Here is a 228,108-nt window from a genome sequence, read left to right on the forward strand (position 1 = left end):
ACGTGCCGCTCGACACCTACGCGGCCGGCTCGACCGGCCCCGCGGACTGGCCCGCCTGATCGGCGCCGACCGCCCGGCGGCGCCCTGAGCGCCGCCCCACGACGAGGCCGCCCTGCCCACCGGCAGGGCGGCCTCGTCGTGTCCGCCGCGACCGGCGGACGACGCCGTCTCGACGGACGGCGCCGCCGTCAGCGCCGTGCGTCGAGTGCGGCGCCGATCGCGTCGGCGGCGCGCACGAGGGCGAGGTGCGAGAGCGCCTGCGGGGTGTTGCCGACGTGGCGGCCGGTGGCCACCTCGATCTCCTCCGAGAGCATGCCGACGTCGTTGCACCAGCCGACGAGACGGTCCATCAGCGTCACCGCGTCGTCCACGCCCCCCGACCGGGCGTACTGCTCCGCCAGCCAGAACGAGCAGGTGAGGAAGGGGTGCTCCGTGCCCTCGAGGCCGTCGACGCCCGACTCGGTGCGGTAGCGCAGCAGCAGGCCGTCCTGCAGCAGGTCGTGCTCGATCGCGGCGACCGTGCCGAGCATGCGAGGGTCGTCGGGGGCGACGAAGCCCACCTGGGCGAGCTGCAGCAGCGAGGCGTCGACCTCGGCCGAGCCGTAGTGCTGGGTGTACGTGCCCCGGTCGGCGTCCCAGCCCTGCTCCTCGACCTCGGCACGGACCTCGTCGCGGAGGCTCCGCCACCGGTCGACGGGCCCGTCGAGCCCGAACTGCTCGACGCCCTGGACGGCGCGGTCGAGGGCGGCCCAGATCATGACGCGCGAGTGGGTGAAGTGCTGCGGTTCGCCGCGGATCTCCCAGATGCCGTTGTCAGGGCGGGTCCAGTTGTCCTCGACGTACTGCATCAGGGCGCGCTGCAGCGGCCACGAGTACTCGGACTCGGCGACGCCGAGCTGTCGGGCCTCGTGCAGCGCGACCATGACCTCGCCGAAGATGTCGCCCTGGTACTGCGTGAACGCGGCGTTGCCGAGCCGCACGGGGGAGGCGCCCTCGTAGCCCGGCAGGTGCTCCAGCTCGCTCTCGTGCAGGTACCGCTCGCCGGCGAGCCCGTACATGATCTGCACGTCGGCGGGGTCGCCGGCGATCGCCCGGAGCAGCCAGCCGCGCCACTTCTCGGCCTCCTCCGCGAAGCCGTGCAGGATGAGCGCCTGCAGGGTCATCGACGCGTCGCGCAGCCACACGTAGCGGTAGTCCCAGTTCCGTGAGCCGCCGAACGACTCCGGCAGGCTCGTCGTCGCGGCCGCGACGATGCCGCCCGTGTCCTCGTTCGTGAGGGCCCGGAGGATCAGCAGCGAGCGGCGCACCTCGCGGTCGTAGGCGGAGGGCTCCTGCGAGCGGGCGGCCCAGGCCTGCCACCAGCGGACGGTGTCGGCCAGCACGGCGTCGACGTCAGGAGCGGTCGGCGGCTCGCGGTGCGAGGGGTACCAGGTGAAGGTCATGTCGACGGTCTCGCCGGCCGCCACGTCGAACTCGGCGGCGTGGGTGTGGTCGGCCGCCGTGAGGTGGGGACCGCGGACCACGACCGCGTCAGGGCCGGCGATGGCCACGAGGGCGGTCTCGTCGCCCTCGGGCAGCTGGCGCACCCAGGGCAGCGCAGCGGCGTAGCCGAACCGGATCCGCAGGTCCTCCTGCATCCGCACCGTGCCCTCGACGCCGGTCACACGACGCACGACGTCCGCCCGCCGGTCGCCGACCGGCATGAGGTCGGTGACCTCGACGACGCCGGTCGACGTCGTCCAGCGCGTCACGAGCACGAACGTGTCGTCGACGTAGCGGCGAGTCGCCGTCGCCCCTGCCTCCGCCGGGGCGACGAGCCAGCGGCCGTGGTCGCGGTCGCCCAGCAGGGCGCCGAAGACGGAGGCGGAGTCGAAGCGCGGCAGGCACGACCAGTCGATGCTGCCGTCGGTGCCGACGAGGCACCCCGTGTGCAGATCGCCGATCAGGGCGTAGTTCTCGATGGGCAGGGGCATGGCGCCATCGAACCAGACGGGGTGGTGAGCACGCCGGGGGAGGCGCCCCCTCAGCCCGCGGTCAGCGGCGCTGGAGCGTGGGGTCGGGCCACTGGGTCTCGACCAGCGGCTTCTGCCTCCTGGCCCGGGCCCAGACGAAGAACCCGGCGAGCGTGAAGGCGCCGTAGAAGACGTACATCAGCCCGGAGGCGTAATAGCCGGCGCTGAAGAGCAGGGGCGTGCCGACGAGGTCGACCGCGACCCAGATCAGCCAGAACTCCACCCAGCCCTTCGCCATGCCCCAGGTGGCCAGCAGCGAGCCGGTGAAGATCCAGGCGTCGGCCCAGACCGGCTCGTAGGAGCCCAGGGCGCTGAACACCGGCGTGAGCACGGCGGTGCCGCCGACCAGGCCCACGACGAGCAGGACGCGGTTGCGGGCACCGGCCCAGCGCGGCTCGACCGCGGTGCCCGCGTCGCCGCCGCGGCTCTGGTGCCAGCGCCACCAGCCCCAGATCGACACGGTGATGAACATGACCTGCCGACCGGCCTGGCCGAGGAGGTTGACCGGGTTGGGCGTGTCGAAGACCGCCCCGAGGAAGACGGTGAAGAGGAGGGCGTTGCCCACGATGCCGACCGGCCAGGCCCACACCTTCCGGCGCATCCCGCCGAGGGCGCTGAGCAGCCCGAACACGTTGCCGACGATCTCGCGCCAGAGGATCGTCTGGTCGCCGATCACCAGCTGTGCGTCGAACAACCACCGGATGACGGTCATGGGCACCTCCCTGTCTGCCGAGGCCCAGCGGGAGAACGGCTCCGGCGGGCCGGGCATTCCCGCCGCGCTCGCCGGTGCCCGGGCGCTCGTCGGGCGTCGACGCCCCTCAGGCGAAGAGCTGCTGCTCGACGGTGTCGTCGTAGACGCCGAGCAGCAGCCAGGTGCCGCCCTCCGCCGGGTCGAGCGCGAGGTCGAAGGTGCCGTCGATGCGGTGCGCCCCGTCGGTGAGCGGCAGGGCGTCGACGCGCCACACCGGCAGCTCGAGCAGCTCCGCCCCGAGGCCCCGGGGCGCCCGGGGCGCCGAGCGCCACCACTCCCGACGGGTCATCCACATCTCCGGGGCGCTGACGACGCCGTAGACCACCCCGCGCCAGACGAAGCGGAGGGGCGCCCCGCCCTCCGTGGTCTCGACCGGCACCTGTTCGTCGACCTTCACGTCGCCTCCTCGTTCGAATGTACGTTCGACCAGGAGTGTACGAAGTCCCACCGACATCGGCCAGGGGGAGTCACCAGCGGGGCAGCGACTCCTCGACGTGGCCCACGACGCGGCCGGGGACGCCCGCCTCGTCGGCGAAGCTCCGCCAGCGCGCCACCGCGTCGCGCACCTCGTCGACGACGTCGGAGGCGCCCGGCACGAGGTGCCGGTCGGCCAGCCTCATGACGTCGGCCCGTGCGACGTCGCGGAAGACGCCGTCCACCCCCATCAGGTGCTGGTACGTCCACCGGCCGGTCGGGTTGTGCGCGAACGTGACGTCGTAGGCGGGGGAGAGCTCCCACGGCGCCGTCGGCGACCTCAGCAGGAACGACGCGTTCTTCGTGTGGTCGTCGTTGTTGGCCGCGAGCACGTTGAAGACCATCCGCCGGAACACCTGCTCCCGCGCCTCGGGCCCGCCGCCGAGCCGAGCCACGGCGTCGAAGAGCTGCCCGTAGTCGTGGGCCTGGCGCTGCCGGTAGTCGAGGTGGGCCGTCCCGCAGAGGGTGACCGAGTGCACCTTGCCCTCCGGCGACCGGTCGAACCGCCGCGTCATGAAGTGCGCCCGGCCCCCCTCCTCGAGCAGCCGGCACTCGCTCATCTCGATGCCCGCCGCCCTCGCCATCAGCGAGTACGCGTACTCGACCCTGCCCGTGGCCGAGCCCTGGCCGAGCTCGACGTCGGCCCCGAGGCCGTCCAGCTTCAGCAGCCAGTGCTCGAACCCCTCGGGAGCCGGGAGCTGGCCCGACCGCACCTCGCCCGTCGCCCTGTCCCAGGCGACGACGGCCTTGGCCCGGGCCCCGCCCGCCGAGGTCCCCACCTGGATCAGCGACCGGATCGCCGACTCCGCCCCCTCGTCGTCCGCGAAGCTCCCGTCGAGCACGCTCCGGGCCCCCTCGACCAGGGCGCTCAGCTCGACCGCGCTCGTCGTGCGGTGCCGCGGGCCCCGCGAGGGCCGGAACTCGAGGGCGCCCATCGCACGGTCGGCCATGTAGGCCAGCCGGTCCAGCGGCGTCACCGCCGCCCGCGAGACGCCCTGCCGGGCCAGCCAGGCGTCGATCACCGCGTTGCCGAAGTCGTCCGGCAGCGCGTCGGCCAGCAGGGCGGGGAGGCGGTGGAACGTCGCCTCCGGCAGCTGCGGGAAGACGTGGCGCCGCACCCGGGTGGGCATCGTCAGCGGCGCGAGCTCGATGCCACGCTCGACCCAGTCGGGCCAGTACTCGAACACGTACGCCCCGAGCCGGGGGTCGGGCGCGACCGCGCCGACGCGCATGCCCCAGGCGCTCACCTCGACGGCGGGCACCGGCAACCAGCTCACTCGCCGGCTCCTCCGGACGGGCGCTCGCCGCGTCGCCCCGCGTCGTCGCGCACGACGCGGCTGGCGCGGGGGCCCCGGGGGCGGTAGACGCGACGGCGGGGGGCCGCCGGCGCCGAGCGCAGCACGTCGAGCGGGCTCACGTCGCTGTGCGGGGCGATGGTGTCGAGGGCCGACTCCGCGCCGAGCGCCCGCAGCACCCGCACGAGGCTGCGCACGGTGCTCCCTCGGCCGTTCTCCAGCGACTGGAGGGTGCTGGTCGACACGTCGGCGAGGCGCGCGAGCGAGATCTGGTCGAGGCCCTGGTCGAGGCGTCGGGCACGCACCTGGGCGCCGATCCGCGCCTCCCACTCCTGGGTGGAGCGGGCAGCGTCGGGCTGGTCGGTGATCTCAGTCATGTCGCTCCTGTACCTGATCTTCTGATGATAGGACACGAGAACGCCTCCCATGACGGGATTTCCCTGTATCAGAGGCGGGTGTCTCCCGAGCGGGGGACGACGTCGGTGTCGACGAGCTGCTCCCACAGCCCGGCGCCGTCCGGGGCGGAGACCCACACGGCGTCGCTGCCCTGCGCGTGCTCGGAGCGCGAGCGCCCGCCGGCCAGGACGGCCTCGCTGGGCGACAGCTGGCGGATCGCGACGGCGGCGACGTTCTCCGGGTGGTCGCGGAGGAACCGCCCGTAGAGCTCCTCGTCGTGCTGCCCGTCGTCGCCGACCAGCAGCCACCGCATGTCGGGGAACTCCTCGGCGAGACGGTCGAGCGAGCCCTGCTTGTGCAGGCGGCCGCTGCGGAACCACCGGTCGTGGGTCGGCCCCCAGTCCGTGAGCAGCAACGGGCCGCTCGGGTACAGGTTGCGCGACAGGAAGCGCGACAGCGTCGGCGCGACGTTCCAGGCGCCGGTCGACAGGTAGATCACGGGGCAGCCGCCCGCGGCCGTGTGCAGCCGCTCGTAGAGGACGGCCATCCCGGGCACCGGGCGCCGGGCGTGCTCGTTGAGGACGAAGGTGTTCCACGCCGCGAGGAAGGGGCGGGGGAGCGAGGTGACCATGACCGTGTCGTCGATGTCCGAGACGATGCCGAAGCGGGCGTCGGCGTCGATCACGACCACGGGGGCCTCGATCGGCGGCGAGCCCTCGGTGCTCAGGGTGACGAGGTGCCACCCCGGCTCGAGGTCGACCTCGAGCCGGGCGTCGAGCACCCCGCCGCGGTCGGTGGTGACCTGGACGGTGCGGCCGCCGACCGTCACGTCGACGACGGCCCGCTCGACCGGCACGCTGGTGAAGCTCCGCCAGCCGCGCACGTTGAGGCGGTCGGTGCCCTCGAGCGACCCCGTGCGCGTGAGCAGCACGCGCGACAGCACCCGCACCCACCCGGCCGAGCCGTAGCCGGAGTACGGGACGATCGTCGGGAGCAGCCCCCGCTTGCGGGCCCGCTTCTCGCGGAACCGGTGGACCGAGTTCTCGAGTCGGGCGGCGCGGTGCAGGAGGGGCTCGACGGCGGACGACGTCACCGTTCGGGGGTCGGGCATGCGGTCATCCTCCCACGCCGCCACGCGCTGACGGGTCAGACCGGGTCGACCAGCGACGGCGAGTCGACGCCGACGCGGCCGACCTCGGGCGACACCTCGTGCACCTGCAGCCGGGCGGCGATCTCGTCGACGAGCCCCGAGACCCCCTGCAGCAGGTCGTCGTCGCCCTCGGTCTCCGGGTCGAGCCAGTCGTCCATGACGTCGGCCCCGACCAGCACGGGCATGCGGTCGTGCACCTCGGCGAAGGGCCCCGAGGAGGCGCGGGTCAGCACCGCCGTCGAGAGCAGCCACCGAGACGGCGACCCCACGGCGGCCGCCGGGTCGCGCCACCACTCGTACAGGGCGGCGAAGAGCATCACCTCGTCGTCGGGCAGGCTCACGTAGACCGGGCGCTTGCTGCCGTCCGGCCGGACCTGCCACTCGTACCAGCCGTTGGCGGGCACGAGCCCGCGTCGGGAGGCGACGGCCTCACGGAACGTGGGCTTCTCGGCCGCGGTCTCGACCCGGGCGTTGAACAGGGGGGCGCCGACGGGGCCGGGGGAGCCCGCCGCGACGAAGCCCCACCGGGCCGACGCGAGCCGTCGCACCGGGGGGCCGCCCGCGTCGTCGCCCCGGGGAGCGGCGTCGACGAGCAGCGACACCGGGCGGGTCGGAGCGATGTTCCAGGAAGGGTCTGGGAGAGTGTCACCCGATACATCAACGTCGAACAGGGCCACCAGGTCGCTCGAGGCGCGCGCCATCACGAATCGTCCGCACATGCGTCCATTCTCGGGGCAGCGACCGACAGTGGCCGACACCCGGTCGCCGGAGCCCCCGACGGGGGCGCCGCGAGACCGGCCTGATGGGCCTGCGCGCCGCCGTCGACCGACGGCCGGCCCCGACGTCCAGCACCGTGCCCGGCACCCGCCGGCACCGCACCAAGGAGGAACGTTGCTCGTCACCGACGTCAATGAAGCACTGCCCGGGGGATCGTCACTGCTCAGGAACGAGCCGGTCCAGGCGCGCAGCACCGCGCGCCTCACGGGCCTGCTCGACGCCGCGGCCTCGATCATCGACGAGATCGGCTACGAGCGGCTCACGACCGCCATGGTCGCCGAGCGCGCCGGCGCCTCCATCGGCACGGTGTACCGCTACTTCCCCGACCGCATCGCGGTCGTCGACGCCCTGGCGCTCCGCTGCACCCAGCGCCTCGTCGCCGGGGTGGCGGCGGCCGTCGCCGCCGACGGCGTCGACGACTGGCGCCGGGCCCTCGACGCCGTCATCGACACGGAGGTCGAGATGTACCGCTCCGAGCCGGGCTTCCGGTCCGTGAGCTTCAGCGACGCCCCCGAGCTGGGCGCCGACGGGGGAGCGCCGGCCGTGCACCCCCTGGCCGAGAGCCTCTCCGCCCTCCTCGCCGACCGCTTCGGCGTCGTCCGCGACGACGCGAGCGACCTGGCCGTCCAGGTCGTCGTCGAGATCGGCGACGCGCTCCTGGCACGGGCGTTCGTCGCGGGCGGCGACGGCGACCCCCGCTTCGTCGAGGAGTGCCGTCGCGCCGTGCGCGGCTACCTCGAGCCCGTCCTCACGGTGGCCTGACCCGCCTCCTCGTCGTCCCTCCGCGGCTCGGCCGCCGTCGTCCGCCCAGCGCGGCGTCGGCGGCCGTTCTGCGTCACGACTCGGCCACGGAGGCGGCGACGAGGTGCCCCCGACGGGGGAGTGTGGTTGGGTGGTGCCCCCGGCAAGTGTCGATCCGTGCTGCCCACGAGGAATGAGCCACCCATGATCGAGTTCCGCTCGGTGAGCAAGCAGTACCCCGACGGCACCCGCGCCGTGGACGACTTCAGCCTCGTCATCCCCTCCCGCAAGACCACGGTCTTCGTCGGGTCGAGCGGCTGCGGCAAGACGACCATCCTGCGGATGATCAACCGGATGGTCGACGCCACCTCCGGCACCATCGAGATCGACGGCGAGTCGATCGCCGGCCTCGAGCCCGTGGCCCTGCGCCGCAGCATCGGCTACGTGATGCAGAACTCCGGCCTGCTCCCGCACCGCAAGGTCGTCGACAACATCGCCACCGTGCCCGTGCTCAAGGGCGTCGGCAAGAAGGAGGCCCGCGAGCGTGCGCTGGAGCTGATGGACACCGTCGGCCTCGACCGCTCGCTGGCCGACCGCTACCCGAGCCAGCTCTCGGGCGGGCAGCAGCAGCGCGTGGGCGTGGCCCGCGGCCTCGCCGTCGACCCGAACATCCTCCTGATGGACGAGCCGTTCGGGGCGGTCGACCCCCTGGTCCGCTCCGACCTCCAGCAGGAGCTCATCCGGCTGCAGCGCGAGCTCGACAAGACCGTCGTCTTCGTGACCCACGACATCGACGAGGCCTTCTACCTCGGCGACCAGGTCGTCATCCTCGAGAAGGGCGGCCGGGTCGCCCAGCAGGGCACGCCCGCCGAGATCCTCTCCGACCCGGCGAGCGACTTCGTCGCCGACTTCGTCGGGTCGAACCGCGGCAAGCGCGCGCTGCACATCGAGCAGACCGCGACGGGCCAGGTCGTGGTCGACGAGTCCGGCCGCACGACGGGCGTCCTCACGCAGCCCGTGCCCGTGCTCCAGGCAGAGGCCGGTGCCCCCAGGGGGCCGGGTGCTCCGGCGCAGGGTGGGCACGCGTCGTGAACTGGATCTGGTCGAACACCGACTACATCTGGGACAAGACGCTGGTCCACCTCGGGCTGAGCGTGCCGCCCGTGATCCTGGCCTTCGTGATCTCGCTGCCGATCGGGTGGCTGGCCAACCGCTTCCCGGTCGTCCGCGGGGTGCTGCTCACCGCCTCCGGCCTCATCTACGCCGTGCCGTCGTTCGCCCTGCTCGTGGCGCTGCCCGGCATCATCGGCCTCTACCCGCTGCGGAGCAACACCAACCTCATCGTGGCGCTGACCCTGTACGGCGTGGCTCTCATGGTGCGCTCGACCGCCGACGGCCTGCGGGCCGTCGAGCCCGACGTGCTGCAGTCGGCCACGGCGATGGGGTACTCCGGCTGGCAGCGCTTCTGGCGCGTCGAGTTCCCGCTCGCCGGCCCCGTCCTGCTCGCCGGTCTCCGCGTGGTCGTCGTCAGCACCGTCAGCCTCGCGACCGTCGGCGGCATCCTCGGCATCAACGGTCTCGGCCTGCTCTTCAACGACGGCCTGCAGCGCAGCATCCTCGCCGAGATCGGCACGGGCATCGTGCTGACGATCGTCATGGCCCTCGTGCTCGACGGCCTGCTCGTCCTCCTCGGTCGCGCCCTGATGCCCTGGGCCGACCAGGGGGCGCGCGACCGGCGCCCCGTCCGCCAGGCCGCGGAGGTGACCGCGTGAACGCCTTCCTCGACGCCCTCGCGTGGCTCGGTGACCCGGTCCACCTCACGGGGGCGAACGGCGTGCCGGCCCGACTCGGGCAGCACGTCACCTACTCGGTGATCGCCGTGCTCATCGCGGCCGTGGTCGCGATCCCGCTCGGGTTCCTGATCGGGCACACCGGCAGGGGTCGCACGGTGGCGGTCGCGCTCACCGGCGGGGTCCGGGCCCTGCCCACCGTCGGCATCGTCTTCCTCCTCGCGCTCCTGCTCGGCATCGGCATCAGCGCGCCGATGATCGCGTTCGTGGTGCTCGCGATCCCGTCCATCCTCGCCGGGGCGTACTCCGGCTTCGAGGCCGTCGACCGCGCGACGATCGACGCGGCCCGCGCGGTCGGCATGACGGAGTGGCAGATCGTCACGCGCGTGGAGCTCCCGCTCGGCCTGCCCCTCCTCATCGGCGGGCTCCGCTCCGCCCTGCTGCAGGTCGTCGCCACGACCACCATCGCGGCCACCGTGGGCGCCGGCGGCCTCGGCATCTACATCTTCACGGGCCTCCGGTCGAACGACTACACGCAGATGTTCGCGGGGTCGATCGTCGTGATCTCCCTCGCCGTCGTGCTCGAGGTCGTCTTCTCGGTGCTCCAGCGACTCGTCGTCCCGGCCGGCGTCACCGCCGCGGGCCGCCCCCTCGACACCCGCGTGACGACCTCCCGGTCGGCCGCGGCGAAGGCAACATCCCTCCAGGAAGGAACACAGTGATCAACACAGCGAAGAAAGGCCGGCTCACCGTTCTCGGTGCGGTCGCGATCGGGGCCATGGTGGCCCTGGCAGGGTGCGCGTCGAGCGACCCCCTGAGCGACGGAGGAGGAGATGCCTCGGCGTCGTCCGACACCATCGTCGTCGGCTCGCAGCAGTACTACTCGAACGAGATCATCGCCGAGCTCTACGCCCAGGCCCTCGAGGACGGCGGCTACACCGTCCAGCGCGAGTACCAGATCGGTCAGCGCGAGGTCTACCTCCCCGAGCTCGAGTCCGGCGACATCGACGTCTTCCCCGAGTACACCGGCAACCTCCTGCAGTACTACGACAAGGAGTCGACGGCGAAGTCGCCCGAGGAGGTCGAGGCCGCCCTGGCCGACGCGCTCCCCGAGGGCCTGACCGCGCTCACCGCCTCCGAGGCGTCCGACCAGGACAGCTACACCGTGACCAAGGAGTTCTCCGAGGAGAACGACATCACGAGCCTGGCCGACCTCAAGGACTACGACGGCACCCTCGCCGTCGGTGCGCCGCCCGAGAACGCCGAGCGCCCGTACGGCCCTCCCGGGCTCAAGAGCATCTACGGCGTCGACGTCACCTCGACCCCGATCGACGACGGAGGCGGTCCCCTCACGGTCAAGGCCCTCCTCGACGGCAGCGTCCAGCTCGCCGACGTCTACACGGCCAGCCCGCTGATCGCCGAGAACGACCTGGTCACCCTCGACGACCCGGAGAACATGATCCTGCCGCAGAACGTGGTGCCGATCGTCTCCGACAAGGTCGACCAGGGCGCGCAGGACATCATCGACGCCGTCGACGCCGCCCTGTCGGCGAAGGACCTGCAGGAGCTCAACGCGAAGAGCCAGACCGACCAGGAGTCGTCGGCCACCATCGCGAAGGACTACCTGACGTCGAAGGACCTCATCGGCTGATCGTCGGTCCACACCACCGGAGGGGCCGGGCGCGTACAGCGCCCGGCCCCTCCGTCGTGCCGGGGCAGTCCCGGGTGCGCGCGCCGGGGGCGGGCGTCTCGGCTCACGGGCGGCCGTCGTCCTCCGGGGGGCGACCGTCACCGTGCTGCCCCATGTGCCGCGCCTCCCGCCGGTGGACGACCTTCTTCACCACCAGCACGAGCACCAGGAACGCGGCGACGATGCCGACGAAGACGTAGCCGGCCTGGTGCAGCTGGTCGGCGAGCTCGCGGTAGCTCCCGGCGGCCGCCGCGCCGACCGACACGTACGCCGTGGCCCAGAGCAGGCAGGCCGGGGTCGTCCAGGTGAGGAAGGTCCGGTAGCGCATCGGGCTCGTGCCCACCGTGAGGGGGATCAGCGAGTGCAGCACGGGCAAGAAGCGGGAGATGAAGACGGCGATGCCGCCCCGCCGCGCCAGGTAGGCCTCGGCACGGGCCCAGTTCGCCTCGCCGAGCCTCCGGCCGAGCCTGCTGTGCCGGATCGCGGGGCCGAAGTGCCGGCCGAGCGCGAAGCCGACGCTCTCGCCCACCAGCGAGCCGACCACGAGCGCGGCGACGAGCAGCACTCCCTCGAGCGGTGACGCGACGGCGGTCGCCGACACGATGGCGACGGTGTCGCCGGGCACGACGAGGCCGAGCAGCACGGAGGTCTCGAGCACCATCGCGAGCCCCGCGAGGAGCGTCCGGAGGAGCGGGTCGACCGACTGCACGAGGTCGAGGAGGCCGGTCAGCACGTCGTTCACCCGGCTGATCCTATTCACAGGCAGCCGTGAGGCGGCCGCCCCCCTATGCAACAGGTGTCGCCTATCGTTCGTCCTACGCTGAGATCGTCCCGCCGACGTGACGCCCTCCGTCCCCCTCGAGGAAGAAGACGACAGTGCTCTCGACCCTCACCGCCCGCGGGCCGGGCCGCTCATGACCGAGCTGCTCGACCCGCTGCTGCTCTCCCGCTGGCAGTTCGGCCTCACGACCATCTACCACTTCCTGTTCGTGCCGCTCACGATCGGCATGGCGTTCACCGTCGCCGTCTTCCAGACCGCGTGGGTGCGCACCGGCCGGGTGCACTACCTCCAGCTGACGCAGTTCTTCGGCAAGATCTTCCTGATCAACTTCGCCATGGGCGTCGTGACCGGCATCGTCCAGGAGTTCCAGTTCGGCATGAACTGGTCCGACTACTCGCGCTTCGTCGGCGACGTCTTCGGCGCGCCCCTGGCGCTCGAGGGCCTCCTGGCGTTCTTCCTCGAGGCGACCTTCATCGGCGTCTGGATCTTCGGCTGGGACAAGGTGCCCGCGAAGCTCCACCTCGCGAGCATCTGGGGCGCGACGGTCGGGAGCGTCCTGTCGGCGTACTTCATCATCGCGGCGAACGCGTTCATGCAGAACCCCGTCGGCTTCGACATCAACGAGGAGAAGGGCCGGGCCGAGCTCACCGACATCGTCGCGGTGCTGACCAACAAGGTGGCCCTGGCGGCCTTCCCGCACACGATCTTCGCCTGCTTCATGGTCTCCGCCGCCGTCATCGTCGCGGTGGCCAGCTGGCACCTGAGCCGCAACCAGAACCTCGAGACCATGCGCCCCGCGCTGCGCTTCGGCCTCTGGACGATGGTCGTCGCCGGCGGCCTGACCGTGCTGACGGGCGACCAGCTCGGCCTCGCCATGGTCGAGACGCAGCCGATGAAGATGGCGGCGGCCGAGGCCCTGTACAAGACCTCGACGGGGGCCGACGCCTCCTTCTCGATCTTCACGCTCGGCACGCCCGACGGCGTCCACGAGCTGTTCAGCGTGCGCGTGCCGTACCTGCTCTCGTTCCTCTCCACCCACACCCTCGACGGCACCGTCGAGGGCATCAACGACCTCCAGGCCCAGTACGTGCAGCTCTACGGCCCGGGCGACTACACCCCGATCATCTGGGTCACCTACTGGTCGTTCCGCTGGATGATGGGCCTCGGCATGGTCGCGGTCATGGTCTCGGTCGTCGGCCTCTGGGTCACGCGCCGGGGGCGCCTGCCCGAGAACCGCTGGGTCTGGCGGGCCGCGGTGTGGACCTTCCCGCTGCCGCTCCTGGCCATGGTCGTCGGCTGGGTCTTCACCGAGATGGGCCGCCAGCCCTGGCTCGTGTTCGGCCTGCTCAAGACGGCCGACGGCGTCTCGCCGAACGTCACGGGACTCGAGGTGCTGATCTCCCTGCTCGCCTTCACGGCCATCTACGGGACCCTCGCGGTGGTCGAGTTCCGGCTCATCCTCCGTGCCGCCCAGAAGGGCCCGGCCGGGCCCCCCGCGGTCGACGCCGAGACCGGCGCCGTCACCCACGAAGCGACCGTCTACTGATGGAAGGCGCACTCTGACATGGACCTCCCCACCCTCTGGTTCGGCATCATCGCCTTCCTCTTCGTCGGCTACTTCGTGCTCGACGGGTTCGACTTCGGCGTAGGCATGTCGCTGCCCTTCCTGGGCCGTGACGACACCGACCGCCGCGTCCTGATCAACACCATCGGCCCGGTCTGGGACCTCAACGAGACCTGGGTCATCGTGGCCGGGGCCGCGCTCTTCGCGGCCTTCCCCGAGTGGTACGCGACGATGTTCAGCGGCTTCTACCTGGCCCTCCTGCTCATCCTGCTCGCGCTCATCGCCCGCGGGGTCTCGTTCGAGTACCGCCACCAGCGGCCGGAGGCGCGGTGGAAGCGCCGCTTCGACCTCATGATCACGGTGGGCTCGGCCGTGCCCGCCTTCCTCTGGGGCGTGGCGTTCGCCAACGTCGTCCGGGGCGTGCCGCTCGACGCCGGCTTCAACTACACGGGCACCTTCCTCGACCTGCTGAACCCCTACGCCCTGCTCGGCGGACTCACGACCCTGCTGCTCTTCTTCACCCACGGCGTCGTCTTCGTCTCGCTGAAGACCGACGGCGAGATCCGGGAGCGCGCCCGTCGGCTCGCCGTCCGGTCGGGCGCGGCGACGATCCTGGTCGCCGCGGGCTTCCTCGCGATCACGTCGCTGATGCACGGCACGCTGGCGTCGACGGTCCTCTCCGTCGCGGCGGCCGGCACGCTGGTGGCCTCGTTCGTCGCGAACCTCCGCGGCCGCGAGGGCGTCGCGTTCGCCACGATGGCCGTGACGATCGGCCTCGCCGTCGTCAGCCTGTTCGCGGCGCTCTTCCCCGCGGTGATGCCCGCGAGCAACGACCCGGCGAACAGCCTCACCATCGCGAACGCGGCGAGCTCGACATACACCCTCACCGTCATGAGCTGGGTGGCGCTCGTCTTCGTGCCGCTGATCCTCGCCTACCAGGGCTTCACGTACTGGATCTTCCGCAAGCGCGTGACGCGGGCCGCGATCCCCGTCGCGGCGCACTGACGGGAGGGCCGTGAAGCCTCTCGATCCGCGCCTCCTGCGGTACGCCTCCGCCGCCCGGGCGTTCGTCGTGCTCGGGGCCCTGCTGGGCGTGCTGCAGACCGTGAGCGTCGTCGGGGTCGCCTGGGGCGCCACCCACGCGGTCGTGAGCGTCGTCGAGGGCGCCGGGGCGGGCGCGACCGGCGACGCGCTCGTCGTGCTCGCCCTCTCCGTCGTCGCACGGTCGGCCACGTCGTGGGCGCTCGAGGCCGTGGCCGCCCGCACCGCGGCGACGGTCAAGAGCCAGCTCCGGGCGCGGGTCCTCGCGGCGGTGTCCGCGCGCGGCCGCGAGTGGGTCGCCGAGCGGGGCTCGGCCCGTCTCACGACCCTCGTCGGCCCCGGCCTCGACGCCCTCGACGAGTACTTCTCCCGCTATCTGCCCCAGCTCGTCCTCACCGCCCTCGCGACGCCGCTGATCGTCGGGGTGATGCTGGTCGGCGACTGGCTGTCCGCGGTGATCGTGCTGGTGACGCTGCCGCTCATCCCGCTCTTCATGGTGCTGATCGGCTGGACGACCCGGGCCGCCCAGGATCGCCAGTGGGAGCGCCTGCAGGCCCTCGCCGCCTCCTTCCTCGACGCGGTGGAGGGGCTCTCCACCCTCAAGGTCTTCGGCCGGGAGCGTCGACAGGTCGAGCGGATCGGGCGGCTCACGGACGACCACCGGCGGCACACCATGGCCGTGCTGCGCGTCTCGTTCCTCAGCGGCTTCGCCCTCGAGCTCGCGGCGTCGCTGTCGGTCGCCCTCGTGGCGGTCTCGGTCGGCATCCGGCTGGTCGACGGGTCGCTCGCCCTGTCGGTCGGGCTGTTCGTGCTGCTGCTGGCGCCCGAGGCGTTCCTGCCGCTCCGTCAGGTGGGGGCGGCGTTCCACGCGGCCTCCGACGGCGTCGCGGTGGCCGAGGGCGTCTTCGTCGTCCTGGAGGAGGGGCCGGTCGGCGGCCGGGCGTCGTCGGCCGGCCCGACGCCCCCGCGGGCGTCGGTCGCCCCCGTCGGGGCGGGCGACGCCCTCGTCGTCTCGGCGGTGTCGGTCGAGCGCGGCGGCGTCGTCTCGCTGGCTCCCACGTCGTTCGTCGCGGAGACGGGCCGGGTCACCGCCGTCACCGGGCCGAGCGGCGTCGGCAAGTCGACCCTGCTCGCGGCGGTCAGGGGGGAGGCGCCCCACGGCGGCGAGGTCCGCTGGCGCGACGCCGACCGCGGCTGCGTCGTCGGCGACGTCGCCTGGTCGGGCCAGCGCCCCGGCCTCGTCTCGGGCACCGTGGCCGAGAACGTGGCCCTGGGCGACGAGGTCGACCCGCCCGCGGTGTCGGCCGCCCTCCGCGCCGCGGGGGCCGCCGACGTCGACCCGGGCCTCGTGCTCGGCGCGGGCGGCGGCGGCCTCTCGGGCGGGCAGGCCCAGCGGGTCGCCCTCGCCCGGGCGCTGTACCGGGTCGAGCGTCGCGGTGCCCGGCTGCTGCTCGTCGACGAGCCGTCGTCGGCCCTCGACGCGGTCACCGAGGCCGCCGTCGTCGCGGGGCTCCGGCGCGCGGCGGCCCGCGGAGTCGCCGTCGTGGTCGTGACGCACCGCGCGGCCGTGCGCGACGCGGCGGACGACGTCGTCGTGCTCGCCCCCGCCACCGCCCCGGCCACGGCCTCCGAGGAGACGCTCGCATGACCGTCACCCGCACCGACGTCGCCCCCGGCCCGTCCCTCCTCCGCACGGCGCAGCCTCCGCTCCGGCGCTCGGCCCCGGGCATCGCGGCCGGCTCGCTCAGCGCGCTCTCGGCCGTCGCCCTGCTCGCCGCCTCCGCGTACCTCATCACGCGGGCGGCCGAGCAGCCGCCCATCCTCTACCTCACGATGGCCATGGTCGGGGTGCGGGCCTTCGCCCTCGCCCGGGCGGCGTTCCGCTACCTCGAGCGGCTCTCCAGCCACGACGCGTCGTTCCGGCAGCTGGCGGTCGTCCGCACCGAGCTCTACCGCAGGCTGTCGCGCGTCGCGCCGGCCGGGCTCGGCCGCACCGACCGCGGCGACCTGCTCGCCCGGGTGGTCTCCGACGTCGACGCGCTCCAGGACCTGCCCCTCCGCGTCGTCCAGCCCCTCGTCGTCTCCGGCGTGACCGGGGTCGCCGCCGTCGCGGGCGTCGCGGTCGTCTCGCCCCGCGCGGCGCTGGTGCTGGCCGGCGGCCTCGTCGTCGCTCTCGTCGTCGGCGTCGTGCTCGCCGACCGGCTCGCGACGGGCACGGAGTCCGCGCTGGCCGCCCGCCGCGGCGCCCTCTCCGGCGCCGTGCTCGACACGGTGCAGTCGCTCGACGTGCTCGTCGCGTTCGACGCCCTCGAGGGCCAGCTGCGCCGGGTCGCGGCCCTCGACGACGACCTTCGCCGCGCCTCCCGACGGCGCGCCACGACCGCGGGGCTCGTCGCGGCGCTCCTGTCGCTCGTCTCCGGCGCCACGGTGGTCGGCGTGGTGCTCGCGACCGCGGGCGACGTCGCCGCGGGTCAGCTCCGCGGGCCCGCCTTCGCGCTGGTGGCCCTCGTGCCGATCGCCGTGCTCGAGGTCGTGGGGGCCGTGCCCACCGCGGTGGTCGCGTGGCGTCGCGTGCGCGCCAGCGGTGCCCGGGTCGAGTCGGCCGCCCCGCTCGTCGCCCCGGCGGAGGTGGTGGTCGACGAGCTGGGCGAGGTCGAGGGCGACGAGCGCGTCGGGGGCGACGGTCCGGCCGCCCTCCCGGCCGACCTGCCGGTGCTCAGCCTGGAGCACGTCTCGGCGCGCTGGCCCGGCGCCGCCGCCGACTCCCTCGTCGACGCGACGCTCGAGGTCCGTGCCGGCGACCGCGTCGTCGTCGAGGGCCCGAGCGGGGCCGGCAAGAGCACGCTCGCGGCCGTCCTCGTGCGCTTCCTCGAGCACCGCGGGCGCTACGAGGTCGGCGGCACGTCGGTCCGCTCCCTCGGCGCGGAGCGCGTCCGGGGCACGGTCGGGCTGATCGAGCAGTCGCCGTGGCTGTTCGACGAGTCGATCCGGCAGAACCTCCTCTTCGCCCGCGACACCGCGACCGACGACGACCTGCTCGCCGTGCTCGACCGGGTGGACCTCGGCGCCTGGGTGCGCGAGCGGGGCGGCCTCGACGCCCGCCCGGGGGAGCGCGGGGCGCTCGTCTCCGGGGGGCAGGCCCAGCGGCTGTCGCTCGCCCGCGCCCTGCTCCGCGGCTTCCCCGTGCTCGTGCTCGACGAGCCGACGGCCGGCCTCGACGCCGAGCTGGCCGACCGCCTCGTGACCGACCTCCTCGAGGCGGCGCGCGACGACGGCACCACGGTGGTGCTGATCTCGCACGTCCCCGTGCCCGCGGCCCTGGTCACCCGCCGGGTGCGCGTCGAGGGGGGCGTGCTGCGCGAGGTCGGCTGACGCGGGGTCGCGGGCTGCCCGGCCCCTCGCCGGGTGCCGGCGTCGTCGCGGCCAGGCGGGCCTGCGCGGTCAGGCGGTGCGGTGAGGCGGTGAGGTGAGGCGGTCAGGCGGTGAGGTGGTCAGGCGGCCGGCAGCGGTCGGCGCAGCGCGTCGAGCCGTCGCTGCCAGGTCGCGAGGCGGCCGGGCTCCTCGGCCGTCGTCGGGCCGTCGACCCACCGCGTGGCTATCCGCACGCCGTGCAGGGCGCTCAGCGACCAGATCTCGAAGCCGTCGAGCTGCTCCGGCGTCACCCGCTCGTGCAGCACGTCGACGCCGAGCACGGCCGCGAGGGTGAGCACCGTCCGCACCGTGACGCCGGGCAGCCTCGGGAGGTCGTCCGCGGGCATGCAGAGGGCGTCGCCGCGCCACCAGAGCAGAGAGCTCCACGCGCCCTCGACGACCCAGCCGTCGGCGTCGAGCAGCACGGCCTCCTCGGCGCCGCGGGTCGCGACCTCCCGGCGCAGCGCGCCCAGCGCCTCCAGGTCCGGCCCCTTCACGAGCGGCTCGGTGCGGGGGTCGGAGGAGGCGGTGGCCAGCACGACCGACCGTCGCGCCTCCGGGGCCGGCCGGAGCTGCAGGCGGAGGTCGTCGCCGAGCAGCTCCGCGCGCGGGAACCACCGGCCCTCGCGGGGCAGGGCCGCGACGGCGGCCGACCAGAAGCCGTCGACGTCGAGCCCCGGCGCGGCCTCCCGGACGGAGCCGGCGAAGCGGTCGCGGTGCACGTCGAGGGCCCGGACGGCACCGTCGACGACGAGCCAGGAGTCGGCCACGCGGGTCGGGCCGCGGCGCGCCTCCGAGGCACCGGCGTCACGGGAGGCGTGACCGTCTCCGCCGCCCCCCTCGCCGACCTCGTCGTCCACGAGTCGTCCGTCGTGCCAGCGGAGGGTCGTCGCGAGGCTCATGCCCCCAGGCTAAGCGCCGCACGGGAGCCGGCCCGACCCAGGGCGCCCGGGGCTCCTACACTCGGTCCATGCGCCCGACGGTCCTCCGCCGCCCCCTGCCCTGGGCCGACCCGGAGGCCGTCGTCGCCGCCCTCGCCCCCGACGGCGACGTCGTGTGGCTCGACGCCGGGCACGGGGCCGTCACCGGCCGGTCCGTCCTGCTGTGGGGCGACCGGGTCACCGCGTCCGCGCGGCACGGCGAGCTCGGCCGGCTCTGGGCCCTGCTCCGCGACGACCTCGCCGACGGCCGCGACGACGCCGCGCCGCTCGGCTGGGCCGGCTGGCTCGGCTACGGGGCGGGGACGTGGCTGCTCGACCGCGACGCGACCGTGGGGCCGGGGCGCGGGAGCCCGCCGTCGGTGACCGCGGGCCTCCCCGTCGACGAGGCCGCGCCTCCCGACGTCGCCCTGCTCCGCACCGACCGCGCTCTCGTCTTCGACCACGCCGCCCGCGAGGTCGAGCTGGTCGCCCTCGCGGCCGACGACTGGGCGCGGTCGGTGGCCGAGGCCTGGCCCGGCGTCGTCCCGCTCGGCGAGCCCGGGGAGCCGGAGGCGCGGCGCGGCCCCGGCGCCGTCCGCCGCCGTCACGGCGACGACGAGTACCTCGCCCTCGTCGCGCGCTGCCAGGCCGCCATCGCGGCGGGCGACGCGTACGTGCTCTGCCCGACGACGTCGTACGAGGTCGCGGGGCCGGTGGACGCCTTCGAGACCTACCGCCGCCTCCGTCGGTCGTCGCCGTCGCCGCGGTCGTCGTTCGTCCGCATCGGCGGGACCGCCGTCGCGGGCGCCTCGCCCGAGTCGTTCCTCGAGGTCTCGCGGGGCGGCGTCGTGAGCTCGTCGCCCATCAAGGGCACCCGGCCGCGCTCCGCCGACCCGGTCGCCGACGCGGCCCTCGCCGCGGAGCTCGCGACGAGCGAGAAGGAGCTCGCCGAGAACCTGATGATCGTCGACCTGGTGCGCAACGACCTCACCCGCGTCGCCCGCCTCGGCAGCGTCGTCGTCGACGAGCTGTTCGCCGTGCGCTCCTACCCGGCCGTGCACCAGCTGGTCAGCACGGTCACGGCCCGGCTCGCCCCGGGCCTCGGGGCGCTGGACGCGCTCGAGGCGACCTTCCCCGCGGGCTCGATGACGGGTGCCCCGAAGCGACGCGCCGTCGAGCTGCTCGCCGAGGGGGAGGGCGCGCCCCGCGGCGTCTACTCCGGCGCCGTCGGCGTGCTCGGCCTCGACGGCAGCGCCTCCTGGGCGATGGCCATCCGCTCGGTCGTGGTCACCGACGGCGGGGCGACCGTCGGGGTCGGCGGGGGAGTGACGTCGTCGTCGGTGCCGCGGGAGGAGCTGGCGGAGGTGGCCTGGAAGGCGACCGCGCTGCTGCGCGCGCTGGGGGCCCCCGCGGGAGGCGCCTCCTCGTGACCTGCCCCGGTGCGGTCGGCGCCCCGTGCGGACCACGTGCGGCGGGCCGCTACCCTGGACGACGGGCCGCCGCGTGCCCGCACCTCGTCGTGCCGTCCGCCGGTCGCCTCCACCCCGTGAGCGAATGAGAGTCCCGTGGCACACGAGCACGACAACACCCCCGCCGAGGAGCGCGAGTACGACGTCGCGCGCCTGCAGCGCAAGTGGCAGCAGGTGTGGGAGGTCGCGAAGCCCTTCGCGGTCGACCCCGACGACAAGCGCCCGCGCAAGTACATCCTCGACATGTTCCCGTACCCGTCGGGCGACCTCCACATGGGCCACGCCGAGGGCTACGCGCTCGGCGACGTGATCGCGCGCTACTGGCGCCAGCAGGGCTTCAACGTGCTCCACCCCATCGGCTGGGACAGCTTCGGCCTGCCCGCCGAGAACGCCGCCATCAAGCGCGGCGTCGACCCGCGCGAGTGGACCTACGCCAACATCGCCCAGCAGGCGCAGAGCATGAAGCTCTACGCGCCCTCCTTCGACTGGGACCGCGTCCTCCACACGAGCGACCCCGAGTACTACAAGTGGAACCAGTGGCTGTTCCTCAAGATGTACGAGAAGGGGCTCGCCTACCGGAAGGACAGCTGGGTCAACTGGGACCCGGTCGACCAGACCGTCCTCGCCAACGAGCAGGTGCTCGCCGACGGCACCTCCGAGCGCTCGGGCGCCGTCGTCGTCAAGAAGAAGCTGACGCAGTGGTACTTCGGCATCACCGAGTACGCCGACCGCCTGCTCGACGACCTCAACCAGCTCGAGGGCCGCTGGCCGACCAAGGTGCTGAACATGCAGCGCAACTGGATCGGCCGGTCGATCGGCGCCGACGTGCACTTCGAGATCGAGGGCCGCGACGAGCGCGTCACGGTCTTCACGACGCGCCCCGACACCCTCTACGGGGCGACCTTCATGGTCGTCGCGCCCGACAGCGACCTCGCCGCCGAGCTCGTGGCCGAGGCCACCGACGACGTCAAGGCCGCCTTCGCGGAGTACCTGGTGCAGGTGCAGAAGTCGACCGAGATCGAGCGCCAGACGGCCGACCGGCCCAAGACCGGCGTGCCCCTCGGCCGCGTCGCGGTCAACCCGCTCACCGGCGCCCCGATGCCCGTCTGGGCCGCCGACTACGTGCTCGCCGACTACGGCCACGGCGCGGTGATGGCCGTGCCCGCGCACGACCAGCGCGACCTCGACTTCGCTCGCAAGTTCGACCTGCCCGTGCGGGTCGTCGTCGACACGAACGCCCCCGTGACGGGCGTGATCCCGAAGCTCGAGCTCGACGAGGACGGCCAGGCGATCCTGCCGGAGGACCTGCCCGAGCTCGACCCCGCGAAGACCGGCGTGGCCCTGACGGGCGACGGCCGCCTGATGAACTCGGGCCCGCTGACCGGCCTCAGCAAGTCGAACGCGATCAAGCGCGTCGTCGAGCTGCTCGAGGAGAAGGGCGCCGGGAAGGCCGCGAAGACCTACCGCCTGCGCGACTGGCTGATCTCGCGCCAGCGCTTCTGGGGCACGCCCATCCCGATCGTCCACGCCGCCGACGGCACCGAGGTGCCGGTGCCGGAGGACCAGCTGCCCGTGCTGCTGCCGTCGACCGAGGGCCTCGACCTCAAGCCGAAGGGCAGCTCGCCGCTCGGCGCCGCCACCGACTGGGTGACCGTGCCGAACCCGGTCGACGGCACGCCGGCCCGGCGCGACGCCGACACGATGGACACCTTCGTCGACAGCTCGTGGTACTTCCTGCGCTTCCTCAGCCCGAACGACGCCGAGAAGGCGTTCGACCCCTCCGTCGTCAACCGCTGGGCGCCGGTCGACCAGTACGTGGGCGGCGTCGAGCACGCCATCCTGCACCTGCTCTACGCCCGCTTCATCACCAAGGTGCTGTTCGACCTCGGCTACGTCGACTTCACCGAGCCCTTCAGCGCGCTGCTCAACCAGGGCATGGTGCTGCAGGACGGCGCGAAGATGAGCAAGAGCAAGGGCAACCTCGTCACCCTGTCGGAGGAGGTCGAGAAGCACGGCGTCGACGCCATCCGCCTCACGATGGCCTTCGCCGGCCCGCCGGAGGACGACATCGACTGGGCCGACGTCTCGCCGGCCGGGTCGGCGAAGTTCCTCGCCCGCGCCTTCCGCCTCTCGTCCGACGTCGCCAGCCCGGTCGACGCGGTCTGGGCGGACGGCGACCAGGCCCTGCGCCGCCAGACGCACCGGTTCCTCGCCGAGGCGCCCGGGCTGACGGAGGCGTTCAAGTTCAACGTCGTCGTCGCGCGCCTGATGGAGCTGGTCAACGCGGTGCGCAAGACGATCGACTCGGGTGCGGGCGCGGCCGACCCCGCGGTGCGCGAGGCGACCGAGACGGTGGCCCTGGCCCTGTCGCTCTTCGCCCCGTACACCGCCAGCGAGATGTGGGAGAAGCTGGGGCACGACGGCGTCTCGGTCGCCTCGGCCGGATGGCGCAAGGCCGACCCGACCCTGCTCGTCGAGACCAGCGTCACGGCCGTCGTGCAGGTGAACGGCAAGGTGCGCGACCGCCTCGAGGTCTCGCCGAAGATCAGCTCGGAGGAGCTCGAGGCCCTGGCCCGCGACTCCGCCGCGGTGCAGCGCGCCGTCGGCGAGAAGGAGATCGTGAACGTGGTCGTCCGGGCGCCCCGCCTCGTGGCGATCGCCGTGAAGTAGGGCCCCTCCGTCCCTCCCCGGTCACCGACGGCCGCCCTGGCTCCCCAGGGCGGCCGTCGTCGTCGTCGGGGGCACCACGGCGGCACCTAGCGTCACGGGATGGTCGTCACCTTCCGCAGCGCGCCCGACCCGGCGAGGCCGGGCGGCCCGCGCTGGCGCCTCGGCCTCGGCGCGGCCGTCGTGGTGCTGCTGGTGCTCGCCGTGGGGTCGGTCGTCGCCACGGCGGTGGCCACGGGAGGGGGAGCAGGGGGAGGCGCGGGCGAGACCGCGATCACGACGGCGTCGTCGCCGGGCGGCCCGTTCGACGACGAGGCGGGAGCGGCGGCGACCGGCGCGGGGGCCGGGTCGGGCACCGCGGGGTCGGTGTTCGTCCACGTGCACGGCCACGTCGCCCGCCCCGGCCTCTACGAGGTGCCGGCGGGAGCCCGCGTCGTCGACGTCGTCGCCGCGGCCGGGGGCTTCGCGGAGGGGGCGGACGAGGCGGGGGTCAACCTCGCCCGGCCGGTGGTCGACGGCGAGCAGCTGCGGGTGCCGGCGGTGGGCGAGGTCGTGGACGGGAGCGGTGCGGGCGGTGCCGTCGGGGGCGGGGCGAGCGGTGGCGGCGGGGGCGGTGCCGTCGGGGGCGGGGCGTCGGGTGCGGGGGGCGGCGCGGGCGGCGGCCTGGTCGACCTGAACCGCGCCGACGCCACGGCTCTCCAGGCGCTGCCCGGGGTCGGCCCGGCGACCTCGGCCGCCATCGTCGAGTGGCGGGAGGGCTCGGGCGGGTTCCGGTCCGTGGACGACCTGCTCGAGGTGCCGGGCATCGGCGAGAAGACCCTCGAGTCGCTCCGGCCGCTGGTCACGGTGTGACCGTCGGCGACGGCCAGGCGGCTCCGCCCGTCGACGTCCGCCTGGCGGTCCCGGCGGGCGTGGCCTGGGCGGTGCTCGTCGTCGCGCTGCCGTGGTCGGCGGGGCGGCAGCTGGTCGTGCTGGCGGGCCTCGCGGTGGTCCTGCTGGCGGCCGGGGCGGTGGCCGCCGTCGCGGGGAGGGGCGGCCGGGGCGTCGGCCCGCCGGGTGCGGCGGGGACGGGTGCGGAGGCGTGGGCGGAGGCGGGAGCGGGGGCGTGGGCGGGGGCGTGCGTCGGGGCGTCGACCGGGCCGCTGTCCCCGTCGGGCCCCCTCAGGAGGCCGCGGGCCTCCCGTGCGACCGCGGTCGCGACCCTCGTGCTGGTGACGGCGGGGCTGGCCGGGCTCCTGCTCGGTGCGGCCGCGGCGCGGGCGGACGCCCGATGGCCGCCCGCCGTCCTCGACCTGCAGGGCAGGGTGGTGACGATCGAGGGCACCGCGACGGCCCGGATCGTCCCGGGCAGCACCACCGCGGAGCTCGACGTGGGTCTCGTCGAGGTGGGCGGTCGGGCGGTCTGGCGAGGTGACTCCTCGCTGTTCCTGCTGGGGCCCCGGGTCTCGGGGCCGGCCGTGGAGATCGGCCAGGCCGTCCGGGTCCGCGTCTCGCTGCTGCCCGTGGAGCGCGGCGATCCGCACCCGTGGGCGGCGGCGTCGCGGGGGCCGCTGCGGGCCGGAGCCGAGGCGGAGGGCGTCGAGGCCGCGGCGAACGGGCTCCGGGGGGCATTCGGCGACGTCGTGGCCGAGCTGCCGGGCGACGGCGGCGCCCTGCTTCCCGGCCTCGCGCTGGGCGACACGTCGGCGGTGCCCGACGACCTGCGGGATGCGATGGAGACGGCCTCGCTGACCCACCTGACCGCCGTGTCGGGCTCGAACTGCGCCGTCCTCGTCGCGCTCGTGATGCTCGTGGGCGGGGCGCTCCGGGTGCCCCGCGTGGTCCGCATCGGGGTCTCCTGCGTCGTCCTGCTGGCCTTCCTCGTGCTGGTGACGCCCGACGCGAGCATCCTGAGGGCCACGGTCATGGCGCTCGTGGTGCTGGTCCACCTCGCGGCCGCCCGGCCCGTGTCGGGCCTCCCGGTCGTCGCCCTGGCCGTGACGGGGCTGCTCCTCGTCGACCCCTGGCTGGCGCGCGACGTCGGCTTCGCCCTGTCCGTCCTGGCCACGGCGGGGCTCGTCGTGCTGGCGCGACCGCTGGCTGCCGAGCTCGCCCGCGTGCTGCCCACGCCGATCGCGCTGGGGCTCGCGGTCCCGGCGGCGGCTCAGCTCGCGTGCCAGCCCGTGCTGCTGCTGCTCGAGCCGAGCCTCCCGGTGCACGGGGTCGTGGCGAACGTCCTGGCCGAGCCCGCGGCTCCCGTCGCCACCGTGGCCGGCCTCCTGGTCTGCGTGACGGCGCCGTGGGCGCCCGGCCTGGCCGAGCTCGTGGCACGCGTGGCGTGGGTGCCGGCGAGCTGGGTCGGCGCGGTCGCCCGCACCGTCGCGGCGTGGCCGGGGGCTCGTCTCGCGTGGTCCGACGGGCCGGCGGGCGTGGCCGTGCTGGTCGTCGCGTCCGCACTGGTGGCGGCCGTCGTCCTGACGCCGCGCGGGCTGCGGGCCCGACGGCTGCTCGGCGTCGCGCTCGTGGCGGCCCTCGTGGTCCCGGCCGGCGCGGCCGTGGGCGCCCGCCTCGGGGAGCGCGCGGGCGTGCCCGACGACTGGGTGGTCGTGCAGTGCGACGTCGGTCAGGGCGACGCCGTGCTCGTCCGGAGCGCCGGGCGCGTGGCCCTGATCGACGTGGGCGACGACGAGGAGGCGCTGGCCGGCTGCCTGCACCGCTTCGGGGTCGACGAGGTCGACCTGCTCGTCCTCACCCACTTCGACACGGACCACGTCGGGGCGGTCGAGGTGGTGGCGGGCAGCGTCGGCTCGGTGCTCGTCGGTGCCCCGGGGCGGCCGGCCGACGTCGCCGTGCTCGACGTCCTCCGGGCCGGAGGCGCCGAGGTCGTCCCCGTGACGGCCGGCGCCCGCGGGGTGCTCGGCGACCTGGCCTGGTCGGTGCTCTGGCCGGTCGACCCCGAGGCCTCGGGCAACGACGCCAGCGTCGTCACCGCGTGGCGCCCGACGGCCGGGTGCGTCACCGGCTGCGCGTCGCTGCTCGCGCTCGGCGACCTCGGCGAGACCGCCCAGCGGAGGCTCCTGTCGTCGCCGGCCGGCGAGGAGGCCGTGGGGCCGGTGGACGTCGTCAAGGTGTCGCACCACGGCTCCGCCGACCAGCACGCGGAGCTCTACCGTCGCGCTCCCGCCCGGGTGGCGATGATCGGCGTCGGGCGGGAGAACGGCTACGGGCACCCGACCGACGACGCCCTCGCGCTCGTCGGCGGGGCCGTCGTCGCCCGCACCGACCTCGACGGCGACGCAGCGGTGACCGTCCGCGGAGCACCCCGTGACGACGGCGCCGCGGCGGAGCTGCGCCTCTGGCGGCGGCGTCGTGGGTGACGGAGGGGTCCGTTACGCTGGTCACCGGCTGCCCGGGGCGGCCGCACCTGGAGGAGGACCGTGGCCGCGAAGACGACCGGCAAGACCGTCAAGAAGGCGTCGGTCAGCGTCGACCAGGTCGCGTGGCACCAGATCCGGCCGGCCCCCGTCGTGCTCGTGAGCGGGCCGGAGCAGTTCCTCGCCGACCGGGCCGTCAGGCAGCTGCGCGACCAGCTCACGGCGGAGGACCCGAGCCTCGAGGTCAACGACCTCGAGGCCGACCACTACCAGCCGGGCGAGCTCATCTCGCTCGCGAGCCCCTCCCTGTTCGCCGAGCCGCGCCTCATCCGGGTCTCCTCCGTCGAGAAGTGCACCGACGCGTTCCTCACCGAGACCCTCCGGTACCTCGAGTCGCCCGCCGACGACACGTACCTCGTGCTCCGGCACGGCGGCGGCGTGAGGGGCAAGAAGCTCCTCGACGCGCTCCGGTCCGGGCTCGGCGGCGGCTTCGAGGTCGTCTGCGCCGAGCTCAAGAAAGAGACCGAGAAGCTCGACTTCGCCGCCGCCGAGTTCCGGGCCGAGCGTCGTCGGGTCACGTCGGGGGCCCTCCGCGCCCTCGTGACGGCCTTCAACGACGACCTCGCCGAGCTGGCCAGCGCGTGCCAGCAGCTGATCTCCGACGCGGCGGACGAGATCACGGAGGCGACGGTCGAGAAGTACTACGCCGGCCGTGTCGAGACGAACGCCTTCAAGGTGGCCGACATGGCGATCGCGGGTCGGCAGGGCGAGGCCCTGGTGCTCCTCCGGCACGCGCTGTCGTCCGGGGCGGATCCGGTGCCCGTGGTGGCCGCGTTCGCGATGAAGGTCCGCACGATGGCGAAGGTGCAGGGCTCGTACGGGCCGTCGGGCCAGCTGGCCTCGCGCTTCGGCATGGCGCCGTGGCAGGTCGAGCGGGCACAGCGCGACGTGCGTGGCTGGAGCGAGGACGGCCTCGGGCGGTGCATCGAGCTCATCGCCGAGACCGACGCCGCCGTCAAGGGCGCCGAGCGCGACGCGATCTACGCCCTCGAGCGCATGGTGACCGCCGTCGCCACCCGCGGCTCCCTCGCCCGCTGACCCGCGCCTCCCCGGCCCCCGCGCGGCGACTTCCTCGCCCACCGACCCGCGCCTCCCCGGGCCCCGCCCGGCCCCGCGACTTCCTCGCCCGCTGACCCGCGCCTCCCCGGGCCGCCCCGCCCCGCGACTCCCCGGCCTTCTGACCCGCGCCTCCCCGGTCCCCGCCCCGCCCCGCGACTCTTCGGGCCGCCCCGCTCCGCGCCCTCGCGCCCGCCCGAAGACGGGCCGTCCTGCGTCCGTCGCGCGCCCGCGACGGTCGGCAACTCCTGCTCACGGTCGCGCGCGCGGCGGGTCGCCCGCCCCGGCGAGCACCCCGCAGGAGTTGTCAACGGTCCGCGGAGTAGGCGCGGTGCCCGTGCCGTGGCTGCCCAGCACGCTCGGCGGAGCACGACGTGCGTCGGCAATTCCTGCTCCTGGTAGCGCGAGCCGCGTGGGGGGACGACCCGGCGGGCATCCCGCAGGAGTTGTCGACGGTCCGCGGGGGAGGCGCGGTGCCGGTTCGGCCGTTCCGCGGGCGCTCGTCGCCGTGGAGCGTGCGCGTCGGCAACTCCTGCTCCGTGTCGCGGGAGCGGCGTGGGGGCCGACCCGGCGGGCATCCCGCAGGAGTTGCCGACGGTCCGCGGGGGAGGCGCGGTGCCGGCTGGGCCGTTCCGCGGACGCTCGTCGCCGTGGAGCGTGCGCGTCGGCAACTCCTGCTCCGTGTCGCGGGAGCGGCGTGGGGGCCGTTCCGGCGCGCAGGCCGCAGGAGTTGCCGACGGTCCGCGGGGGAGGCGCGGTGCCGGTTCGGCCGTTCCGCGGGCGCTCGTCGCCGTGGAGCGTGCGCGTCGGCAACTCCTGCTCCGTGTCGCGGGAGCGGCGTGGGGGCCGACCCGGCGGGCATCCCGCAGGAGTTGTCGACGGGCCGCGGGGGAGGCGCAGTGCCGGTTCGGCCGTGCCGCGGACGCTCGTCGCCGTGGAGCGTGCGCGTCGGCAACTCCTGCTCCGTGTCGCGGGAGCGGCGTGGGGGCCGCCCCGGCGGGCACGCCGCAGGAGTTGCCGACAGGGCCCGCCCGCAGCCGCGGCCGCCGGCCGCGGGCACGACGAAGGCCCCGTCTCCGAGGAGACGGGGCCTTCGTCGTCGACGACCAGGTCGTCGGGGATGCTGCGTCAGCGACGCCTCACCGGGGGTCGGCTCAGAGAGCGCTGACCTGCTTGGCGATGGCCGACTTGCGGTTCGCGGCCTGGTTCTTGTGGATGACGCCCTTGCTGGCGGCCTTGTCGAGCTTCTTCGCCGCGAGGGCGAGGGTGCTGGTGGCCTTGTCCTTGTCGCCCGAGACGATGGCCTCTCGCGTGGCGCGGATCGCGGTCTTGAGCTCGCTCTTGACGGCCTTGTTGCGGTCCTGGGCCTTCTTGTTGGTGCCGATGCGCTTGATCTGCGACTTGATGTTTGCCACGTTCGCTACTTCCTTGGTTTCTGTGTCTGGACGAGTGATGCGCCAGCCGACCGGAGGACGGTGCGTCCTGCCCGGGCTGCCGCCGGTGCTGCCACCGGAGCGGCTCACGGCTGGGATCGCGTTCCGTCAGTTCAGACGTAACGCGCAAGCCAACAGGCAACGTTACCAGTCGCGTCCGTCATCCTCAACGACCGAGGGGCCGGAGGCGCGGCGTGTCGCCCGTAGTACCGTTCAGCATGCCTTCGCTCGCCCCGCACGTCGTGTCCGTCCCCACCTCCGGCATCCGACGCATCTTCGAGATCGCGGCGAAGCTGGACGACGTCGCGATGCTCGTCGTGGGGGAGCCCGACGTGCCCGTGCCGCACCACGTCGCCGACGCGGCGAGGCGCGCCTGGGCCGACGACCGCACGAACTATACGCCGAACGGCGGCGTCCCGGCGCTCCGCGAGGCCCTCGTGGCGAAGCTCGCCCGCGAGAACGACGTCCACGTCGACGTCGAGCAGGTCTGGGTGACGGTCGGCGCCACGCAGGCCCTGCACCAGACGATGGGCCTGCTGCTGGCCGCGGGCGACGAGGTCCTCGTGCCCGACCCCGGCTACACGACCTTCACGATGAACGCGCGGATGCTCGACGCCGTCCCCGTGCCCTACGCGCTGTCGCCCCAGCGCGGCTTCGTGCCGCACGTCGACGACCTCGAGAAGCTCGTCACGCCGCGCACCCGGGTGATCATCGTCAACTCGCCGTCGAACCCCCTCGGCGTCGTCTACGAGCGGGAGGTGCTCCAGTCGCTCCTCGACTTCGCGGCGCGCCACGACCTCTGGGTGATCAGCGACGAGGTCTACGAGTACTTCACCTACGGCACGCCCCACGTCAGCCTCGCGAGCCTCGACGCCGACGACCGCGTCTTCAGCGTCTTCTCGACGAGCAAGACGTACGCGATGACCGGGGTCCGGGTCGGCTACCTCGTGACGCCGCGCGGCCTCGCCGACACGATGCGCACGGTGCAGGAGGCCGCGATCAGCTGCGTCGCCGAGCCCGACCAGCTGGCGGCCCTCGCGGCCGTGCTCGGCGACCACTCGCCGGTCTCCGAGGCCCGCGAGCACTACCGCAGCAACCTCGAGCTGGCGAAGGGCCTGCTCGACGAGCGGGGCATCCGCTACCTCGACCCGCAGGGCGCCTTCTACCTCTGGATCGACGTCGGCCACGCCTCGCAGGGCGACGTCGCCGCCTGGGCGGAGGACCTCTTGTTCCAGCACCGCGTCGCCGTCGCGCCGGGCAGCGCGTTCGGCCGCTCCGGCGAGGGCTGGATCCGCGTCTGCCTCGCCTCGTCGCCCGAGGTGATCACGCGGGGCCTGGCCGCGCTGCCCGCTCCCGGCGACCCGCGACGCCCGCTCGGCCGCGCCTCCGTCGTGTCGTCCGACTGAGCGTCGCGTCACTCGGCTGACCCGTCCGGTGTCTTCGGCACCCCGTCCTGCGTCTCAGGCACCCCGGGCGAGGGCGGGCCCCCGGCCGTTTCCGGGGGTCAGCCCCCGAGGAGTCGCGGGTCGATTTTCCTAGCCTCGGTGCATGACCTCGACCACCACCGCCCCCGCCCCGTCCCCCTCCGTCGCCGCCCCCGCCGCCGCCTCCGCGCCCCTCAGCATCACGAGCCTCGTGCTCGGCCTGGTCTCCGTCGCCGCGGGCTTCACCCTCGTCGTGCCGATCGTCGGCCTCGTGCTCGGCGTCCTCGCGCGCCGTCGCGAGCCCGAGGCGCGCACGTTCTCGACGATCGGCATCGTCGCCAACGCCGTCATGCTCGCGGGCGCGGCGATCGTGCTGGGCCTCGGCCTGGCCGTGGGCGTCCCGCTCGGCGTCGCGCACCTCCTCGGCGGCCTCGGCTAGGCGGCCCGGGCCGACCCGCCGGGGGCGCGGGTCGGCGCTGCCGGGCCCTCGCCGCGTCGCCGGCGTGGGAGAATGCTCGGACCCCCGCCCGCCACCCCAGAGGACCGTGTGAGCCCCCAAGCACTCCGAGCACTCGAGCCGGCCCAGACCGCGCCCGAGCAACTCCGCAACTTCTGCATCATCGCGCACATCGACCACGGCAAGTCGACGCTGGCCGACCGCATGCTCGGCATCACCGGCGTCGTCGAGAGCCGCGCCATGCGCGCCCAGTACCTCGACCGCATGGACATCGAGCGCGAGCGCGGCATCACGATCAAGAGCCAGGCCGTCCGCATGCCGTGGGAGCGCGACGGGGCGACCTACGCGCTGAACATGATCGACACCCCCGGGCACGTCGACTTCAGCTACGAGGTCTCCCGATCGCTCGCCGCCTGCGAGGGCGCGATCCTCCTCGTCGACGCCGCGCAGGGCATCGAGGCCCAGACGCTGGCGAACCTCTACCTGGCGCTCGAGAACGACCTCGAGATCATCCCGGTGCTCAACAAGATCGACCTGCCCGCGGCCGACCCCGACAAGTACGCGGCCGAGCTCGCGAGCCTGATCGGCGGCGACCCCGCCGACGTCCTCCGCGTCAGCGGCAAGACCGGCATGGGCGTCGAGGAGCTCCTCGACCGTGTGGTCGACCGCATCCCGTCGCCGGTCGGCGTCGCCGACGCGCCGCCGCGAGCGATGATCTTCGACTCGGTCTACGACAGCTACCGCGGCGTCGTCACCTACATCCGCATGATCGACGGCACGCTGCACCCTCGCGAGAAGGTGCAGATGATGTCGACGAAGTCGACGCACGAGATCCTCGAGATCGGCGTCTCGTCGCCGGAGCCGGTGCCGAGCGCGGGGCTCAGCGTCGGCGAGGTCGGGTACCTCATCACCGGCGTGAAGGACGTCCGGCAGTCGAAGGTCGGCGACACCGTCACGACCCACGCGAAGCCGGCCACCGAGGCGCTGCCGGGCTACACCGAGCCGCTCCCGATGGTGTTCTCGGGCCTGTACCCGATCGACGGCAGCGACTACCCCGACCTCCGGGAGGCGCTCGACAAGCTGAAGCTCTCCGACGCGGCGCTGGTCTACGAGCCCGAGACGTCGGTGGCCCTCGGCTTCGGCTTCCGCTGCGGGTTCCTCGGCCTGCTGCACCTCGAGATCATCACCGAGCGGCTCGAGCGCGAGTTCGGCCTCGACCTGATCACGACGGCGCCGAGCGTGGTCTACGAGGTCACGGCGGAGGACGGCAAGACCGTCACCGTGACCAACCCCAGCGAGTTCCCCGGCGGCAAGATCGCCAGCGTCCGCGAGCCGATGGTGAAGGCCGCCATCCTCGCCCCGAAGGACTACGTCGGCGTGATCATGGAGCTGTGCCAGCAGCGCCGCGGGTCGCTGCTCGGCATGGAGTACCTCGGCGAGGACCGCGTCGAGATCCGCTACGCGATGCCGCTCGGCGAGATCGTCTTCGACTTCTTCGACAGCCTCAAGTCGAAGACGGCCGGCTACGCGAGCCTCGACTACGAGCCCACCGGCGAGCAGGAGGCCGACCTGGTCAAGGTCGACATCCTGCTGCAGGGCGAGCAGGTCGACGCCTTCAGCGCCATCGTCCACCGCGACAAGGCCTACGCCTACGGCGTGCTGATGACCGGGCGCCTCCGCGAGCTCATCCCGCGCCAGCAGTTCGAGGTGCCCATCCAGGCCGCGATCGGCGCGCGGATCATCGCGCGCGAGAGCATCCGCGCGATGCGCAAGGACGTCCTCGCCAAGTGCTACGGCGGCGACATCACCCGCAAGCGCAAGCTGCTCGAGAAGCAGAAGGAGGGCAAGAAGCGCATGAAGACCATCGGTCGCGTGGAGGTCCCCCAGGAGGCGTTCATCGCCGCCCTCTCCGGCGACACGGAGAAGAAGGACAAGAAGTAGCCCCATGCGCCGAGCCACCCACACCGAGACCCGGACCACCTACGGCGAGGTCGGGGCCACCCAGGCCGCCGACCTGATGCAGTACCCGCCGGTCGGCTTCACCCCGGTCGAGTACCGCACCCGGGTGGGCCACGGCGACGCGCGCTTCGAGGCGGCCTGCATCGCCGCCCTGACCTGGAAGATCCAGGAGCGCAGCGGCATCACGGTGCGCGTCGACGACGTGCCGCCCGCCGACGACACCGGCTACGTGCCGGTGACGTTCGACGAGTCGGGCGAGCCGGTCGACCCGGCGCACTGGAGCGAGGAGCGCCCCGACGAGTCGCGCTACGCGCCCGACGGCACGCCCTTCCTCACGGCCGGCACGACCGCGACGCTCGTCATCTCTGCCTGGGGCCGCCAGGTGGAGGCGCCGGTGCGGGTCGTCTACGTCGTCGACGAGCCGAAGCGCAAGGGCTTCGCCTACGGCACGCTCGAGGGCCACCCCGAGAGCGGAGAAGAGAGCTGGATCGTCGACCAGACCGACGACGGCTCGGTGTGGCTGACGATCCGTGCCTTCTCGCGCCCGAGCACGTGGCGCTGGCGCCTCGTGTCGCCGTTCATGAAGCGCACGCAGACCCTCTACACGAAGCGCTACCTCCAGGCCCTGAGCCAGAACGACGAGACCGGCGACGCGAGCGAGACCGTGCCGAGCGTCGACGACGTCGACCTCGCGGCCGCCGCCGAGGCCGCGGCGGACGACGAGGAGTCGCGCCGTCACGGTCCCGACGAGGTCCGCGACGTGCGTCCGGGCCACTGACGGTGCCCGGAGCCCTCCCCGTCGCCGACCCGGCCCCCGCCGACGGAGCCCTGCCCGCCTCCGTGGTCGAGGGCGTCGCCGACCGCGACCTCGGCGTCTACCTCCACGTCCCGTTCTGCCGTGTCCGCTGCGGCTACTGCGACTTCAACACCTACACGGGCGACGAGCTGCGCGGGGCCCGTCGAGACGACTACGCCTCGCAGGCGGTGGCCGAGGTCGCCCAGGCCGGCCGTGTGCTCGAGCGGGCGGGCCTGCCGCCGCGCCGCGCCTCCACCGTGTTCTTCGGCGGTGGCACCCCGACGATGCTGCCGCACACCGACCTCGCGACGATGCTGCACGCCGTCGTCGACACCTGGGGGCTGGAGGCGGGGGCCGAGGTCACGACGGAGGCCAACCCGGACAGCGTCGACGCGGAGTACCTGCGCGCCCTCGCGGCCGCCGGCTTCACCCGGGTCAGCTTCGGCATGCAGTCGGCCGTGCCGAGCGTGCTGGCGACGCTCGAGCGCACCCACGACCCCGAGCGGATCCCGCTCGTCGTGGCCTGGGCGCGGGAGGCCGGCCTCGACGTCAGCCTCGACCTCATCTACGGCACGCCGGGCGAGACCCTCGACGACTGGACGCGGTCGCTCGACGTCGCGCTCGCGCAGGAGCCCGACCACCTCTCGGCCTACGCCCTGATCGTCGAGGACGGCACGAAGCTCGCCCGGCAGATCCGTCGCGGCGAGGTCGCGCAGCCCGACGACGACACGGCCGCCGACATGTACGAGCTGGCCGACGCCCGCCTGGCCGAGGCCGGCTACGACTGGTACGAGGTGAGCAACTGGTCGAGGGGCGTCGAGCACCGGTCGCGCCACAACCTGTCGTACTGGACGGGCCAGGACTGGTGGGGCGTCGGGCCCGGTGCGCACAGCCACGTGGGCGGCGTCCGCTGGTGGAACGTCAAGCACCCGGCCGCCTACGCCCAGCGGATGACCGCGGGGGAGTCGCCCGGGGCGGGGCGGGAGACCCTCGACGACGAGACGCGCCGGGTCGAGCGCGTGCTGCTCGCCGTCCGCACCCGGGACGGCCTGCCGACGAGCGACCTCGACGCGACGGGCCGGGCGGCGGTCGCCGGGCTCATCGCGGACGGCTGGATCGACGGCCGCGCCGCCCTAGCAGGCCGTGTCGAGCTGACGCGCACCGGGCGCCTGATGGCCGACGCCGTCGTCAGCCGGCTGCTCCCGGCGTGACGCGAGGCGCGCCTCCCCGGGGGAGACGCGCCTCGGTGGGTGCGGCGACGCCGTCGCCTCGGCGGGCTACGCCTTGATGAACTCGATCGTCAGCGGGTACTTGTAGTACTCGCCCTTGTTCGCGGCCAGGGCCGCGAGGATGCTGAAGACGAGGATGACGATGGCGACGGCGGCCGAGATCAGGTAGCCGACGAGCACGATCCAGAGCAGGGCACCGACCACGCTCGCGATCGTCATCGTGATCTGGAAGTTGAGCGCCTGACGCGTGTGCTCCCGGATGAACGGACCGCGGTCCTTCAGCACGAGGTAGCCGACGAGCGCCGGGATGAACCCGAACAGGATCCCGCCGACGTGGATCAGCGTCGACCAGAGCTTCTCATCCTCGGGGCGGAGGGGCTGGCCGGCCTGCTGGTAGCCGGCACCGCCGCCCGGGGCCTGCTGGCCCCAGGGCTGCTGCTGGCCGTAGGGCTGCGGGCCGCCCTGCGGCGCCTGCTGGCCCGATGCCTGCTGGCCGTACGGCGGCGGGCCGGGCTGGCCGGCCGGGCCGCCCTGGCCGGGCTGCTTGGCATAGGGGTCGTGCGGCTCTGCGGGCGGGGTGTCGGTCATCTGCTCACCTGGTTCGTCGTGGTCGGAGGTGACGGCCTCCCGCCCCGGAGGGGCCGGTGCCCGAGGGCGTCGACCGGACCGCGCGGTCCGGTGTCCGTCACGCCGAGCATAGGACAGGGAGGCGCGGCGCGAGTAGGTGCCGCCAGGCCGGTGGCGTAGCATTGGCAGTCTGGTACGGCGAGTGCCAGCCGGTCCGTGTCGACGCCCCCGGGGCGCACCGGGCCCGTGGTGCGATGAGGAGGTGTGCGGTGGTCTCGGAACGAGGGCTCGAGGTGCTGCGCGTCATCGTGCACGACTACGTCGCCTCCCGCGAGCCCGTGGGCTCGAAGTCCATCGTCGAGCGGCACCAGTTCGGCGTCTCCGCCGCGACGATCCGCAACGACATGGCCCTCCTCGAGGAGGAGGAGCTCATCGCGGCCCCGCACACCTCGAGCGGCCGCGTCCCCACCGACAAGGGGTACCGCCTCTTCGTCGACCAGCTCGCCGACCTCCGCCCGCTCAGCGCCGCGCAGCGCCAGGCGATCGAGACCTTCCTCGGCGACTCCACCGACCTCGACGAGGTCCTCGGCCGCACCGTCCGCCTGCTCAGCCAGCTGACGAACCAGGTCGCCCTCGTCCAGTACCCCTCCTTCTCGCGGGCCCGCGTCCGCCACGTCGAGCTCGTCAGCCTCGCCGAGCGCCGGGTCATGACGGTGCTCATCACCGACACGGGCCAGGTCGAGCAGCGGGTCGTCGAGCTCCCCGCGCCGGTCGACGAGTCCTTCCTCGGCGAGCTGCGCTCCTCGCTCAACGCCCTCGTCGGCGGGGCTGCCCTGAGCGCCGCCGCGACCGCGCTGGCCGACCTGCCGGCACAGCACCCGCCCGAGCGCGCGGCCACCGTCGGGCTCCTCGTGGCGAGCCTCGTCGAGCAGCTCGCCACCGGCCGCCAGGACCGCCTGGTCATGGCGGGCGCGGCGAACCTCGTCCGCATCGGCGACGACTTCAGCGGCAACCTCTACCCCGTCCTCGAGGCCATCGAGGAGCAGGTGGCGCTGCTCCGGCTCTTCGGCGAGATGCAGCTCGACGCCGTCGACGTCGCCGCCAGCATCGGCCGCGAGAACGAGTCGTTCGGGCTCTCGCAGGCGTCCGTCCTCGCGAGCGGCTACTCGTCGTCGGGCAGCGAGATCGCCCGCCTGGGCGTGCTCGGCCCGATGCGCATGGACTACTCCACCAACATGGCGGCGGTCCGGGCGGTCGCCCGCTACCTCTCGTCCCTGCTCTCCGAGCGCTGACGAGGGCCGGCGCCGGCCTGCGGCCCCGACCACCGACTCCACCCCCAGACACGACACACGACCAGCAGACATCCCACCCAGACATCCGCTCCGCGGCCCCCGCGGAGCGCAGACGCACACCAGAGGCAGACGAGGACCAGTGGCAGATCATTACGACGTGCTCGGAGTCGACCGCTCGGCGACCCCGGAGGAGATCAAGAAGGCGTACCGCCGGCTCGCCCGCGAGCTGCACCCCGACGTGAACCCCAGCCCGGAGGCGTCCGAGCGGTTCAAGGACGTCACCCACGCCTACGACGTCCTCAGCGACCCCCAGCAGCGGGAGCGCTACGACCTCGGCCCCCAGACCGGCTTCGGCGGGGGCGGCGGCGCCGCGGGCTTCGGCGACATCTTCGACGCCTTCTTCGGCGGCGGGGGAGGCGGCGGCCAGCGCCAGGGGCCGAGGTCGCGTCGCGAGCGCGGCCAGGACGCCCTGCTCCGCCTCGAGGTCGACCTGGAAGAGATCGTCTTCGGCACGCAGCGCGACATCGAGGTCGACACCGCAGTTCTCTGCGAGACCTGCTCCGGGTCCTGCTGCGCGCCCGGCACCTCGCCCCAGACCTGCGACATCTGCCACGGCTCGGGCCAGATCCAGCGTCAGGTCCGCTCGCTGCTCGGCAACGTCATGACCTCCAGCCCCTGCGGCACCTGCCGCGGCTACGGCACCGTCATCCCGAACCCGTGCCCGACCTGCCAGGGCCAGGGCCGCGTCCGCGCCCGCCGCACCATCCCCATCGACATCCCCGCGGGCGTCGACACCGGCCTCCGCCTCCAGCTGCCCGGGCAGGGCGAGGTCGGCCAGGCCGGCGGCCCCAACGGCGACCTCTACCTCGAGGTCAAGGTCCGCCACCACGAGACGTACAGCCGCAACGGCGACGACCTGCTGGCGACGCTCGAGGTGCAGATGTCCGACGCGATCCTCGGCACCGAGACGACCCTCGACGGCCTCGACGGCGCGGTGGAGATCGAGCTCAAGCCGGGCACCCAGAGCGGCGACGTGCTGACCGTCCGCGACCGCGGGGTCACGAAGCTCCGCGGCACGGGCCGCGGCGACCTCAAGATCGGCGTGCAGGTGGTGACGCCGACCAAGCTCAGCCACAAGGAGCGCGAGCTGATCGAGAAGTTCGCCGCCGGCCGTCGCGAGCAGGCGCCCGAGCTGTCGCAGTTCCAGCAGGGCCTGTTCGGCAAGCTGCGCGACCGGTTCCTCAACTTCTGATCGTGGCGCACTTCTACCTGGTCGACGACCTGACGGAGGCGGTGGCCGGCTCGACCGTCACGGTCACCGGCGCCGAGGCACGGCACGCCGTCACCGTCAGCCGGGTGCGGGTCGGCGAGCAGCTCACGCTCGGCGACGGCCGCGGCACGGTCGTGCGCGGCGAGGTGACCGAGGCGACCGGCGACCGGCTGTCGCTGATGGCGGCGACCGTCACCGCGCATCCCCGGCCCGGGGTCCGGATCGCGCTGGCCCAGGCCCTCGCCAAGGGCGACCGCGACGAGCTGGCCGTCCAGGCCGCGACGGAGCTCGGCGTCGACGAGGTCGTCCCCTGGTCGGCGTCGCGGTCGGTGTCGCGCTGGGAGGGCGCCAAGGTCGCGAAGGGCACGAGCCGCTGGCGGGCGATCACCCGCGAGGCGACGAAGCAGGCGATCCGGCCCTGGGCGCCCGAGGTGCTCGACCTCGCGACGACGAAGCAGCTCGCGGCCCGCACGGTGCTCGGCCCGGTGCTCGTGCTGGAGCCGACGGCCGACCTCGCGCTCTCCGCGGTCGACCTCCCGCCCGAGGGAGGCGCGGGCTCGGTCGTCACGGTGGTGGTCGGCCCCGAGGGCGGCGTCTCGCCCGCCGAGCTCGCCCTCTTCGTCGACGCGGGCGCCACGCTCGCGAGGCTCGGCGACAGCGTGCTGCGGACCTCGACGGCGGGCCCGGCGGCCCTGGCCGTCCTCAGCGTGCGGCTCGGTCGCTGGTAGGCGGCCCCGTCGTCGACGTCGGGCCGGTGTCACCGGCCGCCGGTACGATGAGCGGCATGTCCGACGACCAGACCAGCCAGGCCCCCGGCGGCTCCGACCAGCCGTCCGTCTTCAGCCGCATCGTCGCGCGCGAGATCCCGGCCGACATCGTCTTCGAGAACGAGCGGGTCATCGCGTTCCGCGACGTCGAGCCCAAGGCTCCCGTCCATCTGCTCGTCGTCCCCAAGACCGAGCGGTGGCACGACGTCGCCGAGCTGGCCGCGGGCGACCCCGCGCTGCTCGCCGAGATCGTGGCGACGGCCTCGGCCCTGTCGGCCGACCCGGCCGTCTTCCGCTCCGACGACGGCACCGACCTCTCGGTCGGCCGCGGCGAGTTCCGGCTCGTCTTCAACACCGGCCCCTCGGCCGGCCAGACCGTGTTCCACGTGCACGCCCACGTGCTCGGGGGACTCCTCCAGGAAGGCACCCTTGCCCACTAGCGACACTCCGTCCACCGGCTCCGACGCCCGCGCCGAGGGCGCGACCCGGGTCGACATCACCGTCGACGGCGTCGCGATGGTCCAGCTGCTCGGTCCCCACGACCGGCTCCTCAAGACCGTCGAGAAGCAGTACCCCGACGTCCGCGTGCTCGTGCGGGGCAACGAGGTCGGACTCGAGGGGCCGGCGGCGTCGGTCGCCCGGGCCCGGGGGCTCGTCGACGAGCTCGTCTCGCTGGTGCGCAACGGTCACGACCTCGTCCCGGCCGAGGTCGAGACCAGCGCGAAGCTGCTCGACTCCGGGCAGGCCGCGCCCGCGGACGTCTTCGGCCAGCCGATCGTCTCGAGCCGCGGCAAGTCCGTCCGGGCGAAGACGCTCGGCCAGGCCCGCTACGTCGAGGCGATCGACCAGCACACCATCACGTTCGGCATCGGCCCCGCGGGCACCGGCAAGACCTACCTCGCCATGGCGAAGGCGGTCCAGGCCCTGCAGCGGCGCGAGGTGCAGCGCATCATCCTCACGCGCCCCGCCGTCGAGGCGGGGGAGCGCCTGGGCTTCCTCCCCGGCACCCTCACCGACAAGATCGACCCGTACCTCCGCCCGCTGTACGACGCGCTCAACGAGATGATGGACCCGGAGATCGTGCCCAAGCTGCTCGCGGCCGGCACCGTCGAGGTCGCCCCGCTCGCCTACATGCGCGGCCGGACGCTGAACGACGCCTTCGTCGTGCTCGACGAGGCGCAGAACACGACGCCCGAGCAGATGAAGATGTTCCTCACCCGGCTCGGCTTCGGCTCCCGCATGGTCGTGACGGGCGACGTCACCCAGATCGACCTGCCGACCGGCGCGAGCGGGCTCCAGCTCGTGACCCGCGTGCTCGACGGCATCGACGACATCCACTTCGCCCGCCTGACGAGCGACGACGTCGTCCGGCACACCCTCGTCGGCCGGATCGTCGACGCCTACACGACGTACGACGCCGAGCGGCAGGCGCAGCGCGCCCACCGAGAAGAGCAGGCGGCGGCCGCGCGGCCCTCGTCCGCCGACGGGGCGTCGCGGTCGACGGGAGGCAGCCGATGAGCATCGAGGTCAACAACGAGTCGAGCATCGAGGTCGACGAGGCCGCGCTGCAGCGGCTCGCGACCTTCGCCCTCGACCAGATGCACGTGCACCCCGAGGCCGAGCTGGCGATCGTGCTCGTCGACGAGGCCGCCATGGAGCAGCTGCACGTCCAGTGGATGGACGAGCCGGGCCCGACCGACGTGCTCAGCTTCCCCATGGACGAGCTGCGCCCCGGCACGGAAGACGACCCCACCCCGGCCGGTCTGCTCGGCGACATCGTGGTCTGCCCGCAGGTCGCGGTCTCGCAGGCGGCGACGGCAGGCCACTCGCCCCTCGACGAGATGCTGCTGCTCACCTGCCACGGCGTCCTGCACCTGCTCGGCTTCGACCACGCCGAGCCGGAGGAGGAGCGCGAGATGTTCGGGCTGCAGCGCGAGATCCTGGCCGCCTTCGCGGCCGCCGACGAGAGACGGTGACGCCGTGATGGTCACCGTGTTCGTCATCGTGGCCGTCGTGCTCGTCGTCCTCGGAGGGCTGCTCGCGGCCGTCGACTCGGCCCTGGGCGTCCTCAGCCGGGGCGACCTGCACGAGGAGGCCGAGGCCTCCCCGCGCAGCCGGTCGGCCCTGCTCGCCGTCGCCGACGACGTCGGCGCCCACGTCAACGCCGTCAACTTCATGCGCATCGTCGCCGAGACGTCGGCGGCCGTGCTCGTCACGCTCTCGTTCGCGACGGCCGTCGACCAGTGGTGGCTGGCCCTGCTGCTGTCGGCGCTCATCATGACCGTCGTGTCGTTCGTGCTGGTGGGCTCGAGCCCCCGCAGCGTCGGCCGTGCCCACGCCCGCGGGCTCGTGGTCGTCACGGCCGGGCTAGTCCGGGCCCTGCGGCTCGTGCTCGGCCCCCTGGCCGACGCCCTGGTCGCCGTCGGCAACCGGGTCACCCCGGGGCGGCCGCGCACCGCGTCCTTCTCGTCGGAGGAACAGCTGCTCAGCATGGTCGACGAGGCCACCGAGCTCGACGTGCTCGAGGAGGACGACCGGGAGCTCATCCACTCGATCTTCGAGTTCAGCGACACCGTCGTCCGCGAGGTCATGGTGCCCCGCACCGACATGGTGACCGTCGAGGCGACGGCGACCGTCGGCTCGGCCATGAGCCTCTTCCTCGGCCGGGGCGTGTCCCGCGTGCCGGTCGTCGGCCGCGACAGCGACGACGTCGTCGGGGTGGTCTACCTCCGTGACCTCGCCCGGCGCCTGCACGAGCACGTCGGCGACGACTCGGCGCCGGTCGTGGCGCTCGCCCGCCCCGCCCTCTTCGTCCCCGAGTCGAAGAAGGCCGACGACACCCTCCGCCAGATGCAGGTCGACAAGAACCACCTCGCGATGGTCGTCGACGAGTACGGCGGCATCGCCGGGCTCGTCACCCTGGAGGACCTCATCGAGGAGCTCGTCGGAGACATCAGCGACGAGTACGACCGCACGGTCGCCGCCCACCGTGAGGTCAGCCCCGGGGTCTTCCGCGTCAGCGCGCGCATGCCCGTCGACGAGCTCGGCGACCTGTTCGGCCTCGAGCTCGACGACGACGACGTCGACTCCGTCGGCGGCCTCCTCACCAAGGCCCTCGGCAGGCTGCCCGAGAAGGGCTCGGTCGTGACCGTGTCCGGTCTCGTGCTGACCGCCGACCGGACCGAGGGCCGCCGGCACGACCTCCAGACCGTGCTCGTCGAGCGCAGTCCCGACCTGACGGCCGCCGAGGCCGACCCCGCACCCGCCACGACGAGAGAAGCACCATGACGAACACCGACGACGCCGACCGCACCTCCGCCGCGCCTCCGGCGGGGTCCACCTACCGCGCGGGCTTCGTCTCGTTCGTCGGCCGCCCGAACGTCGGCAAGTCCACGCTGACGAACGCCCTCGTCGGCGAGAAGGTGGCGATCACGTCGTCGAAGCCGCAGACGACGCGCCGCGCCATCCGCGGCATCGTCCACCGCGAGGTCGGTCAGCTCGTCGTCGTCGACACCCCGGGCATGCACCGCCCCCGCACCCTCCTCGGCGAACGCCTCAACAGCGTCGTCCAGACGACGCTCGGCGACGTCGACGTCATCGGCTTCTGCGTGCCGGCCGACGAGAAGATCGGCCCCGGCGACAAGTTCATCAACGAGCAGCTCGACGCCTTCCCCCGGGCGAAGAAGGTCGCCATCGTGACGAAGACCGACACGATCTCGCGGCCCGCCGTGGCGGAGCAGCTGCTCGCCGTGAGCAAGCTGCGCGACTGGGAGGCGATCATCCCGCTCTCCGCCGTCGAGGGCGTGCAGCTCGACGTGCTCACCACCGAGCTGATCAAGCTGATGCCGGTCTCGCAGCCGCTCTACCCGGCCGACGCCGTCACGGAGGAGGTCGTGCAGGACAGGATCGCCGAGTTCATCCGCGAGGCCGCCCTCGAGGGCGTGGAGGACGAGCTGCCCCACTCGCTGGCCGTCACGATCGACGACATGATCGAGCGCGACGACCGCGACCTGCTCGAGATCTACGCGAACCTCTTCGTCGAGCGCGACAGCCAGAAGGGCATCGTCATCGGGGGAGGCGGCGCTCGCCTCCGTGAGGTCGGCGCCCGCGCCCGCGCACAGATCGAGCCGCTCGTCGGCAAGCAGGTCTTCCTGTCGATCCGGGTCAAGGTCGCGAAGGACTGGCAGCGCGACCCGAAGCTGCTCGGCCGCCTCGGCTTCTGACCAGGGCGGTGTCCCTCCACAGGATGATCCCCGTCGTCCTCTCGTCGTCCGGGGTGCCGTCGGTGTCGTCGGGCGGGGTCGCGGGCCGTACGGTGGTGCGGTGATCTTCCGACGACTCGCCCCGTACCAGGTGGTCGTCGACGTGTCGGCCGCGGTCGTCCTCGGGGTCGTCGCGCTGGGGCTCAGCGCGGGAGGCACGGCGGCCGGGCTGGTGATCGCGGGCATGACGGCGACTCTCGCCGTCCGGCGGCTCGCCCCGGGCCCGTCGCTCGCGCTCGCCTGGGTGGTGGCGATCGGCGAGATGCTCTCGCAGACCAGCCCCGGCGTGAGCAACCTGGCGATCTGCGCGGTGCTCTACACGGTCGCCGCCTACGGCACCGAGGCGACGAAGTGGGCGGGGCTCGTCTCCACGGTCGTCGGGGCCGCCGTGGGCACCTTCTACGTGACGAGCGTGCAGACCACGCTCTTCGGCATCGACTACACGGTCTACGGCCTGCAGGACGTCGTGCGGATCCTGCTCCAGCTGGGCATCACCTTCCTCGGTTTCCTCGCCCTCCTCGGCCTGCCGTGGGCGGGCGGCCTGCTGGCGCGGGCACGGTCGTCCGAGCGCCTCAGCCGTGAGGCGCAGCTCATCGCCGAGCGCGAGACGGCCCGGGCGGAGGGCGAGGTCGCCCGCATCGAGCGGGAGGCCGCCCGGGCCGAGCGCGACGTGGCGGTCGAGCAGGAGCGCAACCGCATCGCCCGCGACATGCACGACGTCGTCGCGCACTCCCTGGCCGTCGTCATCGCCCAGGCCGACGGCGCGCGGTACGCGGCAAGGGTCGACGCCGGGTCGGTCGACGACGCCCTCGTCACCATCGCGACCACGGCCCGGGAGGCGCTGGGCGACGTCCGCGTGCTGCTCGGGCAGCTCCGCCACAGCCAGGGGGAGGCGCCCCAGCCGGCCCTCGGCGACCTCGACCGGCTGCTGGAGCAGATGCGCGCCTCCGGCCTGGTCATCGAGCACCGGGTGCAGGGCGAGGCGCAGGTGCTGGGCACCAACCGGCAGCTCGCGGTCTTCCGGATCGTGCAGGAGTCGCTGACGAACGTGCTGCGCCACGGCGCCGCGGGCGCGCCCGTCGACCTCCTCTTCGACTGGCGCTACGAGGCCCTCCACCTGGTCGTCACGAACGTCGTCCGGCCCGCCACCCAGCCCGTCGACACCCGCCCCGGCGGAGACGACCGCCGCGGCGGCGGGCACGGCCTCGACGGGATGCGCGAGCGCGCGACCCTCGCCGGGGGCTCGCTGACCACGCAGGACGCCGACGGCCGCTTCGTCGTGCACGCCGTCGTGCCCACCCTCGCCCTCACCCAAGAAGTAGGAATCCGCCGATGAGCCCCACCACGCCCGCCACCGCCGTCCGAGTCGCGCTCGTCGACGACCAGGCCCTCTTCCGGGCCGGCATCAAGATGCTCGTCAGCTCGCAGCCCGACCTCGAGTTCGTCGGCGAGGCCAGCAACGGGGAGGAGGGCGTCGCCATGGTCGCGGCGACCCGCCCCGACGTGGTGCTGATGGACATCCGCATGCCCGTCATGGACGGCATCGCCGCGACGACGGCCGTCCTCGCCCAGGCGCAGGCCGCCTCCCGCAAGCCGCCACGCGTCATCGTGCTCACGACCTTCGACCTCGACGAGGCCGCGACCCGGGCCATCCGAGGCGGGGCCAGCGGGTTCGTCCTCAAGGACGCCGACCCCGAGTTCCTGCTCGCGGCGATCCGGACCGTGCACGCCGGCAACGCCGTCATCGCCGCCTCCGCCACCCGCGAGCTCTTCGAGCACTTCGACGGGCGGTCGGCGCGGGCCGCCGCGGTGCCCGTCGCGTTCGGCACGCTCACCACGCGCGAGCGCGACATCTTCGACCTCGCCGCCCGCGGGCTCAGCAACTCCGAGATCGCCGGGCGGGAGTACCTCAGCGAGGCCACGGTCAAGACGCACATCAGCCGCGTGCTGTCGAAGCTGTCGCTGCGCGACCGGGTGCAGCTGGTCGTCTACGCGTACGAGCACGGGCTGGCGGAGTAGGCGGGCGCCTGCGTCGTCACGGTCCTGCGGGCCGTCGGGGTCGGTGCTAGCCTCGGCACGTGCTCACCTGTGTGCTCCTCCTCCTTCGCCGCCGCGACGAGTCCTGACCCTGGCCTCCCTCGTCGCGGAGTTCGCCGTCGGCCGACCCACACGCGAAGACAGCCCCTCGCGGGGCGAGAGAGACCTGAGACCATGAAGAACGCACAGCAGCCCTCGGCCATGCCGATCCACAAGTACCGCCCGTTCCACGAGCAGATCGTCGTCGACCTGCCCGACAGGACGTGGCCCGCCAAGCGGATCGAGCAGGCCCCGCGCTGGTGCGCCGTCGACCTCCGCGACGGCAACCAGGCGCTGATCGACCCGATGAGCCCCGAGCGCAAGCGCATCATGTTCGACCTGCTGGTCGGCATGGGCTACAAGGAGATCGAGGTCGGCTTCCCGAGCGCCTCGCAGACCGACTTCGACTTCGTCCGCAGCCTCATCGACGAGGGCGCCATCCCCGACGACGTGACGATCCAGGTGCTGACGCAGGCGCGAGAGCACCTCATCGCACGCACGTACGAGTCGATCGCGGGGGCGAAGCAGGCGATCGTCCACCTGTACAACAGCACGAGCGTCCTCCAGCGTGACGTCGTCTTCCGCACCGACCGCCAGGGCATCGTCGACATCGCCCTGGAGGGCGTCCGGCTCTGCCGCGAGCACGAGGCGACGATCCCCGAGACGACCGTGTTCTACGAGTACTCGCCCGAGAGCTACACCGGCACCGAGCTGGAGTTCGCGCGCGACATCTGCAACCAGGTGATCGAGGCCTTCGACGCGACTCCTGACCGCCCCGTGATCATCAACCTGCCGGCCACCGTCGAGATGGCGACGCCGAACGTGTACGCCGACTCGATCGAGTGGATGCACCGCAACCTGGCGCGTCGCGACAGCGTCATCCTGTCGCTGCACCCCCACAACGACCGCGGCACCGGCATCGCCGCCGCCGAGCTGGGCTACCTGGCCGGCGCCGACCGCATCGAGGGCTGCCTCTTCGGCAACGGCGAGCGGACGGGCAACGTCGACCTCGTCGCCCTGGGCATCAACCTGTTCACGCAGGGCATCGACCCGCAGATCGACTTCAGCGACCTCGACATGGTCAAGCGCACCGCGGAGCACTGCAACCAGCTGCCCGTCCACGAGCGCAGCCCCTGGGCGGGTGACCTGGTCTACACGGCCTTCTCCGGCTCGCACCAGGACGCCATCAAGAAGGGCTTCGAGGCGATGGCCGCGACCGCCGCCGAGCGGGGCGTCGACGTCGACCAGCTCGAGTGGGCCGTGCCCTACCTGCCGGTCGACCCGAAGGACCTCGGCCGCAGCTACGAGGCCGTCATCCGCGTCAACTCGCAGTCCGGCAAGGGCGGCGTGGCCTACCTGCTCAAGGCCGACCACGCGATCGACCTGCCCCGCAAGCTGCAGATCGAGTTCAGCGGCGTCGTGCAGTCGCGCACCGACGCCGAGGGCGGCGAGATGACGAGCGCGCACATCTGGTCGATCTTCCAGGACGAGTACCTGCCCGCCGACGACGCCGACGAGAAGTGGGGCCGCTTCGAGCTGACCCGCACGGGCACGTCGAGCGACATGAGCGGCGAGACCAGCCTCGACGTCGAGCTGCGCGTCGGCGACGAGCGTCAGCTGACGACGGGTCGCGGCACCGGTCCGATCGCGGCGTTCCTCTCCGTGCTCAGCGAGCAGGGCGTCTCGGTGAAGCTGTACGACTTCGTCGAGCACACGCTCAGCGCGAGCGGCGACGCGCAGGCCGCGGCGTACGTCGACCTCGACGTCGACGGCACGCGCCTCTGGGGCGTCGGGATCGACGCCGACAGCTCCACCGCGTCGCTCAAGGCGATCGTCTCGGCCGTCAACCGGGCCATCCGCCAGACGTCGGAGACGCGCGAGCTCGCCGCCGTCTAGCCCTCGTGGCCGGGGCTCGAGCCCGTGGCCTCTGCCGTGGCCGTGGCTCGAGGCGGTGGCCTCTGCCGTGGCCGTAGCTGCAGCCGCAGCCGCAGCCTCGGCTTCTGGCCGGCCTCGTCGGCTCGTCACGCGCATCCCCCCCGGTCGGCAACTCCTGCACACCGTCGTCCAGAGCGACGCTGGAGCCGCTGGCGCGCCACGGGGCAGGAGTTGCCGACCGGGCTGTCGCGGGGGCCCGGCGAGCGGGGGCCCGGCGCGAGCGGGGGCAGCGGCCCGCGACCGCGAGGAGGCGCGGGCCGGCTCAGCGGGGCCGGCGCCAGCGGGGCAGGCGGCTGAGCGAGCGTTGCTCGGGCAGCGTCCAGCCGAAGCGCACGGCCAGCAGCCGGATCACCAGCGTCACTGACGTGCCGATCACGGCGGCGGCCGCCGCGGGCACGCCGAGGGAGACGAGGCTGACGAGCACCACGGTGCCGCCCGCGGCCGCGACGGCGTAGAGCGACCCCACGTGCATCATCGCGATCGTGAGGTTCATGAGGACGTCGCGGAGCACCGAACCGCCCACGGCGGAGATCACCCCCACGAAGATCGCCGGGATCTCCGGCAGCCCGAGCGACAGCGCCTTCGTCGAGCCGATCGCGCCGAAGAGCCCGATCGTCAGGGCGTCGAGGGCCGTGATGACGCTGGCGAGCCGGTGGAAGAGGCGCTGCAGCGCCATTCCGACGAGCGCGGCGGCGACCGCGACCAGCAGGTACCAGTTGCTCGCCATCATGCGCGGCACCTGCCCGAGCAGGACGTCGCGGAGGATGCCGCCGCCGAGCCCGGTCGCGATGCCGATGATGGCGACGCCGAGCAGGTCGAGGCGGCGGTCCTTGAACTCGGAGGCGAACATCGCGCCCTGGAGGCTCCCCACGCCGACGGCCAGGAGATCAGCCCAGAGGGGGATGGCGAAGGCCGTGGCGTGCATCCGACGTTTGTACCACGCGTGGGATCATGGGTCGGTGCCCGTCTACCGTGATGAATGCGTCGTGCTGCGCACCCACAAGCTGGGTGAGGCCGACCGCATCGTCACCATGCTCAGCCGCCAGCACGGCAAGATCCGAGCCGTCGCCAAGGGCGTCCGTCGCACCGCGTCGAAGTTCGGGGCCCGCCTCGAGCCGATGATGGTCGCCGACCTGCAGCTCTACGAGGGCCGCTCGCTCGACATCGTTCAGCAGGCGGAGTCCCTCGGCTCGTACGGCGCCCTCATCGCGAGCGACTACGCCAGCTACACCGCCGGCAGCGTCATGGTCGAGACGGCCGACAAGCTGACGGAGGCGGAGGCCGGCCTCCAGCAGTACCTCCTGCTGGTGGGGGCGCTGCGGTCGCTCTCGCGGCACGAGCACGCGCCGCAGCTGACGCTCGACTCGTACCTCCTCCGGGCCCTCAGCGTCGCCGGGTGGTCACCCAGCTTCGGGGACTGCGCCGTCACGGGTGCACCCGGGCCGCACTCGGCGTTCGTCGTCCAGCTGGGCGGTGTCGTCGCGGACTCGCACGCGCCTCCCGGGGCTCCTCGCCTGTCGCGCGAGGCGCTCGGCCTCCTCGCCGCACTGCTCACCGGCGACTGGGCCACCGCGGAGGCGGCGAGCGAGGCGACGCGCAACCAGGCCAGTGGCGTCGTCGCGGCCTACACGCAGTGGCACCTCGAGCGTGGCCTCCGGTCGATGCAGCACCTCGACCGCGAGCCGGGGCGACCGCAGCTCTCGCCCGGCGTCCGCGCGACGGCCGCGGCCGAGGCGGCAGCACTCGCGGCCACCGTCGTGCCCGTGCCCGTGCCCGCGGTCCATCCGACCACCCCGACCCTGCACGCCCCCGGAGGGACCCCGTGAAGAAGACCCACCGCGACGCCGTCGACTTCCGCCCCCTCGACTGGACGGGCCTCTACCCGCCCGAGCTGCCCGCCGCGGCCGTGCCCGAGCACGTCGCCATCGTGATGGACGGCAACGGAAGGTGGGCCAACGGTCGCGGCCTGACGAGGGTGGAGGGCCACAAGGCCGGCGAGGCGAGCCTGCTCGACGTCGTCGCGGGCGCGATCCAGCTGGGCGTCAAGCACCTCAGCGTCTACGCCTTCTCGACCGAGAACTGGAAGCGCTCGCCCGACGAGGTGCGCTTCCTGATGGGCTTCAACCGCGAGGTGCTGCACCGTCGACGCGACCAGCTCAACGCCTGGGGCGTCCGGGTGCGCTGGGCGGGCCGGAAGCCGCGGCTGTGGGGCTCCGTCATCAAGGAGCTGCAGTTCGCCGAGCAGCTCACGCGCGACAACGACGTGCTGACCCTCACGATGTGCGTCAACTACGGCGGCCGCACCGAGATCGCCGACGCCGTCCGCGAGATCGCCGAGGGGGTCGCGGCCGGGCGCATCAAGCCGTCGGGGGTCAGCGAGAAGCTGATCCAGAAGCACCTCTACACGGCCGACCTCCCTGACGTCGACCTCTTCGTCCGCAGCTCGGGCGAGCAGCGGACGAGCAACTTCCTGCTGTGGCAGTCGGCCTACGCCGAGATGGTCTTCCTCGACACGCTCTGGCCCGACTTCACCCGCGAGGACCTCTGGGGAGCCGTCACCACCTACGCCCGTCGGGCGCGCCGGTTCGGCGGGGCCGTCGACGCTCCCGGCCATGGCGCCTGAGCCTCAGAACTGGACGTTGGCCCCGAGGAAGATGCGCTCGGCGGGCCAGAGGAACTGCAGCGTCAACGGCCCGTCGGCCTGACGGTGGAACCAGGCGTTGCCGAACACGACCTGCTCGCCGGGCAGCAGGTACCACGACGTCGCGTCGGCGGGGAACTGCGTCGCCAGCTCGGTCGACCAGCCCTGGCTCGTGATGAGGTCCTGCCCGGCGAAGGTGTCCTGCTGGGCGAGGTCGTTGCCGTACGACGAGTAGTCGGCCGAGAGGTCGGTGAGGTCGAGCCGGCGCTGCGAGGCGTTCGACAGCACGTAGACGGTCGCCTCGACCGTCGTGCCGGCCGGGTAGGGGTCGGTGCCGTCCGGCCGCGCGAAGATCGACGGTTCGGTGGTCGTGAGCTCACCGACGCCGTAGACGTAGATCGTGAGGTCCTTGTAGTTGACCTGGTTCAGCAGCGCGCCGCCGGGCACGAGGTCGTCGGCGGCCGAGCCGCCACCGGTGCCGGGCGCCCCGGTCACCTGGGGCTGCGGGACGCCGGAGGAGCCCTGCCCGGGGTCGGACCCCGACGCCCCGGACGAGCCGTCGGCGGGGCGCAGGGTGTCGAGGTCGGCGTAGCACCCGGTCAGCCCCAGGAGGGCCGCGGAGAGCAGGGCGGCGGAGGCGAGGGTTCTTCTCGACACGGGGCAGGCACCTCTCGGGCGGGAGGCCGGGCGGGCGGCACGGCGGGCGGATCGCCAGCCTAGCCGGGCCCCCCGACGCCGACGCGGGAGGCGGGGGCCGGAGCGGCCTCGGGCCCCACGACGCCCCGGAGCCCGTGCACCGCGGGATCGACCGCGTGCAGGGCCTCGGCCAGCAGCCGCACGCTCGGCACCCGTCGGGCCCCGCGTCGGTGGACCACGGAGATGACGCGGGCCATCCCGCGGGGCAGCGGCACGACCCGCACGCCGTCCGACACCGCCGCGGCCTGCAACGAGAGCCCCGGCAGGAGGGCGACGCCGAGCCCCGACGCGACGAGCCCGAGCACCGCGAGGGCGTTGTCGGTCTCGAGCACGATCTCGGGCTCGAAGCCCGCCGACGCGCACGACGCGAGCAGGTGACCCCGACAGCGCGGGCACCCGCCGATCCAGCGCTCCGCCGCGAGCGAGGCGAAGTCGTCGCCGGGCTGGAACCCGTGCGCGCGCGGCACCACGAGCACGGTCTCGTCGACGAACGCGGGGTGCTCCCGCAGGGAGTCCGGCAGCGGGGCCGGCGAGGGCGCGCCCGCCCCGGCGTGCCCGAAGACCAGGGCCACGTCGGCGAGGCCGTCCCTGACCAGGGCCAGCGCCTCCGGCGGCTCGGCCTCGACGTAGTCCACCCGCAGCCCGGGGCGGCTCCGGTGCAGGGCGGAGAGGACCTCGGGCACGAGGGTCGAGGAGGCGCTGGGGAAGCCCGCCAGGCGGACCCGGCCGGACGTCGCCCCGCCCAGGTGGTCGAGCTCCTGCCGCGCGGCGTCGAGCGCGGCCTGCACGTGCACGGCGTGCTCGGCGAGACGTCGGCCGGCCTCGGTGAGGGCGACCCCGCGGCCCGACCGCAGGACGAGCGGGTGGCCGACCCGCGCCTCCGCGCGTCGCAGGTGCTGGCTGACGGCGGGCTGGCTGTAGCCCAGGCGGGCGGCCGCCGCGGTGATGGTGCCCGTCTCGGCCAGGGCCCTCACGACCCGGAGGGTCTGCAGGTCGACGTCGTCGCTCATGGTTCGACCATAACCCCGGGTTATGGATGACGAGCAGAGCTGGCGGTTGTCGTGACGGAGGCGGGTCGTCACCCTGGAGGCATGACCGCACCCGCCCGCACCCTCCCGGCCCCGACCGGCGCCCCGCTCTCCGTCGCGGACCTCGCGGGGCAGTTCGCCCGCGGCACCGGCTACCTCGCGGCCTGCACCATGGGGCTGCCGCTGGCCGCGACGCTGGAGGCGCAGCAGCGTGACCAGGAGGCCTGGCGGACGGGGCGCCGGTCGCCCGTCGACTACGGGGCGATCGTCGAGGAGTCGCGGGCCGCGTGGGCCCGGTCGGTCGGCGTCCCGACGTCGGCCGTCGCGATCGGCTCCCAGACGTCGGTGATGGTGTCGGTGGTCGCCGCGGCCGTCCCCGACGGCGCCGAGGTGCTCTGCGTCGACGGCGACTTCAGCTCGATGGTGTTCCCGTTCGTGGCGCAGGCGCACCGGGGCGTCACGGTGAGGAGCGTGCCGCTGGCCGAGCTCGCGGAGAGCGTGGGGGAGCGCACCGCCGTGGTGGCCTGGTCGGCCGTGCAGTCGGCCACGGGGGAGGTCGCCGACCACGCCGCGGTGGTGGCGGCGGCGGCCCGGCACGGCAGCCTCACCGTCTGCGACCTGACCCAGGCCGCCGGCGTGCTGCCGGTCGACGCCGCGACCGTCGACGTGACGGTCTGCCACGCCTACAAGTGGCTCTGCAGCCCGCGCGGCGCGGCCCTCGCGACGTTCTCGGCGCGGGCCCTCGCCGAGCTCCGGCCCGTCCAGGCCGGGTGGTACGCGGGGGAGTCCGTGTGGTCGTCCTGCTACGGGCCGGAGATGCACCTCGCGACGGACGCCCGGGCGTTCGACGTGTCGCCGGCCTGGCAGGCGTGGGCCGGCGCCCTGCCCGCCCTCGACGCCTTCTCCCGGCTCGACGTCGCGGAGGCCTGGGCCCACGCCAGCGGGCTCGGTGACGAGCTGTGCCGACGCCTCGGCATCGCCGAGCAGGGGCAGGCGATCGTCACCTGGCCCGACGCGGAGGCCCGCGACGTCGCGGCGATGACCGCGGCGGGCCTGACCGTCTCGGGCCGTGCGGGGCGGGCGCGCGTGGCCTTCCACCTCTGGAACGACGGCGACGACGTCGAGGCCGTCGTGCGGGCCCTCCGGACGTGACGCCGGGCCTCCGGCCCTGACGCCGGCCGGGGCCCCGGACGTGACGCCGGCCCGGACCCCGGCCCTGGCGTGGCGACCTCGGCGGCTAGAGTTGCCGGGTACCTCGACCCACCGGGCACCCAGCTCGGCCTGACTCTCTGGAGCATCACACGTGGCAGCACCCAACCGTCTCGATTCCGTCATCGCCCTGGCCAAGCGCCGAGGGTTCGTCTTCCAGTCGGGAGAGATCTACGGCGGATCGCGGTCGGCGTGGGACTACGGCCCCCTCGGCGTGGCCCTGAAGGAGAACATCAAGCGCCAGTGGTGGCAGACCATGGTGCAGGGCCGCGACGACGTGGTCGGGCTCGACTCGGCGGTCATCCTGCCCCGTCAGGTGTGGGAGGCCTCCGGCCACGTCGAGGTCTTCAGCGACCCGCTGGTCGAGTCGCTGCACACCCACAAGCGCTACCGCGCCGACCACCTGCTCGAGGCGTACGAGGCCAAGCACGGCCACCCGCCGGAGAACGGCCTCGCCGACGTGCGCGACCCCGAGACCGGCCAGCCCGGCTCGTGGACGGAGCCGCAGAACTTCTCCGGCCTGCTGAAGACCTTCCTCGGCCCGGTCGACAACGAGCAGGGCATGGCGTACCTGCGCCCCGAGACGGCCCAGGGCATCTTCACCAACTTCGACAACATCCTGCAGTCGTCGCGCATCAAGCCCCCGTTCGGCATCGGCCAGATCGGCAAGAGCTTCCGCAACGAGATCACGCCCGGCAACTTCATCTTCCGCACCCGCGAGTTCGAGCAGATGGAGATGGAGTTCTTCGTCGAGCCCGGCACCGACGAAGAGTGGCACCAGTACTGGATCGACCAGCGCTTCCAGTGGTACGTCGACCTCGGCATCGACCCCGACAACCTCCGCCTCTACGAGCACGCGGCCGAGAAGCTGTCGCACTACTCGAAGCGCACCGTCGACATCGAGTACCGGTTCCGCTTCGCGGGCGGCGAGTTCGGCGAGCTCGAGGGCGTCGCGAACCGCACCGACTACGACCTCAAGACGCACGCCGCCGCCTCCGGCAAGGACTTGTCGTACTTCGACCAGGCGAAGAACGAGCGCTGGACGCCCTACGTCATCGAGCCCGCGGCGGGCCTCACCCGCTCGCTGATGGCCTTCCTCGTCGACGCCTACACGGAGGACGAGGCGCCGAACGCGAAGGGCGGCGTCGACAAGCGCACCGTCCTGAAGCTCGACCGCCGCCTGGCGCCCATCAAGGTGGCCGTGCTGCCCCTGAGCCGCAACGAGCAGCTGTCGCCGCTCGCCCGGGGCCTGGCTGCCGACCTCCGCAAGTACTGGAACATCGACTTCGACGACGCCGGCGCGATCGGGCGTCGCTACCGCCGCCAGGACGAGATCGGCACGCCGTTCTGCGTCACGGTCGACTTCGACTCCCTCGACGACGACGCGGTCACCGTGCGCGAGCGCGACACCATGGCCCAGGAGCGCATGCCGCTCTCGGCCCTCCGCGGCTACCTGGCGGAGCAGCTGCTCGGCGCCTAGGCGCCCGGCACGCCGAGAGGGCCCCGACAGCGCGTGCTGTCGGGGCCCTCTCTCCGTCCAGGTCTGCGCCCGCGCCGCGTCCTGGCCTGGGACGCGCCCCGGAGTCCGAGCCTGCGGCCTGCACGCGCGGTGCCGTCGCTCGCGACGGCCCCGGAGTCCGTGCAGGGCGCCGCCCTCGTCCCGGCCCGCAGCGCGTCCTCCGCGCGTGGTCGGCAACTCCTGCTCGCTGTCACTCCGCGGCGGCCCAGCCCCTCCCCACGTGCAGCGTGCAGGACGAGCCGACCGCCGCGTAGCGCAACCGGCACCGGACCGTCGACGCCGGGCTGGAGGCGGCAGGGTCCTCCGCCGCGCCCGCGCCTCCGCCTGGTGGTGCTGGGCGCTGACGCCCGCGTCCGCCTGGTGGTGCTGGGCGTCGACCCGCGCCTCCGCCTGGTGGTGCTGGGCAGCGACCCCCGCCTCCCACCCTGGGCGTCTCCCCACCGCTCGCCGCCGGTGCCCCCGGGTGCTCAGGTCGGGAACTCCTGAACGGTGTCTCCGGCGCGCGCTCCGCGGCTCGGGCCGCGACAGCGGGCAGGAGTTGCCGACCGGTCCCAGGGAGGTGGGGGCCTCCGGGCGTGGCGGAGGGGCTGCCCGCGTCGGCTCGGCCGTGGTCGGCAACTCCTGTCGGGTGTCGTCACGGCGCGCTCGGCGGCTCCGCCCACGACAGCGCGCAGGAGTTGCCGACCGGCCCCGGAGCGACGCGGGCTGAGGCGGTGCCGTCACCGGCTGTGCGACCGGCGTCGGCGCCGTCGGCAACTCCTGCCGGTCGTCGTCGGCGGGGGCGTCGAGGCGCGTCCCGCCGCAGGGAGCAGGAGTTGCCGACGGTGGGCGGGTGACCGGGTGGGGTGGGGGAGAGCGGGAGAGCGAGACGACGAGACGGCGAGAGGGGGACGCGGGGGCGCGTGCGCGGGAGGCGCGGGGAGCGCGTGCGGGGGAGGTGCGGGGAGCGCGTGAGGGACGGGAGGCGCGGTGGGGGAGGTGAGCCGGTGCGGGACGCGTCCTCCCCAGCGGCCGCAGGGGGATCCCTGTCCACGGGAGGGCGGGCGGCGTCGGGGGCCTGCCCTCGCGGAGCGCCAGGATCGGCCCATGACGACGATCCGAGAGCTGGTGCACGACGCCGGGGGACTGCTGCACAAGCGCGACCTGGTCGCGCACGGCGCGTCCGACCGGCACCTCACCGCTGCCGTCCGCCACGGGGGAGTGCTGCGGCCCCGCCGGGGGTGGTACTCGACGTGGAGTCCGACCGATCCGCGCTTCGTCGCCGTCGGCGTCGGGGGCCGCCTCGCGGGGGCGTCCGCGCTGGCCCTGCAGGGAGCCTGGGCATGGCGGCCACCGTCGCAGGTCGTCGTCTCCGTGCCCCGCACGGCGTCACGGCTCCGCCGCCGGCCGGGCACGAGGGTGGTGTGGGACGGCCGGGCCGTGTCGGCCCGAGGCACGACGGCCGTCGTCCACGTGCACGACGCCCTGGCGCGAGCCGTGGTCGAGGCCGACTCGTTCGAGGACGCCGTCGCCCTCGCCGACTGGGCCCGACGGGCCGCAGTGGTCGACCGGGTCGACGTCGAGCCCGTGCTCGGAGCTCACCGGAGCGACGCGGCGGGCCTGGCGGCCTGGAGCGACGACGGCGCCCAGAGCATCCTCGAGAGCGTGGCGGGCACCCGCCTCCGCCTCCGTGGTCGCCGGGTGGCTCGGCAGGTGGTCGTGGGCCCCCTGGGGGAGGCGGTCGACCTGACCGTCGACGGGCTCGTCGGTCTCGAGACGGACGGCCGAGAGCACCACGAGGGCCGGTTCGAGCGCGACAGGTGGAAGGACGGCCTGACGGCCCGGGCCGGGTACCTGCCGCTCCGGGCGAGCTTCCTCGCCGTGCGCCACCGATGGGCCGAGACCGAGGCCGCCGTCGACGCGATGATCAGCACCGCCGGCGGTCCTGCCCCCGGCCGACGGCCCGGGCCGGGGCTCCCGCGGCTCCTGGCTGCTCGGGGCGGGCGGTCCTGGAGGCTGTCCCGGGAATGCCGGGGGCGTGGCCGGACTTGGCTCCAGGCGTGACCGACTCGACCCCCGCCTCCACCGTCCCCTCTCCCCGCGACCCCGTCGTCGTCGACGTGTGGAGCGACATCGCCTGCCCGTGGTGCTTCATCGGCAAGCGCAAGTTCGAGGCCGCGGTCGAGAGGTTCGAGGGCGACGTCACCGTCGAGTACCACTCGTTCGAGCTCTCGCCCGACACCCCGGTGGACTTCGAGGGCGACGAGATCGACTTCCTGTCGAAGCACAAGGGCATGCCGGCCGACCAGGTGCAGGGCATGCTCGACAACGTCGCCGGGATCGCGGCCGAGGTCGGGCTCGCCTACGACTTCGACGCCCTGAAGCACACCAACACCGTCAAGGCGCACCAGCTGCTGCACTTCGCGAAGGCCCGGGGTCGCCAGCTCGACATGAAGGAGCGCCTCCTCTCGGCCTACTTCGAGGAGGGGCGGCACGTCGGTCGGGTGCAGGACCTCGCCGACCTGGCCGCCGAGATCGGGCTCGATCGCGACGAGGTCGTGGCGGCCCTCGAGTCGGACGCCCACCTCGCCGACGTCCGGGACGACCAGCGGCAGGCCCAGGCGTACGGCATCTCGGGGGTGCCCTTCTTCGTCCTCGAGGGCAAGTACGGCATCAGCGGCGCCCAGGCGCCGGAGACCTTCCTCGGGGCGCTGCAGCAGGTCGTCGCCGAGCGCAGCGCGGCTGCGGCGGCTCCCGCCGTCGGGGTCGACCGATGAGCGCCGCCTTCACGATGCTGGGCGACGCGGACGCGCTGGCCTGCGAGGGCGATTCGTGCCTCCTGCCGGCCGTCGTCGCCGACGTGCACGCAGCGACCGCCAGCGGTCGGGCGCCCGCCCGGGCCGTCGTCGAGGCGCTCGACGAGGGCCGCCAGATCTGACGCGACGTCCGTCGTGCCCGACGACGACGGCGTCCTCCGCCGTCGTCGTCCACCTCGCGACGGCGGGGATCGGGCTCAGTCGCTGATGTCCGCCACCGTCGCCGAGAGACCCTCGACGAGCGCGTCGGCGTCGACGAGGGCGCTCCGGCCGTGGACCCCGGCCCCGAGGGCGACGCGGAGGCCGAGGACGCGCTCGTCGGCGAACACCGGCCACGCCGTAGAGCTGCCCAGCGGGGTGATCGTGCCGCGCTCGTAGCCGGTGGCCTCGAAGGCCACCTCGGCCGAGGGCATCGACAGCTTGTTGACGCCGACCACGGAACGCAGCTTGCTCCACGAGATCTGTCGGTCTCCCGGCACGAGCGCGAAGAGGAACGTCCCGTCGTGCCGCTTCACGACGAGGCTCTTCACCACCGACGAGGCGTCGAGTCCGAGCAGGGCCGCGGCCTCCTCGAGGCTCTCCGCGGCGGGCCGCTCGACGACCTCGACGGCGAGGCCCAGCCGGTCGGCCGCGACCGACACCCGGTCGGCGCCGGGAGCTGCGGGGGAGCCCCCGTCGCCCCGTCCCTCCCCGACTCCCCGCTCCTCCGACTCGTCCACACCCGCTGCCGACCCGACTGTCGCGCCCTCGTCGCTCATGGGAGAATCGTACCGATGTCCACCACCACCCTTCCTTCCCCCGGCCTCTCGATCGGACCGATCGACGTGGCCTCGCCCGTCGTCCTCGCCCCGATGGCCGGCATCACGAACACGGCCTACCGCCGCCTCTGCCGCGAGTACGGCGCCGGTCTCTACGTGAGCGAGATGATCACGAGCCGTGCGCTGGTCGAGCGCACCCCCGAGTCGATGAGGCTCATCCAGCACCACGAGAGCGAGACCCTCCGCAGCATCCAGCTCTACGGGGTCGAGCCCAACACCGTCGCCGAGGCGGTCACCATGCTCGTGGCGGAGGACCGCGCCGACCACATCGACCTCAACTTCGGCTGCCCGGTGGCGAAGGTGACGCGTCGGGGCGGGGGAGCAGCCCTCCCCTGGAAGCTCGGCCTGTTCCGCGAGATCGTCGAGCGGGCCGTGCGCGCCGCCGGTGACGTCCCGGTCACGGTGAAGATGCGGAAGGGCATCGACGCCGACCACCTGACCTACCTCGAGGCCGGCCGAGCGGCCGAGGGCGCGGGCGTCGCGAGCATCGCGCTCCACGCGCGCACCGCCTCCGAGTTCTACTCCGGCACGGCCGACTGGTCGGCCATCGCCACCCTGAAGGAGACCATCAGCAGCGTGCCCGTGCTGGGCAACGGCGACATCTGGTCCGCGGCGGACGCCCTGCGCATGGTCGACGAGACCGGCTGCGACGGCGTCGTCGTCGGCCGGGGGTGCCTCGGGCGACCGTGGCTCTTCGGCGACCTCGCGGCGGCCTTCCGCGGCGAGGACGCCAAGGCCGAGCCCACGCTCGGCGAGGTCGCCGCCGCCTTCCGGCGTCACGCCGAGCTGCTCGTCGAGTTCTACGACGGCGACGAGCCGCACGCGTGCCGCGACATCCGCAAGCACGTCGCCTGGTACTTCAAGGGGTACCCCGTCGGCGGCGAGACCCGTGCCAGCCTGGCGGCGGTCGAGTCCCTGCAGCAGATGGACGACCTGCTGTCGACCCTCGACGGCTCGCAGGAGTACCCGGGCGAGGCCGCCGAGGGCCCCCGGGGCCGCGCCGGCAGCCCGAAGCGCCCGTCCCTTCCCGACCGCTGGCTCGAGAGCCGCGAGCTCGACGTCGCCTTCAAGGCCGAGCTGGCCGCGGCCGAGCTGCACCACAGCGGCGGCTGAGGCGTGTCGATCCGCGTCGCCCCGCACCTGCCGGCCCGCACCCGTCCCGTCGTGCCCGCCCGCGACTCCGCCCGCCTTCCTGCCTGCCCCGAACCGAGAGGTGACCGGTGACCGCTGCGTCCCCGCACGCCGTGAGCGTCGCCTACGACCCCGCCGACTCCGAGCGGTGGCTGCCCGAGCAGCACTCGAACCGACGCAGCGACTTCGCCCGAGACCGCGCTCGGCTGCTGCACTCGAGCGCGCTCCGTCGCCTCGCGGCCAAGACGCAGGTGCTGAGCCCCACCGCGGGCCTCGACTTCGCGCGCAACCGGCTCACGCACTCGCTCGAGGTCGCGCAGGTCGGCCGGGAGCTCGCGACGAGCCTCGGCCTCGACCCCGACGTCGTCGACACGGCGTGCCTGGCCCACGACCTCGGGCACCCGCCCTTCGGCCACAACGGCGAGCGGGCCCTCAACGAGTGGTCGCGCGACATCGGCGGCTTCGAGGGCAACGCGCAGACGCTGCGCCTGCTCACGCGCATCGAGCCCAAGGTCATCGACGCGACCGGTCGCAGCTTCGGCCTCAACCTGACGCGGGCCAGCCTCGACGCCAGCTGCAAGTACCCGTGGCCGGCCGCGCAGGGCGTGCCCGACCCCGGTGGTCGCATGAAGTTCGGCTTCTACGACGATGACACGGCCGCGTTCGAGTGGCTGCGCGCCGGGGCACCTCGCCGCCGTCGCTGCATCGAGGCCCAGGTGATGGACCTCTCCGACGACATCGCCTACTCGGTGCACGACTTCGAGGACGCCGTGGTCAACGGCTACGTCGACGTCTCGAGCCTCGGCTCGCTCGACGGCCACGACGACCTCGTGACGGCCATGCACGCCTGGGTCGGCGGCGAGCTCAGCCGTGACGAGCTGGTGGAGGCGTTCGAGCGGCTGCGCCGCCAGCCCTTCTGGCTGCGGTCGTACGACGGGGGCCGGCTCGACCAGGCCCGGCTGAAGAACCTCACCAGCCAGCTCATCGGCCGCTTCGCGGGGTCGGCCACGCAGTCGACCCGGGAGTCGTACGCGGAGGAGTCGCTCATCCGGTTCCGCGCGAGCATGGTCATCTCGCCCGACGTCATCGGCGAGATCGCGGTGCTCAAGGGGATCACCGCGGCGTTCGTGATGACCCAGGGTGCACGCCAGCCCATCTACGAGCGTCAGCGCGAGGTGCTGACGACCCTCGCCGAGTCCCTCTGGCAGCGGGGCGACTCCGAGCTCGACGCGGGCTTCGCGGCCGACTGGGCCAGCGCCTCCGACGACGCCGCCCGCCGCCGCGTGGTCGTCGACCAGGTCGCGTCGCTGACCGACCAGAGCGCCATGGCCTGGCACGACCGCCTCGTCGGCTCCCGGTGACGCGCCCGAGCGACACCGCACCCGTGCACACGGGCCTCCGGGGCACAGCTCCCGTGTCGGCCCCCCGACCTAGGATCGACCCGTGGCAGGGCTGATCAAGCGGGACGACATCGACGAGGTGCGCTCGCGCACCAACATCGCCGACGTCGTCGGCGACCACGTCACGCTCAAGGGCGCCGGCGTCGGCAGCCTCAAGGGCCTCTGCCCGTTCCACGACGAGCGCAGCCCGAGCTTCCACGTGCGGCCGCAGGTCGGCCGGTACCACTGCTTCGGCTGCGGCGAGGACGGCGACGTCTACAGCTTCGTCATGAAGATGGACCACACCACCTTCCAGGAGGCGGTGGAGCGCCTCGCCGGCCGCATCGGCTTCGCCCTGCATTACGAGGACGGCGGCCAGGCGAGCGACCACGGCAACCGGGCGCGTCTCCTGGCGGCCAACGAGGCGGCTCGCGAGTTCTTCGTCGAGCACCTCACGGCGGCCGACGCCGACCCGGCCCGACGCTTCCTCGGCGAGAGGGGCTTCGACCCGGCAGCCGCCGAGCGCTTCGGGGTCGGCTTCGCGCCGAAGTCGTTCGACGCCCTCCGCTCGCACCTCAAGGGCCTGCGCTTCACCGACGAGGAGCTCGTGACGGCGGGCCTGCTCAGCCAGGGCGACCGCAGCCCCTACGACAGGTTCCGGGGCCGTCTGCTCTGGCCGATCCGCGACGTCACCGGCTCGACGATCGGCTTCGGCGCGCGCCGCCTGCTCGACGACGACAAGGGCCCGAAGTACCTCAACACGCCCGAGACTCCCGTCTACCACAAGTCGCAGGTGCTCTACGGGCTCGACCTCGCCCGACGCGACATCGCCAAGGGCAAGCAGGTCGTCATCGTCGAGGGCTACACCGACGTCATGGCGTGCCACCTCGCGGGCGTCACGACGGCCGTCGCCACCTGCGGCACGTCGTTCGGCGTCGACCACATCAAGCTGCTGCGCCCGATGCTCGGCGACGTCGGCGGGGCCGACACGTCGACGGCCGGTGAGGTCGTCTTCACCTTCGACCCCGACGAGGCCGGACAGCGGGCCGCCTCCCGGGCCTTCGCCGAAGAGAGCCGCTTCTCGGCACAGACCTTCGTGGCCGTCGCGCCCGACGGGCTCGACCCGTGCGACCTGCGGCTCAACCGCGGCGACGACGCGGTCCGCCGCCTCGTCGACACGAAGCGGCCGATGTTCGAGTTCATGATCCGCCGCGTGCTCGACGCCCACGACCTGGAGACGGTGGAGGGGCGGGTCGCCGCCCTGCGCGCCGCGGCTCCCGTCGTGGCCGGCATCCGCGACCGGTCGATGACCCAGGGCTACGTCCGCTCGCTCGCGGGCTGGCTGGGGCTCGACCCGGGGGAGGTCGCGACCAGCGTCGAGGAGGCGCGCCGCGCCTCCGGTGCCGTGGCCGCCCTCGAGCGGGCCCAGCCGAAGAGCGTCTCCGACGGGCGTCAGTCCATCACCAGCCTGCCGCCGCTGCCCGAGGAGCCCGCGGGGCCCAGCCTGATGACGCTGCCCGGCGACCTGACCACCACGACAGAAGCATTCGCGTTGATGGCCATGCTGCAGCACCCCGACGCGGTCGGTTTCGAGCTCATGCGTCAAGCTGTCTCAGTGCGTCTAGAGACGACCTCGCTGGCGGTAGTGCGAGACGCCATCGGGGCGAGCCTCGATCGGTTCGGAGACACAGCCTGGCTGGACGTGGTCTTAGGACAGACTCCGTCACCATTCGACGCCCTCGCCAAGGAGTTGGCGGTTGCGCCGATCCCCGAGCGGCCAGGTCGCGAGATCACGACGTACTGCAGAGGCATCGTCGTGTCGATCGTGGAACGTGACTTGATCAGGAGAAAGTCGGAAGCGATGGGACGCTCCTTCAGGACTGATGTCAAGACCGACCCCCAGGCGTGGCGCGAGATCCAGGTCGAGCTAGCGGCCCTGGAGGCCGAGCGCCGGGCACTCACCAGCGAGTGAATCGCACCTCGAGACGACCAGACCACGTGGCAAGGTTCGTTGCCGTCTTGTTAACGATCCGGCCTGGGCTACGACCCGAGGCCGGGCGTGTGTTACCAATGAGCACTCCCAGAAACGGCCGCACCTCACAGCAGCGGTGTCGGGAGCCCCTCGTACCCAGAGAAAGAGGCAACCGGATATGACAACGTCCGACATCAGGCTCGGCCGTCGCGTCCTCGCGATCACCGGTGGCGTCGCCGCCACCGCCCTCGTCCTCGCCGGCTGCGCGTCCGGAGGCGGCGACGCCGCCGACGACGCGCTGAACGGCATCAGCGTCGGCACCACCGACGTCATCACCTCGCTCGACCCGGCCGGCTCGTACGACAACGGCTCGTTCGCCGTGCAGAACCAGGTCTTCGGCTTCCTGATGAACTCGCCGTACGGCAGCCCCGACGTCGAGCCCGACCTCGCGGCCTCCGCCGAGTTCACCGACCCGACGACCTACACGGTCACCCTCAAGGACGGACTGACCTTCGCGAACGGCAACGCGCTCACCTCGAGCGACGTCAAGTTCACGTTCGACCGCCAGCTCGCCATCGCCGACGACAACGGCCCCTCGTCGCTGCTCGCGAACCTCGACAGCACCGACGCGCCCGACGACACGACGGTCGTCTTCCACCTCAAGGGCGCCGACCAGACCTGGCCGCAGATCCTCTCGAGCCCCGCCGGCCCCATCGTCGACGAGGACGTCTTCTCGGCCACGAGCCTGACCGCCCCGGCCGACATCGTCTCGGGCGACGCCTTCTCGGGCCAGTACTCGATCACCGACTACAAGGAGAACGAGGCGATCCAGTACGAGGCCAACGACTCGTACGACGGCGTCCTCGGCGCTCCGAAGGCCTCCTCGATCACGGCCACGTACTACACCAAGGAGACCGACCTCAAGCTCGCCGTGCAGGAGGGCGACGTCGACGTCGCCAACCGCAGCCTCAGCCCGACCGACCTCGCCGACCTGGCGAAGGACGACTCGCTGACGGTGCACAACGGCCCCGGCGGCGAGATCCGCTACATGGTCTTCAACCTGAACACCCAGCCCTTCGGCGCCACGCAGCCCGACGCCGACCCGGCCAAGGCCCTGGCCGTCCGCCAGGCCGTCGCCGACAGCGTCGACCGCGCGGCCCTCGCCAAGGACGTCTACAACGACACCTACACGCCCCTCTACTCGGTCGTCCCCGACGGCCTGACCGGCGCGACCGAGCCCCTCAAGGAGCTCTACGGCGACGGCGACGGCGGAGCAGACGTGGCGAAGGCCACCGAGGCCCTCTCGGCCGCCGGCGTCTCGACGCCCGTGTCGATCGACCTGCAGTACAGCCCCGACCACTACGGCGCCTCGAGCGACGAGGAGTACGCGCTGATCAAGACGCAGCTCGAGGCCACCGGCCTCTTCACCGTCAACCTGCAGTCGACCCTCTGGGACACCTACTCGAGCGAGCGCCGCGAGGACGCCTACCCCGTGTACCAGCTCGGCTGGTTCCCCGACTTCTCGGACGCCGACAACTACCTGTCGCCGTTCTTCGTGAAGGACAACTTCGTCGGCAACCACTACGACGACGCCGAGGTGCAGGGCCTGCTCACGCAGGAGATCGCCGAGTCCGACGAGACCGCCCGCACGGCGCTCATCGGCCAGATCCAGGACGCGGTCGCCGCCGACCTGCCGACGCTGCCGCTGCTCCAGGGCACGCAGGTCGTCGTCTCGGCCTCCGACATCCAGGGAGTCGACGACACGCTCGACGCGTCGTTCAAGTTCCGCTACGGCGCCCTGAGCCGCTGACGGCCGCACCGCTGACCCGCCACGAGCGGGTCGGCACCGACCGAGACACCGCGTGACGCGGAGGGGGTGTCCCGCCCACGGGCGGGACGCCCCCTTCCCGCGTCCGCTCCGCACCACCACGAAAGGCACAGTGACGTGACAGTGCTCACCGGGAGCGCCACAGCTCCCGCGACGCCCCCGACGACCACCGAGAAGAGGCGGAAGTCCGCCGGCGGCGGCCTCGGCCGCTACCTCGTGGTCAGGGCCCTCCTGATCATCCCGACCGTCTTCATCCTGGTCACCCTGGTCTTCTTCCTGATGCGGGTCGTCGGGAACCCGATCACCGCCTCCGTCGGGGGCCGCCTCACCGAGGCGCAGCTGCAGGAGCGTCTGCACGCCGCGGGCTACGACCGGCCGATCATCGTCCAGTACCTCGAGTACCTGGGCCAGATCGTCCGCCTCGACTTCGGCACGACCGCGACCGACAACCGCCAGATCAGCGAGGTCATCGTCACGTACGGCGCGGCCACGGTCGAGCTCGTCTTCTACGCCCTGATCGTCGCCCTCGTCATCGGCATCCCGCTCGGCATGCTCGCCGCCTACGTGCGCGACCGCTGGCCGGACGCCGTGCTGCGCATCCTCGCGATCCTCGCCTACGCGACCCCCGTCTTCTTCGCGGGCCTGCTGCTCAAGCTCGTCTTCTCGGTCTGGCTGGGCTGGCTGCCGCTCAGCGGCCGCGCCGACACGAGGGTGGGCATCGCCCTGGGGCGGATCGAGAACCCCACCGGCATCTACATCATCGACGCCCTGCGCATCGGCAACGCGACCATCACGACGAACGTGCTGAGCCACGCCGTGCTGCCCGCCCTGACCCTCGGCCTCCTCACGGCCGGCATCTTCCTGCGCCTGGTGCGCACGAACGTCATCGGCACCCTCGGCTCCGAGTACGTCGACGCCGCCCGCTCGCGCGGGGTCTCGGAGTTCCGCCTCGTCCGCAAGCACGCGCTGAAGCCCGCCCTCATCCCGATCATCACCGTCATGGGCCTGCAGATCGCCATGCTGCTCGGCGGCTCGGTGCTGACCGAGACGACCTTCGGCTGGCGCGGCCTCGGCTTCGAGCTGCAGCAGTACCTGTCGGCGCGCGACTTCGTCGCCGTGCAGGGCATCGTGGCCGTGCTGGCGGTGATCGTCGCCGTGACCAACTTCGTCGTCGACGTGATCGCGGCTCTCATCGACCCGCGAGTGAGGTACTGACATGTCCACCGTCCCCACCGCCGTCCTCGCCGACCGCCGCGAGCCGCTCTGGAAGCGCCTCCCGGTCGTCTCGCACCTCCGCCGCTCGGTCGGGCTCCAGCGCGCCATGCTCGTCGCGGGCCTCGTGCTCTGCGTCGTCTTCATCGTCCTGGCCCTCTTCGCCCCCCTCATCGCGCCCTACGGCTTCGGCCAGCTGAGCGACGCCGACGGCAACTTCGCCCGTCAGGCCGCCCCCTCCGCCATGCACCTCTGGGGCACGACGGTGGGCGGCTACGACGTCTTCAGCCGGGTCGTCTGGGGCACCCGGACGGCGATCGCCGTGATCGTCGTCGCCGTGGTCCTCTCGATCACGATCGGCGTCGTGCTCGGCCTCGTCTCGGGCTACCTCGGCGGCTGGCTCGACCGCGTGCTCGTGGTCGTCGCCGACGCCGTCTACGCCTTCCCGTCGCTGCTGCTCGCGATCGTCATCTCGATCGTCATCAGCGGGGGGCAGTCGAGCCTGTGGGGCGGCATCCTCTCCGCCGGCATCTCGATCACGGTGGTCTACGTGCCGCAGTACTTCCGCGTGGTCCGCGCCGAGGCCGTCCGCCTCAAGGCCGAGGCCTTCGTCGAGTCGGCGAAGGTCGTCGGCAGCAGCACCCCGCGCATCATGTTCCGGCACGTGCTGCGGAACGCCACGCGGAGCCTGCCGCTCATCCTCACCCTCAACGCGTCCGAGGCGATCCTCACCCTGGCCGCCCTCGGGTTCCTCGGCTTCGGCATCGGCCCGACCTCGGCCGCGGAGTGGGGCTACGACCTCAACCGGGCGCTCAGCGACACGGCGAGCGGCATCTGGTGGACGGGCGTGTTCCCGGGCTCGGCGATCGTGCTGATGGTGCTCGGCATCACCCTCGTGGGCGAGAGCCTCAACGACCTGGCCGACCCGCGCCTCCGGACGCGTCGTCGTGCGGGGCGCAAGAAGACGACGGCCGCGGCGCAGGCACCGGCCGAGACGACGGAGGTCCCCGCATGAGCGACGACACCAGCACCACGGCCGGCGGCACGACGAGTGCGGGAGGCGCGGTGGCGGTCCGCCACGCCTCGCACGTCCTGCCCCGTGACCAGCGCGACGTCGCGGTCGGCATCACCGACCTGCGCGTCACGTTCGCGACCGACGGCGGCGACGTGCCGGCCGTCCAGGGCGTGACCCTCGACGTCCGCGCCGGCGAGGTCCTCGCGATCGTGGGGGAGTCGGGGAGCGGCAAATCCGTGACGGCCAAGACGATCCTGGGGCTGCTGCCCGAGACCGCGACCGCGAGCGGCGCCGTGGTGCTGAGCGGGAGTGACGTGCTCTCGGTCGGCGCCGGCAAGGTGCGCGAGCTGCGCGGCACCGAGGTCGCCATGGTCTTCCAGGAGCCCTCGACCGCGCTCAACCCCGTCTACACGGTGGGCTGGCAGATCGCCGAGGGCATCCGGGCCCACGGCAAGGTCAGCCGGAAGGACGCGAAGGCCCGCGCCGTCGACATCCTGCGCCGCGTGGGCATCCCCGACCCGGAGACGCGGGTCGACCACTACCCCCACCAGTTCTCGGGCGGGCAGAAGCAGCGCGTCGTCATCGCGATGGCGCTCGTGCTGAACCCGTCGGTCATCGTCGCCGACGAGCCGACCACCGCCCTCGACGTGACGGTGCAGGCCGAGATCCTCGACCTGCTGCGCGACCTGCGCGACGAGTTCGGCACGGCCATCGTGCTCATCACCCACAACATGGGCGTCGTCGCCGACCTGGCCGACCGCGTCGCGGTGATGTACCTCGGCCGCGTCGTCGAGCAGGCGTCCGCCACGGACCTCTTCGCGGCGCCGCAGGACGACTACACGAAGCGCCTGCTGGCCTCCGTGCCCAAGCTGGAGGCGCGGGGCGCGCAGGTGCAGGCGGCGGAGGCCGACCGCGAGGTCGTCGTGCGCGCCACGGGGCTCGAGATCGAGTACCCGGGCCGCTTCGGCCGCAGCGGCTTCCGTGCCGTCAAGGGCGTCGACTTCTCCATCGCGAAGGGGGAGGTGCTGGGCCTCGTCGGCGAGAGCGGCTCGGGCAAGACGACCATCGGCCGGGCCATCGCCGGGTTGACCAAGGTCACCGGCGGGTCGCTCGAGGTGCTGGGCGTCGAGATGAACGGCGTGCACGAGCGGGACTTCAAGCCCCGCCGCGCCGACATCGGCTTCGTCTTCCAGGACCCGGCCTCCAGCTTCAACCCCCTGTTGACGATCGCCGAGTGCGTCGCCGAGCCCCTGGTGGTGCACGGTCGTGCCCCGCACGCCCGTGCGGCGCGGAAGCGCGTCGACGAGCTGCTCGAGGCCGTGCAGCTGCCCCGGGCGTTCGGCGACCGGTACCCGCACGAGCTCAGCGGCGGCCAGCGTCAGCGTGCGAGCCTGGCCCGGTCGCTCGCCCTCGAGCCGACCCTGCTGATCGCCGACGAGCCGACCAGCGCGCTCGACGTGTCGGTCCAGGCGCGGGTGCTCGAGCTGTTCCGCGAGCTGCAGTCCGACCTCGGGTTCGCCGCCCTGTTCATCAGCCACGACCTCGCCGTCGTCAACATGCTCGCCGACCGCATCGGCGTGCTCTACCACGGCGACATGGTCGAGATGGGGCCGAACGACCAGGTGCTCGGCGCCCCCGAGCACCTGTACACGCAGCGGCTGCTGGCCTCGCTGCCCGTGCCCGACCCGGCCGAGCAGGCGGCGAGGCGGCAGCACCTCGCTGAGCTCGACCGCGTGGCGGCCGAGGGCGCGGCCTGACCGTGGCGGGGCTCGACCTCGACCTGTCGCGACCGGTCGTGACCGACGACCTCTCGCTCGAGTACCCGGCGCGTGCCGGCTGCCCCGCCCTGCGCGCGGTCGACGGCGTCACGCTCTCGGTGGCGCCCGGTGAGATCATCGCCGTGCTGGGCGAGAGCGGGTCGGGCAAGTCGACCCTGGCCCTCGCCCTGGCGGGCCTCGTCGGCCGCGGCCGGGCGCCCGAGGGGCGGCCCCGCATCGTCGGCGGCGCCGCCCGCGTCTTCGGCCAGGACCTCCTGCGGGCGTCGCCGCGTCGTCGCGACCGGCTCACGGCCGTGGTCGGCTACCTCGCGCAGGACGACGGCGAGGCGCTCAGCCCCGACCTCACCGTGGGGGAGGCCATCGCCGAGCCGATCTACCTCCGCGACAAGCGGTTCGACCGACGGGAGGCCGGTCGTCTGACGTCGACGCTCGTCGACGCGGTGCACCTGCCGCTCAGCGTCATGCTCAAGCAGACGTGGGAGCTCAGCTCGGGCCAACGGCAGCGCGTGGCGCTCGCGAGGTCGCTCGTGCTCGAGCCGAGCCTGCTCGTCGCCGACGAGCCCGCCCGCGGGGTCGACGTGCTGGTGCGGCAGGCCGTGCTCGACGTGATCAAGAACCTGCACGAGGACCGCCAGTTCTCGGCCGTCGTCGTCACCTCGTCGGTGGCCGAGGCGCGCGCCGTGACCGACCGCGTCGCGGTGATGCGCGGGGGCCGTCTCGTGGGCCACGGCCAGATCGACGAGGTGCTGCGTGACGGGGTCGACCCGTACGTGAAGGTGCTCGCGCAGACGTCGCCGATCGACGTCATCCGACGGGGGTCGAGCGGCGCGGTCGGCTCGGCCGGCCCGCTCGGCGAGGCCGAGGGCGACGCCGACGGCGATGCCGGGCAGATCGCCGGGGGAGACCTGCGATGACCGGGGGCGCTGACGTTCCGGTCGCCCGCGGGCACCGCTCCACCGACGTGGTCGCCGCCCTGCCCGCCGACCGCCGACCCCGCCCGGGCGCCGTCACCGTCGCGCCGCGGGAGTCCCCGGTCTTCGTGGCCGCGGTCGAGGAGGCCGGGGGCACGCTCGTCCCGCTCGGCCCCGACACGCGCGGCCTGATCTGGCTGTCGTACCGTGACGTCGCCGGCCTCGACGCGGCTCTCGCCGCCCATCCCGGCATCGAGTGGGTCCAGCTGCCCTGGGCCGGCGTCGACGCCTTCTCCGACGTGCTGGCCCGGCACGCCGACGCCCCCCGGCCCCTCTGGACGAGCGCGAAGGGCGCGTACTCCGAGCCGGTCGCCGAGCACGCCCTGATGCTCGTCCTCTCGCTGCTCCGGGTCGTGCCCTCGCGCGTCCAGGCCACCTCGTGGCAGACCGAGCAGCGCGGCGTCTCGCTGTACGGCCGACGGGTCGTCGTCGTGGGCGCCGGAGGGATCGCGCGCGAGCTGCTGCGGCTGCTCGCGCCCTTCGAGTGCCGCGTGACGGTGGTCCGCCGGTCGGCCGAGCCCGTGGCGGGCGCCGAGCGCACGGTCACCGTCGAGCAGCTCGACGAGGTGCTCCCCGACGCCGACGTCGTCGTGCTCGCGGCGGCCTCGACCGCCGAGACGGCGCGCCTCGTCGACGCCCGGCGGCTCGCGCTGCTCCCTCCGCGGGCCGTCCTGGTCAACGTCGCGCGCGGTGACCTCGTCGACACGGAGGCGCTGGTCGCCGCCCTGGACGACGAGCGTCTCTGGGGCGCCGGCCTCGACGTGACGTCGCCGGAGCCCCTGCCCGACGGGCACCCGCTCTGGGGCCACCCCCGGGCGATCGTGACGCCGCACCAGGCCGACACCCCCGAGATGACGGCGCCGCTGCTCGCTGGCCGCATCCGCCACAACGTGCGCGCCCTGGCCGGCGACGGCGACTTCGCGGGGGTCGTCGACCCGCGCGCCGGCTACTGAGGTCCGGTCCCACGGCCGCCCGCGGGCGGTGGGGGCAGGGGCCGCGGCGCGACGCGCCCGGCGCGCGCCCGGTGTTCATCCGGAGGTCAGATGTGCGCTACAGTTGGACCCGCTGTTGAGAACTCAGGTTCGCAGCAGTTGCCATTCCTCGATAGCTCAATTGGCAGAGCAGCCGGCTGTTAACCGGCAGGTTCTTGGTTCGAGTCCAAGTCGGGGAGCGAAGGCCCAGCGGCTCCACCCGCTGGGCCTTTTCACGTTCCTGGGGGAGTGTCGAGGCTCGTGGCCCCTCCGGCCTGGCTGGTGCGCGGCGGGCCTGCGGAAGCCAGCCCGCGACTCCCCGGGGTCAGCACCGCGTCGCGGGCCGGCCCCGGCGTGCCGTCGTATGAGGACGACGCCGATCAGTCGTCGAGGTGGTCGACGCCCGGCAGCCAGGTCTTGCCGGGCACGCCCCAGCTCGCGCGCTTCACGGCCTTGACGGCCGCCTTGTGGAACGGGTGCTCGAGACGGTCGGCGTAGAGCACGCCGTCGAGGTGGTCGTACTCGTGCTGGAAGATGCGGGCGAGCCAGCCGACCGCCTCGATCTCGAACGGCCGCCCGTCGAGGTCGGTGGCCCGGAGCAGCACGCTGTCGGCGCGGCGCAGCGGGAAGCGCTCGCCCGGGATCGACAGGCAGCCCTCCGACTCGCCCTCGTCGTCGAGCGGCTCGATCGTCAGCGGGCTCTGCCACAGGGTCGGGTTGATCGCGACGCCGCGCTGGTCGCCGCCGTCGTCGTCGATCCACGACCAGACGAAGAGGCGCAGGCCCACGCCCACCTGCGGGCTGGCGAGGCCGACCCCGGGAGCGGCGTCCATGGTCTCGAACATGTCGGCGACGAGCGTGCGCAGCTCGTCGTCGATGTCGAGCACCTCGGAGGCGCGGTGGTGGAGGACGGGATCACCCGTGATCGAGATGGGACGTACGGCCATTCGTCCAGACTATCGACGACACGCCCGCTACCGTGGTCGCGTGAGCGCTGACCTCGGGGACCTGACCGCCCAGGTCTCGCTGACCCCGTACCAGGCGCTCGGCATCCCGCTCGCCCTCGTCGGCGCCGTCTTCCTGTCCATCGGCGCGCAGCTGCAGAGCCGGGGCGTCGCGAAGGTCGAGCACCGGCTCGGCGCGGCGCACAGCGGAATGTCGGTGCGCCAGGTGCTCGCCCTGCTCGGGCGGCCCTCGTGGGTGATGGGAACGGCCATGCTGGGCCTCGCCATCGTTTTCCAGCTCACCAGCCTGAAGATCGCGCCCCTCCTCGTCGTGCAGCCGCTCGGCGCCGTCGCGCTCGTCGTCACGGCCCTCGTCAACGCCAGGGTGACGGGGCGTCGGCTGACCGGCAGGGTCAAGCGCTCGATCGCGATCTGCGTGGGCGGCATCGGGCTGTTCGCGACCGTCGCCGCCTTCACCGCCACGGAGAGCCCGATCACGACCCCGCAGCTCGTCACGGTGCTCGTGCTGCTGCTCGTCGTGGGGGCCCTGCTCGGTGGGGCGTTCGTGCTCCTGCGCCGTCGCCGCAGCGCGCTGTTCTACATCATCGGGGCCGGGGTGCTCTACGGCTTCGTGGCGACGCTCGCCAAGGTCGTCCTGAACAGGATCACGGCGGGGGAGTTCGACTGGCTCAGCGTGGTCTGCCTCGTGATGCTCCTCGCCGCCGGGGCCCTGGGCGGGTACTTCGTGCAGAACGCCTACTCGTCGGGCTCGCCCGACCTCGTCATCGCCGGCCTCACGGTGGTCGACCCGATCATCGCCGTCACGATCGGCATCGTCGTGCTGGGGGAGGCCGCGACCGCGCCCGCCGTCGCCGTCGTGCTCTTCCTGTTCGCCGGCGCGGTCGCCGTCTACGGCGTGTTCCAGCTGGCCAAATACCAGCCCGTGAAGAAGACCTGAGCTAGCGTGGCCACGCCGCGTCGGGAGCGGGCCGCCCACCGGGCGCGCCTCCTCGGCACGACCCGCGCCTCCTCGGCCTGACCCGCGCCTCACCTGACCACCGTTCGACCTGACCACCGAGCCTCACGAAGGACGCCCGAGACGTGACCGACGCCCCCGATCCCGCCGCGCCGACCCGCCCGGAGGCCGACTCCGACGCCCGCCTCACCGTGCTGATCGCCGCCGACACCTTCCCGCCCGATGTCAACGGCGCCGCCAACTTCGCCGAGCGCCTCGCCGTCGGGCTCGCCGACCGCGGCCACGACGTGCACGTGCTCGCCCCGGCGGCCACCCGTCGCCACGGCACGTTCCTCGAGCAGCACGCCGGCACGACCCTCACTGTCCACCGCCTGTACTCCACGCGCTGGCCGCTGCACGACTGGCTGCGCTTCGCGACCCCGTGGCGGGCGCAGCGCAACGCCGAGCGCGTCATCGCGCAGGTGAAGCCCGATGTCGTGCACATCCAGTCGCACATCGTCGTCGGGCGCGCGGTCGTCCGCGTCGCCAACCGCCTCGGCATCCGGGCCGTCGCGACGAACCACTTCATGCCCGAGAACCTGCTCGAGCACACCGGGCTGCCCCAGGGGCTGCGGGCCACCGCCGTCGCGCTGGCGTGGAAGGACGCGAGCTCGACCTTCCGCCGCGTCGAGGCGATCACGACGCCGACCCAGGCCGCCGCGGACTTCCTCGAGCAGGCCGTCGACGTGCACGGGGTGCTCGCCGTCTCGTGCGGCATCGACGCGGCCGACTACACCGCCAGGACCGACCGCCCGGCCGAGAACCGCATCGTGTTCGTCGGCCGGGTCACCGCCGAGAAGCAGATCGACGTGCTGCTGCGGGCCGTGACGCAGCTCGACCCCGCCCTCGGCGCCACGCTGACGATCGTCGGCGGGGGCGACCTCATGAAGCAGCTGCAGCAGCTGACCGTCGACCTGGGCCTCTCCGACCGGGTGACGTTCGCGGGGTACCTCTCCGACCACGACCTGCGGCAGACGCTCACCGACGCCACGATGTTCGCGATGCCCTCGATCGCCGAGCTGCAGAGCATCGCCAGCCTCGAGGCGATGGCGTCGGGCCTGCCGATCGTCGTCGCCGACGCGATGGCGCTGCCGCACCTCGTGACGGAGGGCGTCAACGGGCACCTCTTCCGGCCCGGCGACAGCCGAGACCTCGCGGCGAAGCTGACCCGGGTGCTGACCCTCCCCGACGACGAGTACCTCGCGATGCGGAGGGCCAGCCTGCGGGTCATCCAGGGGCACGACATCCAGCGCACGCTGAGCGTGTTCGAGGGGCTGTATCGTGGTCAGCCGGTGGCACCCACCACCGAGGTCGACCCGGCCTGACGCCTCGGCGGCCCGACGGGTCGGCGGGGGGCGGTAGCTCAGCCGGTTAGAGCAGTCGACTCATAATCGATCGGTCACGGGTTCAAGTCCCGTCCGCCCTACTGGTGTCGATGCGGGGGCGTCGTCGCGCGCTAGGTCGCGTCTCGCGTCTTGCGCCTCGCGCCTCGCGCCTCGCGCTGAGGTGCCTGTGGCACGATGTGCGCATGTTCACGAGGCGACCGCGCGACCTGCAGTCCGACGACGACGGCCCCGCGGCCGGCCCGGCCCGCATGGGCATCGGGGCGCAGGTGTACGTGCTCGACTCCGACGAGGACGCCGCGTCGCCCTTCCCCTACGGCCCGACCGGCGTCGTGCTCCGGGCCGGCGGCTCGGCCTGGCAGGGAGTCTCCGCCATCGGCGGGTCCGCCCGCACCTGGTGGGTCGAGTTCGACTCGCCGCAGATCGACCGTGACGGCGACGGCCCCGTCGAGCGTGCCCAGGTCGCCGAGCGCTTCCTCCGCCTCGCGCCCCCGCTGGCCTGACCCGCTCCTCCTTCTCCTCGTCCTGCTCGGGCGCCCCGTCCGCGCCGGAGGGCGGCGTCCTTCCCTCCACGACCTCTGGGCCCCCGACCGGACCCCTCGTCCGCGACCCTCCTCGTCCGCGACCCTCCTCGGCCGCGACCCTCCTCGGCCGCGACCCTCCTCGTCCGCGACCCTCCTCGTCCGAGCGCCCGCCTCCCGTCTCGTCCGCCGCCCTCGGGCCTGTCGGCAACTCCTGCTCCGTGCCCCGGAGCGGCCCCGTCGGCCGGAACGGGCGCGCCTGAGCAGGAGTTGCCGACACACCTGAGCCGATCGAGTGGGCCCCGGTGCGTCGGGTGCGCGACGGGGCACGCCTCCGTCCACCGCGACTCCTCGCTTGTCTCGGGATCGCCGCGCTCGGTCGGCAACTCCTGCGCTGTGGTGCGCGGAGCGGGTGGAGTCGCGGTGTCGGACGCAGGGAGCAGGAGTTGCCGACAGGGCGGGCCGTGGAGGGCGTGCCCGGCGATGACGAGGTGGCCGGACACGGCTGGCGCGGGGGCTCGTCCGTGGGTGCTCTGGGGCCCCTCGTGCTCGGTCGGCAACTCCTGACTCGTGGTGCGCGGAGCGGGGGAGTCGCGGTGTCGGAGGCAGGGAGCAGGAGTTGCCGACACGAGGGGACGGAGCAGGGAGCGGGAGTTGCCGACAGGAGGGTGGGAGCAGGGAGCAGGAGTTGCCGACACGAGGGGTGGGAGCGGGGAGCGGGAGTTTCCGACAAGGGGGCGCCGGGCGCGGGGCGGGAGCCGGCGACGCGGTCGAGAGAGAGAGAGAGAGAGAGAGAGAGGACCCGCGGGGCGGGAATGCCGAGGGGGAGGCGCGCGTTCGGACAACTACATGCACACGCATGCAGTTGAGCTAGGGTGGACACCATGCAGCTAGGGATCTTCAGCGTCGGCGACATCACGACCGACCCGACCACGGGGCGGACCCCGACCGAGCACGAGCGCCTCGAGGCGATGGTCACCATCGCCAAGAAGGCGGAGGAGGTCGGCCTCGACGTCTACGCCGCCGGCGAGCACCACAACCCGCCCTTCGTGAACTCCAGCCCGACGACCCTCCTCGCCTGGATCGCCGCGCAGACCGAGACGATCACCCTCAGCACCTCGACCACGCTCATCACGACCAACGACCCGGTCAAGATCGCGGAGGACTTCGCGACCCTCCAGCACCTCACGAACGGCCGCGTCGACCTGACCCTCGGCCGCGGCAACACCGGCCCGGTCTACCCCTGGTTCGGCAAGGACATCCGCCAGGGCATCAACCTCGCGATCGAGAACTACGCGCTGCTGCGCCGGCTCTGGACGGAGGACGTGGTCGACTGGAAGGGGCACTTCCGGACGCCCCTGCAGGGCTTCACCGCGACTCCCCGGCCCCTCGACGGCGTCGCGCCGTTCGTGTGGCACGGCTCCATCCGCAGCCCCGAGATCGCCGAGCAGGCCGCGTACTACGGCGACGGCTTCTTCGCCAACCACATCTTCTGGCCCGCCTCGCACACGAAGCAGATGGTCGAGCTGTACCGCACCCGCTTCGAGCACCACGGCCACGGCCGCGCCGACCAGGCGATCGTGGGCCTCGGCGGCCAGGTCTTCCTGGGGAAGAACTCGCAGGACGCCAAGGCCGCGTTCCGCCCCTACTTCGACCAGGCCCCCGTCTACGGCCACGGGCCGAGCCTCGAGGACTTCACCCGGCAGACGCCCCTCACGGTCGGCAGCCCGCAGGAGGTCATCGACCGTACCCTCGGCTTCCGCGACTACGTCGGCGACTACCAGCGCCAGCTGTTCCTGATGGACCACGCGGGGCTGCCGCTGAAGACCGTGCTCGAGCAGCTCGACATCCTCGGCGAGGAGGTCGTCCCGGTGCTGCGCGCCGAGTTCGACGCCCGGCGGGCCCCCGGCGTGCCCGAGGCGCCCACCCACGCCTCGCGGGTGGCCGCGGCCGACGCCGCCGCGCTCGACGCGCAGGCGCTCCGTGAGGCCGACCCCGTCGCCACCGCGCGCTGAGCGCCGGCCGGAGCCCCGGCACGCACCAGCACCAGCACGCACCAGCACCAGCACCAGCACCATCACCAGCACCAGCACCCCAGACAGGAGCACCACCCCGTGAGCACCAAGACCGTCGTCGTCGTCAGCGCCGGGCTCAGCCAGCCCTCCTCCACGCGTCTGCTCGCCGACCGCCTCGCCGAGGCGACCGCCCGCGAGCTGCTCGCCGGCGGGACGCCCGCGCGCGTCGAGGTCGTCGAGCTGCGCGACCTGGCGCACGAGATCACCGACGCCCTGCTCACGGGGTTCGCTCCGGAGGCGCTGGCCGCGGCCCTGGAGCAGGTCTCGCGGGCAGACGGCCTGATCGCCGTCACTCCCGTGTTCACCGCGTCGTACAGCGGCCTGTTCAAGTCGTTCTTCGACGTGCTCGACAAGGACGCCCTGAGCGGGACACCGGTGCTGCTCGGGGCGACCGCGGGCACGGCCCGCCACTCGCTCGTGCTCGACCACGCGCTCCGGCCCTTGTTCTCGTACCTGCGCGCGGTCGTGTCGCCGACGGCCGTCTTCGCCGCCTCGGAGGACTGGGGCGGGGGAGACGAGACGACGACCGGCCTGCCCGAGCGCGTCAGCCGCGCCGCCGGTGAGTTCGCGGCCCTCGTCGCCCGCCACGACACCGAGCGCGACGACCCGTTCGCCGACGTCGTGCCGTTCGCCGAGCAGCTGCGCCGCCTCGGCGGCGACACGACGCCGTAGCCCGCCGCGCCGCGGCACGGTCCTCCGCACCACGCCGCGGGGCATGATCGGACGCCCCGCGAGGTTCACCCCGACAGACCCAGGAGGACCCATGGCCGACACCACGCCCCGCACCCCCGACGCCGCGCCCCGCACGCCCGACGCCGTGCCCCGCACGCCCGACACCGCGCCCCGCACGCCCGACTCCCCGTCGGCGGCCGCCGAGCTCGAGCGCTTCCGCGCCCTCCGGCACGCCCACGTCGTCGGCGCCCGCGGCCCGCTCGCCCTCGTGAACACGCAGTGGGTCGACTCGCCCCAGCCGATCTGGGGCGTGCCGGGCACGTGGGAGCCGACCCCCGCGGGCGTCTCCGGCCTGCGGGTGACGGCCGCCGCCTCCGACGGGATCGTGGTCGACGGCGACCTCGTCGACGGATCGGTGCTGGTCTCGGGGGACGACGCGATCACCCCGAGCAGCGTGCGGTTCTCCGACACGGTCACCGGCACCGTGGTCGCGAACGACGACCGCACGAGCTGGGCGCTCCGCATCTGGGACGCCGCGTCGCCCGACATCGGCCGCTTCGGCGAGATCGACGCCTTCCCCCACGACCCGGCCTGGGTCGTCACCGCCGAGTTCGTCCGCAGCGAGGAGGGGGCCCAGGTCGACATCCGCCACCAGGCCGACCTCGAGCTGAGCCGGCCGAAGCCGCTGCCCGGCGTCATCCGCGTCACCCTGGGCGGCGTCGACCACGAGCTCGTCGCGTTCCCGGCCGGGCAGGGCGACCGCCTCCAGCTCGTCTTCTCCGACGGCACGACCGGCGACAGCACCTACTCCGTCGGCCGCTTCCTCTTCCCGACGCCGTCCGACGACGGCACGATCGTGCTCGACTTCAACCGGGCGGTGCTGCCGCCCTGCGCCTTCAGCTACGCGTTCAACTGCCCGGTGCCGCCGCCGCAGAACCGGCTCACGGTCGCGGTCGAGGCGGGCGAGAAGACCGTGCTCGACACGGCCGGGGCCCCGCTGCACGGGTAGCGCGGGGCGCGGCCGGGCGGGCCCCCGCCAGGTGGCAAGATCGACGGGTGTTCATCCTCGTCCGCCGTCTCGACGACGGCGACGTCGAGCTGACCCCGTGGAGCCGCGAGGCCCCGGGCGCCGCGCTCGCCCCCGGCCCCTCCCGCACGATCGCCGACGGCGAGCTCGCCGAGGTGGTCAGGAGGCGCGAGGCCGACCCCGAGGTCGCGTCGCGGCCCCGCTGGGTGTGGGACGACACCCCGCGGTGGTACCCGCGCCTCCTCGAGGCCGGCGTCCGCGTCGCCCGCTGCGTCGACCTGCGCCTGTGCCACGCCCTGCTGCGGGCCTCGGCCGCCACCGTCGGCTCCGAGCTGCACGGAGCCCCTCGGGGGCCGTGGGACGTGCCCCAGGCGAGCGAGTCCCCGCGCGACGGGCTCTTCGACGTCCTGCCCGAGTCCCTCCCCGACCCCGCGGCCGAGTTCGCCCGCCAGCGCGCGGCGATCGAAGCCGCCGAGGGGCGGGGCAGGCTCGAGCTGCTGTCGGCCGCCGAGTCGACGGGGGCCCTGATCGCGGTCGAGATGCGCCACCGCGGCGTGCCCTGGTCGCCCGTCGTGCACGACCGGCTGCTGACCGAGATCCTCGGGCCGAGGCCCACGCCGGGCGAGCGCCCGAGCCGCATGCGCGCCGACCTCGCCGAGGTGCGCGAGGCGCTCGGGGCGCCCGACCTCAACCCCGACTCGCCCGCCGAGCTCGTCCGGGCGCTGCACGGCGCCGGCGTCATGGCCGCGTCGACGAGCAAGTGGGAGCTCGAGCGGCACGACCACCCCGTCGTCGAGCCCCTGCTGCGGTACAAGAAGAAGCAGCGGCTGCTCGTCGCGAACGGCTGGGCCTGGCTCGACGCGTGGGTGCGCGACGGCCGCTTCCGCCCCGACTACGTGCCGGGCGGCGTCGTCACCGGTCGCTGGGCGACGAGCGGGGGAGGCGCGCTGCAGCTGCCGAGGGCGGTCCGCGCCGCCGTCGTGGCCGACCCGGGCTGGTCGCTCGTCGTGGCCGACGCCTCGCAGCTCGAGCCGCGCATCCTCACCGGCCTCAGCGGCGACCGGGCGATGGCCGCCGCGGGGGAGGGCGACCTCTACGAGGGCATCGTCGCGAGCGGCGCCGTCGCGAGCCGCGCCGAGGCGAAGGTCGCGATGCTCGGCGCCATGTACGGTGCGACCCAGGGCGAGAGCGGGCGCCTCGTGCCCCGGCTGGCACGGAGGTTCCCCCAGGCGATGCAGTTCGTCGAGGACGCGGCGCGGACGGGCGAGGCGGGCGGCGTGGTCAGCACGCTCCTCGGCCGCACCTCGCCCTCGCCGGCCGACGCCGCCGACGAGCTGCCGCCCGAGATGCCCCGCGCCGCGGTCGACCGCGACGCGCGCTCGTGGGGCCGCTTCACGCGCAACTTCGTCGTCCAGGGCACGGCTGCGGAGTGGGCCCTGTGCTGGATGGGCGCGCTGCGCTCCCGGGTGCACGACCGCTGGGGCCACCTCGGCGACGGCGCTCCCCACCTCGTCTTCTTCCTCCACGACGAGGTCGTGCTGCAGGCCCCGCGGGAGGCGGCGGCGGAGGTCGCCGAGATCGTCACCGAGGCCGCGGCGGAGGCCGGGCGCCTCCTCTTCGGGTCGGCCCCGGTGCGCTTCCCGCTGACGGTGGCCGTCGTCGACGACTACTCGCAGGCCAAGTGACGGGCCGGCCCGCCGGGTGCGCCTTGTCCGCCCACGCCGACGCGCCAGGGCGCACAGCTGTTACACGGTTGTGATGCACGGGCGGCATCTGCGATGATCTCCCCAGCGGGCTCGCCCGCGCACAACTGAACACGCACGAGAGCAACGATCGCAGCCGCGCTGCACCGTTCGAGAGGTCGATGGGGAAGTCGCACCTGACCGAATGGAGGAATCGTGGCTGCTGCAATGGCTCGGGGAGTGCTCTACGTGCATTCATCCCCTCGTGCACTGTGCCCACACGTGGAGTGGGCCGTCGGCCGTGCCCTCGGGCACGCCGTCAACTTCGCGTGGGTCGACCAGCCCGTGCTGAAGGGCTCCCAGCGCACCGAGTTCTCCTGGCAGGGAGACGAGGGCGCGGGTGCCCGCATCGCCTCTGCCCTCCGGGGCTGGGAGCACCTCCGCTACGAGGTGACCGAAGACCCGGGCGCCGAGAACGACGGCGGGCGGTGGATGCACTCGCCCGACCTCGGCGTGTTCTTCGCCCAGACCGACACCGCGGGCAACACGGTCGTCCCCGAGGACCGCATCCGGTACGCCATGGACATCGCAGGCTCGAACGCCCTCGAGCTGCACCGCGAGCTCCGGCTCGCGCTCGGGCAGGCGTGGGACGACGAGCTCGAGCCGTTCCGCCACAGCGGCGAGGGGAACCCCGTCGTGTGGCTGCACAAGGTGGGCTGACCGCTCGGCCGACCCGCGCCTCCCGGGTCGCGTGACGAAGGCCGGCACCCTCGCGGGTGCCGGCCTTCGTCGTGGTCGCCGCGACGCGTCGCGACGCGTCGCGGCGCGTCGCGCCGGGGTCAGACCGAGCGGAACGCGATGACCGCGTTGTGGCCGCCGAAGCCGAACGAGTTGCTGATCGCGACGATCTGGCCGTCGGGGAGGCGACGCGGCTCGCCGAGCACGACGTCGAGGTCGATCTCGTCGTCCATCTGCGTGACGTTGATCGTCGGGGGAGCGATCTTCTCCTGCAGCGCCTTGACGGTGAAGACCGCCTCGATCGCGCCGGCCCCGCCGAGCAGGTGACCGGTCGCGGCCTTCGTGGCCGACACGACGAGCTTCGAGGTGTGGTCGCCGAAGACGCGCTTGATGGCGCGGTACTCGGCGATGTCGCCCACCGGCGTGCTCGTGGCGTGGGCGTTGACGTGCACGACCTGCTCGCGCTCGACGCCGGCGGCCTCGAGCGTGGCGACGACGGCACGCGCCGCGCCGGAGCCCTCGGGGTCGGGCGCGGTGATGTGGTACGAGTCACTGGTCACGTCGCCGCCGATCAGCTCGGCGTAGATCTTCGCGCCGCGGGCGAGCGCGTGCTCCTCGGTCTCGAGGACGAGCGCGGCGCCTCCCTCGCCCAGGACGAAGCCGTCGCGGGTGACGTCGTACGGGCGCGAGGCGGTCGCCGGGTCGTCGTTGCGCTTCGACAGGGCCTGCATGGCCGCGAACGACGCGAGCGGCATGGGGTGGATCGCCGCCTCGGAGCCGCCGGCGATGATGATGTCGGCGAGGCCCTGCTGGAGGTGCGAGTACGCGTTGGCGATGGACTCGGTGCTGGAGGCGCAGGCCGACACGACGGTGCGGGCGCCGGCACGGGCGCCGAGGCCCATGGAGATGGCCGCGGCGGGGCCGTTGGGCATGAGCATCGGGACGGTCATGGGCAGGACCCGGCGGGGGCCCTTCTCCCGGAGGGTGTCCCAGGCGTCGAGGAGGGTCCAGACGCCGCCGATGCCGGTGGCCCAGTCGACGCCGAAGCGCTCGGGGACGACCTCGGGGGAGCCCGCGTCGGCCCAGGCCTCGCGCGCGGCCGTGAGCGCGAACTGGCTGGAGGGGTCGAGCCGCTTCGTCTCGCGGCGGTCGAGCACGTCGGCCGAGGGCGTCCGCGCCTGGCCGGCGATGGTGACGGGCAGCTCGTACTTGGCGACCCAGTCCTGCTCGAGGGTCGTGATGCCGGACTGGCCGGCGAGGAGGTTGGCCCAGCTGTCGACGGCGGTGCCGCCGAGGGGCGAGGTCGCACCGATGCCGGTGACGACGATCTTCTTGGTCATGACGGTTCTCCCTGGAGTGGCGCTGTCGCCCGGCCGTGCAGGGGCGCGACGGAGAGCGGCGGAACGGGTGCGCCCGGCCGGCCCCTGGGGGCCGGGCCGGGCCGCGACGTCGTTAGTCCTGCGCCTTGGTGATGAAGGTGACGGCGTCGCCGACGGTCTTGAGGTTCTTGACCTCTTCGTCGGGGATCTTCACGTCGAACTTCTCTTCTGCGTTGACGACGATCGTCATCATCGAGATGGAGTCGATGTCCAGGTCGTCGGTGAACGACTTGTCCATCTCGACGGTGTCGGTCGCGATGCCCGTCTCGTCGTTGACGAGCTCGGCCAGGCCGGCGAGGACTTCTTCGGTGGACAGTGCCATGGTGTTGTTCTCCTTGAGGGGGTGTCGTGGTGACCGAGGTAGAGCCTATACAGGCGGGGGCGAGGGGGAGGCGCGGCGCGCTACGGCAGGACGACGACCTGGGCGCCGAACACGAGGCCCGCGCCGAAGCCGATCTGCAGCGACAGGCCGCCGCTGAGCTCGGGGTTCTCCTCGAGCAGGCGGTGCGTCGCGAGCGGGATGCTGGCGGCCGAGGTGTTTCCGGTGGTCGCGATGTCGCGGCCGATCACGACGGTGTCGGGCAGCCCGAGCTGCTTGGCGAACTCGTCGATGATGCGCATGTTGGCCTGGTGCGGCACGAAGGCGGCGAGCTGGTCACTCGTGACGCCGGCTCGTTCGAGGGCGAGCTTCGCGACCTTGACCATCTCCCAGACGGCCCAGCGGAACACCGTGGGGCCCTCCTGGCGGAGCGTCGGCCAGGCGACCTCGCCGGCGCCCTCGCGGTACTCCTGCATGGTCGACGTCATGCCGATCGCGTCCCACTTGCTGCCGTCGGAGCCCCAGACCGTCGGTGAGATGCCGACCGTGTCGCTCGGGCCGACGATCGCCGCGCCCGCGCCGTCGGCGAGGAGGAACGAGATGGTGCGGTCGGTCGGGTCGATGATGTCGCTGAGCTTCTCGGCGCCGACGACGAGCACGTGCTCGGCGAGGCCGCTGCGCACGAACGAGTCGGCCTGGGCGATGCCGTAGGCGTAGCCGGCGCAGGCGGCGCTGATGTCGTACGCCGCGGCGGGGTTCGCGCCGATGCGCTCGGCGAGCAGGGTGGCGACGGAGGGCGTCGCCACGCCGCCGCTGACGGTCGAGACGAGCACGACCCCGATCTGGTCGGGGCGGATGCCGGCGCGCTCGATCGCCTGGCGGGCGGCCGTCTCGGCGAGGTCGACGACGTGGACGTCCTTCGAGGCGCGGACCCGGGTGATCACGCCGGTGCGCTGCTGGATCCACTCGTCGGAGGAGTTGATCGGCTCGATGATGTCGGCGTTGGGCACGACGTTCTCGCCGCGGGCGGCGCCGAGCGAGAGGATGCGCGTGTACGCCGCACCGGTGGTCTGGTTCATCTGGGGGGTGGTCATGCTGCTCCCTCGAGGAGGTCGACGGCGGCCTGGAGGTCGTCGGGGGTCTTGACGGCGACGCTGGGGACGCCGCGGAGGGCACGCTTGGCGAGCCCGGTGAGGGCGCCGGCCGGGGCGAGCTCGACGATGCCGGTCACGCCCTCCGCCGCGAACGACTCCATCGTGGCGTCCCAGCGGACAGGTGAGGCCACCTGGCCCACCAGCAGCTCGACGAAGCGCGGGCCCGAGGTGACGACGGTGCCGTCGTGGTTGGTCCAGAGGCGGAGCGTCGGGTCGGCGGGCGTCACCGAGGAGGCGGCGGTGCGGAGGGCCTCGACGGCCGGCTCCATGAAGCGCGTGTGGAACGCGCCGGCCACCTGCAGCGGGACGACCCGGGCCTTGGCGGGGGGCTGCTCGGCGAGGGCCGCGAGGCCGGCGAGCTCACCGGCGACGACGATCTGTCCGCCGCCGTTGTAGTTGGCGGGCGACAGGCCCAGCTCGGCGAGGCGGGCGGTGAGCTCGTCGGCGTCGCCGCCGAGCACGGCGCTCATGCCGGTCTCGACCTGGGCCGCGGCGGCGGCCATGGCGCGCCCGCGCTCGGCGACGAGGCGGACGGCCTCCTCGTCGGTGAGGACGCCGCTGACGGCTGCGGCGGTGAACTCGCCCACGGAGTGGCCGGCGACGCCGCCGACCCGGCCGCGGTCGACGCGGGCGAAGAGAGCGTGCGCTGTCAGCAGGCCGGCGGCGACGATGAGCGGCTGCGCCACCGCGGTGTCGCGGATGGTGTCGGCGTCGGAGGTCGTGCCGTGCGCGACCAGGTCGAGGCCGGAGGCGGTGCTCAGCGTCTCGAGGAGGCCGCGGCTCTCCGGGTCGGCGAGCCAGGGGGCGAGGAAGCCGGGGGACTGGGAGCCCTGCCCGGGCGCTACGACAACGATCACTGCTCCATCATGCCCTCGACACCGTGGGCCGTGGTGTAGCAACTCGACCAAAGATCGTGACGAGCCTTGTCGATCTCCACGAGGCGCCGCCTCCGGCACGCGTCAGCGGCGACGCGTGACCGGGGCGTCGTGGTCGGCGATGGAGCCGAGGATGAGCGCGCTCTGGAGGATGAGGGCCTCCCGGGCGCCGGTGGCGTCCCAGCCGATGACGTCGGAGACGCGCTTGAGGCGGTAGCGCACGGTGTTCGGGTGCACGAAGAGCTCGCGGGCCGTCGCCTCGAGCGAGCGCCCGTTGTCGAGGTAGCACCAGAGGGTGGTCAGGAGCTCGGTGGAGTGGTTCTTGAGCGGCTTGTAGACGCGGTTGACGAGGGTCGACCGGGCGACGGGGTCGCCGGCGAGGGCCCGCTCGGGCAGGAGGTCGTCGGCCAGGACGGGTCGGGGCGCGGCTCGCCACGACCGCGCGACCGCGAAGCCGGCGAGGGCCGCCTTGGCGCTCTTGGACGCGTCGACGAGGCTCGGCACCTCGTGGCCGAGGACGAGGTGCCCGTCGCCGAAGCCGGGCTCGAGGGCCGAGGCGATGTCCGTGAACGACGTCCGGCGGTCGGGGGCGGCCGTCTCGCCGTCCGCGTCGGAGACCACCTGCTCGGCACGGCCGATGACGAGGACGAGCCTGCTGCCCTGCACGCCGATGAGCACGTCGGCCTCGAGGTGCCGGGCCGTGCGTCGGAGCATGTCGACGTCGAGCATCCGTGGGGCGGTGCCGACGAGGACGGAGACCTCGCCGTGCCCGTGCCAGCCGAGCGCGGCGATCCGGCTCGGCAGCTCGTCGTCGTACTCGCCGCTGAGGATCGAGTCGACGACGAGGGCCTCGAGCCGGGCGTCCCAGAGGCCGCGTGCCTCCGCGGCCCGCGCGTAGACGTCCGCCGAGGCGAACGCGATCTCGCGTGAGTAGAGCAGGATCGCCTCGCGGAGGGAGTCGTCGCCGTCCTTGACCCGCTCCTCCACGACCTCGACCGTCACGCGGATCAGCTGCAGGGTCTGCTGCAGGCTGACGCTCCGGAGCAGCTCGCGCGGAGCTGCCCCGAAGACGTCGGCGGCGATCCAGGGCGTCGACTGGGGGTTGTCGAACCAGCTGATGAACGACGTGATGCCGGCCTGCGCGACGAGCCCCACGGCGGAGCGCCGCCCGGGCGGCATGTCGCCGTACCAGGGCAGCGTCTCCTCCAGGCGTTTGATCGTCGCCGTCGACAGTTCGCCCGAGACCGTCCGCAGCCACGCGAGCGTGCGCTCCTTCGTGGCGGCGGACGGTTCCATGGGCGAGTGCGACACCCGCTCAGCGCTCACGTCGCGGTCAGCTCTCCCCGCCGGCGCTGCCGCTGGTGCCGGCCGTCACGTCGTGCAGCCGGTAGCGGTCGATCGCCTGCTGGACGACGCTCGGGTCGACCTCGCCGCGGCGGGCCAGGGCCTGCAGCGTGCGGACGACCATCGACGGGCCGTCGATCTTGAAGAACCGACGGGCCGCGGCGCGCGTGTCGGAGAAGCCGAAGCCGTCCGCACCGAGCGTCAGGTAGTCGCCGGGCACGAACTCGCGGATCTGGTCGGGCACGGCGGCCATGAAGTCGCTGGTCGCGATGAACGGGCCCTCGCTGCCCCGGAGCTTCTCCGTGACGTAGGGGGTGCGCTGCTCGGCGCCGGGGTTGAGGAAGTTGTGCTCCTCGGCCGCGAGGCCCTCGCGGCGCAGCTCGTTCCAGGAGGTGACGCTCCAGACGTCGGCCGCGACGTTCCAGTCGTCGGCCAGCAGCTGCTGCGCCTCCAGGGCCCACGGCACGCCGACGCCGGACGCGAGCAGCTGGGCGCGCGGGCCCAGGTTGTCGGCGCCCTTGAGCTTGTAGATGCCGTGCAGCAGCCCGTCGACGTCGAGGTCGTCGGGCTCGGCGGGCTGGGCCATCGGCTCGTTGTAGACGGTGATGTAGTACATGACGTTCGGGTCGGAGTGGGCCGGCGAGCCGTCCTCCGTCGTGCCGTACATGCGGTCCATGCCCGCCTTGACGATGTGGCCGAGCTCGTAGCCGAACGCGGGGTCGTACGAGACGACGGCCGGGTTCGTCGAGGCGAGCAGGAGCGAGTGGCCGTCCGCGTGCTGCAGGCCCTCGCCGGTCAGCGTCGTGCGGCCCGCGGTGGCGCCGATGATGAAGCCGCGTGCCATCTGGTCGCCGGCGGCCCACATCGCATCGCCGGTGCGCTGGAACCCGAACATCGAGTAGAAGACGTACACCGGGATGAGCGGCTCGCCCTGGGTCGAGTACGAGGTGCCGACGGCCGTGAAGGCGGCGAACGCGCCGGCCTCGTTGATGCCGACGTGCAGCAGCTGGCCCTGGGGGCTCTCCTTGTAGGCGAGGAGGAGCTCACGGTCGACCGACGTGTAGTGCTGGCCGTTCGGGTTGTAGATCTTGGACGTCGGGAAGTAGGCGTCCATTCCGAAGGTGCGCGCTTCGTCCGGGATGATCGGGACGATGCGGTGGCCGAAGTCGGGCGAGCGCAGCAGGTCCTTCAGGAGGCGCGCGAAGGCCATCGTCGTGGCGACCTCCTGCTTGCCGGAGCCCTTCTTGACGACGTCGTACGACTTCTGCTCGGGCACGGCGACCTGGGTGTACTTCGAGCGGCGCTCGGGCACGTAGCCGCCGAGCGCGCGACGGCGCTCGTGGAGGTACTGGATGGCCTCGTCGCCGTCGCCGGGGTGGTAGTACGGCGGCTGGTAGGGGTTCTCGTCGAGCTGCGCGTCGGAGACCGGGATGCGCATCTCGTCACGGAACTGCTTGAGGTTGTCGAGCGTCAGCTTCTTCATCTGGTGGGTCGCGTTGCGCCCCTCGAACGACGGGCCGAGGCCGTAGCCCTTGACCGTCTTCGCCAGGATGACGGTCGGCTGGCCCTTGTGCTCGGAGGCAGCCTTGAACGCCGCGTAGACCTTGCGGTAGTCGTGGCCGCCGCGCTTGAGGTTCCAGACCTGGTCGTCGGTGAAGTCCTTGATGAGCTCCAGCGCGCGGGGGTCTCGGCCGAAGAAGTTCTCTCGGACGTAGGCGCCGCTCTCGGCCTTGTACGTCTGGAAGTCGCCGTCGGGCGTCGTGTTCATGAGGTTGAGCAGGGCGCCCTCGGTGTCGCGGGCGAGCAGGTCGTCCCACTCGCGGCCCCAGACGACCTTGATGACGTTCCAGCCGGCACCGCGGAAGAAGCTCTCGAGCTCCTGGATGATCTTGCCGTTGCCGCGGACGGGGCCGTCGAGGCGCTGCAGGTTGCAGTTGATGACGAAGTTGAGGTTGTCGAGCCCCTCGTTCGCGGCGACCTGGAGCTGGCCGCGGCTCTCGACCTCGTCCATCTCGCCGTCGCCGAGGAAGGCCCAGACCTGCTGGTCGGAGGCGTCCTTGACGCCGCGGTTGGTGAGGTACTTGGCGACCTGGGCCTGGTAGATCGCGTTGATCGGGCCGAGGCCCATCGACACGGTCGGGAACTGCCAGAACGAGGGCATGAGGCGAGGGTGCGGGTAGGAGCTGAGGCCGCCGGTGTGGTGCGACTTCTCTTGACGGAAGCCGTCGAGCTGCTCCGTGCCGAGGCGCCCCTCGAGGTAGGCGCGGGCGTACATGCCGGGGGAGGCGTGGCCCTGGAAGAAGATCTGGTCGCCGCCGCCGGGGGCGTCCTGACCGCGGAAGAAGTGGTTGTAGCCGACCTCGTACAGCGCGGCGGAGGAGGCGTAGGTGGAGATGTGGCCGCCGACGGAGATGCCGGGGCGCTGGGCACGGTGCACGGTGACGGCGGCGTTCCAGCGGATCCAGCGACGGTACCGGCGCTCGAGGTCCTCGTCGCCGGGGAACTCGGGCTCGTCCTCCGGGGCGATCGTGTTGACGTAGTCCGTCTTCGGGACCATCGGGACGCCGAGGTGCAGCTCGCTCGACCGCGTCAGCAGGCTCTTCATGATCTCTCGCGCGCGCTCGTGGCCCTGCGTCGCGACGAGGGAGTCGAGCGACTCCCGCCACTCGGCGGTCTCTTCCGGATCGCGATCGGCCTTGTCGACCGTGTACGGATCCTGGTCGTTTACCGTCACCCTTGACCTCTATCACTCGTGGTTGACATCAGCTGCCACCCGTCTCGGGCAGGCAGACGCCAGGGCTGACACGGCCGGGTAACGGCAGTCGTCGGCGTCTGACTGGTCGAGTCTAGTTGCCTCCGCCGACGGAGGCTCGGCAGCCGCTGGGAGGCGTCGGGATCCGGCCGTCGGCACGCCGCGGGCGAACGGCCTTGCGGCCACGCGCCTCCGGCGTAGTATCGACGATCGTGTCATCGCCGGCCGACCGTGCCGACGAGGGAGGAACGCGCAATGGCTCTGGAGAACGACATCCAGGCACCTGACTTCGACCTGCCGAACCAGTTCGGCGAGCACGTCCGGCTCTCGGACTTCCGGGGCGTCAAGCCCGTGGCGCTGGTCTTCTTCCCGCTCGCCTTCTCGAGCACCTGCACCGCTGAGCTGTGCACGCTGCGCGACAACCTGTCGATGTTCCAGGACCACCGCGTCGAGCTGATCGGCATCTCCGTCGACTCGAAGGCGACGCTGCGCGCGTTCGCCGAGGACGAGGGCTACGACTTCACGATGCTCGCCGACTTCTGGCCGCACGGCGAGGTCTCGAAGGAGTACGGCGTGTTCCTCGACCACAAGGGCTTCGCGACGCGCGCCACCTTCCTCATCGACGTCGACGGCGTGATCCGCGAGCACTTCGTCACCGAGCCCGGCCAGGCCCGCTCGATCGACGACTACCGCACGGCACTCGACGCGCTGGTTCCCGTCCCCGCCTGACGCGACGGGGCCCGGCCTCGGCCGCGGTAGCATCGTCCCGCCGCGCACCCGCGGTGCAGGGGCCTTTAGCTCAGTTGGTAGAGCGCCACGTTTACACCGTGGATGTCATCGGTTCGAGCCCGGTAGGGCCCACCCTCGAAAGTCCTGATCAGGAGAATTTTGACACGCCCCAGGTGCTCTGCGGCTACCTAGGCCGGCGTTCCGTGTCGGTGTGGTGTTGGTGGAGCCCCACCGCAGTCCGTAAGCATAGGCCGCGGGCGACTGTGCCCGGAGGATCGGGGCGAGGCCGTGGGGATTTGGTTCGGCCAGCGCTCAAGCCCCTGAGCCCGCGCGGATCGCTGAGCGTCAGTCGGTGACGGAGAACTGAACCACTTAAACTTCTCCTGCCCGAATGCCGGTGTTGGCGGCTACGTAAATCATGCGTGGGCGGGGCAGCCTTGGATCGACGAGGTGATCTCCCGCCGGGCTTCGTATCGTGGCCGCCCGCAAGGCGGTCGTTCATCGGGACACCTTCTGGGGCCGCTCTCGGTCGGGTGGGGTCAAGTGGCGCCTGGCCTGCGGATTCGCGTATGCCTGTCCCGCAAAATTGCCCGGTGATGGGGGTCTGAACGCTACAGTCGCCTCATGCTCATCGGATACGCCCGCGTCTCGACGTCCGGACAGGATCTCGCAGCACAACGTGATGGTCTTAAGGCACTTGGTGTTGACGATGATCACGTGCATGTTGACCACGGGCTCTCGGGGACGACTCGAGCCCGGCCGGGCCTCCGCGAGGCGTTGGCCGCGTGCCGTGCCGGCGACGTCCTGGTCGTCACCAAGCTCGACCGGCTCGCCCGTTCGCTGCGCGACGCGACCGACATCGCGGACGAGCTGACGAAGAAGGGCGTTGCCCTGAATCTCGGGGGAGCGGTCTACGACCCCACCGACCCGGTCGGCCGACTCTTGTTCAACGTCCTCGGCATGGTGGCCGAGTTCGAGGCTGACCTCATCCGTGCCCGCACTCGGGAGGGCATGGCGATCGCCAAGGCTGCCGGCAAGCTCCGCGGCCGCAAGCCCAAGCTCACCGCCTCCCAGGAGAAGCACCTCGTGCAGCTGCACCGCACCGGCGCCCACACGACAAGCGAGATCGCGGAGCTTTTCAAGGTGGCCCGTTCGACGGTCTATCGAGCGATCCAAAGAGCCGAGCAGGCCTAGGTGGCACCCGGAAAGACGGAGCCTCCCCGCCGAGAGCGCCTGAGGAACGGCCGCCGCCGTCCGGCGCCACCGCGGACACGCGCTGAATGGCGACGGGATCGCGCCAACAGTGGAGCTCCTGCCTGGTGGCCTCGACCGTCATTGTGGCTGTGGAGGTGGTTTGTCCGGCCCGTCCTGCGGTTCTGTGAGCGCGTCCTGCGCTTCGTGTTCGACGGCCTGTAGGACCCAACACCAGTCCATTAGCCCACGGCATACCAGGGCTCAGCGAGGCCTGTTTCCAAGCAGCGCAGCGACGAACGCAGCATCTTCTGGAGCTGGCCGAGTTCCTGCGAGCTCCATCTGTTCAGCGCATCCGAGCGGCTGTCATCGGTGAGGTACGGGAACTGTCGTTCGACCAATTTGTCGTAGACGGCTTGCACTGCTCTGGATCGAGACCGGGGGAGGTGCAGTGAGTGGCGGACATCGTCGGCCAAGTTCACGCAGGTGAGGGCCGCCTCCTCGTCGAGCGTGTTCACCTTGCGATCCAGGTAGTCCTTGACCCCACGCACGTCGACGATGCTGAGGGCCTCCGGCGGGCCGCTCGGCCAGGACTGCTGCTCCGCATGGCGACGTGCCGCGTCTTCGGTGGGAAAGGTCTCGACGAGCGTGCCCTGGGTCGCGATGGCATCTCGTGTCTCGTCGTCGACGTCCTGTCCCCACCAGATGAAGCGGGGCCGAGGGCCGAGATCGACCCGGACAGGCCGCCCGTCATCTATGCGCATGTCTTTGGTCTACAGGTGTTGAGATAGCGCTGCCTACTGCTGCAGGGAGGTGTTTGTGCATCTTCGTAGAGGAAAGAGGAGCGCCTCGGCTTCCGCAGAGTGTCGTTGTCTCGATAGGCGATCGCCCCTCGGGCAGTCAGAAACGATCGTTTCCGAGCGACAGCACCCAGCCTGCCGGTTGGGTGCTGGCGTAGAACTCGAGCCCAGGGGTCTATGCGGACGGTTCGGCGCTGCCCGCCACTACTTGCCAACGACCCTCGATGATCGACCAAAAGCGGCGGTACATCATGCGAGCCTCCATGCGGTGGCCTTTATCGAATACGACGATGTCCACGAGCGACGATGTCCGGCCATGACCATCTTGTTCCAGAGTTGACCGATGAAGCTCGGACAGCTTGTCGAATCGTGTTGCTCCCGAGGCATGAGCATCGAGATCAGCTGCACGGCCGATCACTGACCCGCCCGGCAACTCGAAGGTCAGGCGCTCGTAAAACAACTCACGAAGATGGCTTACGTCGCCACCGCGCATGGCTTGGTGAAGAGCATCTTGGGCTTGGTCGATGGAGCGTCCGTGATCGTCCCGCGTCGTCATGTGACGAGGCTAGTGTGCGGTTTCCGCAGACTGCGATTGACCACAAAACGATCGTTTCTGCATGCCCGGTAGACGACCCCTCACCGAGAGGGATTCCGGGCCGACCTACAGAGACGATCCGCGTTCTGCAACTACGGGAGAGTGGCCGGCGCCTTCGAGTGTCCCGCGACCGATCGACTTCTTCGCGGCCAGGCGGAGGTCACCGTCCGAACAGGCGCGAGAAGAAACTGCCCTCGCTCTTTTCCTTCACGTGGCCAGGGCATCGGTCCGCCCGTCGCACGCCGGCCATCACCTGGTCGACATGCTGGCCACAGCCAGCCCAACTTGCCTTGCCGCACACCTTGCAGGTCACCTGTCGGCACATGGGGAGTCCTCTCGTTCAACGGTCGCCGTCGACTGACGGCACTAGACAAACGTATACCCCCCGGGGTATCGTGGCAAACATGAGAACGATCATCATCGGAGGTGTCGCCGGCGGTATGTCCGCGGCGACTCGACTGCGTCGCCTGGACGAGAGTCGCGACATCCTGGTCTTCGAGCGGGGCGCGTACGTGTCCTTCGCCAACTGTGGCCTGCCCTACCACGTGGGCGGCATCATCCCGGATCGCTCGTCGCTGCTGCTGCAGACGCCCGAGTCCTTGTCCGCGCGCTTCGCGCTCGACGTCCGCGTCCGCCACGAGGTCACCGCGATCGATCCCGCCGCCAAGACCGTGGAAGTCGTGGACCTCGCGACCGGGCGACGCTCAGTCGAACCGTACGACGACCTCGTGCTCGCTGCGGGCGCTGGAGCCTCGGCCGGCGTGACGGCAGGCGTCATCCCGACGCACACCCTGCGCAGCGTCGATGACGTCGACCACGTCAACGCCGTTCTCGACGGAGCCCCCGGGCAGGCCGACGTCCTCGTGATCGGGGCAGGATTCATCGGCCTCGAAGCCGTCGAGAATCTCCTTGCCCGCCATGCACGGGTCACCCTCGTGCAGCGTGGAGCGCACGTCCTCTCTCCTCTCGACCCCGAGATGGCCGCTCCGGTGCACGACGCGCTCGTCGCCGCCGGCGTCGACGTCCGCACGGGCACGACGGTGACGGGGACATCCGGTGGCCTGGTGGAACTCAGCGACGGAACGACCGTCGCCGCTGATCTCGTGATCGAGGCAAGCGGTGTCCAGCCCGAGAGCCGCCTTGCCCGGGAGGCGGGACTCGTCATCGGGCCCACCGGAGGAATTGCCGTCGACGCTCACCAGCGGACCAGCGACCCGTCGATCTGGGCGGTCGGAGACGGCGTCGAGAAGATCGACCACCTCGACGCTGAACCGACCCTCGTGACCATGGCAGGGCTCGCCAACAGGCACGGCCGGGCTGCGGCGGACGACATCGCCGGCGCCTCCTCGACCGCAGCCCGGCCCGCCCTCGGGACGTCGATCCTCGGCGTCCTCGGACTGACCGTCGCGTTGGTCGGGTGGAACGAGAAGCGTCTCCGCGCGGCAGGACGTGACGTCCGGGTCGTGCACACCCACCCGTCCTCGCACGCCGGCTACTACCCAGGAGCACAGCAGATGGCGATCAAGTTGATGGTCGACCCGGTGACCGACCAAATTCTCGGCGCCCAGATCGTGGGGCGTGACGGCGTCGACAAACGCATCGACGTAATCGCCGTTGCGATGACCGCCGGCCTCACCGGCAGTGCCCTCTCCGAGCTCGAGCTCGCCTACGCACCCCAGTACGGCTCGGCGAAGGACGCGATCAACATGCTCGGCTACGTCGCCGAGAACACTGCAAGAGGTGCGACGCGCACAGCGCAGTGGCACGAACTCGACGCGCTGATGGCGTCCGGGGCGACCCTGATCGACGTCCGTTCAGCGGCTGAGCACGAGGCAGGTTCCATCCCCGGTGCCATCTCGCTTCCCCTGGACGATCTCCGGGCTCGGCACACCGAACTGCCGGCCGGGCCGCTCGTGGTCCACTGCCAGGTGGGTCAGCGTGGCCACACGGCCGCCAGACTCCTCACCCAGCTCGGCCACGACGCCCGTAACCTCGACGGCGGCTGGCTCACCTGGCGCGCCGGCATCGCAGCCCACCGCTCTGCCACAGCAACAGCCTGACCCCACGACACTCGCAGAATCGCCGATCCGAAAAACTCCACGAAAGAGAACCCATGAACCAGATCACCGTCGACCAGCTCGCCGCCCTTGAGGACCCCGTCGTCATCGATGTCCGCGAGGCAGACGAATACGCCAGCGGCCACGTCCCCGGCGCCCGCAACCTCCACCTGTCCCAGCTCGAGGATCGCCTGGGCGACGTGCCCACGGGCACCCCGGTGCACATCATCTGCCAGTCCGGAGGCCGAAGCGCCCGCGCGACCGCCACACTCACCGCCCACGGCTACGACGCCGTCAACGTGGAAGGCGGCACCTCCGCATGGATCGCCGCCGGCAACCCGGTCGACCGCGCATGACCGACACCGCCCCCACTGACGGCGCCCTGCACGACCCCGCCGCGATCCGCAAGGTCGCCAACCGTCTCAAGCGCGCCCAAGGACAGCTCGCCGCCGTTATCACGGCGATCGAGAACGGGGGCGACTGCCGCGACGTCGTCACCCAACTCGCCGCCGTAAGCAGCGCCCTCGACCGCGCTGGCTTCGCTATCGTCTCGACCGCGATGCGCGAATGTCTCATCGCCGACGAGGACACGAAGCCCGTCGACGGCATCGCGGCGGGGCGCAAGCTCACGGTCGACGAGATCGAGAAGCTCTTCCTCACCCTCGCCTGAGCGCACCATGGAAGTGTCCGTCAGGCAATCGGCTGTCGCGACAGTGTTGGGGCACTGGTGTTGGTGGTCAGTTTCCCGGGGTGGTGAGTTCTCCTGTCGTGTACTGGGCGCGGCCGAAGCCGAACGACCAGTCGGCGGGGCCGTTCTCGACGAAGCCGATCACCAGGTCCTCGCCGGCGACCCCCGCCGCGGCCAGGTTCTCGGCCAGGGTGCGGAAAAACTCCTGCTTCTCGTCGGTGCTGCGCCCGGCCTGCGTGAAGATCTGGATGATGACGACCTGCTCGGAGCGCTCGATGCCGAGCCCCACGTCGAGGGCGGTGAGACGGCCGGGGGCGTGCTCGGTGACGATCTGGAAGCGGTCGCGCTCGGGCAGGCCGTACACGTCGACGAGGGTCCGCATGAGGGTGTCGCCGATCGCGGCGATCTACTCGTCCGAGCGGCCCTCCACGAGGTCGATCCTGATGAGGGGCATCCGTGTCTCCTGTCGTCGTGGCGGGGCGGGAGCTGCAGCTCCGGCACCAGCTGTACTCGGGCCGCCTGGGTCACGGCCCCGAGCTGGACGCGGGCTCACCCGTGCGGTCGACCGTGACGATTTTGACGGGCCAGCCCCGTTCGGCGAGCGACCTGGTCGGGGGGCCGCCGGCGAGGACCGCGGTGGCGAGTACGTCCGCGGTCATCAGGTCGTCAGCGATCACGGTCACCTGCCGGTAGGTGCTCTCCGGATCGGTCCGCCAGACGTGCTCGCCGCGCTGGCTCGTGCCCGAGGTCGCGACAGCTCGTCGCGCGCCGTGGAGCGACACCACCCGCAGCACGTGCTGCGGGTGGTCGGGGTCTGCCAGCGCGACGTTCCACGGGTGCGCGGGTGTGCCTCCTCGGGTCAGGATGTCGCCCCCGGCGTTGAGGCACCAGCGCTCGTGGCCGGTGGCGTCGAGGACGTCGCCGGCGGCCTCGGTCGCGGCTGCCTTGATCGTGCCCGCGAGGTCGACCGTGCCGTCGGGGCGGTGTGGCGTGAACGCCCCTGCGGTGTCGGCACGCCAGCGGACGGCTTCGGCGTAGCACTCCCTGTGAGCGTCCGACGAGCGCAGGAGCGACAGCCGGCCGTCGGCGATCCGCGACGCGGGGGAGTCGGGGCGCCAGCGGCTGAACTCGCGGTCGAGGTCGTCGAACACCGCCTCGACCGCGTCGAGGGTCGCCGTGTCGGGAGCGCCGCCGTCGACGAGGACCGACACGACGGTGCCCATGGCGCGGAAGACGTGGGTCACCGTGTCACCGGGCCTGGTCGAGGGCGGACTGCAGCGACTGGAGGTACCCGTCCGAGGTGTACGTCGCACCCGAGACGGTGTCGATCGACGCGGACTGGGCCGCGACGGCCTCCTGAGCCAGGACGGGCGCGGCGCGGGCGCTGATCTGGACGCTGCGCCCGTCGTCGTCGGTGAGGTGCAGCGCGGTGACGTCGCCGAAGGTCCCGCCGCTGATCGTCACCTGCACCTGGACGGTGCCGTAGCGGGTGGAGACGGCCGTGCCGGTGTACGTGCCGTCTGTGAGGCCGGTCGTGGCGGCGGGACTGCTGCCCGAGGTGTCCGACGACGACGGGCTCGACGACGGGGCCGCACCGGCGGTGCCCGAGGTGCCTTCGGTGCCGGTGCCGCCCGACGACGGAGCCGCTCCGGCCAGTGGCTGCACGAGCGAGGTGGTGGCGGACAGCTGGGTCACGGTCGACTCGACGCCGACGGCGAGGATGCCGGCGGAGACGAGGAGGCCGCCGATCACGATGCGTGCTCTCACCAGTCGAACCTCTCCCTGTGCAGCTGGTCGGCCGGCAGCCCGGCTGCGGCGGCGTCCTGCTCGACGAGGTCGCTCCAACGTCCGGGGCCGCAGACGTACAGGTCGGAGTGGGCGAGGTCGGGGAACACGCTCGCGGCCGTGACGCCACGCGAGGTGTCGCCCTCGGCCAGCCAGGACGCGGGCCCCCTGCCCCGGGGGCCGACGCTGACGGCGACCTGGTGACCGCGGGCGTGCGCCCAGGCGACGATCTCGTGCCAGAGGAACGTCTCGCGCTCGGACCGGGCGCGGAGCAAGATCGTCACGGCCCCGGGGGGTGCGTCGAGGCGCTCGAGGAACGCCCGGACCGGGGTGACGCCGATGCCGGAGGCGGCGACCGCGACCCTCGTTGAGGTGCGGACGGCCTCGGTGAAGATCCCGTAGGGGCCGGCGAACGAGACACGGGTGCCGGGGCGGAGGGACGCCAGGGAGGCGCTGCCCCGGCCCAGGGCGCGGACCGTGAGGCGCATGCCCGTCGCGGTCGGCGCGGCGGAGAGCGAGATCGGGTGGGCGTGCCACCAGAGCCCGGGCGCCCAGAACCGCCACACGAAGAACTGGCCGCCGACCGCGCCGAGGCGGTCGAGGTCACGGCCGTGCAGGTGGACGGAGACGACGTCGTCGGCGATGCGCTCGACGCCCGTCACGACCACGCCGTGCCGCAGGGACCTGAAGGCGGGGAGCGCGAACCGGAACACGGCCACCGAACCGAGTGCCACCACGTACAGGGCGATCCAGTACGCGCGCTCCCAGCTGCCCTGCGCGAGCATCTGCCCCTGTGAGAGCTGGTGGGGGATCGCGACGGCGACGGCCGCGTACGAGAGCAGGTGGATGGCGTGCCACCCCTCGTAGGGGAGCACTCTGCGGACCGCGACGATCGAGGTCCACACCACGGCGACGAGGCCTCCCAGGCCGAAGAACGCCAGCAGCACGTCGGGGGTGTTCCACAGGCCGACTGTCTCGGCCACGACGCTGTCGCCTGCCTCGACCGCGTAGCCGCCGATGAGCAGGCCCGCGTGCGTCAGCAGCAGGTACAGGGCCGGCTTGCCGAGCTTGCCGTGATGGGCCATCGCGGCGTCGTGACCGACCAGCCGGTCGATGACGGGCAGGCGCGCGGCGAGGACGAGCATGACCAGGATCAGGTCGGTGCCCACTAGGCCGGTGACGATGCCGGCGGAGATCAGGACTTGCCCGGGGCCGGAGACGTCGACGCTGCCCGAGGTCAGCCAGAGGGTGACCGCCATCGCCGCAGAGGCCCACACGGCGATCCCCAGCAGGTCGACTGCTGCCCGGCGACGGCGTGCCTTGGCGGCAAGGGGACGGACGGCCGTGAGGTCGCGTCGTGAGGTCGACCGAGTGGGTGGGGAGGGCGGAGCCGGTGGGGTGTGGTGCAACGTCGCGGTCATGGTGTGTCCGTTCGGGAGCGGCCTGCCGAGCCTGCGGGTCTCACCGGAGAGGTGGACAACACCGATCAGAACGCGTGAACCTATGGGCCACCTATGACAAAACCCGGGTCAGGCCATGGGTTCTTGATGCTCTCGGCAAGTTCCCGAGATGGGGGTTTTCTGAGTCGGTATGTGCTGTCGGGGAGGCCGGCTCAGGCGATCCCGGCGGTGCCGAGCAGGGTGCCGACGAGGTAGGTCGCCGCCAGGGCGAGCGCGCCGCCGACGACGACGCGGAGGGTCGCGCGTCCGACGGCACCCTGGCCCAGGCGTGCGCCGAGTGCGCCGGTCGCGGCGAGGGCGAGGAGCACGACCAGGACGGTGACCGGCACGCGCAGCCTGGCAGGCGTCAGCAGGATGGCCAGCAGCGGCAAGATTGCACCGGCGAGGAACGCGATGGCGGACGAGAGGGCGGCGTGCCAGGGGTTGGCGACGTCGGCCTCGTCGATGTGCAGCTCGGCCGACAGGTGCGCTGCGAGGGCGTCGCGCTCGGTGAGCTCGGCGGCGACGCGGGCGGCGGTGTCGTCGCTGAGTCCCTGGGCGCGCCAGAGTGCGGTCAGCTCCTCGAGTTCTGCCTCGGGGTCGGCGGCCAGCTCAGCGCGCTCTTTCTCGATGAGTGCTCGTTGGCTGTCGGTCTGGCTGCTGACCGAGACGTACTCACCGAGGGCCATCGAGATCGCGCCGCCGACCAGGGCGGCGATGCCGGCGGTGGCGATGGCCGGGGTCGATGTTGTCGCCCCGGCAACACCGACGACGACTGCGGCGACGGAGACGATTCCGTCGTTTGCGCCGAGGACGCCGGCACGGAGCCAGTTGAGGCGCCCGGCCAGGCTCCCGGCGTGGGGCTCGTCGGGATGGGTGGGGAGAGGTGACGCGTCAGTCATGACGCCATCACAGCACCCGAGGGGTTCGGCTGCCACGCAGCGGAGCCTGCCCTCACCATCTCGGGTGTCATCCCTCGCTCGAGTCCGACCAGACGGCCTCCGCGCCGGAGTGACCGATCCGGACCGTCGTGACGATCCCCCCGATGCTCGTCCCCACGGCCAGCACGATCAGCAGGGCGCCGACGATCAGTCGTGCGCTGCCACGGACCGCAGGACGAGGCCGCTGCTCTTCCGGGGTCAGCACCCAGTGTTGCCAGGCCCACTGCGCCACAGCGACGATGAACGCCGCGATTGCCCAAGGAAGCAGGGTGTCGCCCAGCTCCGTGTGGGTTTCGAGCAGTGCGCTGCCGCCGACCCGCTCTTCCAGCGATTCACCCGACGACGTCGCGAGGGGCACGGCGATCAGCGAGACCAGGGCGATCAGTGGGGTGATGATGCCGAGTCGTCGTCGAAGCGCGGGCCAGAATGCCCCGACCAGGATCAGCAGGGACGCTGTCGGGAACGCGACGGTGACGAGGTGGACGATGAGCGGGTGCAGGGGGAGGCCGTTGAGCTGCCAGTCCATGGATGGTCTTCTCTTTCTCGCAGTTCACGGCGATCAAGTCGCGATTAATGCCCAGGGTGAGGCTGAGGGAAACCCCGTAGTGACTTTCGCGCGTCAGCTCCAGAATTCCCCCAGAAACTCGCTGGGCAGCGGCGGCCCGGGTGCTGACGAGCCCGCGAGTACGTCTGGGCGGTTTCTGGGACGGCCGGGCGGAGCCTGCGTGCATGACCGTCCTGCACCGTCCGCCCTCGTCGGCGCTCCCTCGCGGCCGCACCGCGCCTCCTCTGTTCCCCGCCGTCCGAGCGGTCGTCCACGACCGGGCGTGGGCGGCGTGGGGCGCGACCGGCGTCGCTGGCGTCGTCGTCGCCGGGCTGCTGACCACCTGGGGCGCGGGCGGCGTGAGCGAGGTCGACCTCGACCTCGTGCAGCGCGCGAGCCGTGCGCACGTTCCGGTGCTCGACGAGGCCTCCTTGCTCGTGGATCGCCTGCTCGCGCCGCAGCTGGGCGCGGCCCTCGTGCTGCTGCTGGTCGTGGCGGTGTGGGTCGTGAGCCGTCGCGCGGCTGCCGCCCTCACGGTGCTCGGCGTCGCGGTCGGGCCATGGGCCGCGGCCGAGCTGGTCAAGCTCGTCGTGCAACGCGACCGACCCGACCCAGGGCTCCTCGTCGACCCCCTCATCATCGAGCCGCACTCCTTCTCGTTCCCGAGTGGCCACACCGCCCTCGCGACAGGGCTCGCACTCGCACTGGTCCTGATCGCCTGGGGGCATCGCCGCACAGGGGTCGTCGTCGCCATGTGCGGGGCGGCGGTGGCGGTCGTCGGGCTGTCGCGCGTCTGGGTGGGCGTGCACTACCCGAGCGACACGCTCGCCTCGGTCGTGCTCGGCTGCTCGGTGGTGGCGCTGGCCCTGCCGCCGTGGCTGCGCCTCCTCGACCGGATCGAGCAGCGCTCGGTGTCGGCCCACCCCCTCGGGCCGTCGGCGCCGAACCCCTCCGCGACCACCGACCCAGGACGGACCCGCTCATGAGCATCCTCGACCCCCAGACCCTCCTCGCCGGCATGGGCCCGTGGGCCCTCGGCGGCCTGTCGCTGATGATCTTCGTCGAGTCGGGCCTGCTCTTCCCCTTCTTGCCCGGCGACTCTCTGTTGGTGACCGCGGGCCTGCTGCACCAGAGCCTCGGGCTGAGCGTCACCGTGATCGCCCTCTGTGCGTTCCTCGCGGCGGCGGCCGGCGACCAGGTGGGGTTCTTCCTCGGCCACCGGTTCGGGCGTCGCTGGTTCCGCCCCGACGCTCGCGTGCTCAAGACGGCACACCTCGAGCAGGCCCAGGCGTTCTTCGAGCGGCACGGCGGCAAAGCGCTCGTGCTCGGCCGGTTCGTCCCCGTCGTCCGCACCTTCGTGCCCCTCGCCGCCGGCACCAGCGGCTACCCGTACCGCCGGTTCATCGTGTGGAACCTCACCGGTGCGTTCCTCTGGGCCGTCGGCATGACGGTGCTCGGATCACTGCTCGGTGGCCTACCGTTCGTGGCAGACCACATCGACCTGCTCGCCGTCGGGCTCGTCGTCGTGTCGGTGCTGCCGATCGTGGTCACCGCCCTGCGGCGTTCGCACGCCGCCCGGGCCTCGAACGACACCGAGCCGACGACGACGACGAGAGACGAGGAGGCGGTGGGTGACCGGTCCTGACACGCGCCCGCGCCTCCTGCTGGTCGAGGACGACCCTGGACTCGGGCCCATCGTGGCCGACGTGCTCGGCGAGGCCTGGCAGGTCGACCTCGTGGCCGACGGCCGGCGGGGGCTCGAGGCCGCACGAGCTGGTGGGTACGCCGTGCTGGTCGTCGACCGGCGCCTCCCGGGGCTCGAGGGCACCGAGCTCGTCGCGACCCTCCGTCGTGAGCACGTGACGACGCCGGTGCTCATGTTGACCGCACTCGGCACGACCGCCGACCGCGTCGCGGGGCTCGACGGCGGGGCTGACGACTACCTCGTCAAGCCGTTCGAGTTCGACGAGCTGTTCGCCCGGCTGCGCGCCCTGACGCGGTCGTTCGCCGCCGAGGAGCGCTGGCTCGACGTGGGCGAGGCACGCCTCTACCCCGAGAGCCGCATCTTCGTCACGCCGTGGTCGAGCCGCGTCGTGCTGAGCGAGCGGGAGAGCGCACTGCTCGCCGAGCTGGCGCGGTGCCCCGACCACACCTTCGACCGGGCGGACCTGCTCTCCCGCGTGTTCCCGCACGGCGAGCAGCTCGGCACCGTCGACACCTACGTCAGCTACCTGCGCCGCAAGATCGACCGCGACGTCGTGCTGACGGTGCGGGGGAGCGGCTACCGGGTGGGCGCCCTGTGAGACGGCAACGAGGGACCGAAGTAGACCGAGTCGCCGACGACGCAGCACTACGGACCGCCGCGCGATCCATCGGCCTGCAGATCATGCTCGTCTCGGCCCTCGTCGTCGTGGGTGCACTCGCCCTAACGATCGCGTGGGTGCTGCACCAGACCGTCCCCAAGGAGCGACTTGAACAGGTCGCCGCCGCTGGCCAGGGCGAGGTCTTCGTCTCAGCAATCGACGTCGTGGCCGGCCTCATTGTGCTCGGTATCGGAGGCGTCGTCTTCGCCGGGCTCGTGACTCTGGTCATTGCCCGACGTGCCGTCCGGCCACTCGGCGACGCGCTCCGCGTGCAACGACAGTTTGTCGCCGACGCCAGCCACGAGCTCCGCACGCCCCTCGCCGTCCTGGACGCCCGCCTCCAGGCGCTGCAACGCAAAATCGCTGGCGGCGCAGCGACAGCCGACGACAAGGTCACCGCTGACCTAGCGAGACTCCGTGACGACTCGCGGGCCCTGATCGACATCGTCGGTGACCTGCTCGAAGCAGCGGGAGGAGACTCTTCCGCTGCTTCGACCATGTCCCACCCCGTGCATCTCAACGACGTGGTCGAGGACGTCCTTCGGTCAATGTCGGTGCTCGCTGACAAGCGCGATGTAGCCCTGCGGTACGACACTGTTGGCTCCGCACACGTCGACGCGCCGACTGCGAGCCTCCGCCGCGCGGTACTTGCCTTAGTCGACAACGCCATTGGCCACGCCCCCTCGGGATCAACCGTGACCGTGTCGACCCGCCTCGAGCGTGACTCGGCCATCATCACGGTAACGGACGAGGGACGAGGCATAACGGGTATCAAACCAACCCGGGTCTTCGACCGGTTCGCCCGCTCAGACCCGGCACCCGAAACCACTGGGACGAACGCACACGCCAGCCGTCCCAGCTTCGGCATCGGCCTCGCACTCGTCAGAGAGGTTGCTCTTCGTCACGGCGGCAGTGTCCGGGTAGCCGCAACTTCCCCCACCGGGACGACGCTTGAGCTGGTCCTACCGGCCTCAAATCAGGGGACCTGACACCAGTGACCCAGGCGCCCGATAGGAGAGCCTTCACCGAGATACGTTTCGGACTGACCTATCGAGACGGCAAGGTCAGCGCACTTCCGGAGGAGTGGTTGAGGTGCGGACGCGTTCGGTGACCGATCCGCCACCGAGAGCGATTTCGGACCGATTTATCGAGACGATCTGGGCCCCGCAACTAAGAGGGAGTGGTCGCAGCCAACGAGCGTCCGGTGACCGACCGCCTAACGGGCGTCTCGTTCGGAGGTGCTCAGGTGTCTAGCCGAGCCAACGCGACCGTGGATCCCTGCAAGCGGATTTCTACACTCGTGATCTTCAGGCTGGGAATAGCCGTCGACGCAGACAGATCTGCGGCACGCGAGCCAGCTGCGTCCCACGTCGCGACGGTAAGCGTGGTGTTGTCCGTTTGTGTGACCACGAGCTCGTATCGGGAGTTGTCTGGCGCATCCGCGCCGTAGTCGCAGTTCCAATCGAGCCTCGTGCCCCAAGATTTCTCCTCGATCTGCAGACCGGCAGTAAGGGTGGTGGAGTCAGTTCCGGGGTCCATGGGCTGGAACGTCATTTGGGCCGTCGCTGGGCCGACGTCGTTTCTTGCGCCCACGGCGAGCCCCCCGAAGACGGCGGCAGCAACAGCAGCGGCAACTGCGAGAGCCATGACTCCTCGGCGGCGGCGTTGACTCTTGCGGAAGCGGTGGGCCATCAGCGACAACGTTTCTGATGGCGCCTGAGTTTCATCCATACCCAGAGGTGAATGGATGGCAAGGGCCTCTTCCGGCGAGATTCGGCTCAGGATGCCTGGGAGACCCGCAAGTTCCGTCACCGCTTCACGGCAGTTGGCGCAGGTACTGAGGTGCTGCTCGTATTCGCGACGTTCATCGGTGGGGAGCGCTCCGAGGACGTAGGACGCGTCCCAGTCTTGGTAACGGTCCTCGTTAGCTTGAAGATCGGGATGCTCAGTCATCGTGTGACGCCCCTTTCTTGGAGGGCTAGCCTCAGCCCGCGTAACCCATAGTGGAGCCGCGATTTCGCGGTTCCTTCTGGGATGCCAAGCCGTCTCGAAATTTCAGGAATGCTCTGACCAGCGAAGTACGCATCGATGACGATCTGACGGTGGTGGTCGGAGAGCGACGCCAGCGCGTCCGCAACGATGATGCTGTCCAGGACGGCATCAGTGCGATCGAGAGCAGTGCCTTCTACCTCGCCAAGGGCTGCCACTTCTCGTCGACTCCGGGCAGATCGTGCGTCGTCGATGACGAGGCGCCGAGCGACCGTGAACAGCCACGCTTGAGCCGCATCCTTGTCGAGCTCCAGCACCTTAGGACGCTGCCATGCTCTCAGCATCGTCTCTTGAACGATGTCCTCGGTCAGCGCCGCGTTCCGAGTGAGGCTGTGTGTGTAACGGCGAAGCGCCCCGCCGTGGCACTCGAACAATGTCGACAAAAGCTCGTCACTGGCTCGGGCCATGACCTTCACCGCCTCGCGCCAGTGAAGTCCGGCTAGTGCCTGATCCAGGACCGCCTCTTGTCGTGCCTGTATCGAGCGCACCGAGGAACGCCGATGCGCACCAGTGATCGAACCTCATGCCATCGACCAGGCCAGGACATGGGTTCACCGTCTGAGCGGAAGCAGTCGACGTATTCGCACCCACTGTCTCTGCCTTGATGTCGATGAGCACTGCCTTGTGGCTCCTTTGCTCGGGTGGGGTTGTGGAGCTGCGAGGGCCTGCAACCCGGAGAGTTCTGTCCGGCAGGCACGCGCGCGATCAGGAGGCTGGGGTCGCTGCGCCCTCAGTGGCTGCTTCCATGTTGATCGTGCCGTCCGGCTGGAGGACGTACCAGGCATCCTTCACGCCCTGTCCGTTGACCTGTCCAGGTTCGGTGTCCTTCGCGAACCGGTACACCGGCCAGCCGTCGACGGTCAGCTGGGTTGTCCCGTCCGTGCGGGTGAGGGAACCGATCTCGCCCGTGATGCCTTCTGGGGAGGACGTGTCGGAGGCTTCAACTGCCGGCCAGGTCGTGGCGCATTCGTCGTAGCAGTTGCTGGTGCCCGAGTCCTGCTCGTCCATCTTGAACGTGTAGATCGTGTACCCGGCGTCGTCGGTGATGATCTCGCCCAGGGGAGACGTTGCGGTGCCGAGGACTGCCGCTGCCGCGGTGGTCTCGGCGGGGGCCGGCTCGGTGGAGTCGGTCGTCGTGGATGATTCGGCAGATGTGGTGCACCCGGAGAGAGCGGCCGCCGCCAAAACGGCCGTCGTGAGGGTGATGGTCATTCGCTTGTGCATGATTCCTCCTGCTGGTACGCCGGCCCAGGTAGCCCGCTTACTACGAACACGATGCAGCTCATCCAGAAGTTCATCCGTGGCCGAAAAAGATTGGCGGTCGCAGGCAGCCGTCCTCACTCCCGGCGAAACGGGTGGCAGACGCGAGTGGCAACCCTGCACCGAGGGCACCGCTGTCACACATCATCACTCTGGGCCACTGTTCGCAGCTGCGGCGTCACGCCCTGCTGGACGACGTGACTATCCATGTTCACGACGTGATCTGGTCTCGAAACATCCCCCGGGACCGGATTACGGCGATCTCAGACGTCGGCCAGGTCGAGTACAAGGACGCCCGCGGCTACAGCAGCATGGTCGCCTTGGTCAACTTCCACGGCTCATTGGGCTTGACGGTCGCCAGTGTCGCCGGGCTGGTCCTGTCAGCCGAGCGTGATGGCGACGAGGCCACCGATGCCGACCGCGTAGAGCACGAGCACGACGAACGAGTCCACGCCCATGCCCGCGATGCGTCGTCGCGGCCGAAAGAGCAGGCCGACGGCGTAGACGAGCGTGAGGAGCGCGGCGAGGGCGGTCAGGTAGACGTCGCTGGTGTTCGACTGGGGCAGGATCGCCTGCCCGGAGATGACCGTGGCGACGAGGAAGAGCACGGGCAGGAAGGCGTTGCCGCCGAAGATATCGCTCATGGCCAGGTTGTCGTCGCCCTGCTTGACGGCCTGCAACCCGGTCGAGATCTCGGGCAGGCTCGTCGCCAGGGCCAGGACTGTCGCGCCGAACAGCACACCCGACAAGCCGATCTGCGACGCGGCCGCGTCGCCCGCGCGTTCGAGCACGACGCCGGCGACGAGCGTGGCGAGGGCCGACAGGCCGAAGACGACCGCGGCCTTCTTCGTGCTCATGGTCGTCGGCGACGGGTTCGAGCGCGTCCGGTGTCCGCGCGGTCGCGGCGTCGACGTGTCAGGTGCCGCTCCGGCCTCGTGCCACGGCAGGCCCTTGCCGGCACGCCGGACGAGGAACAGGCCCACGAGCCAGATGACGGCGATGAGGACGACGTCCGGCGTCAGGCGCGCCACTGTGAGCGAGGACGGCAGCTGGGTTCCGGCGATGACGACGGCGAGGACCGCCACCACGACCAGTGCCTCGAGCAGCAGCCCTAGGGAGGCCGCGCGATAGGTGAGGGGGTGGACACCCTTGCCGCGTTTCCCGAGGGCGTCCAGGACGACGAGGACGACCGTCTGAAGGGCGATGCCGCCGAGGATGTTGCCCGCGGCCACCTCGAGCGAGCCCGAGAGGGCGGCGCTGACCGTGATGGCGATCTCGGGCAGGTTGGTCGCCACCGCGAGGACGATGAGTCCGCCGAGCGCGCTACCGAGGTGGAGTCGGGAGTCGAGGACGTCGGTCGTTTTTCGACAGCTGGATGCCGGCGACCCAGATGACGGCGGCGCCGGCGACGAAGATGGCGGCTAACAGCCAGAGGGGAAGGGTGTCCATGCGTGCTATGCAACTCCTCGGGGTGCGCCTCTCGACGCGGGGCGATCGTCGAGACGGATGCCGGCGGCCCCCGGCCGGTCCAGGCGCCTTGCACTCGTCGGCAGCCGTCGCGGGCTGGGAATCGATCAACCGCCTCATCGACCCCAGGCCGATCGCGAATCCCTGGCTGCTGGTCGCCGCTGGGCTCATCGGCTTTGCAGACAACGAACTCGTCGCGATCTACCGCATCCGCGTCGGGCGACGGATCGGATCGGCAGCCCTCGTCGCTGACGGGGTCCACGCCCGCCTGGACGGCTTCACGTCCCTGTCTGTCGTGCTGGGCGCCATCGGGGTCCTCGCCGGGTTCCCGCTCGCGGACCCCATCATCGGCCTGCTCATCGCAGCCTCGATCATGGTCCTGCCCTGGGGGACGGTGAAATCCATCGGCCGACGGCTGATGGACGGCATCGACCCCGACCTCCACAAGCGAGCCGAACACGCCCTGGAACACGCCCTGGGCGTGCGGGGCGTCCACGATCTTTATCTCCGGTGGATCGGGCACCGTCTCACCGGCTCCGCAACCATCGAGGTCGACGCCGAAGACCTCCTGACGGCGTCCCAGACCGCCGACCAGGCCGAGGCGCATCTGCGCGCTGCGCTCGGCAACCTCGACGCGTTCACCGTTACACCGATACCACCGGTGCCGGCTCAGAGGCTCTCATCAGCCGTATGCGGCACGATACCTCCGGGGGGTATATTTTTTTCGATTCTGATCCTGGAAGAACGACCATGAACCGCACCGCCACCATCTTCATCAGCGCAACTGCGACCATTGCTGCCCTCGCCCTCGCGGGGTGCGCCGAGGCGTCGTCGTCCGCAGGCGACACGTCGTCCGCGTCGTCGTCCCAGGCTGCTGCCTTCAACGATCAAGACGTCATGTTCGCCCAGATGATGCTCCCGCACCACACCCAGGCCGTCGAGATGAGCGACATGCTCCTCGCGAAAGACGGTATCGACGGGGACGTGATCACCCTTGCCGAGACGATCAAGGCCGAGCAGGCCCCGGAGATTGATCAGCTCACGACATGGCTCAAGGCTTGGGGGCAGGACACTGAGGCGTCCATGGATCACTCCATGGACGGCATGATGAGCGACTCCGACATGGACGCCCTCGAGAATGCTGACGGAACCGACGCGGCGCGGCTGTTCCTGGAACAGATGACGACACACCACGAGGGGGCTGTCGAGATGGCGCAGACCGAGATCGAGGGTGGGCAGAACCCGGACGCGGTCCAGCTGGCGACAGCGATCGTCTCCTCTCAGACTGACCAGATCGACACGATGGAAGACCTCCTCGCGGTAATCAAGTAGCCGTCCTCGTCGCAGGCCAGCGTGCCCCAAGACGGTCACCAGAATCTCGGTCTTGGTAATGCAGTCCCGGGATGGCTCGGGGAGCCACAAGCAGCGGAATTTTGGTCGCCACCTGGGGTGGCAGCGATACCGGTCGCCGGCCTCGTGGTCGACGTCGCTCCCGCAGTCCTGCTGGTGAGGATGTGACCCGTGCTGAAAACGTCCGCCTAGCAATCGGTCACCGGTTGAGGCAGCCCCAGGCATCATGAGGGGCATGAGAGCGGGGACAGCGACCTACGGGAAGACCCTCGCTGGTGTCTTGGCTGTTCTCAGCGATGTCGATCCGTATGGTCTCGAGCCTGGTCAGCCGGACGGTGCTCCGTCAGATGAGTGCGAGATGGAGGCGGTCGACCTGGTTCGCATTCTCCTCAGGGCCGATGCCGTCACGATCCTTGATGTCGAGGCGGTGTGGATGCGCTGGTTCTCGGAGTCGCTCGTCCTTCGACTCGGACCGCCCCGAATGGCGCAACTGGTTGATCGCTTGAACGCACTCGTGGACGGTGCCCGATAGAGGATCGCCCACTGGATCACTTGCTGTGGGGCGAGTGCACTCGGAGCGGACGCCGTCTTGGTCGTTCCGCGTCGTCGGTGAGCGTGGGCGGAAATGGTCCTCGACGTCGTAGCGTCTAGGGATGCAGCAGCCGAGGGGCCTCGATCAGCTCGTGTCGGAATGGCGGAGCTCCGGACCAGACCGTGCGCGCTTCGTGCCGGGCTTCGACCCATCAGGTGGAGGAGCAGCGGCGACAGTTCTCGTGCTGATGGAATCACCCGGTCCTGCCACGATCAGGCAGGGCGAGGACGCGATCAGCAGTGAGGACAACCCGGGGCCGACGGCGTCTGCGTTCAAGCGAGCACGGATCGAGTCGGGTCTGGGCAGGAACGTCTACCTGCGATGGAACATCGTCCCGTGGGCCCTTGGTCGGGCGCCGACCGTCACCGATCTCGACGAGGCACGCCCTGCCCTGGCTCAGCTGCTCGATTCTCTGCCGCAGCTGCGGGCGATCGTGACCTTCGGAACTCCGGCCCTGACGGGCGTGATGAGGTACTTCACCCTGGAACCGCGTGCGAGGGTCGTGCCCGTGCTCGCGGCACCCCATCTGTCGCCGGCGAACGCCACCCGCGCCGGCGAGAAGCACCTGCGGGCCGTCACGGCCCTACGGCACGCTTCGCTTCTCTGATCATCTCGGCGAGGAGTCGGGGCTGTGCTGCAACGCGGCGATCACGGCCAGGAGATCCTGCGCCCCGGCGCTCAGACCGGCCGACCACACGGCGCGGAACGGGCGCCTCAGGTCGACGGCTGCCGGGACGGTGACGAGGCGCCCGGCACGGAGGTCGTCCTCGACCAGCAACGAGCTGATGACTCCCGGACCCACACCGCCGGCGATGGCCGCCCGGATGGCGCCCGTCGACGACAACTGCGCAGCGGGTTCTGCCATCAGGGCAGGGTCGATCCCCAGGGCGAGCTCGAGGGTCCGGCGGGTGCCCGAGCCCGACTCCCGAGACACGAGCGGTGTGGATGCGAGATCCGCTGCCGTCACGGGTTCGGACTTCGATGCCCATGCGTGCCTCGGCGAGACGACGACGAGCAGTTCGTCGACACCCAGGACGGTCGTGGCGAGCCCGTCGGCCTCATCAGGGGTCTCCGTGAACCCGAGGTGCGCGCGCCCCGAACGGACCTCGTCGACGACCCAGTCGCTGTTGCCCGATTCCAGGCGTACCCGGACACGATCCGCTGCCGCTGTCATCCAGCGTGGCATCAGCGCCTCTGACACCGTCTGACTCGCCGCGACGAGGAGAGCGTCGGAGGCGCCGGTCATCAGGGTGTGCAGCGATCGTTCGAAGGTGGTCGCCGCCTCGAGCAGGGGTCGGCCCCACTCGCACACCAGGAGTCCGTGCTCGGTCAGCGCCGAGCCCGCCCGAGAGCGGACGAGCAACGTACGACCCAGCCGCCGCTCGGCGCCCGTGATGCGAGACGACGCCGCCTGCTGGCTGATGCCCACCGATGTCGCGGCCCGGCCCAGACTGCCCGATCTCGAGATCGCCTCCAGCAGTCGGAGCGTCTCGAGATCAACAGGGAGTCCGGTCACAAGGATCGATTGTGACACCACAAGCATCCGCCCGTATCGGCAGCCGGACGCACGTACGAAGATCGAGGCATGCCTGCCGCGATCACACCGACTGTCGCCCCTCCCCGCACGCACGGTCTGTTCCGCCAGCTCGAGCACCGCGGGCAGATCGTGTCGAACCTGACCCCGAACTGGTTCGCGTCGATCATGGGGACCGGCATCGTCGCCAACGCCGCGGCGACCCTGCCGTTGCAGTTCCCGGGGCTGCGCCCTGCCGCGACCATCGTCTGGGCACTGGCCAGCGTGTTGTTGGTCGCTCTCAGCACGGCGACCGTCATGCACTGGGTGCGTTACCGAGCCACCGCGCGGGGGCATCGACTCAATCCGGTGATGGCGCACTTCTACGGGGCACCGCCCATGGCGCTGCTGACCGTCGGCGCGGGCACCCTGCTCTTGGGCAGAGACGTCCTCGGTACGCCCCTGGCGGTCGGCATCGACTGGGTGTTGTGGACCATCGGTACGGTGCTCGGCCTCGTCAGCGCGATCGCGGTCCCGTACCTGACGTTCACCCGGCACGACACGGCCCCCGACAGTGCGTTCGGCGGCTGGCTCATGCCCGTGGTTCCCCCGATGGTGTCTGCCTCGACCGGTGCGCTGCTGCTGCCCTTCCTGCCCGCGGGGCAGGCCAGGCAGAACATGCTCTGGGGGTGCTACGCGATGTTCGGGTTGTCGTTGCTGGCGTCGATCGTGATCATCACGCTGATCTGGTCACGCCTGGCCCAGCACAAGATCGGCCCGGCCGGCATGGTCCCGACCCTCTGGATCGTCCTCGGTCCCCTGGGGCAGTCGATCACCGCGGCCAACCTGCTCGGTGGCAACGCCCACCTCGCCGTCGACCAGGGAACCTCGCACGCCCTGTTCGTCTTCGGGCTCGTCTACGGTGTGCCCACTCTGGGATTCGCCCTGATGTGGGCGGCACTGGCATCGGCCATCACCCGCCGCACCATCCGCCAGGGGCTCCCGTTCTCACTCACCTGGTGGTCGTTCACCTTCCCCGTCGGCACCTGCGTGACAGGCCTGAACGGTCTGGCCCTGCACACGGGACTCGTCGCGCTGCAGGTACTGGCGGTCGTGTTCTACATCGGGCTCGTCGGGGCCTGGGTCACGGTCGCCGTGCGCACCTTCCACGGCAGCGTCATACGCGGAACGCTCCTCGCGCCTCCCCGTCCCCTGCCCTGACCGCGGACGACGAGGGTGCGTGGGGGAGTGGCTCAGATCGAACAGGCGTCGTTCCAGTCACGGCGATAGGCCTCGGGGTCACTGACGTCGACGATGGCCGAGGCGGCGCCCTTGGGCTCGTCACGCGACCGGTAGCTCTCGAACGCCACCGCACTGCGGTCGTTGCTCGCCGGATCACGCACCCCGGAGGCTTCGACCCACAGAGTCCAGTTCCACCGCGTCCGGACGCCAGGCTGCAACGCGCCTTCGCCGACGACCAACAGCACGTCCGTGCCGGCGGGTGAAGACTCGAAGTCTGCGCCCGTGAATGATCGGACCGACGACGTGAGGCCTCTCGCGCTGATCTCCCGAGCTAACTGACTGCCCATGTCCGAGAGATGCTCGCCAGCATCGCCATCCACAGCCACGATGCCTCCACCGGACGGAAGCTGACTCAGCATCTCGGAAACCAAGTCATGGATGACGGTGTTGCTCATGATGCTTTCTCCTGCTCACTCGTTCGTCGAAACGGAAAAGGGAGTCGGCGGCCGCCGACTGATGCGGCTGCACGAAGCGGTCGCGAACCTGATGCAACCACGAGCATGCGCCGACGTTCAGCCCTGTAGAAGCGCGTGCTTGGAGCGCCCGATAGGGGATCGTTCACCGAGATCAGTTTCGGACTGACCTATCGAGACAGCTGGCGCCCCGTAGCTGCGGGGGAGTGGCTAGCGTCCGTCGGTGGTCGGTGATCGATCGTCTATCGAGACAGTTGAAGTACATCGACCGCAATGGATATCATCGGCTCGTGCCGATCATCGAAGAACTGACTGCAGCGGTCTCGCTGTTCCATTCGCTGGCAGACCCGAGTCGTCTGCTCATCCTGCGCCGACTCAGCCAGAGCGAAGCGCGTGTCCGGGATCTCACTGACGAACTCGGTTTAGCTCAGTCCACCGTTTCTGAGCATGTTGCCTGCCTTCGAGACTGCGGCCTTGTCACCGCTCGCGCTGAGGGGCGGCAAAACTTCTACTCAGTGGCCACACCGGAAGTCCTCGACGTCCTCGAATCCGCCGAGCAGCTCCTTGCCTCTACCGGGCACAAGGTCGACTTGTGCACGACTTACGGAAGGCAGACCCGATGATCGGCACCATCGTCGCCGCGGTCGGTCTTTTCGCGGCCACCAACATCGACGACCTCGTCGTCTTGACCGTTCTCTTCGTTGCCTCGGCGCGAGGCGCTCTGCCCGGGTGGAAGGTCGTTGCCGGCCAATACGCCGGGTTCGTGACCCTCGTCGCTATCAGCGTGGTGGCCGCGGCGGGGCTCACCATCGTTCCGGATAAATGGGTCGGCTTGCTAGGCCTCATTCCGCTTGCCATCGGCATCTACGGCCTCGTTCGCACCCTTCGGCGCCGAGGCGATGACGACGACGACGACGACGACGACGCGCTTTCCGCAGTTGGTCTCCTCGGAGTTGCCGGAATCACAATCGCCAACGGTGCCGACAACATCTCGCTCTACACGCCCGTGTTCCGGACAAACCCCGTGCAGGACACAGTCGTCACAATCATTGTGTTCCTTGTCCTGGTGGCGGTGTGGTGCCTCATCGCCCGCTTCATCGGAACAAGCAAAACCGTCAGTGAGCTGCTCGAAAGAGTCGAGCACTGGCTCGTGCCCGCAGTCTTCATTGGCCTCGGGCTCTACATCCTGATCGAGTCCGGCGTGCTCAATCGGCTCGTCGAGGCCCTGTCGTGACGGCCAGAGGGCGGGTCACCAGTGCAGTCGTGATCACTGCGGCTGCGTTCGTTCTCGATCAGGTGTCGAAGGCGTGGGCGCTGTCGTATCTCGGCGCAGAGCGTCAAATCAATCTAGGACTCGGCGCAAGTCTCCGGCTCGTGTTCAACCCCGGTGTCGCGTTTGGTCTCGGGGGCGAGTTCGGCCCAGCCCTGACCGTTGGCATCATCGGGATCGTTGCGGCCCTCGCTGCCTGGGTCCTTGTTCGGGCAGTGAAGGAGAGAGGGACGTTTGCGACGTTCCTTCTCGCCGTCGTTCTCGGCGGAGCCATGGGAAATGTTTGGGACCGCATCTCGCGAGCGGACAAAGGCCCCTTGTCTGGTGAGGTCGTCGACTTCATCGCGATCGACTGGTTTGCCATCTTCAATGTCGCCGACATCTTCACAACAGTCGGTCTCATCAGCTTCGCGGTTGTATCCGTGGCGTCCGGTTCAAAGCCCACCTCTCATCGAGCGTCTGACACACCTCCGACGGTCTAGGAGGCAGGCGAGCACACGCCGACCATCTGCAATGCGCAAAGAGCAGCACGAGTCGCCAGGCGAGGTGTGGTCGCACCTATGCGTCAGCCTTGGCATCCAGGCGTCGCTGTACCGATCGGGTACCTCCCCTTGTGCCAGGTGCCAAATGCTGCCAGGGCCAGGGCGAACCTCGGAGACTGCCACCAAGAGTTTCAACGCTTCCAGGTTTCCCGAAGCAGGAAGCACACGACTTGTAAACTCGCGAACGACCTAACCTCAGGAGATCGCATGCCCGCCGTCCACGCCCGATCCCCGCTGGGTCTTGGGCGTTTGGGCATGGCTGTCCTCTTGATTCTTGTGCTCATCGGTAGCGCATTACTGATGCATACGCTCGCGGGCCCTGCCGAGGGGTGCCCTCCTTCCATGGCCGGCCATCACACCGAGACCGAGAGCGCGCATACTGCTTATGCAGAAGCTGTCCCCGTCGCTTCCTCTGCGATGCAGGACGACTGCGCGATGCTCTGCGCAATCATGGGCATGGCCTGCCTCGTGGTCCTCGTCCTGTTCGCTTGGTCAGCAACCTGGCGACGTCAGACACGTGCGTTGTTCACCCTGTCCAGGACCCTCAACACACGCCCGATTGCCCCGTCCTTCACGCTTCCACGTCTAACACCAGACTTGACACAGCTGAACATTCTCCGCATCTAAACGACCCTTGGGGATCGCTCCCCGCATGAGACCCGCGATCGCGTCACCGCGTCGTCACTTTTCTCACCCCAAGGGACAACTATGAACCGCACCAAAACTCTGCTCATCAGCGCCACGGCGCTCGTCGCCACCCTCACTCTGGCTGGTTGCGCCGACACTGCCGGCAACACTTCCTCCGACAGCTCTGCGTCGTCAGAGTCAGCGGTCTTTAACGACCAGGACGTCACCTTCGCCCAGATGATGCTCCCCCACCACGAGCAGGCCGTGGAGATGAGCGACATGTTCATTGCCAAGGGCGACAGCGTCGACTCCGACGTTGTTGCTTTGGCGGAAACCATCAAGGACGAGCAAGGCCCCGAGATCGACCAGCTCACCACGTGGCTAGATGACTGGGGTCAGGACACCTCCGCGTCGATGGATGACTCCATGGACGGCATGATGAGCGAATCCGACATGGCAGCCCTGGACGACGCCGAGGGCGCTGAGGCGTCACGGCTGTTCCTGGAGCAGATGACCGAGCACCACAAGGGCGCCGTGGACATGGCGCAGCAGGAAGTCGACGGCGGGGAGAACCCCGACGCAGTCGAGATGGCGAAGAACATCGTCGAGTCCCAGACGGCGCAGATCGATCAGATGGATGCCCTCCTCAGCTCTCGTTAAAGCCGGCAAAAAAGGCGCACTAGGCGACTCACATTGCGACCGCATAGGTGGCTTACGAGCCTCCGAGAAGCGGTTCGTTGACCTTGTTCCGGTTTGACGGAGCCCTCATTTGGCCGTGCCTTGGCGCGTGATCTTTGAGGCACCCCTAATTCTCACCCCCTTACAGAAAGACCTTTAGTCATGAATGGTGACATGTCCTCTATGGATCCTCTTTTCCCCGCCTGGGTGACACCCGTTTCCTGGTTCTTCGTTGGCCTCGGGGTGATCAGCGCAGCCGTTGTGCTGCTGCAGATCATCACCCGAGGGCGCCACCAGCAAAAGCAAGACCTAGCCATGAACGTCGTCTGGCCGGTAGCTGCTCTGTTCTTGGGCCCAGTTGCAATCTGGGCCTATAACCGATGGGGTACGACCAACCCTGCGCGGCCGAACTCAGGGCCGAGCGATGACCAGGAGGCCGCACAGACGATTGCAGGTAGCGCACCTGGGGGAGCAGCAGCAACTGTCGGTCACTTCATTGGCGTGCCACTTGTGGTCGCTAGCGGCCTCACCATTGCCGGCACCAACCTCTGGGTGCTCATCATCGTCATCGCCGCCCTAGCGATCGGCCTCCTCTTCGTTTTCGAATACGCCGCTAGCTCCAGTGCTTCCGGAGGAGCCGGGAAGAGAAACATCGGCGTCATGGTGATCACCGCCACCCTCACCGTTTTGGCATTCGACATCGGAATGGGGGGATGGATGCTTTTCATGCACTTCGGAAACTTCATGCCTTCTCCGACCGACGTCCGGTTCTTTTTCCTCATGCAGGTCGGTTTGATCCTCGGACTTGTCACCGCCTACCCAATGGTCAAAGCGCTCCTCCGTCGACGGGCGGCAGCCACCTCATAACTCCGGGACGGAACTGACGGCCCACCAGGAGCTGTCACAGGAAACGCAACCGTTGCTCACGGATAAACACCTTGGTGTGTTTAGGGCACGTTTCTGTGGCAGCTCCGCGAGGTCAAGCGCGGTCTATGGAGCACGAGAAACGCGCCGATAAGTGACCCAAAGCCCAGAACGGCAAGAGCCGTTTCGATTTCTCCACCCCAGCGTGCGGCGGGTGTTACCGAGTTTGCAAGCGGCACGTCAGCGATGAGGGTGCCAGGAGCGTGCCACGGCAACTCTTTCGAGATTGACCCGTCGGGAGCGATCACCGCGCTGCGCCCGACGGTGGAGATGTTGACGACACTCCGCCCCAGTTCGATGGCCCGAATCCTGGCGATGGCGAGCTGTTGGGCGCTCTGGTCGGAGCGCCCGAAGTCGGCGTTGTTGGACGACGAGAACAGCACCTGGGCCCCTTCTGTGATGGACTGACGGAGTACGTCGTCGTCGACGATGTCGAAGCAAATGCTGATGCCCACTGGGACCCCGGAGATGTCGAAGATGGGGTCAGTTGTCCCTGGGGTGTAGTCGCGAGCGACCATGTCAACCAGGTCAGGTGCTAGGGATCGCCAGAACGCGCGGTCGGGGACATACTCACCGAATGGGACGGGGTGCTTCTTGTCGTAGAAGTCGACAGGGCCACGGCCTGGCTCCCACTGGATCTCCGTGTTGTAGGTCCGTCCGTCCCGTTCCGTGATGGCCCACCCGATGAGGGGCGCCGCCGTCGCCCGAGCGATCGAGTCAAACGTTGCCGCCGTGTCGTCGTCAGTAAGGGGACTTCGATCCGTGGCGCCTTCGGGCCAGAGAACAGCATCGAGACGTTCATCGAGAAGGGGCGTGGTGGCGTCTACCTGGGCCTGGGTGAGGTCGCCGGGGCCGCTGTCGTCGAAGTAGCCCGCTGGGCCATTCCCTTGTACAGCGCCCACCCGCATCGTCCCTGTCTGCGCGACGGGCCACGCCGGCAGACCCACGAGCAGTGTCGCGGCGGCCACGGGTGCAATCCACCGGCTGGGGTGTCGAAGTGTTCTGGTGCTGACGATCTGCAAAATCATCGCGACAACGAGGACCATGACGAACCCGACACCAGATATCCCGAGCCACGCGAAGGACTCTCGGAGAGGGCTGGTGGATTGTGACATCGCGGCCCGGCCCCAGGAGAACCCGCCGTACGGCCAAGTGCTCGACACCGCCTCACGCGCGCACCACACTGCCGCCACCACGGCCGGGACCCCGAGGCAGGATCCCCACGGGCCTGGCCACAGCTGGGGGAGCCACCGATACGCCAGGGTGATTGCCGTGCATCCCGCCGCGAACAGCAACGCCTGCAAGAGAACTAGCGCTGCGATCGGGACTGGCCCGAGGAAGAGCGCTACCCACTGAATGTGGAAACCGTAGAACGAAACGCCCGCGACAAGCCCGACAGCGAACGCTGCCCCTGCGCGTCGTCCGGGGAGGGCCGCCAGGATCAAGCCGATCCCCAGGAAGGCTAATGGCCACCAGTTCTTGTCGGGAAAGGCGCCATCGAGAATGGCTCCACCTGCTGCCGCGGCCGCAAGAGCAGCAGGCAGCGGTATGACCGCGGGACCCGTCGATACCTCGGCTGGCGGCCTCATGTGCCGTCGAGGTTTTCTGGCGCTTCGCCACGTTGGTGGGCGGCCCGCTCGCGCTCTTCCTTGTCGATTGCGGCGTAGGCCTGCCGTTCGTTGCGGTCCGCGCGCACGAGTGCCCGGACGACGAACCAGAAGATGAGCCCCACAACCAGGCTCGGGACAACGGAGAAGATAGCTGAGCCCCAGAACGATTCAGGCATGAGTGGCGTCCTTCGTTGCGACGGGTGGCTGAGGGAGACCTGTGGCCCGTGCCGGTGGTCGACGTGTCCTAGTCATTTCGGCCGCCATGGTTGATGTTCCTGAGGTAGGCGTTGTAGTCGTCGAGTTCGGTGTCGCCTTCGACGTCGGCACGCCTCGCCGCTCTTGCGGCTTTTCGGGTGTCCTGTCGCTGCCAGCGGGCGAGGCTGACGAGGAGGATCACCACGACGGGGAGTTCCCCGTACGTCCACACCAGGGCACCGGCGAGCTGCTGATCGCGGAGGGCATCGATGCCAAGGCGGGGTGAAGGGGAGCTGAAGGCTGCAACGAGAGGGGCGCTGCTGAAGATCAGGGTGAGGCCGAACGCGGCGTGAATCTGCATCTCGAGGAACGCGTCGAAGACCCGAATGACGTAGGACGTCTGTCGAGGCAGCGGGTCTGTGGACACCAGGGGCACCATGACCACCACCCCCACAGCGACGAAGCCGATTTGCAGGGCCGCTCGTCCTGTTTCCGTGGCAAGGAGCGCGTCGATGGCGCCGGTCAGGTAGAGCCCGAACAGCGGAACCAGCAGCAGAGGGAACACGGCGATCGGGTTCACGACTGCACGGGCGAAGCTCGATCGGAGCGCCCCGACAGCTGCCCGAAGTGCGATAAGTCCTACGCCGTGCCGGCGCAGGCCCCGCAGCAGCACCGTTCCTGGTCGTCCGAGGATGAGCAGCGGCGGCACGATCATCAGCAGCGTCAGCTGCTGGAACATGAACGCCGAGAACAGCTCCCGGCTGTACGTCTGCACCCCCGTTGCCGTGACCAGAACGATGAGTACGCAACCCAGAACGAACACCGTCGCCCGCCCGACCCCAGGGCCACACCGGCCAGGAGCAAGGGCCCGGTCTCGGCGTCGCGCCCGGCGAAACAGGAGCACGTAGCCGGCTGCCAACAGGGCGGCGCCGATCGCGACAGGGGACACCGGCCCCTGGGCCCAGCCCAACAGAACGGCGAGGTCAAGTGCCGGCATCTCAGGCGCCCTCCTTCGAGCGGGTCACCGTGGCCAGGGCTGCTGCGAGTTCGTCAGGGTGCCGGGTGGACACGAGCCAGTACGGTGCCGGGTCCGTCTCGTCGAGAAGCTCGATCTTCACCACGGGATGCACCCACCCCCGGAACAGCGTCCACGCACGAGCATCCAGGCGAGGCCCGCGTTGTTGTGTGGCGTCCCCGCCGGTGTAGGTGGTGACTGTCCCGATCTCGTCAGGTGTGAGGCGGGCGGCGCCGGCGAAGAACCCGTCAGGGGTGACCTGGACGACGGGCGAGGTGCCGATGAAGGCGGCGACAGAGCCGAGGTAGAGCACGGCGGCGACGATGATGCCCGCGGCGACATTGATGGGCAGGAACACCAGGAAGGTGGCAGGGATCACCAGGATCGTCGCGATGTAGACGGCCGGGGTGGGGGTAAGTCGTTCGCGGTGCAGAGGAAGGGAAGTCATGAGCTCCTGGTCGGTCAGAGGGGAAGGACGAAGCCGTTGATGAGGCCTTGGAGTTGGTAGATGAGTGCGGTCCAGATACCTGTGGCCATGGCGGCACCGACGGCGATGAGGACTGCGCCGCCGGCGAGGTTGATGGTGCGGATGTGCCGTTTGACGAACGCGACGGAGCCAGTCACCCAAGACAGACCCAGGGCGACGAGAACGAATGGCAACCCGAGACCTAGGCAGTAGGCGAGCCCGAGGAGGGCGCCGCGTTCTGCGGAGCCGCTGCTGAGGCTGAGGGCCGAGATGGCGGCAAGGGTTGGCCCGAAGCAGGGCGTCCAGCCCAGCCCGAAGACGACACCCAGCAAGGGCGCCCCAGCAAGTCCTGTCACGGGACGCCACCTCGGAGTCAAGGAGCGTTGCAGGAAGCTGACCTGCCCGATGAACACCAGCCCCATCAGGATCACGACGATTCCGAGGATCCGCGTGACAAGGCCTTGCCACTGGATGAGCCAGACGCTCAGCGCACCGAAGACAGCTCCGTAAGCGATGAACACGGCGGCGAAGCCTGCGACGAATAGGCCCACTCCGATGAGGAGGCGCCGTTTTCCCGTTCGAGCGGTGGGATCGGCGAGACCTCCGACGTAGCCGAGGTACCCCGGGACGAGCGGAAGCACACACGGGCTGACAAAGGACACCAGGCCGGCCAACACGGCGATCGGGATGGCGATGAGGAGTTGCCCGCTGAAGACGGTGTCAGCGAGGTTCACGGTGTCTCGTCGAGGACGGTCGTGATGAGTGATTCCAGGATGGATTTCTCGGCTCGACCGGTGACGCGGGCCGCGGTTCGTCCTTCCCTGTCGACGACGATTGTGGTCGGGACGGCGTTCGGGGGTACTTGGCCGGCGAAGGCGAGCTGCATCGCGCTGTCGGTGATGTCGATGGCGGAGGGGTAGGTGACCCCGAACTTTTCCGCGAATGTCACTGCGGTGCTGGCTTGATCGCGGACGTTCACCCCGATGAAGGACACCCCTTGGTCTTTGTACTGCTGGTGGAGGGCTTCAAGGTCGGGGGCCTCGGCACGGCACGGAGGGCACGCGGCGTACCAGAAGTTGACCACCATCACGTCGCCGTCGTAGTCCGTGGACTCCAATGGCTCACCGAGTTCCGTGGTGCTGCTAAACGTCACGGCTTCCCCGCGGTTGGCGGGCGGGATCTCAACGACTGTGCCGTCTCCGGCGATGTAGTTCTTGGTGGACCCGTCTGCGTACTGGTCAGCGACGGAGTCGCTCGAGGAGCAGCCGGCCGTTGTAACGGCCAGCACCACGGCGACGGCCGCGGCAAGGAGGGGGCGTAGGGGACGTCTCATGCGGGTGAGTCCTTCGGGTGGGTGGGCGTACTCCCGGCTGTGCCCCCGGGGGCGAGGGCGCGGGCAGTGGCGAGGAGTGCGACAGCTGCGGTGATGGCCGCGCTGGCGAAGAGGGTGATGCTGCTGAGCCGTTGATCGGCGTCGGCGGCAGGGTGGCCTCCGGGGTTCATGGTCTTGAACCAGTCGAGCATCAGAGTCGGACCCAACAGCGTCAGCGCGACGCCGGCCAGAGCGACGGCGGTGATGATGCCGATCAGGACGACGTCGGCCGGCCGCCGCTTGGTGACGGCTGCTCTGACGGTGTGCCCCAGAACCGTTCCGGTAACCAGCACCGCGGCAAGGACGACGAGACGCCCGAGGGGCTCCGTCACGGCCCACCTCATCCCCACGGATGCCATGGCAAGGCCCAGGACCACCAGAACTGTCAGCCCAGCACTGAGAGGGCTGCCCGTCACAACACGGGTGGGGGCGGTGAGAATGGCGCCGGCCCACTCCCTGGCACCCTTTGTTCCGTCGGTTCGAGGTGCAGATGTTGCCCTGGCCAGGAGGAGGGGGCGCCCTTGGGCAAGGCACGCACCGGCGAGAAGCAGCGCGACGATCGTGATCGTGTAGGCGCTGAGGAAGTAGGTGGCGTAGATGGACAAGGGGCCACACGTCACCCAGAGCGTCAGCACGATCCCGGCCATGAACGCTGCTGTGCGCTGCCATGGCCATGTGCGTCCCCGACTGCGAAGAGTTCGCACGCTGAGGCAGTACGAGGCGGCGGCGAAGATGACGAGGAGCAGCCAGAACGGATCGGGTTGTCCATCGAACAGGGTTCGCCATGTCGGCGGCGCGGGGAACGGTGACCCGGTCAGGGACTCCGCGGGCGTCACCGGTCCGGTTTCATAGATCTCCTGCTCAGCTCCGGGAGGCGCAGTGCGGGCGAGGACCCCAGCCAGGCCTGACGCAAGCCCCATGAAGATCACCTCAGCGCCGACCAGAGCCCAAAACAGCCGAGTCCTGCCGGAGGTCACTTGCGGCAGCAGCCACCGGCGGTAGATGACGCCGAGCGCACCGATCAGCACGAGCACAGTGATTTTGCCGAGCACGATGAGCCCGTATGAGGTGGTGAGGAGTGTGCCGGGGTCGGTGAGGCGGATGCTGGCGCTGACAAGCCCGGACAGGGCCACCGCAATGAATGCCGCGAACGCGATCGCGGAGTAGCGACGAAGGACAGCCGGGAATTCCGCTCCGGGAAGCGTGCGTCTCAGCCACACCAGGGCCACCAGTCCGCCGACCCAGATCGAGGCGAACAGGACGTGCATCAGGATCGACACGACGGCCAGGTTGTGGGACGCCGACCCTGCAGCGTGCCCCTGCTGGGCGAGAGGAATTAGTGCCAGGGCCCCGAGGGTCGTGAGGGCAGCGGCGTGACCGGCGGAGCGGGCGAGGGTGCTCCACACGGCGCTCAGGGCTGCCGCGGCGATGGTGATGGTCCACGCGCGTCCGAGTTCGATGCCGGTGCTGTAGAACGCGAACTGCGCCCAGAAGGCGGCCGTTCCGGCCTCAGATAGGGGAACTCCGCTGATATTGGCGAAGGTGAAGATGCTGGCAGCGAGCCCCGAGACCGCCCACAGGGCCGCGGCGCCACGGAGGAGCCGAAACAAGCTCTGCTGCGAGGGCGCATGACGAGGGACAGCGACCGCGGCAAGGAACGCTGTTCCAAGAGTGATCGCCGCAGCACTGTTGCTGACCGTCTTGCTGACGGTGTAGCCGGATCGGACCACCTCGCCGGGGTCCACGATCAGCACGATCTCCGATGCCTTCGAAGCTGTCAGGACGAAGGCCACGGTTGCCAGTGCGGCGACAGCCGCCACGATGAGCGTGGCGCGGGATCGAGGCGGACCTGCTGTTCCTGGTGGGCGTGCCGGTGCGCTCACTCCTCGATGCCCTCAGTGTCCTCGGGCCCGGCCGCTTCGGCCCTCCGGCGGCGTCGAGCTCGGAGAACCCGGACAACGATCAGGGGAATCAGCATGAGAGCGACGAAGGCCGTCACTCCTGCAATCCAGGGCACGACGTTGCTTGTGGGTTCTTCGGTCGGGGAGTGCGTCGGGGCCGATGATGCAGGCTCTGTCGCCTCGGCCGACGGAGCGACTGCAGCGGGGACGGTCGCTGTGGGCGCAGGTTCCGGTGCGGCCAGGGGGCCGGCATAGGAGAAGGCATACGTGCCGGAGATGGTGTGACCGTCGCTGGAGACGCTCTGCCAGGTGACGGTGTGCTGTCCCTGCTCGGTGATCTCGACGGGAACCGTCAACGTCGTCCCGTCCGCCGTGGGGTCGCCGGTGGTGACGGAGGCCCCGGTGGGCCCTGTGACATTCAGGGCGATCGCGTTCGCGAACTCCGCCAGGGGGGTCTCGGAGAAGGTCAACGTCACAGCCGCGAGCTCGCTCGTCACAGTCTCATCAGCGGCAGGAACGGCCAGGGCGAGAGCGTCGTGGGCGGCAGCGGGCCGGGCGCCAGTTAAAGCAAGCCCTGCTCCGAGGAGCGTGACGAGGGCGAGGGGGAGCAGCAGGCGGTGCAGAGGGGTGAGGGTCATGGTTTTTCAGTTCTCGGGGCAGGTGAAGGTGCCGAATGCGCTGTCGTGGACGCCGGGGCCGAGCTCGGCGCAGACACCGGTCTGGCCGGCGAAGACGGCTTGGAAGTAGAGGACTCCGCCGATGAAGGCGGCCGTGGTGGCAAGCCCGACAACCATCCCGACAATGGCGACGGTGCTTTTGTCACCAGCGCGACGGGACCGGATGAAAGCCACGACGCTGATGACGAACCCGACGGGCCCGGTCACGCACGCCAACAGCAACCCGAGGACCGCGAGGGATCGAACGTTGGGCGGTGTAGCCGTCGGCGCGGGGGCCTGGCCGGTGCGCTTGCGGTTCCTAGCCACCAGCGATCGCGCTTTCTACGGCCTTGTCGAGGTCGTCGACGGCAGTGAGTTCGATCATCTGTCCGTCGACGAAGAACGTCGGGGTACCCGTGACATCAAGGGCTGTTCCTTCGGCTCTGTCCGCCACCACCCGCTCCAAGGTCGCGGGGTCCGCCACGGCCTTATCGAAGGAAGCCATGTCGAGGCCCAGGTCCTCCGCGAACGTGCGGAACAGGGCCGCTTCCGATTCCTGCTTTTCGCCCCACTCCGTCTGGGTCTCGTACATCCGGGCGTACATCGCCTCGAGCTGCCCCTGTTCGGCGGCAGCCTCCACCGCCACTGCCGCGTTCTCCGAGTTCCGGTGAGACGGGATGGGGAAGTACCTCACCGCGACGTTGATCTCGCCGGCGTACTTTTCCCGGACCTGCTCCACGTAGGGGTACATCGCCGCGCACGACTCGCATTCGAAGTCGAGGAACTCCACCACCGTGATGGCGTCCGGGCCGACCTGATCGAGGTAGCGGGTGTCCTCACGAATGACTTCGGCGCTGGAGGGCGCGATCGTCGGGTCAGCAGCAAGCGGCTGGGCGGTGTCGGTTCGGGTCCCGTTGTAGAACACAACCGCCACCACGACGGCGGCGATGACGAGAAGGGCGATGACGGCGACAAAGAACTGTTTTCTGACCATGGTCAGACTCCCTTGGTTCGGAGGTAGGCGATGGGGTCGGTCGCTGCGCCGCCTTGGCGCAGCTCGAAGTGCAGGTGGCAGCCCGTGGACTGGCCGGCGTTGCCGACTACGGCGATCTGCTGTCCCGCGGCGACTTGCTGGCCGACGGAGACTTGGACTCCTGCGGTGTACATGTGGGCGTAGTTGGTGGACACGCCTCCGGCTGAGGTGACGGTGATGAGGTTGCCGTAGCCGCCGTACGCGCCGGCGTAGGTCACCGTTCCTGCGGTGGCGGCATAGATCGCGTTTCCGCACGAGGCACCGAAGTCGGCGCCCGCGTGCAGTTTCGGGTAGCGCAGGATCGGATGGATGCGCATGCCGTAGGCCTGATAGCTCGAATAGGACGTGATCGGCATCGTCCATCCCGCGGGTGAGACTGCTGACGAAGTGGGCGCAGCCGGTCTCGAAGCAGATGCAGCCGCGGCCGCTGCTGCGGCCCGTGCTGCGGCTGCTCGAGCTGCCGCCTCTGCCTCGGCTTTCTTCCGGGCAGCCTCCGCTTCGGCGTAACCCTGCTCCGCGGTCGCGGTCTCTTGCTTCAACACGGCCAACTGCGCCTCGAGCTCGAAACTTCGCGTCTCCTGCTCTTGGACTGCCGCTTGCGCGGCTGCTGCCGCTTCAATGGCGGCGTCCCGAGCCGCGAGGGCGATGCCGGCGAGGCGGTCGCGTTCGGTGGTGGCGACCTCAGCTTGGTCTCGGAGGCTGCCGACGGTGTTCGACGTGGCTGTGGCATCAGCCAGCATTCGGTTCGAGGTCAGGGACAGTTGCGACGCCGTCCCCAGCCGGGAGAGGAGGTCCTCTGAGCCGGCGCCGGAGACGGCGATGTTCGTCGTCAGATCGGTGCCGCCGGTCCGGGCGAGGGACGCAGCCCACTGCCCGATCTGCCGCTCGGCGTCTGCAGCGTCCTGCTCGGCGCGCTCGACGTCGTCGGTCAGACCACGAAGTACCTCTGTCGATGCGTCGGCCTCATCCTGGGCCTCTTGGAGCTCAACCCCGCGCTCCTCAGCTGCGGCCGACAGATCGGCAGATTGCTGCCGGAGGCCCTCGAGGAGACCTGTCAGTTCGGTGATCTTTTGGGCCGTGGCCGCTTCATTGGAGCGTGCGGCGATCACGTCATCCCAGGTGGGGTACGTCACCGCCTGGGCGGGTGCGGCAGTAAGGAAGGTGGCAGCGAGAACGGCGACAAGGGCCGGTGCTGTCACCCTGACAATGCGAAGCATCTAAGGGTGTCCTCGGTCTCGAAGGAACACGCCGAACGTGGTGGCAAGCCGCCACCGCTCGTCGACGCGCAGGTCGCGATCGGGGTGTGCCTAGATGCGGGAGATGCCCAGAACGGTCAAGCTCACGCCGTCAGGACGCAACCACGCCGAAGCCCACAGAGGCACTGGTGCCGGTCCTGCAAGAGGATCAAGAGCCCGAGCCGCCGCAGCGCGCATTCGCACGAGAGTAACGGCGAGCGTGACCACGCACAGCAGTGCCAGAAGGGTGCAGGCAAGCGCGCCGCCAGCTCCTGACAAGCCCGTGACTGCTTCATCGCCAACCGAGAGAGGCAGGCTTGCTCCCTGAACGCTCTGGGGCTCATCAGCCTGAGCGACCTGCGCGACGCTAGACGTGGCGGGAACACCGCTCGATAGGGCGTTATCGCCGAGGGAGTGGATCCCGAGAACTGCAGCCAGGGTCGCTGCCGTCAGCGACAGCATCAAAGCCCAGATGCCGACCGACCAGCGTGAACCCGCAGAAGAAGACGCGCGATGGAACATCGTGTCTCCTCTCCAACGGTCAGGGGCGATCACAGGGTAATCAGCCCACGGGCCGACCGCCTGATGAACCGCCCCAAGACGCTAGACATCAAACCACCTGCATGTGAGTATCTTCGCATGCACGAAGATACTCAGCAAGGGGACCTGCACCCCGACGATGCTTTCGTCGAGCTCGCCGTTGAGGTTTTCTCCATGCTCGCGGACGCCACCCGTGTCCGCATGATCCTTGCTCTCCGGGACGAGGAGCTCTCCGTGAACCATCTGGCTGACATTGTCGATAAGTCGCCCACTGCCGTGTCCCAACACCTCGCCAAGCTCCGCATGGCCCGGATGGTCTCCACCCGGCAGGCCGGCAACCGTGTCTTCTACCGACTCGTCAACGACCACGCCAGCAAGCTCGTCCAAGACGCCATCTTCCAAGCCGAGCATTCCGTCGGCGCCTCCTACCGCCACCACCACCACGAAGGACACTGACATGGGCGCAGGCCACGACCACGCCGCAGCAGCCGGCCCCGATCACCGCCGGCGACTCGCCATCGCCTTCAGCATCACGACCTCGATCCTCGTCGTCGAAGTCATCGGCTCGATCATCACGGGAAGCCTGTCGCTCCTCGTTGACGCAGCCCACATGCTTACTGACGCCGGAGGCCTGTTCATGGCCCTCCTAGCTGCGACGCTCATGAAACGAGCGGCAACGTCGAAACGGACGTGGGGGTTTCAGCGAGCTGAAGTTCTCGCCGCCACAGCCCAAGCGACCGTCCTTCTCGCGGTGGGCCTCTTCGCGCTCGTGGAAGGCATCCGGCGTCTATTCGAGCCCCCAGCCGTCCCGTCCTCTGAGCTGCTGATCTTCGGCATCATCGGACTCGTCGGGAACATCGTCTCGATCACCGTCCTCACGGCCGGGCGTTCAGCCAACATGAACATGCGGGCCGCGTTCCTCGAGGTCGTCAACGACGCCCTCGGCTCAGTCGCTGTCATCGTCAGCGCCGTCATCATCATGACCACCGGGTGGGGTCAGGCGGACGCCCTGGCCGGGATGCTCATCGCCATCTTGATCATCCCCCGCACCCTCAAGCTCCTCCGCGAGACCACAGGGGTGCTGATGGAGTCGACCCCCACGGGCCTTGACCTCGATGACGTCCGGGCGCACATGCTCGAGCTCCCACACGTCACCGAGGTCCACGATCTTCACGCCTCACTTGTCGCCACGGGCCTGCCGATTCTCAGCGCGCACGTCACTGTCGAGGACTCCTGCTTCCGGGACGGACACGCGCCTCAGATCCTCGATGATCTACAGAGGTGCGTTGCGGAACACTTCTCCATCAAGGTCGAGCACTCCACCTTCCAAATCGAACCCGCCCAACACGCCCAGCACGAGCACCACACCCACGTCTGACCTGCAGCTCAGCAGCAGTCGCAGGCCTCGACCTCACGCTCGCCCGTCAGGGCAGACACCGGTGTCTTGCAAGCATCGCCGCGCCACGCCTCGAGGCCCTCGCGGATGGCGAAGACCACGATGACGAGCCCCGCCACAGGGTCGGCCCAGGCCCACCCGAACGCCAGGTTGAGGACAAGGCCCAGGAGGACAGCCGCCGAGAGGTAGGAGCAGATGAGGGTCTGCTTGGAGTCGGCGATGGCGGACGCAGAGCCCAGCTCCTTGCCTGTGCGCCGCTCCACCAGACTGAGAAACGGCATGATCGCCAGGCTCACTGCGGCGAGGACGATGCCGACGGGAGAGTGATCGGGCTCGCGGATACCAGTGAGTGCAAGCGCGGCGTCGATGGACACGTAGGCGGCCAGGCCGAAGAACGAGATGGCGATGACGCGCAGCGCGACCCGTTCCCGCTTCTCCGGGTCGGGGGCCGCGAACTGCCACGCAATCGCGGCGGCCGACAGCACCTCCACGATCGAGTCCAGGCCGAACCCGATCAGGGCGGTCGAGGAGGCGACCGTGCCGGCGGCGATCGCCACGATCGCCTCGATCACGTTGTAGGTGATCGTGATGGCGACGATGATCCGAATGCGGCGCTGCAGGAGGAGCCGGCGGGCCGGGGCGAGCAGGGCAGGAAGCGCGGCCGCGGTCATGCGCCGGTTCCGCAGCAGAGGGGGACGTCGCAGCTGTCGTCAGTGCAGGGCTCTCCGTCATCGACGGCAAGCACGACGTCGACCAGTGCGGTGAGCGCCCGTGTGAGGTGGGCGTCAGCGATCTCGTAGCGGGTCGACCGGCCCTCGGGGACTGCGACGACGATGCCGCAGCCGCGGAGGCACGAGAGGTGGTTGGAGACGTTGGACCGTGTGAGGTCGAGCTGCTCTGCCAGGGCGCTGGGGTAGCCGGGCTGGTTGAGGAGGTGAAGCAGGATGCGCGATCGGGTGGGATCGGCCATGGCCCGCCCGAGGCGGTTCATGACGTCGAGACGCGAGGAAAGAGTCAGCATGTGCTGACTATACAGTCAGAGCTGACGTGACGCGCCTGATCGAGACACGGACACGAGTGACTCGTTTCTCGACGTCAGTATGGTTCGCCATATGACCACTCATCAGGCCTCTGTCGTTTTCGTCTGTCAGAAGAACGGGGGCAAGTCGCAAATGGCCGCAGCTCTAATGCGCGACCTCGCGGGCGACGAGGTCACCGTGCTCTCTGCCGGCACAAAGCCCGGGGCTGCCCTGAACGCCCAATCCGTCCAGTCTCTTCAAGAGCTGGGCATCGACATGGGCGACGAGCACCCGAAGGCCCTCACCGCAGACATGATCGCTACGGCAGACGTCATCGTGACCCTCGGTGCCGAGGCGAAAGTTGAAGAGGTTCCGGGAGTCCGGTTCGAGACGTGGATCACAGACGAACCTTCCGAGCGGGGCATCGAAGGCATGGAGCGCATGCGCCTTGTCCGAGACGACATTCGCTCGCGAGTCGCAGACCTACGCAACCGGCTCTGAATCGTTCCGCACGAGGCTTGGGACGAGGCGGACGAAGATCACCATGCCGATGAGTTCGACGAGGGTTTGGGTGACGACGACGACCGGAGCGAGCGACAGCGACGCTGGCAGGGCGAGTGCGAGCGGCAAGACCACGAGCGAGTTCCTGGTCGCACCGCTGAACACCAGGGCCCTTGTTGCTGGCGCGTCGAGATGGAAGATGCGGCCGGCGCCGATGCCGAGCGCTGCCATGACGACGAGGAACGCAGCGTAGATCGGCGCCAGCACGAGGAGCTGACCCAGGGAGTCTCCAACGGCGCCGGCTTGCGAGGCCACGACGGTGAACAGGGTCGCCATCATTAGCGGCACCATCAAGCCCAGCATCGTCCGCTCGATCACGACACCGGATCGGTGTCGCCGGGCGAGGGCCTGCACGAGGGCGGCCGCGGTGAGCGGGATGACGATCAGGAGAAGGAAAGCTCGGGCGAAGGGGCCGACCTCGACCACGGCGACGCCCTCGGGGCCGATGAACAGAAGCAGGTACAGCGGCAGGAGGAGGATCTGCGCCAGCATCAGCAGCGGTGCCGCAGCGAGGAGCCGTTCTGATGCGCCGCCGGCAAGGCCGGCGAACACGATCACGTAGTCGATGCACGGGGTCAGCAGCACGAGCAGAACCCCGAACAGCAGCGCTGGCTCGTCCGCGACGAACCGGGACAGCCCGTACGCGACGAGGGGGACGACGACGAAGTTCAGCACGCCGACCGCGGCGAGGAATCGTCCGTCTCGGAGGGACTGCCCGATCGCGGCGAACGGGACGCCGAGGAACGTCGCGAAGAGCAGCAGCGCGAGCACGGGCTCGATCGTTGCCTCTAGATGATGTGCTCCCGGCACGGTGAGGCCGACGACGCCGGCAACCAGGATAGCCGCCAGGTAGAGGCCGATCTGACGGTGTTCGAGCCAGGAAACGACCGCGTTCACGGTAGGACAGGTGTGGGGGAAGAGGGCACGTCAGTGACCGTAGAGGTTCGAGCCGCTTGAAGGTCAAGCGGCAGCGGCGACTCTAGGGTCGCGGTGTGCGAATCTCCGAGGTCAGTAAACGCAGCGGTGTCTCCGCGACGGCGCTCCGGTACTACGAGTCCATCGGGCTCTTGACCCCTGCCAGGGCCCACAACGGGTACCGCGACTACAGCCCGGACGTGCTCAGCCGCCTCGACCTGATCGAGGCCAGCAAGGAACTCGGGTTGCCTCTTGATCAGATCGGCGCGCACCTCAGCGCCATGGAGTCGACGTCCTGCACCGACGTCCGGGAGGCGCTGCGCCCACTCCTGGCCGAGCAGGTGCGTCAGATCGAGGAGAAGCAGGCTCGCCTCGACCGGCTCCGGTCGCGCCTTGCTCGTGCCGAGCACGACCTGGCCGAGTGCCCTGACCGGTCTGAGCGGTGCTCGACCGAGTGCGTCTTCCGCATCAGCGCCTAGGAGGGTCGGTGGGTGAGCGTCGTTCGATCAGAACGGTGTCGCGCCACACGCCGGCATAAGGGCCTGCTTCGGAGCGTGCGATCCGTTCCCGCGTCCCGATCCGGCGAAACCCCGCCCGGTCATGGAGGGCCAAGCTCGCCCCGTTCTCGGGGAAAATCGTTGACTGAACGGTCCAGATGCCCCCGGAATCGACTGAGGCGAGGAACGAACTCAGCAGTTCACGCCCGATACCTCGTCCCTGGGCCGAGGCGGCGATGTAGACGGAGTGCTCGACGACACCGGCATAGGCCGGCCTGGCCGACGTGGCGGACGCCGCCACCCAGCCGAGGACCGCGCCCGTGGTGTCGTCGACGGCGACGAACCGGTGCGCGGCGAGCTTGCCAGCATCGAACGCCTCCCAGGTGGGGGTGTGGGTCTCGAAGGTGGCGTTACCGGTATCGATGCCCTCTTGATAGATCCGCTCGACAGCAGGCCAGTCGCCCGGAGTCATCGCCCGGATGGCGACGCTCACGAGCAGCACCCACCTGCTGCCGGCCCGTCAACGGCGCACCCGAAGGCGTCCGGGAGGTTCGTCGAGCAGACACCCGTCTCAGGGAGTTCGAGCTGAACCAGACGGGCGGCTTCGTGGTTGCCGGCGAGTTCGTCCGCGATGGAGCGGACCTGCTCGTAGCCAGTGAGGAGCAGGAACGTCGGGGCACGGCCGTAGGACTTCATGCCGGCGATGTACAAGTTCGGCTCTGGGTGCCCGAGCTCTGCGACCCCGTGCGGGTAGACGGTGCCGCAAGAGTGCAGGTTCGGGTCGATCAGTGGTGCGAGCTGCCGGGGTGCTTCGACGATCTCGTCCAGGGACACCCGGACCTCACGGAGCATGTCGAGATCGGGGCGGAACCCGGTCGCATTCACCACGATGTCCGCAGCGACCGCCAGGGGCTCGCCGCGGCGACGCCCGACGAGCTGCACGCCGTCAGCGGTCCTGGTCACGTCGTCGACCTCGAACCGGTCGACGAAGGCGATTGCGCCGGCACGGACGAGGTCGCGGACGGCGCCGCCGAGGTCGCCGCGGCCTTCGAGCTGGTCGGCTGCGGACCCGTAGACCCGGGCGGGGGTGCTGCTGCGAATCGCCCACGTGATCGTCGTCCCGGGTGCATCTTTGGCGAGGGTGGCGAGCTTGATGAGGGTGTTCGCGGCTGAGTGGCCGGCGCCGACGACGACCGTGTGCCGGCCGGCGAACCGTTCCCGGTCCTGGCCGAGGACGTCGGGCAGTGCGTGGCTGATGCTGCCAGCGACGTCGTCGCCGTGAGAGAGGCCGACCCCGGAGGAGTTGAGGGTGTTGGGGGTCGTGTAGGTGCCGGAGGTGTCGATGACGGCGCGGGCGAGTTCGTCGCGCACCTCGCCGTCGTGGTCGAGGCGCAGCAGGAACGGCGTTTCGGCCCGTCCGGTGGAGCGGGTTCGGTCCATGCCCTGTCGGGACACCGCAGCGACCCGGTGCCCGTACCGGATGCGGCCCGACAGCTCAGGGGTGGCGGCAAGGGGTTCGAGGTAGTCGCGGACGAAGTCTGAGCCGTAGGGGAGCTTCTTCGCTGCCGGGGCCTCCCAGTCGGTGGTGTCGAGGAGGCGCGCGGCGGCCGGGTCGACGAGGTGCTCCCACGCGGTGAACAGGCGCGTGTGACCCCACGCGCGGACTGCCGTCGCGGCACTCGGGCCGGCTTCGTAGATCACGACGTCGACACCGCGTTCGAGGAGCTGCGCGGCAGCGGCGAGGCCGACAGGGCCGGCGCCGATGACGGCGACGGGGAGGCCGGCGAGGGTGGGGGCGTCGGTGCGGGGCGGGACAGAGAGGGTGAGGCTCATGCGGGGAGGCCCTTCGATTCGATGCCGAGTTCGGTCAGGAGCGATTCGACGAGCTTCCGGACGTCGTCACGGATGAGGCGCACCTTCTCGAGGGGGAGACCTGCGGGGTCGGTGAGGTGCCAGTCGCGGTAGATCTTGCTGGGGTAGATCGGGCACGCGTCGCCACAGCCCATCGTGATCACGACGTCGGCTGCCTGCACGACGTCGTCGGTCAGCGGCTTGGGGAACGCCTCGTCGAGGTCCAGGCCCAGTTCCCTCATTGCTTCCGCGACAACGGGGTGGAGGTCCCGGGCGGGCAGGGACCCGGCGGAGCGGACGTGGACGGCACCGCCGGAGAGGACGTTGGTGAACACGGCTGCCATCTGGGAGCGTCCGGCGTTCTGCTCGCAGACGAACAGCACCTCCGGCACCGTCCGCTCGATCGCCCCGGTGGCCTGCCCGAGGGCGGTCAGCCGGTCGATGGCGAACCGGGTCGCGTTGGTGGTCAGGTGCGCTCGGACTTGCGCTGTGCGAAGGAGCGCCGTGTAGGACTCGAGCACGTACCGCTCGATCGTCTCCGGTCCGAAGACGCCCTCGAACCGGGTGGCGAGGTCGCCCGCGGCACGCTTGAGTGCGTCCTCGGGGAAGGCAAGACCCGGCAGGCCGCGCCTCGTGGTCAGGTCCGTCATCGTCGTCTCCTCACAGCTCAAGGGTTAGGCGGTCGCGGGTGCGATCTCGGCCAGGAGGGCCTGGATGCGGCCCTTGATGTCGTCGCGGATGGGGCGGACGTCCTCAATGCCGCGGCCGGCGGGGTCGGTCAGCTCCCAGTCCTCGTAGCGCTTGCCGGGGAAGATCGGGCACGCGTCGCCGCAGCCCATCGTGATCACGACGTCGCTGTCCCGGACGGCCTCGGAGGTGAGGACCTTGGGCTGGTTCCCGGCGATGTCGATGCCTTCCTCGGCCATGGCCTGGATCGCGATCGGGTTGATCTGGTCCTTGGGCTCACTGCCGGCGGAGAGGACGTCGACGCGGTCGCCGGCGAGGGCCTGCATGTAGCCGGCGGCCATCTGGGAGCGGCCGGCGTTGTGGACGCAGACGAACAGGACGGTGGGCTTGGTGCTCATGACGGGTTCCTTCGGGTAGGGGGTCAGACTCGTTCAGCGACGCGCGCTGCCGGGGTCGGGGAGGGGAACAGGCGTGGCCGGAGCCACAGAGACAGGTACACCAGCGCCACGAGCGCCGGGACCTCGATCAGGGGGCCAACGATCCCCGCGAGGGCCTGGCCGGAGGTCGCCCCGAACGTGCCGACCGCGACCGCGATCGCCAGCTCGAAGTTGTTCCCCGCAGCCGTGAACGCCAGCGTCGCCGTCCGCTCATAAGCCAGGCCAATCGCCCGGCCTGTGAAGAACGCGACGAGGAACGTGACGGCGAAGTACACAAGCAGCGGCACGGCGATGCGGACGACGTCGAGGGGCCGGTCGACGACCTGCTGGCCTTGGAGGGCGAACAGCATCACGATCGTGAACAGCAGCCCGTAGAGGGCGAAGGGGCCGATCTTCGGCAGGAACCGTGTCTCGTACCAGGTGCGCCCCCTGGTCGATTCCCCGATGCGGCGGGACAGGTAGCCGGCGAGGAGGGGGATGCCGAGGAACACCAGGACGCTGAGGGTGATCGACCAGATGCTGAACGACGCGCTCGTGACGGGCAGCCCTAGCCAGGCGGGGAGGATCTGGAGGTAGAACCAGCCGAGACCGGCGAACGCGACGACCTGGAACACCGAGTTCAGCGCCACGAGGAACGCAGCCGCTTCCCGGTCCCCGCAGGCGAGGTCGTTCCAGATCAGCACCATGGCGATGCACCGGGCGAGCCCCACGATGATCAGGCCCGTGCGGTACTCCGGCAGGTCGGGCAGGAACACCCATGCCAGGGCGAACATCAGGGCAGGCCCGACGACCCAGTTCGTCACCAGCGACGACACCAGGAGGCGACGGTCGCCGGATATGGCGCGGGTGTCGGAGTAGCGGACCTTTGCCAGCACCGGGTACATCATCACCAGCAGGCCGACCGCGATCGGGACGCTCACCTGCCCCACCTGGAACGAGTGCAGCAGCTCACCGAACGCCGGCACGAACACCGCCAGCAGCAGCCCCGCACCCATGGCGGCGAGAATCCACACGGGGAGGAAGCGGTCAGCGGTCCCGAGCCGGGCAGGCGCGGTGGTGGTGGTCGTCATGCAGCTCCGTAGATCGATGAGTGTCGATGTATTGAGCCTGCCCCAACCCATCGACGGCTGTCAATCTGTGTGGAAGAGTGTTCACATGCCTGTTGCCGAACTCCTGCCCCTCACGGACGTGACCGCGTGCTGCGCACCGCTGGCCCGTGAGGCGATGGACGCGGAGAACGCCGAGAAGCTGGCCCGCAGCCTGAAAGCGATCGCTGACCCGGCAAGGCTTCGGCTTATCTCGATGGTCGCCGCGCACGACGGGGCTGAGGCGTGCGTTTGCGACCTCACCGAACCCCTTGGGCTCAGCCAGCCCACTGTCTCGCACCACTTGAAGGTGCTCGTCGACGCCGGCATCCTTACTCGCGACAAGCGCGGGATCTGGGCGTACTACGCCCTGGTCCCCGGGGCCCTCGACTCTCTCGGGAAGCTCCTCGTCACCGCGTAGGTCCTTAAAGCCCCGCGCGTCCGGTAGCTGATCGTCTGACGGACGCCCGGGGCACGCAGAACGACGACATAGGCTCACTTCCATGGCAGCGCGGCGTCGATGGTGGCACACCCTCCAATCCTCAAAGGCTGAGGTGTTGTTGGCCGTTGACCTCTACAACCGGTCCGGCAATGAACGACAGCTAGAGGCCTTCATCGTCCACATGAATTTGGGTTGGATGAAGCTCCTTCAGGCACGGACTGAGCAGGCCGGCGGGGATTTGATCGTCAAGGATGAACGCGGCTGGCGAAAGAAGCACCCCGAGGGTGGCTACTTGTACAAGCCTCTGCGGACTTTGCTCGCAGAACAGCTTGTCGAGACTGACCCGCGACGGAGCAACATCGTCTTCTTTCTGGGGCTCCGCAACCAGATCGAGCACCGGCATGAAGCTAAAATCGCGGCCCTTGTCGCGGGCCGAACGCAAGCCCTTCTCATCAACTATGAGCAGACACTCGTCGAGTGGTTTGGCCAGGCCGAGGCGCTTGGATCAGAGCTTCGCTTTCCCCTGTTCGTTTCCACGATTACCGGAGACGCGGCTGAGGCGGTCAAGTTGGTGAGAGCACAGGTGCCGAAGGGAGTCCTTGATTGGGTGCAGGACTTCGACGCAAGCCTCGATCCCGGCCTCAGCGCAGATCAGCGCTTCGACTTCCGCGTCTACCTCATTTCCCACACTGGTCCTAAGAGTGAAGCTGACGCGTCGATGACGTTCATTCGCGAGGAAAACCTGACGGACGAACAGCGAGCGTCCGTGGAGCAAGTGCGGACCATCATCCGAGAGAAGCACGTCCCGGTCGAGGACCTCGATCGCTACAAGGCCAGCGAGGTAGTGGAGCAAGTAGCGGAGCGGCTCGACGCGGAGTTCAACAGCTACATGCACTCCCAAGCCTGGAAGGCGTTTGGTGTGCGACCGGCTCCTGGTGCCAGCGATCCTGCTCAAACCAAACCCCAGTTTTGCGTCTACAACGCCACGTTCAAGCAGTACAGCTACACGTCGGCTTGGGTTGAATACCTCGTCCGGCACCTGTCCAACGCTGCCGAGTACGACATGGTGCGGGCGTGGCGCGCCCCTGTGGCTGACGATGATGGGGAGATGCCGGCCTCCGCCCCTTCCCCTTCCCCTTCCCCTTCCCCTGCGCCCGTGCCAGCCGCTCCTGTCTCCTGAGATCAGCAGCAGAGGAATGACGGAGGGGCCCCATATTCTTCCGCCGTGGGCGTTCGGGGAGCAGGAGAAACGGCGGCAAAAATTCTGCGCCGGCCGATCCCGACCCACCCGTTCGCGGTGCCGCCGGCACCGGGACAGTTCGGTGTCTGGCAAGTCCGTCGGGTGCGCTCTGCACCCGTCGGGTACGTGCTCTCCCGACACGAGCTCGGCCGCATCGTCTACCACTGCTACGCCCACGGCCGAGACGACGCCGGCGGCCGGCCCTGGCTCCGTCGGTCCGACAGCCTCAACAGCGCCGTGGCCTGGATGATCCAGCACGAAGGGGAGTTGTCGGCCCTGACTGGTCGCTTGCATCCAGAGCCCGACGAGTGGCCCTCATGACGACGGGGAGCGCCGCGAGATGAGCTGGTTCGTCAGGCACCGCCCCGAGGGCGACACGAGCGCCGAGCCCGTGGCCGTGGAGGTCACCGCGCCGACGCCGGCCGCCGCGATCGACCAGGTGCGCGCCACGCTCCCTGAAGGTCACATCGTGACCTCTGTAGCCCCGTACTAGCAGGAATCGACCGCCCCAGAGGCGCGTGTAATTTGTCGCGCCCCGCAGGTGCGCCGCCGCCTTATCTCCTGGTGAAGGGTCGACGCAACCCCCTGCGCCGCCCTCGCCGGCCTCGTTAGCGTCGATGGCGTGCCGGGGTCCCCGGCGGTGGCTACGGCCAGCCGGTCGGCACAGGTCGCCCCACACGGATCAGCGTGTGGGGCGACCACCCCTTGTCGCTGCGCTCCAGGTCGCTACCGCTCCCCAGGGAAGCCACTCCGCGGCCCTCTTCCCTGAGCCCTTCGGGCATTTCGGCCGTGGCGCTTGCGCAGGATACGGGTCGGGGTTCCGGCGTCAAGCCGTCGTCCGGATTGGCCAAAAAACTGGCTCCCCCGCTGCGCTCCTCCGCAACTTTTTTGACCAATCCCTCCTTGGGGCGTGACCCCGAAACCCTCTCCCCAGCGGTGATGAATCACCGCCACGGCCAAAAAACGTGGGGGAGAGAGGAACACAGAACATGGCTCAGCAGATCACCACCGTCACGACGTTGGTCCCCGTGGTCACCGAGGAGGCGCTTAACCGCCAGCTGCGGAAGTTGGGAGAGCGCGACAGCGACCTCGCTCAGTACGCGAGCAACGGTTGGGCCCTCGTCCACACCCACGCGATCGCGGGCGTCGACTACACGACCTTCGTCGACACCCTCACCCGCAGCGAGTGACAGGACGGGAGGGACCTATTCGAACTAGGTCCCTCCCGCTCCCTCATCATCTCGGATCGACCACAGGAGCAGAACCCCATGACCACCACCACCGCCCCCACCACGCTCTACGTCACCAACGCCTGCCAGTTCTGTGGTGCCGCCAGCACCGTCGAGCTCACCGCGGCCGAGGTCGCCGCGTGGATCACAGGCGCCCCGATCCAGGACGCCATGCCCGACCGCCCCGCCCCAAGCCGCGAGCTCGTACGCAACGGCACCCACCCCGAGTGCTGGACGGCCATGTTCGGCTCGGCCGAGTGACAATGACCCAAGGGGGAACCGCCATGATCACCGTCTACAGCAAGCCCAGCTGCGTGCAGTGCACCGCCACCTACCGCAGCCTCGACGCCAAGGGCCTCGAATACCTGGTCGTCGACGTCACCACCAACAACAACGCGCTCGAGTACGTGAAGGGCGAGCTCGGCTACCTCGGCGGCCCCGTGGTCGTCGTCTCCGAGCACGACCACTGGACCGGATTCCGGCCCGACCACATCGACCGCGTCGCCCGAGGCGGCGCCACCGACAACGAAGGAGTCACCTCATGAGCGACACCACCAATCCCCAGCCCGCAGCCGAGGGGGCCGGACCCGTTCGGGACGAGCACGGGCGGTTCATCTATGACGCTACCTACGACCCCGCGGACGGCGACAAGTATGACGACGACACCCACCTGCAAGGCCTCGGCGACAACGACTAGCCAGGAGGGTCCATGGATTACGACACCTGGGCCGAGGAGGAGGTGCCCCCACCACTCACCGACGACGACGCGCCCCTCGACGAGCCCGAGGAGGAGGTCTATCCCTGGGAGCTGACCGACGTCGAACGCCGCATCTACGAAGCAGGCTTCATGGCCGGCTACGCCTCCCGCGACGCCGAAGTCGCCCAGCTCAACCACGAAGCCGACCGCCTCTACGACAAAGCCTTCAACCAGCCCGGACGCACCCGCCGTTAGACGTAGGCCTACAAAACCACTCACCGCGGCCAACGTGCATGCCACAGCCGTCCCGCATGGGATCCGGGGTGGGATTTACAGTGACCTCGACTAAGCTGCCGGTATGAGTCTTCTGACCCCCGGTCTCCCGGCCTACGAAACAGCGATGCGCTCCAGCACCGCAGATCTGGTGACGGCGCTGCGCGAACTTCTTGGTGCGAAGCTCGTGGCCTACGTCGGATCCGTGGCGGAGACCCGCGCGGTTCGACAGTGGGCCGAAGGACAACGGCACCCCTCCGCGGCCGTGGAGCGCCGGCTTCGCCTGACGTTCCAGGTCGCTGGCCTTCTCGCCGAACGAGACGACCCCCGGGTCATCCAGTCCTGGTTCCAGGGCATGAACCCGCAGCTCGAGGATGACTCCCCAGCACGGATGCTCCGCGACGACGACCTCGACACCGCCGGACCTCGCGTCCTAGCTGCAGCACGATCCTTCGCCGCAGTCGGCTAGTGAAATCCCACCCCAGCCTGTCGACAATCCCCGCGCCGGCGGTGCTGTGGCGGGTCGGCTACGCCCCCACCCCCTGGAACTGGACTGACTGGGCGTACGCCGACCAGGGCCGCTTCACCGGCCGCTGGGATTCCCCCGACGGCTCTTACCGCACCCTCTATGCCGGCACCACCTTGAGGGCATGCCTCGTCGAGGTCCTCGCACCCTTCCGGCCATCGCCCGCGGTTGCGGCGGGCGTCGACGCCATCGAGGAGGACGAAGCCGATCGGGCCCTTCACCCGACGGCCGAGGCCGGCCTCATCTCGGAAAGCTGGTTCTCACGCCGACGCGTCGCCACAGCCACGGCCGACGGCACTTTCTGCAACGTCCTGGCCTCGCTAAGCATCGCCGCCCTCTGGCCGAGCTTCCACGACCTCAGCCGCGACCAGTTCCACCTGGCCGACTTCGACGCCTCAACTCTGCTGATGAGCGCACCCCGACAGCTCACCCAGCAGGTCGGACGCCACATCTACAGCCACACCCCGACCCTCGACGGGATCCGCTTCTTGTCTCGACACGGCGTCGACTACGAACTTTGGGCCCTCTTCGAACGCTCCGGAGACGGCGAAACGAGCGGCCGGCTCCATGACCTTGAAGACGGCCCCGTCGAGGCGTACGAGGACGATGTCGACGCGATCTGCGAGCTCTTCGGCCTCCACCGCGACTGACTCCGTCGCCGTGCTCGAGGGCTAGCGCCGCCGTTCAGGGTCTGGCCGCGGCCAGACATATGGGGCGTTACCAGCGGTCAGGCCTCGCGTTCTACGAAACAGTGGTGCCCTGCGCTGACCCTCAGGCGGGTAGCTGAAGCTGACAGATTTGAGGGGTCGTCGTCATCGCAGATGTTCTTGCTCTGGCATGATTCGTGCATGGAAGAGCCTCGGAATCTGCCGACTGACGAACTCCGACTTCGCCTCAAGGCCTTTGCCCAGTGGCGGCATTCTCAGCTTCGCGGTGACGAAAAGGGAGAGGCACAGGTCTTCCTAGATCATCTATTCGTCGCTCTTGGATGGAGCGGCGTCTTTGAAGCTGGGGCTGTTCTAGAGGAGCGAATTAAGAAGACTGACGGTGGGACATCGTTTGCAGACCTGCTCTGGAAGCCCCGCGTCCTGATCGAGATGAAGAAAGCCAAGACAGACCTACGACTGCATTTTCGGCAGGCCTTCGATTACTGGGTTCGGGCCGTACCGGACCGTCCTCGCTATGTGATCTTGTGCAACTTCGACGAATTTTGGATCTACGACTTCGACAACCAGCTAGACGAACCCGTTGAACGGATACCGCTCGCTCAACTGTTCGAGCGCTGGGAGTCCATTGGTTTTATGCTCCCCCGGGAAGTGGCACCTGTTTTTGGTAACGATCTAATCGCAGTCACTCGCGAGGCGGCTGTCAATGTAGCCAAAGTCTTTCTGTCGTTACAAGCTCGAGGTGTCGCCAGAGAGGTGGCCCAACGTTTCGTGCTCCAATGTGTCATGGCCATGTTCAGCGAAGACATTGGGCTACTGCCTGGGCACTTTTTTACAAAAGCCATCACAGATGCCCAAGATGGCGTGGAGGCGTACGACCTCGTCGGTGGGCTCTTTCAGGAAATGAATACTCCAGGCAGGACACCCGGGGGACGTTTTGCCGAAACGCCATATTTCAACGGTGGTCTCTTCGCTGAAGTCGAGCGTCTCGAGCTCTCGACGGAGGAGCTGCACCTCCTTCGGGAAGCGGCGGGCACGGAGTGGTCCAGCGTTCGACCAGAAATTTTTGGAACACTTTTTGAAGGTTCCATGGATGCCGACGAGCGGCATGCAAGCGGGGCCCACTTCACATCCCAAGCGGATATCGCTCGAATAGTCGGTCCCGTCATTGTCCAGCCTTGGCAGGAACGCATCGACGCCGCCACCTCAATACCCCAGCTGAAATCCGTCCTGGAAGACATGGCGCAGTTTCGCGTTCTCGACCCTTCCGTCGGGTCTGGAAACTTCCTTTATGTTGCGTATCGAGAATTGCGGCGCCTTGAACGCCAGGCAATTGAAAAGATTCGCAGCCGACGCTTGTCGGAAAATATTGCTGGCCAAGAGTCGTTTGGCTACGTCTCTCCTGAACAGTTTTTCGGAATGGACATCAATCCATTTGCTGTTGAAGTTGCGAAGGTGACGATGCTTCTCGGCAAGAAGCTTGCCGACGATGAGATGAATGAAGTGGGACAGACCCTGCCTCTCAACAATCTGGACAAAAACATCGTTGCCAAGGACGCACTCTTCAACCCCTGGCCGCCAGCTGACGCCATTATTGGCAACCCTCCGTACCTTGGCCGGCGCAAGATGGTGAAAGAGCTCGGAGCCTCGTACAACTCTCGCCTCAATGAGCATTTCGGGCCAAGGGGCGTATCCGACTTCGTCACGTACTGGATTCCCCTTGCTCACGATCGTCTTCCTAAGGGCGGTCGGGCGGGTTTTGTCGCCACAAAGTCCGTAAAGCAGGGTGACGGTCGCCGGGTATCGCTCGACTACGTCGTCGAGCATGACGGCGTCATAATCGACGCCGTATCGTCCATGCCTTGGTCGGGAGTCGCCAACGTGCACGTTTCGATTGTCAATTGGCAAAAAGGCGGCACGCCTCCCAAAGACAAGATTCTGTGGATGAACGTACGTGAAGAGCCTCTCGTCCTCACCGAGATCACGGCCGCGCTGTCGCCGGCTGTAGATCTGAAATCCGCCGTCACATTGAAGGGCAGCGTAGCTCTGTCCTTCCAGGGTCAGACCAACCTTGTCAAGAACGCATTCGAGCCGAATCGATTCACGGCTCGATTGCTTGCCAAATCTGAAGGCGCTGTTATACATCCGCTTCTGGGTGGTCGATCGCTGCTCCACTCAACGAGAGCGGATGAGTGGATTATTGATATACCCGAAACGGATGCGAGTTTGGCTTGGCAGGCGCACCCTCAAGTCATGAAGCATCTGGAACGAGAGGCGCTTCCCATCCTCGAAGATCGAGCTGAGCAACAGCGCATCGCCAACATTGAAGCGAGAAAGAGCAACCCAAGAGCTCGGATCAACACCCACCACCAAGGATTTCTCGATCGATGGTGGACATTGGGGTGGCGCAGAGGTAACTACCTCAAAGCGGTTGCAGGTATGAAGCGCTACATCGCGGTCAACAGGGCGGCAACTGTGGACAGGCTGCCCGTTTTCACGTTCGTCGATGGGAAATTCCACGTCAACGATTCCGTCATCGCATTTCCGTTTGACGATGATTATTCGCTTGGGATTTTGCAGTCGTCTGTCCACGAAGCTTGGTTCCGGGCTCGTGGGGGAGCGACTCTAGGAACAGCACCGCGGTATGGCAGCAACGTCTTCCCCTCGTTCCCATGGCCCCAGCATGCGACCCGCGAGCAAGAGGAAGCAGTTGTCAGGGCAGCTATCGCGCTGGTGGAACACACAAGCAAAGCATTCGCCAACGGTTACTCGCTCGGCTCCCAGTTCGATGTCTTGCGTCGTCCCGGTAAATCGGTGCTGCGAGACCTGAAGCTTGACCTGGACGGTGCCGTTCTCGATATCTACGGGTTTGACCAATCAGAAGATCTACTGACGCAAATCTTGGAGCTGAATTTGCTGGTAGCTCAGAAGGAGCGTGAGGGGTTGCAAGTCGACGGTCCTGGGCCGCGATTTACGCACGCAGAACCGTCGGTTTGGTCGTGGCCTGCGCCTGCCCCCCTTGTTGAGTAGGCAGGCAGGCACGGACGTACAGGGCAGTCCTTCGAGAGAGACCAAGTTCGTATACCCTGATGAGCCGCCCCAACTGTTTATTGACATAATCAATAATATCGGCCACGTAGGTACCGATGAACTATTGCTTCTGCCTGATCCTCAGATGCCGATGAACTGTCGCTTCTGCCTGATCCTCACATGTTCGTTTCTGAGTAAATCCGGGGCGCTAGTGGTGGTGCCTGGGTCTTCAGCGCCGCGACCTCTACGAAACTCGCGGTCGAGATGAAAACCAACGAACCCTGGGTCTAAGCCCTTCAGGCACGCCTCGGTGAGCTGACACGACTTGTCGGGGGCTCAATACTTTGTCTGGTGTGGGGGTGTTCGAGCTCTACGCTGACCCCTTCGTCGGCGTCGACGAAGCGGTGCGTAGACGCGTAGTCAGCAACTGCGGCATCGGAGCCCACGAGGGGCGGGAACCAGACAGGCCCTACGTCGAACCGTTGGTCGGCCACGCCACAGGCCGGATGTTAGAGGCCGAGTACGTGCGTTCTGCCTTTGCCGACGTCTGAGACGCGACGCCCCCGGGCTGTCGGCACTGAAGCCGCGGCGCTCTGCGACCGGCTGACACCAGGTCATCCGGACGTGGTCGTCGCCGCCACGGAAGGCAAGAGCGACACGGTCGCGGCCGAGATACTTGTCGCGCCCTTGTCAGTCCTGCCCCATGTGTCTCGCGCGATGACAAATGTGCAGGCCCGCGACCGGACGCAGCTCGTGGCCTTCGCATACCGGGGTGGGCTCGTCCGGTAACGAGGAGACCCCCGGGTGCTCTCCGTCAGAAGCACTCGGTTCCTAAGTACCGAGTTCCCGAGCCTTCCGAACTCGCTCGATGGCAGCTGTGTCGGCGTCCGAGCCCATGTGGTGGCTGTATGTGTCGAGGGTGAGCTGCGTCGTTGCGTGACCGAGCCAGGCAGACACCGTCTTGATGTCCACGTTGTCTTGCAGCCAGGAAGTTGCAGCGGTGTGGCGCAGGTCGTACTCGCGGTGCCCGTGGGCGGTAGCAGCCCAGTCGAGGGCGCGCTTGAAGTTGCCGTTGTTCAGCTGGGCGCCCGTGGGGGTGGTGAACAGCCTCTCGCTGCGCTTGCGACCTTTGCCGTACTGCGCGGCGATGGCCGGAGCGTTCCCCAGCAGAGGAACGCGTCGGATTCTCCCGCTCTTGGTCTGCTTCTCTGCGTAACCGTCGGACTGTGAGCGGCGGACGATGATGGCGTCGAAGGGTTCCGTGACGACGTCGCCAACTCGGAGAGCCACGAGTTCTCCCCATCGAAGGCCCGTCTCGCGGAGAAACTCGACGTAGTCGGCGTATCTCGGGTGGGTCTCTCGCTGGGCGGCGAGCATCGACTCGAACTCGTCAGGTGTGAAGGGTCGAATGGCTTGGTCAGCGCGCCCGTCGCCTCGAGGCATGCGTGCGTTCTTAACTGGGTTGTGGGGGACGTAGCCCATGTCGACCGCGTAGTTGAAGAGCGACATGGTGCTGTCCCGGATGCGCTTCACGGTGGCGTGTGAGCGGCGCTTGGAAAGAGAGGAGTACAGGGCCACGAGATCAGATGACTGCACGGACCGGATGGGTCTGCGCGCAAGCTTCTCCGGGACGTGGAGCCGCAGGTTGGCCTCGTCCGTGTCGACGGTCTTCGCGGAGATGGTGCCGGCCCGCGACTCGTTGAACTCCAGAATGACGGCGGCAACGGTGATGTTCCCGGCCTTGTCGTCCTGCCAGTCGTTCGTGACCAGGGCCAGCTTCTGCTTCCCCTCCCACTTCTGGGCGTCCTCCCTCCTGTCGAAGGTCGCCATCGATATCTGCTTGCCCTTGAAGTAGATGCGGGCCCGCCACTTGTTCGACTTGTCGTCCTTCTTCAGCATCAGACGTTCGTTCCGCTGGTCGGCAAGCCGTCGAACCAGGCATCAACTGCTGCCCGGCTGAAGCGCACCGAGCGCCCGACCTTGCGGCCGACCGGCCCGTCACCCTTTTTCCGCAGGTGATGGATAGTGCGCACGGGTATCTGGATGTAGGCGCTCAACTGCTGCAGCGTCAAGTACTCGTTGTGCGACATGGAGTCGAGCTGTTCTTCGGTCATCGTGATGGTCATGCACGACCCATGCGCGGCACCTCGGTGAACAGAACTCGCTGGCCTGCGCGACCTGTGGCCTGGTCTTAAGCGCATCACAAGTGGAGTGGCGTCAACTCGCGCGCGTCCCATTAGGTGGGGCTCCTCACCGACCTATTTGCACGTGCCAAATCTGGGGACGCGCACCAATGTCGGGTCACTAGGTTGCCGTAGGGGCGGCTCTCAACGGTGCCGCCAGGCGCGCTGAGATGGCCTGTCAGCTGGCCTCGACTTAGAGTCCACGGCACGTCACCGCGCGCAGATTACGGGACGAGATTTGCGCGCGTTCCTTGGTCACACTCAGTGAGCTGAGCGAGAGGAGTATCGCCCACAGCGCCGCTCATCGCTGGCGCCGTTCCACCTGCACTTTCAACTGCTTCGCACTTGACCCTCGTTCCGGCGCCCTCTTCCGGTCCACTCCGCTCCCGTCAGACTTCCCGCTGCGCGAGAAGCGTCTCCGCCCCGCCGAACGCTGGCGCGCCCGTCACGGCTGCGATTCCCTCAGCTCACTCGTTCGCTACTGGAACCCACCTGCCGGTGGGCGGGGACTTCACTGCCGTGTGCAGCTCAGGGGCTGGTTGACGCTGTGAGCGTCTGCCTCGCCTGGCACGCCACACCACTTCGTGATGCGTCGGGAACCGCCCTCCTTCTGCGCGCAGCCTGCGTGCTCGTCGTCACCCCTGCCGGGGGCCTCTCCGATGGCTGGTTCATGCGCACCGGGCCTGCTTCTTCCGGGACCGGTCCGTCACCCGCCTCGCTCCACCGCACCGGCGGCCGGACCGCAGCCTGTCCGCACTCACCCGGCCATGAGGAAGCCCCCGGCAGGGAGCCACCTCGACACCGGTTCGATACCCGGACCGCCCCGCCGTCCCGGTGACCGAGACGACACGAAGCTCCGGCAGGTGCGGCACCGGTACGCACAGGCCAGACGCCCCGGATGACGGAGCGGGAGGCGTACCGGTGAACGCCTCAGGGAGACGAGATGCCAGACGTGCGGGTGCACGGACCGAGAGACGAACTGCGACACCCCACCCGTGTGAGGCCGCCGGCAGGCAAGGTGCGTCAGCACCTTCGATCAGGCATCCGCCCTGGGGAGACGAACGGGGTGACGAGCAAGGGACGAGCCGCTGCCACGCGTGCCGTGCACACGGTGGACGAGATGGTGGACGAGCAGGTCATCGTGACCGGCCGGGAGTGGAGCTGATGCAAGGAGAGGGTCGCGAAGCGACCCGGATGGGACGTGTGGGGAGAGCGCGCGAAGCGCGCGGTGTGCGGCGCCGGCGCGGAGCGCCAGGCGTGCCGCGTCGTTGTCGAGGTGGCTGAGTCATGCGTGCGGGTCACGTTCTCGAGATGGCCGGGTGAGGTGGGCTGCGGTGTCGAGGTGGTGGCGTGAGGAGGTCAGACGAGAAGGGTGCCTCATCGCGGTTGACGTGTGGCTGTTCGTGAGGGGGAACGGGGGAGGGAGCGCCAGCGACCGACCCTCTCTTCTAATCGGGCTGCCCTCATATCTAATGGCCTCCACTCGTCAGACCGGTGTCGCCAGTTGGCCGTCAGGTTCGGCGAACGCCGGGCTCGCACGGGTCGTGCTCGCGGCGGTGGGGCTGGTGGTCGGCGACCGCCGTCGGGTGGCGCGCGACCGCGCATCGGCATGGACGCCAGGTGGAGGTCGTGGACGTGACGCTGAGCTGGTCAAGTTCTCGCACGTCGCTGCCGGTTGGGCTTCAAGTTCCATCAACGCGCGGACGCAGGCGAGGACTGCCCTTCTATCTGATGTCGGCCAACCCAGGGTCTCCAGCGATTGCTGCCGGTCCCATAACTCGGTGAAGAGCTCAGATGGGTGGGTTCGGAAACCGTTGCAGCCCTGAGGTTGCACCTTGTCCTGGTCGCCGTCGGGTCGGCAACCCGATCCCCGTTGAGTGCTGCCAGGTCGTCCTAATTCCAAAAGTCGGCCGGCGAGCAGCAAAGCTCCTGCATGAACTAGCGGGAGGTGATGCCATCCACGCGGGCTCACAGGTTTTAGGGCGCCACCATGGGGGCACGGGCTGTTCTGTTTAGTTGGGCTGTCACCGGTGCGGCCTCGGTTCGTCTCCGCCTATTGGCGCGCGAGGTAGCCCTGCAAGGTCACGGCGCTGTCAAGGTACCCGCTTGGTTTGCGAGGCCTACAACGTCCTCCGTGCCGCCCTGTCTAAGCGCTTCCGCGGGGGAGTGGCCGCCCAGCTCAGGGCGGGGCTCACGTAACCAGATCGCGTCACCCCACGAATCAATGTGGCGCGGGTCGAGGGCGGCAAGGACTAGAGCGAGGTCCGGCAGCGGTGTGAGGCCCGGGCCAAAGAACTGGAACGCAGGATAGAGGTGGTCGCCATCGCTTGTGATCAAGCAGATAATTTCCCCGTCTCGGACCATGTCTTCAACCGACTGGGTTCGAAGCTCCACCAGCAGACCCAAGGTGGAGGCGTCGTAGAACGGGCCGAGATTCTCATACGCGGCCGCACCCCGGTTTCCAGTCACCGGTTCCTCCTCGCTCGGTCAGGTCGTGGGCGGCCTGTCATGGTTAAAAGAGTCAGAAACGATTTTGTCAGGGCGAGTAAAAGTGGTGCCGAGTCGGGCCGGGCTGTGTTGATCCCACAGCTTGCCCCCGATCGAACCAACGCAACCACTCGAGGCGGTGCGAGAGGACAGAAGAGGCCTTCAGCCTTTAATGAATCTGACCAGTTCCGTCTAGCCTTTTGCTGGGCATCTCGTGCTTCGGGACACGTCCTTGTGCAGAGCGGCCTGGGGACTGGGCACTGGGGACTGGATTAGCTGATCATTCAGCTTTGCATCAGAATTGTTCAGGACGCCAGCCGTCGAGATACTTTTCCGCAAGCTCGAACACCTCGTCCTCCCCGAGCTTTTGCCGAACGCTGTTCACGGCCTCTCTGACCGCATCCTCGGAGGGAAACAAACCAACCACGAGGTCCCATGCAAGGCGGTCTTCCCTTTTGACCCGTCGCGAGCCCATGGACTGCGACCGAGCCGTCGAGCGAGTCGATCTGAGAATCGAACGGATGATCACGGGGTCGGATTCGGCGGTTAGCGGCGACTCGCCAGTCGATTCCCGTAGAGCGTCGTAGATACGCCATGCGTCCCACTCGCGCTCGGGTTCTGCGGGTGGGCTTTCCGCGAGATGCTCCACGAGCTCGTCCTGTAGCTGCTGAGAGAACGACTTACTGACGAGTTTAAGACCAGAGCCTTCGCGGTGCCCCACGCTGTAGATGAAGTCAAGCCTGGAAGAGTACGTTTCGATACCCGCCAAGATCTCGGCCACTAAGGCCTCCCGAACAGCTTCGTCCTCGACTTTGCGAAGCATGCGAAGCACCACTCGTCCCACCGTCAAATCCGGGCGACTGAGACCGAACATTCCACCGTTCTCATTGAGCGGGATTTTGTCGATGAAGTTTAGGAGCGTTCTCGACCCGGGGACGATCATCTCCGCGGTGAATTTACTCTCGTATCCCGTCAGACCCTCGAGAATCGGTTCCAGGTCCCTCGGTTCCTGTTCAGACAGGTAAGACTTCAGTGCTTCGGCGTCGCCGAGCACAGCGAATGCGCCCTCGGTGCTTCTGAAGGCGACCAGGGCATCTGGGGCGACGCGGTCAAAGTACAGATTGAGATAGTCGATATGTGCCATTCGGTGCGCCGTGCGCCAGACGCCGAGCCAGTCCGAGCCATAGCTGTTGTTCTCGACATACTGGAGCGCGACCGGGAAGAGCCGGTTGAACAAAGCCTTTATCAGCGTCGTGTCTTCGGGGAAGTCGGCTAGCAGAGCATCGATGGCCTTCTGCGCGTCAACGTCTTTGCGTGACGAGGAGCTGCGAGTGTTGGTCACTTCCGACCGTAGCGTCGCGAGACGCTGCATAAGGTCAGGGCGGAAAACGCGAACTGCTTCCATCGCCAAGAGGTCGACGAGATCGACCTCATCGCCTAGATTCTTGATCGTAGACTTCGAAGAGATGGCGTAGCGAGTCACGTCTCGCATGTTCGAGAGCAGCGGATCGATAATTTCAAAGTAGGCATCTGCCCAGCGGTCTTCATCGAGTTCCACGGCCGCGACCGGTGCGATCACACGGTTCAGCTCGTCGAAGACCTGTGATCGAAGGAGCATCTCGGGTGCCTGCGGCACGTCGAAGCTCAACTGAACTATCTTCTCCAGATAGGCGCGGCCCGGGACACCGTCTTCTGTGAGCGCCTTCTCTACCCGCACTCGGTCAAACGCCAGCAGATAGATGATGTTTGGAAAGCTCGCGGTCAGGCGGACCAGTTTGAAGATTTCGCGTACTTCAGGTGTTGTGAGCCGATCAATGTCGTCGACTACCACCACGACGGGTTCGGTCAGCGCCGCCAGCTCCTGCGTAATCTTCTCCCGCACCTTCTTCGCGCTTAGGTTCGCGTCCGTCGTGTCGGCAATTCCGGCGATGATGGCCGACGCCGCCTCTCCGGCGATACCGGCCCCAGGAATAGGCACCACCTGTGAGACGGGCTTGAGGATGCCGGCATATTTTGCCAACCAGTCTGCAGCCTGACCAAACTTGCTCCTGCTTTTGACGTCGAGCTCGGCGCCGATCTCAGTCAGGAAGAAGTTGACAAGCTGGTTCGACCCGGAAAACATCCACGGGTTGAAATCAATGACCGTCAGCTTCGGTTCTCTCTCAAACTGTTCACGCATGAGATTTATGAACGAGCTCTTGCCATGACCCCAAGGTCCAACTACTCCGACGACCATCCCCTCGCCGGCGTCGAGTTCCCGTATGGACTCGGCAAAATGTTGAGCGACCGGAGCCCGGCCAAGTTTGTCGTCTGCCGACGATCTGATGGGGGCGTCCATCGGTGGCTTCTCGGGGGGCTGGTCTGTCTCGCTCATCTGTCCCTGCTTAGGCGCCGTTGTTCTTCTCTTGCCAGAGTCTCGCTCGTATGAGCCCCTGCGGACCCCCGGGAGCGGTGCCGCTGCAGCCTGACTTGACGGGCGTGCTGGCCAAGCGTGAATTAGTTTGGATGATCCTGGGTCCGATGTCGACTGGCGTCAACCTTACAGTTGGCGTCCGCGCAGGTCGCAGAGGCGTCCGGGACTCGTGACGAGGCCGAGGCCGAGGCGCTGTTCGGTTTCTGCAAACGATGCGGGCTGCCCATGCACATCCATCAGCGACACCTTAAAGACCTTGAGCAGCTCAGTCGTGGTGGGCCTAATCTGCGGCTTGATTTCCTTGGCGGCGCGCGAGGGTGGGGGTTCGCGCAATGAACGTTCCGGTGCTATCGTGCTCTCCCAACTTGCGGATGTCGGACGCCGTTCCTGTTCGTACGCGCCCTGTTTAGAAGGGCTACCGGCGGTCATGACGCTATGCGTCCGACGCTGTCGGGCCACCCTGACTGCCACCGGTTGTGGTGATAAACGGGGAAATCACCGGTAAAACGCCACGCCTTGAAGTGACGACCACGAAGTAGACACGGCGTGCGCAGCCATCAGGAAGTTGGTTGCCGTACACCCGGATGGGACCCGGGACGACTTGAGCATGGCCAAGTTTCGCGACACCGGCGCGGCCTGAAGTCGACGAACGTCGCGAACTCAGTTTCTTAGGCGTCCGGTCGCACAAGGATGAGGTGGAAGAGGAGCTCGCCCCATCCGGAGAGTCTTTACATCCCGCCGACGAGGCACGATAACCAAGCCTCCCAAGACTTATCTCGGGCCTAGAGCGGACCAAAACACCCCATGAGCAGGTATTTCTCTGAGTCGTAACCAAAACACCAGAGAACCACTCCGGATCACATGCCTAGGGATGGGGACTTGGGGGAGGGGGAGGGGAAGCAAGGCTTGAACCCCCTATCTATCTATCTCTAACTAAATCTTGGTTTTTTGGTTATTAGTAGGTAAAGGGGCCTCAGATCCCCTACAAATCAAGGGTCTTGTCTCCCAGAAGTGTCTGGGAGCGTTGGTTATCCGTGGTTCAGCTGACGCACGTCCCAGCCGTCCTCGTTTAGCCCGCACAGAGGAGGTATGACCACCTCACCCCTCGTCCACTCCTGGGCCGCCGATGCCCACTCCTGGCTCACCGCCTCGACCGCCTCTGTCGCATCCCACGTAGCGCCCCTCGTCGCTCGTGCTCGCGGCTACCGGGCCGTCACTGACCAAGACGCGAAGACCTTCGCCCGCGAAGAGAGGGTCGGCAACGCGAACTCTCACCGGTACCAGCAGATGAGCGCGCGGCTGCGGGCCGACGACCTGCTCGTCGTTCCTGCCTTCCTGGCAATCGCAGTCGCCAACACGCCATTCGGCGGCCGCCCACCGGCGCCGTCGTGCCTGTTCGGACTGACGGATGCTACGCGCCTTGAGATGCCGCCCCTGTTCCTCACCGGGAATGCCGTCGACCTCGACTGCCACCCTGCGCTCCCGCAGCACGCATTCACTGGAACGCCCATCCTCGTCGTCTCCAGCATCCTGACCAGCGACGCGATTCTGACCGCCCAGCTCCTTCACGCCGGTGTCCACCGCCACGAGCTCGAAGTGACGGCAGACGAAACCATCACCGCCGCGCGAGACCGCCTGCGCGACCTCATCACCGAGCACGTGCCTCAAGAGGACCTCGTTCTCGTGGTCACGGCCCCCGCCGGGACCAACCTGTCGCAGACGTACACCTGGGACCGCTTCGCGGAGCCCTCCCGCCCCGTCATCATCGGACTGGAGAGCGACCGCGGTGACGACTGGGCGACCTGGCACGCGCGAAACACGCTCCGGGGCACCATCAGCGCGGCCGGCATGAACCCAGAGAACCTGAACGCCGGACCGGGCGCAGGCGTCACAGACCACACCGTTCTGGACGACCTCATGACGGTGGGATGGACGCAGCTGCGCAACGACGCCACAGACGCTTTCCCTCCCCAGCCGATGCGTCCCCGGACCGCGATGACCGTCGGCACCCGCCTGGTCGCCGACGACGGCTACAGCGTTGAAGTCCTCGTCGAGGACCCCACCGACGCGTACGGCCGGCCTGGAGCGCGTCGATGGGAGACGGAGACCCGCATCGGAGGCAGGGTCATCAAAACGGAGACCTATCGTGCCCCGACATATCTCGAGCGCGAGACGGGAATCCTGGACCCGGCGAACGAGGTCGGCGACAACAGCCGCGTGACCATCGAAACCTCCTGGCTCTCTGCCGACGGAAGCCCCCGAGTCGAGTACGTAACTGGGCCCCTTAAGGTGCTGAACTACCCGCCGAACCGATGGGATGCAGACGGTCACGCCTCCTTCTCCCGGGCGCTAGGCCTCCTGCAGCACCCCGAGTGGCCGCCCGTCAAGCATGGACGGGAGTGGCTCTCTGCCGTCAAAGCCAACGATGCCGCGAGCTGCACCCAAGCGACGCGGTGGACCGCCATGGGCTGGGTCCCGACGCCCGGCACGGACGTCTGCTCCTACATCTCCGGCGGCACCGTCATCACGCACCGGCCCTCAGATGCCGCCCGAGTCCTTTCGGGCGTCACCGAGGACCGCCTCCACGGCGCCGGGCTCTTCACCCTGCCCGAGGCCGACAGCGCCCCCTTCAGCGAGCCCTGGAAGGCCAGCGTTCGCGAAGACCTGGACACGCTCGTCGAGCACTACATCGACCTCGCGCCTTGGAAGGACCGAGGCATCGCCGGCACGGTCCTCGCCGCCGGGCTCCGCTCCTCCAACCCCCTCCCCACCACCGTGGTCCTCTACGCCCAGGGGCCATCCGGCACGGGGAAGAGCTGGACGGCCTCCCACATCATGGGCTTCCACCAGGCACGCAAAATCTGGACCGGGAAGCACCTCCCCGGCAACCTCACCGACACGCCGACCGCAACCGAGCTTGCTCTTTCGCACGCGCCCATTTGGGTGCTCGATGACCTCGCACCCTCTGCCAGTTCGCAGGAAAGCACCCGGCAGCAGGCCGCCATCGGCGACATCATCCGGAACGTCCACAACCAGACCGCCAAGCGCCGTTCGAGCTACGACCTTAAGGCGCAGCAGACCTTCACCCCTCAGGCGTTGCTCATCGTCACGGCGGAGAACGCAGCCACGGTTGCCTCCGTGCGTGACCGGACGCTCGTTCTCAACTTCGACGTCGGCAGCCTGAATTCCGCCGCCGTCGACGCGATGGACGAGTTCCGAGACAAGAACCTGGCTGCACCCCGCCTCCTCGTGGCAGCTGTGCAGATGATGCAGCAGCGCGCGTCGGAACTCGGATGGGCCGGACTTGTCGCGGAGCTCGAAGTCGCGCGAACGGAGGCGAAGGCAGTCGTACGGCGCCGAACGGCCACACTCAAGCTCGGGGACAAGTCGCCGGAGCGTCACGTGGAGATGACAGCGGACCTGCTCCTGGGCCTCGTGCCGCTTCGCCAGCTCGCCGAACGAGTCGGACACACCCGCATGCTGGAGCTCCTGGCCCCGGGCACCCCAGGCAGCTTCGTCGATGGTGTCATCAGCGTCGGCACCCAGTCGCTGGCAGAGATGGCCGAACAGAGCCCCGGAGCCATCGCGCTCGAGAGCATCATCTCCGTCATCCGCCAGGGCAAGGCCCACCTCGAACTCGAAGACACCCCCGGAGACAAGCCCCTGCCCAACGGGTCCGGCGCAGCCAACCGGGCCCTCGGATGGAGCGCCGACGCCAACGGCAAGCTCCGCCCCCTCGGCATCCGCATCGGCATCCTCACCTACCGTCGGAAGGGCGGCCCGAACGACCTGGTCTACATCGACCACAACGCCGCCTTCGAAGTCCTCAAGTCCACCTTCCGCGACACCTTCCCCCACGGGTCCACCGCGAGGGGAACTCTCGGGCAGCTGGGAAGCGAGGGGTACTGGTACCCGGGCATCAACGTCACCAGCTGGAACATCAAGCTGCGCCCGGGGAAGGCTGACCGCGGAATTCCGCTCACCGTCCAAACGGTCCTCGGGGAAGAGATGCAGCAGGTCGAACGCTGACAGACGCGACGGCAAGCAAGCCGCCGCACACGTAGGACGCATGACAACTAACCAGCAGCCACGAAACCGTGCCGGACGCTTTAGGGCCACTGCCCACACGCTGCCTGAAATGCGGCTTACCTTCGAGGCAACCGAGTACGTAGGCCCGGGCGACCGGCAGGACTACCGCATCTACGGGGAGGCCGCGAACGCAGACGGACCGGGTGTCTTCGCGGCGTTCGCTGAAGCATCCGTGCGCTTCGACTGGACAGCCGCCATGAGTCCCATGGACCCCTGACGGCCGCCTCCTAGTCAGGAACGCTGATCAGCGCTGGCGAACAAGTCGGCCATGACAAGGCCATGGGCGTAGAAGACTTCGGCCACGAGGTTCTTCACCTGCTGTCGAGTGTCGTCAGTTGCCTGGTTCCAGGACTCAGGGGTGCGCCCGTCCTGAACGCGTTGCTCAGTCCACTTCTCGGCGGTTGGCTCGACCTGCTGCCCCATCATGGGCGGCAGTACGGACTCCCACCAATTCGCGTCTTGGTTCATCTCTGTTCCTCTCATGTGCCTCTACTTGTCCGTGCCGCGGATGCGGTGGATCTGCTGAACGGGCGTAGTCAGCCAGCGCGTGGGTGGAGCATCGATACCTCGGTCGACCAGCAGACGCAGAGGTCGCCCGAGCGTGCACTCGTCCAGCTCCAGAATCAGAAGCAGTTCGTCGTCTCCGTCCTGATCGGCCTCGTCGACACGAGCAGTACGCATCGCAAGGCCCACACCGAGATAGATCGCGAAGAACGCTTCACGAGTCGTGATCATGAAGTCGCCTCGGGCGTTGTCCATCAACGTGACAGGCCACTCGTCTTCGGCCAGTCCTGACTCGCCCGATCGCACTGGGACCTCCCTAGCTGTCGCTACGCCTCGCTCAGCAACAAGACGGTATTGCGGCTGACCGTCGAAAACCTCCCGTGCTTACAAGCAAGCAAGCAAGCGCGCGTTGCACTGATCTGACGTGCCTGCCGCGCATGGACCATCCGGGCCAGGACGCCGTGTCCGCCCGGAGACGGATGCGATGGAAAACCTCGGAGCGGGGGAGAACCTTCCGCGAGAGCACGAGGAAGTCGCGCGCGCACTGCTAGACCGCGGAGACACTGCTTCCTGGCACTACTTTCTTGCCGACGCGAGCTACGAGGCGACACCGGATGCTGACGCCGACACCCGAGAACGTCGTTGGGCTGCGCGCATTCGCGAGCTGGAACGCTTCACGGCTGCCCATGGTCGCTGGCCACGAGACAAGGCACGCGATCAACCGAGAACAGACGAGACCCGGCTCGCTGACTGGGTCCGTTCTGAGCGAAAGAAGTTCGCTCGAGAAGGCGCGGACGATGCTTGGGGCCCTTCCGGCGTCGAGTACGCGCGTTACCGCCTGGCTTCCATCCCCGGCTTCCGCCGCAGTCCCGTCGATGACCAATGGGCCACAACCTGGACGGCCTGGAAAGACTTCGTCGGACAGGACTCGACGCGTGCCCGGATACCGCGCCGAGATGCGGGAGGTGCGGAGGCGCAACTTGCTTCCTGGGCTGACCACCAGCGCCGGCTCTACCGCGCACGAGCGCTTAGACCAGATCGATTGGCGCAGTTGCGAGACTTCCACGTCCGGCTGCTCCCACCAGACGCGAGCCATGGTTGATTCGGCCATCGCGGAGTCCCTCGAGGGACCGGCCAAGGCCAGTCATCGGCGTTCGACTGGAGAAGCGGTGCAGCCAACGCCTCACGGCACAACACAAGTGAGCTCGCTGGCGAGCGGCAGGCGTCAAGCCGCACGGGATCCAGTCGTTCACGTTCCCGGCTCAACTCGTCGCCCTCGATTGACACGATTGCAGTCGTGGGAGTGTCCGTCACGTCGAGGCCGAGCTACAGCGCCCAGTCAGCCCGACTTCGCCTCATCGGACCTACCACCAAGAAGTGCGTCTAAGTCATCGCTCGTAAGTGTGGTGATGAGGAACTGATGTGCCAGGCCGAGGACTGCTTCGTCGTTCGAGACAATCACCCATTCGTCACCGAAGAGGCCCTCGTCGGCTTCTCGAACGGCGTCGAGGGCACAGGCGACGAGCATGGGGTCGGCGTTTCCCTGTCCGCTGTACAGGTTCACCAGCCGGACGTCGTCGACACGGACGCGCTCCATGACCAGCTGAAGTTGGCGCAGCACGCCTCCGGTGGTCCGGTACTCGAGTTCGGCGAGGACGTCCGCGTCCGGGAGGAAGCGGGCTTCGTGTAGCACCTCCGAGGGGATACGACAGTGCTCTTGGACGAACGGCATCGAACGCTGCTCTGGCGTGAGTCGCGCAAGCACGTTGTTGTCCAGGAGGTACCGGTGGCCCATCATCCGAGAGCCTTACGGAAGTCCCCGATCTGGTGCGGCTTGATCTTGTTCGCGCACACAGCACGGCAGAAGTCACCGGGCGAAACCTTGCCTACGTCAAGTGCCTGGATCATCCGGGCCGAGAATTCCCTACCGTTGTACGTGCGGATCCCGTTGACCGGCTTGGGCTGTTGCGCTCGACTCGGTGGCCGGGCGGCGAACTCCTGGCTGAGTGCGTTGAGATGTGACGAGGCGGAGGTTGAGGTCACAAGACGGAGCCGCTGAGCTCTGACAACTAGGGCGCTCGGCGTGACCTTGAACCTGTCCGCGGCAGTCTTCAGGTCCTCGAGCGTCTGTAAGTCGAGGCTACGCATGGCAGCCTCCGGCATGAGGATCTCCCCGACGACGTCGTACTCCCTGCCTGGCCCGACCGTCGGACTGCGGCCGTCGTACGTCACAGGAGCGAAGATGCCTCGCGCGACGAGAACCGCGAGCAGGGTCAATGTGAAGAGCTGCCGCCCCTCTGGCTCTTGGTCGTCACCGTGGTCCCCCCGCGCGAGGAAGATGTACGGGACCTTCTTGTCCTTAATGGTGAGCCCGCTGAACTTCACCTGGATGAGCTGCGGCATGAAGCCGCGGACGCTGAGCGACACAAGAACCTGCCGTGCTTCCAGATGCTCGATGAGAATCTCGAGCGCGCGCTTCTTCGTCCGTGCCTGGGTGAGGGTGTCGCGCTCGAGCCCGAGGGCATCGAGGAGCATTTCAGCGTCTTGCGACGCGGTGCCCCGCGTCTTCTTGAGCAGCCCTACGATCCGGTTGTCTTCGAGATCCGGGTCGTGCTTTCGGAGGAGCATCTGCTTCCGGATGAGATCCTTCACGATGAGCTCAACGTCCTTCACGGCGATGGTCGTTCGGGAGTTGAGCGCGAACGTCTCCTTGCTCAGCCCCTGAAGTAGTTTCGATGTCTTGGTCGCGATCTGTGCGCGGACGTGGTCGTACTGAGCGAAGAACAACGGGTAGGGGATGTCCGCCTTCCGGGATAGCTCTACGAGGTCGTTGAACGCAACCTCAGAGCGCTCGAGCGCCTGTCGGTACGGAGCGCGGCCGCTGACGACCGAGTTCTCGAAGAGGTCCTCGAACACACGTCGGTCGATCATCGTCCGTGAGCCCTGGAGCACTACGGCGATCCTGGGACCCGAACCGCAGTGCTCGGCAGGCGCATCTTCAGTTCCCACAAGTCGACCATCGCTCAACGCTGCATCGTCCGCGATCCCTCGTTCGAGTTACAAACCAGACCATCGGACGGGCTAGGCCCCCAATATGACTCACGAAGGTGATCAAGAACAGGGCGGAAACCGACTGCGCAAATGTGACTCACTGTCTCGCCCCCGATCGCGCGCTACCTTGGTCCTGCTGAGACCCAGGCCTCTCCACCCCGCATGCTTCGTGGGCAGTCCGAGCCCCGTGTTCGTGTTGGTGACGGGCTGCGCACCACTGCTTCCTCTTGCACGCCGTTGCACTCCTCGCCCCAGAAAACCGGCAGTTCTGCGCAACTGGCGGCAAGAACGTATGCCCCGCTACACGTTTACACCGTGGATGTCGTCGGTTCGAGCCCGGCAGGGCCCACCGTCAGGCACTTCATCGGATCGATGAGGGCGTACGGCGTCACGGTCGCCACCGAGCTCGGTGCTCTCGTGCATGCCCTCACCGCTCGCTCCTCCGGGCTGATCCACGCGTTCGCTTGCGTGAGGCCTCCCCTCACTCGCCAGCTGTCAGGTCGACGCGGCAGGCTGGCCGTGGATCGACGACCAGGGGGCTGAGCGATGACGCAGGACGATGACGGAAGGGCCCGTCCGACCGATCGGGGAGTGACCACTCGCCCCGTCGCCGCCCGTGCCGTGGCGTTCGCCGTGCCGTCACGGTGGTCGGGTCGGGCCGTCCGCAGGGTCCGCCACGATGCGTTGTGGCCGGACGGCCGGGTCGAGTACGACGTCAGCCTCGTCGACGCGATGTACCGCGGAGCGCCGGCCGACTACTCGGCGGTTGCCCACGCCGTCGCCGACCGCTGCCCCGAGCTCGGGCCGGGCCCCTGGATCGACGAGTGGGCCCTCGAGGTCGACGGCCCGGGCCTGCCGGCGGGGCGAGCGGTCGACGCGACCGAGGGCGCTCGACGGGAGTTCAGGCCGCTGCCGATCACGCCCTGGCGATCGCACCCTCGCCGGTGGCGCTTCGTGGTCGGATCCCTCCTCCTCGCGGCGGGGACCACCGGCTTGGCCGTCGGAGGAGCCGTGGGGCCCGCGGGGTTCCTCTCGTTCCTGCCGACCGTCTCCGGGCTGGCTCTGCTCGGGAGTCTCATCGGGCGGCACCCTCGCCGGTAGGGCGACGGCCGCCGTGCGGGGGAGGTGTCAGGCCGGGACGCCCGGGAGCGCCAGCAGCGCCACCGCCAGCGCGGCCGCCACCGCACCCAGCACGATGATCACGATGCCCGGGGCCGGGCTGCCGCCGCCCCGCCGCGCGACGATGAGGGCGCCTCCGACGACGCCGACGAGACCGAGGACGAGGAGGGTGATCGCGAACAGCATGGGGGCCTTCAGGTCGGAGGGGACAGGGGGCGAGCGACGAGGTGCGCGACGCGAGGCCAGCCGGGTCTCGGCGCGCAGTGCCCGAGTCCCGAGCCTAGGGTCGAGCGATGATCGTCGTCACGGTGACCCGCTTCCTGGCCGGTGCGTTCCTCGCGAACGCCGTCCCGCACGGGGCGGCGGCGCTGCGCGGGCGTGATTTCCCCAGCCCGTTCGCGACGCCCCCGGGGGTGGGCCTCTCGTCGCCCCGCGAGAACGCCGCGTGGTCGTCGACGAACCTCGTGGTCGGCACGGCCCTCCTGCTCGCCGTCCGCCGGCGCCCCGGGTCGCCCGCAGGGGCGGCCGCCGGGGCGACGCTCATGGGCGGCTTCCTCGGGTGGTGGTTCGCGCCCGCGCGGCGGGCGGCGCGCCTCGCCGCCGTCCGGCTCGACCGGTAGCTCGTCGGGGCACCGAGCGGCACCCGGAGCACCTCAGCCGGAGGCGCCCGTCACGGTGCTGGCCCGCACGACGAGCTCGGGAGCGAAGACGACGCGCCGTGGCTCGCGCGTCGGGTCGTCGATCTCCTCCTGCAGGATCTCCATCGCCGTCTGGCCGATCAGGCCGCTGGGCTGGCGCACCGACGTCAGGGGCACCACGGCGGCCCGGGCGAAGTCGATGTCGTCGTAGCCCACGAGGGCGACGTCGTCGGGCACCCGCAGGTCGCCGAGCATCACCAGCGACTGGAGCACGCCCATCGCCACGAGGTCGTTCGCCGCGAAGACGCCGTCCGGTCGCTCGGCCACCGGCCGGGCCATGAGGGCCGCCGCCGCCGCTCGGCCGTGCTCGACGGTGAGGCCCGGGACCTCGACCACCTCGAGGGTGACCTCCGGGCCCGCGGCGCGCACCGCCTCCCGGGCCCCCGCGACGCGGTCGGCGACCTGCTGCAGGTCGAGCGGGCCGCCGACGACCACCAGGCGACGACGACCGATCGAGACGAGGTGCTCGACGGCGAGCTGGCCGCCGCGCACGTCGTCGACGGAGACGGAGGAGAAGTCGGTGAGGTCGGCCCGCCGGTCGACGAGCACGGCCGGCGTGCCTCGACGACGGAGACGGGCCAACCTCGCGGTGACGTCGCCGACGGGGGAGATGAGGATGCCGAGCACGCGGTGCTGCTCGAAGAGGTCGAGGTAGTGGGCCTCGCGCTCGACCTGCTGGTCGCTGTTGCCGAGCAGGACGACGCGGCCCGCGCGCTCCGCCGCGGTCTCGGCGCCCCGGGCGACGTCGGAGAAGAACGGGTTCGCCCCGTCGAGGATCACCAGGCCGACGGCCCGGCTGGCCCCGGCGCGCAGCTGGCGCGCCGCGTCGTTGCGCACGAAGCCGAGCTCGTCGATGGCGGCGTGCACGCGCTCGACGGTGGCGGGGCTGACCTTGTCGGGGTGGTTCAGCACGTTGCTGACGGTGCCGACCGACACGCCCGCGGTGGTCGCGACGTCGCGGATGCTGACCGACTCCACCGGGGCCCCCTCCGTCGTCGGCGCCCGGGCAGGCGACGGTCGACGTCCGTCCGCCGACGCTGACGAGTGTAGGCCGACGGGTGGCTCCGGGCGGGGCGGGCCGCGCCTCCCGCGTGGCGACGACGCGGCCCGCGGCACGCCGTGCTTGACGTCGGACCCGCCCGCCCCTACTGTCGTCCCCACGAGCTGTTGAAACGATTCATTTCTCGATGAGGAGAACGATCGATGACGATCGACCCCCCGGCCTCCGGCTACTCGCCGACGGCCCCCGTCCTGGAGCTGCGGCACGCCCGCAAGACCTTCGGAGCGGTCGTGGCCCTCGCCAGCGGCAGCGTGCAGCTGCGGGCCGGCGAGATCAACGCGCTCGTCGGCGAGAACGGCGCTGGCAAGTCCACGATGGTGAAGATCCTCGCCGGAGTGCACCAGCCCGACTCCGGCGAGTTCCTCTTCGACGGCCACCCGATCGTCTTCCGCACGCCGGCGGAGAGCAAGGCGGCGGGCGTCAGCGTCATCTACCAGGAGCCCACGCTCTTCCCCGACCTGACCGTCGCCGAGAACATCTTCGTCGGCCGTCAGCCCACCTCGCGCCTCGGGTTCATCGACCGCGCCAAGATGCGGGCCGACGCCCGGGCCCTGTTCGAGCGCCTCGGCGTCCCGATCGACCCCGACCGCGTCGCCGAGGGCCTCTCGATCGCCGACCAGCAGATCATCGAGATCGCCAAGGCCATCTCGCTCGACGCCAAGGTGCTGATCATGGACGAGCCGACGGCGGCGCTCAGCGGCGTCGAGGTCGATCGCCTCTTCGGCGTCGCCCGGGCCCTCCGCGACCGCGGCAGCGCCATCATGTTCATCTCGCACCGCTTCGACGAGGTCTTCGGGCTCAGCGACCGCATCACGGTCATGCGCGACGGCGCCTTCATCTCCGAGCACGCCACCGGCGACGTCACGACGGCCGAGGTCGTCCGCGCGATGGTCGGCCGCGACGTCGACCAGCTGTTCCCCAAGCAGGAGGCGCGGATCGGCGAGCCCGTCGTGACCGTCCAGGGGCTGACGCGGCAGGGCGTCTTCCACGACGTGTCGTTCGAGGTGCGGGCCGGCGAGATCGTGGGCCTGGCGGGGCTCGTCGGGGCGGGCCGGACGGAGGTCGCCCGCGCCCTGTTCGGCGTCGACCGCTACGACGCCGGCAGCGTCACCGTGAACGGGAAGCCCCTCGCGCGGCGGAGCCCGCTGGCCGCCATCACGGCCGGCATCGGCTTCGTGCCCGAGGACCGCCGCAGGCAGGGTCTCGTGATGGACATGTCGGTGAGCCGCAACACCACGCTCACCCTGCGCAGGACGCTCAGCCGGGCAGGCCTGGTGAGCGCGCGCCGCGAGCGCGAGGCGGCGGCCGAGTGGTCACGGCGCCTGCAGGTCAAGACCGGCAGCCAGGAGCTCCCCGTCTCGACCCTGTCGGGCGGCAACCAGCAGAAGGTCGTGCTGGCGAAGTGGCTGGCGACCGACCCGACCTTCCTGATCGTGGACGAGCCGACCCGCGGCATCGACGTCGGCACCAAGAGCGAGGTGCACCGGCTGATCAGCGACCTGGCGGGCCGTGGCATCGCGGTGCTGATGATCTCGTCCGAGCTGCCCGAGGTGCTCGGCATGGCCGACCGGGTGCTCGTCATGCACGAGGGGCGCCTGACCGCGACCCTCGACCGCGCCGAGGCCACGGCGGAGCGCGTGATGCACGCCGCGACCGGGTCGGGCGCGGCGGACCCGACCGCGACCGGGGCGCCCGCCGAGCCCGCGCCTCCGGCCCCGTCCCCGTCCATGCCCCCGACCGCAGAGGCCACCCGATGACCACGTCCCACGCCCTCGCCCCCGCCGCCACGTCAGGGCGCAGCCCCCTCGCCTCGCTGCTCCGTCAGCGCGAGGTGCCCGTCGCCTCGGCCCTCGTCGTGCTGGTGATCGTCACGACGATCGCCAACCCGCTCTTCGTCTCGGCCCAGGGCGTCAAGGACCTCATGCTCAACGCGACGATCACGGTCATCATGGCCGTCGGCCTCGGCGCGGTCATCATCACGAACAACATCGACCTCTCGGTGGGCTCGATCCTCGGCCTCGTCGCGTTCGCGACCGGCACGGTGTTCGCGGCCGCGCCGGAGATCCCGATCGTCGTCGTCTTCCTCCTCGGCCTCGCGATCGGCGCGGTGCTCGGCGCGGTCAACGGGTTCCTGGTCACGGTGGCCCGGGTGCCGTCGCTCGTCATCACCCTCGGCATGCTCTACATCTACCGCGGCCTCAACAACGCGTGGGCCGGAGGCCAGCAGTACTTCGCGGGGGACCGCCCCGCCGCCTTCGGCCGCCTGTCGGTGGACACGGTGCTCGGCGTCCCGATCATCACGGTCATCGCCGTCGTGGTCGTCGTGCTGGTCGCGGTGTTCCTCGCCCGCACCCGGCCCGGTCGCGACCTGTACGCCATCGGCTCCGACGAGCAGGCGGCACGCCTCTTCGGCATCCCGGTGAGCCGGCGCGTCGTGACGGCGTTCGTGCTCAACGGCACCCTGACGGGCCTGGCGGGCGTGCTCTACGCCAGCCGGTTCAACTCGGTCGGCGCGACGACGGGCACCGGGCTCGAGCTCGACATCGTGGCCGCGGCCGTCGTCGGCGGCATCGCGATCTTCGGCGGCTCCGGCAGCGTCGTCGGCGCGGCCATCGGTGCCGTGCTGCTGACCACCATCACGAGCAGCCTCACCGCCCTCGGCGTCGACAAGTTCTGGCAGCAGGCCATCGTCGGCGTCCTCATCCTGACCGCCATCCTCGTCGAGCGGATCGCCTCGATCCGCAAGGCCCGACGACTGCGCACGAGCGAGGCCACCAATGCCTGACCAGACCGTCACCCGCGCCCCCCAGGCCCCCGCCTCGCCGTCGGGCGGCGCCGCCCGCGACCCCGGGCAGCGCGCCGAACGGGCGCTGCGCCGCCGCCGCCTCCTCACCGGTCGCGGAGCGATCATGGTCTGGGCGCTGCTCGCGACCCTGCTCGTCTGCGCCCTGACGGTGCCGCGCTTCGCCAGCGTCCAGACCACCGGGTTCCTGCTCCTCGACGCGATCCCGATCCTGATGATCGCCATGCCGATGGCGCTGGTCGTCATCACCGGCGAGATCGACCTCTCGGTCGCCAGCACCGCGGGCCTCACGAGCGCGACGATGGGCGTCCTCTGGGCCGCCGGCTGGGGCATCCCCGAGATCTTCGTCGTCTGCGTGCTGATCGGCGTCGTCTGCGGTGCGCTCAACGGCGCGCTCGTCACGACGGTCGGGCTGCCGAGCCTCGCGGTCACCATCGGCACCCTGGCGCTCTACCGCGGTCTCGCACTCGTCGTCATCGGTGACGACGCGGTGGCGAACTTCCCTCCCGGCCTCACGTCGTTCTTCACCTCGAAGATCGGCGGCACGGGAGTCCCGACGGTGATGGTCGGCGTCGTCGTCGTCATCCTCTTCTTCGGGGTCCTCCTGCACCTCAGCTCGTTCGGCCGGGCCCTGCCCGCGATCGGCTTCAGCAAGGAGGCCGCGAGCTTCGTCGGCGTGCACGTCGGCCGCGCCAAGTTCTGGATGTTCGTCGCCACCGGGGTCGTCTCGGCCCTGGTCGGCATCTACTGGACGCTCCGCTACTCGAGCGCCCGCAGCGACAACGCGACCGGCATCGAGCTGGCCGTCATCGCCGCCGTGCTGCTCGGCGGCGTCTCGATCTTCGGCGGCCGGGGCTCGATCCCCGGTGTCGTCGCCGGCGTGCTGATCATCTCGAGCATCAGCTACGCGCTGCGGCTCGGCGGCATCAGCGACGTCGTGCTCAACGTCGTCACCGGGCTGCTGCTCGTCGGCAGCGTGGTCACCCCGAGCCTGATCGCGGTCGTCCGCGAGAGGGCCCGGGCGAGGCGGGCCGCGAGGGCCGTCCTCGACGGCTCCGCCGATCCCGCCTGACCTCCCCGATCCCCCCCGACCCCCTCGCCCCACCCCGGCACCACCCCACCCCACAGCAAAGGACAGAACGATGGAGTTCCCCACCTTCCCCCGCGGCCGCGCCCTCCGGCGAGGCCTCGCCGCCGCCGCGACCGTCGCCGCCGTCTCGCTCGTCGCCTCCGGCTGCGCCCTGACGGCCGGCGACGACGCCGGCTCGGGCTCCGGCTCGGGCGGCGGCTCGTCGTCGATCGCCTTCGTGCCGAAGCAGCTCAACAACCCGTACACCGACGTCGTCCTCGGCGGCGGCGAGGCCGCGTCGAAGGACATCGGCTACGACTACAGCGTCGTCGGCCCGCTCGAGGCGAGCGCGTCGTCACAGGTCACCTTCCTCAACACCCTCACCCAGCAGGGCACGAACGTCATCGTCATCGCCGCGAACGACCCCGACGCGGTCGGGCCCGCCCTGAAGGAGGCGCGCGACGGCGGAGCGAAGATCGTCGCGTTCGACTCCGACACGAACCCCGACTACCGCGACGTGTTCGTCAGCCAGGTCGAGGCGAAGGACGTCGCGCTCATCCAGATCCGCCAGATGAGCGAGCAGATCGGCGGGGAGGGCGACATCGCCATCCTGTCGGCCACGGCGAACGCCACGAACCAGAACGAGTGGATCAAGTACATCCAGGAGGAGGTCGAGACGAACCCGGACTACGCGGGCATCTCGATCGTCTCCACCGTCTACGGCGACGACGACGACGCGAAGTCGTTCCAGGAGGCCCAGGGCCTGCTGCAGGCGAACCCCGACCTCAAGGGCATCATCTCGCCCACCACGGTCGGCATCGCGGCCACCGCCCGCTACCTCTCGACCTCGGAGTACAAGGGCAAGGTCGCGCTCACCGGGCTCGGCCTGCCCAACGAGATGCGCGAGTTCGTCAAGGACGGCACCGTGACGGCCTTCGCCCTCTGGGACCCGGCGCAGCTGGGCGAGGTTGCGGCCTACGCGGGCCAGGCGCTGGTCGACGGCACCATCACCGGCGCCGAGGGCGACACGTTCACCGCCGGCGACCTCGGTGAGCGCACCGTCGGCGCCGACGGGATCATCATCGTCGGCCCGCCGACCGAGTTCGACGCCGACAACATCGACGACTACGACTTCTAGTCGTCGTCCGTGACGGGGGCGGCGGCCCAGCCGGCCGCCTCCGTCACCGCCCCGCGGTGCTCCCGTGCCGCCCCTGCCCGCCCTCATCCCTCGCGACGGAGCGACCCCCATGAGCGCCACGCCCCCGCCGGCCACCGACCTGCTGCCCCCGATCCGCCGTCGCCCCACCCGCGTCGGGCTGGTGGCGGGCGGGCTCGGCACCTACTGGCCGCAGTTCCCCGGCCTGCTGCCCCAGCTGCAGGAGTCCACCCGCTACGTCGTCGACCGCTTCGGCGGGCTCGACGCCGAGGTCGTCGACACGGGCTTCATCTCGGACGCGAGGGAGGCGCGGGTCGCGGCCGAGACGCTGCGCACGGCGGACTGCGACCTGGTCGTGGTCTTCCTCACGACGTACCTGACCTCGTCGATGGTGCTGCCGATCGCGCAGCGGGCGGGCGTGCCCGTGCTCGTCATCGACCTCCAGCCCAGCGAGGCGATGGACCACGCGACCTTCGACACCGGGCTGTGGCTCGCGTACTGCGGCCAGTGCCCGGTGCCCGAGGTGGCGAACGTCTTCCGGCGAGCCGGGGTCGAGTTCCGGTCGGTGACCGGTCACCTCCGCAGCGAGCGGGCCTGGGCCCGCATCGAGCGGTGGGTGCACGCGGCCGGGGTCCGCGCCCGGCTGAGGGAGGCGCGGCACGGCCTGATGGGGCACCTGTACCCGGGCATGCTCGACGTGTCGACCGACCTCACCCTCGTCTCGACGCACTTCGGCTCGCACGTCGAGGTGCTCGAGCTCGACGATCTCCGGGTGCGGGTCGACGACGTGACCGCCGCGCAGGTGCGGGACCGCTCGGCGCTCGCCCGCCGGGTCTTCGACGTCCACCCGTCGGTCGACGAGGACGACCTCGACTGGGGAGCGCGCGTCTCCGTCGCCCTCGACCGCCTCGTCGACGACTTCGACCTCGACTCGCTGGCCTACTACCACCGCGGGCTCGACGGCGAGCTGCACGAGCGGATCGGCGCCGGCATGATCCTGGGCGCCTCGCTGCTCAACGCCCGCGGCCTGCCGGCCGTGGGGGAGTACGAGCTCCGGACCTCGGTCGCGATGCTGGCGGCGCAGTCGCTCGGCGTCGGCGGCTCGTTCACGGAGATCCAGGCGATCCACTTCGGGGACGGCGTCGTCGAGATGGGCCACGACGGGCCGGGGCACCTGGCGCTGTCGTCGGCGAGGCCCGTGCTGCGCGGCCTCGGCGTGTTCCACGGCAAGCGCGGGCACGGCGTCAGCGTCGAGTTCGACGTGCAGCCGGGCCCGGTCACGACCTTCGGCCTCGGGCAGGACCGCGACGGCGGCCTCTCGTTCGTGACGAGCGAGGGGGCCGTCGTGCCCGGGCCGCACCTGTCGATCGGCAACACGACCTCCCGTGTCGACTTCGGGGGAGACCCCGGCGAGTGGGTCGACGAGTGGTCCCGGACGGGCATCGGCCACCACTGGGGTCTCTGCACCGGGCACGTGGCCCGCGACGTCGCCGCCGCCGCTTCCCTCCTCGGCATCGAGCACCGCCACGTCTCGGCGCCGTTCGACGACGCCGACGGCTTCGCCCGGAGCATCGGCCGCACGACGCCCTGACCTGCTCGACACCGCGTGCCCCCCGGGATACGCTCAGCACATTGAAACGATTCAACGACGAACCGGAGATCTCCTGATGACCGCCGACGAGCACGAGCGCTACGCGTTCCGGCTGCAGGTCGCCCCCGACCGACTCGACGACTACGCCCGGCGCCACGCCGCGGTCTGGCCCGAGATGCTGCAGGCCCTCCACGACAGCGGCTGGCACGGCTACTCGCTCTTCGCGGCGACCGACGGCCTGCTCGTCGGCTACGTCGAGGCCGAGTCGTTGGTCGCCGCCCAGGCCGCCATGGCCGAGACCGAGGTCAACGCCCGCTGGCAGGCCTCGATGGCCGAGTTCTTCACCTCGCTCGACGGCACCCCGCCCGACGAGGGCCTCGAGCTGCTGACGCAGGTCTTCAACCTCGAGCGTCAGCTCGGCCTGCCCGGCGGCGGCCGCCGCCCGGCCGCCGAGCCGACCCCCACGACCCCCACGACCTCCACGACCCCGGCGTCGACGACGACGTCCGGAACGACGACCACGGAAGAGACCTCATGACCACCTTCGAGTCCATCGTCCCCGTGCTCGAGCGGCAGGCCATCGAGCTGCCCAGCTGGGCGTTCGGCAACTCCGGCACGCGGTTCAAGGTGTTCGGCACGCCGGGCACGCCCCGCACGCCCGAGGAGAAGATCGCCGACGCCGCCACGGTGCACCGCGTCACGGGCCTCGCCCCGAGCGTCGCCCTGCACATCCCGTGGGACGAGGTCGACGACTTCGGCGCCCTGCGCTCGTTCGCCGCCGAGCAGGGCGTCGCCCTCGGCACCGTCAACTCGAACACCTTCCAGGACGAGGCCTACAAGTTCGGCAGCCTGGCCCACAGCGACGCGGCCGTCCGCCGCAAGGCCGTCGACCACCACCTGCGCTGCCTCGAGATCATGCACGAGACCGGGTCGCGCGACCTCAAGATCTGGCTCGCCGACGGCACCAACTACCCCGGCCAGGACTCCCTGCGCCAGCGCCAGGACCACCTCGCGGAGTCGCTGGCGGAGATCTACGCGGGCCTGGGCGCCGAGCAGCGCCTCGTGCTCGAGTACAAGTTCTTCGAGCCGGCGTTCTACCACACCGACGTCCCCGACTGGGGAACGAGCTACGCGCAGGTGACCGCCCTCGGCGACCGGGCGCTGACCTGCCTCGACACCGGTCACCACGCCCCGGGCACGAACATCGAGTTCATCGTCATGCAGCTGCTGCGGCTCGGCAAGCTCGGCTCGTTCGACTTCAACTCGCGCTTCTACGCCGACGACGACCTGATCGTCGGGGCGGCCGACCCGTTCCAGCTGTTCCGCATCCTGTTCGAGGTCGCCGACGGCGGCGGGCTCGACGAGGGCTCGCCCGTGCAGTTCATGCTCGACCAGTGCCACAACGTCGAGGACAAGATCCCCGGGCAGATCCGCAGCGTGCTGAACGTGCAGGAGATGACGGCGCGCGCCCTGCTCGTCGACCGCCCGGCGCTCGACGCGGCCCGCGCCTCCCACGACGTCCTCGGCGCCCACGCCGTGCTGATGGACGCGTTCTACACCGACGTGCGCCCGGCCCTGGCCGACTGGCGCGAGGGCCGCGGCCTGCCGCGCGACCCGATGGCCGCCTACCTCACGAGCGGCACGCCCGAGCGCCTGGCCGCCGAGCGAGCGGGCGGCACGCAGCTCAGCTGGACCTGACCCGCTCACCCCGACCCGCGCCTCCCGCGCCCCTCGACCCGCCCCTCTCCACCTCGAACGGACCCCACCTCGTGACCAGCACCACGCCCACCCCCGCCGCCGACCTCGTCGCGCGCAGCAACCGCCTCGGCGCCGACCCGGCCAACACGAACTACGCCGGCGGGAACACCTCGGCCAAGGGCACCGCGACCGACCCCGCGACGGGCGAGCCGGTCGAGCTGCTCTGGGTCAAGGGCAGCGGCGGAGACCTCGGCACCCTCACCGAGGGCGGCCTCGCGGTGCTCCGCCTCGACCGGCTGCGCGGCCTCGCGAGCGTGTACCGCGGCGTCGAGCACGAGGACGAGATGGTGGCCGCGTTCGACTACGCCCTGCACGGCACGGGCGGGGCCGCGCCGTCGATCGACACGGCCATGCACGGCCTGGTCGACGCCGCGCACGTCGACCACCTGCACCCCGACGCCGGCATCGCGATCGCGACGGCGGCCGACGGCGAGCGGCTGACGGCCGAGATCTTCGGCGGCGCCGTCGTCTGGGTGCCGTGGCGCCGACCGGGCTGGCAGCTCGGCCTCGACATCGCCGCCATCAAGGCGGAGCACCCGGAGGCGCGGGGCACGATCCTGGGCGGGCACGGCATCACCGCGTGGGGCGACACCAGCGAGGAGGCGGAGGCGGCCTCGCGCTGGATCATCGAGACCGCGCAGGCCTGGCTCGACGAGCACTCGCGGCCCGAGCCGTTCGGGCCCCCGCTCGCCGGGTACGCGGCCCTGCCCGCCGAGGAACGCCGCGCGAAGGCCGCGGCCCTCGCGCCGGTCATCCGTGGCATCGCGTCGCACGACCGGCCGCAGGTCGGCGCGTTCACCGACAGCGACGTCGTCCTCGACTTCCTCGCGAGCACCGAGCACCCGCGGCTCGCGGCGCTGGGTACGAGCTGCCCCGACCACTTCCTCCGCACGAAGGTGCGGCCGCTGGTGCTCGACCTGCCGGCCGACGCGACCGTCGAGGAGTCGGTCGGGCGCCTCCGCGAGCTGCACGAGCAGTACCGCCTCGACTACCAGGCGTACTACGACCGGCACGCGACGCCCGACAGCCCGGCGATCCGCGGCGCCGACCCGCTGATCGTGCTCGTGCCGGGCGTCGGCATGTTCTCGTACGGGGCCGACGCCCAGACGGCGCGCGTCGCCGGCGAGTTCTACGTGAACGCGATCAACGTGATGCGCGGCGCCGAGGGCGTCTCGAGCTACGCGCCGATCGACGAGGCCGAGAAGTTCCGCATCGAGTACTGGGCCCTCGAGGAGGCCAAGCTGCAGCGCCGGCCCGCGCCGAAGCGGCTGGCCACGAGGATCGCCCTCGTCACGGGTGCCGCCTCGGGCATCGGCAAGGCCATCGCGACGCGCCTCGCCGCCGAGGGCGCGTGCGTCGTGGTCGCCGACCTCGACCTCGCCAAGGCGCAGGCCGCGGCGGCCGAGATCGGCGGGCCGGACGTCGCCCGCGGCGTCGCCGCCGACGTCAGCGACGAGGCCGCGGTGAAGGCGGCGATCGCCGAGGTGCTTCTCGCGTTCGGCGGGCTCGACCTCGTCGTCAACAACGCGGGCCTCAGCCTCTCGAAGTCGCTGTTCGACACCACCGAGGCCGACTGGGACCTGCAGCACGACGTGATGGCGAAGGGCTCGTTCCTCGTCGCGAAGAACGCGGCGCGCGTGCTCGTCGACCAGGGCCTCGGCGGTGACATCGTCTACATCTCGTCGAAGAACTCGGTCTTCGCCGGCCCGAACAACATCGCCTACAGCGCGACGAAGGCCGACCAGGCCCATCAGGTCAGGCTGCTCGCGGCGGAGCTCGGCGAGCACGGCATCCGCGTCAACGGCATCAACCCCGACGGCGTCGTGCGCGGCTCGGGCATCTTCGCCAGCGGCTGGGGCGCCAATCGAGCCGCGACCTACGGGGTCGACGAGAAGGACCTCGGCGCCTTCTACGCCCAGCGCACCATCCTCAAGCGCGAGGTCGTGCCCGAGAACGTCGCCGCCGCCGTCGCCGCGATCTGCACGAGCGACTTCTCGCACACCACCGGGCTGCACGTGCCGGTCGACGCGGGCGTCGCCGCCGCCTTCCTCCGGTGAGCCGGCGATGAGCACCGTTCGCGCGACCGGCGGAGCCGTCGCCGCGGTCGACCTGGGGGCGACGAGCGGCCGCGTCGTGGTCGGCCGGGTCGACCGTGACGGCGTGCGCCTGCAGCACGTCGCGCGCTTCGCGAACGAGCCCGTCGCCGTGCCCGAGGGGGAGCCGGGGGGAGTCGCGGGCCGCGTCGGCCTGCACTGGGACGCCCTCGGGCTCTGGCGGTCGGTCACCGCGGGGCTGACCCAGGCCCTCCGCGACGAGCCCGCCATCGCGTCGATCGGGGTCGACTCCTGGGCCGTGGACTACGGGCTGCTGCGGGACGGCCGCCTCCTCGGCCCGCCGTACCACTACCGCGACGAGCGGTCGGCGGCCGGGGTCGACGCCGTGCACGCGGTCGTGCCGCCCGAGGAGCTCTTCGCCCGGACCGGCCTCCAGCACCTGCCCTTCAACACCGTCTTCCAGCTCGCCGCCGACCGGGCGACGGGAGTCCTCTCGCCCGCCGACCGAGCCCTGCTCGTGCCCGACCTCTTCTCGTGGTGGCTCACCGGCACGGCGGCGACCGAGCGCACCAACGCCTCGACGACCGGCCTGCTGTCGCCCGTGACAGGGGAGTGGGACGCCGAGCTCGTCCGGCGGCTCGGCCTCGACCCCGGCCTGTTCGCGCCGCTCGTCGACCCGGGGACGTCGCTCGGACCGCTGCGGCCGTCGGTCGCCGCCGCGGTCGGCGCTCCGCCCTCGCTCGAGGTCACGGCGGTCGGTTCGCACGACACCGCGTCGGCCGTCGTCGCCGTCCCGATGACGGGCGACGACGCCGCCTACGTGTCGAGCGGCACGTGGTCCCTCGTCGGCCTCGAGCTGTCGTCTCCGCTGCTCGGCGGCGACGTGCGGGCGGCGGGGTTCACGAACGAGGGCGGCGTCGACGGCCGCGTGCGGTTCCTCAAGAACGTCTCCGGTCTGTGGCTGCTCAGCGAGTCGATGCGCGCCTGGAGCCGCTCGGGCACCTCGGCCGCCGAGCGCAGCAGCGACCTGGCGACCCTCCTGGGCGAGGCGGCCGCCGTGACGCGGCCGGTCTCCCTCTTCGACGCGACCGACGAGCGGTTCACCCCGCCGGGCGACATGCCCGCGCGCATCGAGGCGTGGTGCACCGAGCACGACGTCGAGCCCCCGCGCGGCCGCGCCGAGACGGTGCGGAGCATCCTCGAGTCCCTGGCGGCCGCCTACGCGGCGACCCTCCGCGACGCCGAGCGGCTCTCGGGCCGCGTCGTCCGCACGGTCCACGTCGTCGGGGGCGGCTCGCAGAACGAGCTGCTCTGCCAGCTCACGGCCGACCGCACCGGCTGCACGGTGCTGGCCGGGCCGGTCGAGGCGACCGCCCTCGGCAACGTGCTCGTCCAGGCCAGGGCGGCCGGGCTCGTCGACCGCAAGTCGTCGCTCGAGTCGCTGCGCGCCCTCGTCGCCGCGTCGCACGCCCCGGTGGCCTACCGACCGCGGACGTCGTCGTCCACGGCCCCCGCCCGCGCCTCCTGACCTCCCCACCCCGACCCGGAAGGACCAACCCCATGGTCGACCGTCGCATCCCGAAGTTCCACGACCTCGCGCCGCTGATGCAGTTCAAGAAGCCCACCTTCGACCTCAAGGCGAAGCGCCTGCGCGAGGCGCTCACCATCGAGGACCTGCGGAGGATCGCCAAGCGGCGGACCCCCACCGCGGCCTTCGACTACACCGACGGCTCGGCGGAGGCGGAGATCTCGCTGCGCCGTGCCCGCCAGGCCTTCCGGGACGTGCAGTTCAACCCGGCGATCCTGCACGACGTCGCCACCGTCGACACGGGCTGGGACGTGCTCGGGAAGCGGGTCGAGCAGCCGTTCGGCATCGCCCCGACCGGCTTCACCCGCATGATGCAGACCGAGGGGGAGAAGGCGGGAGCTGCCGCGGCGGCGGCGGCGGGCATCCCGTTCAGCCTGTCGACGATGGGGACGGCGTCGGTCGAGGACGTCGCGGAGGCGGCGCCCGGCGGCCGGAACTGGTTCCAGCTCTACATGTGGAAGGACCGCGACCGGTCGATGGCCCTCGTCGACCGTGCGGCCGCGGCGGGCTTCGACACCCTGCTGGTGACGGTGGACGTGCCGGTCGCCGGCGCGCGCCTCCGCGATTCCCGGAACGGGATGACCATCCCGCCGTCGCTGACGCCCCGCACGATCGTCGACGCCCTGCCCCGCCCGTGGTGGTGGATCGACTTCCTCACCACCGAGCCCCTGGCCTTCGCGTCGCTCGACCGCTGGTCGGGCACCGTCGCCGAGCTGCTCAACACCATGTTCGACCCGACGGTGACGTACGACGACCTCGCGTGGATCAAGTCGCAGTGGCCGGGGAAGCTCGTCGTCAAGGGCGTGCAGACCGTCGAGGACGCGCGGCGCGTGACGAACCTCGGCGTCGACGCCCTCATCCTCTCGAACCACGGTGGACGACAGCTCGACCGGGCACCGATCCCGTTCCACCTGCTGCCCGACGTCGTGAAGGAGGTCGGCGCCGACACCGAGGTGCACCTCGACACGGGCATCATGTCGGGGGCCGACATCGTCGCGGCGGTCGCGCTCGGGGCGCGCTTCACGCTGATCGGCCGCGCCTACCTCTACGGCCTCATGGCCGGCGGGCGCGAGGGCGTCGACCGGGCGATCGAGATCCTCTCGGTCGAGATCGCGCGCACGATGCGCCTGCTCGGCGTGAACTCGCTCGAGGAGCTGGAGCCGCGCCACGTCACGCAGCTCGAGCGGCTGGTGCCCCGCGCACGCAGCTGACGCGACGGGGCGGCGGCGGCGGAGGGCCCGCGGCCGCACGCCGGCCCGCGGCCCCGGACCCCTGCGGGACCGGTCAGGCGCTGTCGCGCCACACGATGTCGGTCGGCAGCAGGACGCCGACGGCGCGGTCGGTGCCCCCGAGCTGGTCGAGCACCTGCTGGGCGGCCCGGCGGCCGAGGTCCTCCGCCGGCTGCCGCACGGTCGAGAGCGCCGGCGTGCAGCGCAGCGCCCACGAGCTGTCGTCGAAGCCGACGATGCCGACCTGCCCCGGCACGTCGACGCCCCGCCGGTGCAGCACGTCGAGGGCCCCGGCCGCGACGGCGTCCGACGCGGCGAAGACGCCGTCGACGGTGGGGTCGCGTCGCAGCAGCTCCGTCATGCCGTCGACGCCGGCGGTGTAGCTGTAGAACGGGTTCCGGACGACGAGGTCGGGGTCGAAGAGGTCGCCGAGGGCGGCCCGGAAGCCCGCGAGGCGGTCCTGGCCCGAGTCGCGGTCCAGGCCGGAGGCGAGCATGCCGACCCGGCGCCGGCCGGTGCCGAGCAGGCGACGCACGATCGCCTCGGCCGCCGCGGCGTTGTCGATGCCGATGTAGGGGATGTCGGGGGCGTCGAGCGGGTGGCCGACGAACGACGCGGGGAGGCGCAGCTCGGCGACCGCCTGCGAGATCGGGTCGCCGGTGCGGGCCGACAGGATGATCGCGCCGTCGACGAAGCCGCCCCGGAGGTACTCGACGACGCGGTCGCTGTCGCGGCGGGAGTCGATCATCAGGGTGACGAGCTGGTGGTCGGCCTGCGAGAGCACCGCGTTCGTGCCGATCAGGATGTTGCCGATGTTGGGGTCGTCGAGGACCACCGAGTGCGGCTCGTGCACGATCAGCGCGACGGCCCGCGACCGCTGCGTGACGAGGTTGCGCGCGGCCGCGTTGCGGACGTAGCCGACCTTCGCCACCGCGGCCTCCACGGCCTCCCGGGCCTGCGCCGACACGTAGGGCTCGTCGTTGAGCACCCTCGAGACGGTGCCTCGTGAGATGCCCGCCTCGGCGGCGACGTCGTGGATCGTGGCCCGGCGCCGGGGGGCTGGCTGACCAGGCATGGGAGTCACCTTAGCCGACCCTGGACGGCCGGGGCCGGCATCTCGGGGCCCGTCGTGTTGACAAACCGGGGAGCCTGGGTTTTACTCTGTGAACGTTCCCAGAAAGACTCGCCCCGGCCCTCGTCGGCGGTGTGTGGGAACGATCACAGAAACTGTGTGTGAACCTTCACAGACGAAGGGCTCCGGCCTGGCGTCGGCGGGGGAGAACCCGACGACGAAGCCGAGGCCCCCGTGCTGACCCAGACCCTCCCGCAGCGCACCGCGCTCGACCTCGGGCTCGACGGCCTCGTCTTCGGCTGCGACTACAACCCCGAGCAGTGGTCGCGCGAGACCTGGGTCGAGGACGTGGCGCTGATGCGCGAGGCCGGGGTCAACCTGGTCGCGATCAACATCTTCGGCTGGTCGCACGTGGAGCCCGAGCCCGGGCGCTTCCGGTTCGACGACCTCGACACGGTCATCGAGCTGCTGCACGAGGCCGGCATCGGCGTCAACCTCGGCACCGGCACGTCGTCCCCGCCGCCGTGGCTCACCACGCGCCACCCCGAGGTGCTGCCGGTCGCGGCCGACGGCACGACGCGCTGGCCGGGCGGCCGCCAGGCCTACTGCCCCAGCTCGCCGGTCTTCCGCGAGCGCGCCCTCGACCTCGTGCGGGCGACCGCCGAGCGCTACGGTTCGCACCCGGCCCTGAAGCTCTGGCACGTCTCGAACGAGCTCGGCTGCCACAACGCACTCTGCTACTGCGACGAGTCGGCCCTCGCCTTCCGGGCCTGGCTGGAGGCGCGCCACGGCACCGTGGACGCGCTGAACGACGCGTGGGGCACGGCCTTCTGGAGCCAGCGCTACTCGTCGTTCACCGAGGTGCTGCCCCCGCGGGCGACGCTGTCGTTCGTCAACCCGGCGCAGACCATCGACTTCCACCGCTTCAGCTCCGACGCGCTGCTCGAGCACTACCGGGCCGAGGCCGAGGTCATCCGGCTCGCCAGTGCGGTGCCGATCACGACCAACTTCATGGTGGCCGCGCACATCAGGAACCAGGACTACTGGACCTGGGCGGGCGACATGGCCGTGATCGCCAACGACCACTACCTCGACCACCGCCTCGAGCGCCCCGAGGTCGAGCTCTCGTTCGCCGCCGACACCACCCGGGGCCTCGCCGGCGGCGCGCCGTGGATCTTGATGGAGCACTCGACGGGAGCCGTCAACTGGCAGCCCCGCAACCTCACGAAGGCGCCGGGCGAGATGCTCCGGAACACCGCCTCCCACGTGGCCCGCGGCGCCGACGGCATCTGCTTCTTCCAGTGGCGCGCCTCCGTCAAGGGCACCGAGAAGTTCCACTCGGCGCTCCTGCCGCACGCCGGCACCTCGTCGCGCACCTGGCGGGACTCCGTCGAGCTCGGCGCCCTCGCCGGCCGGCTCGGCGAGCTGCGCGGCTCGCGGGTCGTCGCCGACGTCGCCCTCGTCTTCAGCTGGGAGAACTGGTGGGCGGCCGACCTGGAGGCGCACCCCACAGCCGACTTCTCGTACATCGAGCAGGTCCACCGCCTCTACGGCGCCCTCTGGGAGCTCGGCGTGACGGTCGACGTGGTCGCGCCCGGCGCCTCCCTCGACGGCTACGCGCTCGTCGTGGTGCCGAGCCTCTACCTCGTCCGCGACGAGCACGCGGCCGTGGTCGACGAGTTCGTCGCGGCCGGCGGCTCGGCCCTCGTCACGTTCTTCAGCGGCGTCGTCGACGAGACCGACGCGGTGCGCGTCGGCGGCTACCCCGGGGCGTTCCGCGACCTGCTGGGCGTGCGGGTCGACGAGTTCTCCCCGCTGCCGGTCGGCGGCCGGGTCGAGATCTCGGGCGGGCCCGTCGGCGCCACCGGGTCGCTCTGGTCGGAGCCCGTGGAGCTCGTCGGCGCCGAGGCCGTCCTGGGCTACGCCTCCGGCACGCTCGCCGGTCGCCCCGCCGTGACGCGGAACGCGCACGGCCGAGGCCTCGGCTGGTACGTCTCGACCGAGCTCGACGCCGCGACGCTCCGCCACGTCGTGGCCCGCGCCGTCGACGAGGCCGGGGTCGCCCCCCGCAGCGAGGTCGCCGGCCGCGCCGGGGTCGAGGTCGTCCGCCGCGTCGGCGACCAGCACGAGTGGGTCTTCGTCCTCAACCACTCCGACGACGTCGTCGTCCACGAGTTCTCCGGCTACGACCTGGTCTCCGAGCAGCACGTCTCGGGGCCCGTCGAGCTCGCCGCGGGCGGCTCGCACATCATCCGCCAGGACAGGAAGGCATCATGACCGTCACCTCCGCCCGCTCGCGAGGTCGCCGCGCGACCGACGAGGCCCCGCGACCCGAGGCCCCCGGCCGCAGGAGGGGGTTCCGCTACCGCAAGGCGATCGCGATCTTCGTCCTCCCGTTCGGCGTGCTCTTCGCGGCCTTCTACCTCACGCCCATCCTCTACGCGGTCTGGCAGTCGCTCCAGAAGATCGAGCGCGAGGGCACCTTCGGCGCCCCCACCCAGGTCTTCGGCGGCCTGGCGCAGTACGCGCTGGTGTTCCAGAACGGCGAGTTCTGGTCGTCCATCCTCCGGGTGCTGCTCTTCGGCGTCGTGCAGGTGCCGGTCATGCTCTTCCTGGCCCTGCTCTTCGCCCTGCTCCTCGACTCGCCCCTCCTCCGCGGCAAGCGCTTCTTACGCCTCGCCTTCTTCGCCCCGTACGCCGTCCCCGGCGTGATCGCGGCCATCATGTGGGGCTACCTCTACTCGCCGAGCCTCTCGCCGTTCTCCGCGGTGACCTCGAGCGTGGGCCTGCTCGACGGCGGCACGGTGCTGTGGGCCATCGCCAACGTCGTCACCTGGGTCTTCGTCGGCTACAACATGCTGATCATCTACTCGTCGCTGCTCGCCATCCCCACCGAGATCTACGAGGCCGCGCGCCTGGACGGCGCCTCGCAGTGGCGCATCGCCGTCGCCATCAAGATCCCGCTCGTCATCCCGGCGATCGTGCTCACCGCGGTGTTCTCGGTGATCGGCACCCTGCAGCTGCTGACCGAGCCGCTGGTGTTCCGCCAGTTCACGTCGACGATCTCGTCGACCTTCACGCCGAACATGCTCGTCTACTCGACGTCGTCGGTGCCCAACTTCAACCTCGCCGCCGCGTTCAGCGTCGTCCTCGCGGTCGCGACGTTCATCCTCTCGATCGGCTTCCTCCGGTTGACCCAGCGGAAGGCCGACCAGTGACCGTCGACGCACCCACCCGTCCCGCCCAGTCGTTCGACGACGCCAGCACGCCGGCGCCGAAGCGCGGCCGCGGCCCCCGCGAGAGCGTCATGTCGCGCTCCGCCGCGATGATCATCATGGGCGCCTTCACGCTCTACTTCCTCATCCCGATCTTCTGGCTGTTCGTCTCGTCGACCAAGACGCTCGACAACTTCAACAGCGGGCCGGCGCTCTGGTTCTCGGCGACGTCGCTGCAGGACTTCGTCGGCAACATCGGGCAGCTCTTCACCTACAACGACGGCATCTTCCCGCGGTGGATGCTGAACAGCATCGTGTACGCCACGGTCGCCGGCGGGCTCGGCACGATCCTCTCCGCCATGTGCGGCTACGCCCTGGCGAAGTACCGCTTCCGCGGTCGCGAGGCCCTGTTCAACGTCTTCCTCGGCGGCGTCCTGGTGCCCGCGACGGCGCTCGCGCTCCCGCTCTTCCTGATCTTCAGCCAGGTGCAGCTGACCGACACCTTCTGGGCGGTCTTCCTGCCGAGCATCGTCAGCCCGTTCGGCGTCTACCTGAGCCGGATCTACGCGGCGTCGAGCGTGCCCGACGAGATCATCGAGGCGGCCCGCATCGACGGCTCGAGCGAGCTCCGCACCTTCTTCACCGTCGCGATCCGCCTCATGTCGCCCGCCCTGGTGACGGTGTTCCTCTTCCAGTTCGTCGCGATCTGGAACAACTTTTTCCTGCCCCTCGTGATGCTGCGGTCGCAGGAGCTCTTCCCCGTGACCCTCGGCCTCTACACCTGGAACTCCAACGTGAGCCAGTACCCCGAGCTGCGCACCCTGGTGCTCGTGGGGGCGTTCGTCTCGATCATCCCCCTCCTGGTCGCCTTCCTCAGCCTGCAGCGCTTCTGGCGCAGCGGCCTGGGCGCCGGCGGGCTCAAGTGAGCCGGCCCGGCCCGCTCGACCCGCACCGCGCCTCCTCGACTTCCCTTCCCCACGGCAACAGCGTCGTTCCCACCCGTGACCGGGCACCCCGGTCACGCACCTCGATAGGAATCAGCATGAACAGATCCCGCGTCCTCACGATCGCGGCAGCCGCCGTGGTCTCGACCATCGCCCTCGCCGGCTGCAGCTCCGGCAGCGGCTCGGACAGCGCCTCCGGCGACTCCGCCTCGTGCGAGGCCTCCTCCGGCACGGTCACCCTGAACTTCACGACCTGGGTGCCGAACATGGACAAGGTCGTCGCCCTCTGGAACGAGGAGAACCCCGACATCCAGGTCAAGGTCTCGATCGTGCCGAACGGCAACAGCGGCACCTACCAGAACTTCTTCAACCAGCTGAAGGCCGACAACGCCCCCGACATCGGTCAGGTCGAGTACGACACGCTGCCCGCGTTCCGCGTGCAGGACGGCCTCGCGAACATCGCCTCGTGCGAGGGCGTCTCCGACGCCGAGGCCGACTTCTCCGACGGACTCTGGAACCAGGTCACCTTCGGCGAGGACGACTCCGTCTACGCGATCCCGCAGGACTCCGGCCCCATGGCGCTGTACTACCGCAAGGACCTCTTCGAGCAGGCCGGCCTCGACGTGCCCACCACGTGGGAGCAGTACGCCGAGGACGCCGTGACGATCAAGGAGATGGGCGGCAGCATCACCAACTTCGCCAAGGGCGACGTCAACCAGTTCGCCGGGCTCGTCTCGCAGGCCGGCGGCCAGTGGTTCGACACGAGCGACGGCACCTGGAGCGTCGACATGACCGACGAGGCCTCCACCAAGGTCGCCGACTACTGGCAGGACCTCATCTCGAAGGGGCTCGTCAGCACGCTGCCGAGCTTCACCGACGAGTGGAACAACGCGTACAACACCGACCAGGACTGGACCTGGGTCTCGGCCGTCTGGGGCGCCAACACCATCTCGAGCGGCGCGCCCGACACGTCGGGCAAGTGGGCCGTCGCGCCCATGCCGCAGTGGGAGGAGGGCGAGAGCGCCTCGGCCGCCTGGGGCGGATCGTCGAACGTCGTCTTCAAGGGCAGCGAGCACCCCGCCGAGGCGTCGAAGTTCCTGATCTGGCTGAACACCTCCACGGAGGCGCTGGACGCCCTCAACAAGGAGGCCAACCTGTACCCGGCCTCGACCACCGGCGCCGACCTGCCGGCCCTGACCGCCGGCGTCGAGTTCTACGGCGACCAGCCCATCTACGAGGACTTCGCGAAGGCCGCCGAGAACATCCAGCCCTTCACCTGGGGCCCCACGATGACGCAGACCTACAGCGACATCTCGGACGGCTTCGGCACCGCGGCCTCCGGCGACGGCACCCTGCTCGACGCGCTCAAGGACGGCCAGGAAAAGACGATCGCGGCCCTCGAGGCGCAGTCGATCGCGGTGAAGTAGCACCGCAGCACCGCAGCACCGCAGCACCGCGACACGACGACGCCCGTGCCGGAGGACCTCCTCCGGCACGGGCGTCGTCGTGTCGCGGGTCGCCCCGCGCGGGCCTCAGGCCATGGTCGCCGTGTCGATGACGAAGCGGTAGCGCACGTCGGACGCCAGGACGCGCTCGTAGGCCTCGTTGATCTGGTCGGCGCTGATCAGCTCCGTCTCGGGCAGGATGCCGTGCTCGGCGCAGAAGTCGAGCATCTCCTGCGTCTCGCGGATGCCGCCGATGGCCGAGCCGGCCCAGCTGCGACGCGCGGGGATGAGAGCGAACGCCGGCACCTCGAGGGGCTCCGACGGGGCGCCCACGTTGACGAGCGTCCCGTCGACCCTCAGGAGGCTGAGGTACGCGCCCATGTCGATCTTCGCCGACACGGTGTTGACGATCAGGTCGAACGAGTTCGCCAGGTCGGTGAAGGTCTGCTCGTCGCTGGTCGCGTAGTGCGCCTTCGCGCCGAACCGGAGCGAGTCCTCCTCCTTCGAGGTCGTCTGCGAGAGCACGGTGACCTCGGCGCCGAGCGCCGCGGCGATCTTGACGCCCATGTGGCCGAGGCCGCCCATGCCCACGATGGCGACCTTGGTGCCCTCGGTCACGCCCCAGTGGTGCAGCGGCGAGTAGAGGGTGATGCCGGCGCAGAGCAGCGGCGCGACCTTGTCGTAGTCGAGCGACTCCGGCACGCGGAGGACGAAGTCCTCGGTCACGACGACGGCCTGCGAGTAGCCGCCCTGCGTGATGGTGCCGTCGGCGGGGTCGACGCCGGTGTACGTGCCGACGTTGCCCTTCGCGCAGTACTGCTCGTCGCCGCGCAGGCAGTACTCGCACTCGCCGCACGAGTTCACCATGCAGCCGACGCCGACGCGGTCGCCGACCTGGTGCTTCGTCACCTCCGAGCCGACCTCGGAGACGGTGCCGACGATCTCGTGGCCGACGACCTGCGGGTACTGGATCTCGCCCCACTCGCCGCGGACGGTGTGGATGTCGCTGTGGCAGATGCCGGCGTAGGCGATCTCGATCATGACGTCCTTCGGGCCGACGTCGCGGCGCTCGATGGTCGTCTTCACGAGGGGCTCGGTGGCCGACGGGGCGGCGTAGGCGGTGACGGTGCGCATGGGGGTGCTCCAAGGGTGGTGGTGAGGGGGAGGCGCGGAGCCCGACACGAGGTCGCTCCGGTCGCCTCCCACCACGCTACGCGCGGCACCTCCGTGGAGGCAGGCCCCGTCAGTGCCCCCTCCGCGCCCCCTCCGCGCCCGCTCCCGGCGGGAGGCGCGTCGTCAGCCGTGCCAGGCGGAGACGAGCACCTTGCCGCTGGCCGAGGAGTCCTTCGCGACCTCGAAGGCGCGGACGGCCTCGGCGGCCGGCAGCCGGTGGGTGACGACCGCCTCCAGCGACGGGTCGTCGGTGAGCAGGCGCACGGCCTCGTCGATCTCGTCGTCGAAGCGGAACACCCCGACGACCGTGAGCTCCTTCGAGATGGCCGGTGCGAGGTTCACGGGTCGGGGCTGGTCGGGCACCATGCCGATCTGCGCGACGACGCCCCGACGACGCGCGGCGACGAACGCGGCGCTGATCGCGGGGGAGGCGCCCGAGCACTCGAGCACGACGTCGAAGGCCTCGGCGGGCACCTCGTCGACGCCGAGGCGCAGGACGACGTCGGCCCCGACCGCCGTGGCCCGGGCGAGGGGCTCGGGCAGGAGGTCGACCACGGTCACGTGGGCGGCTCCGCGGGCGCGGGCTGCCGCGGCGGCGAGCAGGCCGATCGGCCCGGCCCCCGACACGAGCACGCGCGCCCCGGTGACGTCGCCCGCCCGGCCGACGCCGTGGAGGGCGACGGCGAGGGGCTCGGCGAGGGCGGCCCGGTCGAGGGGCAGCCCTTCGGGCAGCACCCGCACCATGCCGGCGTCGACGACGAGGTGCTCGCTGAGGGCCCCCTGCGTGTGCGGTCGGGTGGACGCGCTGCCGAGGTAGGAGCCGCCGGGCCAGAGGTGCGGGGCGTCCTCGACGCCGGGCGCCGGCGTGCCCCGACGGGCCGGGTGGACCGTCACGGGGGTGCCGGGCGCGAGGCGGCCGCTGGGGTCGAGGTCGACGCGGCCCGAGAGCTCGTGCCCGGGGGTCAGGGGCTCCTCGACGACGAAGGCCCCGTTGGCGCCCTCGAAGTAGTAGTGCAGGTCGGAGCCGCAGATGCCGACCCACTCGACGCGGATGCGCACCTCGCCCTCCGTGGGCTCGGGCAGGGGGACGTCGCGCTCGGCCAGGCTGAGGGCTCCGTCGATCTGGATGGTCTTCATGGTCGTGTCCTCCACTGCTCTAGACGACGCTCGTCATGCCGCCGTCGACGAAGATGTTCTGCCCCGAGACGAAGTCGCTCGCCGCCGAGGCGAGGTAGATGAGGGTGCCCTGCAGCTCCTCCACCCGGCCCCAGCGCTGGGCGGGGGTGCGCTGCCGCAGCCAGGCGTCGAAGGTCTCGTCCTGCCAGAGGTCGGTGTTCATCTCGGTCGCGAAGTAGCCGGGCGACAGGGTGTTGACCTGCACGTTGTGCCGCGCCAGGTCGGCGGCCATGCCGCGGCTCAGCTGCGCGACGCCGGCCTTGGTCGCCGAGTAGGGCGCGATCGTCTGCCGCGCGAGCATCGACTGCACGCTCGCGATGTTGACGATCTTGCCCGAGCCGCGCTCGACCATCCCCGGGGCCACGAAGCGCGAGACGTAGAACACGCTCGAGAGGTTCGTCCTGACCACCGCGTCCCAGTCCTCGACCGGGAACTCGGTGAAGGGCGCCCGACGCTGCACGCCGGCGTTGTTCACCAGGACGTCGGGCACGCCGTGCTCCGCCACGAGGTCCGCGACGGCGGACTCGACGGCCGCGGCGTCGGTGACGTCGAAGAGCGTCGCGGCGGGGCGACGGCCGGTCGCGCGCTCGATCTCGTCGCGCGTCTCCTCCAGGGCCGCGGCGTCGCGACCGTGCACGACGACCCGGGCCCCCGCCTCCGCCAGGGCCGTCGCCAGGGTGCGGCCGAGGCCGCGGGAGGAGCCGGTCACCAGGGCCAGCCGGTCGGTCAGGTCGAACAGGTCGTTCACGATGTTCCTCTCGAGGGGCCCTGCCGGCGGACGGCGGGCAGGGGCGGGGCGGTGCAGGGCCGTGCCGGGGCGGGGCGGGGGAGGGCTAGAGCAACGCGCCCACGCCGAAGACCAGGAGGGCGGCGGCGAAGCCGAGCACCGACTCCACGGCCTGCTGCACGGTCCAGACACGGAGCGTCGTCTTGACGTCCATGCCCATGAGGCGGCCGACGAGCCAGAAGCCCGAGTCGTTGACGTGACCGGCGAAGACCGAGCCCGCGGCGGTGGCGAGCACGGCGGCGGCGAGCTGGACGGGGTTGAGGTCGGCCAGGGCGACGGCGGGGGCGATCAGGCCGGCGGCCGTCACGAGGGCGACGGTGGCCGAGCCCTGGGCGAGGCGCAGGATGGCGGCGATCAGCCAGGCGGCCACGATGACGGGCAGGCCGAGGTCGCCGAGGACGTCGGCGAGGGCGTCGCCGATGCCCGAGGCGCGGAGCACGCCGCCGAACATGCCGCCGGCGCCGGTGATGAGCACGACGGAGCAGATCGGGCCGAGGGCGCTCTCGAGCACCTTCTCGAGGGCGCTGCCGCTCACGCCGCGGGCACGGCCGAGGACGACGGCGGCGACGAGCACCGAGATGAGCAGCGCGATGCCGCTGGTGCCGACGAGCACGAGGGCCTGGACCCAGGTGGCGTCGCCGTCGACGACGCCGACGGACGAGAGGGAAGTGAGGCCGGTGTTGAGGAGGATCAGCACGAGCGGCACGGCGAGGACGGCGATGACCGTGCTGGCCTTCGGCGGGTTGCCGGCCTGCACGTCGTCCTTCTCGTCGCCGAAGAGCGAGAGCACGGGGAGGGGGATGCGCGCGTTGACGTACTTGGCCCACAGGTAGCCCGAGACGTACCAGAGCGGGAAGACGATGACGAGGCCGGCGAGCAGGACGATGCCGAGGTCGGCGCCGAGCAGCTCGGTCGCCGAGACGGGGCCCGGGTGCGGGGGCAGGAAGACGTGCATGACCGAGAAGGCGGCGGCGGCGCTGATGCCGTAGAGCAGCATCGACTTGCCGCCCATGCGGCGGGCCACGGCGAAGACGATCGGCAGCATGACGATCAGGCCGGCGTCGAAGAAGATCGGGAAGCCCATGATGAGCGAGGCGAGGCCGAGCGCGAACGGCGCCCGCTTCTCGCCGAAGACGTCGACCATCCGGTCGGCGAGCACCCGGGCGCCGCCCGACGACTCGACGAGGCGGCCGAGCATCGCGCCGAGGCCGACCAGCAGGGCGACGGAGCCGAGCGTGGTGCCGAAGCTCGTCACGAGCAGCTCGGCGATGGCACCGGTCGGGACGCCGGCGACGAGCGCCGTCAGCGCCGCGACGATGACGAGGGTCAGGAAGGCGTGCAGCTTGAACTTGATGACCAGCAGCAGGATGAGCGCGATGGCCCCCGCCGCGATGGCGAGGAGCGGCCCCGCCTCCAGAGTCTGTGTCCAGTCGTCCATGTCGATCTTCTCCGTTGAATTCGTCGGGCGAGGTGCGCCGTCCCACGCCGGAGCCCGGTGCGGGCCCTGCGTCCGGGTCAGGGTGCCATGAAAAGTAGGACTTTTGCAAACGGACTGACCCGGACACGGCGGCGGGCACGACGCACCCTCGCCTCGACGAGCGTCAGAGCGGTCGCGACTCGCGCAGGATCTCGGCGAGCTCGGTCATGTGCTCGGCCTGCGAGCGGTAGTCGAGGGCGGCGCCCGACCAGCCGTCGTGCACCTGCCCCGCGGCGAGGGCGGGGTGCGACGCGAAGGTGGGCTGCGCCTCCAGGTCCGCGGTCTGGAAGCCCTCGTTGTTGACCAGCAGCACGTCGCCGGTCATCATCTGGCTCGCGTTCTCCCAGCTGAAGATGTCCCAGTAGTAGTACCCGTCCGGGTGGAGGTCCGTGTACCGGACGCCGAGGCTGCGGTACAGCTCGGTCTCGGGCTCGTCGGCGGGCTTCGTCACGTAGACGCCGTCGGCGTCGGCGTACATCGCGGTCACCTCGACGTCGCTCTCGTCGGCCGCCGCCGTGAGGTCGGCCGCGGCGGCGTCGAACTCGGTCTTCGCGTCGGCGATCGTCGCGTCGTCCACGCCGAGCGCCGAGGCGAGCCGGTTGACGCTGTCGATGACGTCGAGGCCCGAGCCGCCGACCTCGATCGCGACGACCGGGGCGATCTTCTCGAGCTGGGCCTGCTGCTCGGCGTCGGCGAAGCCGTAGTACGGCGCCTCGAGGTCGAGGGTGCCCTCGCGGTCGGTGGGGTAGATGCCCGTCACGATCAGGTCGGGGGCGGCCTCGGCGAGGGCCTCGAGGTCGATCTCGCCGTAGGAGTTCCCGACGATCGCGGTGTCGTCGAGGTCGGCGCCCTCGAGGCGCGCGTCGCTCGCGACGTCGTAGCGGCCGAACAGGGCCACCGGCTCGACGCCGTAGCTCATCAGGCCGATCGCGTAGTCGGTGAAGCTCGCGACGCGCTCGGGGCGGTGGTCGAGCTCGACCGTCGTGCCGGTGTCGTCGGTGAAGCTCCAGGCGCCGGTGTCGGCGCCGTCGGCGGCGGGGGAGTCGCCCCCCGCGTCGGTCGAGCAGCCGGAGAGCACGAGGGCGAGGGCCGCGACGGGCGCGAGGAGGCGGAAGGGGCGGAGGGGGCGGCGCACGGCCGTCGAGATGGTCACGAAGAGTAAGGGTAGCCTGCCCTTACCTCGTGGCGCCACCGGCGTCCGCGAGGCCGGGCTCGCCGGCGGGGTCCACGGCGGGGCGCAGGTCGGGGTCGCGCGGCACCACGAGCGGAGCACCGCTCGTCGGGTCTGTCAGCACCACGGCGTCGAGGTCGAACGCCTCCCGCAGCAGCTCCGGCGTCAGGACCTCCCACGGCGTCCCGTCCGCCAGCACTCGCCCGGCGCCCACGACCACGAGCCGGTCGGAGTACCGGGCGGCGAGGGTGAGGTCGTGCAGCACCATCACCACCGTGGTGCCGCGCCGCCGGTTGATCGACCGCACCAGCCGCAGGATCTCGAGCTGGTGGGCCAGGTCGAGGAAGGTGGTCGGCTCGTCGAGCAGGAGCACGTCGGCCTGCTGCGCGAGGACGAGCGCGAGCCACGCGCGCTGCAGCTGCCCGCCGGAGAGCGACCCGACATCGCGCCCCGCGAGGTCGCGGAGACCCGTCGCGTCGAGGGCGTCGTCGATCGCCGCCGCGTCGGCGGGCGTCCACGGGCGCAGCAGGCTCTGGTGCGGGTGTCGACCGCGTGACACGAGGTCGCGGACGGTCGTCGCCGACGGGGTGAGGGGCTTCTGCGGCAGGACCGCCAGCCGTCGCGCCACGGCCTTGCCGGGCAGCGAGCGGAGGGGCTGGCCGTCGAGCTCGACCGCGCCCGCGACCGGCGCCAGCAGCCTGCCGAGCGCGCTCAGCACCGTCGACTTCCCGCTGCCGTTCGCGCCGATCAGGGTCGTGACGGTGCCGCGCTCGATCGACAGGTCGAGCCCGTCGACGACGATCCGCCGGTCGTAGCCGAGCGTCACCCCCCGGGCGCGGAGCGCGGGGCCGGGGGAGTCGCGGGCAGGGGAGGCAGGGGAGGCGGGGGAGTCGCGGGTGGGGTCGGTCATGCGGGTCGGTCCTCTCGACGGTGGCGGACGAGCAGCCAGATCAGGTACGGGGCGCCGACCACGGCGGTGACGATGCCCACGGGCACCTCGCCGGGCAGCAGCGTCCGGGTGGCGAGGTCGGCGGCGACGACGACGAGCGCCCCGAACGTCGCCGAGGCGGCGAGGGGCGGGCGGCCCGTGCCGGCGACGCGCCGGGCGAGCTGCGGCGCGACGAACGCGACGAACTCGAGCGGCCCCCCGGCCGACACCGCGGCGGCGGTCAGCAGCACGGCGCAGGCGAGCACGACGAGCCGGTGGCGCTGCACGGCGACGCCGAGCCCCCGCGACAGGTCGTCGCCCAGCTGGCTGACGTCGAGCGCCCTCGTCTGCGACGCCGCCAGCGGGGCGACGACGGCGAACACGACCAGGGCGGGCCAGACGCTCGCCCACGAGATGCCCGAGACGCTGCCCACGAGCCACTGGCTGGCCGCCGCGGCGTCGGTGATCCGGGCGCGGGCGACGAGCCAGCTCGTGAGCCCGCCGAGGGCGGCGGTCGCGCCGATGCCGACGAGCACGAGCCGGTAGCCGTCGACGCCGCCCCGCCACGACAGCGCGTACACCGCCACGGCGGCCACGAGGGCCCCGACGACCGCGGCCGCCGGGACGCCGACGCTGAGCAGCCCTCCCGTCACGGAGTACCCGCCGCCGGCCAGCACGATCGCCGCGACGGCGCCGAGGCCGGCGCCCGGGGTGACGCCGAGGATGTCGGAGGTCGCCAGCGGGTTGCGCGCGAAGGTCTGCGTGAGGGCGCCGGCCAGGCCGAGGCACGCTCCGACCACGAGCGCCCCGGCGACCCGGGGCAGGCGCAGGTCGAGCACGATGAGCTCCTGGGCGGGCGTGCCGCCTCCGGCGAGGGTGCGGACCACGTCGGCGACCCCGAGCGACGACGACCCCGCGGCGAGCCCCACCAGGGCGAGGGCGACGACGACCAGCAGCGAGCCCGCCGTCGCGGCGGCCGCGCGGGGCCCGCCGACGGCGCGAGGCCGTGCCGGTGCCCGAGTCCCGGCCTCGGTCCCGGCCGCGACCTCGGCCCCGGCCGCGACCCGGTCGGCGGGCGCCGTCGGCGTGGTCGCGGGGCCGCCCCCGCCGGCGGGCGTGCGGGCGTCGAGCCGGCTCACAGCGCGGCCGCCGTCCCGCGGCGGACGATCGCGACGAAGGCCGCCCCGCCGAGCACCGTGAGCACCACCCCGACCGACAGCTCCGACGTGCCGCCGACCAGTCGGCCGACGACGTCGCAGGCGAGCAGGACCACCGCGCCGACGAGCGCCGAGGCCGGCAGCAGCCGGGCGTGCCCGCCCCCGACGAGCGCGCGGGCCAGGTGCGGGGCCGTGAGCCCGACGAAGCCGATCGGCCCGCTGACGGCGACCGCGGCGGCCGTCAGCAGGGTGATGGCGCCGAGCCCGACCAGCCGCGCCCGGAGGAGGCTCTCGCCGAGGCCCCGGGCGAGCTCGGCGCCGAGGGCGAGCGTGTCGAGCGACCGGGCGTTGACCGCCGCCAGGGCCGCTCCGGCGAGGGCGACGGCGACGGCGGGCCCCGCCCCGTCGAGCGAGCGGCCGGAGAGCGAGCCGACGACCCAGATGCGGTACGCGGCGAGCGTCGTCTCGTCGGAGAGGACGAGGAACGACGTCAGCGCCACGAGGAGGGCCGAGACCGCCGACCCCGCGACCGCCAGCGGCACGGGGCTCGCGAGCCCCCGCCCGAGGGCGGCGACCGAGAAGACGACGACGCTCGCGACGACGGCGCCGACGAGCGCGAGCCAGAGCGTCGCGACGACCGAGCTCGTGCCGAGCACGTACACGCCGACGACGACGGCGAGGCTCGCCCCGGCCGAGACGCCGAAGAGCCCCGGGTCGGCCAGGGGGTTGCGCGTCTGGCCCTGCATCACGGCGCCCGCGAGGCCGAGGGAGGCGCCCGCCAGCAGCCCGAGGACGGTCCGCGGCACGCGGGAGCCCCAGACCACGGCCCCGACGTCGCGGGCCGGGTCGAGGAGGGCGCCGACGACGGCGGCCGGCGAGAGGACGGCGCTGCCGAGGGCGAGGCTCGCCGCGACGACGACGACCAGGCCGGCGAGGAGGAGAACGCCCCGGGGGGCGGCCCGCCGGGCAGCACCCAGGCCGGAGGTGGTGAGGGGAGGAGCGGACGAGGTCACCAGGTGAGGTTAGCCTACCCTCACCACGAGGTCAGGCCGACTGCCCCGTCGCCGCGCGCGTCGTCCGTGCCCAGCCCCCGCCGCGGCGCTCGATCGCCCCGGCCTCCTCGAAGGCGGCGAGCCACCCCTCCATGGGCCAGCTGCCCCAGCGCTCGGCGAACACCCGCCCGTTGCGGAGGATGTCGTCGAGGTGCTGCCACGGCGGCGAGGAGGTCGGGTGCCACTGGTGGTAGGCGTGCGCGCCGCCCACCCAGACGAGCGGCACCTCCGCCGCGTGCGCCGCGAACGCGAAGTCGGTGTCCTCCCCGCCGTAGCCCTCGTACTCCGCCGAGAAGCCGCCGACGCGGGCCCAGGTGTCGACGTCGAGCGCGAAGGAGAGCGACCAGAACAGCCGGTGGTCGCCGTCGCGGGCGACGACGGTGCGGCCGGCGGGAGGCGCGGGCCGGGCCGCGTGCGGGCGCGTCAGCCCCGCGGGGTCACGGTCGAGCTCGGCGAGGCTCGCGCCCTCGGGCAGGTACGTGACGGGGCCGCAGAGCAGCGCGCCGGGGTGCCGGGCCGCCGCGGCCTCGTAGCCGGGGACGAGGTCGGGCCCGGGCACGCAGTCCGCGTCGAGGAACACGAGCAGGCTCGCCCCGAGCGCCCGGGCCGCCGCGGCGCCGCGGTTCCGGCCCTCGGCCAGCCGCAGGCCGTCCGGCCCCGGCGGGACGTGCACGACGACGGCGTCCTCCAGCCCCGCGCCCTTCGGGGCCGGGGACTCGTTGAGCCACACGACGACGTGGGGCACCGGAGGCGCCAGCCGGCCCAGGCGGACCCGCTGGGCCCGCAGATGGCCGAGCCGCGCCTCCGAGCACAGCGTCACGGCGACCGTCAGCGCTGCCACGAGGCCACCTCCGCGACGACGGCGGCGGCCCGGGCGGGCGCGCCCTCGACCTGCCAGGTCGACCAGTCGGGCGTCGTCGCCAGCGCCCGGTCGAGGAGGGCGGGCCACGCCTCGTCGGCCGGCCACCCGTCGACCACGACGGCGAGGCCGCGGTCGGCCAGCAGGCGCGACGTCGCGCCCTGCTCGTCGAAGGGGCGGCCCTGCGGCACGACGACGGCGCGGGCGCCGGCGGCGGCGAGGTCGGCCACGCTGTTCTGGCCGGCCGCCGTCACGACGACGTCGGCCGTCGACAGGAGCTCCCAGGGGTCGTCCACCCACGCGCCCGCCTCGCCGCCCAGCAGGGTCCACGAGGCGCCGGGGGTGACCGCCGCGGCGCGCGCGACGTCGTCGGCGAGGCGACCCGCGCCTCCGTCGCCCCCTCCCGGGAGCACCAGCACCCGCGGGCCCGCCGAGGCCGTGGGGCGCACCGCGCGGGGTCGACCGGCGAAGCGGGAGATGCCCCCCACCGTCCGGACGCGGTCGGCGGCGACGTCGAGGGCGGGGGAGGCGTGGAGGCCCGGCGCCCAGGGCGCGAGGACCCGCTCGGCGGCGCGGAAGGCGAGGAGGTGGGGCTCGTCGGAGCGGTCGCCCGGCTGGGTGACGACGACGGGCGGCACGCCGAGGAGGCGCACGAGCAGCGCGACCTCGACCGAGACGTCGACGACGAACGCCGCGGGCCGGTGCTCGCCGACCCAGCCGGCGATCGCGGCCAGCCGTGCGGAGTGGCCCGGGTGGTGCAGCGGCGCCCAGTGGAGCAGGCCCCGCACCGTCGGGGAGGCGTCGCGGGGGTCGAGGTCGGCGCCGTCGCCCGAGCGGGACGCGGCGGGCCCGTCGTCGCGGGGCAGGAGCACCCACTCGGTGTCGGCGGGGAGGCCGGCGGGGGCGGGCAGGCTGCTGAACACGACCACCCGCGCGGCGAGGTGCGGGCGGACGGCCGTGAAGCGCGTGACGTGGCCGGCCCCGTGGTGGTGGACGTACCAGCCGACGAGCGGCCGGGCGTCGCTCACGCGTCGGCCCGCGCGCCGGCGTCGGTCACGTCGAGGGAGTCGAGCGTGTCGACCGTGCCCGTGTCGACCGTGCTCGTGTCGACCGGGGAGGGCGACGACGTCGACGAGACGCCTCGGCGGGTCTCGACGAGCGACCGGTAGAGGCCCTCGAGCACGCCCGCGCGGTGCCGCAGCGACAGCCGGTCGACGGCGTCCTCGCGGATGCGCGCCCGGAACCCGGGGGTGCTCTGCGACTGCGCGGCGAGCCCCTCCGCGACGTGGGCCAGCGCGTCGGCGTCGCCCATGGCGACGAGGCCCGCTCCGGCCGACGAGCCGACGACCTCCGAGACGCCGCCGGTGTCGAAGGCCGCCACCGGCGTCCCGACGGCGAGCGCCTCGGCGATGACGAGGCCGAACGGCTCCTCCCACACGGGCGTGACGAGCGCGCAGGCGCTGCGGCCGACGAGGTCGGCCAGGCTGCGCTGGTCGAGCTCGCCGACGTAGCGGACCCGGTCGCCGAGGTGCGGCTCGACGGCCTCCTCGAACCAGGCCGCGTCGCCGACGCGGCCGGCGAGCACGAGGCGCCGACCGGTCCGCCGGGCGGCTGCGATCGCCAGGTCGGCGCCCTTCTCGGGCACGAGCCGCCCCGACCAGACGAGGTCGTCGCCGCCCGGCCCGAGCGGCCACAGGTCGGTGTCGACGCCGTTCGGCAGCACGAGCGACTCGACGCCCGCCGCCCGCCACTCCCGCGCCGTGTGGTCGCTGACGGCGAGGAAGGCGCTGCGCGGCTCGGGCCCGCGGGCGTGGTGCTCGAGCAGGTCGGGCAGCGTCGGCGTGTGCAGCGTCGACACGACGGGCACGCCGAGTCGGCCCGCCCACGAGAGGGGCAGGCCGTGCAGGCTGTGGTTCTCGACGACGTCGAACTGGCCGGCGTGCTCGGCGACCCAGGCCAGGGCCCGGTCGAGGGCGGGGAGCGCCCGCTCGAGGTAGCCGGCCGGGTACGTCGTGTCGGTCGCCTCGGCGGGATCGTCCCACACCACGGGCGGCAGGGTGAACTCGGTCGGCCCGCCCTCCAGGAAGTCGCTGCCCTCGGGGGCGCAGAGCACGACGTGGTGGCCGCGGGCACGGAGCGTCCGCACCTGGTTCCAGACCGACGACTCGAGCCCGCCGGCGTGCGGCTGGCGGATGGGGTACCGGAGCGGTGCGACGACGGCGATGCGGAGGGGCTCCCCGTCGCGGCAGGAGGCGTCGCCCGGCTCGGCGGCGTCCGCCCGGCCGCGCGGCTCCGGCGCGGAGGCGCCCGAGCGGTCGGCCGCCGAGCGGAGCGCGGCGGCGTAGGCCTCGTCGTGCGTCGCGGCCACCGTGCGCCGCTGCACCCGGCGCACGAGGCGCCGGCGCGCGACGAGCTCGGCCCGGGCGGCGCTGCCGGGACGGCCTCCCCGGCCGTCGGTCAGGGTGCGGAGGGCCTCGGCGAGCGTGGCGGGGTCGCCGGCGTCGAACGCTGCGAAGGAGTCCGGGTGCTGCTCGGCCGCGTAGCCGACGCGGGGGCCGGCGACGGGGACGCCGAGGTCCCAGCAGAGCTCGACCCAGCCGGAGTGGGTGCCGTGCCGGTAGGGGAGCACGGCCACGTCGAGGTCGGCGAGCGACGCGGCGAGCTCGTCGTCGGAGAGGCGGGGGTGCACGTCGAGGACGGCGTGGGGGTCCGACGCGACCAGCGCGGCCACGCGGGCCCGCGCCTCCTCGTCCCGCACGCGCTCGTTGAGGTCGACGCGGACGACGACGTCGGTGCCGTCGCGGCGCAGCAGCTCGGCCGCGGCCAGCAGCGTCTCGACGGCGCGGACGGCGTCGATGTTCGGCCGCAGGTCGCGGAGCGCCGCGCCGACGACCAGCGCGTCGGACGCCCGGCCGGAGGGCGCCTCGGCGTCGAGGGGCAGCAGGTCGGGGTGCGCGACGACGACGGCCTCGCGCCCCCAGCGCCGGGCCACCTCGGCGGCGGCTCCGGGCGTGAGGGTCAGGACGACGTCCGCGGCGGGCACCAGGAGGTCGAGCTGGGCGGCGTGGTCGCCCTGGTCGACGAGCTGGGGGTTCTCGAGGTCGTGGACGGTGTAGACGAGCGGCTTGCCGACCTCGCGCAGCGCGGCGACGACGCCCGCGAGGTGCTCGAGGGTGAACGACTCCGTGCCGAAGTGGACGTGCAGGAGGTCGAACTCGTCGGCGTGCGCCCGGACCCAGCCGGCGTCGACCATCACGGGGGGCCACCACTGGCCGGGGCCGGCGCCGGCCGGGGCCGGGTCGGCGAGGCGGACGACCGTGGCGGAGCGGTCCGCCGCGTCGAGCGCGCGCACGTAGGGGTGGGCGGCGGGGACGGACGCGACCCGGAGCAGCGGCTGCGGGGGAGCGACCCGGTCGTTCAGGGGATCGATGATCGTGCCTCCTCGGCGTGTCGTCTGGGGCGGGGCGGACGAGTCCGCAGGACCCTGCTGACGTCCGGGGGCCGGTCGGTGTCGAGGAGGGGGTGAGCCGATGGGAGCGGCCTCCACGGACGCTAGTCCTCGGGAGGCTCTCAGGCCCTGTGTGCGTGTACCCCTCTGATCCGCGCCGGGCGGGAGGGCCCCGGACCCGGCAAGCTGGAGCTGCCCGCCACGACCGTCGCCGGCAGGAAGGCGACCCCATCGTGACCACCACCCCCGTCGTCGACGGCCGCACGCGCCACTACGGCGACTTCTACGGGCTCAGCGAGCCCGAGGGCGACGGCGCCGTCGCCCTCGTCGTCGGCAACTGCCAGGCGGAGTCGCTCCGCATCGCCCTCGAGGGAGGCGGCCTGCGGACGGTGAGGACGCCCGCGGTCCACGAGCTGGTCGCCACGGACCTCCCGCACCTCGCGCGCTGGCTCGCCCGGGCGGAGCTGCTGGTCTCGCAGCCCGTCCGCGACGACTACCACGGCCTGCCCCTCGGGACGGCGCAGCTCGCGGCGGCGCTGCCGGCGCGGGCCCGGGTCGTGCGGGTGCCCGTCATCCGGTTCGCGGGCCTCTACCCGGCCCACGCCATCGTCCGGCCGCCGAGCGACGCGTCGCTGGTGCCGCCCGTCGTCGAGTACCACGACCTGCGGCTCGTCGTGCGGGCCGCGGCGCGGGGCGGCGCCGTCGACGCGCCCTCGCCGCTGCCCCCGCTCCGGCCCGAGTCCGTGCGGGCGGTCGCCGAGCTCTCCCGGGGCGAGCTGCGCCGGCGCGAGGAGGCCCACGACGCCGTCGTCGTCTCCGACCTCTTCGACCGCCCCTCCTTCGCCCAGATGCGCACGCTCAACCACCCCGGCAACCCCGTCTGGCGCTCGCTGGCCGAGCGGGTCCGTCGTCGGCTCGCCCTGCCCGAGCACGAGGTCGACCCGGGGCGCCCCCTGCTCGACAGCGTGCACGCGCCCCGGGAGGCCGTCGTCGTCGAGGCGTTCGGCCTCGACGAGGCGCCGACCGACCACTGGGTCGTCGGCGGCCGCCGCGTCGAGGCGGCCGAGGTCGAGGAGGCGCACCTCGGCTGGTACGCCGACCACCCCGAGGTCGTGACGGCGGCGCTCGCCCGCCACGCCGACGCGCTGCGCCTGCTGGGGCTGTCGTGAGCGGCCCGGTGCCGGCGCCCTCGGCGCCCGGCTCCGCCGGCCTGCCGGCCCTCGTCGTCACCGACGACCCGCAGCACGGGGTCTCGACGTACGCCCGTCGCGTCGCCGAGGCCGTGGCGGCCCTGGTCGGGCGGGACCTCGCGGTCGGGCCCGACGCGCTCACCGGCACCGCGCCTCCGGCCCGGTCCCACCTCCACTTCACCGACCGGCTCTGGGGAGGGTCCCCCGAGGAGGCGGCCGACCGCGTCGAGGACCTCGCGCGCCGGACGTCGCTCACGGTCACCCTGCACGACCTCCCGCAGCCCTCCGACGGCGAGCGCAACCTCCCGCGGCGCGCCGAGTGCTACCGGCGCGTGGTCGAGGCGGCCGCGGGCGTCGTCTGCAACAGCCGGCACGAGGCGCTGCTGCTCGACGAGCACGTCCTCGCCGGGGCGGGCGCCCGGGCGGCCGTCCTGCCCCTGGCCGTCGACCCCGTCGGGCCGGCGCCCGCGCCCGGGCAGCGCCCGCGGCCGGACGGGACGGCAGCCGTCATCGGCTTCTTCTACCCCGGCAAGGGCCACGCCGAGCTCGTCGACGCCGTCGTCGAGCTGCGGGCCGCCGGGTCGGCCCTGCGGGTCGCGGCCCTGGGGCGCGCGTCGACGGGCCACGAGGCCGAGCTCGCGGAGCTCGTCGCCGGCGCCGCCTCCCGCGGAGTGTCGCTGGAGGTCACGGGCTACCTCGACGACGACGAGCTGCTCGAGCGCTGCCGCCGGGCCGCGGTGCCCGTCGCCGCCCACCGCCACGTCTCGGCCTCCGGATCGATCGCGACCTGGATCGCGGCCGGGCGGCGCCCCCTGGTGCCCGACACGAGGTACTCCCGCGAGATGGCCGAGCTGCGGCCGGGCACCCTGACCCTCGTCGACCCCGACGACCTCGTGACGGCGTTGGCGGCGGCCCTCGCCGACCCCGCCTCGACCTGGCTCGGGCCGTCGGCGGTGACGGCGCCCGGCCTCGCCGACGTCGCGGCGGCCTCGGTGCGCTGGTGGGCCGACGAGGTGGCCTGGTGACGGCGCGGCCGCCGTGGGGGCGGGGCCTGCCCGGCAACCGCTGGGACCTGCTCGACGGCGACCTCCCCGCGGAGCCGCCCCGCGTGAGCGTCGTCGTGCCCCACTACCGTCAGCAGGCCGAGCTCGACCGGACGCTCGCGGCCCTCGCCCGGCAGACGCACCCCGCCGACCGCCTCGAGGTCGTGGTCGTCGACGACGGATCGCCCGAGGCGCCCGTCGTGCCGCCCGGCGTCGTGCTCGTGCGGCAGCGCGACGAGGGCTTCCGGCTGGCCGCCGCGCGCAACCTCGGCGTGCGGACCGCGACCGGCGACGTGCTCGTCTTCCTCGACGCCGACACGGCGCCCGAGCCGGGCTACGTCGCCGCGGTGACCCGGCTGCCGGCCCTCGCGCCCGAGGTGGTGGCCGTGGGGCGCCGCCGGCACGCCGACTTCGGCGGCGTCCCGGTCGACGCACCGGTCGAGGTCGCGGGGCCGGCCGCCGAGCTCCCGTCGCCCGCGTGGCTCGACGACGCCCACCGGGCCAGCCGCGACCTGCTCGACGCCGACGACCGGTCGTACCGCCACGTCATCGGGGCCGTCACGGCCTGCAGCCGGTGGCTCGTCGAGGAGGTCGGCGGCTGGGACGAGGGCTTCACCGAGTACGGGGGAGAGGACTGGGAGTGGGTCCACCGCGCCTGGCGGGGCGGGGCCGTGCTCGCGCACGTCCGCGACGCGGTCGCCTGGCACGACGGCCCGGACTGGGCCGGTCGCTCCGGCGACGACGAGGCCCGGCAGCGGCGTCAGAACGCGGAGACGATCACGCTCAGCAGGCTGGTGGCCGTGTCCGGCTCCCGCCCCCGAGCGCTGCGGGGGGGCGACGGGCCGGTCGACGTCGTCGTCCGCCTCGGCCGCGCCCTGTCGCCGGGGCGTGCATTCCTCACGGCGGACTCCGTCCTGGCGGTGCTGCCGGAGGCGCGGGTCGTCGTCCCGAGCGAGGTCGCGTCGGCCGTCGGCGGCGACCCGCGCGTCGTCTCCGCGGCGACGGTCGCCGAGCGGCCCGAGATCGTGACGGGTGCCCGGGTGACGGTCGACCTGCCTGGTGAGGTGAGGGTCCGGGACGGCGTGGCCCTCGTCCGGGCCGTGGCCGAGGTCGGCGTCGGCGAGCTGGGCACCGTCGAGCTGTGCGCCGTGGAGCCTGAGGACGGGGGGCGGCAGGGCGGCAGGGCCGACGAGGCCGACGGAGCCGCGCCCGTCGTCGTCGCCCGCGTCACGTCCCGGCGGGCCGAGCTGCGGCGGGCGCGCTGGGAGCGCGACGACCTCTTCCGGACGGAGCGCCGCGCGGCCGACGGCCTCGAGCCCCTCGTCGGCGAGCCCTCCCTCGCGGCGTGGCTCGGCGGGTGGGGCTGAGGGGCAGGCACCGCACGGGCCTGCCGACGGCCCCGCGACTCCGTCGTTCCTGCTGGTCACACCGGCGAGCCTCCCCGGCCCGGCGTGCCGCCCGAGGTACCGTCCCGCCATGACCGACAGCGTGCGGACGGCCGAGGGCGACACCATCGTGGTGCCCGAGGCCGACGACGCGCCCCAGCGGCACCGCTCGACCTTCGTCGAGCCGGTGCCCCGCACGTCGCCCGAGGCGGAGGCCACCGCCCCGCCCGAGGCGACCGACCAGGAGCTCCGCCCCGTGACACCCACCCTGACGCCCGAGGCCCCCGCCGACCTGGAGCAGTCGCCCGTCGACCCCGAGCCGTCGCCCGCCGACCTCGACCCGACGGCGGTCGTCGAGCCGAGCGCCCCGGTGCGCGAGCCGCGTCCCGTCTCCGTCCCGTCGCACCGGGCCGACGTGCCCGCCGACGTCGTGCCGACCGACGCCGCCGAGCCCCGCCCCGCGAGCGTCGCGCGCCACTCCCTCGACACGTCGAGCATCACCCTCCCCGTCTTCGCCGAGCCCGTCGACCCGTCGCTGCCGCAGCCGCCCGAGCGCATCTCGCTCGACGACGACGTCCTCGTCCGCATGGTCGAGCGACGCCTCGACGACACGGCGACCGTCGACCTGATGGCCGTCGTCCAGGCCCAGATGGAGGCGCGCCGCCAGGAGGCCGCCCGCTTCGCCCGCTGGGCCGACGAGGTCGGCCGCATCGGCACCGACGAGGCCGCCGAGGCCCTCGAGCGCACCCGCCTCCGCTTCACCGGCGTCATCGACGTCGTCCTGCCCCTGACGCTCGCTCCGCGCGACGAGGTCGCCGTCGCCCCGGAGGTCTCGTCCGAGGCCGCCGAGCCCGCCGTCCTCGACGTCGCTCCTGCCCCCGAGGGCCCGCAGGTCGTCGGGGAGGCGCCCGCCGGGTCCCCGGCACCGGTCACGACCGCCGCCGCCGAGGTCGCCCGCGCCGAGCCGGCTCCCGTGCCCTCCGACGTCGTCGCCGGGACCTCGGCCGCTGACGCCCCGGTCGTCCCCGTCGCCGTGGCGGCGCCCTGGCGACGCCCCCTCGCCCTGGCCGGCCTGGCCGGCCTGGCCGTCGGCGTCCTCGTCGTCCTCGCCGCCGTGGTGCTCACGCTCGTCGACGCCGGTCTCCTGGTCTCGGCCGTCGTGGCGACCCTCGCGGTGCCGGTCGTCGGGGGCCTCGTGGCCACCGCGGCGCTCCGCGTCGCCTCGCAGCGCCGCCCGGGCGACGCCCGGCTCGAGACCCGGGGCCCGATCGCCGTCGTGGCCGCCGTCGTGCTCTCCGCCGTCGTCGGCCTCGGCCTGCTGGCCCCCTCGTCGGAGGCCCTCTCGTGGCAGGGCTACCTGCTCGGCGGCGCCCCGCTCGAGCCGGTCGTCGGCCTGCTCGTCGCCCTGGTCGCCGCGGCCCTCGTCGCGGTGGTCGTGGTCGCGTCCGTCGCCCTCGTCCGCCCGGCGGCCCGCGACTAGGCTGACGGGGTGTCCTCCCTCGCAGCCCTCTCCGCCGCCGTCGAGCGCCTCTGGCCCCTCGCGGGCGCCGAGTCGTGGGATTCTCCGGGCCTCGTGCTCGGCGACCCCGAGCAGCCCGTCCGGCACGTGCACCTGGCGGTCGACGCGGTGCTCGACACCGTCGACGAGGCCGTCGCCCTGGGCGCCGACCTCCTCCTGACGCACCACCCCCTGCTCTTCCGCGGCGTGACGACGCTGGCGGGCGACACGACCAAGGGCGCCGTCGTGGCCCGGCTGCAGCGGGCCGGGTGCGCCCTCCTCGCGGCGCACACCAACGCCGACGTCGTGCCCACCGGCACCTCGCGGGTGCTGGCCCACCAGCTCGGCCTCGTCGACCAGTCGCCGATCACGGCGGGCGCCCTCCCGGGCACCGGGCTCGGCGTCGTCGGGCGCCTCCCGCGCCCGACCAGCCTCGTCGCGCTCGCCCGCCAGCTCGGCGACGTGCTGCCGCCCACGGCCTCCGGAGTCCGGGTGGCCGGAGACGCCGACCGCGTCGTCGAGACCGTGGCGCTCTGCGCGGGCGCCGGCGACTCGCTGCTCGACCACCCCGCCGTGCGGGCCGCCGACGTCTACGTCACGAGCGACCTCCGGCACCACCCCGCCTCCGACGCCCGCGACCTGATGCGCCTCGGCCACGGGCCCGCCCTCGTCGACGTGTCGCACTGGGCGAGCGAGTGGCTCTGGCTCGACACCGCCGCCGAGCAGCTCCGACGCGAGCTCGACGACGTCGAGGTCACCCTGAGCGACCTCCGCACCGACCCCTGGGACTTCGCGGTCGTGCAGTAGCCGCCGCCGACCCGCCCGGGCGCCCCGCCGCCCGCCCCGTTCCGCCCCTGACGAAAGAAGTCCCCGTGCCGTTGCAAGCCAGCCCTGCCGACCAGGCCCTGCTGCTCGACCTCCAGAAGCTCGACACCACCCTGCAGCAGCTCGCGCACCGTGCCGCGAACCTCCCCGAGATCGCCGTCCTCGCGACGGTCGACGGCGACGCCCACCGCCTCCGCAGCCGCATGGCGTCGGAGCAGGGCGCCTGGGAGGACGCGCAGGCCGAGCTCCGCCGCGTCGAGTCCGACGTGGCGGTCGTCGAGGCCCGCGTCGCCCGCGACCGGCAGCGGCTCGCGAGCACCTCGTCCGTCAAGGACGTCCAGGCGCTCGAGGCGGAGCTAGCCGCCCTCGCGAAGCGGGGCTCCGACCTGGAGGACATGCAGCTCGAGGTGATGGAGCGCGTCGAGAGCCTCGGCGCCGTCGCCACGGTCACCCACGAGGAGCTCGACCAGCTCGAGGTCCGCCGGGCCGACGCCCGGAGCACGCGCGACGCCAAGCTCGGCGAGCTCGAGATCGAGCGCCGTCAGGTCGAGGCCGACCGCGCCACGCTCGCCGAGAAGGTGCCGGCCGACCTGCTCGACCTCTACGAGACGCAGCGTCGCCGGTACGGCATCGGTGCCTCCCTCCTGCGCGGCGGCGTCTCGAGCGCCAGCGGGGTCACCCTGACCGGCAGCGACCTGGCCGCCGTGCGCTCCGCCAGCGCGTACGACGTCGTGCTCTGCCCCGACAGCAACGCCGTCCTCGTGCGCACGAACGAGTCCGGGATCTAGGCCTCTCCGGGGCACGGGGGCCGGCACCGGCTCGGCGCCCCGCCGGCGCGCGCTACAGTGGCAGGGCGGATGGGTCGGCAAGACGGTCGCGTCGGTCGGGGGCTCGCTCCCGACCGCCGAGGAACGTCCGGGCTCCACAGAGCAGGGCGGTGGGCAACACCCACCCGGGGCGACCCGCGAGACAGTGCAACAGAGAGCAGACCGCCTCGGTCACGTCGTGAGACGGGGCCGCGGTGAGGGTGAAACGGTGGTGTAAGAGACCACCAGCGGTTCGGGTGACCGACCGGCTAGGCAAACCTCGCCCGGAGCAAGGTCAGACAGAGGACGTCGAGGTGGCTCGCCGAGTCCTCGGGTAGACCGCTGGAGGGCTGCGGCAACGTAGTCCCGAGATAGATGGCCGTCCATGGTGCCTCGGCACCGGGACAGAACCCGGCGTATCAGCCGGCCCATCCGCCCCAGACCGACAGGAGGCCCGGGTGCAGGAGGCACGCCTCCCGCACCCGGGCCTCCGTCACGTCGTGACGACGGTCGGCCCGGGCGGTCGCCGCCCCGGGCCGTCGTCGGCTCAGACCGTGGTCGTGGGCCGCGACGACGCCGCGAGGGCCGCCGCGCCGAGGATGCCCGCGTTGTTGCGGAGCACGGCCGGCACGATCTCGGCCCGCAGGTCGAGCAGGGGGAGGAACTCCTGGTGGTGCTTCGAGACGCCGCCGCCGACGATGATGAGCCGCGGGTAGAGCAGGGCCTCGAGGTGCGAGTAGTACTTCTGCAGGCGCTTGGCCCAGTGCTTCCAGCTCAGCTCGTCGCGTTCCTTGGCGGCGAACGAGGCCTTCGTCTCGTAGTCCTTGCCGCCGATCTCGAGGTGGCCGAGCTCGGCGTTGACGATGAGGACGCCGTCGTTGATGAGCGCGGTGCCGATCCCGGTGCCCAGCGTCGTCATGACCACCAGCCCCGGGACCCCCTTCGCCGCGCCGTAGCGCGTCTCGGCGTAGCCCGCCGCGTCGGCGTCGTTGACGAAGTGGATGTCGCGCCCGAGGGTGGTCTCGAAGAGGCGCTCGGCCTCGAAGTCGATCCACTTCTTCGACACGTTCGCGGCCGACAGCGTCTTGCCGTCCATGATCGCGGCGGGGAAGCAGACGCCGACGGGCACGTCGAGGTCGTCGACGCCGAGCTCCTCGACGATCTGCTTCACGACGGCCACGATGTCGTCGGGCTCGCCGCCGGCCGGGGTCGGCTTCTTGAGGCGGTCGGTGAGCAGCTCGCCCGACTCGACGTCGACGATCGCCCCCTTGATGCCGGTGCCGCCGATGTCGATGCCCACTGCCTTCTGTGCCACGGGTGGAACCTTCCTAGGGGAGTGTGTCGGAGTTGGGGTCAGCTGAGGGTGAGCACGTCGGCGCCGCGCTCGGTGACGACGAGGGTGTGCTCGAACTGCGCCGTGAGCGACCGGTCGCGGGTCGTGACCGTCCAGTCGTCGGGCCAGATGTCGGCCTCGACGCCGCCGAGCGTCAGCATCGGCTCGATGGTGAAGACCATGCCGGGGGTCATGACGTCGTCGTACTGCGGGGCGTCGTAGTGCGGGATGACCAGGCCGGAGTGGAACGCACGGCCCACGCCGTGGCCGGTGTAGTCGCGGACGACGCCGTAGCCGAAGCGCGCGGCGTAGGACTCGATCGCGCGGCCGATGACGTTCACCTGCCGGCCCGGCGCGACGGCCTTGATTCCCCGACGCAGGGCCTCTCGCGTCCGGTCGACGAGGTCGACCGTGGCCTGGGGCGCCTCGCCGACGATCATCGTGCGGTTGAGGTCGCCGTGGACGCCGTCCTTGAACGCGGTGACGTCGACGTTGAGCAGGTCGCCCTCGACGAGGGTCGTGTCGTCGGGGATGCCGTGGCAGATCACCTCGTTGAGCGAGGTGCAGATCGACTTCGGGAAGCCGCGGTAGCCCAGGGTCGAGGGGTAGGCGCCGTGGGCGACGAGGAACTCGTGGGCGACGCGGTCGAGCTCGTCGGTGGTGACGCCGGGGCGGAGGGCCGCCTCGACGGCGTCGATGGCCTGCGAGGCGATCCGGCCGCTCTCGCGGATGAGCTCGACGGTCGGGGCGTCGTACACGTCGCCGCCCGTGTAGGGCGCAGGACCGGCCTTGCCCACGTACTCCGGTCGAGGGATCGACGCGGGGACCGGACGCTGCGCTGAGATCCGGCCCGGGGTCAGGTGTCCGTGGGAGTCCCGAGGCATGTCGTCCACCTTAGGGGGAGACGTCGTCCGCGGGGCGCACCCGGTGGGCGCCCGGCGGCCCCGGGGCCGGGCCCCGGAGGTAGCCTGCTGCCATGGCACCCGAGTACTGGTACAACATCACCACCCACGAGGTCGAGGAGGGCAAGGTCTCGCCGGCCGTCGACCGCGCCGGCCCCTACGCCACCCGTGAGGAGGCGGAGCGCGCGATCCAGACCATCAGGGAGCGCAACGCCCGCCTCGACGCCGAGGACGCCGCCGACGACTGACCGGGCCCGCGCCCCCGCGGCGCACGTCCCGTCCACTAGCCTGGTCGTCGAGCAGAAAGGCCGTGAATGGACAAGCAGACAGACTTCGTTCTTCGGACCATCGAAGAGCGGGGCATCAAGTTCATCCGCCTCTGGTTCACCGACGTGATCGGCACCCTCAAGTCGGTAGCCATCGCGCCGGCCGAGGTCGAGGGGGCGTTCGCCGAGGGGATCGGCTTCGACGGCTCGGCGATCGAGGGGCTGACCCGCTCCTACGAGGCCGACGTCCTGGCGCAGCCCGACCCGACGACGTTCCAGATCCTGCCCTGGCGGGGCGAGATCGACCCGACGGCCCGCATGTTCTGCGACATCACGACGCCCGACGGGCAGCCGGCCGTCGCCGACCCCCGCAACGTGCTGAAGCGCACGCTCGCCCGCGCCGGCGACCGGGGCTTCACCTTCTACACGCACCCCGAGGTCGAGTTCTACCTCCTCAAGAGCGCCCAGCACGGCCCGGAGGGCCCCCAGCCGGTCGACTCCGCCGGCTACTTCGACAACGTGCCCGGCGGCACCGCCCACGACTTCCGTCGTCGCTCGGTGCGCATGCTCGAAGACCTGGGCATCTCGGTGGAGTTCAGCCACCACGAGGCCGGCCCCGGCCAGAACGAGATCGACCTCCGCTACGCCGACGCGCTGACGACGGCCGACAACATCATGACCTTCCGCACGGTCATCAAGGAGGTGGCCATCGAGCAGGGCGTCTACGCGACGTTCATGCCGAAGCCCTTCAGCCAGCACCCCGGCTCGGGCATGCACACCCACATGTCGCTCTTCGAGGGCGACTCGAACGCCTTCTACGAGGCGGGCGCGGAGTACCAGCTCTCCCGCATCGGGCGTCAGTTCATCGCCGGCCTGCTCAAGCACGCCCCCGAGATCACGGCCGTCACGAACCAGTTCGTGAACAGCTACAAGCGCCTCTGGGGCGGCGACGAGGCCCCGAGCTTCGTCACGTGGGGCCACAACAACCGCAGCGCCCTCGTGCGCGTGCCGCTCTACAAGCCGAACAAGGGCAACTCGAGCCGCGTCGAGTACCGCGCGATCGACTCGGCGGCGAACCCGTACCTCGCCTTCTCGCTCATGCTGGCCGCCGGCCTCAAGGGCATCGAGGAGGGCTACGAGCTGCCGACCGAGGCGGAGGACAACGTCTGGGGCATGAGCGACGCCGAGCGCCGTGCGCTGGGCTACAAGCAGCTCCCCGCCAGCCTCGACCACGCCCTCTCGATCATGGAGGACAGCGAGCTCGTCGCCGAGACGCTGGGCGAGCAGGTCTTCAACTACGTGCTGCTCAACAAGCGCCAGGAGTGGAAGGCCTACCGGGCCCAGGTCACCCCCTACGAACTGCGCTCGAACCTCGAGATCCTCTAGCCGGCGCCGCACCGCGCGCGCCCGACCGTCATGACCCGTCCGAGCACCGGCCTGTCCGAGCTCGCCCGGCTGGGCTTCGCGGAGCTGCGGGAGGCCCGCGACCGCATCGAGCGGCTGGTCGCCGAGGAGCCCCGGGCGGAGTCGCTGATCGCGTCGTTCGCCCGCGCTCCCGACCCCGACGCGGCGCTCCGGCACCTTGAGCGGCTGGTGGAGCGCGACGCGGACGCCGTCTCCCGGCTCCTCGACGGCGGAGCAGGCCCCCGCCTGGTGCGCGTCCTCGGGGCGTCGTCGGGCCTCGCGGAGTTCCTGACGCGACGACCGGACGAACTCGCGGGCCTCCTCGTTCCCCTCACCGCGCCTCCCTCACCGGAGGAGTACGTCGGCGACCTCCTCGCCGTCGTCGCGGGGCTGGTGGGCGACGACGCCGCGGTCGCGCTCCGTCGCCGGTACCGCCACCACCTCCTGCGGCTGTCGGCCTGGGACCTCGAGTCGGCCGACCCGGTCGCCGTCCTGCCCGAGGTGGCCGCCGCCCTCGCCGACCTCGCCGGCGCCGCCCTCGAGGCCGCCGTCGACGTCGCCCGGCGCGAGGTGCCCTTCCCCGCCGACGACGTGGCCCGCACGCGCTTCACCGTCATCGGCATGGGCAAGACGGGCGCCCGCGAGCTCAACTACCTCAGCGACGTCGACGTCGTGTACGTCGCTGAGGGCGCCGACGGGCTCGAGCCGGGCCGGGCCGTCGAGATCGCCACCCGCCTCGCGGTCCACGCCGTGCGCGTGGTCTCCGATCTGTCGATCGAGCCCGAGCTCTGGGAGGTCGACGCGAACCTCCGCCCCGAGGGCAAGGACGGTGCGCTCGTCCGCACGCTCGACTCGCACGTGGCGTACTACGACCGCTGGGCACGCGGGTGGGAGTTCCAGGCCCTGCTGAAGGCCCGGCCGATCGCGGGCGACCGCGAGCTGGGTGAGCGCTACGTCGAGCGCATCGCGCCCTTCGTGTGGTCGGCGGCCTCGCGCGAGGCCTTCGTCGAGTCGGTGCAGCGGATGCGCGAGCGCGTCACCGACCTCATCCCCGCCGACGAGGTCGACCGTCAGCTCAAGCTCGGCCCCGGGGGCCTCCGCGACGTCGAGTTCACGATCCAGCTGCTCCAGCTCGTGCACGGCCAGGCCGACGACGGCGTCCGGGAGCGGTCGACCCTCGCGGCCCTGTCGGCCCTCGCCCGCCGGGGCTACGTCGGGCGGGCCGAGGCGGCCGAGTTCGACCGCGACTACCGCGTCCTCCGGCTGCTCGAGCACCGCATCCAGCTCTCCCGCCTGCGCCGCACGCACCTCATGCCGACCGACGACGACGACCTCCGCGCCCTCGCCCGCGGCACCGGCCTGGCCGGCTCGGCGCGCGAGCTCGTCGAGGCGTGGCAGGGCGTCAAGCGACGGGTGCGCACCCTCCACGAGCGCCTCTTCTACCGCCCGCTGCTCTCCGCCGTCGCGGCGCGGCCGGAGGAGGAGCTCGCGCTCAGCACCGACCAGGCCGCCGCGAGGCTCGCGGCCATCGGCTTCGCCGACCCGCGGGGAGCGCTGGGGCACATCGCGGCCCTCACGGGCGGCGTCTCCCGCCGCGCGAGCATCCAGCGCCACCTCCTGCCGGCGATGCTGCAGTGGTTCGCCGACGGGACCGACCCCGACCTGGGCCTCCTCGCCTTCCGTCGCCTCAGCGACGGGCTGGGGGAGTCCTACTGGTTCCTCCGCATGCTCCGCGACTCGTCCGGGGCGGCGCACCGGCTCACCACCGTCCTGTCGACGTCGCGCTTCGTGGCGGACCTCCTCGAGCGCACCCCCGAGGCCGCGGTCTGGTTCGAGAACGACGACGAGCTGCGCCCGCGCAGCCTCCCCAGCCTGCTCGACGAGACGCACGCGACCCTGGCCCGCCACGACACCCCGGAGGCGGGGGCCGCGGTCCTGAGGAACGCCCGCCGACGCGAGGTCCTCCGCCTCGCCATCGGCGGCATCCTCGGCCTGATGACGATCGACGAGCTGGCGGCCGGCCTCACCGACGTGACCACGGCCGCCATCACGGGCGCGCTCGCCCTCGCGCGGCGCGACGCGGGCGACATCGAGTTCGCCGTCGTGGCCATGGGGCGCTACGGAGGCCGGGAGCTCGGCTTCGGCTCGGACGCGGACGTGCTCTACGTCTACCGGGCCCCGGACGGCGACGAGACCGCGCACCGCCGGGCCGTCCGCGTCGTGGCGGAGCTGAACCGCCTGACCGCCGACTCCCTCGTGCCCCTCGACCTCGACGCCGGCCTGCGCCCGGAGGGCAGCAGCGGGCCCGTGGTGCGGTCGTTGACCTCCTACCGGGCCTACTACGACCGGTGGTCGCTCACGTGGGAGGCGCAGTCGCTGCTGCGGGCCCGCGCCGTGGCCGGCGACGAGGCGCTGCGCCGTGACTTCACGGCCGTCGCCGACACGGTGAGGTACCCCGCGGAGCTCTCCGAGCAGGAGGTGCGGGAGGTCAAGCGCATCAAGGCGCGCGTCGAGGCCGAGAGGCTGCCCCGCGGCGCCGAGCCGTCCCGGCACCTCAAGCTCGGGCGGGGGTCGCTGAGCGACGTCGAGTGGTTCGTGCAGCTGCTCCAGCTGCAGCACGCCCACGCCGTGCCCGCCCTCCGCACGACCTCGACGCTCGACGCCCTGGCGGCGGCGGAGGAGGCCGGGCTGGTCTCGGCGGAGGACGCCCGCAAGCTGCACGACGCCTGGGTGATCGCCTCCCGCGCGCGCTCGGCCGGCGTCCTCTGGACGTCGCGGACGTCCGACGTCCTGCCGACCGACCGTCGTCAGCTCGAGGGCGTGGCGCGGCTGATGGAGTACCCGCCCGGCTCGGCGACTCGGCTCGAGGAGGACTACCTCGCCGCCACCCGACGAGCCCGGGCCGTCTTCGAGCGGGGCTTCTACGGCCTCGACGAGGCTCCCACCCCCACGGGCTGAGGCACGACACGCCCGGGATGCAGATCTCGGCGGGTGAGGCACGAATTCGTCGCGGGTGATCGCTGCGTACCCCGATATCACCCGATGTACCCCGACCGAGATGACCGGCGTGTTTCGGGCTCGTGGCCGACAGGAGCACGGCCTGTGTCTGACAGGTCCTTCTCAGGTTCACGGGTGCTCGCTCTCGGTGCTTCAGTCCACCCGGTAGAAAACCCTGTCCAGGGGGCTTGTCGCCGATCGTGAGGCGGGCTCTCATCGAGCCCTGAGGGAGGCGACGGCCGTCGTTCAGGGGGCACCAGCCGTGTCGCTGACCGGTGTCGGCATTTCGCCTGACACCAGAGGGAGGACAAGTGCCGTACCCCACGGGGTGAGAGCACGCCCCCGAAGAGGTGACGGCTTGTGAGCACCCGCAGGGTGACTGAAGATTGCCTCACCCGACACCCAGGTTCCCCGACGACGCGGACGCCACCCCCTGTTCCCCCATCTTCCGAGGCGGCCATCGTGTTGACTTTCATCCTTCAGATCCGTTCCATGGCGGGCGGCTACCCCGAGGTCTACCTGTTCGCGGTGTACTCGGCCCTCATCTGGGTCCTGTGGATCGTCAAGGTTGTCCTCTCCCGCCGCTACCGCCCCTCGACGGGCGAGTTCACCGGGACGACCAGCGTCGTCGTCCCCGTGGTCGACGAGCCCCTCGACCTCTTCCGCGACGTCATCGGCCGCATGGTCGAGCAGGCGCCCGGCGAGATCATCGTCGTCATCAACGGCGCCCCGAACCCCGACCTCGCCGCGGTCTGCGACGAGTACGCGCCCCTCGTGCGGTGGGTGCACACGCCGATCCCCGGCAAGCGCAACGCCGTCATGATCGGCACCGAGCTGAGCCGCGGCGACATCACGGTGCTCGTCGACTCCGACACGGTGTGGACGCCGGGCACGCTCTCCGAGCTCGTCCGCCCCTTCTCCGAGGCCAACGTCGGCGGCGTCACCACCCGTCAGCGCATCCTCGAGCCCGAGCGCAGCTGGATCACCCGCTGGGCGGACTGGCTCGAGAACTCGCGGGCCCTGTACTCGATGCCCGCCCAGAGCGTGCTCGGCCAGATCGGCTGCCTCCCCGGCCGCACCATCGCCTTCCGCCGCGTCATCCTCGAGCGGGTCATGGACAAGTTCATGACCGAGAAGTTCATGGGCGTCTTCCTCGAGGTGAGCGACGACCGCACCCTGACGAACCTCACGCTCAAGGAGGGCTACCGCACCGTCTACCAGCACACGAGCCTCGTCTACACCGACGCGCCCCTCCAGGTGAAGAAGCTCTTCAAGCAGCAGCTCCGCTGGGCCCGCGGCAGCCAGTACAACACCTTCCGGATGATGCCGTGGATGCTCGGCCACGCCCCGATGCTCGCCTTCTTCTTCGCGATGGACATCATCCTGCCGTTCATGCTCATGGGCGTCATCGGCGGCTGGGTCTACCGCGGCATCACCGGCCAGGGCGTCAACCTCTACCGCGGCATCCTCGCCGAGTACGGCGTCTCGACCGGGCTCATCAGCATCATCGTGCTGATGGTGCTCTCCTCCGTGCTGAGCATGGCGATCCGCCAGATGCGCCACCTCGCCGAGAAGCCCTCGGACTTCTTCCGCCTGCCCGTCTTCATCATCGTGTCGACGTTCTTCCTGATGCCCATCCGCGTCATCGGCTTCTTCCGCATGGGCCACGCGAGCGGCTGGGGCACCCGTGCCGGTGCCTACGGGGGAGGCGCGGCGGACGACGCCGTGCAGGCCCAGGTCCAGTCCGTGGGGGCCGACGACTCCCTCGACGTGCTGGAGCGCGAGTTCCGGGGCGAGGCCGACCCCGGCGTCGACACCCTGTTCGACTTCGGACCGTCCACCTCGACGGCCGGCCCGACCGGCGACTCCACCACGGTGCGCGACGGTGACCGCGGCGCGGTCATGGTGCGCAGCCACCGCGCGGAGACGGCCGTGGACGCCCGCCCCGGCGACGCCGTCACGACCAGCACGGCGACCGCGCTGGCGGAGGCGACCTCCCCGGCCCGCGTGGCCGCGCCTCCCCGTCGTCGCCTCAACCCCAAAGCCGGCTTCCCGTACCTGATCGGTGCCGTCATCCTCGCCCTGGAGGTGCTCTTCATTGTCTGAGTCCGCACAGAAGTTCGTCGCCCCGGCGCACGTGCAGTCGGGAGCCTGGTGGGCGCAGTCCCACGGCAACGCCCGCCGCACGGGCCTCGGCGCCACCGCCGTCGTCGTCCTGCTCGCCATGATCTCGTGGCTGATCTGGATATCCCCGTCCGACAACGCCGTGCGCAGCGCGGTGCAGACCGCCGTGGGCGCCTCGCCGTCCGACGTCGCCGAGCTGAAGGCCGACCGGTCGGCCTTGCTCGACCAGCTGGTGAGCGCGAAGGCGCAGCTGGCCGACAGCAAGACGGCCCTGGCCGACGTGCAGCAGCAGGCCTGGACCTCCGAGGGGCAGCTGACCGCGGCGCAGGCGAAGCTCGCCTCGGCGCAGAGCGCCCTCGACCAGGCGCAGGCCGCGGCCGACGGCGGATCGACGGCCGCAGGGTCGGCAGCCGGCGGGTCCGGCGGCGCCGCCGCCTTCTCGGGCGCCAAGGGCGCCACGGGATCGGGGGGCAAGGGCTCCGGCAACGGCAGCGGCTCGGGCTCCGGCACCGGCAGCGGGACCCCGGCGGCCCCCCCAGCCCGTCACGGCGCCGTCGCTGGCGAGCATCATCCAGCCCGAGTCGCGCTACTTCGGCCTCTACACGACGCAGTCGCCCTTCAGCTGGTCCGAGTTCGACGACGTCAGCAGCAAGGTCGGCGCTCAGCCGAACATGGCGGGGTACTTCCAGGGCTGGGACCAGGACTTCGACCCGAACGCGGTCACCCGGGCGTGGGCCAAGGGCGACCTGCCCTTCCTCACCTGGGAGTCGCGCCCGCTGAAGGCGGCCAACGACCAGGTCGTCGACCCCGACTACGAGCTCGGCAAGATCATCGACGGCGAGTTCGACGCGTACCTGACGAAGTACGCCCAGGACATCAAGACCACCGGGCTGCCCCTCGCCATCCGTCTCGACCACGAGATGAACGGCAACTGGTACCCGTGGGACGAGGGCGTCAACAACAACACTCCCGGCCAGTACCGAGAGATGTGGCGCCACGTGCACGACGTCTTCGAGCGCGAGGGGGCGAACGACCTCGTCGCCTGGGTCTGGGCTCCCACCCGCGTGGAGGGCGTGCCGACCAAGAACCGCACGCTCGAGTACACCGCGAGCCTGTACCCCGGCGACGACTACGTCGACTGGGTCGGCATGACCGGCTACCTCCGCAGCAACGCCGAGACGCCGCAGACCGGCGACTTCGACGGCACCTTCGGCAAGACCCTCGGCTACCTGCGGGCCATCACCGACAAGCCGATCGTCCTCGCCGAGATCGGCGCGGCCGAGCTGGGCACGACGAAGGCCGCCCAGAAGCCGCGCTGGATCGACTCGCTGTTCGACACCCTGGCCGACCCGACGAACGACGACATCGTCGGCTTCGCCTGGTTCAACCTCACGGCGACCACCGTCGCGTCCGGGTCGTACCTGACCAACGACTGGCGGATCGTCTCCCGACAGGACTCGATCACGGCCTTCCGTGAGGGCATCGCCCGGCGCGACACGGGCTTCGACCTCCGGACCCTCCCGTGACCGGCCCCGCCCGTCCCTCCTCCCTCCCTGCAGCCCCCACCATCCTCAGGAGCGCATCATGACCGACGACCTCACCCCCTTCGACAGCGACGCCCCCGTCACCTCCGCCGACTCGGCCCGGCCGCGCATCAGCGTCATCGGCACCGGCTACCTCGGCGCCACCCACGCGGCCGCCATGGCGGAGATGGGCTTCGACGTGATCGGCGTCGACACCGACCCTTCGAAGGTGGAGGCGCTGGCCCAGGGGCGCGTCCCGTTCTTCGAGCCCGGCCTGCCCGAGCTGATCGTCAAGCACGTCGACTCCGGCCGGCTGGTGTTCACGACCGACCTCGCCGAGGCCGTCGCCCTCAGCGACGTCCACTTCATCTGCGTGGGCACGCCCCAGCGGCGGGGGAGCCACGCGGCGAACCTGACCTACGTGGAGGAGGCGACCCGGGCCGTGGCCCGCTCGCTGAGCCACGACGGCCTCATCGTCGGCAAGTCGACCGTGCCCGTGGGCACGGCGGCGCGGCTCCGAGAGATCGTCGCGGGCGTCCTGCCCGCCGGCATCTCGGCCGACGTCGTCTGGAACCCCGAGTTCCTCCGCGAGGGCCACGCCGTCGAGGACACCCTGCGCCCCGACCGCATCGTCTTCGGGGGCACCGACAGCCGCTCGGAGGCCGTGCTGCGGGCCGTCTACGCCGAGCCCATCTCGACCGGCACGCCGGTCATCTCGTGCGACCTGCCGACGGCCGAGCTGGTGAAGGTCAGCGCCAACGCCTTCCTCGCGACGAAGATCTCGTTCATCAACGCGATCTCCGAGCTCTGCGAGGCCGCCGGCGCCGACGTGTCGACGCTCGCCGACGCGCTGGGCTTCGACGACCGCATCGGCCGCAAGTTCCTCAACGCCGGCCTCGGCTTCGGCGGGGGCTGCTTGCCCAAGGACATCCGCGCCCTCATGTTCCGGGCCAACGAGCTCGGCGCCCATCGCGCGGTGGGTCTGATGCAGCAGGTCGACGAGATCAACATGGCCCAGCGCCAGCGCGTCATCGACCAGGCCATCGACGCCTGCGGCGGCTCCGTGCTCAACCGCCGGATCGCCGTCCTCGGCGCGGCCTTCAAGCCGCACACCGACGACGTCCGCGACTCGCCCGCCCTCAACGTCGCCGCGGCGCTGCACCTGCGCGGTGCGCAGGTGCTCGTCGTCGACCCCGAGGCGACGCAGACGGCCCAGCGCAGCTTCCCCACGCTGTCGTTCGCGGACAGCATCGAGGAGGCGGTGACCGACGCCGACGCCGTCCTCCTGCTGACCGAGTGGCCCGAGTTCGTCGGGGCCGAGCCGCTGCCCCTCGCGCAGCTGGCCGCCAACCCCGTCGTGATCGACGCCCGGAACGCGCTCGACGCCGGGGTCTGGGCGAGCGCCGGCTGGGAGGTGCGGCCGCTCGGCAGCCGTCGTGTCCCCGCGCGTCGCCAGGCGCTGTCGCCGGTGGCGATCCCGGCCTGAGCCAGCCGCCGCACGGCGATCACGGGCCGTCCTCCTCCGGGAGGGCGGCCCGTCCGCGTGCGCGCAGCCGGTGCGCCGGGCGGCGACACGGGCTGGGGAACGACGGGAGGCCCGCACCCCAGGGGGTGCGGGCCTCCGCGGAGAACGCTCGTGAGCTAGACGCCGAAGTACATCTCGAACTCGAACGGGTGGGGACGCTGCGCCATGGGCAGGATCTCCTTGTCGCGCTTGTACGCGATCCAGGTCTCGATGAGGTCCTCGGTGAACACGTTGCCCTTGGTGAGGAACTCGTGGTCGGCCTCGAGCGCGAGCAGGGCCGCGTCGAGCGAGGCGGGCACCTGGGGGATGTTCTTGGCCTCCTCCGGGGGCAGCTCGTAGAGGTCCTTGTCGACGGGCTCGTGCGGCTCGATCCGGTTCTGGATGCCGTCGAGGCCCGCCATCAGCTGGGCGGCGAACGCGAGGTACGGGTTCGAGGCCGCGTCGGGGACGCGGAACTCGATGCGCTTGGCCTTCGGGTTCGTGCCCGTGATCGGGATGCGGATCGCCGCGGACCGGTTGCCGGCCGAGTAGACCAGGTTGACGGGGGCCTCGAAGCCGGGGATCAGGCGGTGGTAAGAGTTGATCGACGGGTTGGTGAAGGCGAGCACCGCCGGAGCGTGCTTGAGTAGGCCGCCGATGTACCAGCGCGCGACGTCGGAGAGACCGCCGTAGCCGTTCTCGTCGTAGAAGAGGGGCTTGCCGTCGCTCCAGAGCGACTGGTGGGTGTGCATGCCCGACCCGTTGTCGCCGAAGAGCGGCTTGGGCATGAAGGTCGCGACCTTGCCCCACTGCTCGGCGGTGTTCTTGACGATGTACTTGAACTTCAGGATGTCGTCCGCCGCGTGGACCATCGTGTCGAACTTGTAGTTGATCTCCTGCTGGCCGCCCGTGCCCACCTCGTGGTGCGCGCGCTCGAGCTCGAGGCCGGAGTCGATCAGCTTGAGGCTGATGTCGTCGCGGAGGTCGGCCGTCTTGTCGACGGGGCTGACGGGGAAGTAGCCGCCCTTGTAGGCCGTCTTGTTGGCGAGGTTGCCGCCCTCCTCGACGCGACCGGTGTTCCAGGCGCCCTCCTCGGAGTCGACGCTGTAGAAGCTCGCGTTCTGCGTGACCTCGTAGCGGACGTCGTCGAAGATGTAGAACTCGGCCTCGGGCGCGAAGAACGCCGTGTCGGCGATGCCGGTCGAGGCGAGGTACTTCTCGGCCTTCTTGGCGACCTGGCGGGGGTCGCGGCTGTAGAGCTCGCCGTTCCGCGGGTTGAAGATGTCGAAGACCAGGATGAGCGTGCGCTCGGCCCGGAAGGGGTCCACGTAGCCGGTCGTGACGTCGGGGATGAGCTGCATGTCCGACTCGTGGATCGAGGCGAAGCCACGGATGGACGATCCGTCGAAGAGCTGCCCGACGGAGAAGAACTCCTCGTCGACCGTGGAGGCGGGGATGTTGAAGTGCTGCTGGACGCCGGGGAGGTCGGTGAACCGGATGTCGAGGAACTTGACGTCGGTGTCCTTGATGAACTTCAGCACCTCGGAAGAATCAGTGAACATCTAGATGTCTCTCCAATGGTGTGGAACGGATCGGCCAGCGGGACGCAGCCACTGACGACGGTATGGGCGAGGGGTTTCGCTGCGGTGTCCCTCGTGTTTCCGGCATGTTACGCATGTGCCGGTCGGTAGGCTCGACGCCATGCCCGACTCCATCCGCCGACCTCCGTCCGAGCCCGCCGCGCCCTCCGGCCAGGGCGGCTCCGACGGCCGCCAGGAGTGGCCGGGCCAGCGTCTCGGCCTGCCGCGCGAGGGGCCGCGGTCGATCGCGCGCCTCGGGCGCCGGGTGGGCGGCCTCGTGATCGACTGGGCCCTCGCCTCGGTCGTCGCGTACGCGTTCTTCGGCGGTGAGGGCCTCGCCATCACGGCCGTCTTCGTCGTCGTGCAGGTGCTCTTCCTCGTCACCCTCGGGGGCACGCCGGGCCACCTCGCCCTGGGCATGCGCCTCATGCCGATGCGAGGGGGAGCGGTCGGCCTCTGGCGCCCGCTGGTCCGCACGCTCCTGGTCGCCCTCGTCGTCCCCGCCGTGGTGTGGGACCTCGACCAGCGCGGCCTCCACGACCGCATCGCCGGCACGGTGCTCGTCCGCGTCTGACGCCGACCGCGCGGGCCCGCCCGGTCCGGTGGGTCCAGCTCGACACGACGACGGCGCCGCCCCCGAGGGGAGCGGCGCCGTCGTCGTGCGGGGCGGTCGGTCAGCGCAGTCGGTCAGCGCGGTCGGCCGGAGCGGACCTTGAACGGGTCGACGCCCTTGGGGATGGGCAGGCCGTTCTTGCCGAGCGACTGGAGGCGGTTGCTGACCGCCAGCACCTCGTTGCGGTTCAGGGTCGACTTGACCTTGTTCATGCGACCGGCGAGCTTGTGCAGCGGGACGGCGTCGGCGTCGGGGCCGACGTGCAGCACGGTCACGGCGACGTTCGGGAGGATGCGGGCTACCTTGCGGCGCTCCTCGTCGACGAGCTTCTTGGTCTGGGCCGCGGCGCCCTCGGCGATCAGGACGACGCCGCCCTTGCCCACGGCCCGGTAGACCGCGGCCTGGGTGCGGCCCTGCACGGCGACGGGCATCTCGGCTGCACGCCACGAGCGGCGGAGGCCGCTCTTCATGACGGCGCCGACGGCGCCCGGCTGGCCCTCGATCTGCGAGTACGCGGCCTTCTCGGCACGTCGCCCGAGGACGATGAGCAGCAGGAGGACGCCGAGCATGAGCCCGACGATGATGTACAGCACGAGCGCGAGCACGTTGCCGCCCGAGAGCAGCAGGGCCGCGACGACGCCGAGCACCACCGGCACGAGCAGCGCCGCGAGCATCAGCGGCAGCGCCTGGGAGTCGTAGCGGCGGGTCATCTGGAAGACCTGCCACATCTGCTTGAACCGACCCGGTTCCTTGGGCGGCTTGGGGGTCGGGTTCTCGGAGCGTCGTGCCATGTCGACCAGGATACGGGACGGGCGTGCGCACGGCGGCCCGGTCGGCCCTCCCGGCCTCCGCCCGGGGCGGGCCCGTCCACAGGGCACCCCGGGGAGTCGCGGTGCCGGGCCCGGCACCGGGCACGCTCTCCGGGTGAGCAGCTCCCGCACCGGCCCCTACGACGTCCACGCCCGAGACGAGCACGACGGCCTCGAGGTCCTCCGCGCGACGGGGCCGGACGGGCTGCCGGTCGTCCTCCTGCGGCCGGCGCAGGCCGGCCCGCACGGAGCGCGCGTGCAGGCAGAGCTCGCCCGGGCCGCCCCGGTGCGGCACGCCCACCTGCTGCCCGCCGTCGACGTCCTGCACGAGCCCGACGGGCGCCTGGTGGTGGTCGTGCCCGACGGCGACCTCGTCCCCCTCCCGTCGTGGCTCGCGGGCCGGGGGCCCCTGGCGCCGGGGGAGCTGGTCACCCTGGCGGTGCCTCTCCTCGCGGTGCTGGAGCGCGCGGCCGCGACGGGTCTGCTCGTCGGCCGCCCCGACCTCGGCGACGTGGTCCTCGACGACCGCGGCGCACCGCTGCTGCGGCGCCTGCGCACGGCGGGTGCGACGACGGACGTCGCGACGGCCCGTGCGTCGGCGGCCGCCGCCTCGCGGGGTCTCGTCGAGCTCGTGGCGGGGCACCTCGAGGAGGGCTCGTCGCCCCTGCTCACGGCCCTGACGGCAGCGGACGACCTCGACGCCGTCGTGGAGGCCGTGCACGACCTCGCGGCCCCGCTGCCGCTGCCGTCGGCGGCGGTGGCGGAGACGGACGACGCGACCCGGGGCGACGAGGTCGACTGGTCCGCCCTGGCGGGTCCGCCGCGCCCCGCGTGGGCGGCCGCGCTGCCGGAGGCGGCCGTGGTCGACGCGGCCCTCGACTGGCTCGCCGCCCGTCGCGAGACCTCCGTCCGGGCGCGCGTCGCGGCGGTGAGGCCCCGGTTCTGGCTCCTGGGCGGCGTCGTGGCGGCGTCGGTCGTGATCGCCCTCCTGCTCTCGGCACCGGGAGGGTCCGTCGACGGCGGCACCGCCGTCGCGACGGACGGCGGGGGCGCGGCCGGCCCCTCCCCGACACCCGCCCCGGCAGCGGACGCCGGTGATGGCGGTGATGCCGGTGCGACGTCTCCTCCCGGGCAGCCGCCGACGACCTCCCGGGGTGGCGAGCGGCCGACCCCGGGCGACGACGACGTCGTGACCACGGGGGAGGACGCCGTCGCCGCGGCCCGGGTGCTCCTTGAGGCTCGGGAACGCTGTCTCGCCGATGTCACGCCCTCGTGCCTCGCGGCCGTCGACCAGCCGGGCTCACCGGTCGCGGCGCGAGACGCGCAGCTGCTGGACGACCCCGGGGCGGCGGGAGGGGCACTCGTCCCGACGGCGGTCGACGGCGAGGTGCAGCGACTGGGCGAGACGGTGCTCCTCGACGCCCGCGGGGCCGACGACGAACCGGCCTCGGTCCTGGTGGTCAGGACCGAGGCCGGTTGGCGGCTCCGCGAGGTGGTCGCCCGCCGGTGACGGGCGACCGGGCTAGATGCCGAGCACGGAGGCGAAGTCGCCCGCCTCGAGGCGGTCCTTGACCGCGACGAGGAAGCGGGCGGCGTCAGCGCCGTCGACGATGCGGTGGTCGTAGGACAGGGCGAGGTACACCATGGAGCGGACCGCGATGGCCTCGCCCCCGGCGGCCTTGACGACGACGGGGCGCTTGACCACGATGCCGGTGCCGAGGATGGCGACCTGCGGCAGGAACACCACCGGGGTGTCGAACAGCGCGCCGCGCGACCCCGTGTTCGTGACCGTGAAGGTGCCGCCGGCGAGCTCGTCGGGCTTCAGCTTGTTGTCGCGCGTCCGCTGGGCGAGGTCGGCGATCTGGGCGGCGATGCCGGCCAGGTCGAGCTCCGAGGCGTTCTTGATGACGGGCGTGAGCAGGCCGCGCTCCGTGTCGACGGCCATGCTGACGTTCTCGTGGTCCGGGTAGACGATCGAGTCGCCGTCGACGGTCGCGTTGAGCTTCGGGTGGGCCTTGAGGGCCTCCGCCGCCGCGAGGGTGAAGAACGGGAGGAACGACAGCTTGTTGCCGGTCTTCTCCAGGAACTCGGCCTTGTGGGCGTCCCGGAAGGAGGCCACGGCGGTCACGTCGACCTCGACCACGCTGGTGAGCTGGGCCATCGCCTGCATCGACTGGACGGCGCGCTCGGCGACGACCTTGCGGAGGCGGGTCATCGGGACGGTCGTGCCGCGGAGCGGCGAGACCTCGACGGGGGCGGGAGCCGCGGCGCCCGACGACGCCGGGGCCGACGCCGCGGCCGCGGCCGAGGCGGCCTCGGCGGCGGCGAGCACGTCCTCCTTGCGGATGCGTCCGCCGACGCCGCTGCCGCTGAGCGTGCTGATGTCGACGCCCTTCTCGTTGGCGAGCTTGCGCACGAGGGGGGTGACGTAGCCCGTCGGAGCGGAGCTGCTCGAGGCCGAGGCCGAGGCGGACTCGGCGGCGGGAGCGGCCGACGGGGCGGCGGCCGGCGCGGGGCTGGCCGCCGGCGCTGCCGGAGCCGGGGCGGCGGCGGGCACCGCGGCCGGCACGGCGGCGGGAGCGGCCACCGGGGCGGAGGGTGCGGGGACGGGAGCCGACGCATCGGTCGCCCCCGGCTGGGCGGGCGCGTCGTCCGACGCGGCGGGCGCCGGGTCGACCTCGTCCGCCGGGGCGAGGGGAGCCGCGGGGGCCTCCTCGCCAGGAGCGGGAGCGTTCGACGACGAGACGACGGTCTCCTCCGTCTCCGACTCGGGCTCGGGCTGCTGCTCGGCCTCGGCGGGCGCCGACTCGGGGGCGGAGCCGCCGTCGGAGGAGCCGCTGCCGTCACCGATGCGCACCAGCGCCGTGCCGACCTCGACCGTCTCGTCCTCCTGGACGAGGATCTCCTCGACGACGCCGGCGACCGGCGACGGGATCTCGGTGTCGACCTTGTCGGTCGAGACCTCGAGCAGGGGCTCGTCGACCTCGACCCGGTCGCCGACGTTCTTCAACCATCGGGTGACCGTGCCCTCGGTGACACTCTCCCCGAGTGCCGGGAGGTTGACGGATTCGCTCATGCGTGGAACTCCTTTGACGACATCATGTGCCTGTGTGTGCGGTGCGGTGCGGTGCAGTGGTGGGTGGTGCTACATCGCGTGGAGGGGCTTGCCCGCCAGGGCCAGCATGGCCTCGCCGAGCGCCTCGTTCTGGGTGGGGTGGGCGTGGACCAGGGGAGCGACGTCCTCCGGGTAGGCCTCCCAGTTGACCGTCAGCTGGGCCTCGCCGATGAGCTCGCCGACGCGGGCGCCGATCATGTGGACGCCGACGACGGGGCCGTCGACGACGCGGACGACCTTCACCGAGCCGCTCGTGCCGATGATGTGGCTCTTGCCGTTGCCCGCGAGGTTGTAGTCGTAGGTCGCCACGGCGTCACGGCCGTGCTTCTCGACGGCCTTGGCCTCGGAGAGGCCGACGGAGGCGACCTCGGGGTCGGAGTAGGTGACCTTGGGGATGTTCACGTCGTCGATGACCTGGGGCGAGAGCCCCGCGATCTCCTCCGCGACGAAGATCCCGTGCTGGAAGCTGCGGTGGGCGAGCTGGAGGCCGGGGACGATGTCGCCGACGGCGTAGACGCCGGGGACGCTCGTCGCGAGGCGCTCGTTCGTGATGACGAAGCCGCGGTCCATGGTCAGGCCCACCTCCTCGTAGCCGAGGCCCGCGGTCGAGGGGCCGCGGCCCACGGCGACCAGCAGGATGTCGGCCTCGAAGGTCTTGCCGTCCTCCAGGGTGACGACGACGCCGTCGTCGCTCTGGGTGACGCTCTGGAAGCGGACCCCGAGCGAGAAGCCGATGCCGCGCTTCCGGAAGGCGCGCTCGAACTGCTTCGAGATCGACTCCTCCTCGTTCGGGACGAGGTGCGGCAGGGCCTCGATGATGTCGACCTCGGCGCCGAACGACTTCCAGACGCTCGCGAACTCGACGCCGATCACCCCGCCGCCCAGGATGGCGACGCGCGACGGGACGTGGTCGAGGGCGAGCGCCTGCTCGCTGGTGATGACACGGCCGCCGATCTCGAGGCCGGGCAGGCTCCGTGAGTACGACCCGGTCGCCAGCACGACGTTCTTGCCCGTGAGGGTCACGTCGCCGACCTGGACGGTGGTGGGCGAGGTGAGGCGCCCCTCGCCCTCGACGGTCGTGATCTTGCGGGCCTTGAGCAGGCCCTGCAGGCCCTTGTACTTGCTGGCCACGACGCCCTCCCGGTAGGAGGTCACGGCGGCGATGTCGATGCCGTGGAAGTCGGTGTGCACGCCGTACTTCTCCGACTCGCGCGTGACGTCGGCCACCTCGGCGGAGTGCAGCAGGGCCTTGGTCGGGATGCAGCCCCGGTGGAGGCAGGTGCCGCCGACCTTGTCCTTCTCGACGAGCGCGACGCTCAGCCCCAGCTCGGTCGCCCGCAGCGCGGCGGCGTAGCCGCCGCTGCCGCCGCCGAGCACCACCAGGTCAAAATTCTGTTCCGACACCCAGCAACTCCCTCGTGCGTTCGGAGGTACCCCGCGGGGCTGAGGTGCTGCGGCGTCGCGGTGACGGCGTCGTCGCACCCGCCAGCGTCTGCTCCATCAGGAGCTGCGCCCGGCAGGTGCTCTGCAGGGCGCGGGGCTGGTGTCGCCCGGGGGACCGATCTCGGCGGGTTTCTCCCGCCTCCCCGACCCTACTACGCGACCGAAAAGACGGCTGCCAGCTCCAGCAGGGTGCGGACGGAGACGCCGGTCGAGCCCTTGGCCGTGAAGCCGTAGCCGCCTCCCTTGTTGTTCGACGGCCCCGCGATGTCGAGGTGGACCCACGGGAGGACGCTGCCGTCCTCGCGGCGCCCGACGAACTCCTGGAGGAACACGCCGGCGAGGAGCATGCCGGCGGCGGTGTTGCCCGGGGTCGCGTTGACGAGGTCCGCGACGTCGGAGTCGAGACGGGCGCGCAGCTCGCCGGGCAGCGGCATCCGCCAGAACGTCTCGCCGACACGGCCCGCGAGGCCGACGACCTCGTCGGCCAGCGCGTCGTTGCCCATCACCCCGACCGTGCGCGTGCCCAGGGCCACGACCTGGGCGCCCGTGAGCGTGGCGACGTCGACGACCGCGTCGGGCATCTCCTCGCTCGCGGCGACCAGGCCGTCGGCCATGACGAGGCGGCCCTCCGCGTCGGTGTTGGTCACCTCGACGGTGGTGCCGCCGCGGATCGTCAGGACGTCGTCCGGGCGGATCGACGTGCCGCTGACCATGTTCTCGGCGATGCAGAGCCACGCCGTGAGCCGGACGGGGAGGGCGAGGCGAGCGGCCGCGACGGTGACGGCGAGCACCGTGGCCGCGCCCGTCATGTCGTCCTTCATCCCGAGCATGCTGCCGGCCGGCTTGAGCGAGAGCCCGCCGGTGTCGTAGGTGATGCCCTTGCCCACGAGGGCGAGGTGCTTGGCGGCGCCCTCGGGCGCGTACTCGACCTTGACCAGGCGAGGCCCGCGCGACGACCCCTGCCCGACCCCGAGGATGCCGCCGTAGCCGCCGGCGCGCAGCTCGTCCTCCGCGAGGACGGTGACGGTCAGGGGCAGGCCCTCGGCCCGGGCGACGGCCACGTCGGCCAGCGCCTGCGGGAACATCTGCTGCGGCGGGGTCATGGCGAGGTCACGGACGGTGTGGACGGCCTCCGCGACGACCGCGGCGCGCGTCACCAGCGACTCCTCGAGGTCACGGTCGGCGACCAGCACCAGCTCGCGCGCGTGCCGCCGCGACTCGCCGGCCGAGGCCGAGCGGAAGGAGTCGAACTCCCAGGAGGCGATGGCCGCGCCCTCGAGGACGGCCGCGGCCTGGTCGTCGTCGGCCACGGGGAGGGCGAGGGCGACGCGGTCGACGCCGGTGAGCTGGCGGACCGCCGAGCCGGCGGCGTAGCGCAGGGACTCCGCGTCGACGACGTCGCCGAGGCCCACGAGGGCGACGACCGTCGCGGCCACGCCCACGGCGGGCACGCGGACGAGCTGGTCACGGGCACCGGTCACGCCGAGGACTGCGAGGTCGGTCGGCAGGCCCTCGAGCTCCACGGTCACGGTGGGGCCGTCGGCTCCCTTGAGGACGCCCACGACGAGGACGTCGGCGGTGGTCTCGGCGGGGGAGGTGCGGACGGCGGACAGGCTGAGCTCGGTCATGACGTCGATGCTACCGACGGCGCTGTTCGCTCTCGGCACGCGCCGGCGGCCGGGGAGGCGACCCCGGGGTGTCTAGGCTCGATCACATGCACGACCCCGCCGGCCTCTACGACCTCGCCCCCGACTCCCACGACGTGCCCGAGGGCCTGCCGCTCGTCGCGGGGCTCACCGGCTTCGCCGACGCGGGCTCCGCCGTCAGCCAGCTCGGGCAGTACGTGCTCGACACCCTCGACCACACCCTCGTCGCGACCTTCGACCCCGACGAGCTCCTCGACTACCGGGCCCGCCGTCCGGTGTTCACCTTCGACCAGGACCACGTCGCCGAGATCACGACCTCCCCGCTGTCGCTGCACCTCGTGCAGGACGACGTGGGGCAGCCGTTCCTCTTCCTCTCCGGGTTCGAGCCCGACTTCCAGTGGCAGCGCTTCACGGCGGCGGTGGTGGGCCTGGTCGAGCGGTACCGCGTGTCGACGACGACGTGGGTGCACTCGATCCCCATGCCCGTGCCGCACACCCGCCCGCTCGGGGTCACGGTCAGCGGCAACCGGGCCGACCTCATCGAGACCCTCTCCGTCTGGAAGCCCGTGACGCAGGCGCCCGCCAACGCCCTCCACCTGATCGAGAAGCGGCTGCACGACGACGGCCACCCGACGGCGGGCTTCGTCCTCCTGGTGCCGCACTACCTGGCCGACACCGAGTTCCCCGACGCGGCCGTGACCGCGCTCTCGAGCATCAGCGCGGCCACCGGACTGATCTTCCCGACCGACCGCCTCCGCACCGAGGGGCGCGACTTCCTCGTGTAGGTCGACGAGCAGGTGCACGGCAACCAGGAGCTGTCGCGGCTCGTGACGACCCTGGAGGAGCGCCACGACACGTACATGGAGGGCAACCCCCTGCCGTCGCCCCTCACCGACCAGGACGGCCAGGTCCCGTCGGCCGACGCCCTGGCGGCCGAGCTCGAGAAGTTCCTCGCGACGCGCCGCCCCGACGACGAGGGCTGACGCCCGCTCCGTGCCGGGGGAGGAGCGGGTCGGGTAGGTTCGTCGGGTGAACTCCGCGCGTGCCTGGCTGGTCTGGGGCACCGCCGTCCTCGCGTACGTGGTCGCCGTGCTCCAGCGGTCCTCCCTCGGTGTCTCGGGCGTCGAGGCCCAGCAGCTCTTCGGCATCTCTGCCGCAACCCTGTCCACGCTCGCCGTCGTGCAGCTCGCGGTCTACGCCGGGCTGCAGATCCCGGTCGGCGTCATGCTCGACCGCGTCGGGCCCAAGGCCCTGATCGTGACGGGCGGCGTCCTCCTGGCAGTGGGGCAGGGCGTGGTCGCCCTGTCGCCGCCCGTGATCGGCGTGGCCGTGGTCGGTCGGGTGCTGGTGGGGGCCGGCGACGCGATGACGTTCATCTCGGTGATGCGGCTCCTGCCGGCCTGGTTCCGCGGGCCGATCCTGCCGCAGGTCTCACAGTGGACGGGCAACATCGGCCAGGCCGGGCAGGTGCTCTCGGCCCTGCCCCTGTCGCTCGTGCTGCACTCCGCGGGCTGGTCGCCCGCCTTCCTCAGCGCCGCGGCGCTCTCCGTGCTCGCGGTCGTCCTCGTCGTCGCCGTCGTCAGCGAGTCCCCGGAGGGCCGCGACCGCGACCGCGCCGTGCTCACCTGGCGCGAGGCGGGCCGGCAGCTCGGCGAGAGCGTGAAGCGGCCGGGCACCCGCCTCGGCTTCTGGTCGCACTTCGTGACGCAGTCGTCGGGCACGGTCTTCTCCCTCCTCTGGGGCGTGCCCTTCCTCGTGGGCGGGCTCGGCTTCACGAGCGGACAGGCCTCGGGCCTCCTCACCGTGCTCGTCGTGTCGGGCGTCGTGGCCGGGCCGGTGCTCGGCGTCCTGATGGCGCGCTTCCCGTTGCGCCGCTCGGCGCTCGTGCTGGGCATCGTCACCGTGCTCGGCGTCGTCTGGACGGTGCTGCTGGCCTGGCCCGGGGTGCCCCCGCAGTGGCTGGCGGTCGTCCTGGTCGTGGCCCTCGGCGTGGGAGGGCCCGGCTCGATCATCGGCTTCGACTTCGCCCGGACGTTCAACCCCCTGCGCAGCCTCGGCGTCGCGAACGGGGTGGTCAACGTCGGGGGCTTCCTCGCGAGCTTCGTCATGATGTTCCTCATCGGCGTCGTCCTCGACCAGATGGACGCCGCACGGGTGGCGTCCGGGCAGCCGAGCGACCTCTTCGCGTTCGAGTCCTTCCGGGTGGCCTTCCTGGTGCAGTACGTGGTCGTGGGCGGCGGGGTGGTCGGCCTCCTCCTCGCCCGCCGCGGCACGCGTCGTCGCCTGCACCTCGAGGAGGGGATCCAGGTCGCTCCGCTCTGGGTCGCGCTCGACCGCCGCTGGCGCGAGGCGCGGCGTCGGCGGCGAGGCGGCGCCTGACGCACGGGCGTCCGCCGAGGGCGCACCGCGGGGGCGCCTGCGTGTCGAACGGCTCGCCCGGGCCGTGCAATAATGGTCGAAGGACCCGTTCGTGTCCTCGCACACCGTCCGCCGTGAGGCGCGTCACCGCGAGGACTTGACATGGGTCCTCGTACTGCCCGAAATCCTGCACCATCTCCCGCGCGCCCCGTGGCGTGCGAGACCACAGCGACATCGGCCCGCCACCAGGGCCGATCCGGTCGGCCCGCCCCGCGGGCCGTCCGCCCAGAAGCAAGGCCGACCGACGTCAGGGCGCCGGTCGACACGTCGAGACGCCGCGCCGCAGCCTCCCCGACGCAACCGACGATCGAAAGGTGTTCGCATGGCTACTCGCAGCAAGGCGACCACGGCCGCCCCGGCCGTGTCCGACGAGGGGACCGAGCTCGTGTCCCCGGCCACGGAGGCGGCCGAGACCGCCGCCGCGGCCCCCGCCAAGAAGGCCCCGGCCCGTAAGGCCCCCGCGAAGAAGGCCCCGGCCAAGAAGGCTCCGGCGAAGTCGACGAAGGCGGCGGCCGGCGACGACGCCCCCGACGACGAGGCCGAGGTCGAGCCCGTCGAGGTGCCCGCCGACACCGAGGCCGACGCCGCCGACGAGACCGAGGGCGACGCCCCCGCGAAGGCTCCTGAGGTGCTGCCCACCGGTGCCCTCGTCATCTCGCAGGACGACGACGACGAGATGCCGGTCTACTCGACCACCATCACCGGTGCGACGGCCGACCCCGTCAAGGACTACCTGAAGCAGATCGGCAAGGTCGCCCTCCTCAACGCCGCCGAGGAGGTCGAGCTGGCGATGCGCATCGAGGCCGGCCTCTTCGCGGAGGACAAGCTCTCGCACAGCACGGGCCTCAGCAAGGAGCTCGAGCGCGAGCTCCGCTGGGTCGCCCGCGACGGGCAGCGGGCCAAGAGCCACCTGCTCGGCGCGAACCTCCGCCTCGTCGTGAGCCTCGCCAAGCGCTACACCGGTCGCGGCATGCAGTTCCTCGACCTCATCCAGGAGGGCAACCTGGGCCTGATCCGTGCCGTCGAGAAATTCGACTACACGAAGGGCTTCAAGTTCAGCACCTACGCGACGTGGTGGATCCGCCAGGCCATCACCCGCGCCATGGCCGACCAGGCCCGCACCATCCGCATCCCCGTCCACATGGTCGAGGTCATCAACAAGCTGGCCCGCGTGCAGCGGCAGATGCTGCAGGACCTCGGTCGCGAGCCCACGCCCGAGGAGCTCTCCCGTGAGCTGGACATGACGCCCGAGAAGGTCGTCGAGGTCCAGAAGTACGGCCGCGAGCCCATCTCGCTGCACACGCCCCTCGGCGAGGACGGCGACAGCGAGTTCGGCGACCTCATCGAGGACACCGAGGCGGTCGTCCCGGCCGACGCGGTCGGCTTCACCATGCTGCAGAAGCAGCTGGAGTCGCTGCTCGACAGCCTCTCCGAGCGCGAGGCGGGCGTCATCCGCATGCGCTTCGGCCTCGGCGACGGGATGCCGAAGACGCTCGACCAGATCGGCGACACCTTCGGCGTGACGCGCGAGCGCATCCGCCAGATCGAGTCGAAGACGATGGCCAAGCTCCGCCACCCGTCCCGGTCGCAGTCGCTCCGCGACTACCTCGAGTAGACCCGTGAAGTACGTCATCCCCGTCCTGGCCGGGCGCCTGGTCCGTGCCGCGGCCCGGCTCCGCGGCGGCGGCTCGGCCTACCCGGGCCGCACCGTCCTGACGCTGGCACCGGACTTCCTCAGCCACGTCGCGTCGCAGTTCGAGCAGGGCGTCGTCTTCGTGCTCGGCTCCAACGGCAAGTCGACGACGACGATGATGCTGACGGAGACGCTGCGGGCCCACGGCCTCTCGGTCTTCACCAACCCGACCGGGGCCAACCTGCCCCAGGGCATCGCGTCGGCCTTCCTGCGCGAGGTGACGGTGACCGGCCGTGTCAAGCACGACATCGGCGTGATCGAGGTCGACGAGGCCTTCGCGGTCGAGCTGACCCGGTCGCTGCACCCCTCGACGGTGCTGATGCTCAACGTCCAGGTCGACCAGCTCTACCGCTTCTTCGAGACGGAGCGCGTCGGCACGATGATGACCGACACGGCCGCGCTGGCGACGACCGCCGTGGTCACGAACCGCGACGACCAGCACCTCGCGCCCTACGAGGCACGCCCGGGTCAGATCGTCACCCGCTTCGGCGCGGCCCCCGACGTCGTCGAGGCGTCGCCCAACGGCCTGCAGAACGCCCACGACTTCAGCCGCGAGGCCGACGGCGGGCGGTCGGCCGACAGCGAGGTCCTCTCGCTCTCCGGCGACCGAGCCACCATCTCGGTCGGCGGCACCACGGTCGAGGTCAGGCTGCCCGCCCGTGGCCTGCACTACGCCGTCGACGCCGCGGCGGCGCTGCAGACCGCCTCGGTCGTCCTCGGCCGACCCGTCGACCCGGCCGCCGTCAGCCGGGCGTTCGAGTCGATGAAGCCTGCTTACGGGCGGGGCGAGCGCATGTCGCTCGGCGCCGACGAGGCGGAGTTCATCATGTTCAAGAACGCCGCGAGCCTCCAGCTGAACCTCGACGCCCTGCCGCAGGACGTCGAGCAGGTCATGCTGGCGATCGACGAGGGCACCCCCGACATCTCGTGGATCTACGACATCGACTTCTCGCACCTCGACCACGTCGACGTGCTGGCCGGTGCCAAGGCCTGGCAGCTCGCGCTCCGTCTCGAGCACGACGGCATCCCCGTGCACGTCATCGAGGAGGACATCTCGAAGGCCATCCGGCTCATGCGCCGGCTGCCCTCGCCGAGCGACCACACGAAGCACTTCGTGACGAACTACGAGCAGATGATGCTGGCCCGTCGCATCCTCGGCCACCCCGACCTGGAGAAGACCGCGTGAGCAGCGACACCCTCCGCCTCGTCCACCTCTACCCCGAGCAGCTCGGCGTCAGCGGCGACCGGGGCAACGTGACGGCCCTCGTCGAGCGCGCCCGCCGGGCCGGCATCGAGAGCGAGGTCCTCGAGTACCGGGTCGGCGACGCGGTCCCCACGGTCGCCGACGTCGTGCTCGTCGGCCACGGCCCGCTCTCGGGCGTCCGCGCCGTCAGCGAGGACGCACAGCGCCTCCGCGACGCGCTGGAGGGCTTCGCCGCGTCCGGCGTCCCCGTCGTCGGGGTGGGCGGCGGCATGGAGCTCCTCAGCCACGGCGTGCAGACGACGGAGGGCGAGACGGTGGCCGGCATCGGCTTCCTCCCCGGCACCGTCCGTCGGGGCGCGCCGCGCCGCACGAACTACTTCCAGGTCACGACCGAGCACCTCGGCGACACGCTGACGCTCTTCGGCTTCGAGGACCACGCGGCGCACGTCGAGCTCGACGCCGACGCGGAGGCGTTCGCCACCGTCGTCCACGGCGGCGGCAACGGTGACGGTCGCTCCGAGGGGATCCGGCGGGGCGCCTCCTTCGGCACGCAGCTCAAGGGCCCCCTGCTCCCGCTCAACCCGGCCCTGAGCGACCGCCTGCTGCGGGCAGCGCTCACGCGCCGGAGCATCTCGTACCACCCGTCGGCCGCGCACGCGAAGCTCGACGAGTACGCCGCGGCCTCACAGCGCGTCATCCGCGACAACCTGGAGCGCTCGTTCAAGGCGATGTGACCCGAGCGCGGGCGACCGTACGACGAAGGGCCCGTGCCGGGTGGCACGGGCCCTTCGTCGTCACGGGCCGGGGCGTGCCCGGCCGGGAGTCGTGGGTGGTCAGCTCGCCGTGAGCTTGGCGCTCTCGTCGAGCCACTCGACGGCGTCGGGCTGCAGCTTGTCCTTGAACTTCGCGCCGTGGTGGGCGCAGAAGAGCAGTTCGCCGCTGGCCATGGTCGCGCGGACGTAGGCCTGGGCTCCGCAGCTGTCGCAGCGGTCTGCGGCGCTGAGCTGGTACCGGGAGCCGAGCTCGTCGACGGCGGTGGTGTCGGTGGCCATCTGAGTCATGGGGTGCTCCTCCTGACGGTGGTGCTGTGGGTGGGTGACACTCATCAAAACACGCGCGCGGCGAGCACGGAGCACATTGCGCGGGATTTCGCTCCGCGCGTAGCGGAACGGCCCCGGACGGGGGCCTCGCGGGTGTCGACCCGGCCGTGTCGGGGGCTCTCGTTAAGATGGTCCGAGCCCACCGCCTCCGGATCCCCCGGTCGACGCGGTCGGCTCAGCGTCAGGAGATCCCCGTTGGCCACGTCTGATTACTCGGCTCGACACCTTTCCGTCCTCGAGGGGCTCGAGGCGGTGCGCAAGCGACCCGGCATGTACATCGGGTCGACCGACTCCCGCGGGCTGATGCACTGCCTGTGGGAGATCATCGACAACTCCGTCGACGAGGCGCTCGGCGGCCACGGCGACGCCATCGACGTCGTCCTGCACGCCGACGACAGCGTCACCGTCCGCGACACCGCGCGCGGCATCCCCGTCGACATCGAGCCCAAGACCGGCCTCACGGGGGTCGAGGTGGTCTTCACCAAGCTGCACGCCGGCGGCAAGTTCGGCGGTGGCTCGTACGCCTCCTCGGGCGGCCTGCACGGCGTCGGCGCCTCCGTCGTGAACGCCCTCTCGGAGCGGCTCGACGTCGAGGTCGACCGCGACGGCGTCACCTGGGCGATGTCGTTCCGCCGCGGGGAGCCCGGCACGTTCGACGACTCCGGCGAGCCGACGCCCGACGCGCCCTTCACGCCGTTCGTCTCCGGCAGCGTGCTGCGCCGGGTCGGGAAGGTGAAGAAGGGCGTGACGGGCACGCGCATCCGCTACTGGGCCGACCGCCAGATCTTCACCCGCGGCGCGAGCTTCCAGCCCGACGAGCTGTTCGGGCGGGCCCGCCAGACGGCGTTCCTCATCCCCGGCCTGTCGCTGCGCATCCGTGACGAGCGGCCCGGCTCGCTGACCGACGGCGGCTTCCCCTCCGAGAGCACCTTCCGCTTCGACGGCGGCATCAGCGAGTTCGTCGAGTTCCTGGCTCCCGACACGGCCGTGACCGACACCTGGCGCATGACGGGCCGGGGGAGCTACACCGAGACCGTCCCCGTGCTGACCGAGGGCGGTGCCATGGTCGCCACCGAGCTCGAGCGCGAGTGCGAGGTCGACATCGCGCTGCGCTGGGGCAGCGGCTACGAGACGGTCTTCCGCAGCTACGTCAACATCATCGCGACGCCCAAGGGCGGCTCGCACCAGGCCGGCTTCGAGGCGGGACTGCTGAAGTTCCTCCGGCAGCAGGTCGAGGCGAACGCCCGTCGGCTCAAGGTCGGCACCGACAAGGTCGAGAAGGACGACGTGCTGGCGGGGCTCACCGCGGTGCTCACCGTGCGCCTCCCCGAGCCGCAGTTCGAGGGCCAGACGAAGGAGATCCTCGGCACCCCCGCCGTGCGGGCGATCGTCGCCGGCGTCGTGGCCGACCAGTTCGGCGAGCTCTTCGGCTCGTCGCGCCGGGAGGACAAGGCGCAGACGGCGCTCGTGCTCGACAAGGTCGTCGCCGAGATGAAGTCCCGCATCGCCGCTCGGGCCCACAAGGAGACGCAGCGGCGCAAGAACGCGCTCGAGAACAGCTCGCTGCCCGC

General features: G+C 71.0%; 210 protein-coding genes, 3 tRNA genes, 1 other RNA gene and 2 pseudogenes (2 of these 216 running past the window's edge). 130 read left to right on the forward strand and 86 right to left on the reverse strand.

Annotated elements, in window-relative coordinates; translation table 11 throughout:
* Window positions 1-59: the final stretch of a glucose-6-phosphate dehydrogenase gene (locus F1C15_RS00270; protein WP_185232328.1), read on the forward strand. 1,306 nt of this gene lie to the left of the window's left edge; only the last 59 of its 1,365 coding nucleotides appear in the window; the start codon falls outside the window, past its left edge; the stop codon is at window positions 57-59.
* 129 nt (window positions 60-188) lie between these two features.
* Here the strand turns inward: F1C15_RS00270 and F1C15_RS00275 are convergent, their stop codons facing one another.
* The 7 genes from F1C15_RS00275 to F1C15_RS00305 form a co-directional block, all read right to left on the reverse strand.
* On the reverse strand, window positions 189-1,973 hold the full coding sequence (locus F1C15_RS00275; RefSeq protein WP_185232330.1) for a glycoside hydrolase family 15 protein: 1,785 nt from the start codon (window positions 1,971-1,973) through the stop codon (window positions 189-191).
* A 61-nt stretch (window positions 1,974-2,034) separates the two neighbouring features.
* Window positions 2,035-2,724 (reverse strand): nicotinamide riboside transporter PnuC, encoded by a 690-nt coding sequence (pnuC, locus tag F1C15_RS00280; protein ID WP_185232332.1) that lies wholly within the window; start codon window positions 2,722-2,724, stop codon window positions 2,035-2,037.
* Between the two features lie 106 nt (window positions 2,725-2,830).
* Window positions 2,831-3,160, reverse strand: coding sequence for a DUF6504 family protein (locus tag F1C15_RS00285; RefSeq protein WP_056054147.1), 330 nt, complete (start codon window positions 3,158-3,160; stop codon window positions 2,831-2,833).
* Between the two features lie 70 nt (window positions 3,161-3,230).
* Window positions 3,231-4,514 (reverse strand): type II toxin-antitoxin system HipA family toxin, encoded by a 1,284-nt coding sequence (locus tag F1C15_RS00290; protein ID WP_219731556.1) that lies wholly within the window; start codon window positions 4,512-4,514, stop codon window positions 3,231-3,233.
* Window positions 4,511-4,909, reverse strand: a complete 399-nt coding sequence (locus tag F1C15_RS00295) for a helix-turn-helix domain-containing protein (RefSeq protein WP_056054150.1) — start codon at window positions 4,907-4,909, stop codon at window positions 4,511-4,513. The genes F1C15_RS00290 and F1C15_RS00295 overlap by 4 nt, the downstream gene beginning before the upstream one ends.
* 68 nt (window positions 4,910-4,977) lie before the next feature.
* Window positions 4,978-6,039: an App1 family protein gene (locus tag F1C15_RS00300; protein ID WP_056054152.1), complete on the reverse strand. Its 1,062-nt coding sequence runs from the start codon at window positions 6,037-6,039 to the stop codon at window positions 4,978-4,980.
* Window positions 6,040-6,074: 35 nt separating this feature from the next.
* Entirely contained in the window at window positions 6,075-6,797 is a 723-nt protein-coding gene (locus F1C15_RS00305; protein ID WP_162240257.1) for an SOS response-associated peptidase, read from the reverse strand.
* A gap of 172 nt (window positions 6,798-6,969) precedes the next feature.
* Here F1C15_RS00305 and F1C15_RS00310 point away from each other — a divergent pair, with 172 nt between their 5' ends.
* The 5 genes from F1C15_RS00310 (at window position 6,970) to F1C15_RS00330 (ending at window position 11,037) form a co-directional block, all read left to right on the forward strand.
* Window positions 6,970-7,617: a TetR/AcrR family transcriptional regulator gene (locus F1C15_RS00310; RefSeq protein WP_056054157.1), complete on the forward strand. Its 648-nt coding sequence runs from the start codon at window positions 6,970-6,972 to the stop codon at window positions 7,615-7,617.
* 183 nt (window positions 7,618-7,800) lie between these two features.
* Window positions 7,801-8,688: an ABC transporter ATP-binding protein gene (locus tag F1C15_RS00315; protein WP_185232334.1), complete on the forward strand. Its 888-nt coding sequence runs from the start codon at window positions 7,801-7,803 to the stop codon at window positions 8,686-8,688.
* Complete coding sequence (locus F1C15_RS00320) at window positions 8,685-9,368, forward strand: ABC transporter permease (protein ID WP_056054163.1); 684 nt, start codon at window positions 8,685-8,687, stop codon at window positions 9,366-9,368. The genes F1C15_RS00315 and F1C15_RS00320 overlap by 4 nt, the downstream gene beginning before the upstream one ends.
* Window positions 9,365-10,108 (forward strand): ABC transporter permease, encoded by a 744-nt coding sequence (locus tag F1C15_RS00325; protein ID WP_185232336.1) that lies wholly within the window; start codon window positions 9,365-9,367, stop codon window positions 10,106-10,108. Before F1C15_RS00320 ends, F1C15_RS00325 begins: the two co-directional genes overlap by 4 nt.
* Complete coding sequence (locus F1C15_RS00330) at window positions 10,105-11,037, forward strand: glycine betaine ABC transporter substrate-binding protein (RefSeq protein ID WP_307803312.1); 933 nt, start codon at window positions 10,105-10,107, stop codon at window positions 11,035-11,037. Before F1C15_RS00325 ends, F1C15_RS00330 begins: the two co-directional genes overlap by 4 nt.
* 103 nt (window positions 11,038-11,140) lie before the next feature.
* On the opposite strand, the gene F1C15_RS00335 is transcribed toward F1C15_RS00330, so the two are convergent.
* A complete protein-coding gene (locus tag F1C15_RS00335) occupies window positions 11,141-11,818 on the reverse strand; it encodes a DedA family protein (protein ID WP_056054168.1) in 678 nt (225 codons plus the stop codon).
* Window positions 11,819-11,990: 172 nt separating this feature from the next.
* Here F1C15_RS00335 and F1C15_RS00340 point away from each other — a divergent pair, with 172 nt between their 5' ends.
* From F1C15_RS00340 to cydC, 4 genes are read left to right on the forward strand one after another with little or no spacing between them, the layout of a single operon-like run.
* Window positions 11,991-13,403 (forward strand): cytochrome ubiquinol oxidase subunit I, encoded by a 1,413-nt coding sequence (locus tag F1C15_RS00340; RefSeq protein WP_185233918.1) that lies wholly within the window; start codon window positions 11,991-11,993, stop codon window positions 13,401-13,403.
* 18 nt (window positions 13,404-13,421) lie between these two features.
* Window positions 13,422-14,426, forward strand: a complete 1,005-nt coding sequence (gene cydB, locus F1C15_RS00345; protein ID WP_185232338.1) for a cytochrome d ubiquinol oxidase subunit II — start codon at window positions 13,422-13,424, stop codon at window positions 14,424-14,426.
* Window positions 14,427-14,436: 10 nt separating this feature from the next.
* Window positions 14,437-16,110: a thiol reductant ABC exporter subunit CydD gene (gene cydD / locus F1C15_RS00350; RefSeq protein ID WP_185232340.1), complete on the forward strand. Its 1,674-nt coding sequence runs from the start codon at window positions 14,437-14,439 to the stop codon at window positions 16,108-16,110.
* Window positions 16,107-17,834, forward strand: a complete 1,728-nt coding sequence (cydC, locus tag F1C15_RS00355) for a thiol reductant ABC exporter subunit CydC (protein WP_185232342.1) — start codon at window positions 16,107-16,109, stop codon at window positions 17,832-17,834. The genes cydD and cydC overlap by 4 nt, the downstream gene beginning before the upstream one ends.
* Before the next feature lie 119 nt (window positions 17,835-17,953).
* Here cydC and F1C15_RS00360 read toward each other — a convergent pair whose 3' ends face one another.
* Window positions 17,954-18,775 (reverse strand): aminotransferase class IV, encoded by an 822-nt coding sequence (locus F1C15_RS00360; protein WP_185232344.1) that lies wholly within the window; start codon window positions 18,773-18,775, stop codon window positions 17,954-17,956.
* A gap of 68 nt (window positions 18,776-18,843) precedes the next feature.
* On the opposite strand from F1C15_RS00360, the gene F1C15_RS00365 reads away from it, so the two are divergent.
* The 5 genes from F1C15_RS00365 (at window position 18,844) to holA (ending at window position 27,380) form a co-directional block, all read left to right on the forward strand.
* A complete protein-coding gene (locus F1C15_RS00365) occupies window positions 18,844-20,223 on the forward strand; it encodes an anthranilate synthase component I family protein (protein WP_185232346.1) in 1,380 nt (459 codons plus the stop codon).
* Between the two features lie 135 nt (window positions 20,224-20,358).
* Complete coding sequence (gene leuS / locus F1C15_RS00370; RefSeq protein WP_185232348.1) at window positions 20,359-22,932, forward strand: leucine--tRNA ligase; 2,574 nt, start codon at window positions 20,359-20,361, stop codon at window positions 22,930-22,932.
* Window positions 22,933-23,031: 99 nt separating this feature from the next.
* Window positions 23,032-23,781 (forward strand): helix-hairpin-helix domain-containing protein, encoded by a 750-nt coding sequence (locus tag F1C15_RS16275; RefSeq protein ID WP_185232350.1) that lies wholly within the window; start codon window positions 23,032-23,034, stop codon window positions 23,779-23,781.
* Window positions 23,778-26,285 (forward strand): ComEC/Rec2 family competence protein, encoded by a 2,508-nt coding sequence (locus F1C15_RS00380; protein WP_185232352.1) that lies wholly within the window; start codon window positions 23,778-23,780, stop codon window positions 26,283-26,285. The genes F1C15_RS16275 and F1C15_RS00380 overlap by 4 nt, the downstream gene beginning before the upstream one ends.
* 60 nt (window positions 26,286-26,345) lie before the next feature.
* On the forward strand, window positions 26,346-27,380 hold the full coding sequence (holA, locus tag F1C15_RS00385) for a DNA polymerase III subunit delta (RefSeq protein WP_167259025.1): 1,035 nt from the start codon (window positions 26,346-26,348) through the stop codon (window positions 27,378-27,380).
* A gap of 1,172 nt (window positions 27,381-28,552) precedes the next feature.
* Here the strand turns inward: holA and rpsT are convergent.
* On the reverse strand, window positions 28,553-28,813 hold the full coding sequence (gene rpsT / locus F1C15_RS00390; RefSeq protein ID WP_056054191.1) for a 30S ribosomal protein S20: 261 nt from the start codon (window positions 28,811-28,813) through the stop codon (window positions 28,553-28,555).
* Window positions 28,814-29,049: 236 nt separating this feature from the next.
* Between rpsT and F1C15_RS00395 the strand changes: the two genes are divergently transcribed.
* From F1C15_RS00395 to hemW, 5 genes are all read left to right on the forward strand, one after another.
* On the forward strand, window positions 29,050-30,237 hold the full coding sequence (locus tag F1C15_RS00395; RefSeq protein WP_185232354.1) for a pyridoxal phosphate-dependent aminotransferase: 1,188 nt from the start codon (window positions 29,050-29,052) through the stop codon (window positions 30,235-30,237).
* A 142-nt stretch (window positions 30,238-30,379) separates the two neighbouring features.
* Complete coding sequence (locus F1C15_RS00400; protein WP_156369920.1) at window positions 30,380-30,694, forward strand: hypothetical protein; 315 nt, start codon at window positions 30,380-30,382, stop codon at window positions 30,692-30,694.
* Between the two features lie 108 nt (window positions 30,695-30,802).
* Window positions 30,803-32,653 carry a translation elongation factor 4 gene (lepA, locus tag F1C15_RS00405; protein ID WP_056054197.1) on the forward strand — a complete coding sequence of 617 codons (1,851 nt, stop codon included), beginning with the start codon at window positions 30,803-30,805 and terminating at the stop codon, window positions 32,651-32,653.
* Between the two features lie 4 nt (window positions 32,654-32,657).
* Window positions 32,658-33,449, forward strand: coding sequence for a DUF1990 family protein (locus F1C15_RS00410; RefSeq protein ID WP_082514327.1), 792 nt, complete (start codon window positions 32,658-32,660; stop codon window positions 33,447-33,449).
* Between the two features lie 2 nt (window positions 33,450-33,451).
* Entirely contained in the window at window positions 33,452-34,678 is a 1,227-nt protein-coding gene (hemW, locus tag F1C15_RS00415) for a radical SAM family heme chaperone HemW (RefSeq protein ID WP_185232356.1), read from the forward strand.
* 66 nt (window positions 34,679-34,744) lie between these two features.
* On the opposite strand, the gene F1C15_RS16000 is transcribed toward hemW, so the two are convergent.
* Window positions 34,745-35,284 carry a DUF4870 domain-containing protein gene (locus F1C15_RS16000; RefSeq protein ID WP_219731557.1) on the reverse strand — a complete coding sequence of 180 codons (540 nt, stop codon included), beginning with the start codon at window positions 35,282-35,284 and terminating at the stop codon, window positions 34,745-34,747.
* A 248-nt stretch (window positions 35,285-35,532) separates the two neighbouring features.
* Here F1C15_RS16000 and hrcA point away from each other — a divergent pair, with 248 nt between their 5' ends.
* The 11 genes from hrcA (at window position 35,533) to leuA (ending at window position 46,826) form a co-directional block, all read left to right on the forward strand.
* Complete coding sequence (hrcA, locus tag F1C15_RS00425) at window positions 35,533-36,555, forward strand: heat-inducible transcriptional repressor HrcA (protein ID WP_056054204.1); 1,023 nt, start codon at window positions 35,533-35,535, stop codon at window positions 36,553-36,555.
* A gap of 139 nt (window positions 36,556-36,694) precedes the next feature.
* Window positions 36,695-37,807, forward strand: coding sequence for a molecular chaperone DnaJ (gene dnaJ / locus F1C15_RS00430; RefSeq protein WP_056054207.1), 1,113 nt, complete (start codon window positions 36,695-36,697; stop codon window positions 37,805-37,807).
* A 2-nt stretch (window positions 37,808-37,809) separates the two neighbouring features.
* Window positions 37,810-38,553, forward strand: coding sequence for a 16S rRNA (uracil(1498)-N(3))-methyltransferase (locus F1C15_RS00435; protein ID WP_185232358.1), 744 nt, complete (start codon window positions 37,810-37,812; stop codon window positions 38,551-38,553).
* 56 nt (window positions 38,554-38,609) lie between these two features.
* The gene (locus F1C15_RS00440) at window positions 38,610-39,032 is read left to right on the forward strand and encodes a histidine triad nucleotide-binding protein (protein WP_056055846.1); all 423 of its coding nucleotides are present in this window, start codon (window positions 38,610-38,612) and stop codon (window positions 39,030-39,032) included.
* Window positions 39,022-40,110, forward strand: a complete 1,089-nt coding sequence (locus F1C15_RS00445) for a PhoH family protein (RefSeq protein WP_056054213.1) — start codon at window positions 39,022-39,024, stop codon at window positions 40,108-40,110. Before F1C15_RS00440 ends, F1C15_RS00445 begins: the two co-directional genes overlap by 11 nt.
* On the forward strand, window positions 40,107-40,568 hold the full coding sequence (gene ybeY, locus F1C15_RS00450) for an rRNA maturation RNase YbeY (RefSeq protein ID WP_056054216.1): 462 nt from the start codon (window positions 40,107-40,109) through the stop codon (window positions 40,566-40,568). Before F1C15_RS00445 ends, ybeY begins: the two co-directional genes overlap by 4 nt.
* Before the next feature lie 7 nt (window positions 40,569-40,575).
* Window positions 40,576-41,880 (forward strand): hemolysin family protein, encoded by a 1,305-nt coding sequence (locus tag F1C15_RS00455; protein ID WP_185233920.1) that lies wholly within the window; start codon window positions 40,576-40,578, stop codon window positions 41,878-41,880.
* The gene (gene era / locus F1C15_RS00460) at window positions 41,877-42,815 is read left to right on the forward strand and encodes a GTPase Era (protein WP_167259033.1); all 939 of its coding nucleotides are present in this window, start codon (window positions 41,877-41,879) and stop codon (window positions 42,813-42,815) included. Before F1C15_RS00455 ends, era begins: the two co-directional genes overlap by 4 nt.
* A gap of 100 nt (window positions 42,816-42,915) precedes the next feature.
* Entirely contained in the window at window positions 42,916-44,190 is a 1,275-nt protein-coding gene (locus F1C15_RS00465; RefSeq protein WP_056054226.1) for a sensor histidine kinase, read from the forward strand.
* Window positions 44,187-44,873: a response regulator transcription factor gene (locus F1C15_RS00470; RefSeq protein WP_185232360.1), complete on the forward strand. Its 687-nt coding sequence runs from the start codon at window positions 44,187-44,189 to the stop codon at window positions 44,871-44,873. Before F1C15_RS00465 ends, F1C15_RS00470 begins: the two co-directional genes overlap by 4 nt.
* A 192-nt stretch (window positions 44,874-45,065) precedes the next feature.
* Window positions 45,066-46,826, forward strand: a complete 1,761-nt coding sequence (gene leuA / locus F1C15_RS00475) for a 2-isopropylmalate synthase (RefSeq protein ID WP_056054232.1) — start codon at window positions 45,066-45,068, stop codon at window positions 46,824-46,826.
* A 301-nt stretch (window positions 46,827-47,127) separates the two neighbouring features.
* Here the strand turns inward: leuA and F1C15_RS00480 are convergent, their stop codons facing one another.
* Window positions 47,128-47,790 (reverse strand): trimeric intracellular cation channel family protein, encoded by a 663-nt coding sequence (locus tag F1C15_RS00480; RefSeq protein WP_056054235.1) that lies wholly within the window; start codon window positions 47,788-47,790, stop codon window positions 47,128-47,130.
* Window positions 47,791-47,824: 34 nt separating this feature from the next.
* On the opposite strand from F1C15_RS00480, the pseudogene recO reads away from it, so the two are divergent.
* Window positions 47,825-48,544 (forward strand): annotated as a pseudogene (recO, locus tag F1C15_RS00485) (DNA repair protein RecO); the annotation flags it as partial.
* A gap of 143 nt (window positions 48,545-48,687) precedes the next feature.
* On the forward strand, window positions 48,688-49,488 hold the full coding sequence (locus F1C15_RS00490; protein WP_185232363.1) for an isoprenyl transferase: 801 nt from the start codon (window positions 48,688-48,690) through the stop codon (window positions 49,486-49,488).
* A 3-nt stretch (window positions 49,489-49,491) separates the two neighbouring features.
* Here the strand turns inward: F1C15_RS00490 and F1C15_RS00495 are convergent, their stop codons facing one another.
* Window positions 49,492-50,163: a hypothetical protein gene (locus tag F1C15_RS00495; RefSeq protein ID WP_167259037.1), complete on the reverse strand. Its 672-nt coding sequence runs from the start codon at window positions 50,161-50,163 to the stop codon at window positions 49,492-49,494.
* Window positions 50,164-50,222: 59 nt separating this feature from the next.
* Window positions 50,223-51,212 (reverse strand): LysR family transcriptional regulator, encoded by a 990-nt coding sequence (locus F1C15_RS00500; protein ID WP_185232365.1) that lies wholly within the window; start codon window positions 51,210-51,212, stop codon window positions 50,223-50,225.
* An 81-nt stretch (window positions 51,213-51,293) separates the two neighbouring features.
* Between F1C15_RS00500 and F1C15_RS00505 the strand changes: the two genes are divergently transcribed.
* The 5 genes from F1C15_RS00505 to F1C15_RS00525 all read left to right on the forward strand — a co-directional run bounded on the left by F1C15_RS00505 (window position 51,294) and on the right by F1C15_RS00525 (window position 56,875).
* Window positions 51,294-52,382 carry an aminotransferase class V-fold PLP-dependent enzyme gene (locus F1C15_RS00505; protein WP_185232367.1) on the forward strand — a complete coding sequence of 363 codons (1,089 nt, stop codon included), beginning with the start codon at window positions 51,294-51,296 and terminating at the stop codon, window positions 52,380-52,382.
* Between the two features lie 151 nt (window positions 52,383-52,533).
* A complete protein-coding gene (locus tag F1C15_RS00510) occupies window positions 52,534-53,919 on the forward strand; it encodes a glycine--tRNA ligase (RefSeq protein WP_056054249.1) in 1,386 nt (461 codons plus the stop codon).
* Window positions 53,920-55,044: 1,125 nt separating this feature from the next.
* On the forward strand, window positions 55,045-56,001 hold the full coding sequence (locus F1C15_RS00515; RefSeq protein WP_185232369.1) for a hypothetical protein: 957 nt from the start codon (window positions 55,045-55,047) through the stop codon (window positions 55,999-56,001).
* Complete coding sequence (locus tag F1C15_RS00520) at window positions 55,998-56,714, forward strand: DsbA family protein (RefSeq protein WP_255465370.1); 717 nt, start codon at window positions 55,998-56,000, stop codon at window positions 56,712-56,714. The genes F1C15_RS00515 and F1C15_RS00520 overlap by 4 nt, the downstream gene beginning before the upstream one ends.
* Entirely contained in the window at window positions 56,711-56,875 is a 165-nt protein-coding gene (locus tag F1C15_RS00525) for a hypothetical protein (protein WP_185232373.1), read from the forward strand. The genes F1C15_RS00520 and F1C15_RS00525 overlap by 4 nt, the downstream gene beginning before the upstream one ends.
* 75 nt (window positions 56,876-56,950) lie before the next feature.
* Here the strand turns inward: F1C15_RS00525 and F1C15_RS00530 are convergent, their stop codons facing one another.
* On the reverse strand, window positions 56,951-57,511 hold the full coding sequence (locus F1C15_RS00530; protein ID WP_082514331.1) for an aminoacyl-tRNA deacylase: 561 nt from the start codon (window positions 57,509-57,511) through the stop codon (window positions 56,951-56,953).
* Between the two features lie 15 nt (window positions 57,512-57,526).
* Here F1C15_RS00530 and dusB point away from each other — a divergent pair, with 15 nt between their 5' ends.
* From dusB to F1C15_RS00580, 10 genes are all read left to right on the forward strand, one after another.
* Window positions 57,527-58,684 (forward strand): tRNA dihydrouridine synthase DusB, encoded by a 1,158-nt coding sequence (gene dusB / locus F1C15_RS00535; RefSeq protein WP_056054265.1) that lies wholly within the window; start codon window positions 57,527-57,529, stop codon window positions 58,682-58,684.
* 107 nt (window positions 58,685-58,791) lie between these two features.
* Window positions 58,792-60,063: a deoxyguanosinetriphosphate triphosphohydrolase gene (locus F1C15_RS00540; RefSeq protein ID WP_056054268.1), complete on the forward strand. Its 1,272-nt coding sequence runs from the start codon at window positions 58,792-58,794 to the stop codon at window positions 60,061-60,063.
* Window positions 60,064-60,145: 82 nt separating this feature from the next.
* On the forward strand, window positions 60,146-62,053 hold the full coding sequence (dnaG, locus tag F1C15_RS00545; RefSeq protein WP_056054271.1) for a DNA primase: 1,908 nt from the start codon (window positions 60,146-60,148) through the stop codon (window positions 62,051-62,053).
* Between the two features lie 178 nt (window positions 62,054-62,231).
* Window positions 62,232-63,863, forward strand: coding sequence for an ABC transporter substrate-binding protein (locus F1C15_RS00550; protein ID WP_167259048.1), 1,632 nt, complete (start codon window positions 62,232-62,234; stop codon window positions 63,861-63,863).
* Window positions 63,864-64,004: 141 nt separating this feature from the next.
* Window positions 64,005-65,096 carry an ABC transporter permease gene (locus F1C15_RS00555; RefSeq protein ID WP_156369972.1) on the forward strand — a complete coding sequence of 364 codons (1,092 nt, stop codon included), beginning with the start codon at window positions 64,005-64,007 and terminating at the stop codon, window positions 65,094-65,096.
* A 1-nt stretch (window position 65,097) separates the two neighbouring features.
* Window positions 65,098-66,108 carry an ABC transporter permease gene (locus F1C15_RS00560; RefSeq protein ID WP_185232375.1) on the forward strand — a complete coding sequence of 337 codons (1,011 nt, stop codon included), beginning with the start codon at window positions 65,098-65,100 and terminating at the stop codon, window positions 66,106-66,108.
* Window positions 66,105-67,865, forward strand: coding sequence for an ABC transporter ATP-binding protein (locus tag F1C15_RS00565; protein ID WP_185232377.1), 1,761 nt, complete (start codon window positions 66,105-66,107; stop codon window positions 67,863-67,865). The genes F1C15_RS00560 and F1C15_RS00565 overlap by 4 nt, the downstream gene beginning before the upstream one ends.
* Window positions 67,866-67,903: 38 nt before the next feature.
* Window positions 67,904-68,800 (forward strand): ATP-binding cassette domain-containing protein, encoded by an 897-nt coding sequence (locus F1C15_RS00570; RefSeq protein ID WP_305038470.1) that lies wholly within the window; start codon window positions 67,904-67,906, stop codon window positions 68,798-68,800.
* Window positions 68,797-69,810: a D-isomer specific 2-hydroxyacid dehydrogenase family protein gene (locus tag F1C15_RS00575; RefSeq protein ID WP_185232379.1), complete on the forward strand. Its 1,014-nt coding sequence runs from the start codon at window positions 68,797-68,799 to the stop codon at window positions 69,808-69,810. The genes F1C15_RS00570 and F1C15_RS00575 overlap by 4 nt, the downstream gene beginning before the upstream one ends.
* Before the next feature lie 145 nt (window positions 69,811-69,955).
* Window positions 69,956-70,028, forward strand: a tRNA-Asn gene (locus F1C15_RS00580).
* 180 nt (window positions 70,029-70,208) lie between these two features.
* Here the strand turns inward: F1C15_RS00580 and def are convergent.
* On the reverse strand, window positions 70,209-70,775 hold the full coding sequence (gene def, locus F1C15_RS00585) for a peptide deformylase (RefSeq protein ID WP_185232381.1): 567 nt from the start codon (window positions 70,773-70,775) through the stop codon (window positions 70,209-70,211).
* 40 nt (window positions 70,776-70,815) lie between these two features.
* Between def and F1C15_RS00590 the strand changes: the two genes are divergently transcribed.
* The 9 genes from F1C15_RS00590 to F1C15_RS00630 all read left to right on the forward strand — a co-directional run bounded on the left by F1C15_RS00590 (window position 70,816) and on the right by F1C15_RS00630 (window position 79,827).
* Window positions 70,816-71,730 (forward strand): DMT family transporter, encoded by a 915-nt coding sequence (locus F1C15_RS00590; RefSeq protein WP_255465373.1) that lies wholly within the window; start codon window positions 70,816-70,818, stop codon window positions 71,728-71,730.
* 143 nt (window positions 71,731-71,873) lie between these two features.
* A complete protein-coding gene (locus F1C15_RS00595) occupies window positions 71,874-73,112 on the forward strand; it encodes a glycosyltransferase (RefSeq protein ID WP_255465374.1) in 1,239 nt (412 codons plus the stop codon).
* Between the two features lie 27 nt (window positions 73,113-73,139).
* Window positions 73,140-73,213: transfer RNA gene (locus F1C15_RS00600), tRNA-Ile, on the forward strand.
* Between the two features lie 102 nt (window positions 73,214-73,315).
* Entirely contained in the window at window positions 73,316-73,633 is a 318-nt protein-coding gene (locus F1C15_RS00605) for a hypothetical protein (RefSeq protein WP_056054298.1), read from the forward strand.
* Window positions 73,634-74,535: 902 nt separating this feature from the next.
* The gene (locus F1C15_RS00610; RefSeq protein WP_185232383.1) at window positions 74,536-75,666 is read left to right on the forward strand and encodes an LLM class flavin-dependent oxidoreductase; all 1,131 of its coding nucleotides are present in this window, start codon (window positions 74,536-74,538) and stop codon (window positions 75,664-75,666) included.
* Window positions 75,667-75,765: 99 nt separating this feature from the next.
* A complete protein-coding gene (locus F1C15_RS00615; protein ID WP_185232385.1) occupies window positions 75,766-76,398 on the forward strand; it encodes an FMN reductase in 633 nt (210 codons plus the stop codon).
* A gap of 91 nt (window positions 76,399-76,489) precedes the next feature.
* Window positions 76,490-77,407, forward strand: coding sequence for a DUF1684 domain-containing protein (locus tag F1C15_RS00620; RefSeq protein ID WP_185232388.1), 918 nt, complete (start codon window positions 76,490-76,492; stop codon window positions 77,405-77,407).
* Window positions 77,408-77,454: 47 nt separating this feature from the next.
* Complete coding sequence (locus tag F1C15_RS00625; protein WP_255465376.1) at window positions 77,455-79,110, forward strand: bifunctional 3'-5' exonuclease/DNA polymerase; 1,656 nt, start codon at window positions 77,455-77,457, stop codon at window positions 79,108-79,110.
* A gap of 225 nt (window positions 79,111-79,335) precedes the next feature.
* Window positions 79,336-79,827 carry a DUF3145 domain-containing protein gene (locus tag F1C15_RS00630; protein WP_056054307.1) on the forward strand — a complete coding sequence of 164 codons (492 nt, stop codon included), beginning with the start codon at window positions 79,336-79,338 and terminating at the stop codon, window positions 79,825-79,827.
* A gap of 119 nt (window positions 79,828-79,946) precedes the next feature.
* Here the strand turns inward: F1C15_RS00630 and fabF are convergent, their stop codons facing one another.
* The 6 genes from fabF to aceE form a co-directional block, all read right to left on the reverse strand.
* Window positions 79,947-81,185: a beta-ketoacyl-ACP synthase II gene (fabF, locus tag F1C15_RS00635; protein ID WP_056054310.1), complete on the reverse strand. Its 1,239-nt coding sequence runs from the start codon at window positions 81,183-81,185 to the stop codon at window positions 79,947-79,949.
* A 112-nt stretch (window positions 81,186-81,297) separates the two neighbouring features.
* Window positions 81,298-81,546, reverse strand: a complete 249-nt coding sequence (locus F1C15_RS00640) for an acyl carrier protein (protein WP_056054313.1) — start codon at window positions 81,544-81,546, stop codon at window positions 81,298-81,300.
* 80 nt (window positions 81,547-81,626) lie between these two features.
* A complete protein-coding gene (locus tag F1C15_RS00645) occupies window positions 81,627-82,637 on the reverse strand; it encodes a beta-ketoacyl-ACP synthase III (RefSeq protein WP_056054315.1) in 1,011 nt (336 codons plus the stop codon).
* On the reverse strand, window positions 82,634-83,554 hold the full coding sequence (locus F1C15_RS00650; protein WP_185232390.1) for an ACP S-malonyltransferase: 921 nt from the start codon (window positions 83,552-83,554) through the stop codon (window positions 82,634-82,636). The genes F1C15_RS00645 and F1C15_RS00650 overlap by 4 nt, the downstream gene beginning before the upstream one ends.
* Window positions 83,555-83,656: 102 nt before the next feature.
* The gene (locus F1C15_RS00655; RefSeq protein WP_185232392.1) at window positions 83,657-84,868 is read right to left on the reverse strand and encodes a CdaR family transcriptional regulator; all 1,212 of its coding nucleotides are present in this window, start codon (window positions 84,866-84,868) and stop codon (window positions 83,657-83,659) included.
* Window positions 84,869-84,905: 37 nt separating this feature from the next.
* On the reverse strand, window positions 84,906-87,650 hold the full coding sequence (aceE, locus tag F1C15_RS00660) for a pyruvate dehydrogenase (acetyl-transferring), homodimeric type (protein WP_167259058.1): 2,745 nt from the start codon (window positions 87,648-87,650) through the stop codon (window positions 84,906-84,908).
* Window positions 87,651-87,923: 273 nt separating this feature from the next.
* On the opposite strand from aceE, the gene F1C15_RS00665 reads away from it, so the two are divergent.
* The 3 genes from F1C15_RS00665 to F1C15_RS00675 all read left to right on the forward strand — a co-directional run bounded on the left by F1C15_RS00665 (window position 87,924) and on the right by F1C15_RS00675 (window position 89,591).
* Window positions 87,924-88,397, forward strand: coding sequence for a peroxiredoxin (locus F1C15_RS00665; RefSeq protein ID WP_056054326.1), 474 nt, complete (start codon window positions 87,924-87,926; stop codon window positions 88,395-88,397).
* A gap of 59 nt (window positions 88,398-88,456) precedes the next feature.
* Window positions 88,457-88,529, forward strand: a tRNA-Val gene (locus tag F1C15_RS00670).
* Between the two features lie 492 nt (window positions 88,530-89,021).
* Window positions 89,022-89,591: a recombinase family protein gene (locus tag F1C15_RS00675; RefSeq protein ID WP_137846769.1), complete on the forward strand. Its 570-nt coding sequence runs from the start codon at window positions 89,022-89,024 to the stop codon at window positions 89,589-89,591.
* Window positions 89,592-89,830: 239 nt separating this feature from the next.
* On the opposite strand, the gene F1C15_RS00680 is transcribed toward F1C15_RS00675, so the two are convergent.
* Complete coding sequence (locus F1C15_RS00680) at window positions 89,831-90,352, reverse strand: hypothetical protein (RefSeq protein WP_185232394.1); 522 nt, start codon at window positions 90,350-90,352, stop codon at window positions 89,831-89,833.
* A gap of 211 nt (window positions 90,353-90,563) precedes the next feature.
* On the reverse strand, window positions 90,564-90,944 hold the full coding sequence (locus tag F1C15_RS00685; protein WP_137846771.1) for a nuclear transport factor 2 family protein: 381 nt from the start codon (window positions 90,942-90,944) through the stop codon (window positions 90,564-90,566).
* Window positions 90,945-91,387: 443 nt separating this feature from the next.
* On the opposite strand from F1C15_RS00685, the gene F1C15_RS00690 reads away from it, so the two are divergent.
* From F1C15_RS00690 to F1C15_RS00700, 3 genes are read left to right on the forward strand one after another with little or no spacing between them, the layout of a single operon-like run.
* Complete coding sequence (locus F1C15_RS00690) at window positions 91,388-93,043, forward strand: FAD-dependent oxidoreductase (RefSeq protein WP_185233938.1); 1,656 nt, start codon at window positions 91,388-91,390, stop codon at window positions 93,041-93,043.
* A gap of 53 nt (window positions 93,044-93,096) precedes the next feature.
* A complete protein-coding gene (locus tag F1C15_RS00695; RefSeq protein ID WP_185232396.1) occupies window positions 93,097-93,396 on the forward strand; it encodes a rhodanese-like domain-containing protein in 300 nt (99 codons plus the stop codon).
* Window positions 93,393-93,710, forward strand: coding sequence for a metal-sensitive transcriptional regulator (locus F1C15_RS00700; RefSeq protein WP_185232398.1), 318 nt, complete (start codon window positions 93,393-93,395; stop codon window positions 93,708-93,710). Before F1C15_RS00695 ends, F1C15_RS00700 begins: the two co-directional genes overlap by 4 nt.
* Window positions 93,711-93,777: 67 nt before the next feature.
* On the opposite strand, the gene F1C15_RS00705 is transcribed toward F1C15_RS00700, so the two are convergent.
* The 6 genes from F1C15_RS00705 to F1C15_RS00730 form a co-directional block, all read right to left on the reverse strand.
* A complete protein-coding gene (locus tag F1C15_RS00705) occupies window positions 93,778-94,134 on the reverse strand; it encodes a tautomerase family protein (protein ID WP_255465617.1) in 357 nt (118 codons plus the stop codon).
* Window positions 94,135-94,252: 118 nt separating this feature from the next.
* Complete coding sequence (locus F1C15_RS00710) at window positions 94,253-94,972, reverse strand: FAD:protein FMN transferase (RefSeq protein ID WP_185232400.1); 720 nt, start codon at window positions 94,970-94,972, stop codon at window positions 94,253-94,255.
* 4 nt (window positions 94,973-94,976) lie between these two features.
* Complete coding sequence (locus tag F1C15_RS00715) at window positions 94,977-95,495, reverse strand: FMN-binding protein (RefSeq protein ID WP_199732409.1); 519 nt, start codon at window positions 95,493-95,495, stop codon at window positions 94,977-94,979.
* The gene (locus F1C15_RS00720) at window positions 95,492-96,772 is read right to left on the reverse strand and encodes a ferric reductase-like transmembrane domain-containing protein (RefSeq protein WP_233569078.1); all 1,281 of its coding nucleotides are present in this window, start codon (window positions 96,770-96,772) and stop codon (window positions 95,492-95,494) included. The genes F1C15_RS00715 and F1C15_RS00720 overlap by 4 nt, the downstream gene beginning before the upstream one ends.
* Window positions 96,773-97,125: 353 nt before the next feature.
* On the reverse strand, window positions 97,126-97,854 hold the full coding sequence (locus F1C15_RS00725) for a VIT family protein (protein ID WP_123517376.1): 729 nt from the start codon (window positions 97,852-97,854) through the stop codon (window positions 97,126-97,128).
* Window positions 97,855-97,921: 67 nt separating this feature from the next.
* Window positions 97,922-98,419, reverse strand: a complete 498-nt coding sequence (locus F1C15_RS00730) for a DUF2231 domain-containing protein (protein WP_123517374.1) — start codon at window positions 98,417-98,419, stop codon at window positions 97,922-97,924.
* Between the two features lie 203 nt (window positions 98,420-98,622).
* Between F1C15_RS00730 and F1C15_RS00735 the strand changes: the two genes are divergently transcribed.
* The 4 genes from F1C15_RS00735 to F1C15_RS00750 all read left to right on the forward strand — a co-directional run bounded on the left by F1C15_RS00735 (window position 98,623) and on the right by F1C15_RS00750 (window position 101,789).
* Complete coding sequence (locus tag F1C15_RS00735) at window positions 98,623-99,423, forward strand: phosphatase PAP2 family protein (protein ID WP_185232402.1); 801 nt, start codon at window positions 98,623-98,625, stop codon at window positions 99,421-99,423.
* A complete protein-coding gene (locus tag F1C15_RS00740) occupies window positions 99,420-100,082 on the forward strand; it encodes a DedA family protein (RefSeq protein WP_185232404.1) in 663 nt (220 codons plus the stop codon). Before F1C15_RS00735 ends, F1C15_RS00740 begins: the two co-directional genes overlap by 4 nt.
* Window positions 100,069-100,740, forward strand: a complete 672-nt coding sequence (locus F1C15_RS00745) for a response regulator transcription factor (RefSeq protein ID WP_123517401.1) — start codon at window positions 100,069-100,071, stop codon at window positions 100,738-100,740. Before F1C15_RS00740 ends, F1C15_RS00745 begins: the two co-directional genes overlap by 14 nt.
* 83 nt (window positions 100,741-100,823) lie before the next feature.
* A complete protein-coding gene (locus tag F1C15_RS00750) occupies window positions 100,824-101,789 on the forward strand; it encodes a sensor histidine kinase KdpD (protein WP_123517399.1) in 966 nt (321 codons plus the stop codon).
* Window positions 101,790-102,042: 253 nt separating this feature from the next.
* Here the strand turns inward: F1C15_RS00750 and F1C15_RS00755 are convergent, their stop codons facing one another.
* From F1C15_RS00755 to F1C15_RS00770, 4 genes are all read right to left on the reverse strand, one after another.
* Entirely contained in the window at window positions 102,043-102,753 is a 711-nt protein-coding gene (locus F1C15_RS00755) for a zf-HC2 domain-containing protein (RefSeq protein WP_082452595.1), read from the reverse strand.
* Complete coding sequence (locus tag F1C15_RS00760; RefSeq protein WP_055801561.1) at window positions 102,750-103,256, reverse strand: sigma-70 family RNA polymerase sigma factor; 507 nt, start codon at window positions 103,254-103,256, stop codon at window positions 102,750-102,752. Before F1C15_RS00760 ends, F1C15_RS00755 begins: the two co-directional genes overlap by 4 nt.
* A gap of 298 nt (window positions 103,257-103,554) precedes the next feature.
* A complete protein-coding gene (locus F1C15_RS00765) occupies window positions 103,555-104,061 on the reverse strand; it encodes a hypothetical protein (RefSeq protein ID WP_158612599.1) in 507 nt (168 codons plus the stop codon).
* Window positions 104,062-104,489: 428 nt separating this feature from the next.
* Window positions 104,490-105,416, reverse strand: a complete 927-nt coding sequence (locus F1C15_RS00770) for a sodium:calcium antiporter (protein WP_223269510.1) — start codon at window positions 105,414-105,416, stop codon at window positions 104,490-104,492.
* A 149-nt stretch (window positions 105,417-105,565) separates the two neighbouring features.
* Between F1C15_RS00770 and F1C15_RS00775 the strand changes: the two genes are divergently transcribed.
* The 3 genes from F1C15_RS00775 to F1C15_RS00785 all read left to right on the forward strand — a co-directional run bounded on the left by F1C15_RS00775 (window position 105,566) and on the right by F1C15_RS00785 (window position 108,125).
* Complete coding sequence (locus F1C15_RS00775) at window positions 105,566-106,330, forward strand: cation diffusion facilitator family transporter (protein WP_370543608.1); 765 nt, start codon at window positions 105,566-105,568, stop codon at window positions 106,328-106,330.
* Complete coding sequence (locus tag F1C15_RS00780) at window positions 106,327-106,908, forward strand: DUF305 domain-containing protein (protein WP_055801328.1); 582 nt, start codon at window positions 106,327-106,329, stop codon at window positions 106,906-106,908. Before F1C15_RS00775 ends, F1C15_RS00780 begins: the two co-directional genes overlap by 4 nt.
* Window positions 106,909-107,579: 671 nt before the next feature.
* On the forward strand, window positions 107,580-108,125 hold the full coding sequence (locus F1C15_RS00785) for a uracil-DNA glycosylase (RefSeq protein ID WP_185232410.1): 546 nt from the start codon (window positions 107,580-107,582) through the stop codon (window positions 108,123-108,125).
* Here the strand turns inward: F1C15_RS00785 and F1C15_RS00790 are convergent, their stop codons facing one another.
* On the reverse strand, window positions 108,126-109,052 hold the full coding sequence (locus F1C15_RS00790) for a LysR family transcriptional regulator (RefSeq protein WP_185232412.1): 927 nt from the start codon (window positions 109,050-109,052) through the stop codon (window positions 108,126-108,128). It abuts the gene before it with no gap.
* Between the two features lie 51 nt (window positions 109,053-109,103).
* Between F1C15_RS00790 and F1C15_RS00795 the strand changes: the two genes are divergently transcribed.
* Complete coding sequence (locus F1C15_RS00795; protein ID WP_043594582.1) at window positions 109,104-110,252, forward strand: TDT family transporter; 1,149 nt, start codon at window positions 109,104-109,106, stop codon at window positions 110,250-110,252.
* Between the two features lie 32 nt (window positions 110,253-110,284).
* Here the strand turns inward: F1C15_RS00795 and F1C15_RS00800 are convergent, their stop codons facing one another.
* Complete coding sequence (locus F1C15_RS00800; protein ID WP_054145818.1) at window positions 110,285-110,728, reverse strand: hypothetical protein; 444 nt, start codon at window positions 110,726-110,728, stop codon at window positions 110,285-110,287.
* Window positions 110,729-111,036: 308 nt separating this feature from the next.
* On the opposite strand from F1C15_RS00800, the gene F1C15_RS00805 reads away from it, so the two are divergent.
* The 5 genes from F1C15_RS00805 to F1C15_RS00825 all read left to right on the forward strand — a co-directional run bounded on the left by F1C15_RS00805 (window position 111,037) and on the right by F1C15_RS00825 (window position 114,730).
* Window positions 111,037-111,369, forward strand: a complete 333-nt coding sequence (locus tag F1C15_RS00805; RefSeq protein WP_185232414.1) for a helix-turn-helix transcriptional regulator — start codon at window positions 111,037-111,039, stop codon at window positions 111,367-111,369.
* Window positions 111,366-111,980, forward strand: a complete 615-nt coding sequence (locus F1C15_RS00810; protein ID WP_185232416.1) for a cadmium resistance transporter — start codon at window positions 111,366-111,368, stop codon at window positions 111,978-111,980. Before F1C15_RS00805 ends, F1C15_RS00810 begins: the two co-directional genes overlap by 4 nt.
* A gap of 29 nt (window positions 111,981-112,009) precedes the next feature.
* Entirely contained in the window at window positions 112,010-112,498 is a 489-nt protein-coding gene (locus F1C15_RS00815) for a signal peptidase II (protein ID WP_185232419.1), read from the forward strand.
* 768 nt (window positions 112,499-113,266) lie between these two features.
* Window positions 113,267-113,845 (forward strand): DUF305 domain-containing protein, encoded by a 579-nt coding sequence (locus F1C15_RS00820; RefSeq protein ID WP_185232421.1) that lies wholly within the window; start codon window positions 113,267-113,269, stop codon window positions 113,843-113,845.
* 201 nt (window positions 113,846-114,046) lie between these two features.
* The gene (locus F1C15_RS00825) at window positions 114,047-114,730 is read left to right on the forward strand and encodes a DUF4396 domain-containing protein (protein WP_185232423.1); all 684 of its coding nucleotides are present in this window, start codon (window positions 114,047-114,049) and stop codon (window positions 114,728-114,730) included.
* Window positions 114,731-114,810: 80 nt separating this feature from the next.
* On the opposite strand, the gene lnt is transcribed toward F1C15_RS00825, so the two are convergent.
* The 11 genes from lnt to F1C15_RS00880 form a co-directional block, all read right to left on the reverse strand.
* On the reverse strand, window positions 114,811-116,376 hold the full coding sequence (lnt, locus tag F1C15_RS00830; protein ID WP_185232425.1) for an apolipoprotein N-acyltransferase: 1,566 nt from the start codon (window positions 116,374-116,376) through the stop codon (window positions 114,811-114,813).
* The gene (locus tag F1C15_RS00835) at window positions 116,373-116,573 is read right to left on the reverse strand and encodes a hypothetical protein (RefSeq protein ID WP_185232427.1); all 201 of its coding nucleotides are present in this window, start codon (window positions 116,571-116,573) and stop codon (window positions 116,373-116,375) included. The genes lnt and F1C15_RS00835 overlap by 4 nt, the downstream gene beginning before the upstream one ends.
* Before the next feature lie 68 nt (window positions 116,574-116,641).
* Entirely contained in the window at window positions 116,642-117,589 is a 948-nt protein-coding gene (locus F1C15_RS00840; protein ID WP_185232429.1) for a cytochrome c oxidase assembly protein, read from the reverse strand.
* A 1-nt stretch (window position 117,590) separates the two neighbouring features.
* Entirely contained in the window at window positions 117,591-118,055 is a 465-nt protein-coding gene (locus F1C15_RS00845) for a DUF3093 domain-containing protein (protein ID WP_185232431.1), read from the reverse strand.
* Between the two features lie 14 nt (window positions 118,056-118,069).
* A complete protein-coding gene (locus F1C15_RS00850) occupies window positions 118,070-118,807 on the reverse strand; it encodes a cytochrome c biogenesis CcdA family protein (RefSeq protein WP_185232433.1) in 738 nt (245 codons plus the stop codon).
* Window positions 118,804-119,406: a TlpA disulfide reductase family protein gene (locus tag F1C15_RS00855; RefSeq protein ID WP_185232435.1), complete on the reverse strand. Its 603-nt coding sequence runs from the start codon at window positions 119,404-119,406 to the stop codon at window positions 118,804-118,806. The genes F1C15_RS00850 and F1C15_RS00855 overlap by 4 nt, the downstream gene beginning before the upstream one ends.
* Window positions 119,403-121,238, reverse strand: coding sequence for a cytochrome c oxidase assembly protein (locus F1C15_RS00860; RefSeq protein ID WP_185232437.1), 1,836 nt, complete (start codon window positions 121,236-121,238; stop codon window positions 119,403-119,405). The genes F1C15_RS00855 and F1C15_RS00860 overlap by 4 nt, the downstream gene beginning before the upstream one ends.
* An 86-nt stretch (window positions 121,239-121,324) precedes the next feature.
* Complete coding sequence (locus F1C15_RS00865) at window positions 121,325-121,843, reverse strand: copper resistance CopC family protein (RefSeq protein WP_255465384.1); 519 nt, start codon at window positions 121,841-121,843, stop codon at window positions 121,325-121,327.
* Between the two features lie 147 nt (window positions 121,844-121,990).
* On the reverse strand, window positions 121,991-122,230 hold the full coding sequence (locus F1C15_RS00870; protein WP_185232439.1) for a hypothetical protein: 240 nt from the start codon (window positions 122,228-122,230) through the stop codon (window positions 121,991-121,993).
* Window positions 122,231-122,321: 91 nt separating this feature from the next.
* On the reverse strand, window positions 122,322-122,996 hold the full coding sequence (locus tag F1C15_RS00875) for a thioredoxin domain-containing protein (protein WP_185232440.1): 675 nt from the start codon (window positions 122,994-122,996) through the stop codon (window positions 122,322-122,324).
* A gap of 2 nt (window positions 122,997-122,998) precedes the next feature.
* The gene (locus F1C15_RS00880) at window positions 122,999-124,252 is read right to left on the reverse strand and encodes a peptidoglycan DD-metalloendopeptidase family protein (RefSeq protein ID WP_185232441.1); all 1,254 of its coding nucleotides are present in this window, start codon (window positions 124,250-124,252) and stop codon (window positions 122,999-123,001) included.
* Between the two features lie 657 nt (window positions 124,253-124,909).
* On the opposite strand from F1C15_RS00880, the gene F1C15_RS00885 reads away from it, so the two are divergent.
* Entirely contained in the window at window positions 124,910-125,266 is a 357-nt protein-coding gene (locus F1C15_RS00885; protein WP_185233940.1) for a metalloregulator ArsR/SmtB family transcription factor, read from the forward strand.
* 1 nt (window position 125,267) lies between these two features.
* The gene (locus F1C15_RS00890) at window positions 125,268-126,188 is read left to right on the forward strand and encodes a cation diffusion facilitator family transporter (protein WP_185232442.1); all 921 of its coding nucleotides are present in this window, start codon (window positions 125,268-125,270) and stop codon (window positions 126,186-126,188) included.
* A gap of 8 nt (window positions 126,189-126,196) precedes the next feature.
* Here the strand turns inward: F1C15_RS00890 and F1C15_RS00895 are convergent, their stop codons facing one another.
* Together F1C15_RS00895 and F1C15_RS00900 are read right to left on the reverse strand one after the other, a co-directional pair.
* On the reverse strand, window positions 126,197-126,877 hold the full coding sequence (locus tag F1C15_RS00895) for a cation diffusion facilitator family transporter (RefSeq protein ID WP_185232443.1): 681 nt from the start codon (window positions 126,875-126,877) through the stop codon (window positions 126,197-126,199).
* A complete protein-coding gene (locus tag F1C15_RS00900; RefSeq protein ID WP_185232444.1) occupies window positions 126,874-127,227 on the reverse strand; it encodes a helix-turn-helix transcriptional regulator in 354 nt (117 codons plus the stop codon). Before F1C15_RS00900 ends, F1C15_RS00895 begins: the two co-directional genes overlap by 4 nt.
* Window positions 127,228-127,318: 91 nt before the next feature.
* Here F1C15_RS00900 and F1C15_RS00905 point away from each other — a divergent pair, with 91 nt between their 5' ends.
* Complete coding sequence (locus F1C15_RS00905) at window positions 127,319-127,726, forward strand: low molecular weight phosphatase family protein (protein ID WP_185232446.1); 408 nt, start codon at window positions 127,319-127,321, stop codon at window positions 127,724-127,726.
* Here F1C15_RS00905 and F1C15_RS00910 read toward each other — a convergent pair.
* Window positions 127,709-128,683, reverse strand: a complete 975-nt coding sequence (locus tag F1C15_RS00910; protein ID WP_185232448.1) for an arsenic resistance protein — start codon at window positions 128,681-128,683, stop codon at window positions 127,709-127,711. The two genes, F1C15_RS00905 and F1C15_RS00910, sit on opposite strands and share 18 nt — an antisense overlap.
* 95 nt (window positions 128,684-128,778) lie before the next feature.
* Here F1C15_RS00910 and F1C15_RS00915 point away from each other — a divergent pair, with 95 nt between their 5' ends.
* A complete protein-coding gene (locus F1C15_RS00915; RefSeq protein WP_185232450.1) occupies window positions 128,779-129,180 on the forward strand; it encodes a MerR family transcriptional regulator in 402 nt (133 codons plus the stop codon).
* Here the strand turns inward: F1C15_RS00915 and F1C15_RS00920 are convergent.
* From F1C15_RS00920 to arsB, 5 genes are read right to left on the reverse strand one after another with little or no spacing between them, the layout of a single operon-like run.
* Entirely contained in the window at window positions 129,170-129,670 is a 501-nt protein-coding gene (locus F1C15_RS00920; protein ID WP_185233942.1) for a GNAT family N-acetyltransferase, read from the reverse strand. The genes F1C15_RS00915 and F1C15_RS00920 overlap by 11 nt on opposite strands.
* A gap of 17 nt (window positions 129,671-129,687) precedes the next feature.
* Window positions 129,688-131,031: an NAD(P)-binding domain-containing protein gene (locus tag F1C15_RS00925; protein WP_185232452.1), complete on the reverse strand. Its 1,344-nt coding sequence runs from the start codon at window positions 131,029-131,031 to the stop codon at window positions 129,688-129,690.
* The gene (locus tag F1C15_RS00930; RefSeq protein ID WP_185232454.1) at window positions 131,028-131,699 is read right to left on the reverse strand and encodes an arsenate reductase ArsC; all 672 of its coding nucleotides are present in this window, start codon (window positions 131,697-131,699) and stop codon (window positions 131,028-131,030) included. The genes F1C15_RS00925 and F1C15_RS00930 overlap by 4 nt, the downstream gene beginning before the upstream one ends.
* Before the next feature lie 24 nt (window positions 131,700-131,723).
* Entirely contained in the window at window positions 131,724-132,134 is a 411-nt protein-coding gene (locus F1C15_RS00935) for an arsenate reductase ArsC (protein WP_185232456.1), read from the reverse strand.
* A gap of 23 nt (window positions 132,135-132,157) precedes the next feature.
* The gene (arsB, locus tag F1C15_RS00940) at window positions 132,158-133,243 is read right to left on the reverse strand and encodes an ACR3 family arsenite efflux transporter (RefSeq protein WP_185232458.1); all 1,086 of its coding nucleotides are present in this window, start codon (window positions 133,241-133,243) and stop codon (window positions 132,158-132,160) included.
* Window positions 133,244-133,328: 85 nt separating this feature from the next.
* On the opposite strand from arsB, the gene F1C15_RS00945 reads away from it, so the two are divergent.
* The 12 genes from F1C15_RS00945 (at window position 133,329) to F1C15_RS01000 (ending at window position 141,911) form a co-directional block, all read left to right on the forward strand.
* Window positions 133,329-133,679 carry a metalloregulator ArsR/SmtB family transcription factor gene (locus F1C15_RS00945; RefSeq protein ID WP_043594596.1) on the forward strand — a complete coding sequence of 117 codons (351 nt, stop codon included), beginning with the start codon at window positions 133,329-133,331 and terminating at the stop codon, window positions 133,677-133,679.
* A gap of 82 nt (window positions 133,680-133,761) precedes the next feature.
* Window positions 133,762-134,880 (forward strand): DUF3644 domain-containing protein, encoded by a 1,119-nt coding sequence (locus F1C15_RS00950; protein WP_185232460.1) that lies wholly within the window; start codon window positions 133,762-133,764, stop codon window positions 134,878-134,880.
* A gap of 400 nt (window positions 134,881-135,280) precedes the next feature.
* The gene (locus F1C15_RS00955) at window positions 135,281-135,433 is read left to right on the forward strand and encodes a hypothetical protein (protein WP_185232462.1); all 153 of its coding nucleotides are present in this window, start codon (window positions 135,281-135,283) and stop codon (window positions 135,431-135,433) included.
* Between the two features lie 496 nt (window positions 135,434-135,929).
* Window positions 135,930-136,130, forward strand: a complete 201-nt coding sequence (locus tag F1C15_RS00960; protein WP_185232464.1) for a hypothetical protein — start codon at window positions 135,930-135,932, stop codon at window positions 136,128-136,130.
* A gap of 78 nt (window positions 136,131-136,208) precedes the next feature.
* Entirely contained in the window at window positions 136,209-136,430 is a 222-nt protein-coding gene (locus tag F1C15_RS00965) for a hypothetical protein (RefSeq protein ID WP_185232466.1), read from the forward strand.
* Window positions 136,431-136,453: 23 nt separating this feature from the next.
* Window positions 136,454-136,714 carry a glutaredoxin domain-containing protein gene (locus F1C15_RS00970; protein WP_185232468.1) on the forward strand — a complete coding sequence of 87 codons (261 nt, stop codon included), beginning with the start codon at window positions 136,454-136,456 and terminating at the stop codon, window positions 136,712-136,714.
* Window positions 136,711-136,866 carry a hypothetical protein gene (locus tag F1C15_RS00975; RefSeq protein WP_185232470.1) on the forward strand — a complete coding sequence of 52 codons (156 nt, stop codon included), beginning with the start codon at window positions 136,711-136,713 and terminating at the stop codon, window positions 136,864-136,866. Before F1C15_RS00970 ends, F1C15_RS00975 begins: the two co-directional genes overlap by 4 nt.
* Window positions 136,867-136,878: 12 nt before the next feature.
* The gene (locus F1C15_RS00980; protein WP_185232472.1) at window positions 136,879-137,121 is read left to right on the forward strand and encodes a hypothetical protein; all 243 of its coding nucleotides are present in this window, start codon (window positions 136,879-136,881) and stop codon (window positions 137,119-137,121) included.
* A gap of 145 nt (window positions 137,122-137,266) precedes the next feature.
* Window positions 137,267-137,608: a hypothetical protein gene (locus tag F1C15_RS00985; RefSeq protein WP_255465385.1), complete on the forward strand. Its 342-nt coding sequence runs from the start codon at window positions 137,267-137,269 to the stop codon at window positions 137,606-137,608.
* On the forward strand, window positions 137,608-138,315 hold the full coding sequence (locus tag F1C15_RS00990; RefSeq protein WP_185232476.1) for an RES domain-containing protein: 708 nt from the start codon (window positions 137,608-137,610) through the stop codon (window positions 138,313-138,315). Before F1C15_RS00985 ends, F1C15_RS00990 begins: the two co-directional genes overlap by 1 nt.
* Before the next feature lie 198 nt (window positions 138,316-138,513).
* The gene (locus F1C15_RS00995) at window positions 138,514-141,360 is read left to right on the forward strand and encodes a DNA methyltransferase (protein ID WP_185232478.1); all 2,847 of its coding nucleotides are present in this window, start codon (window positions 138,514-138,516) and stop codon (window positions 141,358-141,360) included.
* Window positions 141,361-141,719: 359 nt separating this feature from the next.
* On the forward strand, window positions 141,720-141,911 hold the full coding sequence (locus F1C15_RS01000; RefSeq protein WP_185232480.1) for a hypothetical protein: 192 nt from the start codon (window positions 141,720-141,722) through the stop codon (window positions 141,909-141,911).
* A gap of 280 nt (window positions 141,912-142,191) precedes the next feature.
* Here F1C15_RS01000 and F1C15_RS01005 read toward each other — a convergent pair whose 3' ends face one another.
* From F1C15_RS01005 to F1C15_RS01025, 5 genes are all read right to left on the reverse strand, one after another.
* Complete coding sequence (locus F1C15_RS01005; protein WP_185232482.1) at window positions 142,192-143,259, reverse strand: site-specific integrase; 1,068 nt, start codon at window positions 143,257-143,259, stop codon at window positions 142,192-142,194.
* Window positions 143,259-143,486 carry an AlpA family transcriptional regulator gene (locus tag F1C15_RS01010; protein ID WP_219731558.1) on the reverse strand — a complete coding sequence of 76 codons (228 nt, stop codon included), beginning with the start codon at window positions 143,484-143,486 and terminating at the stop codon, window positions 143,259-143,261. Before F1C15_RS01010 ends, F1C15_RS01005 begins: the two co-directional genes overlap by 1 nt.
* A 2,139-nt stretch (window positions 143,487-145,625) precedes the next feature.
* A complete protein-coding gene (locus F1C15_RS01015) occupies window positions 145,626-146,012 on the reverse strand; it encodes an antitoxin Xre/MbcA/ParS toxin-binding domain-containing protein (RefSeq protein ID WP_185232484.1) in 387 nt (128 codons plus the stop codon).
* Window positions 146,013-146,325: 313 nt separating this feature from the next.
* A complete protein-coding gene (locus F1C15_RS01020) occupies window positions 146,326-148,404 on the reverse strand; it encodes a P-loop NTPase fold protein (RefSeq protein WP_185232486.1) in 2,079 nt (692 codons plus the stop codon).
* A gap of 165 nt (window positions 148,405-148,569) precedes the next feature.
* The gene (locus tag F1C15_RS01025; protein ID WP_185232488.1) at window positions 148,570-148,872 is read right to left on the reverse strand and encodes a hypothetical protein; all 303 of its coding nucleotides are present in this window, start codon (window positions 148,870-148,872) and stop codon (window positions 148,570-148,572) included.
* 660 nt (window positions 148,873-149,532) lie between these two features.
* Here F1C15_RS01025 and F1C15_RS01030 point away from each other — a divergent pair.
* Complete coding sequence (locus F1C15_RS01030; protein WP_185232490.1) at window positions 149,533-152,472, forward strand: hypothetical protein; 2,940 nt, start codon at window positions 149,533-149,535, stop codon at window positions 152,470-152,472.
* Window positions 152,473-152,763: 291 nt separating this feature from the next.
* On the opposite strand, the gene F1C15_RS01035 is transcribed toward F1C15_RS01030, so the two are convergent.
* The 4 genes from F1C15_RS01035 to F1C15_RS01050 form a co-directional block, all read right to left on the reverse strand.
* Window positions 152,764-153,000: a hypothetical protein gene (locus F1C15_RS01035; protein ID WP_185232492.1), complete on the reverse strand. Its 237-nt coding sequence runs from the start codon at window positions 152,998-153,000 to the stop codon at window positions 152,764-152,766.
* Between the two features lie 21 nt (window positions 153,001-153,021).
* Window positions 153,022-153,342, reverse strand: coding sequence for a hypothetical protein (locus tag F1C15_RS01040; protein ID WP_185232494.1), 321 nt, complete (start codon window positions 153,340-153,342; stop codon window positions 153,022-153,024).
* Window positions 153,343-154,375: 1,033 nt separating this feature from the next.
* Window positions 154,376-154,834: a hypothetical protein gene (locus F1C15_RS01045; protein ID WP_185232496.1), complete on the reverse strand. Its 459-nt coding sequence runs from the start codon at window positions 154,832-154,834 to the stop codon at window positions 154,376-154,378.
* The gene (locus F1C15_RS01050; protein ID WP_185232498.1) at window positions 154,831-155,988 is read right to left on the reverse strand and encodes a hypothetical protein; all 1,158 of its coding nucleotides are present in this window, start codon (window positions 155,986-155,988) and stop codon (window positions 154,831-154,833) included. Before F1C15_RS01050 ends, F1C15_RS01045 begins: the two co-directional genes overlap by 4 nt.
* A 690-nt stretch (window positions 155,989-156,678) precedes the next feature.
* Here F1C15_RS01050 and F1C15_RS01055 point away from each other — a divergent pair.
* Window positions 156,679-157,188: a hypothetical protein gene (locus F1C15_RS01055; RefSeq protein ID WP_185232499.1), complete on the forward strand. Its 510-nt coding sequence runs from the start codon at window positions 156,679-156,681 to the stop codon at window positions 157,186-157,188.
* 27 nt (window positions 157,189-157,215) lie between these two features.
* Here F1C15_RS01055 and F1C15_RS01060 read toward each other — a convergent pair whose 3' ends face one another.
* A complete protein-coding gene (locus F1C15_RS01060; protein ID WP_185232501.1) occupies window positions 157,216-157,392 on the reverse strand; it encodes a hypothetical protein in 177 nt (58 codons plus the stop codon).
* 107 nt (window positions 157,393-157,499) lie between these two features.
* Here F1C15_RS01060 and F1C15_RS01065 point away from each other — a divergent pair, with 107 nt between their 5' ends.
* The gene (locus F1C15_RS01065) at window positions 157,500-157,826 is read left to right on the forward strand and encodes a hypothetical protein (protein ID WP_185232503.1); all 327 of its coding nucleotides are present in this window, start codon (window positions 157,500-157,502) and stop codon (window positions 157,824-157,826) included.
* A gap of 33 nt (window positions 157,827-157,859) precedes the next feature.
* On the opposite strand, the gene F1C15_RS01070 is transcribed toward F1C15_RS01065, so the two are convergent.
* A complete protein-coding gene (locus F1C15_RS01070; protein WP_219731559.1) occupies window positions 157,860-158,882 on the reverse strand; it encodes a LacI family DNA-binding transcriptional regulator in 1,023 nt (340 codons plus the stop codon).
* A 225-nt stretch (window positions 158,883-159,107) separates the two neighbouring features.
* On the opposite strand from F1C15_RS01070, the gene F1C15_RS01075 reads away from it, so the two are divergent.
* The 10 genes from F1C15_RS01075 to F1C15_RS01120 all read left to right on the forward strand — a co-directional run bounded on the left by F1C15_RS01075 (window position 159,108) and on the right by F1C15_RS01120 (window position 172,194).
* Window positions 159,108-160,721, forward strand: coding sequence for a sugar ABC transporter ATP-binding protein (locus F1C15_RS01075; protein WP_185232505.1), 1,614 nt, complete (start codon window positions 159,108-159,110; stop codon window positions 160,719-160,721).
* Window positions 160,718-161,749, forward strand: a complete 1,032-nt coding sequence (locus tag F1C15_RS01080) for an ABC transporter permease (RefSeq protein ID WP_185232507.1) — start codon at window positions 160,718-160,720, stop codon at window positions 161,747-161,749. Before F1C15_RS01075 ends, F1C15_RS01080 begins: the two co-directional genes overlap by 4 nt.
* Window positions 161,742-162,839, forward strand: a complete 1,098-nt coding sequence (locus F1C15_RS01085; protein WP_185232509.1) for an ABC transporter permease — start codon at window positions 161,742-161,744, stop codon at window positions 162,837-162,839. The genes F1C15_RS01080 and F1C15_RS01085 overlap by 8 nt, the downstream gene beginning before the upstream one ends.
* A 70-nt stretch (window positions 162,840-162,909) precedes the next feature.
* Entirely contained in the window at window positions 162,910-163,974 is a 1,065-nt protein-coding gene (rhaS, locus tag F1C15_RS01090; RefSeq protein WP_185232511.1) for a rhamnose ABC transporter substrate-binding protein, read from the forward strand.
* Window positions 163,975-164,083: 109 nt separating this feature from the next.
* A complete protein-coding gene (locus F1C15_RS01095; RefSeq protein WP_185232513.1) occupies window positions 164,084-165,583 on the forward strand; it encodes an L-fucose/L-arabinose isomerase family protein in 1,500 nt (499 codons plus the stop codon).
* Window positions 165,584-165,659: 76 nt separating this feature from the next.
* Window positions 165,660-166,121, forward strand: coding sequence for an L-rhamnose mutarotase (locus F1C15_RS01100; RefSeq protein WP_185232515.1), 462 nt, complete (start codon window positions 165,660-165,662; stop codon window positions 166,119-166,121).
* Window positions 166,118-167,281: an L-rhamnose isomerase gene (gene rhaI, locus F1C15_RS01105; RefSeq protein WP_185232517.1), complete on the forward strand. Its 1,164-nt coding sequence runs from the start codon at window positions 166,118-166,120 to the stop codon at window positions 167,279-167,281. The genes F1C15_RS01100 and rhaI overlap by 4 nt, the downstream gene beginning before the upstream one ends.
* A gap of 71 nt (window positions 167,282-167,352) precedes the next feature.
* The gene (locus tag F1C15_RS01110; protein ID WP_185232518.1) at window positions 167,353-169,398 is read left to right on the forward strand and encodes a bifunctional aldolase/short-chain dehydrogenase; all 2,046 of its coding nucleotides are present in this window, start codon (window positions 167,353-167,355) and stop codon (window positions 169,396-169,398) included.
* A 7-nt stretch (window positions 169,399-169,405) separates the two neighbouring features.
* Complete coding sequence (locus tag F1C15_RS01115; RefSeq protein WP_185232520.1) at window positions 169,406-170,923, forward strand: rhamnulokinase family protein; 1,518 nt, start codon at window positions 169,406-169,408, stop codon at window positions 170,921-170,923.
* 32 nt (window positions 170,924-170,955) lie between these two features.
* Window positions 170,956-172,194 (forward strand): alpha-hydroxy acid oxidase, encoded by a 1,239-nt coding sequence (locus tag F1C15_RS01120; protein ID WP_185232522.1) that lies wholly within the window; start codon window positions 170,956-170,958, stop codon window positions 172,192-172,194.
* A 73-nt stretch (window positions 172,195-172,267) separates the two neighbouring features.
* Here F1C15_RS01120 and F1C15_RS01125 read toward each other — a convergent pair whose 3' ends face one another.
* Window positions 172,268-173,287 (reverse strand): LacI family DNA-binding transcriptional regulator, encoded by a 1,020-nt coding sequence (locus tag F1C15_RS01125; RefSeq protein ID WP_167259086.1) that lies wholly within the window; start codon window positions 173,285-173,287, stop codon window positions 172,268-172,270.
* 231 nt (window positions 173,288-173,518) lie between these two features.
* Between F1C15_RS01125 and F1C15_RS01130 the strand changes: the two genes are divergently transcribed.
* From F1C15_RS01130 to F1C15_RS01145, 4 genes are all read left to right on the forward strand, one after another.
* Window positions 173,519-175,561: a beta-galactosidase gene (locus F1C15_RS01130; RefSeq protein WP_185232524.1), complete on the forward strand. Its 2,043-nt coding sequence runs from the start codon at window positions 173,519-173,521 to the stop codon at window positions 175,559-175,561.
* The gene (locus F1C15_RS01135; RefSeq protein ID WP_185232526.1) at window positions 175,558-176,502 is read left to right on the forward strand and encodes a carbohydrate ABC transporter permease; all 945 of its coding nucleotides are present in this window, start codon (window positions 175,558-175,560) and stop codon (window positions 176,500-176,502) included. Before F1C15_RS01130 ends, F1C15_RS01135 begins: the two co-directional genes overlap by 4 nt.
* A gap of 89 nt (window positions 176,503-176,591) precedes the next feature.
* Entirely contained in the window at window positions 176,592-177,425 is an 834-nt protein-coding gene (locus tag F1C15_RS01140; RefSeq protein WP_056055866.1) for a carbohydrate ABC transporter permease, read from the forward strand.
* 116 nt (window positions 177,426-177,541) lie between these two features.
* Window positions 177,542-178,870 carry an ABC transporter substrate-binding protein gene (locus tag F1C15_RS01145; RefSeq protein WP_056054445.1) on the forward strand — a complete coding sequence of 443 codons (1,329 nt, stop codon included), beginning with the start codon at window positions 177,542-177,544 and terminating at the stop codon, window positions 178,868-178,870.
* Window positions 178,871-178,975: 105 nt separating this feature from the next.
* On the opposite strand, the gene F1C15_RS01150 is transcribed toward F1C15_RS01145, so the two are convergent.
* The 11 genes from F1C15_RS01150 to F1C15_RS01200 all read right to left on the reverse strand — a co-directional run bounded on the left by F1C15_RS01150 (window position 178,976) and on the right by F1C15_RS01200 (window position 192,020).
* Entirely contained in the window at window positions 178,976-180,022 is a 1,047-nt protein-coding gene (locus tag F1C15_RS01150) for an NAD(P)-dependent alcohol dehydrogenase (protein WP_056054448.1), read from the reverse strand.
* Window positions 180,023-180,184: 162 nt separating this feature from the next.
* Window positions 180,185-181,198, reverse strand: a complete 1,014-nt coding sequence (locus F1C15_RS01155; RefSeq protein WP_185232528.1) for a zinc-binding dehydrogenase — start codon at window positions 181,196-181,198, stop codon at window positions 180,185-180,187.
* Window positions 181,199-181,217: 19 nt separating this feature from the next.
* On the reverse strand, window positions 181,218-181,985 hold the full coding sequence (locus F1C15_RS01160; RefSeq protein WP_056054451.1) for an SDR family oxidoreductase: 768 nt from the start codon (window positions 181,983-181,985) through the stop codon (window positions 181,218-181,220).
* 85 nt (window positions 181,986-182,070) lie between these two features.
* The gene (locus F1C15_RS01165) at window positions 182,071-183,462 is read right to left on the reverse strand and encodes a GntP family permease (protein WP_185232530.1); all 1,392 of its coding nucleotides are present in this window, start codon (window positions 183,460-183,462) and stop codon (window positions 182,071-182,073) included.
* A 163-nt stretch (window positions 183,463-183,625) separates the two neighbouring features.
* Window positions 183,626-184,654: an ABC transporter substrate-binding protein gene (locus F1C15_RS01170; RefSeq protein ID WP_185232532.1), complete on the reverse strand. Its 1,029-nt coding sequence runs from the start codon at window positions 184,652-184,654 to the stop codon at window positions 183,626-183,628.
* 22 nt (window positions 184,655-184,676) lie between these two features.
* The gene (locus tag F1C15_RS01175; RefSeq protein ID WP_185232534.1) at window positions 184,677-185,582 is read right to left on the reverse strand and encodes an ABC transporter ATP-binding protein; all 906 of its coding nucleotides are present in this window, start codon (window positions 185,580-185,582) and stop codon (window positions 184,677-184,679) included.
* Window positions 185,579-186,739, reverse strand: a complete 1,161-nt coding sequence (locus tag F1C15_RS01180; protein ID WP_219731560.1) for an iron chelate uptake ABC transporter family permease subunit — start codon at window positions 186,737-186,739, stop codon at window positions 185,579-185,581. Before F1C15_RS01180 ends, F1C15_RS01175 begins: the two co-directional genes overlap by 4 nt.
* Window positions 186,736-187,770, reverse strand: a complete 1,035-nt coding sequence (locus F1C15_RS01185) for an iron ABC transporter permease (protein ID WP_219731561.1) — start codon at window positions 187,768-187,770, stop codon at window positions 186,736-186,738. Before F1C15_RS01185 ends, F1C15_RS01180 begins: the two co-directional genes overlap by 4 nt.
* Window positions 187,771-187,801: 31 nt before the next feature.
* Complete coding sequence (locus F1C15_RS01190; RefSeq protein ID WP_255465388.1) at window positions 187,802-188,650, reverse strand: glycosyltransferase family 2 protein; 849 nt, start codon at window positions 188,648-188,650, stop codon at window positions 187,802-187,804.
* The gene (locus F1C15_RS01195; RefSeq protein ID WP_185232536.1) at window positions 188,638-189,696 is read right to left on the reverse strand and encodes a glycosyltransferase; all 1,059 of its coding nucleotides are present in this window, start codon (window positions 189,694-189,696) and stop codon (window positions 188,638-188,640) included. The genes F1C15_RS01190 and F1C15_RS01195 overlap by 13 nt, the downstream gene beginning before the upstream one ends.
* Complete coding sequence (locus F1C15_RS01200) at window positions 189,693-192,020, reverse strand: glycosyltransferase (RefSeq protein WP_185232538.1); 2,328 nt, start codon at window positions 192,018-192,020, stop codon at window positions 189,693-189,695. Before F1C15_RS01200 ends, F1C15_RS01195 begins: the two co-directional genes overlap by 4 nt.
* Before the next feature lie 329 nt (window positions 192,021-192,349).
* Between F1C15_RS01200 and F1C15_RS01205 the strand changes: the two genes are divergently transcribed.
* From F1C15_RS01205 to rnpB, 7 genes are all read left to right on the forward strand, one after another.
* Window positions 192,350-193,285 (forward strand): WcbI family polysaccharide biosynthesis putative acetyltransferase, encoded by a 936-nt coding sequence (locus F1C15_RS01205; RefSeq protein ID WP_185232540.1) that lies wholly within the window; start codon window positions 192,350-192,352, stop codon window positions 193,283-193,285.
* Entirely contained in the window at window positions 193,282-194,331 is a 1,050-nt protein-coding gene (locus F1C15_RS01210) for a hypothetical protein (RefSeq protein WP_185232542.1), read from the forward strand. Before F1C15_RS01205 ends, F1C15_RS01210 begins: the two co-directional genes overlap by 4 nt.
* Window positions 194,328-195,716 carry a glycosyltransferase family 2 protein gene (locus F1C15_RS01215; RefSeq protein ID WP_255465390.1) on the forward strand — a complete coding sequence of 463 codons (1,389 nt, stop codon included), beginning with the start codon at window positions 194,328-194,330 and terminating at the stop codon, window positions 195,714-195,716. Before F1C15_RS01210 ends, F1C15_RS01215 begins: the two co-directional genes overlap by 4 nt.
* A gap of 109 nt (window positions 195,717-195,825) precedes the next feature.
* Window positions 195,826-197,214 carry a hypothetical protein gene (locus F1C15_RS01220; protein WP_185232544.1) on the forward strand — a complete coding sequence of 463 codons (1,389 nt, stop codon included), beginning with the start codon at window positions 195,826-195,828 and terminating at the stop codon, window positions 197,212-197,214.
* 9 nt (window positions 197,215-197,223) lie between these two features.
* Window positions 197,224-198,039: a Nif3-like dinuclear metal center hexameric protein gene (locus tag F1C15_RS01225; RefSeq protein WP_185232546.1), complete on the forward strand. Its 816-nt coding sequence runs from the start codon at window positions 197,224-197,226 to the stop codon at window positions 198,037-198,039.
* Between the two features lie 65 nt (window positions 198,040-198,104).
* Window positions 198,105-198,845 (forward strand): zinc ribbon domain-containing protein, encoded by a 741-nt coding sequence (locus F1C15_RS01230; RefSeq protein WP_255465392.1) that lies wholly within the window; start codon window positions 198,105-198,107, stop codon window positions 198,843-198,845.
* Between the two features lie 70 nt (window positions 198,846-198,915).
* Window positions 198,916-199,298: RNase P RNA component class A (gene rnpB / locus F1C15_RS01235), an RNA gene on the forward strand.
* A gap of 112 nt (window positions 199,299-199,410) precedes the next feature.
* On the opposite strand, the gene ppgK is transcribed toward rnpB, so the two are convergent.
* Both ppgK and map read right to left on the reverse strand, forming a co-directional pair.
* On the reverse strand, window positions 199,411-200,178 hold the full coding sequence (gene ppgK, locus F1C15_RS01240; protein ID WP_185232548.1) for a polyphosphate--glucose phosphotransferase: 768 nt from the start codon (window positions 200,176-200,178) through the stop codon (window positions 199,411-199,413).
* A gap of 38 nt (window positions 200,179-200,216) precedes the next feature.
* Entirely contained in the window at window positions 200,217-201,080 is an 864-nt protein-coding gene (gene map / locus F1C15_RS01245; protein ID WP_056055875.1) for a type I methionyl aminopeptidase, read from the reverse strand.
* Between the two features lie 92 nt (window positions 201,081-201,172).
* On the opposite strand from map, the gene F1C15_RS01250 reads away from it, so the two are divergent.
* From F1C15_RS01250 to F1C15_RS01275, 6 genes are all read left to right on the forward strand, one after another.
* Complete coding sequence (locus F1C15_RS01250) at window positions 201,173-201,346, forward strand: SPOR domain-containing protein (protein ID WP_185232550.1); 174 nt, start codon at window positions 201,173-201,175, stop codon at window positions 201,344-201,346.
* 66 nt (window positions 201,347-201,412) lie between these two features.
* The gene (locus tag F1C15_RS01255) at window positions 201,413-202,750 is read left to right on the forward strand and encodes a glutamine synthetase family protein (protein ID WP_056054486.1); all 1,338 of its coding nucleotides are present in this window, start codon (window positions 201,413-201,415) and stop codon (window positions 202,748-202,750) included.
* 30 nt (window positions 202,751-202,780) lie between these two features.
* Complete coding sequence (locus F1C15_RS01260; RefSeq protein ID WP_185232552.1) at window positions 202,781-205,726, forward strand: bifunctional [glutamine synthetase] adenylyltransferase/[glutamine synthetase]-adenylyl-L-tyrosine phosphorylase; 2,946 nt, start codon at window positions 202,781-202,783, stop codon at window positions 205,724-205,726.
* A 501-nt stretch (window positions 205,727-206,227) separates the two neighbouring features.
* Complete coding sequence (locus F1C15_RS01265) at window positions 206,228-207,871, forward strand: glycosyltransferase (protein WP_156369927.1); 1,644 nt, start codon at window positions 206,228-206,230, stop codon at window positions 207,869-207,871.
* A gap of 689 nt (window positions 207,872-208,560) precedes the next feature.
* Window positions 208,561-209,415, forward strand: a complete 855-nt coding sequence (locus F1C15_RS16070; RefSeq protein WP_255465395.1) for a glycoside hydrolase family 26 protein — start codon at window positions 208,561-208,563, stop codon at window positions 209,413-209,415.
* 58 nt (window positions 209,416-209,473) lie between these two features.
* Window positions 209,474-210,898, forward strand: coding sequence for a UDP-glucose/GDP-mannose dehydrogenase family protein (locus F1C15_RS01275; protein WP_185232554.1), 1,425 nt, complete (start codon window positions 209,474-209,476; stop codon window positions 210,896-210,898).
* Between the two features lie 155 nt (window positions 210,899-211,053).
* On the opposite strand, the gene glnA is transcribed toward F1C15_RS01275, so the two are convergent.
* Complete coding sequence (glnA, locus tag F1C15_RS01280; RefSeq protein WP_056054503.1) at window positions 211,054-212,478, reverse strand: type I glutamate--ammonia ligase; 1,425 nt, start codon at window positions 212,476-212,478, stop codon at window positions 211,054-211,056.
* A gap of 139 nt (window positions 212,479-212,617) precedes the next feature.
* Here glnA and F1C15_RS01285 point away from each other — a divergent pair, with 139 nt between their 5' ends.
* Complete coding sequence (locus F1C15_RS01285) at window positions 212,618-213,070, forward strand: RDD family protein (protein ID WP_185232556.1); 453 nt, start codon at window positions 212,618-212,620, stop codon at window positions 213,068-213,070.
* 113 nt (window positions 213,071-213,183) lie between these two features.
* On the opposite strand, the gene F1C15_RS01290 is transcribed toward F1C15_RS01285, so the two are convergent.
* Window positions 213,184-213,900 carry a DUF4191 family protein gene (locus F1C15_RS01290; protein WP_167259108.1) on the reverse strand — a complete coding sequence of 239 codons (717 nt, stop codon included), beginning with the start codon at window positions 213,898-213,900 and terminating at the stop codon, window positions 213,184-213,186.
* Window positions 213,901-214,033: 133 nt separating this feature from the next.
* Between F1C15_RS01290 and F1C15_RS01295 the strand changes: the two genes are divergently transcribed.
* Window positions 214,034-215,428 carry a hypothetical protein gene (locus tag F1C15_RS01295; protein ID WP_185232558.1) on the forward strand — a complete coding sequence of 465 codons (1,395 nt, stop codon included), beginning with the start codon at window positions 214,034-214,036 and terminating at the stop codon, window positions 215,426-215,428.
* 12 nt (window positions 215,429-215,440) lie between these two features.
* Here the strand turns inward: F1C15_RS01295 and sucB are convergent, their stop codons facing one another.
* The 3 genes from sucB to F1C15_RS01310 all read right to left on the reverse strand — a co-directional run bounded on the left by sucB (window position 215,441) and on the right by F1C15_RS01310 (window position 220,104).
* Window positions 215,441-216,994, reverse strand: coding sequence for a 2-oxoglutarate dehydrogenase, E2 component, dihydrolipoamide succinyltransferase (gene sucB, locus F1C15_RS01300; protein WP_185232560.1), 1,554 nt, complete (start codon window positions 216,992-216,994; stop codon window positions 215,441-215,443).
* Between the two features lie 69 nt (window positions 216,995-217,063).
* Entirely contained in the window at window positions 217,064-218,437 is a 1,374-nt protein-coding gene (gene lpdA / locus F1C15_RS01305; RefSeq protein WP_185232562.1) for a dihydrolipoyl dehydrogenase, read from the reverse strand.
* A gap of 191 nt (window positions 218,438-218,628) precedes the next feature.
* The gene (locus tag F1C15_RS01310) at window positions 218,629-220,104 is read right to left on the reverse strand and encodes a leucyl aminopeptidase (protein WP_056054513.1); all 1,476 of its coding nucleotides are present in this window, start codon (window positions 220,102-220,104) and stop codon (window positions 218,629-218,631) included.
* An 86-nt stretch (window positions 220,105-220,190) separates the two neighbouring features.
* On the opposite strand from F1C15_RS01310, the pseudogene F1C15_RS01315 reads away from it, so the two are divergent.
* From F1C15_RS01315 to F1C15_RS01335, 5 genes and pseudogenes are all read left to right on the forward strand, one after another.
* Window positions 220,191-221,105: pseudogene (locus F1C15_RS01315) on the forward strand (proteasome assembly chaperone family protein).
* A 46-nt stretch (window positions 221,106-221,151) separates the two neighbouring features.
* Entirely contained in the window at window positions 221,152-222,501 is a 1,350-nt protein-coding gene (locus F1C15_RS01320; protein WP_185232564.1) for a nitrate/nitrite transporter, read from the forward strand.
* A 136-nt stretch (window positions 222,502-222,637) separates the two neighbouring features.
* A complete protein-coding gene (locus F1C15_RS01325) occupies window positions 222,638-224,155 on the forward strand; it encodes an RNA polymerase sigma factor (RefSeq protein ID WP_082514457.1) in 1,518 nt (505 codons plus the stop codon).
* Between the two features lie 4 nt (window positions 224,156-224,159).
* Window positions 224,160-225,419: a MurT ligase domain-containing protein gene (locus F1C15_RS01330; protein ID WP_185232565.1), complete on the forward strand. Its 1,260-nt coding sequence runs from the start codon at window positions 224,160-224,162 to the stop codon at window positions 225,417-225,419.
* Window positions 225,416-226,171: a type 1 glutamine amidotransferase gene (locus tag F1C15_RS01335; protein ID WP_185232567.1), complete on the forward strand. Its 756-nt coding sequence runs from the start codon at window positions 225,416-225,418 to the stop codon at window positions 226,169-226,171. The genes F1C15_RS01330 and F1C15_RS01335 overlap by 4 nt, the downstream gene beginning before the upstream one ends.
* Before the next feature lie 99 nt (window positions 226,172-226,270).
* On the opposite strand, the gene F1C15_RS01340 is transcribed toward F1C15_RS01335, so the two are convergent.
* Window positions 226,271-226,498, reverse strand: coding sequence for a hypothetical protein (locus F1C15_RS01340; protein ID WP_056054537.1), 228 nt, complete (start codon window positions 226,496-226,498; stop codon window positions 226,271-226,273).
* Between the two features lie 234 nt (window positions 226,499-226,732).
* Here F1C15_RS01340 and F1C15_RS01345 point away from each other — a divergent pair, with 234 nt between their 5' ends.
* Window positions 226,733-228,108, forward strand: the 5' portion of a protein-coding gene (locus F1C15_RS01345; protein ID WP_167259114.1) for a type IIA DNA topoisomerase subunit B. Its footprint extends 721 nt past the window's final position; 1,376 of the gene's 2,097 nt are visible here — the first part of the coding sequence; the start codon lies at window positions 226,733-226,735; its stop codon lies beyond the right edge, outside the window.

Origin of the sequence: Frigoribacterium sp. NBH87, from assembly GCF_014217665.1 — a bacterium.
In the GTDB taxonomy this organism is placed as follows: domain Bacteria; phylum Actinomycetota; class Actinomycetes; order Actinomycetales; family Microbacteriaceae; genus Frigoribacterium; species Frigoribacterium endophyticum.

Coding starts and splice junctions, on each gene's coding strand:
- F1C15_RS00960 (WP_185232464.1), top strand. CDS start 135,930: ATGGCTCAGCAGATCACCACCGTCACGACGTTGGTCCCCGTGGTCACC.
- F1C15_RS01080 (WP_185232507.1), top strand. CDS start 160,718: ATGACCACGTCCCACGCCCTCGCCCCCGCCGCCACGTCAGGGCGCAGC.
- F1C15_RS00970 (WP_185232468.1), top strand. CDS start 136,454: ATGATCACCGTCTACAGCAAGCCCAGCTGCGTGCAGTGCACCGCCACC.
- F1C15_RS00820 (WP_185232421.1), top strand. CDS start 113,267: ATGAACCGCACCAAAACTCTGCTCATCAGCGCCACGGCGCTCGTCGCC.
- F1C15_RS00675 (WP_137846769.1), top strand. CDS start 89,022: ATGCTCATCGGATACGCCCGCGTCTCGACGTCCGGACAGGATCTCGCA.
- F1C15_RS01060 (WP_185232501.1), bottom strand. CDS start 157,392: ATGCTGTTCGCGATCACCCTCCTCGTCCTCGGTCTCGTCGGCGTCGTC.
- F1C15_RS01030 (WP_185232490.1), top strand. CDS start 149,533: ATGACCACCTCACCCCTCGTCCACTCCTGGGCCGCCGATGCCCACTCC.
- F1C15_RS00880 (WP_185232441.1), bottom strand. CDS start 124,252: ATGCTTCGCATTGTCAGGGTGACAGCACCGGCCCTTGTCGCCGTTCTC.
- F1C15_RS00620 (WP_185232388.1), top strand. CDS start 76,490: ATGGCCGACACCACGCCCCGCACCCCCGACGCCGCGCCCCGCACGCCC.
- F1C15_RS00750 (WP_123517399.1), top strand. CDS start 100,824: ATGCTCGTCTCGGCCCTCGTCGTCGTGGGTGCACTCGCCCTAACGATC.
- F1C15_RS01115 (WP_185232520.1), top strand. CDS start 169,406: ATGAGCACCGTTCGCGCGACCGGCGGAGCCGTCGCCGCGGTCGACCTG.
- F1C15_RS00295 (WP_056054150.1), bottom strand. CDS start 4,909: ATGACTGAGATCACCGACCAGCCCGACGCTGCCCGCTCCACCCAGGAG.
- F1C15_RS01260 (WP_185232552.1), top strand. CDS start 202,781: ATGACCCGTCCGAGCACCGGCCTGTCCGAGCTCGCCCGGCTGGGCTTC.
- F1C15_RS00985 (WP_255465385.1), top strand. CDS start 137,267: ATGCGCTCCAGCACCGCAGATCTGGTGACGGCGCTGCGCGAACTTCTT.
- F1C15_RS01255 (WP_056054486.1), top strand. CDS start 201,413: ATGGACAAGCAGACAGACTTCGTTCTTCGGACCATCGAAGAGCGGGGC.
- F1C15_RS00500 (WP_185232365.1), bottom strand. CDS start 51,212: ATGAGCGACGACGTCGACCTGCAGACCCTCCGGGTCGTGAGGGCCCTG.
- F1C15_RS00925 (WP_185232452.1), bottom strand. CDS start 131,031: ATGAGCCTCACCCTCTCTGTCCCGCCCCGCACCGACGCCCCCACCCTC.
- F1C15_RS00655 (WP_185232392.1), bottom strand. CDS start 84,868: ATGGAACCGTCCGCCGCCACGAAGGAGCGCACGCTCGCGTGGCTGCGG.
- F1C15_RS00275 (WP_185232330.1), bottom strand. CDS start 1,973: ATGCCCCTGCCCATCGAGAACTACGCCCTGATCGGCGATCTGCACACG.
- F1C15_RS00700 (WP_185232398.1), top strand. CDS start 93,393: ATGACCGACACCGCCCCCACTGACGGCGCCCTGCACGACCCCGCCGCG.
- F1C15_RS01035 (WP_185232492.1), bottom strand. CDS start 153,000: ATGAACCAAGACGCGAATTGGTGGGAGTCCGTACTGCCGCCCATGATG.
- leuA (WP_056054232.1), top strand. CDS start 45,066: ATGAAGAACGCACAGCAGCCCTCGGCCATGCCGATCCACAAGTACCGC.
- F1C15_RS00640 (WP_056054313.1), bottom strand. CDS start 81,546: ATGGCACTGTCCACCGAAGAAGTCCTCGCCGGCCTGGCCGAGCTCGTC.
- F1C15_RS00440 (WP_056055846.1), top strand. CDS start 38,610: ATGTCCGACGACCAGACCAGCCAGGCCCCCGGCGGCTCCGACCAGCCG.
- F1C15_RS01120 (WP_185232522.1), top strand. CDS start 170,956: ATGGTCGACCGTCGCATCCCGAAGTTCCACGACCTCGCGCCGCTGATG.
- F1C15_RS00920 (WP_185233942.1), bottom strand. CDS start 129,670: ATGACTCCGGGCGACTGGCCTGCTGTCGAGCGGATCTATCAAGAGGGC.
- F1C15_RS00995 (WP_185232478.1), top strand. CDS start 138,514: ATGGAAGAGCCTCGGAATCTGCCGACTGACGAACTCCGACTTCGCCTC.
- F1C15_RS01220 (WP_185232544.1), top strand. CDS start 195,826: ATGACCGACAGCGTGCGGACGGCCGAGGGCGACACCATCGTGGTGCCC.
- F1C15_RS01135 (WP_185232526.1), top strand. CDS start 175,558: ATGACCGTCACCTCCGCCCGCTCGCGAGGTCGCCGCGCGACCGACGAG.
- arsB (WP_185232458.1), bottom strand. CDS start 133,243: ATGACGACCACCACCACCGCGCCTGCCCGGCTCGGGACCGCTGACCGC.
- F1C15_RS16275 (WP_185232350.1), top strand. CDS start 23,032: ATGGTCGTCACCTTCCGCAGCGCGCCCGACCCGGCGAGGCCGGGCGGC.
- F1C15_RS01310 (WP_056054513.1), bottom strand. CDS start 220,104: ATGACCGAGCTCAGCCTGTCCGCCGTCCGCACCTCCCCCGCCGAGACC.
- F1C15_RS00630 (WP_056054307.1), top strand. CDS start 79,336: ATGGCTCGGGGAGTGCTCTACGTGCATTCATCCCCTCGTGCACTGTGC.
- F1C15_RS00740 (WP_185232404.1), top strand. CDS start 99,420: ATGAGCATCCTCGACCCCCAGACCCTCCTCGCCGGCATGGGCCCGTGG.
- F1C15_RS01250 (WP_185232550.1), top strand. CDS start 201,173: ATGGCACCCGAGTACTGGTACAACATCACCACCCACGAGGTCGAGGAG.
- F1C15_RS00410 (WP_082514327.1), top strand. CDS start 32,658: ATGCGCCGAGCCACCCACACCGAGACCCGGACCACCTACGGCGAGGTC.
- F1C15_RS01005 (WP_185232482.1), bottom strand. CDS start 143,259: ATGCTGAAGAAGGACGACAAGTCGAACAAGTGGCGGGCCCGCATCTAC.
- F1C15_RS01275 (WP_185232554.1), top strand. CDS start 209,474: ATGACCGACGACCTCACCCCCTTCGACAGCGACGCCCCCGTCACCTCC.
- F1C15_RS00965 (WP_185232466.1), top strand. CDS start 136,209: ATGACCACCACCACCGCCCCCACCACGCTCTACGTCACCAACGCCTGC.
- F1C15_RS01125 (WP_167259086.1), bottom strand. CDS start 173,287: ATGCCTGGTCAGCCAGCCCCCCGGCGCCGGGCCACGATCCACGACGTC.
- F1C15_RS00795 (WP_043594582.1), top strand. CDS start 109,104: ATGCCTGCCGCGATCACACCGACTGTCGCCCCTCCCCGCACGCACGGT.
- def (WP_185232381.1), bottom strand. CDS start 70,775: ATGGCCGTACGTCCCATCTCGATCACGGGTGATCCCGTCCTCCACCAC.
- F1C15_RS01165 (WP_185232530.1), bottom strand. CDS start 183,462: ATGGACGACTGGACACAGACTCTGGAGGCGGGGCCGCTCCTCGCCATC.
- F1C15_RS00315 (WP_185232334.1), top strand. CDS start 7,801: ATGATCGAGTTCCGCTCGGTGAGCAAGCAGTACCCCGACGGCACCCGC.
- F1C15_RS00935 (WP_185232456.1), bottom strand. CDS start 132,134: ATGAGCACCAAGCCCACCGTCCTGTTCGTCTGCGTCCACAACGCCGGC.
- F1C15_RS00885 (WP_185233940.1), top strand. CDS start 124,910: ATGCACGAAGATACTCAGCAAGGGGACCTGCACCCCGACGATGCTTTC.
- F1C15_RS00845 (WP_185232431.1), bottom strand. CDS start 118,055: ATGACTTCCCTTCCTCTGCACCGCGAACGACTTACCCCCACCCCGGCC.
- F1C15_RS01010 (WP_219731558.1), bottom strand. CDS start 143,486: ATGACCATCACGATGACCGAAGAACAGCTCGACTCCATGTCGCACAAC.
- rhaI (WP_185232517.1), top strand. CDS start 166,118: ATGACCACCTTCGAGTCCATCGTCCCCGTGCTCGAGCGGCAGGCCATC.
- F1C15_RS00720 (WP_233569078.1), bottom strand. CDS start 96,772: ATGGCGGTCACCCTCTGGCTGACCTCGGGCAGCGTCGACGTCTCCGGC.
- F1C15_RS00900 (WP_185232444.1), bottom strand. CDS start 127,227: ATGCTGACTCTTTCCTCGCGTCTCGACGTCATGAACCGCCTCGGGCGG.
- fabF (WP_056054310.1), bottom strand. CDS start 81,185: ATGACCAAGAAGATCGTCGTCACCGGCATCGGTGCGACCTCGCCCCTC.
- F1C15_RS00470 (WP_185232360.1), top strand. CDS start 44,187: ATGAGCCCCACCACGCCCGCCACCGCCGTCCGAGTCGCGCTCGTCGAC.
- F1C15_RS00725 (WP_123517376.1), bottom strand. CDS start 97,854: ATGACTGACGCGTCACCTCTCCCCACCCATCCCGACGAGCCCCACGCC.
- F1C15_RS00400 (WP_156369920.1), top strand. CDS start 30,380: ATGACCTCGACCACCACCGCCCCCGCCCCGTCCCCCTCCGTCGCCGCC.
- F1C15_RS00565 (WP_185232377.1), top strand. CDS start 66,105: ATGAGCGACGACACCAGCACCACGGCCGGCGGCACGACGAGTGCGGGA.
- F1C15_RS00645 (WP_056054315.1), bottom strand. CDS start 82,637: ATGACCACCCCCCAGATGAACCAGACCACCGGTGCGGCGTACACGCGC.
- F1C15_RS00890 (WP_185232442.1), top strand. CDS start 125,268: ATGGGCGCAGGCCACGACCACGCCGCAGCAGCCGGCCCCGATCACCGC.
- F1C15_RS00395 (WP_185232354.1), top strand. CDS start 29,050: ATGCCTTCGCTCGCCCCGCACGTCGTGTCCGTCCCCACCTCCGGCATC.
- F1C15_RS00755 (WP_082452595.1), bottom strand. CDS start 102,753: ATGACTGAGCATCCCGATCTTCAAGCTAACGAGGACCGTTACCAAGAC.
- lnt (WP_185232425.1), bottom strand. CDS start 116,376: ATGAGGCCGCCAGCCGAGGTATCGACGGGTCCCGCGGTCATACCGCTG.
- F1C15_RS01290 (WP_167259108.1), bottom strand. CDS start 213,900: ATGGCACGACGCTCCGAGAACCCGACCCCCAAGCCGCCCAAGGAACCG.
- F1C15_RS00775 (WP_370543608.1), top strand. CDS start 105,566: ATGCAACTCCTCGGGGTGCGCCTCTCGACGCGGGGCGATCGTCGAGAC.
- F1C15_RS01025 (WP_185232488.1), bottom strand. CDS start 148,872: ATGACCGCCGGTAGCCCTTCTAAACAGGGCGCGTACGAACAGGAACGG.
- F1C15_RS00840 (WP_185232429.1), bottom strand. CDS start 117,589: ATGCCGGCACTTGACCTCGCCGTTCTGTTGGGCTGGGCCCAGGGGCCG.
- F1C15_RS00955 (WP_185232462.1), top strand. CDS start 135,281: ATGAGCTGGTTCGTCAGGCACCGCCCCGAGGGCGACACGAGCGCCGAG.
- F1C15_RS00895 (WP_185232443.1), bottom strand. CDS start 126,877: ATGACCGCGGCCGCGCTTCCTGCCCTGCTCGCCCCGGCCCGCCGGCTC.
- F1C15_RS00825 (WP_185232423.1), top strand. CDS start 114,047: ATGGATCCTCTTTTCCCCGCCTGGGTGACACCCGTTTCCTGGTTCTTC.
- F1C15_RS01145 (WP_056054445.1), top strand. CDS start 177,542: ATGAACAGATCCCGCGTCCTCACGATCGCGGCAGCCGCCGTGGTCTCG.
- F1C15_RS00305 (WP_162240257.1), bottom strand. CDS start 6,797: ATGTGCGGACGATTCGTGATGGCGCGCGCCTCGAGCGACCTGGTGGCC.
- F1C15_RS00365 (WP_185232346.1), top strand. CDS start 18,844: ATGCGCCCGACGGTCCTCCGCCGCCCCCTGCCCTGGGCCGACCCGGAG.
- F1C15_RS01150 (WP_056054448.1), bottom strand. CDS start 180,022: ATGCGCACCGTCACCGCCTACGCCGCCCCGTCGGCCACCGAGCCCCTC.
- F1C15_RS00780 (WP_055801328.1), top strand. CDS start 106,327: ATGAACCGCACCGCCACCATCTTCATCAGCGCAACTGCGACCATTGCT.
- F1C15_RS00975 (WP_185232470.1), top strand. CDS start 136,711: ATGAGCGACACCACCAATCCCCAGCCCGCAGCCGAGGGGGCCGGACCC.
- F1C15_RS01045 (WP_185232496.1), bottom strand. CDS start 154,834: ATGATGGGCCACCGGTACCTCCTGGACAACAACGTGCTTGCGCGACTC.
- F1C15_RS00800 (WP_054145818.1), bottom strand. CDS start 110,728: ATGAGCAACACCGTCATCCATGACTTGGTTTCCGAGATGCTGAGTCAG.
- F1C15_RS00525 (WP_185232373.1), top strand. CDS start 56,711: ATGAGCGCCGCCTTCACGATGCTGGGCGACGCGGACGCGCTGGCCTGC.
- F1C15_RS00810 (WP_185232416.1), top strand. CDS start 111,366: ATGATCGGCACCATCGTCGCCGCGGTCGGTCTTTTCGCGGCCACCAAC.
- F1C15_RS00685 (WP_137846771.1), bottom strand. CDS start 90,944: ATGACGACGCGGGACGATCACGGACGCTCCATCGACCAAGCCCAAGAT.
- map (WP_056055875.1), bottom strand. CDS start 201,080: ATGCCTCGGGACTCCCACGGACACCTGACCCCGGGCCGGATCTCAGCG.
- F1C15_RS00855 (WP_185232435.1), bottom strand. CDS start 119,406: ATGAGACGTCCCCTACGCCCCCTCCTTGCCGCGGCCGTCGCCGTGGTG.
- ybeY (WP_056054216.1), top strand. CDS start 40,107: ATGAGCATCGAGGTCAACAACGAGTCGAGCATCGAGGTCGACGAGGCC.
- sucB (WP_185232560.1), bottom strand. CDS start 216,994: ATGAGCGAATCCGTCAACCTCCCGGCACTCGGGGAGAGTGTCACCGAG.
- F1C15_RS01155 (WP_185232528.1), bottom strand. CDS start 181,198: ATGAAGACCATCCAGATCGACGGAGCCCTCAGCCTGGCCGAGCGCGAC.
- cydB (WP_185232338.1), top strand. CDS start 13,422: ATGGACCTCCCCACCCTCTGGTTCGGCATCATCGCCTTCCTCTTCGTC.
- F1C15_RS00575 (WP_185232379.1), top strand. CDS start 68,797: ATGACCGGGGGCGCTGACGTTCCGGTCGCCCGCGGGCACCGCTCCACC.
- F1C15_RS00515 (WP_185232369.1), top strand. CDS start 55,045: ATGACGACGATCCGAGAGCTGGTGCACGACGCCGGGGGACTGCTGCAC.
- F1C15_RS01175 (WP_185232534.1), bottom strand. CDS start 185,582: ATGACCGACCCCACCCGCGACTCCCCCGCCTCCCCTGCCTCCCCTGCC.
- pnuC (WP_185232332.1), bottom strand. CDS start 2,724: ATGACCGTCATCCGGTGGTTGTTCGACGCACAGCTGGTGATCGGCGAC.
- F1C15_RS00480 (WP_056054235.1), bottom strand. CDS start 47,790: ATGCACGCCACGGCCTTCGCCATCCCCCTCTGGGCTGATCTCCTGGCC.
- F1C15_RS01075 (WP_185232505.1), top strand. CDS start 159,108: ATGACGATCGACCCCCCGGCCTCCGGCTACTCGCCGACGGCCCCCGTC.
- F1C15_RS01285 (WP_185232556.1), top strand. CDS start 212,618: ATGCCCGACTCCATCCGCCGACCTCCGTCCGAGCCCGCCGCGCCCTCC.
- F1C15_RS01140 (WP_056055866.1), top strand. CDS start 176,592: ATGTCGCGCTCCGCCGCGATGATCATCATGGGCGCCTTCACGCTCTAC.
- F1C15_RS00605 (WP_056054298.1), top strand. CDS start 73,316: ATGTTCACGAGGCGACCGCGCGACCTGCAGTCCGACGACGACGGCCCC.
- F1C15_RS00340 (WP_185233918.1), top strand. CDS start 11,991: ATGACCGAGCTGCTCGACCCGCTGCTGCTCTCCCGCTGGCAGTTCGGC.
- F1C15_RS16000 (WP_219731557.1), bottom strand. CDS start 35,284: ATGACCGACACCCCGCCCGCAGAGCCGCACGACCCCTATGCCAAGCAG.
- F1C15_RS00665 (WP_056054326.1), top strand. CDS start 87,924: ATGGCTCTGGAGAACGACATCCAGGCACCTGACTTCGACCTGCCGAAC.
- F1C15_RS01340 (WP_056054537.1), bottom strand. CDS start 226,498: ATGACTCAGATGGCCACCGACACCACCGCCGTCGACGAGCTCGGCTCC.
- F1C15_RS16070 (WP_255465395.1), top strand. CDS start 208,561: ATGGCGGGGTACTTCCAGGGCTGGGACCAGGACTTCGACCCGAACGCG.
- F1C15_RS01100 (WP_185232515.1), top strand. CDS start 165,660: ATGACCGCCGACGAGCACGAGCGCTACGCGTTCCGGCTGCAGGTCGCC.
- era (WP_167259033.1), top strand. CDS start 41,877: ATGACGAACACCGACGACGCCGACCGCACCTCCGCCGCGCCTCCGGCG.
- F1C15_RS00945 (WP_043594596.1), top strand. CDS start 133,329: ATGCCTGTTGCCGAACTCCTGCCCCTCACGGACGTGACCGCGTGCTGC.
- F1C15_RS00760 (WP_055801561.1), bottom strand. CDS start 103,256: ATGGCCCGAGCCAGTGACGAGCTTTTGTCGACATTGTTCGAGTGCCAC.
- F1C15_RS00730 (WP_123517374.1), bottom strand. CDS start 98,419: ATGGACTGGCAGCTCAACGGCCTCCCCCTGCACCCGCTCATCGTCCAC.
- F1C15_RS00560 (WP_185232375.1), top strand. CDS start 65,098: ATGTCCACCGTCCCCACCGCCGTCCTCGCCGACCGCCGCGAGCCGCTC.
- F1C15_RS00930 (WP_185232454.1), bottom strand. CDS start 131,699: ATGACGGACCTGACCACGAGGCGCGGCCTGCCGGGTCTTGCCTTCCCC.
- F1C15_RS00690 (WP_185233938.1), top strand. CDS start 91,388: ATGAGAACGATCATCATCGGAGGTGTCGCCGGCGGTATGTCCGCGGCG.
- F1C15_RS00695 (WP_185232396.1), top strand. CDS start 93,097: ATGAACCAGATCACCGTCGACCAGCTCGCCGCCCTTGAGGACCCCGTC.
- glnA (WP_056054503.1), bottom strand. CDS start 212,478: ATGTTCACTGATTCTTCCGAGGTGCTGAAGTTCATCAAGGACACCGAC.
- F1C15_RS00765 (WP_158612599.1), bottom strand. CDS start 104,061: ATGACCATCACCCTCACGACGGCCGTTTTGGCGGCGGCCGCTCTCTCC.
- F1C15_RS00530 (WP_082514331.1), bottom strand. CDS start 57,511: ATGAGCGACGAGGGCGCGACAGTCGGGTCGGCAGCGGGTGTGGACGAG.
- F1C15_RS01065 (WP_185232503.1), top strand. CDS start 157,500: ATGATCGTCGTCACGGTGACCCGCTTCCTGGCCGGTGCGTTCCTCGCG.
- F1C15_RS01085 (WP_185232509.1), top strand. CDS start 161,742: ATGCCTGACCAGACCGTCACCCGCGCCCCCCAGGCCCCCGCCTCGCCG.
- F1C15_RS00505 (WP_185232367.1), top strand. CDS start 51,294: ATGACCGCACCCGCCCGCACCCTCCCGGCCCCGACCGGCGCCCCGCTC.
- F1C15_RS00680 (WP_185232394.1), bottom strand. CDS start 90,352: ATGCGCATAGATGACGGGCGGCCTGTCCGGGTCGATCTCGGCCCTCGG.
- F1C15_RS00610 (WP_185232383.1), top strand. CDS start 74,536: ATGCAGCTAGGGATCTTCAGCGTCGGCGACATCACGACCGACCCGACC.
- F1C15_RS00550 (WP_167259048.1), top strand. CDS start 62,232: ATGACAACGTCCGACATCAGGCTCGGCCGTCGCGTCCTCGCGATCACC.
- cydC (WP_185232342.1), top strand. CDS start 16,107: ATGACCGTCACCCGCACCGACGTCGCCCCCGGCCCGTCCCTCCTCCGC.
- F1C15_RS00785 (WP_185232410.1), top strand. CDS start 107,580: ATGCAGCAGCCGAGGGGCCTCGATCAGCTCGTGTCGGAATGGCGGAGC.
- F1C15_RS01095 (WP_185232513.1), top strand. CDS start 164,084: ATGAGCGCCACGCCCCCGCCGGCCACCGACCTGCTGCCCCCGATCCGC.
- F1C15_RS00905 (WP_185232446.1), top strand. CDS start 127,319: ATGACCACTCATCAGGCCTCTGTCGTTTTCGTCTGTCAGAAGAACGGG.
- dusB (WP_056054265.1), top strand. CDS start 57,527: ATGTCCACCACCACCCTTCCTTCCCCCGGCCTCTCGATCGGACCGATC.
- F1C15_RS01020 (WP_185232486.1), bottom strand. CDS start 148,404: ATGAGCGAGACAGACCAGCCCCCCGAGAAGCCACCGATGGACGCCCCC.
- F1C15_RS00875 (WP_185232440.1), bottom strand. CDS start 122,996: ATGGTCAGAAAACAGTTCTTTGTCGCCGTCATCGCCCTTCTCGTCATC.
- F1C15_RS00300 (WP_056054152.1), bottom strand. CDS start 6,039: ATGCCCGACCCCCGAACGGTGACGTCGTCCGCCGTCGAGCCCCTCCTG.
- F1C15_RS00950 (WP_185232460.1), top strand. CDS start 133,762: ATGGCAGCGCGGCGTCGATGGTGGCACACCCTCCAATCCTCAAAGGCT.
- F1C15_RS00360 (WP_185232344.1), bottom strand. CDS start 18,775: ATGAGCCTCGCGACGACCCTCCGCTGGCACGACGGACGACTCGTGGAC.
- F1C15_RS00735 (WP_185232402.1), top strand. CDS start 98,623: ATGACCGTCCTGCACCGTCCGCCCTCGTCGGCGCTCCCTCGCGGCCGC.
- F1C15_RS00455 (WP_185233920.1), top strand. CDS start 40,576: ATGGTCACCGTGTTCGTCATCGTGGCCGTCGTGCTCGTCGTCCTCGGA.
- F1C15_RS00835 (WP_185232427.1), bottom strand. CDS start 116,573: ATGCCTGAATCGTTCTGGGGCTCAGCTATCTTCTCCGTTGTCCCGAGC.
- F1C15_RS00980 (WP_185232472.1), top strand. CDS start 136,879: ATGGATTACGACACCTGGGCCGAGGAGGAGGTGCCCCCACCACTCACC.
- rhaS (WP_185232511.1), top strand. CDS start 162,910: ATGGAGTTCCCCACCTTCCCCCGCGGCCGCGCCCTCCGGCGAGGCCTC.